General features: G+C 44.2%; 205 protein-coding genes and 11 pseudogenes (2 of these 216 only partly in view). 108 read left to right on the top strand and 108 right to left on the bottom strand.

Annotation, left to right across the window (positions count from 1 at the left end):
• The 19 genes from AC0L6V_RS09790 to AC0L6V_RS09700 all read right to left on the bottom strand — a co-directional run.
• Positions 1-152, bottom strand: partial view of a hypothetical protein gene (locus AC0L6V_RS09790; protein ID WP_418138986.1) — the beginning only. Its footprint begins 1,000 nt before the window's first position; 152 of the gene's 1,152 nt are visible here — the first part of the coding sequence; the start codon lies at positions 150-152; its stop codon lies off the left edge, out of view.
• Positions 134-418, bottom strand: a complete 285-nt coding sequence (locus AC0L6V_RS09785; protein ID WP_418138985.1) for a hypothetical protein — start codon at positions 416-418, stop codon at positions 134-136. The genes AC0L6V_RS09790 and AC0L6V_RS09785 overlap by 19 nt, the downstream gene beginning before the upstream one ends.
• A gap of 248 nt (positions 419-666) precedes the next feature.
• A complete protein-coding gene (locus AC0L6V_RS09780; protein ID WP_418138984.1) occupies positions 667-1,182 on the bottom strand; it encodes a hypothetical protein in 516 nt (171 codons plus the stop codon).
• Positions 1,183-1,207: 25 nt separating this feature from the next.
• A complete protein-coding gene (locus tag AC0L6V_RS09775; protein WP_418138983.1) occupies positions 1,208-1,594 on the bottom strand; it encodes a hypothetical protein in 387 nt (128 codons plus the stop codon).
• Positions 1,563-2,201, bottom strand: coding sequence for a hypothetical protein (locus AC0L6V_RS09770; protein WP_418138982.1), 639 nt, complete (start codon positions 2,199-2,201; stop codon positions 1,563-1,565). The genes AC0L6V_RS09775 and AC0L6V_RS09770 overlap by 32 nt, the downstream gene beginning before the upstream one ends.
• A 3-nt stretch (positions 2,202-2,204) precedes the next feature.
• Positions 2,205-3,377 (bottom strand): hypothetical protein, encoded by a 1,173-nt coding sequence (locus AC0L6V_RS09765; RefSeq protein ID WP_418138980.1) that lies wholly within the window; start codon positions 3,375-3,377, stop codon positions 2,205-2,207.
• Complete coding sequence (locus AC0L6V_RS09760; protein WP_418138979.1) at positions 3,367-3,735, bottom strand: hypothetical protein; 369 nt, start codon at positions 3,733-3,735, stop codon at positions 3,367-3,369. Before AC0L6V_RS09760 ends, AC0L6V_RS09765 begins: the two co-directional genes overlap by 11 nt.
• Positions 3,736-3,756: 21 nt before the next feature.
• The gene (locus AC0L6V_RS09755) at positions 3,757-4,476 is read right to left on the bottom strand and encodes a hypothetical protein (RefSeq protein WP_418138978.1); all 720 of its coding nucleotides are present in this window, start codon (positions 4,474-4,476) and stop codon (positions 3,757-3,759) included.
• 28 nt (positions 4,477-4,504) lie between these two features.
• Entirely contained in the window at positions 4,505-8,131 is a 3,627-nt protein-coding gene (locus AC0L6V_RS09750) for a DUF6603 domain-containing protein (RefSeq protein ID WP_265218959.1), read from the bottom strand.
• The gene (locus tag AC0L6V_RS09745; RefSeq protein WP_418138977.1) at positions 8,131-11,043 is read right to left on the bottom strand and encodes a hypothetical protein; all 2,913 of its coding nucleotides are present in this window, start codon (positions 11,041-11,043) and stop codon (positions 8,131-8,133) included. Before AC0L6V_RS09745 ends, AC0L6V_RS09750 begins: the two co-directional genes overlap by 1 nt.
• Positions 11,030-11,488 (bottom strand): hypothetical protein, encoded by a 459-nt coding sequence (locus AC0L6V_RS09740; RefSeq protein ID WP_418138976.1) that lies wholly within the window; start codon positions 11,486-11,488, stop codon positions 11,030-11,032. Before AC0L6V_RS09740 ends, AC0L6V_RS09745 begins: the two co-directional genes overlap by 14 nt.
• Positions 11,476-13,245, bottom strand: a complete 1,770-nt coding sequence (locus AC0L6V_RS09735; protein WP_265218964.1) for a hypothetical protein — start codon at positions 13,243-13,245, stop codon at positions 11,476-11,478. The genes AC0L6V_RS09740 and AC0L6V_RS09735 overlap by 13 nt, the downstream gene beginning before the upstream one ends.
• 5 nt (positions 13,246-13,250) lie before the next feature.
• Positions 13,251-14,081 carry a lipase family protein gene (locus tag AC0L6V_RS09730; protein WP_265218965.1) on the bottom strand — a complete coding sequence of 277 codons (831 nt, stop codon included), beginning with the start codon at positions 14,079-14,081 and terminating at the stop codon, positions 13,251-13,253.
• Positions 14,068-14,814: a lipase family protein gene (locus tag AC0L6V_RS09725; protein WP_265218966.1), complete on the bottom strand. Its 747-nt coding sequence runs from the start codon at positions 14,812-14,814 to the stop codon at positions 14,068-14,070. Before AC0L6V_RS09725 ends, AC0L6V_RS09730 begins: the two co-directional genes overlap by 14 nt.
• A gap of 1 nt (position 14,815) precedes the next feature.
• Positions 14,816-16,057, bottom strand: a complete 1,242-nt coding sequence (locus AC0L6V_RS09720; RefSeq protein WP_409419732.1) for a hypothetical protein — start codon at positions 16,055-16,057, stop codon at positions 14,816-14,818.
• A 127-nt stretch (positions 16,058-16,184) separates the two neighbouring features.
• A complete protein-coding gene (locus AC0L6V_RS09715) occupies positions 16,185-16,802 on the bottom strand; it encodes a hypothetical protein (protein WP_265218969.1) in 618 nt (205 codons plus the stop codon).
• 55 nt (positions 16,803-16,857) lie between these two features.
• Positions 16,858-17,505, bottom strand: a complete 648-nt coding sequence (locus AC0L6V_RS09710; RefSeq protein WP_265218971.1) for a hypothetical protein — start codon at positions 17,503-17,505, stop codon at positions 16,858-16,860.
• A 332-nt stretch (positions 17,506-17,837) separates the two neighbouring features.
• Entirely contained in the window at positions 17,838-18,074 is a 237-nt protein-coding gene (locus AC0L6V_RS09705) for a 2OG-Fe(II) oxygenase family protein (RefSeq protein ID WP_265218972.1), read from the bottom strand.
• Positions 18,071-18,529, bottom strand: coding sequence for a TIGR02466 family protein (locus AC0L6V_RS09700; protein WP_265218973.1), 459 nt, complete (start codon positions 18,527-18,529; stop codon positions 18,071-18,073). Before AC0L6V_RS09700 ends, AC0L6V_RS09705 begins: the two co-directional genes overlap by 4 nt.
• Before the next feature lie 169 nt (positions 18,530-18,698).
• Between AC0L6V_RS09700 and AC0L6V_RS09695 the strand changes: the two genes are divergently transcribed.
• Positions 18,699-20,063: a 2OG-Fe(II) oxygenase gene (locus tag AC0L6V_RS09695; RefSeq protein ID WP_265218974.1), complete on the top strand. Its 1,365-nt coding sequence runs from the start codon at positions 18,699-18,701 to the stop codon at positions 20,061-20,063.
• Positions 20,064-20,216: 153 nt separating this feature from the next.
• Here AC0L6V_RS09695 and AC0L6V_RS09690 read toward each other — a convergent pair whose 3' ends face one another.
• The 7 genes from AC0L6V_RS09690 to AC0L6V_RS09660 form a co-directional block, all read right to left on the bottom strand.
• Entirely contained in the window at positions 20,217-22,106 is a 1,890-nt protein-coding gene (locus AC0L6V_RS09690) for a YcaO-like family protein (protein ID WP_418138975.1), read from the bottom strand.
• An 11-nt stretch (positions 22,107-22,117) separates the two neighbouring features.
• Positions 22,118-22,606: a YcaO-like family protein gene (locus AC0L6V_RS09685; RefSeq protein WP_418138974.1), complete on the bottom strand. Its 489-nt coding sequence runs from the start codon at positions 22,604-22,606 to the stop codon at positions 22,118-22,120.
• 308 nt (positions 22,607-22,914) lie between these two features.
• A complete protein-coding gene (locus AC0L6V_RS09680) occupies positions 22,915-23,703 on the bottom strand; it encodes a hypothetical protein (protein ID WP_265218979.1) in 789 nt (262 codons plus the stop codon).
• 23 nt (positions 23,704-23,726) lie between these two features.
• Positions 23,727-23,990 (bottom strand): hypothetical protein, encoded by a 264-nt coding sequence (locus AC0L6V_RS09675; RefSeq protein WP_265218981.1) that lies wholly within the window; start codon positions 23,988-23,990, stop codon positions 23,727-23,729.
• Between the two features lies 1 nt (position 23,991).
• On the bottom strand, positions 23,992-27,228 hold the full coding sequence (locus tag AC0L6V_RS09670; protein WP_265218982.1) for an AAA family ATPase: 3,237 nt from the start codon (positions 27,226-27,228) through the stop codon (positions 23,992-23,994).
• Positions 27,206-27,880 (bottom strand): serine/threonine protein kinase, encoded by a 675-nt coding sequence (locus tag AC0L6V_RS09665; RefSeq protein WP_418138973.1) that lies wholly within the window; start codon positions 27,878-27,880, stop codon positions 27,206-27,208. Before AC0L6V_RS09665 ends, AC0L6V_RS09670 begins: the two co-directional genes overlap by 23 nt.
• A gap of 2 nt (positions 27,881-27,882) precedes the next feature.
• Positions 27,883-28,923, bottom strand: coding sequence for an FHA domain-containing protein (locus AC0L6V_RS09660; protein ID WP_265218984.1), 1,041 nt, complete (start codon positions 28,921-28,923; stop codon positions 27,883-27,885).
• 333 nt (positions 28,924-29,256) lie between these two features.
• Here AC0L6V_RS09660 and AC0L6V_RS09655 point away from each other — a divergent pair, with 333 nt between their 5' ends.
• Positions 29,257-29,796 (top strand): NAD(P)H-hydrate epimerase, encoded by a 540-nt coding sequence (locus AC0L6V_RS09655; protein WP_418138972.1) that lies wholly within the window; start codon positions 29,257-29,259, stop codon positions 29,794-29,796.
• Between the two features lie 82 nt (positions 29,797-29,878).
• Here the strand turns inward: AC0L6V_RS09655 and AC0L6V_RS09650 are convergent.
• Together AC0L6V_RS09650 and AC0L6V_RS09645 are read right to left on the bottom strand one after the other, a co-directional pair.
• A pseudogene (locus AC0L6V_RS09650) lies at positions 29,879-29,986 on the bottom strand (transposase); the annotation flags it as partial.
• A gap of 8 nt (positions 29,987-29,994) precedes the next feature.
• Positions 29,995-30,780, bottom strand: coding sequence for an IS4 family transposase (locus AC0L6V_RS09645; RefSeq protein WP_409419169.1), 786 nt, complete (start codon positions 30,778-30,780; stop codon positions 29,995-29,997).
• Between the two features lie 72 nt (positions 30,781-30,852).
• Here AC0L6V_RS09645 and AC0L6V_RS09640 point away from each other — a divergent pair, with 72 nt between their 5' ends.
• Entirely contained in the window at positions 30,853-32,082 is a 1,230-nt protein-coding gene (locus AC0L6V_RS09640) for an NAD(P)H-hydrate dehydratase (protein ID WP_265218987.1), read from the top strand.
• A gap of 277 nt (positions 32,083-32,359) precedes the next feature.
• On the top strand, positions 32,360-32,959 hold the full coding sequence (locus AC0L6V_RS09635) for a substrate-binding domain-containing protein (protein WP_265218988.1): 600 nt from the start codon (positions 32,360-32,362) through the stop codon (positions 32,957-32,959).
• Between the two features lie 248 nt (positions 32,960-33,207).
• On the opposite strand, the gene AC0L6V_RS09630 is transcribed toward AC0L6V_RS09635, so the two are convergent.
• The 10 genes from AC0L6V_RS09630 to AC0L6V_RS09585 form a co-directional block, all read right to left on the bottom strand.
• Positions 33,208-33,738 (bottom strand): chemotaxis protein CheD, encoded by a 531-nt coding sequence (locus AC0L6V_RS09630; protein ID WP_265218989.1) that lies wholly within the window; start codon positions 33,736-33,738, stop codon positions 33,208-33,210.
• 48 nt (positions 33,739-33,786) lie between these two features.
• Positions 33,787-34,812: a protein-glutamate methylesterase/protein-glutamine glutaminase gene (locus AC0L6V_RS09625; protein ID WP_418138971.1), complete on the bottom strand. Its 1,026-nt coding sequence runs from the start codon at positions 34,810-34,812 to the stop codon at positions 33,787-33,789.
• 11 nt (positions 34,813-34,823) lie between these two features.
• Positions 34,824-35,678, bottom strand: a complete 855-nt coding sequence (locus tag AC0L6V_RS09620) for a CheR family methyltransferase (RefSeq protein WP_265218990.1) — start codon at positions 35,676-35,678, stop codon at positions 34,824-34,826.
• A gap of 19 nt (positions 35,679-35,697) precedes the next feature.
• Positions 35,698-36,240, bottom strand: coding sequence for a chemotaxis protein CheW (locus AC0L6V_RS09615; RefSeq protein ID WP_418138970.1), 543 nt, complete (start codon positions 36,238-36,240; stop codon positions 35,698-35,700).
• 82 nt (positions 36,241-36,322) lie between these two features.
• Complete coding sequence (locus tag AC0L6V_RS09610; protein WP_265218992.1) at positions 36,323-38,314, bottom strand: HAMP domain-containing methyl-accepting chemotaxis protein; 1,992 nt, start codon at positions 38,312-38,314, stop codon at positions 36,323-36,325.
• 10 nt (positions 38,315-38,324) lie between these two features.
• Positions 38,325-39,515: a chemotaxis protein CheA gene (locus AC0L6V_RS09605; protein WP_418139084.1), complete on the bottom strand. Its 1,191-nt coding sequence runs from the start codon at positions 39,513-39,515 to the stop codon at positions 38,325-38,327.
• A gap of 67 nt (positions 39,516-39,582) precedes the next feature.
• Positions 39,583-40,371, bottom strand: coding sequence for an Hpt domain-containing protein (locus AC0L6V_RS09600; RefSeq protein WP_418138969.1), 789 nt, complete (start codon positions 40,369-40,371; stop codon positions 39,583-39,585).
• Positions 40,368-40,676 (bottom strand): STAS domain-containing protein, encoded by a 309-nt coding sequence (locus AC0L6V_RS09595; protein ID WP_265218998.1) that lies wholly within the window; start codon positions 40,674-40,676, stop codon positions 40,368-40,370. The genes AC0L6V_RS09600 and AC0L6V_RS09595 overlap by 4 nt, the downstream gene beginning before the upstream one ends.
• Before the next feature lie 12 nt (positions 40,677-40,688).
• Entirely contained in the window at positions 40,689-41,051 is a 363-nt protein-coding gene (locus AC0L6V_RS09590) for a response regulator (RefSeq protein ID WP_265218999.1), read from the bottom strand.
• Positions 41,052-41,076: 25 nt separating this feature from the next.
• Entirely contained in the window at positions 41,077-42,198 is a 1,122-nt protein-coding gene (locus tag AC0L6V_RS09585) for a response regulator (RefSeq protein WP_265219001.1), read from the bottom strand.
• Between the two features lie 312 nt (positions 42,199-42,510).
• Here AC0L6V_RS09585 and AC0L6V_RS09580 point away from each other — a divergent pair, with 312 nt between their 5' ends.
• From AC0L6V_RS09580 to trxC, 8 genes are all read left to right on the top strand, one after another.
• Positions 42,511-43,071: a helix-turn-helix domain-containing protein gene (locus AC0L6V_RS09580; RefSeq protein ID WP_265219411.1), complete on the top strand. Its 561-nt coding sequence runs from the start codon at positions 42,511-42,513 to the stop codon at positions 43,069-43,071.
• Positions 43,068-43,790 carry an AzlC family ABC transporter permease gene (locus AC0L6V_RS09575; RefSeq protein ID WP_409419724.1) on the top strand — a complete coding sequence of 241 codons (723 nt, stop codon included), beginning with the start codon at positions 43,068-43,070 and terminating at the stop codon, positions 43,788-43,790. The genes AC0L6V_RS09580 and AC0L6V_RS09575 overlap by 4 nt, the downstream gene beginning before the upstream one ends.
• Positions 43,791-43,792: 2 nt before the next feature.
• Entirely contained in the window at positions 43,793-44,128 is a 336-nt protein-coding gene (locus AC0L6V_RS09570) for an AzlD domain-containing protein (RefSeq protein WP_265219002.1), read from the top strand.
• Positions 44,129-44,255: 127 nt separating this feature from the next.
• Complete coding sequence (locus tag AC0L6V_RS09565; RefSeq protein WP_265219003.1) at positions 44,256-44,525, top strand: GFA family protein; 270 nt, start codon at positions 44,256-44,258, stop codon at positions 44,523-44,525.
• Positions 44,522-44,659, top strand: coding sequence for a GFA family protein (locus AC0L6V_RS09560; RefSeq protein WP_473483068.1), 138 nt, complete (start codon positions 44,522-44,524; stop codon positions 44,657-44,659). Before AC0L6V_RS09565 ends, AC0L6V_RS09560 begins: the two co-directional genes overlap by 4 nt.
• Positions 44,660-44,879: 220 nt before the next feature.
• On the top strand, positions 44,880-45,065 hold the full coding sequence (locus AC0L6V_RS09555) for a hypothetical protein (RefSeq protein WP_265219005.1): 186 nt from the start codon (positions 44,880-44,882) through the stop codon (positions 45,063-45,065).
• Between the two features lie 327 nt (positions 45,066-45,392).
• Positions 45,393-46,082, top strand: a complete 690-nt coding sequence (locus AC0L6V_RS09550; protein ID WP_265219006.1) for a hypothetical protein — start codon at positions 45,393-45,395, stop codon at positions 46,080-46,082.
• 145 nt (positions 46,083-46,227) lie between these two features.
• Positions 46,228-46,674, top strand: coding sequence for a thioredoxin TrxC (gene trxC / locus AC0L6V_RS09545; protein ID WP_265219007.1), 447 nt, complete (start codon positions 46,228-46,230; stop codon positions 46,672-46,674).
• 24 nt (positions 46,675-46,698) lie between these two features.
• On the opposite strand, the gene AC0L6V_RS09540 is transcribed toward trxC, so the two are convergent.
• The 8 genes and pseudogenes from AC0L6V_RS09540 to rnt form a co-directional block, all read right to left on the bottom strand.
• A complete protein-coding gene (locus AC0L6V_RS09540) occupies positions 46,699-46,956 on the bottom strand; it encodes a YfhL family 4Fe-4S dicluster ferredoxin (RefSeq protein WP_265219008.1) in 258 nt (85 codons plus the stop codon).
• Positions 46,957-46,965: 9 nt separating this feature from the next.
• Positions 46,966-48,337: pseudogene (gene trhP, locus AC0L6V_RS09535) on the bottom strand (prephenate-dependent tRNA uridine(34) hydroxylase TrhP).
• A gap of 170 nt (positions 48,338-48,507) precedes the next feature.
• Positions 48,508-50,667 (bottom strand): TonB-dependent siderophore receptor, encoded by a 2,160-nt coding sequence (locus AC0L6V_RS09530; protein WP_265219009.1) that lies wholly within the window; start codon positions 50,665-50,667, stop codon positions 48,508-48,510.
• 208 nt (positions 50,668-50,875) lie between these two features.
• Positions 50,876-51,136, bottom strand: a complete 261-nt coding sequence (locus AC0L6V_RS09525) for an HP1242/YdcH family protein (protein WP_111606925.1) — start codon at positions 51,134-51,136, stop codon at positions 50,876-50,878.
• 301 nt (positions 51,137-51,437) lie between these two features.
• Positions 51,438-52,157, bottom strand: a complete 720-nt coding sequence (locus tag AC0L6V_RS09520; RefSeq protein ID WP_418138968.1) for a DUF748 domain-containing protein — start codon at positions 52,155-52,157, stop codon at positions 51,438-51,440.
• The gene (locus tag AC0L6V_RS09515; protein WP_265219013.1) at positions 52,141-54,807 is read right to left on the bottom strand and encodes an AsmA family protein; all 2,667 of its coding nucleotides are present in this window, start codon (positions 54,805-54,807) and stop codon (positions 52,141-52,143) included. The genes AC0L6V_RS09520 and AC0L6V_RS09515 overlap by 17 nt, the downstream gene beginning before the upstream one ends.
• Before the next feature lie 26 nt (positions 54,808-54,833).
• Positions 54,834-55,220, bottom strand: coding sequence for a YbaN family protein (locus AC0L6V_RS09510; protein WP_265219015.1), 387 nt, complete (start codon positions 55,218-55,220; stop codon positions 54,834-54,836).
• Positions 55,221-55,285: 65 nt separating this feature from the next.
• A complete protein-coding gene (gene rnt / locus AC0L6V_RS09505; protein ID WP_265219016.1) occupies positions 55,286-55,954 on the bottom strand; it encodes a ribonuclease T in 669 nt (222 codons plus the stop codon).
• Between the two features lie 95 nt (positions 55,955-56,049).
• Here rnt and AC0L6V_RS09500 point away from each other — a divergent pair.
• From AC0L6V_RS09500 to AC0L6V_RS09475, 6 genes and pseudogenes are all read left to right on the top strand, one after another.
• Positions 56,050-56,513: pseudogene (locus tag AC0L6V_RS09500) on the top strand (flagellar protein MotY); the annotation flags it as partial.
• Positions 56,502-56,936, top strand: coding sequence for an OmpA family protein (locus AC0L6V_RS09495; RefSeq protein ID WP_418139083.1), 435 nt, complete (start codon positions 56,502-56,504; stop codon positions 56,934-56,936). The pseudogene AC0L6V_RS09500 and the gene AC0L6V_RS09495, both read left to right, overlap by 12 nt.
• A gap of 187 nt (positions 56,937-57,123) precedes the next feature.
• On the top strand, positions 57,124-58,356 hold the full coding sequence (locus AC0L6V_RS09490; RefSeq protein WP_265219018.1) for an argininosuccinate synthase: 1,233 nt from the start codon (positions 57,124-57,126) through the stop codon (positions 58,354-58,356).
• 201 nt (positions 58,357-58,557) lie between these two features.
• Positions 58,558-59,448, top strand: a complete 891-nt coding sequence (locus AC0L6V_RS09485; protein ID WP_265219020.1) for a ribokinase — start codon at positions 58,558-58,560, stop codon at positions 59,446-59,448.
• 38 nt (positions 59,449-59,486) lie between these two features.
• A complete protein-coding gene (locus AC0L6V_RS09480; RefSeq protein WP_409419719.1) occupies positions 59,487-60,428 on the top strand; it encodes a nucleoside hydrolase in 942 nt (313 codons plus the stop codon).
• A gap of 76 nt (positions 60,429-60,504) precedes the next feature.
• Positions 60,505-60,774 carry an RNA recognition motif domain-containing protein gene (locus AC0L6V_RS09475; RefSeq protein ID WP_265219022.1) on the top strand — a complete coding sequence of 90 codons (270 nt, stop codon included), beginning with the start codon at positions 60,505-60,507 and terminating at the stop codon, positions 60,772-60,774.
• A gap of 22 nt (positions 60,775-60,796) precedes the next feature.
• Here AC0L6V_RS09475 and AC0L6V_RS09470 read toward each other — a convergent pair whose 3' ends face one another.
• From AC0L6V_RS09470 to metG, 10 genes and pseudogenes are all read right to left on the bottom strand, one after another.
• On the bottom strand, positions 60,797-61,123 hold the full coding sequence (locus tag AC0L6V_RS09470) for a hypothetical protein (RefSeq protein ID WP_265219023.1): 327 nt from the start codon (positions 61,121-61,123) through the stop codon (positions 60,797-60,799).
• Between the two features lie 169 nt (positions 61,124-61,292).
• On the bottom strand, positions 61,293-62,618 hold the full coding sequence (gene aptA / locus AC0L6V_RS09465; RefSeq protein ID WP_409419718.1) for an omega-aminotransferase AptA: 1,326 nt from the start codon (positions 62,616-62,618) through the stop codon (positions 61,293-61,295).
• A 126-nt stretch (positions 62,619-62,744) separates the two neighbouring features.
• A pseudogene (gene nth, locus AC0L6V_RS09460) lies at positions 62,745-63,381 on the bottom strand (endonuclease III).
• An 80-nt stretch (positions 63,382-63,461) separates the two neighbouring features.
• Positions 63,462-64,224 (bottom strand): annotated as a pseudogene (locus AC0L6V_RS09455) (electron transport complex subunit E).
• Positions 64,225-64,239: 15 nt separating this feature from the next.
• Positions 64,240-64,857: an electron transport complex subunit RsxG gene (gene rsxG, locus AC0L6V_RS09450; RefSeq protein ID WP_265219024.1), complete on the bottom strand. Its 618-nt coding sequence runs from the start codon at positions 64,855-64,857 to the stop codon at positions 64,240-64,242.
• On the bottom strand, positions 64,857-65,846 hold the full coding sequence (locus AC0L6V_RS09445; RefSeq protein WP_321160309.1) for an RnfABCDGE type electron transport complex subunit D: 990 nt from the start codon (positions 65,844-65,846) through the stop codon (positions 64,857-64,859). The genes rsxG and AC0L6V_RS09445 overlap by 1 nt, the downstream gene beginning before the upstream one ends.
• Positions 65,847-65,914: 68 nt before the next feature.
• On the bottom strand, positions 65,915-68,620 hold the full coding sequence (gene rsxC, locus AC0L6V_RS09440; protein ID WP_409419715.1) for an electron transport complex subunit RsxC: 2,706 nt from the start codon (positions 68,618-68,620) through the stop codon (positions 65,915-65,917).
• Positions 68,620-69,216, bottom strand: coding sequence for an electron transport complex subunit RsxB (gene rsxB / locus AC0L6V_RS09435; protein WP_418138967.1), 597 nt, complete (start codon positions 69,214-69,216; stop codon positions 68,620-68,622). Before rsxB ends, rsxC begins: the two co-directional genes overlap by 1 nt.
• A gap of 9 nt (positions 69,217-69,225) precedes the next feature.
• Entirely contained in the window at positions 69,226-69,807 is a 582-nt protein-coding gene (rsxA, locus tag AC0L6V_RS09430) for an electron transport complex subunit RsxA (RefSeq protein ID WP_111606942.1), read from the bottom strand.
• 314 nt (positions 69,808-70,121) lie between these two features.
• Positions 70,122-72,167 carry a methionine--tRNA ligase gene (gene metG, locus AC0L6V_RS09425; RefSeq protein WP_265219413.1) on the bottom strand — a complete coding sequence of 682 codons (2,046 nt, stop codon included), beginning with the start codon at positions 72,165-72,167 and terminating at the stop codon, positions 70,122-70,124.
• Positions 72,168-72,399: 232 nt separating this feature from the next.
• Here metG and apbC point away from each other — a divergent pair, with 232 nt between their 5' ends.
• From apbC to AC0L6V_RS09355, 14 genes are all read left to right on the top strand, one after another.
• On the top strand, positions 72,400-73,470 hold the full coding sequence (apbC, locus tag AC0L6V_RS09420) for an iron-sulfur cluster carrier protein ApbC (protein WP_265219029.1): 1,071 nt from the start codon (positions 72,400-72,402) through the stop codon (positions 73,468-73,470).
• Positions 73,471-73,479: 9 nt separating this feature from the next.
• Entirely contained in the window at positions 73,480-74,064 is a 585-nt protein-coding gene (gene dcd, locus AC0L6V_RS09415) for a dCTP deaminase (protein WP_111606944.1), read from the top strand.
• Between the two features lie 1,190 nt (positions 74,065-75,254).
• Positions 75,255-75,683, top strand: a complete 429-nt coding sequence (tenpIN, locus tag AC0L6V_RS09410; protein WP_265219034.1) for a type III toxin-antitoxin system TenpIN family toxin — start codon at positions 75,255-75,257, stop codon at positions 75,681-75,683.
• Between the two features lie 454 nt (positions 75,684-76,137).
• The gene (locus AC0L6V_RS09405; protein WP_265219035.1) at positions 76,138-76,824 is read left to right on the top strand and encodes a DUF4145 domain-containing protein; all 687 of its coding nucleotides are present in this window, start codon (positions 76,138-76,140) and stop codon (positions 76,822-76,824) included.
• Positions 76,825-76,918: 94 nt separating this feature from the next.
• Positions 76,919-77,497: a hypothetical protein gene (locus AC0L6V_RS09400; protein ID WP_265219036.1), complete on the top strand. Its 579-nt coding sequence runs from the start codon at positions 76,919-76,921 to the stop codon at positions 77,495-77,497.
• Positions 77,498-78,375: 878 nt separating this feature from the next.
• Entirely contained in the window at positions 78,376-79,356 is a 981-nt protein-coding gene (locus AC0L6V_RS09395) for a LysR family transcriptional regulator (RefSeq protein WP_265219038.1), read from the top strand.
• A gap of 426 nt (positions 79,357-79,782) precedes the next feature.
• Entirely contained in the window at positions 79,783-80,682 is a 900-nt protein-coding gene (locus AC0L6V_RS09390) for a dihydrodipicolinate synthase family protein (RefSeq protein WP_409419713.1), read from the top strand.
• 52 nt (positions 80,683-80,734) lie between these two features.
• Positions 80,735-82,237: an aldehyde dehydrogenase gene (locus AC0L6V_RS09385; RefSeq protein ID WP_265219040.1), complete on the top strand. Its 1,503-nt coding sequence runs from the start codon at positions 80,735-80,737 to the stop codon at positions 82,235-82,237.
• Between the two features lie 92 nt (positions 82,238-82,329).
• Positions 82,330-83,157, top strand: a complete 828-nt coding sequence (locus tag AC0L6V_RS09380) for an NAD(P)/FAD-dependent oxidoreductase (protein WP_418138966.1) — start codon at positions 82,330-82,332, stop codon at positions 83,155-83,157.
• Positions 83,158-83,218: 61 nt separating this feature from the next.
• Entirely contained in the window at positions 83,219-83,686 is a 468-nt protein-coding gene (locus AC0L6V_RS09375; RefSeq protein ID WP_265219042.1) for an FAD-binding oxidoreductase/lyase, read from the top strand.
• Between the two features lie 236 nt (positions 83,687-83,922).
• Positions 83,923-84,960, top strand: a complete 1,038-nt coding sequence (dctP, locus tag AC0L6V_RS09370) for a TRAP transporter substrate-binding protein DctP (protein ID WP_418138965.1) — start codon at positions 83,923-83,925, stop codon at positions 84,958-84,960.
• A 170-nt stretch (positions 84,961-85,130) separates the two neighbouring features.
• Complete coding sequence (locus AC0L6V_RS09365; protein WP_418138964.1) at positions 85,131-85,556, top strand: TRAP transporter small permease; 426 nt, start codon at positions 85,131-85,133, stop codon at positions 85,554-85,556.
• 18 nt (positions 85,557-85,574) lie between these two features.
• A complete protein-coding gene (locus tag AC0L6V_RS09360) occupies positions 85,575-86,867 on the top strand; it encodes a TRAP transporter large permease (RefSeq protein ID WP_265219045.1) in 1,293 nt (430 codons plus the stop codon).
• A 69-nt stretch (positions 86,868-86,936) separates the two neighbouring features.
• The gene (locus tag AC0L6V_RS09355) at positions 86,937-87,977 is read left to right on the top strand and encodes a GlxA family transcriptional regulator (protein WP_265219046.1); all 1,041 of its coding nucleotides are present in this window, start codon (positions 86,937-86,939) and stop codon (positions 87,975-87,977) included.
• A gap of 158 nt (positions 87,978-88,135) precedes the next feature.
• Here AC0L6V_RS09355 and AC0L6V_RS09350 read toward each other — a convergent pair whose 3' ends face one another.
• Positions 88,136-88,867, bottom strand: a complete 732-nt coding sequence (locus tag AC0L6V_RS09350) for a tellurite resistance TerB family protein (protein ID WP_265219047.1) — start codon at positions 88,865-88,867, stop codon at positions 88,136-88,138.
• Positions 88,868-89,011: 144 nt separating this feature from the next.
• Between AC0L6V_RS09350 and AC0L6V_RS09345 the strand changes: the two genes are divergently transcribed.
• The 3 genes and pseudogenes from AC0L6V_RS09345 (at position 89,012) to AC0L6V_RS09335 (ending at position 91,637) form a co-directional block, all read left to right on the top strand.
• Positions 89,012-89,344 (top strand): DUF1294 domain-containing protein, encoded by a 333-nt coding sequence (locus AC0L6V_RS09345; protein WP_265219048.1) that lies wholly within the window; start codon positions 89,012-89,014, stop codon positions 89,342-89,344.
• Positions 89,345-89,487: 143 nt separating this feature from the next.
• Positions 89,488-90,368 (top strand): annotated as a pseudogene (locus AC0L6V_RS09340) (diguanylate cyclase domain-containing protein).
• A gap of 270 nt (positions 90,369-90,638) precedes the next feature.
• The gene (locus AC0L6V_RS09335) at positions 90,639-91,637 is read left to right on the top strand and encodes a branched-chain amino acid aminotransferase (RefSeq protein WP_265219050.1); all 999 of its coding nucleotides are present in this window, start codon (positions 90,639-90,641) and stop codon (positions 91,635-91,637) included.
• 74 nt (positions 91,638-91,711) lie between these two features.
• On the opposite strand, the gene AC0L6V_RS09330 is transcribed toward AC0L6V_RS09335, so the two are convergent.
• Entirely contained in the window at positions 91,712-92,263 is a 552-nt protein-coding gene (locus AC0L6V_RS09330; RefSeq protein ID WP_265219051.1) for a hypothetical protein, read from the bottom strand.
• Positions 92,264-92,474: 211 nt separating this feature from the next.
• On the opposite strand from AC0L6V_RS09330, the gene AC0L6V_RS09325 reads away from it, so the two are divergent.
• Entirely contained in the window at positions 92,475-92,753 is a 279-nt protein-coding gene (locus AC0L6V_RS09325) for a hypothetical protein (RefSeq protein WP_265219052.1), read from the top strand.
• Positions 92,754-92,834: 81 nt separating this feature from the next.
• On the opposite strand, the gene AC0L6V_RS09320 is transcribed toward AC0L6V_RS09325, so the two are convergent.
• Positions 92,835-93,341, bottom strand: coding sequence for a CpxP family protein (locus AC0L6V_RS09320; RefSeq protein WP_265219053.1), 507 nt, complete (start codon positions 93,339-93,341; stop codon positions 92,835-92,837).
• Between the two features lie 251 nt (positions 93,342-93,592).
• Here AC0L6V_RS09320 and AC0L6V_RS09315 point away from each other — a divergent pair, with 251 nt between their 5' ends.
• The 3 genes from AC0L6V_RS09315 to AC0L6V_RS09305 all read left to right on the top strand — a co-directional run bounded on the left by AC0L6V_RS09315 (position 93,593) and on the right by AC0L6V_RS09305 (position 96,207).
• Entirely contained in the window at positions 93,593-94,279 is a 687-nt protein-coding gene (locus tag AC0L6V_RS09315) for a response regulator (protein ID WP_265219054.1), read from the top strand.
• Positions 94,279-95,658, top strand: coding sequence for an envelope stress sensor histidine kinase CpxA (cpxA, locus tag AC0L6V_RS09310; RefSeq protein WP_265219055.1), 1,380 nt, complete (start codon positions 94,279-94,281; stop codon positions 95,656-95,658). The genes AC0L6V_RS09315 and cpxA overlap by 1 nt, the downstream gene beginning before the upstream one ends.
• 327 nt (positions 95,659-95,985) lie before the next feature.
• A complete protein-coding gene (locus AC0L6V_RS09305) occupies positions 95,986-96,207 on the top strand; it encodes a hypothetical protein (RefSeq protein WP_111606961.1) in 222 nt (73 codons plus the stop codon).
• A 19-nt stretch (positions 96,208-96,226) separates the two neighbouring features.
• On the opposite strand, the gene AC0L6V_RS09300 is transcribed toward AC0L6V_RS09305, so the two are convergent.
• The 3 genes from AC0L6V_RS09300 to AC0L6V_RS09290 form a co-directional block, all read right to left on the bottom strand.
• The gene (locus AC0L6V_RS09300; RefSeq protein WP_265219057.1) at positions 96,227-96,970 is read right to left on the bottom strand and encodes a class I SAM-dependent DNA methyltransferase; all 744 of its coding nucleotides are present in this window, start codon (positions 96,968-96,970) and stop codon (positions 96,227-96,229) included.
• 199 nt (positions 96,971-97,169) lie between these two features.
• On the bottom strand, positions 97,170-98,462 hold the full coding sequence (locus AC0L6V_RS09295; protein WP_265219414.1) for an NCS2 family permease: 1,293 nt from the start codon (positions 98,460-98,462) through the stop codon (positions 97,170-97,172).
• A gap of 191 nt (positions 98,463-98,653) precedes the next feature.
• Positions 98,654-99,514, bottom strand: a complete 861-nt coding sequence (locus AC0L6V_RS09290; protein ID WP_265219058.1) for a TraB/GumN family protein — start codon at positions 99,512-99,514, stop codon at positions 98,654-98,656.
• Positions 99,515-99,711: 197 nt separating this feature from the next.
• Between AC0L6V_RS09290 and AC0L6V_RS09285 the strand changes: the two genes are divergently transcribed.
• From AC0L6V_RS09285 to AC0L6V_RS09210, 16 genes and pseudogenes are all read left to right on the top strand, one after another.
• Positions 99,712-100,236, top strand: a complete 525-nt coding sequence (locus AC0L6V_RS09285; RefSeq protein ID WP_265219060.1) for an RNA methyltransferase — start codon at positions 99,712-99,714, stop codon at positions 100,234-100,236.
• A gap of 226 nt (positions 100,237-100,462) precedes the next feature.
• Positions 100,463-100,645 (top strand): hypothetical protein, encoded by a 183-nt coding sequence (locus tag AC0L6V_RS09280; RefSeq protein WP_418138963.1) that lies wholly within the window; start codon positions 100,463-100,465, stop codon positions 100,643-100,645.
• Entirely contained in the window at positions 100,590-101,219 is a 630-nt protein-coding gene (locus tag AC0L6V_RS09275; RefSeq protein ID WP_418138962.1) for a DUF481 domain-containing protein, read from the top strand. The genes AC0L6V_RS09280 and AC0L6V_RS09275 overlap by 56 nt, the downstream gene beginning before the upstream one ends.
• A 72-nt stretch (positions 101,220-101,291) precedes the next feature.
• Positions 101,292-102,095 (top strand): CobW family GTP-binding protein, encoded by an 804-nt coding sequence (locus AC0L6V_RS09270; RefSeq protein ID WP_418138961.1) that lies wholly within the window; start codon positions 101,292-101,294, stop codon positions 102,093-102,095.
• Positions 102,095-102,253, top strand: coding sequence for a hypothetical protein (locus tag AC0L6V_RS09265; RefSeq protein ID WP_418138960.1), 159 nt, complete (start codon positions 102,095-102,097; stop codon positions 102,251-102,253). Before AC0L6V_RS09270 ends, AC0L6V_RS09265 begins: the two co-directional genes overlap by 1 nt.
• Before the next feature lie 274 nt (positions 102,254-102,527).
• A pseudogene (locus tag AC0L6V_RS09260) lies at positions 102,528-104,334 on the top strand (acyl-CoA dehydrogenase C-terminal domain-containing protein).
• Between the two features lie 93 nt (positions 104,335-104,427).
• A complete protein-coding gene (locus tag AC0L6V_RS09255) occupies positions 104,428-104,742 on the top strand; it encodes an SCP2 sterol-binding domain-containing protein (RefSeq protein ID WP_265219063.1) in 315 nt (104 codons plus the stop codon).
• A 107-nt stretch (positions 104,743-104,849) separates the two neighbouring features.
• A complete protein-coding gene (locus AC0L6V_RS09250) occupies positions 104,850-106,547 on the top strand; it encodes an AMP-binding protein (RefSeq protein WP_409419707.1) in 1,698 nt (565 codons plus the stop codon).
• Between the two features lie 32 nt (positions 106,548-106,579).
• Positions 106,580-107,140 carry a DUF2889 domain-containing protein gene (locus tag AC0L6V_RS09245; RefSeq protein WP_265219064.1) on the top strand — a complete coding sequence of 187 codons (561 nt, stop codon included), beginning with the start codon at positions 106,580-106,582 and terminating at the stop codon, positions 107,138-107,140.
• Complete coding sequence (locus AC0L6V_RS09240; protein WP_265219065.1) at positions 107,140-107,892, top strand: enoyl-CoA hydratase-related protein; 753 nt, start codon at positions 107,140-107,142, stop codon at positions 107,890-107,892. Before AC0L6V_RS09245 ends, AC0L6V_RS09240 begins: the two co-directional genes overlap by 1 nt.
• Positions 107,893-108,204: 312 nt before the next feature.
• The gene (locus AC0L6V_RS09235) at positions 108,205-108,957 is read left to right on the top strand and encodes an electron transfer flavoprotein subunit beta/FixA family protein (protein ID WP_418138959.1); all 753 of its coding nucleotides are present in this window, start codon (positions 108,205-108,207) and stop codon (positions 108,955-108,957) included.
• The gene (locus tag AC0L6V_RS09230) at positions 108,954-109,883 is read left to right on the top strand and encodes an electron transfer flavoprotein subunit alpha/FixB family protein (protein ID WP_265219067.1); all 930 of its coding nucleotides are present in this window, start codon (positions 108,954-108,956) and stop codon (positions 109,881-109,883) included. Before AC0L6V_RS09235 ends, AC0L6V_RS09230 begins: the two co-directional genes overlap by 4 nt.
• 116 nt (positions 109,884-109,999) lie before the next feature.
• Positions 110,000-112,145 (top strand): annotated as a pseudogene (gene fadB, locus AC0L6V_RS09225) (fatty acid oxidation complex subunit alpha FadB).
• Between the two features lie 27 nt (positions 112,146-112,172).
• On the top strand, positions 112,173-113,348 hold the full coding sequence (fadA, locus tag AC0L6V_RS09220; RefSeq protein ID WP_265219068.1) for an acetyl-CoA C-acyltransferase FadA: 1,176 nt from the start codon (positions 112,173-112,175) through the stop codon (positions 113,346-113,348).
• Between the two features lie 182 nt (positions 113,349-113,530).
• A complete protein-coding gene (locus AC0L6V_RS09215) occupies positions 113,531-114,496 on the top strand; it encodes a D-2-hydroxyacid dehydrogenase family protein (protein ID WP_265219069.1) in 966 nt (321 codons plus the stop codon).
• 54 nt (positions 114,497-114,550) lie between these two features.
• Positions 114,551-114,964, top strand: coding sequence for a hypothetical protein (locus AC0L6V_RS09210; protein WP_265219071.1), 414 nt, complete (start codon positions 114,551-114,553; stop codon positions 114,962-114,964).
• A gap of 87 nt (positions 114,965-115,051) precedes the next feature.
• Here the strand turns inward: AC0L6V_RS09210 and AC0L6V_RS09205 are convergent, their stop codons facing one another.
• Positions 115,052-117,088: a methyl-accepting chemotaxis protein gene (locus AC0L6V_RS09205; protein WP_265219073.1), complete on the bottom strand. Its 2,037-nt coding sequence runs from the start codon at positions 117,086-117,088 to the stop codon at positions 115,052-115,054.
• 186 nt (positions 117,089-117,274) lie between these two features.
• Positions 117,275-118,531 (bottom strand): cytosine deaminase, encoded by a 1,257-nt coding sequence (gene codA, locus AC0L6V_RS09200; protein WP_265219074.1) that lies wholly within the window; start codon positions 118,529-118,531, stop codon positions 117,275-117,277.
• Between the two features lie 268 nt (positions 118,532-118,799).
• On the opposite strand from codA, the gene katG reads away from it, so the two are divergent.
• The 6 genes from katG to iolG all read left to right on the top strand — a co-directional run bounded on the left by katG (position 118,800) and on the right by iolG (position 127,268).
• Positions 118,800-121,025, top strand: a complete 2,226-nt coding sequence (gene katG / locus AC0L6V_RS09195) for a catalase/peroxidase HPI (RefSeq protein ID WP_409419704.1) — start codon at positions 118,800-118,802, stop codon at positions 121,023-121,025.
• 262 nt (positions 121,026-121,287) lie between these two features.
• Positions 121,288-123,168 (top strand): methyl-accepting chemotaxis protein, encoded by a 1,881-nt coding sequence (locus AC0L6V_RS09190; protein ID WP_418138957.1) that lies wholly within the window; start codon positions 121,288-121,290, stop codon positions 123,166-123,168.
• 239 nt (positions 123,169-123,407) lie between these two features.
• Positions 123,408-123,869 (top strand): DUF2127 domain-containing protein, encoded by a 462-nt coding sequence (locus AC0L6V_RS09185; RefSeq protein WP_265219076.1) that lies wholly within the window; start codon positions 123,408-123,410, stop codon positions 123,867-123,869.
• Positions 123,870-124,113: 244 nt separating this feature from the next.
• On the top strand, positions 124,114-125,283 hold the full coding sequence (locus AC0L6V_RS09180) for a Gfo/Idh/MocA family protein (protein WP_265219077.1): 1,170 nt from the start codon (positions 124,114-124,116) through the stop codon (positions 125,281-125,283).
• 48 nt (positions 125,284-125,331) lie between these two features.
• Positions 125,332-126,162 (top strand): 5-deoxy-glucuronate isomerase, encoded by an 831-nt coding sequence (gene iolB / locus AC0L6V_RS09175; protein WP_265219078.1) that lies wholly within the window; start codon positions 125,332-125,334, stop codon positions 126,160-126,162.
• A gap of 107 nt (positions 126,163-126,269) precedes the next feature.
• Positions 126,270-127,268 carry an inositol 2-dehydrogenase gene (gene iolG / locus AC0L6V_RS09170; RefSeq protein WP_265219079.1) on the top strand — a complete coding sequence of 333 codons (999 nt, stop codon included), beginning with the start codon at positions 126,270-126,272 and terminating at the stop codon, positions 127,266-127,268.
• Positions 127,269-127,347: 79 nt separating this feature from the next.
• Here the strand turns inward: iolG and AC0L6V_RS09165 are convergent, their stop codons facing one another.
• A complete protein-coding gene (locus tag AC0L6V_RS09165; RefSeq protein WP_265219080.1) occupies positions 127,348-127,761 on the bottom strand; it encodes an acyl-CoA thioesterase in 414 nt (137 codons plus the stop codon).
• Positions 127,762-127,987: 226 nt separating this feature from the next.
• On the opposite strand from AC0L6V_RS09165, the gene AC0L6V_RS09160 reads away from it, so the two are divergent.
• From AC0L6V_RS09160 to rnk, 8 genes are all read left to right on the top strand, one after another.
• The gene (locus AC0L6V_RS09160; RefSeq protein ID WP_418138956.1) at positions 127,988-128,527 is read left to right on the top strand and encodes a hydrolase; all 540 of its coding nucleotides are present in this window, start codon (positions 127,988-127,990) and stop codon (positions 128,525-128,527) included.
• A 119-nt stretch (positions 128,528-128,646) separates the two neighbouring features.
• On the top strand, positions 128,647-128,931 hold the full coding sequence (locus AC0L6V_RS09155) for a hypothetical protein (RefSeq protein WP_265219081.1): 285 nt from the start codon (positions 128,647-128,649) through the stop codon (positions 128,929-128,931).
• A gap of 184 nt (positions 128,932-129,115) precedes the next feature.
• Positions 129,116-131,431: a zinc/cadmium/mercury/lead-transporting ATPase gene (locus tag AC0L6V_RS09150; RefSeq protein ID WP_265219082.1), complete on the top strand. Its 2,316-nt coding sequence runs from the start codon at positions 129,116-129,118 to the stop codon at positions 131,429-131,431.
• Between the two features lie 341 nt (positions 131,432-131,772).
• Positions 131,773-133,077 carry an L-fucose:H+ symporter permease gene (gene fucP / locus AC0L6V_RS09145; RefSeq protein WP_265219084.1) on the top strand — a complete coding sequence of 435 codons (1,305 nt, stop codon included), beginning with the start codon at positions 131,773-131,775 and terminating at the stop codon, positions 133,075-133,077.
• A 114-nt stretch (positions 133,078-133,191) separates the two neighbouring features.
• Positions 133,192-134,091, top strand: coding sequence for an AraC family transcriptional regulator (locus AC0L6V_RS09140; protein ID WP_265219086.1), 900 nt, complete (start codon positions 133,192-133,194; stop codon positions 134,089-134,091).
• Positions 134,092-134,231: 140 nt separating this feature from the next.
• Complete coding sequence (locus AC0L6V_RS09135; RefSeq protein ID WP_265219088.1) at positions 134,232-135,578, top strand: MFS transporter; 1,347 nt, start codon at positions 134,232-134,234, stop codon at positions 135,576-135,578.
• A gap of 19 nt (positions 135,579-135,597) precedes the next feature.
• Positions 135,598-137,259 (top strand): glycoside hydrolase family 3 protein, encoded by a 1,662-nt coding sequence (locus AC0L6V_RS09130; RefSeq protein ID WP_265219089.1) that lies wholly within the window; start codon positions 135,598-135,600, stop codon positions 137,257-137,259.
• Between the two features lie 297 nt (positions 137,260-137,556).
• Complete coding sequence (gene rnk, locus AC0L6V_RS09125; protein ID WP_265219090.1) at positions 137,557-137,970, top strand: nucleoside diphosphate kinase regulator; 414 nt, start codon at positions 137,557-137,559, stop codon at positions 137,968-137,970.
• An 89-nt stretch (positions 137,971-138,059) separates the two neighbouring features.
• Here the strand turns inward: rnk and AC0L6V_RS09120 are convergent, their stop codons facing one another.
• From AC0L6V_RS09120 to AC0L6V_RS09085, 8 genes and pseudogenes are all read right to left on the bottom strand, one after another.
• Positions 138,060-139,688 (bottom strand): thioesterase domain-containing protein, encoded by a 1,629-nt coding sequence (locus tag AC0L6V_RS09120; RefSeq protein WP_418138955.1) that lies wholly within the window; start codon positions 139,686-139,688, stop codon positions 138,060-138,062.
• Positions 139,689-139,696: 8 nt separating this feature from the next.
• Positions 139,697-140,765, bottom strand: a pseudogene (locus tag AC0L6V_RS09115) (AMP-binding protein).
• Between the two features lie 227 nt (positions 140,766-140,992).
• On the bottom strand, positions 140,993-142,069 hold the full coding sequence (locus AC0L6V_RS09110; protein WP_418138954.1) for a condensation domain-containing protein: 1,077 nt from the start codon (positions 142,067-142,069) through the stop codon (positions 140,993-140,995).
• A gap of 180 nt (positions 142,070-142,249) precedes the next feature.
• Positions 142,250-143,491 (bottom strand): MFS transporter, encoded by a 1,242-nt coding sequence (locus tag AC0L6V_RS09105; RefSeq protein WP_265219094.1) that lies wholly within the window; start codon positions 143,489-143,491, stop codon positions 142,250-142,252.
• Entirely contained in the window at positions 143,482-144,039 is a 558-nt protein-coding gene (locus AC0L6V_RS09100) for an ABC transporter ATP-binding protein (RefSeq protein WP_418138953.1), read from the bottom strand. The genes AC0L6V_RS09105 and AC0L6V_RS09100 overlap by 10 nt, the downstream gene beginning before the upstream one ends.
• Positions 144,032-144,313, bottom strand: a complete 282-nt coding sequence (locus tag AC0L6V_RS09095; RefSeq protein ID WP_418138952.1) for an ATP-binding cassette domain-containing protein — start codon at positions 144,311-144,313, stop codon at positions 144,032-144,034. Before AC0L6V_RS09095 ends, AC0L6V_RS09100 begins: the two co-directional genes overlap by 8 nt.
• A 3-nt stretch (positions 144,314-144,316) precedes the next feature.
• On the bottom strand, positions 144,317-145,369 hold the full coding sequence (locus tag AC0L6V_RS09090) for a FecCD family ABC transporter permease (protein WP_265219098.1): 1,053 nt from the start codon (positions 145,367-145,369) through the stop codon (positions 144,317-144,319).
• A gap of 36 nt (positions 145,370-145,405) precedes the next feature.
• Positions 145,406-146,506: an ABC transporter substrate-binding protein gene (locus tag AC0L6V_RS09085; RefSeq protein WP_409419699.1), complete on the bottom strand. Its 1,101-nt coding sequence runs from the start codon at positions 146,504-146,506 to the stop codon at positions 145,406-145,408.
• Between the two features lie 267 nt (positions 146,507-146,773).
• On the opposite strand from AC0L6V_RS09085, the gene AC0L6V_RS09080 reads away from it, so the two are divergent.
• The 8 genes from AC0L6V_RS09080 to AC0L6V_RS09045 all read left to right on the top strand — a co-directional run bounded on the left by AC0L6V_RS09080 (position 146,774) and on the right by AC0L6V_RS09045 (position 153,388).
• Positions 146,774-147,346, top strand: a complete 573-nt coding sequence (locus AC0L6V_RS09080) for a chorismate-binding protein (protein WP_265219099.1) — start codon at positions 146,774-146,776, stop codon at positions 147,344-147,346.
• Positions 147,333-147,950, top strand: coding sequence for an isochorismate synthase (locus AC0L6V_RS09075; protein ID WP_265219419.1), 618 nt, complete (start codon positions 147,333-147,335; stop codon positions 147,948-147,950). Before AC0L6V_RS09080 ends, AC0L6V_RS09075 begins: the two co-directional genes overlap by 14 nt.
• Entirely contained in the window at positions 147,947-148,729 is a 783-nt protein-coding gene (locus AC0L6V_RS09070; protein ID WP_321160314.1) for an AMP-binding protein, read from the top strand. Before AC0L6V_RS09075 ends, AC0L6V_RS09070 begins: the two co-directional genes overlap by 4 nt.
• Positions 148,713-149,588, top strand: coding sequence for an AMP-binding protein (locus tag AC0L6V_RS09065; protein ID WP_418138951.1), 876 nt, complete (start codon positions 148,713-148,715; stop codon positions 149,586-149,588). The genes AC0L6V_RS09070 and AC0L6V_RS09065 overlap by 17 nt, the downstream gene beginning before the upstream one ends.
• Positions 149,589-149,600: 12 nt before the next feature.
• On the top strand, positions 149,601-150,338 hold the full coding sequence (locus AC0L6V_RS09060) for an isochorismatase family protein (RefSeq protein WP_321160317.1): 738 nt from the start codon (positions 149,601-149,603) through the stop codon (positions 150,336-150,338).
• Positions 150,316-150,486 carry a phosphopantetheine-binding protein gene (locus tag AC0L6V_RS09055; RefSeq protein WP_321160318.1) on the top strand — a complete coding sequence of 57 codons (171 nt, stop codon included), beginning with the start codon at positions 150,316-150,318 and terminating at the stop codon, positions 150,484-150,486. Before AC0L6V_RS09060 ends, AC0L6V_RS09055 begins: the two co-directional genes overlap by 23 nt.
• Positions 150,483-151,241 carry a 2,3-dihydro-2,3-dihydroxybenzoate dehydrogenase gene (dhbA, locus tag AC0L6V_RS09050; RefSeq protein WP_265219100.1) on the top strand — a complete coding sequence of 253 codons (759 nt, stop codon included), beginning with the start codon at positions 150,483-150,485 and terminating at the stop codon, positions 151,239-151,241. Before AC0L6V_RS09055 ends, dhbA begins: the two co-directional genes overlap by 4 nt.
• A gap of 164 nt (positions 151,242-151,405) precedes the next feature.
• Positions 151,406-153,388, top strand: coding sequence for a TonB-dependent receptor plug domain-containing protein (locus tag AC0L6V_RS09045; protein WP_265219102.1), 1,983 nt, complete (start codon positions 151,406-151,408; stop codon positions 153,386-153,388).
• 436 nt (positions 153,389-153,824) lie between these two features.
• On the opposite strand, the gene entS is transcribed toward AC0L6V_RS09045, so the two are convergent.
• From entS to fepB, 7 genes and pseudogenes are all read right to left on the bottom strand, one after another.
• Positions 153,825-154,673 carry an enterobactin transporter EntS gene (gene entS, locus AC0L6V_RS09040; RefSeq protein ID WP_418139082.1) on the bottom strand — a complete coding sequence of 283 codons (849 nt, stop codon included), beginning with the start codon at positions 154,671-154,673 and terminating at the stop codon, positions 153,825-153,827.
• On the bottom strand, positions 154,624-154,974 hold the full coding sequence (locus AC0L6V_RS09035; protein ID WP_418138950.1) for an MFS transporter: 351 nt from the start codon (positions 154,972-154,974) through the stop codon (positions 154,624-154,626). The genes entS and AC0L6V_RS09035 overlap by 50 nt, the downstream gene beginning before the upstream one ends.
• 136 nt (positions 154,975-155,110) lie before the next feature.
• Positions 155,111-157,165 (bottom strand): thioesterase domain-containing protein, encoded by a 2,055-nt coding sequence (locus AC0L6V_RS09030; protein WP_418138949.1) that lies wholly within the window; start codon positions 157,163-157,165, stop codon positions 155,111-155,113.
• A gap of 7 nt (positions 157,166-157,172) precedes the next feature.
• Positions 157,173-162,496: pseudogene (locus AC0L6V_RS09025) on the bottom strand (amino acid adenylation domain-containing protein).
• 14 nt (positions 162,497-162,510) lie between these two features.
• Entirely contained in the window at positions 162,511-162,732 is a 222-nt protein-coding gene (locus tag AC0L6V_RS09020; protein ID WP_265219105.1) for an MbtH family protein, read from the bottom strand.
• A gap of 250 nt (positions 162,733-162,982) precedes the next feature.
• A complete protein-coding gene (gene fes / locus AC0L6V_RS09015; protein ID WP_418138948.1) occupies positions 162,983-164,017 on the bottom strand; it encodes an enterochelin esterase in 1,035 nt (344 codons plus the stop codon).
• A gap of 27 nt (positions 164,018-164,044) precedes the next feature.
• Positions 164,045-165,085, bottom strand: coding sequence for a Fe2+-enterobactin ABC transporter substrate-binding protein (gene fepB, locus AC0L6V_RS09010; RefSeq protein WP_265219107.1), 1,041 nt, complete (start codon positions 165,083-165,085; stop codon positions 164,045-164,047).
• Between the two features lie 176 nt (positions 165,086-165,261).
• Here fepB and AC0L6V_RS09005 point away from each other — a divergent pair, with 176 nt between their 5' ends.
• From AC0L6V_RS09005 to AC0L6V_RS08995, 3 genes are read left to right on the top strand one after another with little or no spacing between them, the layout of a single operon-like run.
• Positions 165,262-165,771 carry an enterochelin esterase domain-containing protein gene (locus AC0L6V_RS09005; protein WP_418138947.1) on the top strand — a complete coding sequence of 170 codons (510 nt, stop codon included), beginning with the start codon at positions 165,262-165,264 and terminating at the stop codon, positions 165,769-165,771.
• A 49-nt stretch (positions 165,772-165,820) separates the two neighbouring features.
• On the top strand, positions 165,821-166,249 hold the full coding sequence (locus AC0L6V_RS09000; protein ID WP_418138946.1) for an alpha/beta hydrolase-fold protein: 429 nt from the start codon (positions 165,821-165,823) through the stop codon (positions 166,247-166,249).
• Entirely contained in the window at positions 166,227-166,571 is a 345-nt protein-coding gene (locus AC0L6V_RS08995; RefSeq protein WP_418138945.1) for an enterobactin/ferric enterobactin family esterase, read from the top strand. Before AC0L6V_RS09000 ends, AC0L6V_RS08995 begins: the two co-directional genes overlap by 23 nt.
• On the opposite strand, the gene AC0L6V_RS08990 is transcribed toward AC0L6V_RS08995, so the two are convergent.
• From AC0L6V_RS08990 to AC0L6V_RS08965, 6 genes are all read right to left on the bottom strand, one after another.
• A complete protein-coding gene (locus AC0L6V_RS08990) occupies positions 166,568-167,416 on the bottom strand; it encodes an ABC transporter ATP-binding protein (RefSeq protein ID WP_265219111.1) in 849 nt (282 codons plus the stop codon). The genes AC0L6V_RS08995 and AC0L6V_RS08990 overlap by 4 nt on opposite strands.
• Positions 167,416-168,429, bottom strand: a complete 1,014-nt coding sequence (locus tag AC0L6V_RS08985) for a FecCD family ABC transporter permease (RefSeq protein WP_265219112.1) — start codon at positions 168,427-168,429, stop codon at positions 167,416-167,418. Before AC0L6V_RS08985 ends, AC0L6V_RS08990 begins: the two co-directional genes overlap by 1 nt.
• On the bottom strand, positions 168,426-169,442 hold the full coding sequence (fepD, locus tag AC0L6V_RS08980; protein ID WP_265219114.1) for a Fe(3+)-siderophore ABC transporter permease: 1,017 nt from the start codon (positions 169,440-169,442) through the stop codon (positions 168,426-168,428). The genes AC0L6V_RS08985 and fepD overlap by 4 nt, the downstream gene beginning before the upstream one ends.
• On the bottom strand, positions 169,432-169,566 hold the full coding sequence (locus tag AC0L6V_RS08975; protein WP_265219116.1) for a hypothetical protein: 135 nt from the start codon (positions 169,564-169,566) through the stop codon (positions 169,432-169,434). The genes fepD and AC0L6V_RS08975 overlap by 11 nt, the downstream gene beginning before the upstream one ends.
• 98 nt (positions 169,567-169,664) lie before the next feature.
• Positions 169,665-170,504 carry a glycosyl hydrolase family 79 N-terminal domain-containing protein gene (locus AC0L6V_RS08970; protein ID WP_418138944.1) on the bottom strand — a complete coding sequence of 280 codons (840 nt, stop codon included), beginning with the start codon at positions 170,502-170,504 and terminating at the stop codon, positions 169,665-169,667.
• Positions 170,479-170,892 (bottom strand): glycosyl hydrolase family 79 N-terminal domain-containing protein, encoded by a 414-nt coding sequence (locus AC0L6V_RS08965; RefSeq protein WP_418138943.1) that lies wholly within the window; start codon positions 170,890-170,892, stop codon positions 170,479-170,481. The genes AC0L6V_RS08970 and AC0L6V_RS08965 overlap by 26 nt, the downstream gene beginning before the upstream one ends.
• A gap of 376 nt (positions 170,893-171,268) precedes the next feature.
• Between AC0L6V_RS08965 and AC0L6V_RS08960 the strand changes: the two genes are divergently transcribed.
• A complete protein-coding gene (locus tag AC0L6V_RS08960; RefSeq protein WP_409419690.1) occupies positions 171,269-171,784 on the top strand; it encodes a lipocalin family protein in 516 nt (171 codons plus the stop codon).
• Here AC0L6V_RS08960 and AC0L6V_RS08955 read toward each other — a convergent pair.
• Positions 171,776-172,348 (bottom strand): hypothetical protein, encoded by a 573-nt coding sequence (locus tag AC0L6V_RS08955; RefSeq protein ID WP_265219121.1) that lies wholly within the window; start codon positions 172,346-172,348, stop codon positions 171,776-171,778. The genes AC0L6V_RS08960 and AC0L6V_RS08955 overlap by 9 nt on opposite strands.
• 132 nt (positions 172,349-172,480) lie before the next feature.
• Here AC0L6V_RS08955 and AC0L6V_RS08950 point away from each other — a divergent pair, with 132 nt between their 5' ends.
• From AC0L6V_RS08950 to AC0L6V_RS08925, 6 genes are read left to right on the top strand one after another with little or no spacing between them, the layout of a single operon-like run.
• Positions 172,481-173,704 carry a pepsin-like aspartic protease gene (locus AC0L6V_RS08950; RefSeq protein ID WP_265219123.1) on the top strand — a complete coding sequence of 408 codons (1,224 nt, stop codon included), beginning with the start codon at positions 172,481-172,483 and terminating at the stop codon, positions 173,702-173,704.
• A 15-nt stretch (positions 173,705-173,719) separates the two neighbouring features.
• Entirely contained in the window at positions 173,720-174,493 is a 774-nt protein-coding gene (locus AC0L6V_RS08945) for an avidin/streptavidin family protein (protein ID WP_265219124.1), read from the top strand.
• A 35-nt stretch (positions 174,494-174,528) separates the two neighbouring features.
• Positions 174,529-175,215: a PAS domain S-box protein gene (locus AC0L6V_RS08940; protein WP_418138942.1), complete on the top strand. Its 687-nt coding sequence runs from the start codon at positions 174,529-174,531 to the stop codon at positions 175,213-175,215.
• Positions 175,193-176,875 (top strand): ATP-binding protein, encoded by a 1,683-nt coding sequence (locus tag AC0L6V_RS08935; protein ID WP_265219128.1) that lies wholly within the window; start codon positions 175,193-175,195, stop codon positions 176,873-176,875. Before AC0L6V_RS08940 ends, AC0L6V_RS08935 begins: the two co-directional genes overlap by 23 nt.
• A gap of 5 nt (positions 176,876-176,880) precedes the next feature.
• Positions 176,881-177,807 carry a GGDEF domain-containing response regulator gene (locus AC0L6V_RS08930; RefSeq protein ID WP_265219130.1) on the top strand — a complete coding sequence of 309 codons (927 nt, stop codon included), beginning with the start codon at positions 176,881-176,883 and terminating at the stop codon, positions 177,805-177,807.
• A gap of 26 nt (positions 177,808-177,833) precedes the next feature.
• Positions 177,834-179,153 carry a DUF3422 family protein gene (locus AC0L6V_RS08925; RefSeq protein ID WP_265219131.1) on the top strand — a complete coding sequence of 440 codons (1,320 nt, stop codon included), beginning with the start codon at positions 177,834-177,836 and terminating at the stop codon, positions 179,151-179,153.
• 104 nt (positions 179,154-179,257) lie between these two features.
• On the opposite strand, the gene AC0L6V_RS08920 is transcribed toward AC0L6V_RS08925, so the two are convergent.
• The 6 genes from AC0L6V_RS08920 to AC0L6V_RS08895 form a co-directional block, all read right to left on the bottom strand.
• Positions 179,258-180,013: a GntR family transcriptional regulator gene (locus AC0L6V_RS08920; RefSeq protein ID WP_409419687.1), complete on the bottom strand. Its 756-nt coding sequence runs from the start codon at positions 180,011-180,013 to the stop codon at positions 179,258-179,260.
• A 77-nt stretch (positions 180,014-180,090) separates the two neighbouring features.
• A complete protein-coding gene (locus tag AC0L6V_RS08915) occupies positions 180,091-181,206 on the bottom strand; it encodes an ABC transporter ATP-binding protein (protein ID WP_265219134.1) in 1,116 nt (371 codons plus the stop codon).
• A 63-nt stretch (positions 181,207-181,269) separates the two neighbouring features.
• Positions 181,270-181,620, bottom strand: coding sequence for a carbohydrate ABC transporter permease (locus tag AC0L6V_RS08910; RefSeq protein WP_418138941.1), 351 nt, complete (start codon positions 181,618-181,620; stop codon positions 181,270-181,272).
• The gene (locus AC0L6V_RS08905) at positions 181,574-182,134 is read right to left on the bottom strand and encodes a carbohydrate ABC transporter permease (RefSeq protein WP_418138940.1); all 561 of its coding nucleotides are present in this window, start codon (positions 182,132-182,134) and stop codon (positions 181,574-181,576) included. The genes AC0L6V_RS08910 and AC0L6V_RS08905 overlap by 47 nt, the downstream gene beginning before the upstream one ends.
• A gap of 10 nt (positions 182,135-182,144) precedes the next feature.
• Positions 182,145-183,080: a carbohydrate ABC transporter permease gene (locus tag AC0L6V_RS08900; protein WP_265219138.1), complete on the bottom strand. Its 936-nt coding sequence runs from the start codon at positions 183,078-183,080 to the stop codon at positions 182,145-182,147.
• 85 nt (positions 183,081-183,165) lie between these two features.
• Positions 183,166-184,377, bottom strand: coding sequence for an ABC transporter substrate-binding protein (locus tag AC0L6V_RS08895; RefSeq protein ID WP_265219139.1), 1,212 nt, complete (start codon positions 184,375-184,377; stop codon positions 183,166-183,168).
• 377 nt (positions 184,378-184,754) lie between these two features.
• On the opposite strand from AC0L6V_RS08895, the gene nagB reads away from it, so the two are divergent.
• From nagB to AC0L6V_RS08870, 5 genes are all read left to right on the top strand, one after another.
• Complete coding sequence (gene nagB / locus AC0L6V_RS08890; protein WP_265219141.1) at positions 184,755-185,555, top strand: glucosamine-6-phosphate deaminase; 801 nt, start codon at positions 184,755-184,757, stop codon at positions 185,553-185,555.
• Between the two features lie 54 nt (positions 185,556-185,609).
• Positions 185,610-186,434 (top strand): glucosamine kinase nucleotide-binding domain-containing protein, encoded by an 825-nt coding sequence (locus tag AC0L6V_RS08885; protein ID WP_418139081.1) that lies wholly within the window; start codon positions 185,610-185,612, stop codon positions 186,432-186,434.
• A complete protein-coding gene (gene nagA / locus AC0L6V_RS08880) occupies positions 186,431-187,594 on the top strand; it encodes an N-acetylglucosamine-6-phosphate deacetylase (protein ID WP_418138939.1) in 1,164 nt (387 codons plus the stop codon). Before AC0L6V_RS08885 ends, nagA begins: the two co-directional genes overlap by 4 nt.
• Positions 187,595-187,797: 203 nt before the next feature.
• A complete protein-coding gene (locus AC0L6V_RS08875; RefSeq protein WP_012069364.1) occupies positions 187,798-188,007 on the top strand; it encodes a cold-shock protein in 210 nt (69 codons plus the stop codon).
• Between the two features lie 228 nt (positions 188,008-188,235).
• Positions 188,236-188,808, top strand: coding sequence for a fasciclin domain-containing protein (locus tag AC0L6V_RS08870; protein ID WP_265219149.1), 573 nt, complete (start codon positions 188,236-188,238; stop codon positions 188,806-188,808).
• Between the two features lie 90 nt (positions 188,809-188,898).
• Here AC0L6V_RS08870 and AC0L6V_RS08865 read toward each other — a convergent pair whose 3' ends face one another.
• The gene (locus tag AC0L6V_RS08865) at positions 188,899-189,297 is read right to left on the bottom strand and encodes a DMT family transporter (RefSeq protein ID WP_418138938.1); all 399 of its coding nucleotides are present in this window, start codon (positions 189,295-189,297) and stop codon (positions 188,899-188,901) included.
• Between the two features lie 43 nt (positions 189,298-189,340).
• Positions 189,341-189,835, bottom strand: coding sequence for an EamA family transporter (locus tag AC0L6V_RS08860; protein ID WP_418138937.1), 495 nt, complete (start codon positions 189,833-189,835; stop codon positions 189,341-189,343).
• Between the two features lie 96 nt (positions 189,836-189,931).
• Between AC0L6V_RS08860 and AC0L6V_RS08855 the strand changes: the two genes are divergently transcribed.
• The gene (locus AC0L6V_RS08855; RefSeq protein ID WP_409419682.1) at positions 189,932-190,849 is read left to right on the top strand and encodes a LysR family transcriptional regulator; all 918 of its coding nucleotides are present in this window, start codon (positions 189,932-189,934) and stop codon (positions 190,847-190,849) included.
• Between the two features lie 8 nt (positions 190,850-190,857).
• Here AC0L6V_RS08855 and map read toward each other — a convergent pair whose 3' ends face one another.
• The 4 genes from map to trpB all read right to left on the bottom strand — a co-directional run bounded on the left by map (position 190,858) and on the right by trpB (position 193,966).
• The gene (gene map / locus AC0L6V_RS08850; protein WP_265219155.1) at positions 190,858-191,631 is read right to left on the bottom strand and encodes a type I methionyl aminopeptidase; all 774 of its coding nucleotides are present in this window, start codon (positions 191,629-191,631) and stop codon (positions 190,858-190,860) included.
• 1 nt (position 191,632) lies between these two features.
• Entirely contained in the window at positions 191,633-191,839 is a 207-nt protein-coding gene (locus AC0L6V_RS08845; protein WP_111609020.1) for a ParD-like family protein, read from the bottom strand.
• An 82-nt stretch (positions 191,840-191,921) separates the two neighbouring features.
• Positions 191,922-192,707, bottom strand: coding sequence for a tryptophan synthase subunit alpha (trpA, locus tag AC0L6V_RS08840; RefSeq protein WP_409419681.1), 786 nt, complete (start codon positions 192,705-192,707; stop codon positions 191,922-191,924).
• On the bottom strand, positions 192,704-193,966 hold the full coding sequence (trpB, locus tag AC0L6V_RS08835) for a tryptophan synthase subunit beta (RefSeq protein WP_418138936.1): 1,263 nt from the start codon (positions 193,964-193,966) through the stop codon (positions 192,704-192,706). The genes trpA and trpB overlap by 4 nt, the downstream gene beginning before the upstream one ends.
• A 255-nt stretch (positions 193,967-194,221) precedes the next feature.
• On the opposite strand from trpB, the gene AC0L6V_RS08830 reads away from it, so the two are divergent.
• The gene (locus AC0L6V_RS08830; RefSeq protein WP_265219161.1) at positions 194,222-194,779 is read left to right on the top strand and encodes a TetR/AcrR family transcriptional regulator; all 558 of its coding nucleotides are present in this window, start codon (positions 194,222-194,224) and stop codon (positions 194,777-194,779) included.
• Positions 194,780-194,999: 220 nt separating this feature from the next.
• Here the strand turns inward: AC0L6V_RS08830 and AC0L6V_RS08825 are convergent, their stop codons facing one another.
• Both AC0L6V_RS08825 and AC0L6V_RS08820 read right to left on the bottom strand, forming a co-directional pair.
• Positions 195,000-196,043, bottom strand: a complete 1,044-nt coding sequence (locus AC0L6V_RS08825; RefSeq protein WP_265219162.1) for a multidrug effflux MFS transporter — start codon at positions 196,041-196,043, stop codon at positions 195,000-195,002.
• A 22-nt stretch (positions 196,044-196,065) separates the two neighbouring features.
• Positions 196,066-196,245, bottom strand: coding sequence for a hypothetical protein (locus tag AC0L6V_RS08820; protein WP_418138935.1), 180 nt, complete (start codon positions 196,243-196,245; stop codon positions 196,066-196,068).
• 354 nt (positions 196,246-196,599) lie between these two features.
• On the opposite strand from AC0L6V_RS08820, the gene AC0L6V_RS08815 reads away from it, so the two are divergent.
• The 11 genes from AC0L6V_RS08815 to AC0L6V_RS08765 all read left to right on the top strand — a co-directional run bounded on the left by AC0L6V_RS08815 (position 196,600) and on the right by AC0L6V_RS08765 (position 222,779).
• Positions 196,600-197,391, top strand: coding sequence for a phage tail protein (locus AC0L6V_RS08815; RefSeq protein ID WP_265219164.1), 792 nt, complete (start codon positions 196,600-196,602; stop codon positions 197,389-197,391).
• Between the two features lie 83 nt (positions 197,392-197,474).
• Entirely contained in the window at positions 197,475-198,191 is a 717-nt protein-coding gene (locus AC0L6V_RS08810) for a phage tail protein (RefSeq protein ID WP_418138934.1), read from the top strand.
• Between the two features lie 485 nt (positions 198,192-198,676).
• Positions 198,677-199,276 carry an OmpA family protein gene (locus AC0L6V_RS08805; RefSeq protein WP_265219166.1) on the top strand — a complete coding sequence of 200 codons (600 nt, stop codon included), beginning with the start codon at positions 198,677-198,679 and terminating at the stop codon, positions 199,274-199,276.
• Positions 199,277-199,305: 29 nt separating this feature from the next.
• Complete coding sequence (locus tag AC0L6V_RS08800; protein WP_265219167.1) at positions 199,306-200,901, top strand: TolC family protein; 1,596 nt, start codon at positions 199,306-199,308, stop codon at positions 200,899-200,901.
• A 3-nt stretch (positions 200,902-200,904) separates the two neighbouring features.
• Entirely contained in the window at positions 200,905-201,639 is a 735-nt protein-coding gene (locus AC0L6V_RS08795) for an efflux RND transporter periplasmic adaptor subunit (protein WP_265219168.1), read from the top strand.
• Between the two features lie 112 nt (positions 201,640-201,751).
• On the top strand, positions 201,752-210,016 hold the full coding sequence (locus AC0L6V_RS08790; protein WP_418138933.1) for an autotransporter-associated beta strand repeat-containing protein: 8,265 nt from the start codon (positions 201,752-201,754) through the stop codon (positions 210,014-210,016).
• Positions 210,009-217,967: a cadherin domain-containing protein gene (locus tag AC0L6V_RS08785; protein ID WP_418138932.1), complete on the top strand. Its 7,959-nt coding sequence runs from the start codon at positions 210,009-210,011 to the stop codon at positions 217,965-217,967. The genes AC0L6V_RS08790 and AC0L6V_RS08785 overlap by 8 nt, the downstream gene beginning before the upstream one ends.
• Positions 217,968-217,970: 3 nt before the next feature.
• A complete protein-coding gene (locus tag AC0L6V_RS08780; RefSeq protein WP_409419677.1) occupies positions 217,971-219,308 on the top strand; it encodes an efflux RND transporter periplasmic adaptor subunit in 1,338 nt (445 codons plus the stop codon).
• A 12-nt stretch (positions 219,309-219,320) separates the two neighbouring features.
• Positions 219,321-221,423 carry a site-2 protease family protein gene (locus tag AC0L6V_RS08775; RefSeq protein WP_409419676.1) on the top strand — a complete coding sequence of 701 codons (2,103 nt, stop codon included), beginning with the start codon at positions 219,321-219,323 and terminating at the stop codon, positions 221,421-221,423.
• A 38-nt stretch (positions 221,424-221,461) separates the two neighbouring features.
• On the top strand, positions 221,462-222,274 hold the full coding sequence (locus tag AC0L6V_RS08770) for a hypothetical protein (RefSeq protein WP_265219180.1): 813 nt from the start codon (positions 221,462-221,464) through the stop codon (positions 222,272-222,274).
• 1 nt (position 222,275) lies between these two features.
• Positions 222,276-222,779: a hypothetical protein gene (locus tag AC0L6V_RS08765; RefSeq protein WP_265219182.1), complete on the top strand. Its 504-nt coding sequence runs from the start codon at positions 222,276-222,278 to the stop codon at positions 222,777-222,779.
• Between the two features lie 11 nt (positions 222,780-222,790).
• On the opposite strand, the gene AC0L6V_RS08760 is transcribed toward AC0L6V_RS08765, so the two are convergent.
• On the bottom strand, positions 222,791-222,952 hold the full coding sequence (locus tag AC0L6V_RS08760) for a hypothetical protein (RefSeq protein WP_265219183.1): 162 nt from the start codon (positions 222,950-222,952) through the stop codon (positions 222,791-222,793).
• A 142-nt stretch (positions 222,953-223,094) separates the two neighbouring features.
• Here AC0L6V_RS08760 and AC0L6V_RS08755 point away from each other — a divergent pair, with 142 nt between their 5' ends.
• Positions 223,095-223,409 carry a transcriptional regulator gene (locus tag AC0L6V_RS08755; RefSeq protein WP_265219184.1) on the top strand — a complete coding sequence of 105 codons (315 nt, stop codon included), beginning with the start codon at positions 223,095-223,097 and terminating at the stop codon, positions 223,407-223,409.
• Positions 223,402-223,701: a helix-turn-helix domain-containing protein gene (locus AC0L6V_RS08750; RefSeq protein WP_265219186.1), complete on the top strand. Its 300-nt coding sequence runs from the start codon at positions 223,402-223,404 to the stop codon at positions 223,699-223,701. The genes AC0L6V_RS08755 and AC0L6V_RS08750 overlap by 8 nt, the downstream gene beginning before the upstream one ends.
• A 7-nt stretch (positions 223,702-223,708) precedes the next feature.
• Here the strand turns inward: AC0L6V_RS08750 and guaD are convergent, their stop codons facing one another.
• From guaD to dbpA, 3 genes are all read right to left on the bottom strand, one after another.
• Positions 223,709-225,010: a guanine deaminase gene (gene guaD, locus AC0L6V_RS08745; protein ID WP_409419675.1), complete on the bottom strand. Its 1,302-nt coding sequence runs from the start codon at positions 225,008-225,010 to the stop codon at positions 223,709-223,711.
• Between the two features lie 88 nt (positions 225,011-225,098).
• A complete protein-coding gene (locus AC0L6V_RS08740) occupies positions 225,099-225,461 on the bottom strand; it encodes a VanZ family protein (protein WP_265219187.1) in 363 nt (120 codons plus the stop codon).
• On the bottom strand, positions 225,458-226,840 hold the full coding sequence (dbpA, locus tag AC0L6V_RS08735) for an ATP-dependent RNA helicase DbpA (RefSeq protein ID WP_409419674.1): 1,383 nt from the start codon (positions 226,838-226,840) through the stop codon (positions 225,458-225,460). Before dbpA ends, AC0L6V_RS08740 begins: the two co-directional genes overlap by 4 nt.
• 196 nt (positions 226,841-227,036) lie before the next feature.
• Between dbpA and AC0L6V_RS08730 the strand changes: the two genes are divergently transcribed.
• Positions 227,037-228,530, top strand: a complete 1,494-nt coding sequence (locus AC0L6V_RS08730; protein ID WP_265219189.1) for a putative bifunctional diguanylate cyclase/phosphodiesterase — start codon at positions 227,037-227,039, stop codon at positions 228,528-228,530.
• 45 nt (positions 228,531-228,575) lie between these two features.
• On the opposite strand, the gene AC0L6V_RS08725 is transcribed toward AC0L6V_RS08730, so the two are convergent.
• The 3 genes and pseudogenes from AC0L6V_RS08725 to AC0L6V_RS08715 all read right to left on the bottom strand — a co-directional run.
• The gene (locus tag AC0L6V_RS08725) at positions 228,576-229,511 is read right to left on the bottom strand and encodes a LysR family transcriptional regulator (RefSeq protein WP_111607645.1); all 936 of its coding nucleotides are present in this window, start codon (positions 229,509-229,511) and stop codon (positions 228,576-228,578) included.
• Between the two features lie 49 nt (positions 229,512-229,560).
• A pseudogene (locus tag AC0L6V_RS08720) lies at positions 229,561-230,572 on the bottom strand (ABC transporter ATP-binding protein).
• Positions 230,572-230,686, bottom strand: partial view of an ABC transporter ATP-binding protein gene (locus AC0L6V_RS08715; protein WP_265219190.1) — the end only. Its footprint extends 884 nt past the window's final position; the window shows 115 of its 999 coding nt (coding positions 885-999); its start codon lies off the right edge, out of view; its stop codon occupies positions 230,572-230,574. Before AC0L6V_RS08715 ends, AC0L6V_RS08720 begins: the two are co-directional and overlap by 1 nt.

The following is a 230,686-nucleotide window of genomic DNA, read 5'->3' as shown; positions in this document are numbered from 1 at the left end:
TTAAATCTTGCTTGTTGCAATAGGGCTTCTGTTCCAACCACATCTGTCGTGAGTTGGTTTAGGATGCCGAGTTGGAACGCTTCAATTGCTTTTTCAATAATAGGAATATTGTCTGGCTGTTGCTGATAGGTATTTACAACCAGATTCGCCATATAGGCAGCAATGGCCTCAGCTCCGGTATTACCCATAGCAATAGTAGGGTATTTGATTCCTCCCCGAAGTCCCCTGTACCGTATGCAATGTCTTTTCCTTGCCAATTAATGGTTGCGATCAGGGAATGACAGATTAGTTGCTTCGCTAAATTTGGTTGTGCTTCGCTGATACCGTTTGTGTTGCGCCAAGTGGCCCAAGCTTTGGCGGCATTTTGCAATTGCTCTGGAAGGCTAGAGCTAGGCGTCCCAGAGTTGATTCCCCACACATTGGCAAACTCAGACCATGCTTGTATGGCATCAGTGACCTCATTGAGACCAGTACCGATACTCCAATCTAGTTTGTCTAATGCGTCTTGCCAGTCATCCTCATTGTCGGTTGGTAAGGCGTAGGCTGGATCAGAGGTAGGGGCTGAGTACCAACCTGCGACAACATACGCATAGTTTCCGGCCTGATTTGGTAGGTCGTCGTGAAAAGAAAAAACGTTCTTTATGTTATCGTAGCCCGCTGACCAGCTTATATTTCCGGTACCAGTGCCTTGAGGAAATCTCCGCCGCTATTGAGTGGTGCTGTCCAAGCTTCCAAACTCTGAAATTGGCCAATTGTAGATGGAGCCGCGCCTGACCCGTCTGGGTACTGAGACAAATTAGGGTCAAATGTACTAAGCACGTCCGAATTGATAACGGCAGCGGTTAGAGTAGGTGCAGAAGCGTTATTGGGGTAGGCAATACGCATGACCAACCAACGGTTTGGTGCTAGTGGAAAATCCACCTCTCCAGTGATAGTACTTTGTGTACCATGGCGGAGTGTACTGGGGAGCGTCCACATTAAGTGAGCGCCTGGCGCAGGGCGGTTCGTTGTACTAAAAGGTAGTGGCGCCGCATCGGCTCCCATATATAGGTTTTGATAGTTCGTCTGAGTATTTGCCCAATCTCCTACGGATTGTTGATCGGGGAGACCAAATAACAACACATCGCATGCCATTGGAACTAACAGCCTAGGGCCTGGCCAAACAGGTGCTACATTACTCATAATTAGAATCTCCTTTAACTATTCGTTATCCTGCTGATGTGCGGAATGTGGTGTTTGATAGTCCATGAGCTCCAGCACCTCGAACCAACTGAACGGCTATTGCGGCTGGTGTTACGGTGCCATCGTCTGGTAACGCGCTCAGCCCAGGCTGATAACCATCAGGAGTGGTATAAGTGCTGAACGCTGTTCTGATGGCATTTTGTAAATCCAGTACGTTGACAATACCTTCCTGTCCATTGTTGTTATTGCGAAACGTGGCTGGTGCCGTTAAATAGTCGTCTGAACTGCCGCTTGTTTTAAGCTGCTCCCCACCTTTTAATGGTTTGTCTTCAGGCAGTCCTAGACCTCTTACCAGTACCTTGCTTGTTTCTTTTCCATGGTCATCTAGCAGTCCAAAGTGGAGTCCCTTCACCGAGCTCTATAAACTGTACGTCATCAGGAACACCTGCAAATAAGCACAGTAATACACCGCTGGAGAGGCGATCCATACGCAAAATAGGTAGGGGAATTCCGTCCTTGGTGCCGATGATTTCAATCCCCGGCCAAGCTTCGACGACGATAGATCTAAAAAGAAAACCGGAAATTATCGAATCCGCTTCTTTTAACGCGGATTGATTGCGCATGTCGGTTCGTATCTTAAGGCGTTGAGCTTGGACCTCTGCATAAAGCGCTTCGTACCATGCCGCATTGAACATATTATCCTGAGTTGAAGACACCCCGACACTGATTGCGCCATCTACCAGCCTATCCTGCCAGTTTTCATCAATGTAGAAAAAACGAATGGATTCATGGGGCAGTAAAGCGCTGTAAGGTACCAGATACTCAAATGGTACACCTTGAAGTAACGTCAGTTGTGCTAGCCAATCGACTAGGTCTTTTGGTGGGGCATTTTCTAATGATGAATTATTTGTATCTGAACGCACTTTACTCGTATTAAGTTGACGCAATGCAGAAGTCTGAATGGAAGGTTTAGGCATCGCCAGAGAAAATATAGACTGTCTGTCTTTCCAGGATTTCATGGTTTAGTTCCTGTCTTCATTTTGTTGTTTGGCGAGTGCCACCAGAGGGTCAGAGCTTTCTTTACGGTTTGATTCGCTAACCGTATTAGCTTTTAGTTTTCCTGTGGATTTTATCGGTTTACGCACATTCACTTTCGGGAAAATAGTGGTCTCTGGATGTGCAACAAAATGCATAAAATGATGAAGTTGAGTGATGACGTTATCGTTTGTGTTGTTTAATTCAGCAGGTTTCGAAACGACGTTTAAAGCAGGTGCTATTTTGGATTTAATGCTTGTTTGTTCTGCCGTGGATTGCATTTTTCCGAGATACGTTCGTCGCCAATTAGATAAAGATTGCGAAAAAGCGCCATCGGACAGTGCTAAAAGTCTACCTACCTGCCAGGCTGCGGCATAGGATAAATCGAATATCCCGGTTTTGGGGTCGTACTGTATGGCGTGATCTGAATAATGATAAGGCGCATAATCTGTGACTTGTTTGGTCGGCGCGGGAACACATGGGCCTCTATACCAAGAGGTACTTTGTTCGCCGATACGCAAGTCATTATTGAGCGCTACATAGCCAATTTCAACCGCCTCTTTAGCCGTTTCATTGATCGCATCGTTAGGGTTCCCTGGTGCTTGTAGCAGCTTGACACCACCTTTGCTTGCGACACCCAGCATTAGCTCTCGAAAGCTTCCTGGCATTTTTGATGCTGTAAATTCCCAACCACCCAAAACGACGACTCGAATAGATTGATCGGCATTGGCGGATTTAGGTGGCGCGTAAGTGGGTAAATGATCTTGATGACCTTCTAAGGAAATCAGAAACGCCGTGCATTTTCCTCCTGCTGCAGGAGGCACTCGATTACTGACCACCACAGAAAACAAACCGTCAGCATCCATACCTAACATGATTTTGTTATCAGTATCTACTTCTCTCGCATGAGATAGCAGCGGAAGCTCTTCTAGAGTAGGGGCTATGTCCAAGAAGAATTGATATTTCATCTCCATAATTTGTGCTGAGGTGTCTGGTCCATTTTCGATGTCTGCATGGCTAATAGCAGGAACAATGACATTGGTTTTGGCCGCGATCACATCCTCTGCTGGCACTGTGGTTGGACCTACCCACTTTCCGCTTGTTGTATCGTAACGACCTATATTAGGTGTTTCGCCCAGCATGTCACTTTCATAAGCCAAAAGAATGGTCATCCATGGAGGCGAGGTGTCGGTCTGAGCCGCGCCAGGTGTCAGTGTTCGAGTCCCAAGGAAGAGCAAAGCGGTTAAACACAATAAAGGGCATTTGCTTATAATAATTCCCCGTTTGACCTTTTGGTGGATAAACGGAATGAATACTGGACGGGTCTATTGTAAATTGTGGTGCGGTAACAAAAAAACTTTGGTTTGAGATGTAAGGATCAACACCTCCTTGTTCAAGATTGTTAATCTGTTGTGTTCCTTTTACCGTATAGCTTCCAGATGCGAGTGGTGGGTGCACGGCGCTAAGAAACCGAATATTGCCTGGGCTTACGGAGCTATTCGATGTTTTAATGGTCATATCGATATCCTTTTCTGGCATTTAACTGACGACACGTTTTGTTAATGACACCTCGGATTGCATAATATGAGGTGCTTTAGGATTGATGGCGGAGCTCATAAGTAGACTGCTCGAATGGCTTGTTTTTAATGTAGAAACTGGATCAAATACGCTGGCTTGCATGCCTATTACCTCAGCTTGATTATGAAGAGGGCGAACCACAACTTCTGTATAGAGTGAGACTTCCGTCAGCTTATAAATCAAAACGGTATGGTTATTGACTGTTTCAGAGTACACGGACTCTATCGTGACCGAAGTGCCCTGATTAGGTTGAATATCGTGATTAATTGACACGACTATTTGGTCCTGAGGATCCGAAACAATGGCGTTAAGCGTTACTGCAATGTATTGAATCTGATTGCTGAAAATGGTTTTAATCCATCCGGAATGTTCCGTATTATCGGGAGACAGGTACTTGTTCTGTTTTAGTAATCTACTAACGCTGACTAAACCACGGGCGATGTTTTTTCCTCTGATTTTTAGACGGCTTCCATTTTGAGTCTGGACGGCGATATTAGGCGCAATATAGAGTCCACCACTTACTTTCCCTAATACGGTATTCGCATCCCAGCCAACGAGAGAATCAACGCCTTGATTGGCAGCTATACCTTCTAGCGCCACGGAGTTTACATTGCTGTCCAATGCTGCAGTCGCACCAGCTTTTGTTATGGAATCGCTAACCAGATTGCCGTACTTGTCCATACAGACGACCCTGAGGTCGACCGAGCCATCATTGGAGAGCCTCATACGGTTCATTATTTTTTAACGCCCAAAGCAACATTGTCCCTTCATGAACGTTTTGAACCGTATCTCTGTTGCTATGTTGTGCCAATGTACTGTCTTTCGAGTCAACCCAACAATGTTGAATACACTGTTGTGAAACATGGCTACCATAACCCGTTTTGTGGTATTGGCGCCGAATGGCCAGTAGCTTCGGCTTGGCTGGCGCTGTCACCTTGGTTGTCGACGTATTTTTGATTTCAGAAAGCATTATGGTATTCGTGCTAGTGACGCCTCCATTCTGATACAAGCCTATTGGCGCTAGTACAGGAGGCGCTTGCATAACCAAAGCCGCAGACGTTGCCATAACGGAAAGGTTTGGATTTGCTGGTGCTTGCATGCCTAACAAGCGTAATGATTCGAAGACCGTATTTCTTGAAGCAATCACGTCGCTATTCATAATGCTGGCTTGTAATATTTCCAGCGCCTGATCTTGCATTGTTTTGTCGTAGGGTGTGGACGCTGTGTATTGTGGTGTTAAGTAATAGGGAAGAATGCCCTTCGCAAGGTCATATTTAAGATTATCAATCGCAAATTCAGCAATAGCCTGAATCTGAATATAATCGTTAGCGAGTAACTGTATGCCAACAAGAACATCGGAAATAATCATCTCTGATGCATTGGGTGCGTATTGTTTTTCGAGCGATTTACGGGACCATAGAGCCGCTGGAACCCCATTGTTTATCGGTGCAATACTAAGATTGTGTGCCTTCAGGTCAATGGGGGTGTCATCGCCTTCTCGGGTAATGATTATGCTTAATGGCGCATCTAAGGGTGTGGTTTTCCCCATGGGTCTCACGCCAATTTCCGTACTACCTATAGTGTCTTGGAAACCAGTTACTGTTAGTTTGCTAACGGGAATAGCACTCGAAATATTAAAGCTAAATGGCACATTGCGGATTTTCCATAAGCCTGTTTCCGCTCCAGCCTCTGAGCCTGGACCTTGCAGCAATCCATTTTCAACCGTAATTTTGATAACCTGTTGCGTCTTATCGCTAGCCGCATTGGTTAACGTCATAGAGGTGAATGAGCTATTCGCTCCTTGAATGTTTGTCTGGGTTCCGTTATCTGTACTACTAGGCAACAATTTATCAGCGAAGGCTTGCCAGTCTAGGTTATTGTTACTGGTGGCATTTGTTTCATCACCAATTGGAATGGTAAACGAGATAACGTACCAAGATACTTTTGCATGGCCGTGAGTCGGTGGGCCACTAAGATAAAGTGCAGCGCCAAGTTCTGCGCTGATCGTGATGGAAACCCCCGCGATTTCGGTATGGAAAGCCGCACCGATGCTGACACTGATTTCAACGTCAAAGTAGAAAGGTTGCCATTCAATTAAAAAGTTGGCCTGTGCCATTAACCAGGCGCGAAGAGGGCCAGCGGTGAAGACAACATTTAACGCGCCGCCAGCCATAATGGCGGTTGGTACGATGGCGAAGTAAGCGCCACCATTTATGTCTACTCGACCAATATCGCCGACATCCAACAACCATTGGAAGCCGAGTCTAGGCACAACAGGATAGTAGCTTGGGGCAACAAACGCGGGGTGATAACCCCCAAGACTGATGACAAAATCCCCCGCAGAAATAGGCGTACCATCTTCGGCTTGAATGTTCTTCATCCAAAGATAGAAGGCAAATCCGCCGGTTAACTTACAATCTTTCGCAATAATGTATGAATTGGGGGTTAATTGAGCTTCTGCCGATACAACGCCTTGTTCTGGGTTAATACTCACCTTGATCGCAAGCTCAACATAGGCAAGCGCGAGCGATTTAGGTACTTCTGGTGGCAATAAAGCAGAGGAAAGTGCCAGTAAGTCGATTTCAAATACTCGACCAAATTTCAGTATCATAAGCGCTTGAGAGTTGAGCAGTTTATAGGTTGTAAAGCTCAACCCGGCGGCTAGCCAGTAGTCGCCAACGCATGGCGCTATGACGTTGTTGAGTACTTCTAAAGCACTTTCCGGATTCTGTCCTTCACTAAATGAGCCATCATTGACGCCAGAAACCAAGGGAAAATTCTGTACTTCACCGACGGAAGGAATGTCCAAGGAGCGGTTGTAGCCAAATCCAGCCGCTAAACCGGTTACAAAGAAGGCTGGAATACCACCCAGTGGGGCATTTAAGGCACCAAATATGAATAGGGAAGGGGACGTTGCCCCTGTCTTTCCATCGGTGAGCAAGGTGTAGGAACCCATCGCCGAGATAGAGAAAGAGGCCGCCTTGACCAAGGCGGCACCCGTATACATGAGTTGTGGTGTGGTAGTTTTTAACAGCCCACCGCTGATTTCAACCGACCCACCGTTAAAGGTGACATCTAAGCCTTGTAAATCCAGTTTGTAAGACGATAAATCCGCTAATGTTTTGACTGGGATACCAACCGTCAATCCGGTCATGTCGGCTTTTAGACCCGCCAGCGAGACATTGCCCGTAAAGAGGACGTCCAACAAGTAGTCTGCTTGCTCCCATCCCAGACCGACAGAGCCGATAAAGAGTGGTCCAAAGGTTCTGTCTACTTTAACAACAACCGCATTTTCTCCAGCTTTACTGCCAACCAGATTGACGTATAAACCGCCATTATCGTTTTGATCCTGAATATAGCCTGTGCTTAAGCTAAAACTAGGATTGGCTGGTGGGTTTTGTGTGTTGTCTGAGGTGCCCGAGCCGAGTAAGTTTTGTGCGACAGGGTTGCCGCCTCCAGCTTCAGTTAGTGTATTCGGTGCTAAGCTAAGCATCATGTCTTTTAATGATAGCTCTCCACCGTAGGCGGTCACCTTATTATCTTTACCAAGGTCAAAAGTGATCAATCCTCTTGGAGAGACGGAACCTAACTGAAAACGAGAGAGCGACACGAGTGGTGCGCTGGATTTGCCGATGAAATCCAGTCCCGTATTGACCAAATTTAATTCGACGTGATCAAAATCGGGCTTGATGTCTGCACCGCTGCCTGTCACAGGTATATAAACAGAAAGTCCTTTTGCGTTTGCCAGTGCGCCAAGATCACCATTGGCCTGTTTAATCCATTTTGTATCCTCTGCACCGAGTTGAAGGCGGATATAGGGCAGGCTGCTAAACGCCATATCAGCCACTTGTATACGTGCACCAAATGCGTCTGGGTTGGTAGGGCTTGGGCCAACTGTAATTTCACCTTTACCACCATTAAAAGTGATGACGGTAATTTGCGTGCTCAGCATGGCTTTGATCAAGTTACCTATGAAGGCGGAAACGGTGATGCTTTCTAGAGTGTCCAGACTAGATAAAATATATGTCTGATCAGGGGCTTCTCCTTTGACCTGTATTAACTCAGTTTGAGCCAAAATACTGGCGGGAGTCGGTTCGGGTGAACTGCTAAACAGAGGTTGTTCCAGCCATTTTTTGACTGTGTCTTGGTTGAGTAGAACCACAGAAATATAACGAGGCAGAACCTTGGTAACCACCTGTACAACCCAAGATTCTATTCGCGCGGAAAGGTCATTACTTTGTCCGTCTGTTTTCGGGAAAAACTCTGGGAACAACTCTCGATAAAGGCTCGATTTTAGGCTGAGATCCGAGCAATCGCCAAGGGGATCCAACCCCATTACAAGTTGGCCTGATTCGAATTCAAGGGTAATTTGAGGCCCACATCGCCATCCACAGGTAAGGTCAATGCGATACCAAAACTAAATTCTGGATCAAAGCTTCCTGTTAACGGTATGCCGATCCCCGTTGGTGAAATGGCCGTTTTGATGGGCAAATTATCTGGCAATTCGAGAGCGGCCCATAGGCCCAGAAGATTATTTGAGTTTGCTCCCAGCTCAATGGTGACGGGGATTTTGTCACTGGGCTTATATTTAACCAGACCTTCACTACTGGAAATGGCATTTTTTATTGGCGTAATTTCTGAGAACAAGAGGACGAGCGCGTTAGCCGTGGCGTCTTTATTTGTGCTGTCAAAGCGTTGTAGCAACCAGTTTAACGCCTGTTGTTCAATGTTTTCCGCCGTGAATGGTGACGCCTGTACTAGGTTGTCGATTAATCCCGCTAAATTTAGGTCTGTACCAAACTGTTGCAATTTTTCCGCGAATGCTTTTGTGGCGTCTTTTTGCTTGAGACCATCAAGTACTTTAGGCACCACCATTTTGACAACGGTGGGCGCGAGCATTTTAGTGGCTTGTTCAGCAAGGTTTCCCCAACCCAAAAATGGCAGGATATCCAATTGTAAACCGGATGGAGAATCAACAGCGCCTTGACCGATAGCTAGGGTAAACACATTTTTGTCAAAGCCTGTGTTAACGAACCAGCCGTCAGCCGCAGAGGTACTGACGATAGTATTTCCTACTATGGCTGGTTGGAAGTTTGCATTGAGCGTTAAACCTACAGACAGTGTATTTAATGTCGCCGTTTCTCCTGCAATAGAGAAGCCGCCAGTGGAAGCCTGTATCAGAACCAGATCGTTATTGTCATTGATACTGAAACTCAACGAAAAGTGATAAGGCAGACCCGAAACCGTTAAAGCCGTGTTGGTCGGTGTAACACAGATGTTATTTGTCGATTGCCAACCATCAGGAGCAGCGCTGGTTAAACGTGTGAGAATTTTACCAAACGAAGGAATACTGAATTGTCCATTGGTTCCCAAAACCGAGTCGGATAATAACCAACCTAGAGGGTCGCGTAGTAATCCTGCTAAGGCAGGTACGCGGTAATGTCCAGGGTCTGTTTCGACCACCATACCAAGGCCCTGCAAGACAATTCTGGGCAGAGGGTATTGATTTACTAACTCAGATTCTATGACTGCACCTGTTAATACGTCGAGAGCATAGACAGGAGCCAGTTGTGTGACCTGATTAACAAATTGATCTGCGTCGAATGGATACACTGTTAAGGGAATAGCGGATGGTAGACTTCTATCTCCCCATACTAAATCACAAGCAAAGTTTGCTGCTGGCGCATTTGCAGTGAAGAAAACTTGTAATGCGGTGTCGAGTGACACCGAGACAGGGATCATATCCAGACAAATGTCAGTGGTTAAAGACAAGTTTGGTATATCGAAACTTATTGATCCGTTTATGCCTATTACGTCACCAAGGATAAAAGCATTAGGCAAGGTGCGGACCTGAATACTGGCTCCTTGAACCAATGACATTTCGAAACAAGGTGATGCTTCTGGGAATTGAATACTGGTCTTTCCGGCTAGTGCAGCAACCAGTGTTTGCAGCTTCGCTGTATCCTTGGCTAATAGTTGGGCCTGTTGTTTAACCGTCGATATGGGGTTATTGAAAAACGGTAGAAGAATCGTTGGATTTAACGGATAACCTTCTAACTCATCACCAATAAAGTCCAGAGCTTGGAACAAAGCAAGCACTGGCGTTGGTGGCGTTGTAATTGAGATGCCCAATGCTTTCTGGAGGAGATCATATAGTTGGGAACGTAAAGTGGGATCCACCAATAAGTTAAGAAGACGTGTTTTTGAAAATTCCGTTGGGTTCGCAAATAAGGCTGTCCAGCCTGTCGGATTGATACCATAGAGAGAATCCGCATTTGGTCTTGGGACCGCCATACCAAGAGAAACTAAAAGATTGTACGCTGTTTGGAAAGATGCATTATCAACGGCCGAGCCAGCAAGTGTCGTTATCCCTGCGTTGAGTAGTGTTAAAAAAGATTGCTGGAGTTGAGCGTTGTATTCTTCAAACTCGTCCAGTGTGATGAGCGCTTGAAGCGCCTCGTCAGGAAACTTGACATTTATTAAATTTACAATAGGCGTGACTTGAACCTGATTATTGGAAAAATCACAACTCAGTCCAATGTCAAACGCGCCCAGCTGAACCCCGTGCTGATTTGGAATCAAGTCACCATTCTTGTTATAGACTCTCATTACCAGCGAAGCTGATGGTGTCTCGGCACCCAAAATCACACTGCCATTGGCCATATCAAAAGCAACGGCATTAACCCGACTGGTAATGGTGACTGAAATGTCGTTGTTATAATCAATGTCTAGGCATTTACCTAGGCCTATTCCTAGTGTTTTCTGTTGTGCGACAAACCAATTGAGCAATATTAACCCCGTTTCACCAATCGGAACTTGGAGCGGAGAGTCAAAGGTCATGTCCCCCTTGATATTGGGTGCGGTACTCAAACTGGGTGTAAGCGCCCAACTGAGTAAAGACATAGTTTGGGAGCCTGTTGCTTTATCTGCATACAGTTCGCAAACACGGTCTCTCAACGCTTGTCTTGGATCGGTGAACAGATTCGTCAACTGCAAGGGTGCCAGCGTTGGCCAATTCAACCCTGATGGATAATTGGGTGCTGATGAAACATCCGGTAAAAGACCAGCAAGTGCGGTAAAGGCTAATCCGGGTCGTGTATTGGTATTAATGAGAGCGGCACCCATTAGTCCGGTAAGCATAGGTGCGAATGTATCTGCAGCGGTGGTGACCAGATCATCAAGGCTAGATTTATCGCTGAAATTAATATCTTGTCCTAACACGATTGGCTGATCATTACCAATTGTCAAAGTAGGTTTGCCTGCCAGCAGAGACCAACTCCATCCGTTTGCCCGAGTCCCAACAGGCTGACAGTTTCGCGTTTGTGACTGAAAAGGAAGCATCCGCAATACTTGGCGAGGTATAACCGTCTGGAAGCGAAATCTCAGCATAGGCTTTTGGTAGCCAAACGCCATTCACCTTTGAGTCAGCAAAATTCATGTCTAGAATCTGCAAAACAATGGAAGGATTAACATTGAGATCCGCAACATTGACTTTAGGAGTGAGAGAGACGGCTAGAGACAGTGTTTGTACGTTTCCGCTTTCTGGTGTTTTCCAGATCAATAAATGAGCGGGTAGGGTTGCGTCACCAGTGTCTAGGGACACTGTCCATGGATTGTTTTCAGCACCTTCGCCTGTGACAGAGATGGTTTGCGACGAAGTGGCTGCCGTGAGTAGCCCAGCTAACGCTTGCAATATAAAAGTGAAAGGTGCCGAGTTGTTGACCGTTGTTGAAGAATTGGCGATGTTTTGATAATAATTTCCCATTGCTGCAACGGGGTTCGCCAAACTATTGACGATCTCTGTACTAGATAAAGGCGGTGCAAGATTTTCAGGCCAGCCAGACTCAATAGGGGGAGAATACCAAGCAGTCTGGCGGCATTATCACTGGCTTCATTGCCATTGTTTAAGTTCAGCAGTGTGGTTAACGATTGCGTTAAAACACTGCCTAGCGTCGCTGACGCTGCATTCGAAAAAGAGGAGGGGGATAATAAATCGACGGTTCCCAAATCGTTATCTGGAATGCTAACTCCCGTAAGTTGCAAAGAGGGAACGACCTTGATGGTTCCTCCTGCCCACGCAAGTGCTAAGCCACCCTTTAACATATCGCAACGATAGCCTTCGTAACTGGCCAGTGGACCAGATGCATTTTGCAGACTGATGCTAATATCGAATTGTAAATTAGAGGGTACGAAGTTTGTGCGACCAACGCTGAGCATAAAGGTCGCAAGTTCCAGATCTGCTGCTACACATAGACTAATATCATCGTCAAAGGCATAAGGTGTGGCGTTAAATGATATTCCTGGATACACAATACGCGTTCCATCAGAATTCACATTTGAGCCAATACAAAATGATAACGCGCCAATATTATCGATTGATACGATAGGCGCTTTTAATGGATCTTCCCGTGTACCGCTGCCGTTTATGTTAGCGGTAAGGTTTCCTGTAAACCCAACGACGGCGGCTAACCACGCTTTCAATAGTTCCGTGTTAGCGGTAAGTTCCCTAAACCAGTTTCTAAAAGGTGCTGAGACATCACCAGCTTGCTCGGATGAAAATAAAGTATCCCAGCGAAGAATAGGTAGATCAGGTAAATCAGGGTGATTTGGGATAGTGCTAGAAAGGCCAAAAATTGGTAGTAAATACTGTAATGGTCCTTCTTCTTCGGTGCCTAGTATTTCCGTTAAGGCGGTAACAAAAAGGCTAGCGGTGGTCTGAATGATTTCTGAACCACTAATGGCCGCTAAATCAGCAAGAGAGCGATTACTAGCAACTTTTTCTCCCGGTAGTTTTAAAGAAAGTACATCAATGGACAGCTGGAAAGGATCATCCGAGTTTGCAATATCTAGAGCAGCACTAATTTTGGCACCATTGAAAGACAGATCTCCTGCTTTTATCAGCGGAATACCTTTATCCATAGTGGCCCCAGCACCCGTTAATCCGACCGTAATAGGGTAACCCTTTTCACCTAAAACAGCCGATAAGTTGCCATTTCCGAGCTGTAAAAGAGGAATTAACCCATATCCACTAATGGCTATCTTTTGTTCGTCAGCCGTTAATTCCCACCCGTGCATTACACCTATGCTGAAGGTATAGACGCCTTTCTCGAGGTCATCTTCCATTGTGACAAGGTAAAGACCTGTCGGCTTCTCCGATTCTGGGTTAGGTATGGCGTGCCAATTGCCTAGTAGTCCAGGTGTTTTTGCAGGTATGCCTAATGCATGACCAGAAACCTCACCTAGCAAGGTTGCTAGTAACTCTGCAAACGCTTGAGGATTTTGTTTAATACCATCGGAACTCTTTTCAATCGGGTTTTCAAACCAGTCACCCTGAAGAAGTAACTCATCTGGGTCACCTTGGCTGGCTTTTAATAGCCCCACCATTTCAGCTAACTGAGTGAGGGCAGGGTCTAACCCCGAGATGCTAATGAAATTAGAGTTCGTGGACATGATGCCTACTCCTTAGGATCAAGCAGATTGGAATATGACTTAATGGAATGGTATGGATAACAGTCATTTACCGGAATGCCGGTGACGCTAACTTGCGTATCAAGGCTTGCATAGCCAATCAGCACGTTTGAGAGTTTGGCAAACGGGTCGATGGAACGGTTTACTTGAAAGCATGCCTGGCTAAAAGTATTTGCCATTAAGTTTTTGAGATCAGGGCCTCCGGTTGGTGTCGCACCAAAGGTATAAACTGATGTAATTGATAGTGAGTTGGAGCTTTCAAAATCCAATGCTGCTAGGTTAGCAACCGCTCCGCCTATGTCATGACCCGTAAAGTAGAGATTGGTGCGATCACCAAGTGCTGCTTGAATTTCGCTAAGCAGCTTTTCTTTAAAGGTAGTCGAGTCACCTGTATCACTCGGTCCATAAAATAGATTGGCGGTGCCAGTGTGAACACTGACATTGGTACCACTTATGGTGATGGTTTTGGTTTGGGAGTTGGATACGTAGTCTGCAAATTCTTGCCAAGTACAGGCACCACGAAAGGCAACCGCTAAACTATCCACACTGGTATAAATAGTGGCAAAGTTTATACCATTTGCGGTGATGCTTTTTCCAACGCTATAGGGTGAGATGTTCATGGTTTGCGCATTCGGATGTTGAAAGCGCTGATAACTCACGGCGCATAAATTGGCAAATTGAAAAGCAAGCTGACGACTAAAGCCTGGAACTTGCTCAACGGCACCTGATTGAGAAGGTGGTGGATTTGGGGCGCCATTCATGGCTTTTAGATAGAAGTCTGCAGAGCGTTCTATCCAAGGTACGTCAAACTCTGGCAATGAAGAAGAGAGCCTCGATTAATTCGCCAAGTTCGCTATTTAATTCACTGTTATTATTGAGCGGAAAGAAGTCAATTTTGTTGTCTTCCGTTCCCGCTATTATGGCGTAGCTATTTGGCACCTCGTTTTTTAGATAGGCGGCAAACACTGAATTGGCAATGGCACCTGTTGAAAAGGCATAGCTTTCTACGTTACCTGGCGCGCTCTGTTGAGTGGGGCCTTTGTTGCCAGACCTTAGATCCAGCGCCGCCATTTGCGCCAAAGGGCCAGATAAACTCACCCCTGTGACTCTTAGTTTTTTACCAGAAAGAAACTTGAGACTGTCCCACAACGACGCTCGTACTGCATTATACATGGCGTTATAGGTAAAAGAGATCAGGGAACCAGACGGTGCGCCTGTCCATGAAGAGACAGGCGTGCCTTGAATTGAACCATTCATGTAATACTGCATCCAGCTTGACCAGTCGATACCCAACGCCAAGACGGCGGATGTGCTGGTATCGTTCCCCACGCGACCGGACGCTAAAAAGCCTTTAACACCAGGATACTGAAATGGCTGCGGGGCACAGTTTACAATGGCTAATTTATTCCAACCCGGTGGCAGGAATACATTAGTCAGGTCACTTGAGGTCATTGCCAATTGCGCCAGTGGTAGTAAATCAACCGCGATGGCAGAATCAAAAACTGAATCACTGTCGTCTGAAGTACGGTATCTATCGTTTAAAGGATACATATTAATTACCCGTTAGTTGGTCAGTATTAACGGTTAACCCCAGCATAGGGGAGAGAGAAATATCACCAGTTGATATTGTTTCTGTGATGAGAAGAACTAGATTAGGCCCATCTTCCGACGTCGTGATTGTCAGCCCACCTGCTGGAATCTCAACGTTCTTAATGGCAAAAATAGCGATCTGTTTTTGAGCCATCGTATCGTCCAGTAGGGGTTTAACCGCTGCCACTTTTTGCGTATCTCCCAGTAAATAACTCATCGTCGGAGCTAGCAATTGGTGGAACTCACTTCGGTCGAGGTCTTTTCTAGACTTAGTCGATAACTCTTGTAAGCACGAATGATCATACATATGAGTAATATTGACAGATTTGGAGCCAATCATTTCACGCATTGAGTCCATATCACCTGCAATCGTTAGGAAGGGCACAATGCCTGATGTGGCTGAGGCATCTAAGGTGGTGGCGCCATTTAATCCGGTGTACTGATTTGATGCAGGAACAGCATATTGACTAACGAGTTGAGCGTAAGAATCGATCTCAGCTGCAGTGACACTCTGTTGTCCATTGCTGCCTACTTGGCCTGGGCTACCGCCACCGCCGTTGAGTCCATTTTGTCCAGGCGTTCCTGCATTACCCGTTTTACTTCCATTCGTGCCCGCTGCACCACCAAGTCCTCCTTGCCCACCTTGACCGCTAGCACCACCAGCACCACCAGCACCGCCTAAGGTATTCACTGACACATTAAGAGGTAAGCTATTACCCGTTTGATATTGAACGAGTGCTACGCCGCCGTTACCACCAGCACCACCGTTTCCGCCTGTGCCACCATTATTGCCGTTACCGCCATTACCACCATTCGCCGGTGTCTCGCCTTTACAGGCTGATCCGCTGGTAGTGCCCCCCGCACCGCCATTGCCACCCGTACCACCAGTGCCGCCAGTGCCACCAGCTCCGCCATTGCCACCTGCTAACTCAATATTGACGGTAAGGTTTTGGCTGTAGCTTTTGGCTCGAAAGGTCACCATTTTTGCGCTGGTGCCAGCTTCGCCATTTTGCGCTTCTCCGCCTTTACCGCCTGGAGCCCCTTCACCGCCTTTTGTGGCGGGTACACAACTGCTACCACTGCAGCTACTTTTTGAAGAGCTGTCATGGCCGTTTTCACCTGTCGCGCCTACAGAGCCAATCGCTCCAGGTTTGCCATCGACACCATTTATTCCATTCGCGATTATGTTTAACAGATTACTCATACTTGTTCCCTCTGTAAGTAGTAGCAAGCACGTGCCTCTTGTATATCAGAACGACAATGTGACGCGTGCTTGCTATTAGAAATGTATGTTTAATTGTTGATTTGATAAGCCAAATCAACGTGTTCAATTAAGCGGTGGTTACATACACCTTGCCGACGGTGCCGTTTTGACCATTGCTTCCAACGGAACCGCTACCGTTATTCCCTGTTCCCTGGCCGGGAGCACCGCCAGTACCACCTGTTCCGGCAAGACCTGTCGAGTAAGTTATGCTTACTTGCGCATTGTTTGAGGCCGTCACATATAAATCTGCCGAGTTGCCACCATTGCCGCCTGTGCCGCCATTGCCGCCAGCACCACCGACACCTTGAACGCCATTACTTGCAGGGGTGCATAAATCTGTGCAATTGCCTGCTTTGCCGCCTTGACCACCAGCACCGCCATTACCACCAGCACCACCAGCACCACCATTGCCTGCTCCGTATAAAATAGTAATTGCACCCGTAACACTGCCCAGTGACACTGATCCACCGCCATAATTTAGGCCATTTGTACCGTCGCCACCTTTTCCCCCAACCCCGCCAGTTCCACCTTGAGAACCATTGGTAGGTTGTTGTGTGCACTTTGCGCCTTTACCTCCCGACTGAGTACTTGTGTTGCCATCTGAACCAGGGCCGCCAGTGCTACCCACACCACCTGGTTGTCCGTTAGAGCCATTGTCTGCGCCAAATCTGAAAGTTGTAGTCATGATCTTGTCCCTTTGAAAAGTAAAAAATGGTTATGAGTTAAAACAGTTGCTCATGCTATTTTTGGGTAAAGACTTGAGAGGTCCATTGTGTGGAGCCACCAATAATCTGGATCTCACCACCTTGTTCTACAGTGACAGTGCCAAAATTCACCACAATTGGTTTGTTATCTTCGCTTTTTAGTATTAAGGGGTTACCCGGAGAAACAGTGACATTTTCCGCCGCAAAAACTGGAATCGTCATTGGTTTAGGGAAGCTGACTTTGTTGATGGCGTCTTCGTATTTTTTTACTTTTTGGGAGTGTCCCATGACGTAGGCAAGTGTGGCGTTGGCAAGGTGATGGGCATCCTGCTTATAGCTTTCGTGTAGATTGCGTTCAAATGAACAGCCATCAGGGGAATCTTTATGCAACTTTAATAAAGTTGAGGAAGGTTCTGGTGGGTAGTTGATGTGATGATCAGATTTAGTACCAGCATCGATTTCATCGTCTTTAACCCCAAGCTTGTCTTTGAGGTCCTTGATACTGGTCGCCATTACCCAACCAGAAGGGGCATAGTGTGATTCGTTGACATTCGACGATAATACAACGCCATTACCGGATCCTGATGTGTTGATTTCAGGAATAATGTCAGCTTGCACAATATTATGTTTTGCAAGTTCGGTTAGTTGATTTTTTTTATGTTCTGCCGTTAATGTGTTACTCATTTTTTAATCCTCTCTATTATGTTTCCATATTGTCTGCCTTGACGATTTACCCTCCCTTATAAAGCATTAAAAAGTAAATAGCGTTCGACAGGTCTTTTAAAAAAATGATCTTGTATTGCTCTTTATTTTCTAAAATTTCAGTATTGTCTTTTTATTATATTTGGACGACTTATAGTTATACTTAAAAGTAAATAAGTAAATTACACAATGTTACACGGATTTTTTGGAGGGCTATCGCATACGAAGAGAGACAAAAAGGCTAATATTTATCAATTACTTGAGTTGTGTTAGATGAAAATTAGCCTGATGAAAGAAGACTAAATTGAAGCGTATTACAGTTTTACCCAGCGGTCAGGTGAGGGCATCAGGAACTCTGGAGTCCCGCCGTCGGTTTGTTTTTTAGCGGTAATCACTAGGTCATATGAAATCGACACCCTTGGGTCATCGCATTGATTTGTTGTTACATCATGGGGTTGTTTGGATGGGAAAATCACAATTCGACCTTCTTTCGGTGCGTAATCAACCTGTTCAAAATTCAGTGCATTAAAATCACAATAGGCTTCAGTCATGCTAGAACTAAGGCTTCCAGAGAGTTCATTATATTTATTGACGTTAAAAAAACGTGTTGCTCCTGGTCGGCTCCAGTTCCTACCGAGACATAGTACACAACACTTAAGTTAGCATTAGGGTGAGTGTGTCTGGATACGCTTTGTCCTTTTTCGGCGATGATGGGCCAGGAACGCTGGGCATAAATATCAATCTTGCTCAGATCCAATCCAAGCGTTTTAAGGTATATCATTGCGTGTTTTTTAACTTCTGTTGTGAGCCAAGAAAAATCTACGTCATTGTGTAGCTGATCTATATCGTGTACATCTCCCGTCCAACTGGATTGATCGTTGGTTCTTTTTGTCACTACTTTGTTTTTAAGTGAGTAGATCTTATCCAGCATGCTGTTTTTATAATCTGCAGAGTTTGCAATATCTTCATAGTATATTGCGAGTGGGAACCAAATATCGATAGCCATTTTTAATTCCTTTTTGATTTATTTTGTAATCGTTGATTTAACATTAATGTTTCACCACTTATGTTTTTACAGTGATTAATCTATTTAATTAGGTTAAAGTGTCGAAATTATTTTTACAACTTTATTTTGTTGTTTTATTTAAATGGAAGAGGTTGAAAGGAATACTGACATGAATGGTTTTAAGACACCCATTGCTGAATTAACCGATTTGTACTCTGAAAAAGATGATATTTCTTTACCCGATATTGAGCAGCATGTCCTATGGCGAAATGCGTATTTTCAGCACTTTTCGAGTCGGGCCGCATGGCAGCAATATCGAGCTGTAATCGATGATCCGCAGTTAAAGCATTGGTGCGAAAAAGAAAGTGGAAATGCTCAATCACTTATCGACTGTCGTGGCTGGAAAGTTTTTAAGGATGCAATAGAGAGAGTCTATAGATACCTTATGAGCGAGGGTGTTGCGCTTGAAAGAGCCACCGTGACATTACCAGTGATTTTAAGTATCGAACAGCATGCCAAGGAAGAGTTCGCCCGCGGCGAGGCATCATTGTGTATTTATATCAGAATTGATTTCAATACGGGCGCACAAATGTGTTTGCAGTCAAAAGAGCGAATGGCTGTAGAAATAGAATGCGGTGCTATGCATATTGTCAGTGGCTATCAACGGCATCGTCTTGCTGGAAAGGGGGTTGTGATGGCTTTTCAGATTGATCTCCCGTCGATTTCAAGACCAGACGTGTTGAATACGACATATGAGTCACAGGATAGCTTAAACGACGAATGGATATTTTACGCGGCGGTTGCTCAACCGATTCATCATCCTCTTGTTAGTTTTGAATGCATCAAAGAGAAAATTGATTGGCTAGAACATCGGGCATACAAGCGTTATCGTCGTCTTGAATGCCCTGTTATAAAAAAATATCTGTTGGAAAACGCTAACCCACAGTTTGCCACCCAAGCAGAAAAAGATGTTGTGAGAGGCTATGGCAATCAGACAAATACAGTTGAGTCGAATCGTTTTCATCTAAAAGAACATATTCTGGTGCTGACGGAGCTTCAGTGCTCAGCATTAGTTCAGTTTATTGATGACAATATCTCTTCCGCCGTCATTGATAGTGTTGATGATTTTCCTGAATATCAGGTCGATGTGTCTTTCGAATTGCTTTCCCAATTGGTTGGAAAGGAAACTTGTCAGACCATTCTTGACCTTCCTAACGTGCTTGATAACTCGCTTTCTCATAAGCTATCGTCTCAGCTCGGGTATTCGCTATTTCTTCGCCTTTATTCGGAAGAAACAAGGCCATTAATACCTTTTCATCACGATATTTGTGCTTACACCTGTGTCATTGCCTTGAACGATCAATCCGATTTTTCCGGTGGCTATTTTGTGATGTTAAATGGCGATAATCTAGAAAGGGCAGCTTGGAAGCAAGGAGAGGCCTTGCTTCATTCGGGTAATCTTGTTCACGGAGTGAGCAAAATGAACGCGGGAAAACGTTACTCACTGGTAATGTTTACCAACTACCTTGACTAAAAATGCTTGAACCTGTAGTAAGTCGTGCCTTTAGGCCGACAAAAAAACCACCACGACAAGTTACGTCTTAATGCTTGATTGAAGACGCTAGGGTTAATAAATCATCGGTGATGCCTCCTTCGCACCTATTTGAATAGATATTTGAACAGCGCTTTAAATAGCGGTTCGAATGAGGCTTTCATCTAAGATGTGTTCTGCTTGAATGGCTATTTGGTCGGCGTAGGCCATCAGCAGCGCCTCGCGTTCTATCCATTGGTCAAATTGTTGGGTGGTGAGTGTTAAGGCCTGAATTTTTTGGCTCATCTTCTCAAACTCTACTCTGTTATCTTCTGAGATACATTGCCAAGCTAAAGCTACTTTATGAAAGGCAGGGCGAATCCAAGGTTTCACGTCTATACCAAGCTCCTGAGCGCGTTCTAAGGCAAGGACTCTTAGCTTTGCTGGTAGCTTGTCTTCTTCCAAGTGCTTAATTGGTTCTGTTGGGCTGGGCAAGTTAATGTCAATTTTGGGTTGGCGTTGTTTAACCACATCATTGATCAGGGTGTACCAAGCATCATTTTCTTGCAGTACATAACTGACGGTTTTTGCTGCTAGAGTGTTGAGGTCTATCTTGGCAATGTCTTTGAGCAAGTGAATAGCGTCTAGTTCTTTCAAAGATTGGCTGTGTTGTTTTAAAAATAGGCGCAATGCTTCTAGCTTATCAGAGGCTATGCCTTGGGTAGAGTGCTGGGTGGAGAGCAGGTCTTGGGCAAAAGAGCATAATTGCGTGTGTGTGCGTTCTGGATACCAGAGGGATTTGAGTTGTTTTTCAAGTATCTCTGCCTGTGCATGGGTAAGTATTCCTTCGTTGCAGGCGCCAGCAAGGTCGTGGCGTAAATCCACCATGGCTCTTGATACCAACATATAGTTCAGCTCGGCGGGACCGTGAGTAAGCGCCACTTCATCATCGTCTTCGTATTCACCGCTGGCATAGCGCTCATATATTTGCCCTGAGCCGACCATGCCAAACACATTTAACTCAGCGGCTCTTAACGCCCCCATACTAGAGCTGCCGTAGACATGAATACCAATGGACATGGCGTGAAGAATTTCTTTATGCCAGACTGCTGGCACCGATTCGAAAAAACCATCAATCAAGACGATGATTTGCGGCTTGTCTAAGGTGGCAAGGTAAAGATCGCCTTGTTTCGCTGGTGGGCGAACATCGGCATTGGGCAGGATCTCTAGGGCTTTTTTTCGGCTAAGAGAAGGGCCTGCAAAGACAATCACGCTTTCCTTACTTTGGCTATTAACGATTTGTTCTCGGCGTTTCTGATGTTCTTGTCGCTCTTGGTTTTCTTGTTTTAAAGAGAAGTTCAGCGCCCGTTGCCCAAAAACATAACCCAATACATCGTGTATGCCTTCCAAACCGGGAGCGATAACGCGCACAACGGGAATATCAAATTCGGGCTTGGTGAGGTCGATCATAATAGGCGCAGGCAGATTGTGTTTTTTCAGTTGAGCAACCAGCAAAGCCAAATCTTCTTCTATGGTGTCATGCAGCCAAGAGTCTATGTGGTTGAAATCAATATAAGAAGGGGTATCCATTAGCTCTGAACGGACTAACTCTTGGTACGCCATGTTTTGACGAGATTTATAGTCTTTTAAACTGGCATCGTCACGGGAGCCAGAGATCAGGGTTAAGCGAGTTTGCACCGCTTCTGTGATGGCGCGCATTATGGCCACATGTTTATCAAGATGAGTGCCAGAGCCAGACATAGGGTAAAGAGGGCGATGCTGGCTTTCTTGTCGATTAATAATGGTGCAAAAGAAAGTCGGAATATTCAGGTCCGAGGTGACATTCCACACACTCACCATGACATCCGCGTCTTCAATTTGCTTGATCAGCGCTTGAATCGTTGCATCAGTAATGCTGGACAAATCCACCTTTTGCTTGGCCTGTTGGTGTTTGGGTAGCAAGGACCAGAGCGTCATGGCATCCCGTTCAATTAATTCGCATAAGGCGTGGCTGGTGGCTTCTTCGCGAGTATTGCCCGATGCCAAACCATTGGTACTTAACTGAAAGCAACCACTACCGGGGGCAGGGGTACGGTAAAGTCACAGTGCACCAGATCATAAGGCACATACACCTCTGCTCCGGATTCTAACTCTTTTCCTGCAACCCAAGGACGTTTTGTCTCGGGTGAAAAGGGCATCACATTCATTCTGGGGACTTGAGCCACATCCACCACAGTATGAGATTTGGACAACTCGGTGAAGTTGGTAAATCGCATCGGCAGGTCGATGTGTTCCGCATGATAGGTTTCGATGGCCTCCATCGCGGCCGAGGCCTTGGCTGCCGCCACGGATATGCCCTTGCCTTGGGAAACGGCGACCGCTTTTGCATTAGGGCGACACGCGGTAATCACAGGAATACCAATATCATCCAGCCCAGTGACATTGGCGAGACGGGTAATGCCCATGGCCGCCAAGTGAGGCTGTATTTTATTAAGTGTTTCTTCAGGGGAAACTGTACGATGGGTGCCAGTACGATAGGTTTTCATAGCCTGTGTCCTTGCGTAGAAAGCTTTTTAGACGTTTGTCCTTTCCCTAGATTATTTTGGAAATGGTATAGCCTTGCTAGATCTTGAGGAGAATAACCTTGCCTAAGGTCTAGAGGAATGGGGGGAATCTGTAGGCTTGCTTGTTGCTGGCGGTTTATTATTTTGATATGAGGCATTTGTAATGGATTATCCTTTATCATTATCTTTCTATTTGCTTATCGCTGATTCTATTTACAACGGGCCAGACTTTTTTATTAAATTTAGGCGGATTCGTTAAATGGAGTCCGCCTTTGGTGCTTGATATTAAGTTAAGATTTGAATGTTCTTAAGTTAGCTACATAACATGTGGCGGGGATTGCTCCAACTGAACCAAATTCAATATTATGTTTGGTAGTGGAACCTGACCCAAGATCCTTTGGATTAATTGCTCCTGCCTGTACTTGAGCATCGCCATAATAGGTTTTTAGGTGTTCAATGGAGATGTCTTGATGAGTTGGTGGCGTTTTAGGCACGACTATATACTGATTAATTTCTTCTGCACGAATGTAACTGACGCAATAACTATAGCATTCAGTGCTAGAGCGCGTGTTGTCCGGCTTTTGAAAGAAGGCTACATATAAATTCGCCTCTTTTGGCACAGCTTTTAGTTGGCTTTGCTTGTCTTTAGGTACAGGAAGAAAGGTGTTAGTGGCTATTGGCAGAGCGCCATTGGGGATGGGCGTATCAGCGACGGCTGGAGCGGTGTCGGCGATTTGTATCATATTAAGACGACTCATTTTCAGCTGGCGTAAATCGAGAAAATAACCCGGTTGATAGGTGTCTGCCGGATTGATTCCTGAATTTCCCGCGGCTTGTTCTATATTCCATGGAATCACTTTGGTGACTGCAGGCCCCATTAGATTAGCAGGATAAACCCCTTCCTTGTTTAAAAAGAAGCGTTGAGCAAAGGTGCCATCGACATTGACTTTTTCGATAATGCGGGATTCGTCTGAGTAAAGCTCATAGGGCAGGTACGCAATGCTGTCTTCTGCTAGCATGACATAAATGTCATTCATGGAAGCAATGGCTTCATCGCTAAGGTTTTGTAAGTCTGACATAGCCTTTTCCTTTTTTAGGTCCATTAAAGAAGCCGATGTTCGGCCGCGGTTTCGGTGAGCTTCTCGATGAGAGAAGTTCGTTGAGAAATATTATTAATATCAGACAGCAGCAAGAGTAGCTGTTCGATAGTCTGTGGAAAGGGAACTTGTCTCGGGTCAAGTAATATTGTCGCAAAATTGGGAACTTGATGAATGTGTTTATCCGCAAAGTCATTATTTACACCGCATAGCGCGATAGCCTGTAAATGAGATAACCATAAAAATGGGTATTCTAAGCGTGTTGTCACATCATTCCATTGGATTAAGCATTGTGCCAAATAGGTTGCTGCTTGTTTGTATTTTTTTTGTAAAATAGCTCCAGGCTAGATTAGCTAACGCGACGGCAACATAATCATCCATTTTAGTTTCATGGGCTAGTATTAATGCTTTCTGTGCAAAATCTTGTGTTGAATTTATATTATTCAGTAACCGATAAGAAACTGAAAGGTATGTGTAGCAACGTGTTTGAAGAACTTTATCCTGATTCGCTTTAGAAAAATCAAGAGCAGTATGTAATATTTTTTCAGCTTCAAAATACTCATTGCAAAGATTTAAACTAAAACCAAGAACAAAAAGAGCATTGGATAGTATTCCTTTATCATTGCATTTTTTTGCATATTTTACAGAGTTTCTAGCAATATCTAAATCGTCTGATGTAAGTCTATAGCGTTTATCTCTAAACTGTATATGTAACTTGTCATCATAATATTTGGCAATTTGCTTATTGTCCCCAATGATTTGAATAACAGGTTCAACTTCTGAAAAAATCAACTTCATTTCATCAGTATTTCCTAGCCAATAATGCACATACAAGATGGCGCTTTGTATCTCTAGCCAAATTTTCCACCAGTCGGATTTTTCCGGCGTGTCTGAATGGGGCGCTTTTAATAGTGAAACATGAGCCGCTTGGTAGTGCTTGAGTGCATCATCATGTTGATGAACCACTTCGTAGGTTTTGCCGAGGGCGATTTGTGCCGAGGCTAAGGCTTGGTAGTTGTTTGCTTGTTCTAGAAGGCCGATGAATTCTTGCAGTATTTGTCTGGCATTGTCGTGTTGTCCGTCCCGAGCGAGGCAGTTGGCAAGGCCTTTTAGTATGGCTTTGAGTTGCTCTTGTTGCGTTTTTTTCTGCTGTTGCTCTGGGGCCATCTTTCGATGAGCATTTAAGGCACTTTGGTATAGGTGTATGGCATCGTTGACGGCAAAGGTGGTTTCGGCTTCGCTGGCAGCTTGGTAGTAGTAGGCGCTGGCTTTGTCATGTTGCTGGGCTTTTTCATAGTGTTGTGCGAGGTCGGTGGCGACAAAGCGGTCAATGTTTTCTGTGGTATTGATAATGGATTCAGCAATACGTGCATGTAGCTCTAGTCGTGCCTTTCGCTCAATACTGTCATAGCCTGCGTCTCGTACCAAGGCGTGTTTGAACAGGTAACGGTCACCATCGACGTGACGTTGCTGGATAATGAGTTGGTTGTCGATCAGTTCTGCTAAGTCGTTTTGAACTTGCCGTTCGCTAAAGTGAGACGCGGCGATCAATAGATTGTAATCAAATTGGCGACCAATAGCGGCTGCTAGTTGTAAGGTGTCTTTGGCATAGATAAGGCCGTCGATTTTGTTTTGTATAGACTCGCGCAAGCTGCTGGGAATGTCATCGATTTTTTGTGGATCAATAAAGTCGATAGTACCCTTTGTTAGCTGAACCAATTGACGACGCTTGAGCATGGAAACCAGTTCTTCAATGAAAAGCGGAATGCCATCAGTGCGAGCCACCAGTAGCGTCATTACTCGGCTGGCAATATTGGCCCCTTCAAACAGAGTATGAATGAATTCTTCTGTGGCAGTCTCTGTTAGTTGTTCGAGTGGAATATGGGTCAACGGATTATTTGCAAAGACGGCAGGGGCCGACTGGCGCGAGGTGGTGATAATGCCTTGTATCTTGTCTTGCTTTGCTAAATAAGCAATGAATTCTACAGTGGTAGCGTCTGCCCAGTGAATGTCTTCAAAAATATAAACATGTTCTGCGGACTTGCTGGATTGAGCCGTTTGCTGCTGATAGCAGGTAAGAATATAAGTCAATCCTTCAAATAAGAGGGATTTTTGTACAGTGGGTTCAAGACTGGATAACTGACGGTTTTCAATGTCATTAATGTTTAACCATGCAGCTAAAAGAGTGATGATTTCCGCTGTTGGTCCAGATAAATTCCCCTTTTCTATCAACTGAGTGAGTTGCTTGCCTTGGCTTTGTGGCTGCTCTGTTTGTTGCTGGTCTGTTTTTTTCTGGGCTATTCTTTCCTTGGCTATTTGTTTTTGGTTAAAGAGCGACGTTAGTAGGCGTTTTATAACGGATAGAATAGGAAAAAGAGCATTGTTTTGGTGTTCTGGTAGTGCTTGGAAAATATGATGCGTTCGCTTGGATTCTAGCTGCCGGAACTCATGGATGAGACGTGATTTACCGATTCCCGCTTCACCGTGTAAATGAATGATTCTGCTGTGGTTTGTGGTGTTTTCCAGGGCGCTGCGTAAAATGTCTAGCTCTGTGGCGCGTCCGATCAGTGGGTGGTTGTTGCGCACGCCACGCATAAAGCCAAATGCTTCTATGACGCGTTCGGCGATGAGTTGAGTGTAGTTTTGCTGTGCGCTTTTGTGTTCGGAAAATTGACGCTCGGAAAACTGATAGTAGTTGTCCAGTATGGTTTTGGTGTCAAGGGAGCACAGAATGCTTTGTCCTTGTGCCTGTAATGCTAGATCACTGGCGTGATGGCTGGCAAAACCATCGGGTACAGTATTGCCGCGTTTTAATAAGATGCCAGTGTGAATACCGATATTAAGCTCAAATTCGCAGCCGTGGCGGGCACTCATATAGGACTGTTGTTTTTTGGTTAAGCTGATGATTTCCAATGCGGTGCGTGCGGCTAAACGGGCATCGTGATCAGTGGCAACTGGGTAGCCAAAGTAAAACACAGAAAACCCCGTTAAATTGCCCACATGAAAGCCACCATAGCGCTGGGCGACATCGACGCATTGGCTGCGAGTGGCTTGAAATAGGGTTTCAACCACATCTGTGTCGGCGGTGTCTGTGTTAGCGATATCTTCTTCAAGGTTTTTGACGCGAATACGCAAGGCGAGGGTGGTAATTTGCTTGCGTTCTGTGGCTTGAGTGGCGTTGACGGCTAAATGGTTTGGGTCGTCTTGACGTAATACTAGAGTGTCATCGAGGCCGTGGTTTTGTGATGTGACGGGTAGAAAACGACCTTCTAAGTTGTGGGTAATCAGTTCATTTAATTCATTGTAAAGGGCTTGGGCACTATTGATGCGTTCACTGGCATTTTTGCGTAAGCTTCTTTGCAGTAGTTGGCCCAGTGGATGTGAATGAAGGGCCGCCGGTATCGGCACTGGAATGTCGTTGAGGTGTTTATGATAAATTTCTGCGATGCTGGCACCATTGATGGCTGGGGCACCGGTTAAACATTCAATAAAGACCAGACCCCACATGTAGAGGTCCGCACTGAAAGTAGTGAGGCTCACCGCGTAGCTGTTCTGGGGCGCAATAAGTTGGCGTGCCGATGGACTCTTGGGTGATGGTGAGGGCCTTATAGTCTTCTGCCCTTTGTCCTAGCGTGAGTGTACTGATGCCAAAATCCAATAGTTTTATATGATGCTTTGCCCCAGTCTGCAAGATCATGATGTTAGAGGGTTTGATGTCGCGATGAATGATGCCTTGCTGGTGGGCGTGTACTAGGGCGTCCAGAACTTGCAGCATAATGGCGTGTGTTTCTGCCACACTTAGGGCGCCATGTTGTTTGAGGTAATCGCTGAGTGAAATACCATCCACGTACTCAAAAACACTATAGAGAGTGTTGTCGTCAATGCGGCCTTTATCCAGTAAGCGAACAATATGTGGATGGGACAGCTGGCAAACGAAATTACTTTCTCGTTCAAAGCGAGCCAATTGTTGCTGCCTGTGTTTCTGAGTGGATTGTGTTGCAAATTGGAGGAATTTTATGGCAACGGTTTGTTTGGTTTTTTTATGAATAGCCTTAAATACCGAACCAAAGCCGCCTTGACCGATTTTATGTTGTAGGTCATATTCTTCAGAGTCAAACTGAAGATGGACAAACTCATTCTGTATGGCAACCACCGACATAGTCAGTGTGCTCCTAACATTGTTTCTGACAGAGTTCCTTTGATTACTTCTACTTTAGATGTATTCAGCCTTACTTCCCCATCTTGAAGTTGCAATAACTGACAAGCATCTACACCGCTAAAATTGACGGTGTCACGAATTCTTGTACGTAGGCGATGAAGTCGAATGCGAGTGTTGTCGGGTTCGATGCCAAGTGCTTTAGAGAGATCATCTAGGTTAATCCAGCCGCAATGGCATTCCGAATAGCCTTGGTTTTTATCAGCGATGGATTTGCGAGCCAAACAAAGCAATAAATATAATTGGCTCTGAATACGGTGACCTTCGATCACAGAAGCGCTTTTACTATCCTTTATGTGGAGTTGGATTTCTTCTTCATTATCAGAAACATGTAAACTTAATTCGAGATCATCAAGCGATTTAGCGGTTGGCTTATTTTCAAAGGTTTGGTACTCGATTCGATTGCTTTGTAGGCGATAAAGCGAGTCGTTAATGCAAATACAGTGGCCATCTTGGATGGCCTTGCTTTCTTCTCTTTCATCATCATAAATAATGTACCAACCTTCATTTTCATAAAAAAGATTAAGCGTTTTTTCTACCGATGTGACAGGTCTTTCAAGGTAGATTGCTGCTTTATTTCGTTCCATGCTGACTAATACATCACAGGGTTTAAGGTCATTTACCATGATGAAAGCATCACCCGTTTTAGAAGATAGAATAATTTTGTCTGATTCGTGTAGTAGATGTGGTTGCTCTTTGAGGATTTTGTTGTTGTTGAGCCAGACGCCATTCTTACTTCTGTCCTCTATATACCAGTTGTTGTCTTGCCAATAAATAATGGCATGAATACGCGAAATATCAGCGCCAGCCAGATTAGTGTGGCATTCAGTTGAACGGCCAAAGGTATGGTAAGGGCGTAAATGAATGCATTGGCCAGTGGAGGAAAGCAGAGTGCCGCTTTTAATAGAGGAAATTGAGGAGCCTGACATTTGGGGCAGGTTGGTTACGGAACAAGAAGCGCTAAAAACTTTATTGATATTAGACATGGTCATTAATCCGTTAAATGCGATAGCTAGGAGTTAGTATTAATTATTTTTTTCTCAATACAACTTTAAGTTGTATCTGTACTCTGATGAAAAAAGAAACAGTTTCAAGTGGTAACATTGCTGCAAAAAAGAAAGTGTTTTAATAATATGTGGGTCCAATTTCGGCGGATCTTAAACACAGTGTCTGGTTTTTTAGTACTGAGCAAATGTTAACGCTATACTTAGATCTATAAGTTACTTGGAGTCGGCCGTATCATTTTAATAATGTAATGGTGCTCGCTAAACTAGATGAGTAATCTCATTTATGATTCGGAATAAGTTGACTACTACATCATGATTAATGCGTTAAACCCAAACACTCAATTACTTCTAACCGCAAGCGAAATGACTGAGGCAGACAAAGCCGCAGTGGTGGCGGGTGTGCCTGCGATAGATTTAATGGCCGCAGCGGGGAAAACCGTAGTGGATGCGTTGATGCAGCGTTGGTCTAAGTGTTCTGTTTTAGTGCTTTGTGGGCCGGGTAATAATGGTGGCAATGGTTTTGTTGTCGCTCAGTTACTAGGATCCGTTGGCTGGCCTGTGCGGTTGGCTTTTATGGGGGCTGTTGAAAAATTATCGCCTGAAGCCAAATATTTCTATCAGGCTTGGCAAGGTGAGGTTGAAGCCTTAAGGATCCCCACATTTATTTCTAGCACTTGGTTTCCAATAGAAGAAGGTCTAACGCCTCAAATAACATTTTTTCTGTTATTTCATAACGGGAGGTTTTCAGGATCCTTTTGGCTAAATAGCAATAAGACAATACTCGCCTCGTTGTTATCGTATTTGATTGGAAATGACGATGATAACCTTGCATCTCTGCCGCTTTCCCAATGACGTAAAGGCACCATTGAGCAAGTAAGGCAATTAACAGAAGGGTTTGTAATCGCTCAATAGATTGGCTTCGGCTACGTTTTAGTCCTAGCCCATAATATTCGTTCTTCGTGTCTCGGAATGCTTCTTCGATGGTCATTCTGCGCTTATAAATATTGACTAGAGCAAGAGGAGGAAACTCGCCTTTTGGCAAGTTACTGACTAGAAACCAAGGCTCTCTGTTTGCTTTAGAGCACTTCTTATAATTGTTACAGTTTGGTCTTTTAACGGGTTTGCTTTTTTCTTTGTAGGGCGTGGACTTTTATACAAAACACCACGACAAGGCCATTGTTGTTGTTTTGATAGACGCAAGCCGGACAACTCCATTGGTTTTGTGGTGGCTTGATGATGATAACCGTCAACGAGAGTCCATTGTGGTCGTTTATCCGTTTGGCATTTTACCGTTCCACGTGTACGTGCAAGCCAATACCAATCTAATTGCTCTATTGCTTTGAACCACGGAACCTTAAATCCTGCGTCCGTGCAGATAATAGGGGTACAGTCAGAGGGAAGTATTTGCTTTAAATTATTTAAGAAGTCGACATGTCTTTTATGATTATTCATAGCTCCTTCAGGGTGTACTTCTTCATATAAGGTGAAAGCTCTTCCCTGAAAGGCCACTGAGGCGCGCAGTAAAACAAAGCTAAAATCATAAACACTTGACCAATCAACAATGATGGGCAAGAACTCTTGTGAAGAAAAGTGAGAGGCAAGGGTCTTATAAAATTGATTTCGGCATTGGTGTAATTGGATGTTTCCTAACAGTCGATCAACTCGTTTAATGCAATATTTTTCAATGACGTTAGCGTCTTCTCCTAGTTTTCTACCAATTGCCGTTAGGCTTAATCTGGCGCCTTCTTTAACGGAGGATACTGCATCTGATAAAGCTGTATAGGTTCGCTTATCAATGGAGATTGAATTGTCAGGAAGTAAACTCGATAATAACAATGTGATGCCCCTTGTCTGGCTTATTTTTTGGCGAAAATAGTTTAACCAACAAGTGGGCATCACTCTATATTTGTGGGGATCCTTAAGGTTGAAGCCTATTCTGTTGATTTATTAGAGCAAACTGATCTGGTTATTGATGCCATGTTTGGTGCGGTTTTGACTCGTCCTTTAGAAGGCAAATCTCGCGATATGGTTGACGCTATAATCGCACGAAAAGTGCCCGTTTGTGCGGTGGATGTGCCCAGTGGCGTGGATGGCACAACAGGTGCGGCGCTTGGAGCTGTAGCACCCGCTGAATTAACTGTGACATTCTTCCGCAAAAAACCGGGACATTTGCTGCTCCCTGGTCGTGCATTATGTGGTGAGCTGGTGGTTGCGGACATCGGTATTCCTGAAATGGTGTTGAATGAGTTAAACCTTCAAGCATGGGAAAATAGTCCTGAGCTTTGGTATCGAAATTACCCTTGGCCGCGGACGGATGGACATAAATTCCACCGTGGTCATGCGCTGATTTACGGCGGGGAGAGCATGACAGGCGCCAGTCGTTTAACGGCTCGTGGCGCTATGCGAATCGGGGCTGGGTTAGTGACTTTGGCGGTGCCGATTAAAGCGTGGCCTGTTTATGCGACTGCGATGACGAGCGTGATGGTAGCGAAGCTAGAGGTGAGTCAAGAACAAGAAGATTTTGAAGAGTTGCTATTAGATCCGCGATATAACGCCATTGCCGTTGGGCCTGGGGCCGGATTGGCGGGATTTGAACGGATTCGCACGCGAAAAATCGTGGTCACAGCACTGGAAACGAATCGTGCCACCGTGTTGGATGCGGATGCGCTCAGTGCATTTGCAGAAGACCCACAAACTCTGTTTGACGCCATTAATGGTCCTTGCGTGATGACCCCCCACGAAGGCGAGTTTGCGCGACTGTTTCCTGAAGTTAATAAAAGCCATCCTGACGACAAATTAACGCGAGCGCGTATGGCTGCCAAATTAAGCGGTGCTGTCGTGGTGTTAAAGGGCGCAGATACGGTGATTGTCTCGCCAGATGGCCGAGCAATTATCAATGCCAATGCGCCAGCGTATCTTGCCACGGGAGGATCCGGGGATGTATTGGCTGGCTTTATCGTCGGCTTACTTGCACAAGGCATGTCACCATTTGATGCGGCTTCCATAGCGGTATGGTTGCATGGTGAGGTAGGTAATAATGTTGGCATTGGCTTAATCGCCGAAGATTTACCAGAACATCTTCCCAAGGTGCTCTCGGCTTTTCAGAAACACTGTCTTGGACGTTTTAAAAATAATTAAATACAACAGATATTGTTTTAGTTTTGTTGAGCACGTCGGAGTGTCCGTTTTGGAATATACAGAGCGAATGCTCTCTAGCGATAAAATGTCCATCAAGCAGACTTACAATAGTTAACAAGAAGTGACAATAAAGTGGTAAAAAATATTGAAAAAATAAGGATATTTTAAAGAGGCTTAAGCTAATCTATGTGAATCTCAAACATTACACAAGATTTTATTTTCATCTGACCCTGAGGTATCTTTCTTAAACAAAGGCATCCTTGCTGAAACTCAGCATTTGTCCATTGGGGTATTGCCAACGTTATCGAGAAACTTCGTTGAGCACTTTGTCAGCCCACTGCTGGCCAAACCTGAGGTGAGCTTTTCATTGACCGCTCGTGGCATGAGCGACCTATTAAATGGTTTAACCAATCATGAATTGGACCTTGTACTGACCAATCGTCCTGTTAGTGTCGAAACAAAAGACGCGCCTTGGATTGTGCAACAAGTTTCCCGTCAGCCGCTCGCTATTGTTGGCCCGAAAGAAAGTAAGATACACACACCGTTTTCGCAAGGGTATGAATCGGCTCATTGGATACTACCAGGGAAAAACACCGAAATCCGAACGGCGTTTAACCTGCTTTGTGCCACATGGCAGTATCAGCCTGATGTCAAAGCTGAAGCCGATGACATGGCGATGCTGCGTCTTCTCGCGAGGGACAGCGGCGCCTTAGCCGTGCTACCACCCGTCGTTGTGAAAGACGAAATTCGACAAGGATTGCTGGAAGAATATCAACGCCTACCCGACGCTTACGAACACTTTTACGCCATCACCACACAACGCAAATTTGTGCAACAAGTTTTAATAGAATTGTTGCAGAAGAGCCAAAATATTTAGGCGAGCATTCCCCATAAAGAACGTATTAACATACGGCCACAAGGTCTTTTTAAATTAAATGTGGGAGGGCTGCCCATCTTTGCTAAGGGAGTCAAGTATAAATCTAGCATACAGTTAATGACCGCCTGAGAGCTTCTATATTTATGTAGGACACTACACCACACTTTTCGCGCCTTGATTGATACATTTTCAAACAGCAACAGCTTCATGTATCGTATTTTGATACGTAAATTGAAGTAAGTTGCTAGTTAGGAAACGCCTGTTAGTGATTCCTGATTGCCCATTTTTATAATGGGAGAGAATTTCACCCAGACATCTCCTGTTTCAATATCAAACACAATTCTACGATGACCAAATTCACCAACATGGGCGACCAAAATAGGAACTTCATGTTTGCTAAGTAATTCAAATGCAGCAGCGACATTTTTCTCCCCAACAGGACGTCTGTTGGGATCAGATTGATCAGTACGATATTGTTTTTCATACATATTGCCGCCTCCAAATATTTTCGCCTGATAGTCTCGTAATTGTGTGTGGTTTCGCTTCGCAGAGCGTGCGAACAACGTCATACAATCATCTGCGAATCTAGGGTTTAATCGTTGGTCATTACGTTCAAATCGGTAGGGAAGTGCAAAATGGCACATGCCTCCAATACGTTTTTCTGGATGCCATAGAGCAATGGATATACATGAGCCTAATAGGGTATGTACTTGGGCTTGTTCATTACCAAAATAATAGTCGCCAGCATGTAAAATAATACGCTGCTTTGTAATTTCCATGCTTAAAATGCTTTTAACAAACTGTCGGCGATTTTATCTAGAGGTAATTCATGCTGAGCCTCCTCCTCGTAAAACGGCTTCTTTGGGCATGCCATAGACAACACAGCTATTTTCGTCTTGAGCACACGTCCAAGCACCTGCTTGGTGTAGTTCCAGCATTCCATTTGCACCGTCATCTCCCATTCCAGTTAAAATTGCAGAGACAATATTGCTACCACCGTATTTAGCTGCCGATCGGAATAAAACGTCTACAGAAGGGCGGTGTCTTGAAACAAGTGGTCCTTCTTTTACTTCTACGTAGTAACGCGCCCCACTGCGTTTTAGAAGAGTGTGCTTATTGCCCGGTGCTATTAGAGCTTGTCCTCGTAAGACGGCATCGCCATTCTCGGCTTCTTTAACATGAATTTGGCACAGTCCATCTAAACGTTGTGCGAACGAACGAGTAAAGCCTTCTGGCATATGCTGAACAATAACGATACCAGGGCAACCAAGTGGCATGCCCATTAACACTTCTTTTATAGCTTCTGTGCCTCCTGTCGAAGCACCAATGACAATGACTTTCTCCGTTGTTTCCTCCATTGCTTTTAGTGTTGGTAGACGTTTCGATAATACTGCGTCTGCACTTAGTTTTTGTTCGGGAGTATTAGGGCGCTGCAATTTGGAAACACGAGCATGAGATGCTGCTTTGATAGCATCTCTTATCATCTCTTTCGATTCCTCAATAAATCTTTGTGTACCTAAAGTGGGTTTTAAAATAATATCAACCGCACCAGCCTCTAGGGCTTTGGTGGTTGTTAGTGAACCATCTGCGACTAAAGAAGAGCATATTACTACTGGAATAGGGTGTTGCTTCATTAGTTTGGTTAAAAAGGTAATACCATCCATTCGCGGCATTTCTACATCGAGAGTGATGACATCCGGTTTGACTTTTTTTAGTTTTTCCGCGGCCACAAATGGGTCCTGCGCTGTAGCCACTACCTCTATGTCTGGGTCATCGTTCAGAATGGTTTGTAAAGCTTGTCTAACTAAGGCTGAGTCATCAATAATTAAGACTTTGATTTTTGATTTGTTCATAAACAGTCGCCTTATAATTTACGATATATCGTAGGTTGTAAGCGTTCGAACAGGCCTGTGTTATCAATAAGAGATTCTGAATGGCCAATCATCAGAATGCCTCCCTGTTTTAATGCATGGCAAAATCGCTCAGTTAAAAGGCTTCGATCTAGGTTATTGAAATAAATCATCACGTTACGACAAAAAATCACGTCGAAATGCGCTTGCCAATTATGCCAATCGCCAGTGATTAAATTAAAGTAATCAAACTTAACGGGGGCTCTAGCTTCAGGGGCGATTTTTACAATGTTTTTACGTGGGTCTTTACTTCGAAGCAGATAGCGTTGCCTTAACGCCAACTCAATGGGTTCTACTTTCTCGTGTGGATAGATAGCAGTGCGTGCTTTATCTAAGCACTTGGAAGATATATCTGTGGCAGTAATTCGGAAATCAAAACTTGGGTATTGACGCTGAATTTCTAGCATCTCAATGGATAATGTGTAAGGTTCTTCACCACTAGAACACCCTGCGCTCCAGATCTTAAGGGGGTCTTTTGAGTGATAACGATGCTTATCCAAATACGCTTTTAGAAACAAAAAATGGGCATCTTCACGATAAAAATCGGTTTTATTGGTTGTTAGGGCATCCAATAAATTTTGACGCTCTGAGGCTCCTTCGAAATCTTTTAAGGCAAAGTGGATGTAATCCCTTAAATTGCTAAACCCCAGAATCCTTTGGCGCTTACGTAGTCGTGTTTCAATCAAAGTGCGTTTAGACGCAGGCATTTGAATGCCTGCAGTACTTTCTACAAATTCTGAAACAAGACGATGTTCTACCTCACTAATTGGATCAGCTTTTAATGAAGGAAGCGCATAAGTGTCTGACATATTGTTATAGCCTTTCTTATTAGGAATGGTCTGAATCCGCATCGGACATTGTTTCAATTGCTTGATTTAAGTCGTCATCAGCAAGAACTTTTGGAAGGTCTAAAATAATAATGAAGTCATCATTATGTTTTCCCATCCCACTAATAAAATGCGCATTAATGCGGCTACCGATTCTTGGTGGCGCACAAATATTGTTGCCTTCTAGTTCTATGACTTCTTTGACTGCATCGGCAAGCAACCCAAGCGCAACGCTTTCACCTTCTAATTGCACATCAACAATAACAATGCATGTATTGACTGTGATGTCCATGACGTCCATGCCAAACTGTCTTCTAAGATCAACAACTGCTACTACTTGTCCGCGTAAGTTGATAACGCCTAAAAGGAATTCAGGCATCCTTGGCACAGGTGTGACCTTGCGATATTCAAGTACTTCTTGTACTTGAATAATGTCCGCACCATATACTTCACCATCTAATAAAAACGTCAGTAACTGGACATTTCGATAATTAACGGCTTCCGCATGCTTAGACGAAATCGAGGTGTTTTTTTCTGTTGTCATAGTGTGCCCCCCAATTTTCTAGGCTTAGTACCGAACAAATTCAGAGTTGTCATCGCCTAGGTCTAAGTCGATGCCGGAGGACTCATGCTGAATCTGTGTCTCTTTTCGAGCCGATAACATGCGTGTTGATTTCGCTGATTTCCCCCGTATGATTTGTAAGCTTACCTTTAGGTGCTTTGCCACTAACGTGTTTGAGTTTGAAGAATTTCATTGTTTCAGTGAGCTGATCAGCTTGAGCAGATAATTCTTCAGAGGTGGATGCCATTTCTTCAGCGGCGGCTGCGGATTGCTGTACAACTTGATCTAATTGTTGTAACGCTTTATTCACTTCGACTGCACCCGCATCTTGTTCTCGTGCTGAAGCGCTAATTTCTTGCACTAAGTCTGATGTTTTTCGGATGTCGGGAAGTAATTGTGCCAACATGGTTCCTGCTTGTTCAGATACTTCTAAACTGCCTTTTGCAAGAGCGACTATTTCCCCCGCTGCTGTTTGGCTGCGCTCTGCTAATTTGCGAACTTCGGCAGCAACGACAGTGAAGCCTTTTCCATGTTCACCTGCTCTAGCGGCTTCAATGGCCGCATTCAATGCTAGTAGGTTAGTTTGACGAGATATCTCTTCAATAATACCGATTTTGTCGGCGATTTCTTTCATGGCTTCAACCGCTTCATTTACGGCTTTACCTGTCGCTTCTGCATCGACGGCAGCTTTGCGAGCAATTTGCTCTGTCTGTTGTGCATTGTCAGCGCTGTGAGCAATATTGGACGCCATTTCTTCCATTGAAGATGAAATTTCTTCCAATGATGCTGCTTGTTCTGTTGAACCTTGTGCAATCTGTTGTCCTGTTGCACTGAGCTGACCACTGCCTGCGGCGACATTGCTGGCTGCTTCAGATACCTCACCTACGATCTGGCTTAAACTCGTGTTCATCGAGCGAAGCACGCCATAAATGTCCGAGTCGCTAGCTTTCGGGTCAAATTCTGAAGTCAGATCGCCTTTGCCAATAAGGTCGGTAATACGACTTACAAGGTTAACACGGCGGATAACTACCCACGCAATTAGTACTGCTAGTATTACTGATATTCCAAAAGCACTCATCAATTCCAGACGCGCGTTTGCGTAGGCCGTATCGCTGAACTCTTTGTCTTGGTTCATGTTGTTTGTATTTATTTGGATAATACCAGCAAGATACTGCTCTGCTTGTTCAAGCTGTTCTCTAGCCGTAGTGGTTGATAGTGCAAATGCTTTAGCATTGCCATTTTCGCGGCTGATGTCTTTAACTTGATTATGCAAGGCCAAGTAGCTGGTGACTGCATTACGTAGTACGGTTAATTGTTGCGAATCATCACTTTGAATCAAAGAATCCATGCGCTTTAAAGAGATATTTAGCTTCTCTATCAGTTGTTTAGCTTCAGTGTCATAATCATTCATTTCATCTTCAGATAGCGACATGATTAGGTTTTTTTCGGCACGCTGAATTTGCAGTAACATAATATTGATATGCAATAGCTCGCGTTGAAGCTCAAGATCTGACTCTCGTTTATCACTAGCTATGTATACCTTAGTACGCATTTCTATATCTGATGCCATATCAGTAATTGCAGTTTGTAATAAATCGAACTGATGGCGGGCATCAAGTTTGCTTAACTGTTCTGCTCGCACATTTGAGTTTAAGCGCGCGAGTCGACGAATTTCTGCATTGATATCTAAATATTTTTGCCAAGATAACTCAAACTGATCCAGCTTCTGTTTGCCTTCATCGTTGGCAATAAAGCGAATCTCTTCAAAATAACCCAGAAGCTCAGCTTGTTTCTTTTGGGCTTCAGCAGCGAATACGTCCATTTCTTCCGCGGTATTTGACAAAATGATATTTTTCTCAGCACGGGAAATGTAAAGCAAGTCTTGGCGCATTTCTTCTGCTAGAGTTACTTTTCGAGCGGAAAAATCGACGATGTTGTTAAGCTTTTCATTTATCCCCGAGAGTGAAAATATTCCAAGGTAGTTGGTTATACCCATTAATGTAAGTAGTAAGATAAACGCTGAGACAATTAATGTTTTTAATGAAACTCGATTCATGTTGAACCTCTTATTTCGCAATCTTTAAATGAATTTGTTTAGATGAATAGTCCCGACCAGCAGCTTCCAGCAAAGCAGCAGGGTCAAGGATCATAGCGACACTTCCATCGCCTAATATGGTGGCACCACTAAATCCTTCTGCCCCTTGGTATAACTTTCCTAATCGTTTGATAACGGTTTGGTACTGACCAACCACCTCATCAACGCAAAAACCAAATCTTTCCTCACCAATGTGGGTTATCACAATTTGTTCATACATAGGCTTTGGTGCATTAACGCCAAACCAATCTCGTAGAATTAAAAAGGGAATTTGCTCACCTCGTACTTCAATGATTTGGCGTGTGCGAACATGTGCACGTAAATTGGCAGGCATTTCTATGCACTCTTCAACATTACTAAGAGGGAGTACATAATATTCATCACCAACTTTCACCATTAGTCCTTCAATGATCGCAAGAGTCATGGGTAGCCGAACGGAGAATTCTGTTCCTTCTCCTTCTTTGGAGTGAATGGAAATTGTACCGCCGAGTTCCAGTATGGAGCGTTTAACAACGTCCATTCCAACCCCACGACCAGAAATATCAGAAATGGCTTTGGCTGTTGAAAAACCAGGTTCAAAAATCAATTGGTGAACCTCTGCTGTGCTCAGTTCAGCATCATGTGTGATTAAATGCCTTTCAATAGCCAATTCGTGAATTCGTTTTGTGTCTAGACCTTTACCATCATCTTGTATGGTAATGACAACATGAGAATCTGCATGTCGAGCAGTTAACGTAATACTACCTGTTGCAGGTTTACCTTCTGATAGACGTACATCACTGCTTTCAATTCCATGATCAATACTATTGCGAATAAGATGAATTAACGGGTCGGACAACTTGTCTAACACCATTTTGTCTAGTTCGGTTTCACCACCTATGGTGATGAGTTCAATCTGTTTATTAAGCTCTTTAGACAAGTCTCGGACTAGTCGGCGAAATTTTCCGAATGTGGTGCCGATTGGCAACATGCGAATACTAAATGTCTGATCACGCATCTGAGTTGTCAGTTGATCCAGCTCTTCGGCGATCGATAAAAGGTCTTCATTATATTCAGATGCGGCAACTTGATTTAATCGTGCTTGTACAATCACCAGCTCCCCAACCAGGTTCATAAGCTTATCTAAGCGAGATGATGGGACTCTGATTGTTGGGTCGTTCATCTCTGATGTAGTGATATTGCGTATGGATTTTTGATTCTCGAGATTATTGCTATGACATCCATCTTGCTTATTTGAAGAGATTGTCTCGATATGAATTTTCGCTGGGGTTTCTACAAAGTGTGTTTTGAGGCTCATTGGGTAATTCATCAGAAGATATAGCTTCAATCGAAATTTGCCAATCATCAGCAACGAACATGAAGGTGTCTTCAATAGAGGGTAGAGGTTCATGGGTAATTAAGATAACTTTCCAGCTTAGTACACATTCTTCTGGCTCAAATTGCTCGAATTCCGTTAAACGGCTTATGTCTGTTTCAACATAACATGGGCCAAAACTGTGTAACTCGCGGAGAATTGGTGCGATGTCTAAACCTGATTTAAATGAGTTTAAATCAGGTTTAAAAGAGATTTGAAAACAGCTTTGTGAAAGGGAATCATTTTTTTCAAGTGTATTAATGCTTTGATCTAAAACTTTAGGGCGATCGTTTGAGTTGATTTTGTCATATAATTTGTCTAGATGAATTTGACTAGCCGTAATTTGCGCTTCGGAAAAATCAGTATCTTCTAATAAGCCTGCAATGAAATCTCCTACATCTAAAAACACTCCAATTAAATCAGAATTAAATGACAGCTCACCTTTTCTGATTTGATCTAATACGGTTTCAAGGTGATGTGTAAAACTGGTTAGTTGGTGGTAACCAAACATTCCGCCAGCACCCTTAATAGTGTGTATAGAGCGAAAAGCTGTATTAATCAGTTCTTGATTTTTAGGCGTTATTTCGAGTTCTAGTAACACGGCTTCCAAAGAAGCTAGATGCTCTAATACCTCTGTTTTAAACGTATCGACTGGACCAATCATGATGTCACCAGGTGCGTTAGTGCAGCAGAAAAGTTGGTATGCTCAAGTAGCCTGAGTGTATCTGGTGAACCACCTTGTATTTCAACGGCAATGCCTTGAAGTGCCAAATGATGAGAAAACGCCAACAAAAGCTGAATACCAGCGCCATCCATTTCTTCAATGGGGTCTAAATCTAGAATGATGACGTGTGCGGGATCACATGGCAGCAGTTTAAATGCATTATAAATATTTTTAGTATTAAAAATTGTCATGTCTTTTGGCAGTTGTAGAACACCATTTTTAAGTACTAATTCAGCATTTGGCATATTAGTGATCCATCAAGTCAACTTTGAAATGGCTGATAAAAATACAGGTGGCTGAAATGGTTTTACTAACCATGCTTTAATACCTTGTGCTTTCCCTCTATCTTTTAGCTCTTGATCCGTTTCAGTTGTCAGCATTAAAATGGGAGTAAATTTATAAGTCTCTATTTTTCTGGCATTTTCAATGAAAGTTAGCCCATCCATTTCTGGCATATTGACGTCACTAATAATCAAATGTATTTTTTGGCCATCAAGTTTAGCCAATGCTTGTTTTCCATTTTCTGCTTCGATCACTGTGTAGCCGCTACTTTTCAATACCATGGACACTATTTGTCTGACAGACGCTGAATCATCAGCAACTAGAACAGTTTTAGACATAAAAAATCCTTAATAAACATTTATATTAAAAAAGCCTATCGACTGATTTTTTCAGTTTTGAGGTGATGAGCAACAGCTCAGCGTCATTTTTTAGGCTTTTTTCGTAAGATTCAAAAATCTTTTCTGAATACTTTCCGATAATCGCTAGTAATATTTTTTCTTGTTCTTCGGTTAGGCCATATGTAAAAAACTCGCTTTGAATTTCATCATGCATCTCATCCATAATTGCTACATTTTTCTGCTTTTGTATGGATTGACTTTCACTAAGCTTTTGAATGTGTTCATTACTTTCAAGGATAAGTTCTTTAATGTCTCCAGCAAGAATTAAAGATTGAAGGCGGCTATTAGCGGCTTCTAGTATGAGAGCAAGGTGATCTCTTAGTCGTCCACATTTATCGGGATTTTCTTCTGGCATATTTTTTATAAATTGAGAAATGTCGCCAAAATTTAAAATAAGTCGTTTACCTCTCTGGGTAATTTTTCCAATATTTTGTAAGGCTGTTAGCAGTTCGATTTCTAATGGGGATGTAGAACCATTGGATGAAGAGTGTATTTTTTTCCAAGGTGTACGTAATTCAACTGTATTGGTTAGGCCAAAACTGGAAACAGAACTACTAACCAAAGTCACTAGCTCCTCAACTGAAGGGCAAATTAAACACTGGCGCATAAAATGTATTACAGTAGCTTGCTCCCCTGCATCCATGATGGCAGACATAGCCGTTTCCATTGCGTATTTTGATTGCATTTCAAAATTTTCTTTTTGATCAAATCGAGCGACTGCAAGTTTTATTTTTTCGATTAATTCAAGTGGTTGAAAAGGTTTAGTCAAATAGCCGCTGGCACCTGCATCATAGCCCTGTAGCTTTTCTGCGATTGAACTGTGACCACTTAAAAAGATAATCTCTGTATTATTGGCTTGATCGAGTTTCTTAATTTCTTTACAAGTGGTATAGCCATCCATTTCAGGCATGGAAGCATCCATAAGAACCACTTTTGGAATATTCTCAGAATGGATGAAGTGATTTATAGCTTGAGATCCTGATTTTGCTTTAATAATAGCGAAATTACTTTCTAGTATTGCACTTGTTAGCGAAAGATCAGAAGGTGAATCGTCAACAATCATTATAGTTGATAAGCTATTACTCATATTTTATCTTCTTAAAAATCACTCAATAAAAATTAATTACAGTAAATGTACTTGTAGATAATAAAATAAGAAATATGAAAACTGTTTGGAAATGGTTACTAAAGGTTTCTCGTTCGTTTTTTATTGTAATTCTTGATTTTTATGGTTTTTATTGAGAAGGAGCGCGTAATTTAGGGTCAGATGAGTCTGCCAAAGTGTGGTTCGTTGAGCCTGTCACCCTCCCAAAATCGCCTGCATTTTCTATAACTTCATTGACTTTTATTTGTTCTTTATATAGAACGTTCTTTATATAGAACAAATTTGAGAGATATGATGAATAGACCGATTCTCGGCTCGTTGGGCCGAAATATACAAAAGTTGCGTATGGCAAAGAGCTTGTCTTTGTCTCAGTTGGCGCAGGATGCGGGGCTGGCTAAGTCGAACTTATCTCGCATTGAGCAGGGTGACGGTAATCCGACTTTAGAAACGATTTGGCGGTTGGCGGTGCAGTTGGATGTCCCGTTTGGGGATTTGGTTGCCAGTGTGGAATCACCGTTGGGAGAAAACGGTGTGCAGGTTAGGCTGATTGACCAAGGCAACGACAACCCGAGGGTGGATGTGTATTGGATGTCTTGTGCGCCCAATACCATTAAGCAATCTGAGCCGCATATTGCTGGCACGACAGAAGCCATCACCTTAATCAGTGGGAAATTGCTGGCGGGTGAAAATGATAACTTGCGCTATTTAGACATTGGTAAAACGCATACGTTTGCCGCCGATGTGCCGCATCGTTATCAAACAGACGATTCATGGGCGACCTTAATGATGGTCATTACCTATGCTAAACAGGCTGATGTTAAACAGGACGACACTAAACAGGATCTTTTATCATGAATACAACAACTCAAACTCTTGCCGGAACACCTTGGAAACAAGGGGTAAAAGATGCGATTCCGCTGCTTGGCGGTTACATTCCGGTGGCTATTTCTTTTGGTCTGATTTCCATTCAATCGGGCTTTAGTGTGTTAGAGACGATTCTTATCTCTGCCTTTATTTACGCTGGCGCATCACAGTTTTTGTTTGTTGCTATGGCAGCATCTGGCGCTCCGCTTTGGCTGGTGGTCATCATGACTTTGTTGATCAATGCAAGGCATGTTGTTTATGGTCCAAATCTGTCTCCCTTTTTAAATCAAGACAAGAAGTGGTTGCCATTAATGCATGGTTTGACAGATCAAATTTTTGCGCTGGCTCATGCCCGTCTGCCTCAGCTTCCAGATCAGGCGCGCATAGGTTGGTACGCAGGCGCAGCGGTGTTGGCTTGGCTAAGTTGGGTTTTAGGTACTGCATTGGGGGCGATTGCAGGGGGAGAATTGACGCAACGCTGGCCATTAATCAATGATGTTTTGCCGTTTGCATTGCCCGCTTTGTTTTTCGTTTTAATTGTGCCTCGTTGCAATAATCGCTTGTGGTCACTCACGATTGCGATGTCTGCTGTGACCGCTGTTATTCTGAAGGTGCTAGGTTACCCGAATCTCGCTATTCCATTAGCGGCTATGAGCGGTGCAGTGCTGTTTTACGCACTTAAAAACCAACGTATTTTGGGAGGGCAGTAAGCATGGGTATGTCTATGTGGCTGGCGCTGGTCAGCATTGCTATTGGCACGTATTTAATTCGTCTTTTACCGTACATTTGGATGAAGCGAAGCTTGGCGAAAAGACAAACAGAGGATGGCATCGGATCCATGCCGACGTGGTTAACCATTTTAGGCCCAACGATGATTGCTGCCATGTTTGGTACTTCTTTAGTGCCGGCTCACCCTGACATTTTGGCTTGGTTAGCGACAGGCGTTGGAGTACTGGTTACCTATGGCGTGTGGACGCGTACTCACTCTATGGGCTTGCCTATTTTATGTGGCGTCGTGGCATTTGGTGTGATGACCTTGGTGTTTTAGTTCTTCGGTCAATGAGTGAAAGTCATACTAAGTTCTGCATAATACCTCTGAAATTAGCTTTAATTTTTATTGGTATGGAAATAGAGTTGCTTATCAAAGTTAGCCTAATACGAAGAAGGATTATAAAATGATTACGTTTAGAGGTGGTTGCCTGTGTCAGGCGGTTCGATATGAGACAACAGCGGAGCCGTTGAATCAGAGAGTGTGTCATTGTCATGAATGTCAAAAAGCTATCGGTGCGGCTTTTAATGCACGCGTGTTAATGCGTATTGATGATGTGTCTATCACTGGGCCGATAAATACCTATTATTCTTCTGAGACACTTGAACGGGGGCTTGTTCACATTGTGGTTCAAGTGTGTTTTCTCGACGTTCTTCCGCTGGTGTTATTGGCTTGACGGTGGGCAGTCTGGATGATTCATCACTGTTTACACCTGACATGCATTTTTGGGTGTCTTCTAAGCAGCCGTGGTTAGCGTTGGCCGATGGTCTTCCACAGTATCAGGAAGCTCCGCCATCTAAAGGGTATTAATTTTTTAAATAGACATGCGAACTTACGGTCAGATAAAGAATAGAATGCTTTTATCTGACCTGATAAGTTGTGACATGATGGCTACCCAATTATCTAATAGTTGAACAAAACTCAGCATTTTCGTGAAAAAGCATCGTTTGTTTGGTGGCTTTCCTCTGATTAAAATGGCTCAAGTAATAGAATTATATCTATTTATGCCCTGTTATTCGGAGTGATTATTATGAGCGCAGTCGACAGCAAACCTTTATCTTCTAACGTATTAGACACGCTAAAAGTCACCGGTGTAAACGGTTTGTTCGATAAACTGACGAGCCTTTTTAAACGCCGTGAAAAAGTGGTTAAAGCACCAGTCGATATGGAAGTAGATAACTTGGATTGGTATCGTACTTTTCCTATCAAAAAGTAATTTTCTTGTTGGCGATAACCAGTAGGATAAAGACAGTGTTCTCTGGTTTAGCCCTTTGTTGTTAATTATTCTTTCGTTTTTTAAAGCCCCTGCGCAGCGGCATTAAGCTTGCCACTTAGTCTCTTATCTTGCTCATGTGTTTTTGTGTGGCATTTCTTTTTTCTGTGAAATCCCTTTCTAAAACATTTCTTTCTATGGATAGCATGTTGCTTCCACTCAGGGTACATTGGTAACTCGGTCTGTTTTTTTTATAAGATCATCATGGGCTATTTATAAAGCCTTTTAGCGTTATTTTCTGCAATGTTGGCGTTCATATAGGAGTGCTCGATGCAAGCTAAGTTTACCGTTCAAATCGATTCCTTTAAGAAGATTAGTAAGATTTCAAATGCGTGGTCTGGTGAGGATTATAAAGCGCTTCTGACGCTGATGGATTTTGATGACGATGTTGATGCGATGGACGCGGCCGAGCGGCGCGAAATGTGCTTGATGTCGCTAAGTGATCTAAAGCCGGAAGACGCTGCTGTGGTGGTGTTGACGCACTTATTTCCTAAGTTGTCTCGTGGCAAGGTTGAGCAAATGAGTCGTGATATGTTGAATGAATCCTCATGGGAAGAATACCCCGATTGCCTGTATCATGAGCGTTTTTTTAATGCTTATGGACTCTTGCGTGAAGCCTTTAATGGTAAATTCGCCAAGCCAACGGGGGCTGAAATGACGCTGGCCGTCAGCGCAGCGCATGCAGAAGATATGGCTATTTTTGATATCTCTATGCATTCGGCTATTGTGCGATTATTGGCGAGTGGGCAAGGTGATGACGCGCTCATTAATCGTTTATATGAAGACCAAATCAAAGGTAAGCACTTTCCTGAGTCGAAAGGCATTGTGTGGCAGTTAAAACAGATAGCCGATAATGGCGTGGCTCGTCAATTTAGCTTGGTGAGTTCGTCTTTTTGGTTGGAAAACTTTGAGCAAATGGACGCCTTTGAAGCGGTGTCTCATGCGGATGCAGAAGAGTAGCACCACGATGTGAGTGGAGTGGTGTGTACTATCAAAAGCGGATCAAGTGATTCGCTTTTTTCGTTTTCGAGGTTGGCAAACATGAAGTATTTCGATTTAATTCCGACCTGTTTATGAATGCAAGCACTTAATTACGAGGCTCAAAATGACCAATTCACCGATACAAATAGTTTGTCAAAGTTGTACGACAAAGAACCGTGTACCGAAAGACAAGCTGGGCAATAAGCCTCTTTGTGGCAAGTGTAAGAACCCCGTTCTTTCTACCAGTCCTGTCAAAGGCAGTGACCAAAATTTTAGACGTTATATTACAGACAATGATTTACCCGTAGTTGTCGATTTTTGGGCGTCTTGGTGTGGGCCGTGTCAGCAATTTGCGCCTGTTTTTGAACAGGTAGCCGGTGAGATGTCGACAAAAGCGTGTTTTGTGAAGCTGGATACCGAGCAGAACCAAACGACGGCAGGCGGCTTTAATATTCGCTCCATCCCGACTCTGATGATCTTTCATCATGGCAAAGAAGTGGCACGTCTATCCGGCGCTTTACCGAAAGCACAATTCCAGCAATGGTTAGCTCAAAACTTGCCAGCAATCTAAGATGCGTTTGATATTGGCAGGGCGTTAAATGCTGGTGTCAAAGTACATCTCTACAAACTTTTCGTATAACGCTTCTTCTGTTTCACGTCTGTCTGGATCGGGTTTTACACAGTCGATCGGGCAGACAGCAACGCAGGTAGGTTGGTCGTAGTGACCAACACACTCGGTGCATTTATCGGGATTGATGACGTATATTTTTGGCCCCATGCTGATAGCGTCATTGGGGCACTCGGGTTCGCACATATCGCAGTTTATACAACGGTTGTTGATGAGTAGTGCCATGACGGTCTCTTACGCGCTTGCTTTACTATGTGGCTGACGTGTGGTTTGGCCTTGGGATAAGTTGCGCAGCAAAATCCCCATGTTGGCGTCGATACCAGATGGACAAGGTAGGTTCACTATGTGGCCGCTGCCTTTGGCAACGTCGATAGGACGACCTTGTTTGTCGTTTAGCTCGTTCAATGCAAAGGTGACGTTGCCCTTTGGTGTCATCAGCTCTAATGAATCGCCAAGACTAAAGCGGTTTTTCACTTCAATGGTGAGGGCATTGTCGTTGCTGGCGATCACTTCACCAACAAACTGCTGTTGTTCGCTGATGGAATTGCCAGTTTCGTAGTTTTGCAAGTCTACGTGACGATGGCGCTGTAAAAAGCCGTCTGTGTAACCACGGTTAGCAAGGTTTTCTAAGCTGTTCATCAGTGAGGTGTCGAAAGGACGACCCGCTACAGCATCGTCAATGGCTCTGCGGTAGATTTGTGCGGTTCTGGCACAGTAGTAGAAGGATTTTGTGCGGCCTTCTACTTTCAATGAATGCACGCCCATTTTGACCAATCGCTCTACGTGCTGAATGGCGCGCAGGTCTTTTGAGTTCATGATGTAGGTGCCGTGCTCGTCTTCAAAGGCTGGCATGTATTCGTCTGGGCGGCCATGCTCTTGTAGCAAAAACAGTTGGTCGGTGGGTTCCTGAATTTGCACCGCCGACGTTTGCGTTGACAAAGGGGCAGCGCTGCTGGCAATGATTTGGCCTACGTCGTCTTGCTTGGCTTCATGGGCGTTGTATTGCCAGCGACAGGCGTTGGTGCAGGCACCTTGGTTCGGATCACGTTTGTTCATGTAACCAGACAGTAAGCAACGACCAGAGTAGGCCATGCAGAGTGCACCATGTACAAACACTTCCAGTTCCATGTCTGGCACTTTTAGACGAATTTCTTCGATCTCATCCAATGACAGTTCTCGCGACAAAATTACGCGGGAAATGCCTTGCTGTTGCCAAAATTTCACGGTCGCCCAGTTCACCGCGTTGGCTTGTACTGAAAGGTGAATTTGCTGATCGGGGAAGGCTTCGCGAACCATCATAATGAGTCCTCGGATCGGACATAATGAGGGCGTCTGGTTTGAGGTCAATCACTGGCGCCAAGTCTTGCAAGTAGGTTTTCAGTTTTGCGTTGTGTGGTGCGATATTGCTGACCACATAGAGCTTTTTGCCTAGCTCGTGTGCTTCATTAATACCAATGCCAAGTTTTTCCAAATCAAACTCGTTATTGCGTACTCTTAATGAGTAGCGTGGCTGTCCTGCGTACACGGCATCGGCACCGTAGGCGAAGGCGTAATGTAGATTTTTTAATGAACCTGCGGGGGACAATAATTCTGGACGCTGTAACATGGTATTCACCGATCTATCAAAACGGGCGGAGTTTACCTGCGTGTTGATTGAACTCAAGCGTTGAAGGTGGGATTAGTGATCTAAATAAGGTCCGTTTGATCTAGGTCAAAAGTTGAGTAAGTGAAAGGGGAGAGATAAAGACATCTGCCCCCCTTTATAGATTGATTACGTTAGAAGTCGTAGGCAGCAGTGACGTAAACGCGACGGCGTTCGCCAACAAATGAGCCTATGGTTTCTGTAAAGCCGCTGACGGCGTATTCTTTATCGAACAAGTTTTTGATGTTTAGCTGGAACTTCCAATCTTCATAGCGTGTTTGCCAAGACAAGTCGTAAACCGTATAAGGCTTGACGGTTTGTCCCTGACGATTGATTTGATCGCTAACATAGTCTGCTCCTAACGCTATGGAGGAGTCTATGCTTGGGAAGTCGTAGCGTGTCCAAGCACCAAATTGATTGTAGGGCGTATTGGCAAAGCGGTCGCCACTGGCATATTGAATGCCATCGGTGGCTTCTTTAACGACAGTATCATTATAGGCATAACTCACGTTGGCGACCCAGCGAGGAGTGATGTCTGCCATGATGTCCAGCTCTACGCCTTGACTGCGAACTTTGCCAAATGAAACCAATAAGTTGCTGTCATTTGGGGCTTCTTGCAATATGTTTTCACGAATGATGTGGTATGCGGCGAGGTTGATATTGAGCTTGTTGTTAAACCAATAGCTACGTACACCCACTTCGACTTGTCGGCTTTCTTCTGGGTCAAACAAACTACCATCGGCTGATTTCTGTTGGTCTGCCGCGTCTTGTGGTACAAATCCAGTGGAAAAAGAAGTGTAAGGTTTCCAGTTGTCATTGATTTTATAGGTCGCACCAATGCGGCTGGAATAACCTGTGTCGTGGTAGTCTAGTTTGCCAGCGCTGGAAGTATGATCTTGATATTCTTCTTCGAAACGATCAACCCGTATGCCAGTCAATAAATCTAAACGTTCGGTTAACTTCCATTGATCTTGAGCATAAAGTCCTAGGCGATCGGTTATGGTGGTTTCATCCGTTTTTAAATGCATAGTATAGCTATTAACATTATCTTGGCCGTAGATAGGATCAGTTAGGCTAAGGTTAGAGACGCCATCGGCTTTGTTTGCATAACTATAGAGAAAACTATTTTTTTGATGGAAATAGTCGCTGCCCACAAGCACTGTATGATCACCTAATTCGGCAATTAAATTGCCAGCCAGCGTAATGCCTTTACGAGTGCGGACTTGGTCACGGTACTGACGCTGAGTGGTATCCACTGTGCCGTCTTTGTCGCTGTCTATTAGCTTGCTAATTTCATGGTATTTCTGAGTCTCTGTATTTTCAAAATAACGCACAGACACATTGCTGTCTAGCCATGAGTTGATACTGTGATCCAAGCGCGCTTGAAAAACTTGCGCGTCTAGTTCTTGGTAATCGCTTTTTTCGTTATTGTTCCATGAGGTATCAGCCAAGAAATTACCGTCGTCATCGGTGGGAATACCGCGTAAGCGCGCACCAGAAATGTATTGGTGAATGTCGGTATACTGAACCGTCAATGTATTATTACTGTCGATGTCCCAAGCGTAACCTAGATCAATAATCTGGTTTTCTTCTTCCACATTGTTGCGGTAAGAGTCTTGGCCGTCGGAATAAATACCAACACGGTAACGTTGCGATGCGTCTTCGTTGGCAGGACCAGAAGACTCAATGCTACCGCTTAGGAAGTCTTTATTCCCCGCGCTGACTTTTAGCGTGTTTTTCTGTTCATACGCCGGTTTTTTCGTCACATAGTTAATGACGCCACCCGGTTCGCCTGCGCCATAGACTGCGCCAGATGGGCCTTTGAGGACTTGTATTTGTTCTATGGTAAACAACTGAGGAATGGAAAAGTCGCCAAAAGGATCGCCTTTTAAACCGTCATAGAGTACTTCGTCTTGGCTAAAACCTCGTAATGTCACTGTGGACACGTTGTTTTGCGACATACCGGAAATAGAACGATACAAGTCGGTGATTTGTCTTGCTGCTTGATCTTCAATGAGTGCTTCGGTTACCACCTGAACTGATTGCGGTGTTTCATCTATGGGGGTTGAGGTGCGAGTGGCTAGGGCGGCTTCATCTTCTTTGTAATGGGATAGAGCGCGGCCTTGTACTTGAAGTGTTTGCAGTTCGATGTCGGATCCTTCCTTAATTTTTGTATCCCAGTCATTGAGATAATCATCATAGGTAATGCTGCTTGAAGTTTCTGCGAAAAGCACACTGGAGAACACAAGTACTCCACAAGCCTGCATCATCATTAAGGAGGTTCTTAACGTCATAATTTAAACCAGATAGAAGATGAAAAGGATGTGTATAGTAATTGTTATGATAGTCATTATCAAATGTGAATGGGCTTACATTACTTACGATAGGTCTATTTAGGTGTGGTTATGGAGTGGATGTGGTTATGTGTTGGATGCGCTTAGGAGTGCTTGCTAAATAAAGCCACCACAGACTCAGATTTAGTCTTGTAGTGGCTTTTGGAAATTAGGCTTTTTCTGCCGCCAGTCTGGAGGCTTTGATGTAGCCTTGCAGCGTATCTTTTAATTGCAGGCGTTGTTTTTTGAGTTTTTCTTCTTCCAGGGTGGTTGAAGGGATAATTTCTTGTTCCATTTTTTCCACTTCTTTTGTTAAGTGGTGGTATTCGTCATAGAGTTTTTTAAAGTGTGCATCGTCCATTTTAAGCTGGTGGATGTCGTCTTTGAATTCAGGAAATTCGTTCACTAAACTATGGTCTTCAATTGGCATAATTGCCTCCTATATTGATTCTATCTTGATTAAGATTAACCTAGTTGTGCTGATTTTCTCTTGATGCTAGTCAGGCTTTGTTCACTCTATAAAAATTTAACCTGCTATTTTTGCATCCGTTTCGGCATCTGTTTTTTTCATGCCTCATCTACTGTTATGGCCTGTTTATTTTGTTTTTCAATGGTGGGTGTAAAGTCTAGGGAAGGTTGCACTTTTGCCTGAGATTCTTTGCCTTTTTTTGACATAAAAAAAGCCGCGGGCTATCGCGGCTTTGCTGTGTGGAATGCTAGTAAGTTGAACTTTAAAAGTTCAACTCCACCCTTGGTTTGCTGCTCTTGGAAAGGTCAATTTCAGGTGAACAAAGAAAAATTCGTGATGAAGCGATACCTTCATTAACCAAATAGTCTTTTAAGTGATCGGCGCGCTTTTGCGCCAGCACTCTGGCCTTTTCTTTGCTCTCATCATCGATCGACACAGGGGGGCTGGGAAGACCCAAGTCAAGATAACTGGCGATGCCACATGCTTTAAGCTGACTGTCTTTTTTGTCTTTCATCAATGCGCTAAGCTGCTGCAAGAAAACGGCTTGAGACTCATTTAAGTTACTGTCTTCGGCAGTAAATATCAGCGGTTCTACACGAATTCTCAGGAGCTGGTCTCCTGCAAATTGAGCAATGCTGATGACGTTTGCGTAGGGCACGAAGGTTTGCATTAAATAAGTGCTCGATGCGCTAAACAGTGCTTTTCGAACGGGCAAGAGCAAGAAGTCTTGCCAACCAAATGCAGGGTTTTCGATATCACCAGAAAGTGGAATATCCAAGCCAATATTATTGTCACTGTCTTTTAGGACGCTAACAGCAATATTAAGCGGTACGGCACCCGCCTTGATAACAGTGCTGCTGTCTTGGCGGCCACCCAAATCAAATTCCCTTAATAAAACATGCGATGTTCCATCCAGTATACCATTTTTAGATTTGAGCTTTAGATCTAGGTCTAACTGTCCTGAGTCAATTTGATAACCCAAAATAGTGGCAAGATAAGAGGAATAAGGTGGCAGTTCGGCTTCCTTTATAACGAGCCTCGCTGTCCATGGTTAGTTTGTCGGCAAGCGGCCAAATGGTTACGTCACCTTGTAAGGTGGCATATTTGCCGTTGCGAGCTTTCAAGGCCAGAACAGTGGCTTGATCTTTCTTTTGCGTATTGAGGTTTCGTAAAGACAATGTTTCGATTTCTAATGTGCGCTGTAAGGCTGGCGAAATACTGTTATCTTGCACATAAATACTGGATGAACCTGTCGTGTCATAAGCGTCTAAAATCACATAGTAGGGCGCTTTGAAGGCTGGATTTTGTTCTGCTTGTTGTGTGTTTTTAATGACATTTTTAGCGTCTTCTTCCCTAGGAGACGTTCGGTTTTTTATTGACGTTTGCGGCGCTTTCTGTTGTTCAGTGTCGACAAATACAAGGTTTTTAATACGTTTTTGCGCATCTAATATCAGGTTTACCTTGGCGGAGTCGACAGTGACCTGCTTGATTTTGGCACCGTCTTGAGTTGCGTTTACCTGTTCGATTTTGATGTTGCCAATTTTGCTTAATGCCGGTTGTGCTTGATTGGTATTAGGTTCGGAAATTGGTTCTGAGACGGTTAGGTTGGCAATGTTTAATTGCGCTAGGGAAGCGTCAAAATCTTTGTCTTGTTGGGTAAAAGTCAGACCCGTGATGTCCGCGTTGCGCCAAGAGGCGAGGCGTTTAGTATCACTAAGCAGACTATCTACTGACTCGCTTGTAATATTGATATTGCTGCCTTTTATAGCAGGTGGTTGTTGATTAACTTGCTCTATATTTAATTCGTCTGCAGTCAGGTTGGCAGACCCTAATGAAAATTGTTTTTCATCACTTTGTTTAGCTTTTAAGCCTTTAATACCTATTACTAATTGGTTGTTTTGCACGGCAAGCGTGTCGCCGTTTTTTTGTAGCGAAAGCGTGTTTGTTAAATTAAAAGTGTCGTAGTCTGCTGTGTTACCTGCTTGTTGTACGGATAAGCCATTGCTTTGGATATCCCCAAGTAGTGAGGCAGTCAGTGTGTCAGTGTGATCCATTGTAAAAGCGATGTCGTTTAGTGCAATGTGTAGCTGTTTGTTTTGCACCGCAAGACTTTCTGAGGAAAGGGAAAACTCGCTCATGTCTAATATAGAAGAGGCAAGTTTGGCGCTAAGTCCAGATTGTTCTTCCTGTTTTACATCAAAGGGCGCTCTTAATGCTAAGTCGTCGAATTGTACCTTTTGCTCGGTTTGAGCAAACATAGATTTTCCTAGCTGTAAATCAAGGTCGCCAGTCGCGGTTAATCCCATTTTATTCCGTGCTATATCCAATGGTGTTTTAAGTACTAGGCTGTCAAATTGTGCATTTTTTTCGGACTGAGCAAAGAAAGATTTGTCTAATTGCAAATCAAGGTCACCAGTCGCAGTCAGCCCAAATTCATCATTTTGCTTTATGTCGAATGGCATTTTCAGCACAAGTGTATCAAGTTGTGCTTTTTGTTCTGCTTGAGTAATTAGAGACTGCTCTAGCTGCAAATCAAGGTTGCCGTTTGCCGTTAAGCCCTGTTTATCTCGCATAATAGTGAAAGGCGTATTTAGGGTTAATTCTTCAAATAGTGCAACGAGATCTGTTTGCTCAAAGTGTGTCTGCGTAGATTGTAAACTAAGCGTTCCTGCCGCTGTCAGCTGATCCGCTGAGGTAACATGAATATTGGCTTCTGAAAGTGCGAGCGATGTTGATTTTGATGTGACTTTGTCTTGCTCACCTAAAGGTAAATCTAGACCTTCAACTTGAGTGTTTAGCATGAGGCTTTTGATATCAAAAACAGGAGCGCCATCAACTTGTGTTTGAGCAAACTGAAAACCTCCTGTTAAGTCTACTTGTCCCTTGCTTTCATGATAGGGGGAGGGAAGAAAATGGCGAATACTCTGAATGGGTAAATGTATCTTGGTAATTTGGAGGTCGGCATTAGCTTTTTCTGGAGAATAGTCAAATTGGCTATTTAAGGACAATGTGGCGTTGTTTATTTGAGCGGCCAAAGAAACATTGCCTTGCCAAGACAATCCCTGGCCTGATAAGTCGTTTACTGCAAAGTTGTTTAGGCTGATGGTGTCTATTTTTGCCGGTAGGCTGGGGTCCGGCTGACGAGATAGGTTTACTTGGCTGTTGGTAAATGAAAAATAGGGCAGCGTTATCGCCCACGGCGCTGTTGTTTCAGGCTCAGGCTCGGATTCTTGTTGATCTTCAGGGGCAATGAATTGGGCCGTGTTAATCCCAGCGATGATCCAGTCTTTTCCTTGTTGGACAACTTTTAGATGCAAGTCTTCAATGCTGGCTTCTGATAGATGCACGGTTTTGGTAAAAAGAGGCCATATTTCTACTTTGACAATGGCGCGTTTGAGTGTGAGCGTATCTTGCGTTTTATCTTGAACCACAATGTCTTTTACATCGATTTTAGGCGGGAAAAAATCGACGTCCAGCTTGCCAATCGATAGTGCTTGTCCTTGTTTCTGAATGTAAGACGTTAAATAGTGTTCTGCAATAAAAGGCGTTGCCAACCATAAACTGGTAATAAGTGCGGTTAGGGCAGCAAATGGATAGAAGATAAAATGTCGAAAGTGTCGGCGTGTCATCATAAAGCTTGTCAAAATACCTGTAAAAATTAGCGAGTTTTGTCGTTGTCTTCTGAACGAATTGGCATGCGCAGTAAGTAAGTCATGACACATAAGCCGATTATAAGTAGTCCAAGGGTCGCCCAGAAACGCGATACAACAATCATAGATATGGCCATACCGATCCACATGAAAATAATGGCGCGATTTCGTGCGCGTCGTGGAATGCCGTCAGAAGACTGCCAATCATTCACAATAGGACCAAAAAATTTGTGATTGAGCAACCATGCATGAAATCGCTTGGATGATTTAGAAAAGCACCATGCCGCCAGCAATACGAATGGAGTCGTGGGGAGTAAGGGTAAAAAAATACCAATAATGCCAGATATGAGAGAGAACCATCCCAATAGCAGATACAGAATTCGCTTTCCTTGCATAGATAGGCCCATCTTAGTGAGAAGAAAAACGGGCTTTCACAATATCGCCCGTTTTTATTATGGCGCTATTTTCCTGAATGGAAAATAGCTTCCATGCTCTCTTCTTCTGCATTTTCGACAAGTGGCCAGCCACCAAGACGTTTTAAACGATTGACCATTTCACAGAAAAGCTCTGCGGTTTTTTCGGTATCGTATTTTGCTGAATGGGCTTCTGAGTTGCTAAACGGAATAGATGCTGCTTCACAAGCTTTTGCTAATACGGTTTGTCCAAATACCAAACCCGCTAAACTGGCCGTGTCAAAGCTAGAAAAAGGGTGGAATGGATTGCGCTTAATATCAGCACGTTCAATCGCCGCATTTAAAAAACCGTGATCAAACGCTGCATTATGGCCAACTAATATTGCTCTTTTACAACCCACGGATTTCAGCTCTTTGCGAACTTTGGCAAACATTAGGTTGATGGCTTCGCTTTCTGGCATGTCTTGACGACCAGGAGCAAAGGGATCAATGCCAGTAAAGTCGAGTGCGGCTTTTTCAAGGTTAGCACCTTCAAATGGCTTGATTAAAAACTCTAAGGTTTCATGGATATACATGTCGCCATTTTCATCCATTCGTAGAATGCTGGCGGCCATTTCTAATAAAGCATCGGTTTTTTGATTAAAGCCTGCGGTTTCTACGTCGATAACAACAGGTAGGAAGCCGCGGAATCTATCTTTGATTTCATGGTTTGACAAAAGAAGGTCCTTAATTCTGCCGCTTGATCAACAGTAACGGTATACAATAGGATCGGATCATAACACATTTGATAATGCTTGAACGAGATGTCTAAATGGGAATTCCCCAACAACTTCTAATTCGCACCACATTTTTGCTCACTATGGCCATGCCATTTGCGCAGGCTAATGCCATTATTCATTACCAATCCGGTATTTCGGACTCTGAGTGGCTTCTTTCCGGCGATATATTTTCGTGCAGTTTAACGCATCCGGTGCCGAATTATGGGGAAGGTCACTTTATTAAAGAAGCGGGTGAACCAATGAAATTTATTTTGCAGCCGCAAAATGAAAAATTAGTACCGGCCAAGTGTACATTATTTCTCAAGCACCAGATTGGTCTCCTGGAGTGAAGCCCGAGACCCTAGATATTTTGTCTTACCCAGGCTACGGTTTGACCGTAGAAGTAGGGGGGATGGTTGCTGAAAGAATGTTGACGAGCCTAGATCGTGGGCGTCACCCTGTGGTGGCGGGAACGGCGTGGGAAAATAGCCGTGAGACTATCGAAGTGGGGTTGTCGAACATTAATTTTGCGCCAGCTTACACCGAATTTAGGCGCTGTTTAGCCAGTTTGTTGCCGGTAAATTACGATCAAATTGCGAGAACGGCGGCGTTATTTCCGACCAATGGGGTGAACCTGACAGATCGGATTAAGGCGCGTTTGGATCTAGTCGCCTTGTATGTTTCTTCAGACCCTAGTGTGGAATATATTTATATTGATGGTCATACTGATTCGATTGGTTCGCGTCGAGATAACCGCGAGCTATCAAAAGAGCGTGCTGAAAGAGTGACGTCTTATCTTTTGGAGAAAGGGGTGCCTGCTGAAAAAATTATTTCCCGTTATCATGGTGATCGATATCCAGCGATGACAAACAATACTGCTTCAGGTCGAGAGCGTAACCGACGCGTAACGATTCGTTTAGAAAAAATAGATGCGAATTGATTTTCTAACTTTTTACGTGTTTTGAAACCGCGTTAAAGCCCTTCTTTACTGATTTATCTGAGCAAAGAAGGGCTTTTTGCTTGCTAAGCAAGAATCGAGATCTTACACTTACAGCCCCTTTTTTAAATTATTAGCGCCGCCATGTACTGGTGTGGGAGCGCGAGGCTCGTTGAGGAGAATAGAGATAATGTCTGACGTGAAGAAGGTAGTGCTTGCCTATTCTGGCGGCCTGGATACTTCCGTAATCGCGAAGTGGCTTCAAGAAGAGTATAACTGTGAAGTGGTTACCTTTACCGCTGATTTGGGTCAGGGTGAGGAAGTTGAACCAGCTCGTGCTAAAGCTCAAGCGTTGGGTATTAAGGAAATCTACATTGAAGATTTGCGTGAAGAATTTGTTCGCGACTTCGTTTTCCCTATGTTCCGTGCTAATACGATTTACGAAGGTGAATACCTGTTAGGTACATCTATTGCGCGTCCTTTGATCGCAAAACGCTTGATCGAAATCGCCAATGAAACTGGCGCTGATGCGATTGCTCATGGCGCGACTGGTAAAGGTAACGACCAAGTGCGTTTTGAACTAGGTGCTTACGCTCTGAAACCTGGCGTAAAAGTGATTGCACCTTGGCGTGAATGGGATCTAACGTCCCGTGAAACCCTAATGGCGTACTGTGAAAAACACAATATCCCAGTGGATTTCTCAACGAAGAAGAAGAAATCTCCTTATTCTATGGACGCTAACCTACTGCACATTTCTTTTGAAGGTGATCAGTTGGAAGATCCATGGACAGAGCCAGAAGACGATATGTGGCGCTGGTCTGTTTCTCCTGAAGAGGCGCCTAATGAAGCGACTTACATTGAGATTGGCTATGAAAAAGGCGACCCAGTGTCTATCAATGGTGAGGCTATGTCTCCAGCGACTATTTTGGCGACATTGAACAAAATTGGCGGTGCAAACGGTATTGGTCGTGTTGACATCGTAGAAAACCGTTTCGTAGGCATGAAAGCGCGTGGTTGCTATGAAACACCTGGTGGCACCATCATGATGAAGGCACACCGTGCGATTGAGTCTATTACGTTAGACCGTGAAGCAATGCACCTAAAAGATGAGATGATGCCGCGTTATGCGAAGTTGATTTACAATGGCTTCTGGTGGTCGGAAGAGCGCCGTATGATTCAAGCTTTGATCGATACGTCACAAAAATACGTGAGCGGTACTGTGCGTCTTAAACTGTACAAAGGCAACGTAAGTGTGGTTGGTCGTCAATCAGCAAACAGCTTGTTTGACAGCAAAATTGCGACATTTGAAGATGATGCAGGTGCATACGATCAAAAAGACGCAGCGGGCTTTATTAAGCTAAACGCACTACGTATGCGTATTGCCGCTCAAAAAGGCCGTGGTTTTCTAGATTCTGATAAGTAATCGTTTGTTACGTTAAAAGTAGCGATTTAGAAAAATAAGCTTTCAAAAAACGCTCCATTCTTGCAGAATTGGAGCGTTTTTTATTTTTGTACACTTGGTCAGTATTCGCTGGTGAATTGACATAGCATGTCGCTTTGCAGAATGAACAGTAGAATGAAATGTGCCGATACGTAAAGCACGCTGATCTGAAGGAAGAGAATTATGACAATTTATAACTTTGGTTCGATTAACCTCGACCACCTTTATCAGCTAGATCATTTTGTTCGCCCTGGCGAAACCATGGCGTCCAATAGCTACCAATGTTTATTGGGTGGCAAAGGAGCAAACCAATCTGTTGCGCTTGCTAAAGCGGGTGCTGATGTAAAGCACGTGGGTGCGATTCATCACAGTGATCAAAGTATTATCGACCAGTTAGAGTCGCTGGGCGTCAATACGGATCTTATTCGTCGTATTGATGTGCCAACAGGGCACGCGATTATTCAGCTGACCAAAGAAGCGGAAAACTCCATCATTTTGTATCAAGGTGCGAATCATGCTTTAACTCAAGAGCAAGTTGATCAAGTCTTGTCGAGTGCTAATGAAGGCGATTGGGTGTTACTACAAAACGAAACCAACCTAATTGAATACATCATGCGTAAAGCGCAAGAAAACAAACTGAACGTGGCATTTAACCCCGCACCGATGGACGTGGAATTGACCAAAAAGGTTCTGGAATTCGTGGACTTGTTGATCGTCAACGAAGTGGAAGCGATGGACTTAATTGGTACGAAAGACATCGATAGCACGATTGAGGCTTTCCCGAAAGCTTACCCTGACTTAGCGGTGTTAATGACGTTAGGCAAAGCGGGCGTTTGTTATTTCAGTGATAATAAAACTTTATCGGTAGAGGCGTTTTCTGTTGACGCGGTAGATACCACAGCGGCGGGTGATACCTTCATTGGTTTTTGTTTATCATCGTTAATGAAGGGTGACGAAATCAAGCAAGCCATGACGCGTGCTTGCGCTGCTTCTGCTATTTGTGTCACGCGTTTAGGTGCAGCATCTGCCATACCTACACAAGAAGAAGTAACGGCTTTTCTTGCTAAACACTAGTAAGCCAAAACGCTTAGAGAATAAAGAGGACGTGAAATATGGCTCGTAAAATTATTATTGATACGGATCCGGGCATCGATGATGCGATGGCGATTTTCTTTGCCTTCCAAGCACCGCAATTGGAAGTGCTCGGTTTAACAACGACCTATGGAAACGTGTCTGTAGATTTGGCAACGCAAAATGCCATTACTTTGACAGAAATCGCTAAGGTCGATGTGCCTGTCGCAAGAGGGGTTGCGGTGCCAAGTGTTATTGCACCACGCCCACACCCTGACTTTGTTCATGGTAAAGACGGCTTCGGTAACATCAATTGGTCGGCCCCAAAAGGCAAAGCCATCGACAAAGATGCAGCGCAATTTATTGTGGATACGGTTCGCCAATACCCTGGTGAAGTGACGATTATCGCACTTGGTCCATTGGGCAACCTAGCGAAAGCCCTTGAGCTTGACCCAGAAGTAGCCAGCCTAGTAGACGAAGTGGTTTTGATGGGGGGAACGGCGATTGAGTACGGTAACGTATCACCCGTGGCAGAAGCCAACATCATGAACGACCCTCACGCAGCGGATAAAGTGTTCACTGCGCCTTGGCAAGTCACCATGATTGGTTTGGATGTAACCCATCAGGTGCTGTTGGATAACACTGTTTTAGATCGTATTAGACAAGCGAACCCAACCGAAGGTGGTTTCTTGTATGACTGTGCCCAGCATTACATTAATTTTTACAGTGATCGTTTTGACATCGGAGGCTGCTATTTCCACGATGCCTCTACCATCGCTTACGTTATTGACCCTAGTATCTTCGGTGTTGAGCTTGGTGCCGTGCGCGTTGCTTGCGAAGGCATAGGCATTGGTCAAACGATTTTTGCGCCACAAGGCATGAGCTTTCCTGAGCCGCATTGGAACGATGTGCCTATGACACAAGTCTGTATGGAAGTGGATAGCGAGAAATTGCTCAAACTGTTTGAGACAACCTTGTCTTAACGGGTTAGAATGGCGCAATCTAACGCAAAGGCATGGCAGTATTGTCCATGCCTTTTTTATTTATGAAGAGAAAAATATGAAACTATTAGTCAGAAACCTTGCCCGCAACACCACAGAAGAAGAATTGAGAAGCTTGTTTGCCGTTCACGGTACGTTGCAGTCTTGTACTATTGTGATGGACAAAGAGACAGGTGAATCGAAAGGCTTTGCCTTCGTTGAAATGCCAAAAGTGGGTGAGGCAAAAGTCGCCATCAAAACGCTCAATGGCATGGACGTAGATGGCTCTAAAATTCGTGTGAAGAAAGCGGAAGACACGGTGAAAAAAGACGACAGCGACGCAGAATAAGCTCGATGAGCTTGCCTGTTACCTAAGAATGGGCGTCGGCAAACTCTTTGATAAACTGTCTGTCCTTATCAGAAATGGTGTGGTAAGACAGTTTTATGTAGTGCTTATTATGCTCGTTAAAGACATCCAGTTGTGGGTCGCACAATATTTTGATTGTGGCTGTTTTTCCTTCATGAATCGCTTTTAGCTCTAGCTTTACCATTTTTGATCCTTGTAAACCTTCTGGCGCTTCCACTTCTATCATTTGAGTTGATATGTGTGTGCAATGGATCGGCATAATTTTACCGTTGGTTAAAAACAGTGTCCCTGTCCAAAAACAACGAACATAAGGGGAATGTGAAATAGACATTGCTTTACCTTTTGTAAAATGAAGACTCAGGCCAAAAATGACGCTTTTGGAAGTGCCATTATAGTGCAAGATTGCAAAGATGTGATAGCTAGATAAAATTGATATGGATCAAGATGTTGCGCCATGTCTATGAGCAACATCTTGATTATTGGGGATACATTAGTCTTGTTTAGCTTTGTTTTTGTAGTGTTTCGCCCAGTGCGTTGATCAAGCTGTCTATTTCAGATGGTTCGGTGGTGAAGGGCGGTGCTAATTGAATGGTATCGGCACCATAACGAACGTAATAGCCTTTGTCCCACATGGCCATGGCAATTTGGAACGGACGTTTGGCGGGTTCGCCATTGATGGGTGCAATGGTGATTCCTGCCGCGAAACCGTAATTACGGATATCCGTAATGAGTGGGCTGGCGTCTTTTAGCTGATGCACGCTGTTTTCCCAAGTCGCGCTCATACTATTGACTCGTTCTATCAAGCCTTGTTTTTTAATTTCACTAAGCGATGCTAAACCCGCAGCGCAAGCAATAGGGTGAGCCGAATAAGTGTAGCCATGCGGGATTTCTAACATGTATTCTGGACCGCCATTGTCCATGAAGGTGTCGTAGATCTCCTGCTTGAAAGCCACAACGCCCATTGGAATAACGCCGTTGGTGACTTGTTTTGCCATGGTAATGATGTCGGGCGTCACACCGAAAGCCTCAGCACCTGTTTTTGCGCCCATGCGACCAAATGCGGTAATCACTTCATCAAAGATAAGCAAAATATTGTGTTGATCACAGATCTCGCGCAAACGTTGTAAATACCCTTGTGGTGGCACAATCACTCCAGCAGAGCCTGACATAGGTTCCACAATGACGGCAGCAATATTCGATGCATCGTGCATCATGATTAGATTAAGCAGATCTTCAGCACGCTCTTTACCTTGCTCTGCCATCCCTTTGGAAAACTCACTGCCTGGCACTTGGGTGTGAGGCAAGTGATAGGATTCTAAGCCTTGACCATAAAGTGTGCGGTTCGCAGGAATGCCGCCAACGCTGAAGCCTGAAATGCCTGCGCCATGGTAACCTTTAGCGCGGCCAATGAACTTGGTTTTTGTGCCCATGCCTTTTTTACGCCAATAAGCACGAGCGACTTTTAAAGCCGTATCAACCGACTCTGAGCCAGAGCCCGTGAAGAAAATCCGGTTTAGTCCTGTGGGCATGAACTCGGTAATTTGCTCAGCCAGCAAAAAAGACTTCTCATGACCGAATTGAAAAGCAGGGGAGTAATCAAGCGTTTTGACTTGTTGTGCGACGGCCTCGTTGATAGCCGCAACGCTATGACCCAAGCCGCATGTCCACAAGCCAGATAAGCCGTCGAAAATCTTTCTGCCATCGGAATCGGTGTAATATTTTCCTGCGGCCGAGGCGATGATACGAGGGTCTTTTTTAAATTGACGATTGCCTGTATAGGCCATCCAATGGGCGTCAAGTTGGGCTTGGGTTAGATTGTGACTCATAGCATCCTCTCTCTATAAAGTGAAATATCAATAGAGTAAGCATGCCGAGCTAGAAAGGTTTAATAAATACGATGTTATTTAAATTTAGGTTAGTCTTTAGTTAACTAAAGAGAGTTGATTAAAAGATTAGGTTGAGGTCTTATCTTTAAATTCGCACAAGTCTTCAATCACGCATGCGTCGCACTTAGGCTTGCGCGCCACGCAGATATAACGACCGTGAAGTATCATCCAATGGTGTGCATCCAAAAGAAACTCTTTCGGGACAAACTTCAGCAGTTTCATTTCAACTTCTAGGACGTTTTTACCTGGAGCAACTTTAGTGCGGTTGCTAAAACGAAAGATGTGCGTGTCGACAGCCATAGCGACTTGGCGAAAGGCGGTGTTAAGGACCACATTGGCGGTTTTGCGGCCAACACCTGGTAGCGCTTCGAGCCTCTTCACGAGTTTCAGGGACGATACTGTTGTGCTTTTCGATGAGGATTTGGCAAGTTTTGATGGCATTTTCGGCCTTAGCGTTAAATAGGCCAATGGTTTTGATGTAGCTTTTTAAGCCATCTACACCAAGCGCCAGCATTTTTTCTGGTGTGTTCGCGACAGGAAAAAGCTTGCGCGTGGCTTTGTTAACACTCACGTCTGTGGCTTGCGCAGAAAATAACACCGCAATCAAAAGCTCAAAAGGTGAGTTGTATTCCAGCTCGGTTACGGGATTTGGGTTTTCAGCTCGTAAGCGAGAAAAAATCTCGTAGCGTTTGTCTTTGTTCACGTTTGACTGCCTTTATGACGCTTAAAATTCCCTCCCCTTATCTCTTCCAAGGGGAGGGTTAAAGTGGGGTTTTAAATAGGTTAACTAACTTGTCCAGTCACACGAACCCGTTTTGACGCACTTGGGCCGTCTTTGGCTTTTTGTGTGGCGATACGTTGCTTTTCCCGTTCATCAAGGTAGTTTTTGCCTGCGATTAACAAACCTAAGCCAATAAATGCGCCCGGTGGTAAGACAGCAAACAACACATTAGGATAGTTTTCGAATACCACCCATTTCCACCCAATGGCGACATCACCAAACAATAATTGCATATCAGAAAATAGCGTACCTTGGCCAATCAGTTCGCGCATCGCGCCTAGAGTCACTAGGATAAACATGAAGCCTAAGCCCATCATAAAGCCATCTATAGCCGATGGCAGAACAGGGTTGCGACTCGCAAAGGCATCGGCACGACCGAGAATGGCGCAGTTTGTTACGATCAGTGGAATGAAAATACCTAGAATTTGATAGAGCTCATAAGTATAAGCCTGCATCACCAATTCGATACAGGTCGTGAATGAGGCGATGATCATCACGAAGGCTGGCAGACGAACCGCATCAGCAACATAATTACGGATGATGGAAACGGCAATATTGGAGTCCCATCAACACAACCATGGTGGCTAAGCCAAGGCCTAAGGCGTTGACCACGGTACTGGTGACCGCCAGCATAGGACACAAGCCAAGCAATTGAACAAGGGCTGGGTTGTTTTTCCAAATGCCGTTATAAATGATTTCTGCGTAATTGGCGCTTGGTTTACTCTCTTCTTGAGTAGCGTCACTGGTTGCTGTTTCTGCGCTCATTTTCATTTGGCTATCCTAATACGCTAACAGCGTATCTTTGTGTTGATCAAAATAAATAAGAGTGTTCTTTACGGCGCGCACCACGGCGCGAGGCGTGATGGTTGCCCCTGTGAATTGGTCAAAATCTCCGCCGTCTTTTTTCACGCCCCAGCCTTTAAGGTCTGGATTGTCTAACGATTTGTTAGAGAAGCTGAGTATCCATTTGGATTTTTTAAGCTCCACCTTGTCGCCCAGCCCAGGTGTTTCTTTGTGACTGATGACTCGGCTACCGGTGACAATACCGTTTTTGTCAATGGCAACCAGCATGTCTAAATTACCGTTATAGCCACGCGGTGCGATGGTCTCGAAAATAATGGCAGTGACTTCGCCGTTTTTACGAGCGATGTGAATTTTAATGCCTTCTTCACTCCCCAATAACGGATCGGCAGGAAGAAAGGCTACGTCTTTGGTTAAATCGTTATCGTACAAATTGGCTGGCAAAATTTCGTTAAAGGCAGAAATTTGCGCTTCCAAAATATTGTCCTTAATGGTGTGATCGGTCAATTGATGCGTGATCGCGATGAGACCTGCAGTCAGCACGGCAAAGATAGCCAGACCTAGACTGTTGCGACGAATAGAGGCCAACAATTCCATTAGTTATCCTCCCCAACTTTTAAGCCTGTTTTGGCTTTTTTGTGGCCGTAGGTTCTGGGCTGAGTGTAGTAATCGATTAAAGGCGCGGCGAAGTTCATCAGTAACACGCCAAATGCCACACCATCAGGGTAGCCGCCCCAAGAGCGAATAATATAAATCAAGATGCCAATGCCGGCACCGTAGATCAGTTTGCCGCGATTACTGGTGCAAGAAGACACAGGGTCGGTGGCAATAAAGAAAGCACCAAACATCGCCGCGCCAGTGGTGAGGTGGAAAAACGGTGTTGCGGTGTTCGTTGGGTCCAATAAATGAAAGGCGCCAGACATGACCAACAAAGCACCCAATAGTGCCACTGGCGTGTGCCAAGTAATAATGCGCAACCCAATCAGAGCAAGACCACCCACAAGATACGCTAGGTTGACCCAAAGCCAGCTATTTAGACTTGGGCCTTGCAGCGCGGCAATGCTGCTAAAGGCCGCTTGGCTATCTAGTAAATCCTTGTGTTTAAAGCCATCTAAGGGCGTTGCCATGGTGTAGCTATCAATCACTGGCAGCTGATGGAAAATCGCCTGCAGGCTTTGCATGAAAGACATTGTTTCACCAGCTGACACCATGCTATGCACGCCTAGCCATTGACTCATTGGCACAGGAAAAGACACCAGTACGATGGCGTAGCCGACCATGGCTGGATTGAATGGGTTATTCCCTAAGCCGCCATAAAGCTGTTTGGCAAAGATAATCGCAAAAGCGACCGCTGTGACCGTTACCCACCAAGGCACAATGGGAGGAAGCGCAACGCCCAATAACACAGCGGTTAATAGTGCGCTGTAATCTTTCAAGAAAAAACCAACCTGACGGCGACGAATCGCCAGAATAGCCGCTTCACTTAATAATGCCGTGATGCAGGCAATCATTAGGTTGACTAACGTGCCCCAGCCAAATAACCAAGTTTGTACCACGATGCCAGGAATGGTCGCTAAAATGACCATCTGCATCACCCAAGCGGTGCGACGTCCTGCACGTTGTGTGTGGGGGAGGTGATCCTCAATAATGCCATCTAACGATTCTCTTGCAGGTTGGTTTGCGAATGAATAAGTTTTTCTAATAGTGCTTCGGCGCTTTGTAGGCGTTGCTCTGTTGTTGCTATCTCTTGCTTAATGTTGTCTGCGTCTTCCGGTGAACTTTCTAGGCGCTTATTCAGTTTATTGATTTGCGCTTTAGCCAAAGCCACGGCGATTTTTTCTTTTTTGATCTGGGTTGCTAAATCCATTTCTGGTTCGGCTTTGGCTTCGCTTCTTGCAACTGCATCCGCTGTTTTTTCTGCTGGAGTAGCAACTGGAGCTGCAGTTTGTGTGCTTTCTTCCGCTTCAAGAACGGTAAGTTTTTCTTGCGCTTCTATCAATTTCTTAGGCCATTCTGACGCTTCTATTTCGCTTTCATCTTTGCCTTGTTCTTTCAAAAGCTGGATGTTTTTCTCGGCTTTTTTCACGCCTGCCTTGGCGATGGCAAGATCAATTTTACGTTTCTTAGCGGCATCGGCATCCACACTGTTTGGTGCCACTTCGGCAATTGTTTCTGTCTTTGGCGTCGTGGTTGCTGGATTGGCTAAGGCGTTTTCCAGTTCGTCCGCTCGCTGTTGCGCTTCTTTTAGCTGTTGGCGAATGGCGTCGATTTCGGGGGCTTGAATCTCTTCTGCTTTTTTCAAGGCTTTTTCGACTTTCTTCACCGCCGCTTTGGCAATGGCTGCGTCGATTTTGAGCTTTTTCAGTTCATCGCTGATGGCCGGTTTGCTGTCTGCTTTGTTGTCATTGGCAGGTGCCGCTGCTGGAGCGTCGCTTAGCTTGGCGGCTTTATCTTGTGCTGCTTTTAGGTCTGCCTCAAAAGCGGTAACCTTGTCTTGCAGCTCTTGATCGGCGGGATTGTCTGCTAACTGTGCTTTTAGCTTTTTCAGTTTGACGCCAATGAGTGCCACATCCACTTTGGCCTTTTTCAATTCGTCATTAACCGGCGCAGGGGCAGGTTTAGTCACGTTGGCTTCAGCCGCAATGGGTGCAGCTTCAACTGTTTTGGCGAGCTGATCTTCAAGTAAAGCGACGGCTTTTTCTTGTTCAGTCACTTGTAGCTGCAGGTTGCTGATTTCCTCAACATGTTCGTTTTCTTGTGCTTCAAGCAGCTGTTTTTGTAGCTTTTTCAATTTGGATTTGCTGATGGCGATGTCCACTTTGAGTTTTTTCGATTCGTCAGTCGTTGCAGGCGCAGCAGTGATCGTTGGAGCTGCGTTTGTCGGTGCGGCTTTTTTCTCTTCCGCGGCTTTGCTTGGTGTCGCTTTTTGACGAGCAAGGCGCTTGGCTTCTTTTTCAGCGGCTTCGGCGTCTTGACGAGCTTTGCGTGCCTCAAAGCGTTGCTTAGCCAAATCAGATTTCACGGTGGCTTCACGGGCTTCGCGTATGCTGCTTTTGGTATGGCGATAATACTGCACCAATGGAATGCTACTTGGGCATACATAAGAACAAGCACCGCATTCGATGCAATCAAATAGATTATGGTGTTCGGCTTTTTCGAATTCTTGGCTTTTGCTAAACCACAACAACTGCTGAGGTAACAAGCTGGCAGGGCAGGCTTGTTCGCACATGCCGCAGCGGATGCAGGCTTGCTCAGGTGCGGGTGGTGGAAGCTCTTTTTTACTGGCGGCCAAAATGCAGTTACTGGTTTTGACAATCGGTACAGCGGCGGAATTTAATGTGTAACCCATCATTGGGCCACCCATGATCAAGCGGTTGAGTTTTTTCGGTTCAGATTCCGCGTAATCCAATAAGTGCGCAACTGGTGTGCCAAGCAACACTTCGACGTTTTGCGGTGCTTTTAAGGCATCGCCTGTTAGCGTGGTAAAGCGTGAGATCAGAGGCTTTCCAAACGTAATGGCATCGTGAACTGCCACGCAGGTTCCAACGTTTTGACATAATATGCCGATATCCGCTGGATACTGTCCGCTTGGTACTTCTTTTCCTGTTAATAACTGAATTAACTGTTTTTCACCACCAGAAGGGTATTTGGTTGGCACCACGGCAATTTGAATCTTGCTGTTGCGCTTGCCTAATACGGCTTGTAAGGCCGCAATAGCGGTGGGTTTATTGTCTTCGATGCCAATAACAACGTGATCCGCCTGCACAAGGTGTTGCAGTATCTCGATGCCGAGCACCAATTCTAGGGTTTTTTCACGAATTAGCATGTCATCGGCCGTGATGTAAGGTTCACATTCTGCGGCATTGATAATGAAATGCGTGAGTGGGTTCTTATAGGCGCCTTGAAGTTTCACTTGTGTCGGAAAGCCCGCACCGCCCATCCCGATAATGCCCATTTCAGACAAATACGCCAACACATCGGTTTTACTGATGTCTTGCCAATGATTTAAAGGCTCAAGTGTGGTCCAAGTATCGTGGCCGTCTGGCGTGATAATAATACAAAGGTCGCTTAATCCAGAAGGATGGGCAATCAGGCGTTCTTCAATAGCGGTAATCGTACCAGAAGTCGGTGCGTGTAAAAAACTGCTTAAAAAGCCATTGTTGATGGCGATGGTTTCGCCTTTTAACACCTTATCGCCTACCTTGACTAAAGGGCGAGAGCTTTGGCCTATGTGTTGTCCAAGTGGCAAAATAAGCTCGCTTGGTAGACTCGGTCGACCTAAAGGCAATTGTAAGGATTGAGCTTTGTTTTCCGCTGGGTGAATACCGCCATGGAAAGAAAAAATCTTGGCTGCTTGCATTAGTGTGCAACCTCCGTTTGGCGATCGGTGGCAATAATATTTAATGAGGTTGCGGCAATACCTTGTGGTTTGTCCCAAGACCAAGTTTTCGCTGTCACGCCTACTTCTACCATATCAATACAATCTACAGGGCAGGCTTCGACACAAAGGTCGCAACCTGTGCATTCATCTGCAATGACGGTGTGCATTTGTTTCGCCGCACCTAAAATCGCATCCACAGGACAAGCCTGAATGCACTTAGTGCAACCAATGCACTCGTCTTCACGAATCACCGCAACGCGTTTGGCTGTTTCGGTGCCGTGATCGCCGTCTAAAGGAATGGCTTCCACATCTAATAAATCGGCTAACGCTTGGATCGTCGCTTGTCCCCCAGGAGGGCAGTGATTAATGGCTTCGCCGTTGGCAATGGCTTCCGCATAGGGACGACAACCTGGGTGGCCACATTGACCGCATTGTGTTTGCGGCAACAGAGCATCAATTTGGTCAACAATTGGGTCGCCTTCCACATGGAAGCGCACATTGGCGTAACCTAGGATGGCACCAAAAATAAGTGATAAAAGGACTAAAACTCCAATAGCGAGTAGAACGGTTAGCATCGTCGACTCCTAAATCTGTACAAGGGCGGTGAAGCCCATGAAAGCCAAAGCCATCAGACCGGCGGTAATCATACCAATCGCTGAACCTTTAAAAACCGTTGGCACATCGGCCACGTTAATGCGCTCGCGCATAGCAGAAAACAGAACCAATACAAAAGAGAAACCGACCGCAGCACCAAAGCCGTAAAGAATCGATTCGACAAAGCCATTTTGTTTGCTGATGTTCTGTAGCGCCACACCTAATACCGCACAGTTGGTGGTGATTAAAGGCAAGAAAATACCTAATACGCGATAAAGCAGAGGACTGGTTTTATGCACTACCATTTCGGTGAACTGCACAACAACAGCAATCACTAAAATAAAGGAAATGGTCTGTAAGTACTCCAGTCCAAATGGCTGCAAAATATAGGTGTAAGTGAGATAGCTGCATAGACTCGACAATGTCAAAACAAAGGTCGTGGCCATGGCCATACCAATAGAGGTTTCTAATTTGCCAGATACGCCCATAAAAGGGCAAAGTCCCAAAAACTGTACCAATACAAAGTTGTTAACCAAGATGGTACTGACCAGTATCAAGAGATATTCAGTCATCTCACTTCCAAAAATATAGGAGACCTATGCACAATGTTGTGTAAAGGTTTCATTAGGTGAATATGGTGATTTTAGATGCTTTTGCTGAAAAGTATCTTTGAGCGTAACTATACCAATCTGCTTATAACTAACAAGACTAAAGCTTTTGTATTTCTAGTCCGATTTAGTATATAGATAATAAGTTATGCTTATATAAGTTCGGTTTATGTTTCTTTATTAATGCTAATGCCCACCTTATTAAGAATGTTTCTTATTCACTAAGGTGGGCATGGTTATTTATCGCATTATTGAGAACAACACGGATGTTTTCTGTCTTACATCACTCGTTGACCGGGTTTGGCACCAGTATGTGGTTCAAGCAAATAAATCTCTTCCCCACCTGGGCCTGCAGCCAGTACCATGCCTTCTGACATACCAAACTTCATTTTGCGTGGCGCAAGGTTAGCGACCATCACAGTGTGTTTGCCTTCTAGATCTTCTGGCTTATAAGCTGACTTAATACCAGAGAACACAGTGCGAGTCTCTCCGCCGATATCCAACGTCAGTTTTAATAGCTTGTTGGCTTTTTCAACGTGCTCGGCTTTGACGATCAAGGCAATGCGCAAATCCACTTTGGCGAAATCATCAAAATTGATTTCCTCTGCGATGGGGTCTTTGCTTAGCTCTGTTTCAGCAGGCAGTGCAGCGGCTTTTTCGGCGGCGTCGGCTTGAGCTTCTTCTTTGCCTTCTTCAATCATGGCATCGATTTGTGTTTGCTCAATACGACCCATTAAAGGTTTAAAGGTATTGACCGTACGACCAAACAGCAATTCACTGCGATTGTCCCAAGTCAGTTCTTTACCAAGGAAGGTTTCCGCATCGGCGACCATGTTTGGCATCACAGGCTTCAAGTACGTGGCTAAGATGCTGAATAGGTTCAACGCAACCGTACACACGTCTTGTACTTTCGGTAAGGTGGCTTCGTCTTTTGCCAATACCCAAGGCGCTTGAACGGCAATGTATTCGTTTGCCACATCAGCTAAACGCATCACTTCACGAATCGCTTTACCGTATTCGCGGCTTTCAAAATGCTGAGCGATGATGTCGCCAGAATTGATGAAAGATTGAATCATCTCGCCTTCACTTTCAGTGCTGGCCAATTGACCATCGAACTTTTTGCTAATGAAACTGGCGGTACGGCTTGCAATATTGACCACCTTGCCGACCACATCCGAATTGACGCGCTGAATGAAGTCTTGCAGGTTTAAATCAATGTCATCCACGCTGGCGTTTAGCTTCGCAGCAAAGTAGTAACGCAAATACTGTGGATCCAAGTGGTTCAAGTAAGTACGGGCTTTAATAAAGGTACCGCGTGACTTGGACATCTTAGTTCCATTGACTGTCACATAACCATGGGCATTAACTTTGGTTGGTGTGCGGTAACCCGCACAATCCAACATGGCTGGCCAGAATAGCGCGTGGAAGTTGATGATGTCTTTACCGATAAAATGGTATAGCTCGGCATCAGAATCTTTTGCCCAATAATCATCAAAGTTCAAGCCTTCCGTGCGGTCACATAGGTTTTTAAAGCTCGCCATGTAACCAATCGGTGCATCTAGCCAAACATAGAAATATTTGCCTGGTGCATCGGGAATTTCAAAACCAAAGTACGGCGCATCGCGGCTGATGTCCCATTCTTGCAAGCCAGAACCTAGCCATTCGGACAGCTTATTAGCGACTTGATCTTGCAAGGTTCCACTGCGCGTCCATTTTGTTAAAAAGTCTTGGAAGTCCGGTAACTTAAAGAAATAATGCTCAGACTCTTTTTCAATCGGTGTGGCGCCCGAGTAGACCGAGCGTGGATTGATCATTTCCATCGGTGTGTAAGTGGCTGAGCAGACTTCACAGTTGTCGCCGTATTGATCTTCTGCTTTACACTTAGGACAGGTTCCTTTGATGAAACGGTCTGCAAGGAACATCTCTTTTTCAGGGTCGTAAGCTTGTACGATAGAGCGAACCGCTATTTTTCCGTTATCACGTAGCGCTGTGTAAATGCGGTTTGAAATCTCACGATTTTCGTCAGAATGGGTAGAATAATAGTTATCGTAACCGATCAAGAAGTCGTTAAAATCGGCCATATGTTCTTGACGAACGCCATCGATCAATTCTTCTGAGGTTATGCCCTGTTGATCGGCTTTAATCATAATTGCTGTGCCGTGAGCGTCATCCGCACACACTGCAGTACAAAGGTGGCCGCGCATTTTTTGAAAACGCACCCAGATGTCGGTTTGGATGTGTTCCAGCATATGCCCTAGATGGATAGAACCATTGGCATAAGGAAGGGCGCTGGTGACTAAAATTTTGCGTTGCGTTTGTGCCATTTTTGATAAGCCTGCTGGATTAAAAAAGGTCGGGTATTCTAGCAATAAATAGGCACCAATGACGAATAAATAACGTGCCTAGGCTATGGATAGAATGTAGAGAGCGTCATTATAAGACCCAGCTCCCTCTGTGCAAGTCTTCACACTTGCTTTTCCGTAATTTGCCCCCACATTTGGCACAAGTCCCAAAAATTAAATACTATTCGATATTACCGCCTCACTAGGAGTTCCCATGTTAACTGATGCCCAATTACAGGCGAGATTAGAAGCCCTTATTGATGACAACACAGGGCAAGCGTACGGCCCTGTATGGAAAGTCCTCGCGGACAATCATCGTGTTCATGTCACCTTGACCCTAGGCTATCCAACACAAACACAACAAACGGCTTTAGAGACCAAGATAAAAGCCATCATGGCAGATCCCCGTGAATTGGTACTAGACATTGAGTGCCAAATCACAAGCCATGCCACGCAGGGCAACATCGCCGGGCTAAAAGGTGTGAAGAACATCATCGCCGTGGCGTCTGGTAAAGGTGGCGTGGGCAAATCTACCACCACAGTAAACCTTGCCCTTGCCATGGCAAAAGAGGGCGCGCGCGTTGGTATTTTGGATGCTGACATCTATGGCCCAAGCCAAGGCATGTTGCTTGGTTTCGCCGAAGGCACACGTCCACAAGTACGCGAAGACAAATTTTTTGTGCCGCCTACCGCGTTTGGCGTGCAAGTGATGTCCATGGCATTTTTAACCACGAAAGACACCCCTGTAGCGTGGCGTGGCCCCATGGTAACGGGTGCCTTGATGCAGATCTTGACGCAAACTGACTGGAATGATCTCGACTACTTATTCATCGACATGCCACCGGGCACAGGGGACATCCAATTAACCCTAGCGCAAAAAGTGCCAGTGGCGGGTTCCGTTATCGTGACCACACCACAAGACATCGCCTTACTGGATGCTCGTCGTGGTATCGAAATGTTTAACAAGGTGAAAATTCCTGTGTTGGGCGTGGTGGAAAATATGTCGACGCACATCTGTTCCAACTGCGGCCACCACGAAGCCATCTTCGGTGACGAAGGCGGTGCCAGCCTAGCAAAAGAATATAATGTCAATGTATTGGGCAAATTGCCACTTAGCCTCGCCATTCGAGAACAAAGCGACGCAGGTCGCCCCATCGTCGTTAATGCGCCAGAAAGTGATACGGCAGGCATTTATCAGTCGATTGCGCGCAAGCTTGGTGCTACCCTTGCATCCCAACAGAATGAACAAATAGCCATGCCGACCATTGGCATGAGCGACGACTGAGGAAAAGTAATGCGTTTGTGTGACCGAGATATTATAAAAGCCCTAGATGAAGGTTCTATTGTGATTGAACCTCGCCCTGATAACAGCGTCATCAGCGGTGTGTCTGTGGATTTGCGATTGGGTAACTCGTTTCGAGTCTTCCAAGGTCACCCAGCGCCATACCTCGACCTAAGCAGCTCAAAAGCCGACTTAAGCAAAGTCATCGAATCCGTCATGAGCGACGAAATCCTCGTTGAAGACGGCAAGCCTTTCTTCATCCATCCGGGCGAATTGGTGCTTGGCGTGACCAAAGAATCTGTCACTCTTCCTGACAACCTAGTCGGCTGGCTCGATGGTCGCTCCTCCTTAGCGCGCCTCGGCTTAATGGTTCATGTCACCGCGCACCGCATCGACCCAGGTTGGAGCGGCGGCATCGTGCTTGAATTCCTCAACGGCGGCAAACTGCCCATCGCCCTAAGCCCAGGTATGACCATTGGAGCCATCAACTTCGAGACCATGTCTGGCTCGGCGGATCGCCCTTATAACAAACGCGCCAACGCCAAGTACAAAGACCAAACCTCCGCGGTTGGCAGCCGGATCTCCGGCGAGAACTAGTTTTTCATTGCAAATTTTTTTAAGAAAGAGGCTCCGGCCTCTTTTTTTGTGTCTAAATTCCCTCCCCTTATGTCTTCCAAGGGGAGGGTTAGGGTGGGGTTATTTCTTTGGGCTTTAAAGGATATTTGTTTCTTCTCAATTGCTTTTAGCTGCAGGTTTATTCCGCTCTGCTGAGCGGGTAACTTTTTGCTAGCGCCCAAAAAGTAACCAAAAATTCGCTTTAAGATCTTTAATGCCTGATTTTCTTCGTAGGTGCATGATTACTTCCTACGCTCTAGGGTAGTAAGGCATAGATTGCTTATTTAGTCAGAGATAGATCATCAAACAATGACCCTGAAACTCCATAAAGTCGCGCAACTTCGTCGCGTCGAACTGATTTCTTCGTAGCTAATCGTTTGCAATTTTTTACTTGATATCGCAATGCCAATCGTAGGGCGTGATGAGGGAGGTACGACCGCTTTTCTGTAATATAAGAGCGCCGTTGAAAGCGAAGCTTTCACATGTAGGTCGTCCTTCAGGGCGACGCGGAATTTAGATTCCATTCAAACGCTTTTTATCCCCAACCTTTTTTCCGCTCTGCTGAGCGGGTAACTTTTTGCTAGCGCCCAAAAAGTAACCAAAAATTCGCTTTAAGATCTTTAATGCCTGATTTTCTTCGTAGGTGCATGATTACTTCCTACGCTCTAGGGCAGTAAGGCATAGATTGTTTTTGATGATTTTAGAAATGGTATTTTTAACTGACCCTGAAACGCCATAGGGTCGCGCAACTTCGTCGCGTCGAATTGACTGCTTCATAGAGGCAGATTTTCGTAGGGCGGATGAGGGAGGCACGACCGTGATCCGCCGTTTTCTTCGTACCAGATGCAAGTCATTTTCCACAAGGGGACAAGTGCCCGCGAAGGCAGGAATCAATCATTGACGGTCAATGATGGTGTGTTTATTTAGGCTTGGTTCGGTATATCTTTTAGGTTGATAAATGTACAGTTGGTTGACATCATTATCCAAGATAGCGATACTAAGGGTGTAGATGACGTGGCGGTAGAGGCATCCCCACATGAAAAACACCAACCTCATTTGAAGTCGCGGCGGTAGAGGCATCCCCGCAATAAATAGCATCAACCTCAATGGAAGTTCTACTCGAAAAGCCCTTATTTTATAAGGGCTTTTTGTTTTTTATAACAAGGATAGTTATGAAGATCAGGCTGTTAACAGAAGCTGCTTACAATCGAATAATTACACTAAAAGAAACCATGAGTAAAAAAGATCGTGGTTATGGTGTGATTCCAGTCAAGATTCAAAATATCACCTTTGCGATTCCATTCAGAAGCAATATGGCTCATAAACATGGGTTTAAAACCGTATTCCACAATGGTGTATGGAATGGTGTTGACTACTCCAAAGCCATCATCATCACAGAAGACGACCTACAGCCCAAAGCATTCAAACTTCGTAGCGAAGCGGAATACCAAAAAGTAAAAAATAACAGAGACAAAATTCAACGGCAATTTGAAAAATACGTAAACGACTATGTCTCACAGGCCAAAATGGGAAAGCTCCCGAATCTTCAGCGCTTTGGTTATACCACGTTGATAAATTACCATGACGAGCTTGGGTTGTAGATCGTGGCTTCAGTTCCATACGGAATTTAGGTTGCATTCAAACGCTTTGTATTCCCAACCTTTTTTCATTTTCTCATGCAGTTGTTCTTCAGGACTACAAAAAACTAAATGCACATGCGCACTATTAATTTTTGAGCTAAGCCGCTTCACGGAGCGACAGAGAAGAGTAAGTTCTAAAAAACTGATCAGGTCATAAGGACTGAGGGAATCTCTTGCCTCTCGGGTGAAATCGCGCTAAAAAAGAGCAAATTAAGAATCAATGTAGCGGCGATCAAAGGCGATGTGAAGCGACATAGTCCAGACAGACGCTGGTATTTAGCGAGTTATATAACAGGGAAGTCCTACCATGAAAAAAGCAATCCCCCTATATAGACAACGTAGCCGTTCAACAGTGGGTTATAGCCGCAGCTATGCTGCCGTATAACCCTTAATTATTACAAAATAGGGTTGTCTGATGCCGAAAATTACTACCGAAAAAGACAAGCAAATAAATGAGATTATTGACGCTCCTTGCGGTGTTTGTAAGAGAAGCACCAAGCATAAGATCTTAGCGGATATTGAGTTGGCTGGAAGAGAAGAAACTGATCACGCGCTGCTTTACGGCTGGGATAACGAGTACCAGATAATTCAGTGTCAGGGGTGTGAGACAGTCATGTTTCGGCAGACACATACCAACTCGGAAGACATAGAGCATTCTGCCGATCCAGATGGTTGGGAGGCTGAGTATGTAAAATTCGAAGATTACTACCCAAACCCAGAAAAGAATCGAACTGGGTTGTCTGACGACCATCTTTTTCCCGATAAGCTTCAGAGAATCTACACTGAAACATTAAACGCTTTGAATAGAAACAGCCCAGTACTTACAGGTATTGGCCTGCGAGCAATAATAGAGGCTGCGTGCAAAGACCAAGCTGCGACTGGAAAAGACCTATATGCTAAGATAAATAGCTTGGTCGAACAAAGAGTTCTAACTAAAGAGGGTGCAGAAATACTTCATAAGCTTAGAGTGCTCGGAAATGACGCAGCGCATGAGGTAAAGCCACATTCTAACGTTCAATTAGGGTTAGCTTTTGATGTGGTTGAGCATCTTCTTCAAGGCGTATACATCCTTCCATACCATGCCAAAAGAAAGTTTAAATAGTATAACAATCGGCTGCATAGCGACCGATTTTCCGCCGCTTCGCGGCTCCAAATCAGCGCGTGAGCCTCAGCGTTATGTGGAAAGGAGGTAAAGAATGTCATTCATTTCAGGAATCAATGAACCCAAAGATATGCTGCTAAAGCTGGTGAGAGAAGGCAATAGAGTTAATTTTGAAGATAATCCAGAGAATCTGATGGATCACTTTTTTAACTTTTCTGTTACGGCTCATTCTCTGCGAGACTGGTGCATCAATTATCTTTCTCTGCAAGAAAATAAAAAGCAGCTCAACGAAGCATGGGACAACGAAAAGTATTTAGTTATAGCAAAGGATATAGCTAATTCAGTGAAACATTTCAAAATTACAATGTATACCCCTGATGTAAAAGGAACTTCATCTTCAATAATCCAAGGCGTTGTTTTTTACTCTACTGAAAACATACCAGCAAAAATGGAAAAAGCTCGGCAAAGCGCGGAGTATCGAGAGTCTCGAACTGAAGAAAGTCCAAGTTTTATTGTCACATTTACTGATGGCACAACTGAAAACTTAACTGACTATGTTTTTAAAACAGTAAAATATTGGGTTGGCTACTTTGACAGTCATGGCATTCCGAGGCACGTAGTTGATCATCACAGTATTTTTTTAAATAGGCTCTGCTGGAATTTAATCACGTAACAAACTGCAGTTGAGCAAGGTGTTAAACACCCTTCGACGCAATCCCGATTGCGCGACTCTATGGAGTTTCCGAGTCATTAACGGAAAGATTCTCTCCAGCAGCAGAACCAATCTATGCCTTACGATAAAAGTCGTGTTGCTAGACGAGATGTTAAACAATGTAAATGAGACGTTTGGGCGAAAGCCCGAGAAGAGACCTTTTGGTTACTTTTGCGGATCTGGGCAAAAGTTACCCGCCCAGCGGGGCGGAATAAAGGTTGGGAATCCAAAACGTTTGAATGGAACCAAAGAACAACCCCATCCTCCGCCTTCCCCTTGGAAGACAAAAGGGGACGGAACTAAGCTCTCGCCCAGCGGGGCGGAATAAAGGTCGGGAATCCAAAGCGTTTGAATGGAACCAAAGAACAACCCCATCCTCCGCCTTCCCCTTGGAAGACAAAAGGGGAAGGTACTAAGCTCTCGTCCAGCAGGCCGGAATAAAAGTCGGGAATCCAAAGTGTTTTAATGGAACCCAGTTTGCTCACTTCCCCACCAATCGTTATTATCCAGCCCATCTAAATTCACGAAGTGTACCAATCTATGCGTTTGTTAATGTCATCCGTTCATTGAAGTATTGAATCTCTCGATTAAACCTCTTTGTTACGCTATGCAGTCTGTGGGACTCTTTTAAACAGAGAGGATATTTTGATGCTGTATACCCAGTGTTGCGATGGTTGCATCTTGCAGGCTCATAGCCTTAGTGAAGGTGGGGGGGCAAGTGTAAGCCTTGATATTGAGTTGGGGTCTGTTTTAAGTTTTCTTAGTAAAAAAGGCTGAGCGTGATATTTTAGAATGAGCAATACTGCTTAATATGTTTAAAATATTTAAAAGAGTAGAGTATGGCAAAGCCAATTGAGCCGGATCAGATTTTATTGAAAATGCCATCCCTTAGGGCGGTAAAATCCTTTGTTGCTGCTGCGAAGTATTTAAATTTTACTCGTGCTGCCGAAGCACTTTGTGTTACTCAAGCTGCAATCAGTCGTCAAATTAGAGAGTTAGAAGCCGTGTTAGGGGTTTCTCTTTTTAAGCGAACGGGACGAGCGGTAGAGCTGACAGAGGCAGGACAGATATTTTATGATGCGGCATATTTGTCTTTTGTCAATATCGCTCAAGCTGCTCAGCGTATACAGTCGTCAGCAAATAAAAAGAAGGAGTTGAGTATTTGTTGTACGCCTGCATTTTCTTCATTTTGGTTAACGAATCGATTGCCTGATTTTGTTAAAAGGTATCCTGATATTGACATAAATGTCATTTCGACCAGCAGTATGCTGCATACAGAGCCAGGGGTATATCCTGATATTTTTATTAGTAAGTTGAGTGATCCTAGAGAGGGGTATCATTCAGAACCGCTATTTCATGACTTAATTTATCCTGTTTGTTCGGCTTTATATTTGGAGGAACACCCAGAGCTGATTAGTTTTATCAGTATAGATGATGTGACTTTGTTGAATCTGACGCCTTATGGTCGCTCGCAAGTAGCTGAGCATGTGGATTGGGATGTTTGGCTCAATAGCTTGGGGATAGGCTCGGAAGTTACTGGGCAAGTACATTACTTTAATACCAATGATTACAATATGTTAATCCAGTTAGCTGTGTCAGGGCATGGCGTTTGTCTGGGGTGGCATCATCTTGTTGCGCCATTAATTGAACAAGGAATATTAGTGAAAGTGGGTGAGAAAGAAATTACCTACCGAGAGAAAAAACACTATCTATCTTACGCAGAGCGGAATGAAAGTAAGGAGGCTTTACAGGTGTTTCGTAAGTGGTTTATTGCAGATATAGAGAAAAACTTATCGAACTTATTCAAAAAGCGATGTTAGTTGCTTCAGGTGACTTATCCCCCGGCTTTTGCTGGGGCAGGGAATTATATTAGCCTTATCTTCCTCCTAACCCTCGCTACCTACCTTTTTATAGACTTTTCTATCTCACCCAAACATTACATGTGATGGGTTTTACCGATTTCTGTTTGGTCGTATAGCGATGTTTCTATGGACTCGCTTGGCTGATTAGAATGCTTGAGTTGTAGTGACGATAGTCTTCTCTTGATGTGGTTTTAAATATGAATGGTTTTATCGGAGATCAAATTAGTATTGTTGTTCGTGGTTTTTATTAACCATAACCTAGCCTTATCAATTGATCGGAGAAATGGTTGATTGTGACAGTTTCGATGCGCTCGGTAATATCAATCTAGGCGTGGTGACTTAGTTCACTATGATATTAGCATACTTCGAAATAAGGTAATTAAAATGAAATTTGCAGGGATCTACACTCCGGTTATCACCCCTTTCTTTGAAGATGGTTCCATCAATTTTGATGCTTTCTTAGAGCATGTTCAGTATTTAAAAGACTCCGGTGTTCATGGTTTGATGATTGGTGGTACGACTGGCGAATACTATGTGGAAACCCTTGAGGAACGTCTTGATCTCCTAATAAAAGCTCGCAAAGTGGTTGGCGCAGATTTGACTATCATTTTTGGTACGGGCTCTGTGAATCCTCAAGATTCTCTATGGTTAGCTGCACGAGCGAAAGATGCCGGTGCCGATTGCCTTCTCCTTGCAACACCGCCGTACTCTCTGCCAACTCAGAAAGAATTAGCGACATTAGCGTTAGAAATCGACCGTATCGCTGATATGCCGATCATGCTTTATAACTACCCAGATCGTATGGGTATCAATATGGAGCCAGAGTTTTTTGAGCTTGTTAAGGGGGCAAAAAATATCTGCGGTATCAAGGAAAGCTCAGGGGACATCAATCGTTTACATATGCTGATGAATGATTACCCAAATATTCAAGTGACGTGTGGCATGGACGATCAAGCATTGGAATTTTTTGCTTGGGGAGCGAAAGGTTGGGTATGTGCTGGTTCTAATTTTTTGCCGAAAGAACATATTGCACTTTATAACGCATGCATCATTGAAAACGACTTTAACAAGGGTCGTAAAATAATGGCTGCGATGATGCCACTTATGAGTGTTTTGGAGCAAGGTGGCAAGTTTATTCAAAGTGTTAAGCATGGTGTGGCATTTGATGGTCGCGATGCCGGAGTGGTTCGTTCGCCTTTGATGGGGTTGGATCAAGTTGAAAAAGATGCTCTTGAGAAAGTGATTGGTATTTTGAAAAAAGAAATTTCTGAAATCATCGCGTAGCGCTTTTATCGCATTTTGGGGTACTCAATATATAAAAAAAGAGGAAAGGAACATGTCAGATTTTTTAACAACATCAGGCTATCAAAAAATTGCCAAAAATTTAGTATTGCCTACTCGCTGCTTCATTAATGGTAAATCTTATCAAGCGCTCGGTGGTGAAACGTTTACCTCAAAGAACCCAGCAACCGGCGAAGTACTGGCGCATATTACTGCCTGCCAATCTGTTGATGTGGATTATGCTGTCGCATCCGCTAAAAATGCATTTGATTCCGGTGTTTGGAGTGAAATGCATCCAAGTGAGCGCAAAGGCATTTTATTAGCTTTGTGTGACCTGGTTGAGAAAAATCAACACGAACTTGCGGTTATGGAAAGTTTAGATTCAGGTAAGCCGATTTGTGATTGCGAATCAATTGACATACCTGAGTTCGTACACACGGTACGTTGGCATGCGGAGTTGATCGATAAAATTTACGATCAAACCGCTCCTGTTGGGGCGGGGGCAATGTCGATGGTGGTACGCGAAGCGGTTGGTGTTGTTGGTGCTGTTCTTCCATGGAATTTTCCATTGCTCATGTTGGCATGGAAGATTGCCCCTGCGTTAGCTGCTGGCTGCTCTATGGTTGTGAAGCCGGCTGAACAGACCTCGTTGACGGCTATTCGAATAGCAGAATTGGCGTCTGAAGCGGGCTTCCCTGCCGGAGTTTTAAATGTCATTACTGGCGGAGGCGTTGCGGTAGGTGAATCTATTGGTCGTCATATGGATGTGGACATGGTGACCTTTACTGGATCAACTGTAACGGGTCGTCGTTTTTTACAGTATTCCGCTGAATCCAATTTGAAAAAAGTAGTATTAGAGCTGGGTGGTAAAAACCCATGTGTGGTGCTAGATGATGCTGAAGACCTTGATTACGTTGCACAACAAGTTTGTGCGGCCGCCTTTTGGAATATGGGAGAGAACTGTTCTGCAGGGTCTCGTTTGATTGTCCAAGAAGGAATCAAAGATTCATTACTTGAACACATTAAAAAGCGCTCTGCTGATTGGCGTTTAGGGGATCCACTGAACCCTGAAAACAATCTTGGTCCTATGATTGATCAAGGCCATTTTAAAAAGGTGTGTGACTATTTGGAGCTGGGTAAAACAGAAGGTTATGACGTTGTTATTGGTGGTAATTCGGTAGACGGTCGGTTTATAGAGCCAACTATTTTTGCAGGTGTTAAGAATGGTGATCGTATGGCACAAGAAGAGATTTTTGGCCCCATTCTCTCTGTCATTACGGTATCCAGCTTCGAAGAAGCAATGGCCGTTGCAAATGATACTGAATATGGCCTTGCCGCGTCTGTTTTTACGGCAAATTCTAAGCGCGCTATCAAAGCGGCTCGTGCTATTAAGGCCGGAACAGTGACGGTTAACTGCTTTGGTGAAGGTGATATTTCAACGCCATTTGGTGGGTATAAGTTGTCTGGATTTGGTGGTCGGGATAATTCGATTCATGCACATGATCAATATACCGAGCTAAAAACTATTTGGATTGATTTAAACGATCACTCTAAATAGAGCATTGCCTACAGGTACCCGATGCCGTGGTGCTTGATTTATGTCGGCCGTGCGTTGGCACGGCTTATGGCTTTTGTGATGTGGTATTCATTATGGTCAAAACAATAAAGACAAAGCGTCTACCTAAAGATCCTGGACCTGCAGGCTGGAATGAAATTTACAAAGATAAATCCTCATTTCCTGCTGTAGATACGGATATCGAGGTCGATTGGGTTGTGATTGGTGGTGGTTTTGCGGGTCTTGGTGCGGCAAAACGGTTATTGCAGTTATTAGGGAGCAAAGAGCGTATAGCCGTTATTGAGGCGCGAGGTATTGCTCAAGGCCCAGCAGGGCGAAATAGCGGTTTTATGTTGGACCTGCCTCATGAGTTGAATTCTGATACGTACGTAGGCTCTAAAGAACAAGATCTTCGCCAGATCCGTTTGAATCGAGAAGCGATAACGATGGCTGAAAGCATTGCTCATCAATACGGTATGGATAAAGCGTTATTTAGCCGATCGGGAAAAATTACAGCGTCTGCGACAGAGCGTGGCTATCGCAGTATTGAAACTTACGCGAAACATTTGACAGCTTTAGATGAACCTTATGAATTGTTGGGGGCTGATGAGCTTTATTCACTGTTGGGTACTCAGTTTTACACCAAAGGATTGAGAACGGCTAAAACGGCAATGATTCAGCCAGCAGGGTATATACACTCGGCATATAAAGGCTTGGCTTTAGAAGGTGTTCAGGTGTATGAGTGCTCGCCTGTTGTTGAAATGAAACTTAACGACAGTGTGCATACTTTGATTTGTGCGAATGGGTCTGTGAGGGCTAAAAATGTGATTATGGCAGTTAATGGTCACATACAATCTTTCGGTTTTTTTAAACAGTCTTTGCTGCATATTTTTACCTATTCGTCTATGACCCGAGGCTCTTAAAAATCATGAGTTAAAAGCGTTAGGTGGTATCGAAAATTGGGGCGTATTACCTGCCGACCCTATGGGCAGTACAATTCGTAAAATATCAGATCATGCCGGATCTGGGCATCGTATTGTGGTGCGTAATCACGCAACATTGAATCAATCAATGGAGGCGTCAGAAGGTAATTTGAAAGACGCTGCAAGGTTGCAAGACAGGTCTTTCGCACGGCGTTTTCCGATGCTTAAAGGGGTAGATATGGAATACCGCTGGGGAGGACGGCTGTGTTTAACTTATAACTCAGTACCTGCCTTTGGTGAAATAGAAAATAGGGTTTGGTCTGCTTGTTGTCAGAATGGACTGGGTACGGTGAAAGGCATGTTGTCTGGCATGATGGCTGTTGATAAAGCCGTGCTTGGGAAAACCGAGCTACTGGATGAATTTTTAATTTACCAAGAGCCTAAACGCTTACCACCAGAACCATTTTTATCGCTGGGAGCGAATGCCACGCTCAAGTGGAAAGAATGGCTTTCTGGGATTGAACTGTAATTAATTTTTCTACAAGCAGTTTTTGTACAAGCAGTTAGCTGTCACTTGTTGTGACGGCTTTTTTTGTTTTAGGGGGTGGTGGCGATGTTATCGATGACTTCAAGTTATGGTTTTATGGCCGAATATATTATTGGACGCGTCAGGAGTGCAAACCATATTCTGTAAATCCAGAATAAGTTTAACAATAAAGCGTGAAAGCAAGACTTGAACGTTTAAAAATAAAGGAACTGGATAATATGAAAAATGCACTAAATATAGGTTTAAAATATGCAAAATTGATTGCCATGACAACCTCATTGGCCGTGAGCACGATGGGGTCAGCATTTGCGAGCAATGATTCTTATAAATTCAATTTGGCTTTAGAGTCTGGTGACAGAGATTCAGCATCTGGGAAATCCATGCAGATGTGGGCTGATTTGATTAGTGAGAAATCTGATGGCCGAATGAAAGTAAATATTTTCTATCAAGGCGAATTAGGTGGTCAACAAGAATTGTTTGATCAGCTAGTAAAAGGCAACATCGACATGATGTTGACTCGGCCACAAACATCTTACGATGAGCGTTTAGGTGTTAATTACATTCCGTATCTAACGTTAGGTTGGGATGATGCGCTGAAAGCTTATGGCGAAGGTGGCTGGTTAAAAGCTATTTTTGGCCCACTATATAAAGATATTGGTTTGAAATACTTTGGACCTTATCCAGAAGGCTTTGGTGGTGTTGCGACTAAAGGTAAATATGCGACAAGTTATGCCCAAGCCGTAGAGCAAGGATTGAAAGTTCGCTCAGCCCCAGTGTTCCCTCTGCCTCAAACTATCCAAGCTATGGGGTTTCAAGCTGTTCCAATTGACTGGAATGAAGTATACACATCCATTCAAACTGGGGTGGTTGATGGCGATTCCAGTAACGTTATTTACTGGGATTACGAGTATTTTCGTGATCAATTAGACTACTATGTGCACACAAAACACAACTTTTCATCTTATGCCATGTTAATGAATGACGCGACATGGGAAAAGCTTGATGCTTTCGATCAGGCCATTATCGAAAACTCGGCAGCGGAAGTTATTAACAAGCAATTTATTGATGCCAAGATGGAAGATGACAAGTGGATCAAAAAGGCAAAAGAAGATGGCATGAAATACATCGAGCCAAGTGTTGATGATATGCGCATATGGGTGAAGAAGGTACGTGAAGAAGTTTGGCCAATCGCAGAAGAATCATTGGGTAAAGACATCATGGACAAAATTCGCGCTAACGCATCTGTTCCTCAGTAATCCCGTTTAGCAAATCTTGTTCGCGCGTTAAGACAACTAAACAGAGAGCCTCTGTTTAGTTGTCTCCTACCTGATGTATCCGAGGTTTTTTATGTTTTCTCTAAACAGTCTTATTGTGCTGATCGATAAATTAATCACAATGGTAGTCACTCCTATTGTTGTTGGTTTAAGTGCCGCTGTTGCTTTTATCTTGGCTTGGGGAGTATTTAGTCGCTCCATTCTTGACATCCCAGTATTTGGGCTGGAAGAGCCTCGTGCTGATTTCTGCTATGTGGTTGTATCTAATGGGGGCTGTATTAGCCGCCAAAGATCGCTCTCATCTAACTGCTGATTTTGTTTCCGTTATATTTAAGAATAAAAAGCTCATTGCTGGCATGAGTGTTTTAGCAACTGTCATATCACTAATTATGGCGTTGTACTTTGTGTCATGGAGTTACGAACTTTTATCATGGTCTATCAAAAAGTCCCAAACTACACCAGTGTTTAAACTTCCTTGGTATCTATCACAAAGCAGTTTGTTTGTTGGTAGTGTTGCGCTAGTTTTTTATCTGATTCGTGACTTTGTCAAAGACTACCAGAAATTTATTAACGCTTAATAACGCTTGGGGAAAATTATGGGTGCTCTATTAGCCATAGCCGCGGTAATTGTATTAATGATGATCGGCGTTCCGGTTGTTTATTCGTTTGCTGCAATGACACTTGTTTTATCGATTGTGTATGATGTTGATGTCTCATCTCTCATGACAACCGGCTTTTGGTCGGTAAATTCTATTATTCTTTTGGCGTTACCTTTGTTTGTTATGACAGGCTATTTGATGCAGGCTGGTGGTATGGCCTCTCGTTTGGTGCATTTTGTTGAGTCTTTGGTTGGAAAGTCTAGAACGGGGATGGGATCCTCTATGGTCGTGGCATGTGGCGTATTTGGTGCCATTTCTGGTACGGCTTCTGCTGCAGTCGCATCCATTGGAACGATTATGATCGATCCAATGGAGAAACATGGTTATAAGCGAGAATACACAAGTGCATTATTGGGGATTTCTTCTTTATTAGGTTTGTTAATTCCACCAAGCCTTACGATGATTCTATATGCGGTTGTGACTCGCCAATCTGTTGCTGCCTGCTTTTTAGCAACCATTGGCCCGGGTATTTTACTGATCATTTTATTGTGTTTTTTAAACTGGATCAAAATGCGAAATGCACCAGGTGAGGCGGTGACATTAACCTTTAGAGAGCGTTCTGAATTAATCAATAAAAGTTTTTGGAAGGCTATACCGGCTTTGATGCTACCTGTGATTATTTTGGGAGGCATTTATGGCGGTGTTTTTACGCCAACTGAAGCGGCAGCAATTGCTGTGGTATATGCTATTCCTGTTGGCTTGTTTGTGTATCGTGAATTGAGCTTGAAAACATTAGTTAAGTGCTTGGTTAGTGCAGCGGCAACTACTGGTGTGATCATGGTTATTTTGTTGTTCTCGTTTGTTTCGAGCCGCATTTTAACATTTGAACGTGTACCACAAGAGTTGACGGAATTTATGATGGACGTGTTTCAAAATAAATTGTTGATCCTATTAATCGTAAATGTTTTCTTGATATTGCTCGGCATGATTATGGATGATGTGAGTGTGGTGGCGATAATTAGTCCCTTATTGCTTCCAGTTATGGTGAGTATTGGTGTTGATCCAATACAGTTTGCCGCCATCGTTGGTACTAGTGTGGTAATTGGCTGTAATAGTCCTCCTATGGCCCCCATCTTATTTATGACCTGTCGGATTGGTAAGGTTGGCATGAGTCAAGTAATGAAACCTGCCTTGTTTTTTATGTTTTTTGCTGCCTTGCCAGTGATGCTGGTAACAACATATTGGCCACCTTTAGCGCTATATCTTCCTAAATTATTCGGGTATTTATAATATTAGCTACGCCCATGTTTTTGTTTTATATAAATAAAATCTGGGCGTAATAGTTTATGGAGGGTCACGATGAGTCAATTAAGTAGTCGCCGCTTTTGTAGCAGTTTAGAAAAAAGTCATTATTATCATTTGGGTGGTCAAAAGGCGAAATTGAATAGGGTACGAGTTGGTTTTTTGTTGTTAGATCACTTTTCTATGGCTAACTTTACTGTTGCTGTAGATGTTTTGGTGACAAGCAATTTGATTCATGAAAATCAAGCGTTTGAGTACATTACAATTGGCTTAGATAAGCCAATTGTAAAAAGCGACTTAGGAATTGAAATCAATACAACATTACTCCTATCGGAAGAAAAGAACGATGAATTACTGTCATTAGATATTGTGATAATTTGCGGTGGATTCCGTAGTGATTTGAGTTACTCCCAGCGTATTGTTAAATTTATCCGACAACAACACTCAAAAGGTGCTTATTTAATCGGCTTGTGGAATGGTAGCGTTTTTTTTGCTCAGGCGGGTTTGGTTGACCATCAGAGCATTGCTATTCATCCAGATAATCATCCTTTTATAAAAGAATGTTTTAAGACTGTGTCGGTCTCTCCGGATTCATATGCTATTTATGAAAACTGTTTAAGCAGTACAGGAGTAATTAGTACATTGCGTTTATTGCTGCACGTATTAGAACTTCTACACGGTGAGTCGTTGGCAAAAGCGGTTGGTGAAATCCTACATTTTGAGCAATTAAAAAATGTTCAGAGTGCTTCGATAGTTAAGCCAAAGCGGGAGAGTGTGTCTTCAGAAGTATTAGAAAACATCTTGATACTGATGGAAAACAATATAGAGGAACCATTAAGTATGCAGGAATTGGTGAAATATGCTCAGCTTTCTCGAAGGAAGATTGAGCGCTTATTTCAGCAGTACTTGAATACAAGTCCTGTACGATATTACATTGAATTGAGAGTTGGATACGCAAAATGCTTGCTACAACAAACCCAAAAATCCATAACTGAGATTGCTTTAGCTAGTGGCTTTGTCAGTGCTAGTCATTTTAGTCGTTGTTATAAAAGCTACTTTGGAGTGTCTCCAATTCAATTTCGTAACTTATTGGCATGAGGGAAGTCGTACTTACAAAACTACAGCCGCATTTGTTCGTATTGCCAAGGGTTCTCTGACATCAGATGAGGCAATGATACAATGACAAGAAATTTTAGAAAGTACACCTTCTCAATTATCGTTGCCCATTGAAAAAATTGAAATTAACTCTTTTATTCTTAAGGCGTTTGCATGTAGCTCACTTCATATTCAATGTTTTGACGCAGTTCAGTGGGTAGGCGTAAGGCGTCTCCGAGACGATCTAGGTAGCGTCGTTCTTCTTCTGTGTCGATATCCACTGCGAGCATGGAGACGAGGTAAATTTCTGTGGCTTGTTCTTCGCTTTCCGATAGGCGTGCGATGGTAATCGGGTCGCTGGTGGCGCTCAGTTGTTCGATTAAGAATGTTTGCTCTTCTTTTGTAATGCCGAGGTCGCTGATTTGTTGTTCGATGCGTGCGCGTTCGGTTGCATCGATATGCCCATCCGCCTTGGCTGCGCTGATCATGGCGCGTATAAGGATCAGATGTATATTTTTGGTGGGTTTGTTTGTGTCTTCTTCTGCGAGGTCGAAGATGCTACCAGCAGGCACGGTGGGTAAGACATTGGAATTTGAGTGCACGTTATGATGCTGAGTTGCCTGTGACGTGTGTGCTGAGTCTTGGCTTGCTTTGTGATCACGCCACGCTTTGTACGCCATTCCGCCGATGGCTGCCATGCCACCATATTTAATCGCTTTGCCACCCATTTTTCGGGCTTTTTTGTTGGTCAGTAGCATCGCTGCCAATCCGCCTGCCGCGGCACCGCCCATCAAGCCACCTGGCATAGAGCCTGATTTTGCTTTAGTGACGGCCTTGTCAATGCCCGAGCCTGCGTTGCCCATAATGCTGTTTAACAATGAGTTAATATTCACAATCGAAAACCTCTTGTTGATATATCTATTCTTTATTCAGACCCAAGAAGCTCGGCAGAGTTCATTTTTCATCGATTGTGCTGCGCCTATTAAGAGCAGTGCTGTCAGCGTGGTAGGAAGTGCGTGCTTGAGAAGCGTGCTAAAATGCCTCTTTTAAGTTGTCGAATGGTGTTTATGTCATTGGAATACCTTGTGTTATTGAGTGGTTATGGTTTGTTGAGTCTGATTACTTTTTGCTTTTATGGTGTCGATAAGTCCGCAGCCAGGCGAGGAAGGCAAAGAGTTCGAGAGTCGACTCTGCATGTTTTGTCGTTAATAGGTGGTTGGCCTGGCGCTTTTTTAGGGCAGAAAGTATTTCGTCATAAAACAAAGAAGTTGCGCTTTATGGTGGTATTTTGGGCGACGATGATAGCGAATATTTTTATGTTGGGGGTTTTTAGCCTTTTTGGTTTTTTCTCTTGTTCTTATTTTGTCTAATCTCGTTATGTTATGTAGTTATCATAGGTTTTTTATCCAAACACCATGGATAATAAGCATTTAGGTAAGCTACGCTTTATTTAAGCTGGCTTTCAGTGTCACCATTATGTTGCCATTTTTTTTATGTTTGGGCGTATCCGTTTATGAATAACAATGAACTTGCAATTAGTCTTGCTGATTTGATGGAGCTGATGTTAGACGCTGTTTGCGTTGTTGATCGTTCTGGCCATTTTGTGTTTGTCAGTGCAGCGTTTGAGAATATGTTCGGTTATGCGCCGCAGGAAGTGATAGGTAAGCCCATGGTAGATTTTGTTTACCATGAAGATAGGGGGAAAACACTGAATACGGTCGATCATATCCTAGCTGGTGTGCCATCACCGCGTTTTGAAAATCGTTGGGTAAGGAAAGACGGTAAAGTGGTTTATGTGTTGTGGTCAGCTCGCTGGTCTGAAGAGCATCAAGTAAGAATTGCGGTGGCGCACGATATCACGGAGCGTAAGGAAATGGAGGCTCAGCTTCTTTATGCTGCGGGCCATGATGATTTGACGGATTTGCCTAATCGAACCTTGCTGCTAGATCGCTTACAGGCTGCTTTGGCGTTGGCTGACAGAGAAAGAGAGGGCTTGTCTGTTCTGTTTGTTGATATCGATGGCTTTAAAGAAATTAATGACAATTATGGTCATGCGGTGGGGGATGTGTTGTTGCAAAAAATCGCTCAGCGGTTGGTTGATTGTGTGCGTAAATCGGATACGGTTGGACGTTTGGGGGGGATGAGTTTTTGATTATTATGAATAAGACTAAGTCGACGGAGTCTGTTTTAGCGGTGGCAGAGAAGATTCGCGCTAAGTTGGCTCAAGTCTTTGTGGCCGACGGTTTGTCATTGCAAGTGTTCGCTAGTATCGGTGTGGCGTGTTATCCAGAGTGCGGCAAAGATTCTCTGGAGGTTGTTCAGGCCGCTGACCATGCGATGTATAAGGCAAAAAACAGTGGTGGTGATAAGGTAATTTTAGCGTCTTCTTGGTGATTTCTACATTCGGTTATTGAGCCCCATCTTGGCGAGAAGGTAATATCTTCTTGTATCTCGTCACACTTCTGTCAGTCTATTTTCTGGTTCAAATTGGCAAATATACTGGAAATACACAGTCAGTTTGATCCGTGGTTTACGATTTGCTTTCTTCAAGCGGTTTTCCGTTTTACTATCGGGTAATTGGGCGATAAGCAAATTTTAGAGTCCTTATAATGTCAGTCTGGTGGCTGATGTTGCGGTAATCATTTAATTATATAGGAAACAATAATGGCGGCTTTTGGTAGCGTGTTTATGCCTAAGATGGCATTGGCAACATTCGAAAATAATCAATGGAGTGAAGCAAGTATTGTTGCGTCGGATAGTATTCAACTACATCCAGGTGCGCATGTTTTGCATTACTCAAGTACGTGTTTTGAAGGTTTGAAGGCGTTTCGTCATGCTGATGGCAGCGTACATGTGTTTCGTATGGACCAGAACATTAAACGTTTAGCACAAAGTAGCCGTCTATTGTCTTTGCCTGTTATCGATGAAGCGCAAGTGTCTAAAATGATTCTCGATGCGGTTGCTGAATTTGCGACAGATGTGCCTGAGCCACCAGGGTCTATGTATATTCGTCCTACTCACATTGGCACTGAGGCTGCGGTTGGTAAAGCCGCGGCGCCAACGTTGACGTCTATGCTGTATGTTTTGTTATCGCCAGTAGGGGACTACTTCACTGGTGGTGCTAAAGCACTTCGTCTTCTATTGGATGAAACCGGCATGCGTTGTGCTCCTCACATGGGGATGATCAAAAGTGGTGGGAACTACGCGAGTGCTTTGGGGCCAATTTCTAGAGCCAAAGCAGAGGTTCAGGCTGATCAAATTTTGTTCTGTCCTAATGGTGATGTTCAAGAAACGGGTGCGGCAAACTTTTTGTTGATCGATGGTAACGAGATTATTACCAAAGGCTTGGATTCTACCTTCCTACATGGTGTGACACGTTCTTCGATCCTAACGCTTGCTGCGGATTTAGGTATGACAGTGACCGAGCGTGATTTGACGGTGGCTGAATTGCTTGAGCGTTCGGCGAAGCCTCAAGTAGAAGCGGTTTTGTCTGGTACCGCTGCGGTATTAACCTCTGTTGGTACCTTTATTCATAATGACAAAGAATACAAAGTTGGTAGCGGTGAGCCTGGACCTATTGCTCAGAAACTGCGTCAAGCATTGAATGATATTCAGTGGGGTAAAGCGGAAGACAAACATAACTGGCTAACCAAAGTCTGCTAAGTTATTAGAGTGCCTCTACTAATGGAAAAAACGGATTAACTTGTGTTAATCCGTTTTTTTTGTGTTTCTTCGTATTATAAGCTGAGTCTTAGTGAAGCAAACATCGCATTTTGGTCGTTGTTGTTTATTTCAGCGACGTCGTAGTTGGCGGCAATGGAAAAGTTTCTCGTGACGTAGAATCTAAGACCCAAAGCGAAACTAGAATCGGTTTCTGAAAAAACGTCGTCGTATTTGAGTTTTCCTTCCACTTCTAAGCGATCTGCTATAGAGCTACGTAGTCCAGCCGTGAACCTGTAGCCTGTTTCATCATCACTATTATTGTTCCAATCAATATCAACGAATTGTAATATGCCAAACAAGCTAGACGCTCCTCCAATAGGTGTGTATACACCAGCACCAATAGCCATTAAATCAATAGAACCGTATTCTGTTGATTCTGCAGCAATAAAGGCTCCCTTGCCAAACTCAAAGGCACCGGAGAGAGAAGAGAAATCGTCGTTTGCAACGGTGTAATCTGGGTCTATGCTGCCAAACCCATAGTCTATGTATGTGAATGTGTCAGCTTGAGCTGTCATCGATAAGGTGAATGCGGTAGCGGCTAGGCTTGAAAGTAGTATTTTTTTCATTTCTTTCTCCATTTATTCGATAAGAGAAATTCGTTGTTGAAACGAATTTGCACATTTTAGTCCCTCTATGCCATCGGCGGTTGCTGTGCAAAGTTTAGTCGTATTAAAGGGAGTATTTTCTAATAAAACCTTATTTTTGTTTAACTTAATGATATAAAAGGTATTCTTTTTTTAAACACAATATGAATTTACACTGTGAAGGCGATTGCTGATGAAAAAAATGCTAACCAAGCTTTGCTCTCCGATACTAGGAATGTTTGAATCCGAGGAGGGAGAATACGATTATAAACCATCGCATCGAACCATTTTAATTGTCTTGGGAGGGCTTTGTTTGCTGATCGCAAGTGTTTCCTTGATCATGACGCTAAAGACTGGTGAGGTGGCTGGTTTTATACCGATTATGCTATTTTTTCTAACGGGCTTGGTGTGTGAAGTGGTTGGCTGGTTAGGCAGTGATAGAGCGGTGGCAAGAATTTGGAAACGCCGTTAAATGAGCGCTGTATCTTGCTAAGATTTTTGCCGTGTTGAGTTCGAAAAAAGCGACCTTCTGGTCGCTTTTTTGATTTTTGTATTAGTTTCGATCTTTACCGTGGTGGCGCGGCATGTCGTCAGCGCAGTCTTCCATACGTTCTTTTTGCAGTTCAATGAATTTTGCTTTTTGTTCAGGGGTTAAGATACTGAGCATTTTATGCTGTTTGCTCAACATATCTACTTGGCGCTCTACCTGTTTATTTGCCATTTCTTGAGCCAATGCTGTGGCTTTTGCAGGGTCGAATTTGTCAGCCAAAAGTAAGTCGTTTAGTTTGTCAAAATGCGCATCACGCATTGCGTCATCTGCCTGTGGTTTGTCTTTAAATCTTTCTTTCATTGCTTCTTTGTTGGCCTGACGAAGTTCTTTGAATTGTTCTTTCTGGCTATCGGAAAGGTTCAATTCTTGCATCATTTCGCGGTCTAAGCCTGGTCGGCATTCGTCACCAGGCCCATGATGGTCTTTTCCGCCGTAGGCAAATGCGCTACTTGTACTTAATATGAGTGGTAGAACAACAGAAGCTAAAATTAATTTTTTTACCGTTTTCATATTTTCTTCCTTTTATCGGGTATGAGACTTTGATATGTAATTAACAATGCGCTTTTTGCGCATGGGAGTAGAATACAGATTGCTAGGTAAAGAGACGTATTACGAAAGTAAAGTAGGGTAAAGGCAGCATCACTTTGTTTTTTTCGACGTAAAATATCGTCATAGCATGGAGAGTGATTGGCGATTCAAGGCGTATGCGCTCCTTATGTCTCATTGCTTTGCAGGAACCGTTTTTTATATAGGAAAAATGAATGCCACACATTTTGATAATTGATGATGATGTTGAATTAAGCGATTTACTAAAAGAAGTGCTGTCGTTTGAAAACTGTACCGTCTGTACGGCTTACGATGGCGTGGCGGGCTTGGAGTTGATGGATCGCCGTGTTGATTTGGTTTTGCTTGATGTCATGATGCCTAAATTAAACGGTTTTGAAACCTTGAAGCAGTTGCGTGAAAAGTGGGATGTGCCTGTTTTAATGTTGACGGCAAAAGGAGATGAGATTGATCGTGTGGTGGGTCTTGAGCTGGGCGCTGATGATTATTTACCAAAGCCGTTTAGTGAGCGTGAACTGCTGGCAAGGATTCGCGCTATTTTGCGTCGAACTCAAAACAATAAGGAGCCATTGCAAAGTGATGCGATTGTGTATCGCGATATTACGCTGTATCCCGGTAAGCTAGAGGCGTATTGCAATGCTCATTTATTGGATTTGACCAGCACCGAGTTTGCTTTGTTGCATTATTTTTTACTTCATCCTGGCCAAGTATTAACCAAAGAAATGTTAAGCCTTGATGTGCTGGGTAAGCGCTTGGCGGCATTTGATCGAGCCATTGACATGCATGTATCGAATTTGCGTAAAAAGCTACCTGATTGGCCAAATGGTAAACCGAGAATCAAAACCTTGCGCGGGCGTGGTTATTTATTGGTGGAGGGGGATTGATGCGTTTGCCAAAGATCACCAGTTTGTATGGTCGTATTTTTGCGATTTTTTGGTTTACTATCTTTTTGGTGATTTTGGCCGTTTTAGCCTTACCGCATTTTGATCCTCGCAAGAGTAGGGACATCGCGCCGCCGCATTATGAGCAGATGTTGGAGATAAGAAATCGAGTAGAACACGCTTTTTCGTCTGTTCCGGATTTAGCTGTGGTTTTGGAGCATTTAGAGGGACGTTCGCACCGAGGCCCTGGGCCTGATGATAGGTTACGGCTTTTTATTACGGATCGTGATGGCAATATTCAAACCTCAGACCGACGTCCTGATTTTATTTTTAAAGCGTTGCGGAATTTTGTGACCACCATCGATAACCCTCAAAATCCTCAGCAGAAACTCTACGGTAAGACGATGATTTCGGGGCCGCTGCCGATTCGTTTAGCCAATGGTGACTATTATCTTTATATCGGTACTCGATGGAGTGAGCCGCCACATTTTTTATTGCAACTGTTCGATCACCCATTGCGTTTGTTGCTCGCGGTAATGCTGGTGAGTACGCCCTTATTACTCTGGTTGGCTTGGGCCTTAAGTCAGCCTGCTCGTCGATTGGAAAAGGCGGCTCAGCGAGTCGCGCAAGGGATTTTTGAAATTGATCCTGAGTTGGAAAGAGGCACCTCAGAGTTTCGTCAAGCCGGAGCCAGTTTTAACCAAATGGTGGAGGCGGTGAATGTGATGATTTCCCGTCAGCAGCGTTTATTATCGGATATTTCCCATGAGTTGCGTTCCCCTTTGACGCGCCTACGGATGGCGCAAGCGTTAGCCAGAAGAAAGATGGGAGAAAGTCCAGATTTAGCGCGCATAGACATTGAGGCTCAGCGTCTGGAGCAAATGATTGGTAAATTGCTCGAATTGTCGAGTGTACAGGTAGACAGTCATCTTAATCGAGAAGTACAGCCGTTTTCGAGCTTGTGTGAAGCGCTACTAGCAGACTGTCAATTTGAAGCGGAGCAAATGGGCAAGACCCTCTCGGTATCTGAGATTCCTGATCGAATGATAACGTGCCACCCTCAACTGCTGATGAGCGCGCTGGAGAATATTGTTCGTAATGCCATTTATTATGGCAATCAGCAAATTCGAGTCGCTTTGACCGTTGACTCCAATCGTTTGGTTATTCGAGTGGAAGACGATGGTGAAGGCGTTCCAGAAGATGAGTTGGACTCTATCTTTCGACCTTTTTACCGTGTTTCAACGGCGCGGGATCGGCACAGTGGTGGGGCTGGGTTGGGGTTAGCCATTGCCGAAAATGCGATTCGTCAGCATAACGGCACTGTTCGAGCGGCGCGCAGTGAGCTTGGCGGTTTATTGGTTGAAATCATTTTGCCATTGTGAAATTGCGTCCAAATAGAGTGGCGTAATGGAGGAATTTTCAGATTATTTGCTTTTTATGGAAAGGATTAGTGGACAAAGCCATGGATTCAGCTCATATTGGTGTGGTACGTCGTGCTTAGAGAAGGCACGGCTTAGTCTTTTCGTTTGCGCATATGGATACGAAACCGTATTCGAGGCGAATTCTGAATTTCTTCAAGTACTCTGCCCATTACTTATCCTAAAAGTAACATATAAATCTGCTCTTCTGCTTTTATTTGAAATGACGCTTTAATTTAGTAATAAGAACGAAGGGGGAGTCACGTAATTTTTTTACATCATAGGAACCATATGATAAATAGCGCTAAAGAGTTTGTACTACAACGTATTTGTGTGTTTGCTAGCCAAGTGTTCGATCCTAATTCAGATTCACAGGTTGTGAATATACTAAAAAGTAAATTCAATATACGTTTACCGCAAAGACGTTCAATGAACGAGTCTTTATCTTCTACCGTTAGTGACCATGAAATCATTGCCTTGATATTAAAATATCGCTCTATGAACGAATCTTAAGATCGTCACTTGCCTGCTTTTATTTTTTTACGCACAAAAAAATAGCGTTGCCTGATTGTTTGTTCCATGCAATGATTTTGTCGTGTTCATGCTCAAAAACATGAACGTCAAAATAGGGCGTTAATAATTCTTGTAACTGGTTAAAGTTCAACGCCACCATAGGATGTTCGTCAGACCAGACCTGTTTTTTTTCAGCGTTTGTTTTTTCTATGCTTAGCTTGAGCGTTTGTGTCTCCCCTTCGCCACTGTAGTGCCAAGAGGATGCAAAAGAAAACTGGCTGTCTCCCTCTACAACGCTGTGTTTTGCCGATATAGCATTATTTATCTGGTCCTTATCGACAGCGTTAAAGCAAAATACACCACCGACGTTAAGGGCTTTATGAACGCTTTCGATACAGTTTGTTAAACGTCCAATATCGCCGCTGTAATGAATTGAGTACAAAAAACAGGTAATGAAGTCATAGGGAATGGCCACGTTAAATTCACACATGTTACCTAATTCGAATTGCGCCTGAGGGCAACGTTGCTTAGCAATATCGAGCATGGGCTGATTAATGTCCAATCCGCTGCATTGATAGTTTTCTTGACTAAGATAGTGAATGTGAGGGCCAGTGCCACACGCCAAATCCAAATGCCGTTTCCCGCCGTTGCCGAAAATTTGATGAAGACGATGGGCGTTATTGCTTTGAGCGTGATAATTAATATCGGCACACATTAAATCGTAGTAACCAGATAAGTCCGTATAGAGCGCATTGTCAGACATGTTTGCTTCGCTTGGCGGGTAAAAAAAGATGGCGAATCATATAGTAGATACAGTTATACGACTACTGTATTCAGTCGTGCTTTATTGAAAATAGAGGGTAACTGGAGTTTTGCTTCTTAGAGGAGGGTAAAAAAGGGGAGAGTAAAAAAACAGAAGTAAAGTGAGACTTTACTTCTGTTTGTTGGTTTTTCCGCTCTTGTTAAACGAAAATAAAGAATTTGGCAATAAACAAGGCTGCTAAAATATAGACAGCAAGACTGACTTTTTTACCTTGACCAGACAATAGTTTGATAACAGCGTAGCTGATAAAAGACAACGCGATGCCATCTGCTATGGAGTAGGTAAGCGGCATAGTGAATGCTGCAATGAGTACCGGTGCGGCTTCGGTAATATCGTCCCAATCCACATGAGCGAGACTGCTTGTCATCAAAACCGCCACGTACATAAGTGCACCAGCTGTTGCATACGCAGGAATGGAGCCAGCTAACGGTGCAAAGAAAAGGCTTAATAAAAATAACAAGGCTACTACGACAGCTGTTAATCCTGTGCGTCCGCCTGCAGCAACGCCAGAGGCACTTTCGATATAGCTGGTGGTTGATGAAGTACCCAAGGCTGCACCAACAACAGTGGCACTTGAATCAGCAAGCAGCGCTTTTTTCAAACGTGGTAAGTTACCGTCTTTGTCTAATAACTTACCACGTTGACCCACACCAATCAGTGTTCCAGATGTATCGAATAGATCCACAAAGAAAAAGGCAAAAATCACGCTTAGCATACTGATTTGGAAGGCACCTTCAATGTCCATGGCAAGAAAGGTCGGTGCAATGGACGGTGGTGCAGACACCAAACCACCAAATTCATTTTGACCGAATAGCATAGAGAGAACAGTGACCAGTAGTATGCCAATCATAACGGCACCGGTGACGTTTAGATAAGACAAGGCACAGATCACGAAGAAACCAAGCAAGCCATAGATGGCTGAAGGTGATGATAGGTCTCCTAAGGACACCATTGTCGCTGGATTTTTAACAATGATGCCCGAGTTTTGTAGCGCGATCATGGCAAGGAAAAGACCAATGCCCGCCGCAATCCCTAGCTTTAAAGATGACGGGATGGCGTTAATAACCCATTCGCGGATGCGAAAGATACTGATAAAGATGAATAGAATACCAGATAAAAACACCGCCCCTAGAGCTTGTTCCCAGGAATAGCCCATGCCTAGGACAACACCGTAGGTGAAAAAAGCGTTTAAGCCCATACCAGGCGCTAGTGCGATTGGGTAATTGGCATAAAGGCCCATTATCAAGCAGCCAATCGCGGCGGCAAGACAGGTGGCAACAAATACCGCGCCTTGATCCATGCCAGCTTGTGCCAGTATTGAAGGGTTAACAAAGATGATATAAGCCATGGTCAGGAAGGTGGTGATACCACCAACGACTTCATTACGTACCGACGTGTTATGAGCTTTAAGTTGAAAATAACGTTCGAGCATAGGGGAGCCTTTTGCTAGTGGGCCGACGATATTCATTTTATTGTGAGTCCACATGCTAGAATGAAAGCTCACAATACAATGCGCCGAGTAAGTTTTGTCACTGATCATTTGGTCAGTTAACTATTTCGGCGCCAAGTATAAAAAATTCGTGGTGATTTGGGGAGAAAAATTGCAATAAATAATCGTTTTCTTTAAAGCTTGGTGACTTGATAACCGTTAGCTTTGAGTTTTTCTAATAAACTGTCAGGGCCAGCAAGGTGCATAGCGCCTACCATGATAAATTCAACACCAGAGTTTTCTAACATCTGCTCAATTTGGGGGAGCCAAAGATTGTTACGATTAACCAATAGCGACTGATAGACTTCTGGATAATCTTTTTTGAAATCTTTTAATTCTATGTCTGCCATGGCCTCCATATCACCGCTGCGCCAGCTTTGTCTTAGCTTTTCCATGTTGTTCGGCATGTCTTTTATGTCTGTTAGGGCATAATTGATAACATCGTCACTGTCTTTTGTATTAACATCACTGAGTATCTCAACCTGTTTTTCAGGTTCTTCAAGCCAGCCACTTGGCTTTTTATCCTGCTTCGCTTTTTCAGCGTAAAAATAATCCACGCCCTCACTGGTAAATCCTAGATGTTTGAGTTCAATCATACTGAGAGAAATCGCTAAGGCGCTGGGTTTTAAATTTTGTACAGCGGTAAAGGGAATTTGTCGAGCATCGAGGTAAATCTTTAATGACTGGTAGGTGTCAGGAGAGATGATTTTATCAATGGTGGTGCCGTCAGAATAAGAGAGTTCTTTTTTCATTTGCTGCTTAAAAGCATGATTATTAATGACGTCCATATTGGTTTCAAATACAACTTTATCTGCCGCTTGATAGGCTTTTTCGTATGCTAAGGGCAAGGGATAATCTTGCGGGGTTAATAAATGAATGGTACCGCCAATGTAGATGGTATTGGTGCCAGAGGTGACTTTCCAAACAGATGCCGCTTGTGTTTCAAAAGTCGCAGCGGCTAGCAGGGTTAAACCAAGTTTTTTAAGGCGGTTCATAGTTGTCCTAAATAGGGTCGAGATGCTTTTAATTCCTTCAGTGTACTCATCTTATTGGTCAGCGGAAGGGATCGGCGGTGGATGTATTTGTTTTTTCTTATTTTTTGCTCAGCTTATAACAGTGTTCTAGCGTCTTATCAGTGCTTAAATAATGCTATTATCCTGATTCTTTTCCTTGTGAGTGATGTGAGTCTGTAATGAAAAAAGAATGCATTTCTATTGGTTTAATCAACCCTAAAAGCGCATCCAACGTAGGGGCTGTGATGCGAGCTGCGGGTTGTTATCAGGCTGATCAAGTACTGTACTCTGGCCATCGTTATGACCGGGCTGTAAAAATGTCCACGGATACTAAAAAAGTCAGCGCAACCATTCCATTAATAAATATAGAGTCATTGGGAGTGGATACCTTAATTGACGCTGTGACTCCAGATACAAAGATTGTCTGTGTCGATTTGATTCAAGGAGCAACACCGTTACCTGCTTTTTCGCATCCAGATAATGCCCTCTATATATTCGGTCCTGAAGACGGAACGATTGACCAAAAACTGGTAGATAGAGCTGATTTTGTTGTGTTCGTTCCAACAATTGGCTGTATGAATCTTGCTGCATCCGTCAATGTCTTGTTGTATGACAGATTGGCAAAATCCGCCCGTGCTTTAGCAGGCGATGACCTCATTTATCAGAGTAAAGATGTAAATAATAACGTTAAAGTGCGTGTTTGAGTTGTTGTGTAAGGCTTCCTTCCTTTTTATCTATTACTTTTCATATAGTTAACGGAATTTTGACTGTGATATTTCGAGATCAATGTAAGAATGGCTCTAAGCCTGATGGTCATTAAGGAAGGGGGACTAGTATTGGCATTGTGTTAGTTTTCCGTTTTTTGTATCCCCCCTTTTTCCTTTTAGCCACTTCGGAGTTTGTTTGATGAGATAAAAGGAAGACATTCCAATGAAACCGCTTCTGCTATCGATATTGACCGGTTTGGCTTGTTCAGTTTCATCGCTTCATGCGGTCGAGCCTGAGCAGTTAGAAGTACCTTTAGAGCCACTAAGTGCCGAGGTTGAGCTTGGTGTGATTGCGACAACAGGAAATACGGAGAGCCTCAGCCTTAAAAGGGAAGGCCGTTATTAAACAAGATTTTAGAGAGTGGAAAAATAAATACCAGTTAGACGCTTTGTACAAGCGCAACACTTACGAGGGAAAGGATGAGGCGACGGCTCAAAGGGTTTTTTTGTCGGCGCAAAGTGATTATAAACTAAGCCCTGAGAACTCGTCTGTCTTTGTTTTTGGGTCTTACACTGACGATCGTTTTAGTGGCTATGAATACCAGAATACCATTGCGGTTGGTTATTCAAAAAGGTTGTTCGCTAATCAAGATTCATTCTTAGACTACAACATAGGCCCTGGTTATTCCTTTAATCGAACAGACGAAGGGGCGTTGGATGATACCGTCATTGTGCATTTGCAAGTAGAGTACGAATACAACTTTAGTCCAGAGGTGAAATTCACTCAAACATTGGGCAGTGATGTCGCGTTAGAGAGTAATAAAAATACCATTTCAAAATCAGAATCGGCCATTACGTCAAAATTAAGAGACAATCTGAGTATGAAGGCCTCGTATAATATGACCCACAACAGTGAAGCGTTGGATTTGAAGGCAAAAACAGACACGACGACTAGCATTACCATGATCTATTCATTTTAATAGAACGGATTGTTTTTATGCCTTTAAGCTGTCATGTTTGACACTTTTGTTATGTATTGAGCATGTATTCTTATGCGTTATCAAGGGATAAAAGTTACGTTAATTACGGGGTTTTTAGGGGCGGGTAAAACGACCTTAATTCGGCAGCTGTTAACACAAGCGCCTCCTCATGAACGTTGGGCTGTGCTGGTGAACGAGTTTGGTGATATTGGCCTTGATGGCGCCTTCTATGCAGATCTAGGTGTGGCGATTCGTGAGGTGCCGGGTGGGTGTGTTTGCTGTACCACGTCGGCTGCATTCCAGTTGGGTTTGAATCAATTAATTCGTCAACATAACCCTGATCGCATTTTTATAGAGCCTTCGGGCCTTGGTCACCCGCAACAAATCATTGCTAAATTACGCAGTGATTCATATCAAGACGTTTTGCTATTCACGGGGGCATTTTGTGTGCTGGATGCTCGACATTTAAAAGACGAACGTTATACAAAACACGACATTTTTCATGACCAGATCGAGTCAGCTGATGGTATTGTTTTTAGTCATGTGGATCGTTATCAGCAAGAAGATATACAGCGTTTAAAAGCTCGTTTTGGGCCGATTTCACTGACATCAAAGCCGGCTCTTTACCTGTCTGATCCTATGCATCTTGATCTTGATGCCTTGGATATAGGTTTGGCTGATTTATCGCATCCAGACTCTATATCGGTTGCTCATAATATCTCTAATTCAGCGTCTGCACAAAAACACCAACATGAACACGAGCATGAACAAGGATCCGGTGAAAATCGTTATTGGTATTATCAAAAAAGCAGGATTCGATGCAGGTCTTGGGTTGGAAGTGGCCGAAAGAAGAACGGTTTGACAAAGAAGAGGTGATGAAAAGTATCAAATCAATGGCCAATTTGCAGGGCGTTTATCGAATCAAAGGCGTATTTGTCATGCACTTGGGAGACGCGCTTTTTGTCAATGTATCGCGGGGGAGATCACCTTATCGGCATCCCCTTGGTGCGAATCAAGCCGTTTGGAAATCATAGGTAGCGAAGAAGGGACATGGCCATTTTTTTGTAAGGAGACGCTGTCAATTGCGAGTCATTCTTAGTGTCAGGGAATTTATGCACTCGTAGAGAGTATTTTTAAAATCGGTTGCTTGATGGTCTAGTTTCACTGGAAAAAATCACATCTTGGTCTATTTTGTCATTAACTTTGGCATCTTTTGTTATTGAGAGAAAGCCTCTGATAGAGGAACCTTTCTGATATTAAAGGTTCCTATGAAACATATGGAATAAAAACAATAAGAGGTCACAAGTCATGCCAGAATATAAAGCGCCCTTGCGCGACATCAAGTTCGTAACGGAAGAAGTACTCGATCTTCATGGACACTACGCTAAGTTGCCAGGTGCCGAAGAAGCCACACCAGACATGGTAGCGGCTATTCTAGAAGAAGGCGCCAAATTTGCTGAGCGTGTCCTCTCTCCTCTAAACCGTATTGGCGACCAACAGGGTTGTCAGTTCAAAGATGGCGTGGTCACAACGCCAGATGGTTTCAAAGAAGCTTATAAGCAATATGTGGAGGGTGGCTGGCCATCCTTATCGCATCCTGAAGACATGGGTGGACAAGGTTTACCCGATTCATTGGGTATGTTGGTTACTGAAATGATTGCCACGTCTAACTGGTCATGGGGAATGTACCCAGGCTTAAGTCATGGTGCCATGAACACCATTGAATTACATGGAACGGATGAGCAAAAGCAAACCTATTTGACCAAGTTGGTGTCCGGTGAGTGGACGGGGACCATGTGTCTCACCGAGTCCCATTGTGGTACCGACCTAGGTATGTTGAAAACGAAGGCTGAGCCGCAGGCGGATGGCAGTTACGCCGTGACTGGGACGAAGATCTTTATCTCTGCAGGCGAACACGATATGGCGGATAACATTGTTCACATCGTATTGGCTCGTTTGCCAGATGCACCTGCGGGTACCAAAGGTATCTCATTGTTTATTGTGCCTAAGCACAACGTTAATAGCGGTGGCGAAATCGCTGACCGAAATCAAGTTTCTTGCGGGTCCATTGAGCACAAAATGGGCATTCATGGTAATGCGACTTGTGTGATGAATTTTGATGGCGCGAAAGGTTTTCTTATTGGAGAGCCAAACCGTGGTTTAAACTGCATGTTTACTTTTATGAACGCTGCTCGTTTGGGGACCGCATTGCAAGGTTTAGCGCACGCTGAATGGGCATTACAAAATTCTGTGGCGTATGCAAAAGACCGTTTGCAGATGCGTGCCTTATCTGGGCCTAAAGCACCTGACAAAGCCGCTGACCCTATTATAGTGCATCCAGATGTTCGCCGTATGTTATTGACTCAAAAAGCGTTTGCTGAAGGTGGACGAGGCTCTAATTCATTATTGTTCTATGCTGGTTGATACCATGAAGCGAGGTACCGCAGAAGAAAAAGCAGAAGCAGATGAATTAATGTCGTTGCTGACTCCGATTGCTAAAGCTTTTTTAACAGAGACAGGTTTTGAAGCGGCAAACCAAGGGTTACAAGTGTTTGGTGGTCATGGTTTTATCGCAGAGTGGGGGATGGAGCAAAACGTACGAGATTGCCGTATTTCTATGTTGTATGAGGGTACAACGGGCATTCAGGCGCTGGATTTACTAGGACGAAAAGTATTGATGACCCAAGGCGCCACATTACGACGCTTTACCAAAATCATTCATAAGTTCTGTAAAGAGCACAAGGGTGATAAGCGCCTTAAATCTTATATCACCGTTCTCGATAAATTGAATGGTGAGTGGGGCGATGTGACGATGAAAATTGGTATGAAAGCGATGCGCAATAAAGATGAAGTCGGTGCGGCGTCGGTGGATTACTTGATGTTCTCAGGCTATGTTGTTTTAGCGTACTTCTGGGCGCGTATGGCCGTCACGGCGCAAGCCAAATTAGATGCAGGCACAGATGAAGTGGGCTTCTATACCGCCAAATTACAGACAGCTACCTTTTATTATGAGCGTTTGTTGCCACGTACGCATGCCCATGTTGAGGCGATGTTGTCAGGCGCTGATAACTTATTGGCAATGGACGAAGAAAACTTCGTTTTCTTAAATGCATAATATGTAGCAAATTACGCCTCGCTCAGCTTTGCTTCAGTAGGAAGTTGGCTGAGCGAGACTCAATATTTTTGACGGGTTGAAAAGGGGAATATGATGAGCGAAGCAAAAGCAGTATTTGAATCTATGTTAGGTCGATTTGATGCCGATGAAGCCGATGACATGGAGGCGACATTTCAATTTGACTTAGACGATGCGGACAGCTATCACTTAACTATCGCGGATGGCGAATGTGAAATGGGAGAAGGGGAACATGATGATCCTACGGTGACTCTAAGTATGGATTTAGATACCCTAAAAGCTGTCATGAGTGGTGAACTAGACGGTATGGCGGCTTTTATGCAAGGTAAAATTAGAGCCGATGGTGACATTATGTTAGCAACCAAGTTGACGCAAATCTTTCCTATTTAGGTTTGATTGGATGCGCTTGAATGCTCTGAAGCTCAACGGCAGTTTGCACAGTTGAGCTTTTGCGTTTACTTATTCTCCTAAATAAAAAAACAAATGGAGCGTTTATTATGTCAATGGATACTACTCGTCATAGCACGGCCGATGTTGGAAAAGTACCTGGAAGTTACTTGCCAACGTCGCTTAATCCTAATGGCTATCAGTCGTTAACGGATGTCCTTGCTGCGGCTGTCAGCAAATATGCTGACCTACCTGCTTTTACGAGCGTTGGTAGAACATTAACGTATCGTGAGTTGAATGAAAAATCCGATCAGTTTGCCGCATATCTTCAACACGAAACGGATTTGATGCCGGGGGATCGCATTGCGATTCAATTGCCTAACGTAATTCAATATCCAGTCGTTCTTTTTGGAGCGATGAAAGCAGGGCTGATCGTGGTGAATACGAACCCTTTGTATACTCCAAAGGAGCTTGAACACCAATTTAATGATTCTGGCGTTAAAGCCTTGGTCGTGTTTGCAAACATGGCACATAACGTCGAAAAAATCTTAGCCAAAACCTCGATCAAACATGTCATTATTACTGAAATTGCTGATTTTCACTCGCCGTTAAAACGTTTGTTGGTCAACTCAGTTGTTAAATATGTTAAAAAAATGGTGCCAGCGTACCATCTTCCTAATGCGCTTGCGTTAAATGACGTACTGGCAAAAGGTAAAGATAAGCAGGTTGCTAAAGTCGCTTGTAAACCAGAGCAAATTGCGGTGTTGCAATATACTGGAGGGACGACAGGCGTTGCTAAGGGCGCCATGCTGACGCATGCTAATTTGATCGCTAATATGAACCAATTAAGCTCGCGTTTAAGTTCGATTGTTGAGCCTAAAGTTGAGCTCTATATTGCACCGCTTCCGCTGTACCATATCTATGCCTTCTTAATCCATGGTTTGACATTGTTAGAAAATGGAGCGCACAGCGTATTAATCCCAAATCCACGAGACTTGCCCGGTTTTATTAAAGAACTAAAAAAATGGCCATTTACAGGCTTTGTTGGTTTAAATACTTTGTTTGTCGGGCTTTGTAATAAAGCCGATTTTCGTGCGTTGGATTTTTCACACTTAAAACTTACCTGTTCAGGCGGTATGCCGCTCACCCATGCGGCAGCCGATGAATGGCAAAAAGTGACTGGATGCAAAGTGGTAGAAGGGTATGGTTTAACAGAAACCTCTCCTGTTGTGTCTTTTAATCCTATTGGTAAAGAACGTATTGGTACGATTGGTGTGCCAGTGGCTGAAACAGAAATCAAAATTCAAGATCAAAACGGTGAAGCATTACCGCAAGGAGAAGCGGGCATGCTGTGCGTGCGTGGTCCACAGGTGATGAAAGGCTATTGGAATCGCGAAGAAGCGACGCGCGATGTCATGACTGAGGATGGCTTTTTAATTACAGGTGACATTGCGGTGCAGCATCCAGATGGCTATTTGCAAATTGTGGATCGAGCTAAAGATATGATCATTGTCTCAGGTTTCAATGTGTACCCAACAGAAGTAGAAGATTGCCTTTCTTCTCACCCATCCATTCTTGAGTCGGCAGCGATTGGCGTGCCAGACGATAAAACGGGTGAAGCGGTTAAAGCTTTTGTGGTGTTAAGAGCCAATGTTGATTCATTGGACGAAAAAGCACTACGGGCATACTGTAAAGAGAACTTAGCTGCTTACAAAGTGCCTAAGTTTGTTGAAGTGCGTAAAGAGTTACCTAAGACGAACGTTGGGAAAGTGTTGCGTCGTGCCTTGCGTGAAGAAAAGCAAGTCTAAGGCTTGCTCAAATACAGGTCAGGAGGGCAATAATGACACAAATGAAGCGCAAGCTAATGCATAGACGTTGTATCGAATCCTATGGTTTTTTGCGCGAGGATGGACTGTGGGATATTGAAGCAACTATGCAGGATTTGAAGACTTACGATGTCAATCGTGAATTTGATGATAGCTTGGTCCCAGAGGGCAGTCCTTTTCACGACATTAGTGTGTGTTTGACATTGGATGACACCTTTTTAATCAAGGAGGTGTCGGTTTCCATGGAGGCTTTCCCTTTTCCAAACTGCGCAGGTGCGATGCCAAGCTTTTCTGTTTTAAAGGGCACACGCATTGGGCCTGGTTGGAATCGTTGGCTCAAGCAAACCTTTAGTGGAAAAGTGGGTTGTACTCATGTGTTGGAGTTGTTTCCCGTGATTGCAACGACTGCTTTTCAAACTATGTGGCAACCTCTAGGAGAGAAGTACCCACAGCACGTCCCTGAAGCCTTGATTAAATTAGTGAATTCTTGTCATGGCTGGTCTGAAGACGGGCCTATGGTGCGTAAATTGGTTGAGGAACAGGTGCTTGATTTACCATCAGAGGAGCGCCAGTAATGAGTGATTTTGTTACTGAAAGTATTGAGTCAGGTATACAAGTTTTGTGTTTGAACCGAACCGATAAAAAAAACGCCATTACCTTAGACATGTACCAAGCATTGACGAATGCATTGCGTAGCGCAGAACACAACGATCAAGTAAAAGTTACCTTGTTATATGGCCTTGGAGGGGATTTCTCTTCGGGGAATGATATTAATGAATTTGTACAAATCGCCCAAACACCTGAAAAAATGGAAGCGATTATGGCTTTCTTACAGGTATTGAGTAGCTATAAAAAACCCCTTATTGCAGGTGTGGAAGGTCGTGCGGTTGGTGTGGGGGCGACCATGCTGTTGCATTGTGATTTGGTACTGGCCTCCCGCGAAGCGCGGTTACAGTTTCCATTTGTGCAGTTAGGCTTGGTGCCAGAAGCCGCATCCAGTCATCTGTTGCCTCAGTTGGTTGGCTATCAAAAAGCTTTTGAAATACTTGTGTTAGGAGATGTGGTTGGTGCAACACAGGCCCATGAAATGAGGCTAGTAAATCACTTATGCGAAGAAGGAGAAGCCTACAAGTTGGCTTTATTCTATGCTCAAAGAATCGCCGCTTTACCTGTTGAAGCGGTGGCTTTAAGTAAAGATTTACTGAAATTTAGAGGGCAAAATGATGTGCAGATGGCATTGATGCGAGAAGGGCGTATTTTCAAGGATCGATTACGATCTACTGAGGCACATCAAGCCTTTGCCGCATTTTTATCGCGCAATAAATAAGTGGCGTGTAGCGTATGACAGAAAGCTTCACTTTTTAGTGGGGCTTTTTTTTATCTTAGGCGCTAGACTGAAAGATCTAGAGGAGGGAGGAAAATCAGTCTTTTTTGTTAGCTAAAAATATTGTGAGGTTTATGTCTGAATATTTTTGTCAGTTAACTGGCGCTTTTTTGTTATTGATGAAAAGCATTCCCAAACTACTATAGAGGGTAAGTAAAGCGTTCTATTGATAGGGAATGTTTGCATGATATGGATCTGGCAATATGGGTCAGTCTAATGCATGAAAGAAAGCTTAATAATAAATACGAGGGGCTTATGAAAATCTTAGTATCTGTAAAGCGAGTGATAGATTACAACGTCAAAGTTCGCGTCAAAGCCGATCATACGGCGGTCGATCTTACCAATGTCAAAATGTCCATGAACCCTTTTTGTGAAATCGCTGTGGAAGAGGCCATTCGTCTAAAAGAGAAAGGCGTCGCCTCTGACGTTGTGGTGGTCTCTGTGGGGTCGAAATCTTGCCAAGAAACCTTACGCACGGCATTGGCTTTGGGGGCTGACCGCGCGATTCAAGTAGAAACTGAAGACGGTTTAGACTCTTTATCGGTTGCCAAGTTAATTGCTAAGGTGGCCCAAGAAGAAGCCGCTGATTTAGTGATTATGGGTAAACAATCTATCGATTCGGATAATAATCAAACAGGCCAAATGCTGGCGGCTTTATTGGATTACCCGCAAGCAACGTTTGCCTCCGAAGTGGTGATTGAAAACGGTGAAGCGCAAGTAACTCGTGAAATTGACGGTGGTTTGCAGACATTGGCGATTACTTTACCTGCGGTGATTACTACGGATCTGCGTTTGAATGAACCACGTTTTGCTTCTTTGCCTAATATTATGAAAGCGAAGAAAAAGCCATTGGATGTCAAAACTCCTGCCGATCTTGGTATAGAAGTTGGCTCTAATGTCAGCATCGTATCGGTTACGCCTCCGCCACAACGTGCTGGTGGTATCAAAGTGGCTTCTGTAGCGGAATTGGTAGACAAACTTAAAAATGAAGCGAAGGTGGTGTCATGAGCATTTTAATCCTTGCCGAACACGATAATAAATCTTTAAAACCTGCGACATTAAATACCGTGACCGCAGCCACTCAGATTGGTGCCGATGTGCATTTATTGGTGGTTGGTTTCGAATGCCAAACCGTTGTTGAGCAAGCGTCGCAAGTGGCTGGTGTCAGTAAAGTATTGGTGGCTGATAATGCCGTTTATGAGCATCAATTGGCTGAAAATGTCTCCAAATTAGTCGTTGATATAGCCAGTGGCTACGGTCATATCTTAGCGCCTGCAACCACGACAGGGAAAAATACCTTGCCACGTGTGGCTGCGCTTTTAAACGTGGCGCAGTTGTCTGACGTTATTAAAGTCGAATCCGCAGACACCTTTGTTCGTCCAATTTACGCAGGTAACGCCATTGCTACGGTAAAAACTACGGATACGGTAAAAGTATTGACGGTTCGTTCAACCGGTTTTGATGCGGCAGCAAGCACAGGTGGCAACGCTGAGCGTGAAGTACTTTCGCAAGTGATTGCCTCTGATCGCAGTCGCTTTGTGAAGGAACAGCTAGCCGAATCTGACCGACCTGAATTGACGGCCGCCAGTGTGATTATTTCAGGTGGTCGTGGTATGGGGAATGGTGAAAACTTCAAATTATTGGAAGGCGTCGCAGACAAACTTGGCGCTGCCATTGGTGCATCACGTGCTGCTGTGGATGCTGGTTTTGTACCTAACGATTTACAAGTTGGCCAAACAGGTAAAACCGTTGCGCCGGATCTTTATATTGCCGTTGGTATATCTGGTGCGATTCAGCATTTGGCGGGCATGAAAGATTCCAAGGTGATTGTTGCCATCAACAAAGACGAAGACGCGCCCATTTTTCAAGTAGCGGATTATGGCTTAGTAGCGGATTTGTTTGATGCTGTGCCTGAGCTTGAAAAAAGCTTGTGATTTTTAGAAAACAGTCAGTTTAGCTGAGTCATCTTACGTCTAAACTGCCTTTAAACACCGGATGACGGTGAACGAAAATACCATCGTCATCAAAATAAAAATAATGGGAGACCAGCATGATTTTCGAAGGACAAGCAATCAAGGTTGCAGTCGATGATGCCGGCGTGGCAACTGTCACTCTGGATTTGGTCGGTGAATCGGTCAATAAGTTCAATAGTCTTACCTTGAATGAATTGGCCGAAGCCGTTACTGCACTCAAACACATTGATGATTTGCAAGGCGTTATTTTTGCCAGTGCGAAAGACGTTTTTGTCGTAGGAGCAGACATAACTGAGTTTACTACTTGGTTTGAACTCGAAGAGGATGAATTGTCCGATAAACTTCGCCTTGCTCATACTATTTTCAACGACATTTCGAATCTATGTTGCCCAACGGTTGCTGCCATTAATGGTATTGCGCTTGGCGGTGGTATGGAGTTGGTGTTGGCCTGTGATTATCGAGTGATGGCGGATTCTGCGAAAATTGGTTTGCCAGAAACACAATTGGGTATCTACCCAGGTTGGGGTGGGACGGTTCGTTTGCCTCGTTTAATCGGCGCGGATAATGCTTGCGAATGGATTTGTGGTGGCGCTCAAAAACGCAGCGAAGAGGCGTTCAAAGATGGTGCGGTTGATGCAGTAGTCCCGGCAGCAAAAGTCAATGAGTCGGCACGTCATCTTATCCAACAAGTGCTCGATGGTAAGTTGGATTACCATGCACGTCGTGATGAATTGCGTGCTCCTATGGTGTTTTCACCTATTGAAAAAATGATGATCTTCGAGTCCGTTCGTGGTGTGGTTGGGGCTAAGGCGGGTAAACATTATCCTGCGCCTATGGCTGCCATCAAGACTATCGAAAAGGGCATTAGTCAGGATATGGAAAAAGCCATAGAGACAGAGATAAAAGGCTTTGTTAAATTGGCCAAAGGCCCTGTGGCTAAAGCGCTTGTGAATCTTTTCTTAAGTGATCAACAGATTAAGAAAACCGCAGGTAAGTACGCAAAAAATGCCACGCCAGTCAAACAAGCTGCTGTTCTGGGAGCTGGGATTATGGGGGGTGGCTTATCAGTCCGCCTCTAAAGGCACGTCAATCATCATGAAAGATATTCGCCCTGAAGCCTTAGAGTTAGGTTTGAGTGAAGCGAATAAACTGTTTAATGGTCAGGTAGAACGCGGACGTTTAACAACAGATCAAGCCTTTAAAGCCATGAATGGTATTATTCCAGCGTTAAGTTATGGTGAATTTGAGCACGTTGATTTGGTCGTCGAAGCCGTTGTTGAAAACGTTAAAATCAAAAAATCAGTATTGGCGGAAGTTGAGACCAAAATTTCGGATGACGCCATTTTAACATCGAATACTTCAACCATTTCTATTACAGAATTGGCGAAAGATTTAAAACGTCCAGAAAACTTCTGTGGTATGCATTTCTTTAACCCTGTACATCGTATGCCATTGGTAGAAGTGATTCGAGGTGAAAAAACCAGCGATGCGGCCATTGCGAAAACCGTAGCCTATGCTCAAGCCATGGGCAAAACACCTGTCGTAGTCAATGACTGCCCAGGTTTCCTTGTAAACCGTGTATTGTTCCCTTACTTCGCTGGTTTTTCCTTGATGATGCAAGAAGGCGCTGATTTCCAAGTAGTAGATAAAACCATGGAGAAATTCGGTTGGCCAATGGGTCCGGCTTATTTGCTTGATGTGGTGGGAATTGACACGGCGTATCATGCCGATCAAGTGATGGCAGAAGGCTTCCCTGATCGTATGAAGCATGAAGGCACCAATGCCGTAGATCGTCTATTTGAATTGAAGCGTTTTGGTCAAAAGAATGGTCATGGCTTCTATCGTTACGAGGCAGATCGTAAAGGTAAGCCGAAGAAAGTTTTTAACGATGAAATTAATGACTTGCTTGCGCCTGTAGTGAGCTCTCATGCTGAATTGACAGAAGACGATATTGTGGCTCGTATGATGATTCCACTTTGTATCGAAACGGTGCGTTGTCTAGAAGAAAACATAGTCGCGTCAGCTGCAGAAGCGGATATGGGGTTAATTTATGGTATTGGTTTCCCTCCATACCTTGGTGGTGCCTTGCATTACCTAGACCAAATGGGACTGCAGGCTTTTTGTGATCTTGCAGACAAATACAGCCACTTAGGTAAGTTGTACGAGCCAACCGCGAAGATGCGTGACATGGCCAGTAACAACGACACTTTTTACGGCGCATAACTTCCCATAGGTTAGAGGAGAATTTTCATGAAACTGAATCCAAATGATGTCGTTATTATCGACGCCGTTCGCTCACCAATGGGTAAAACGAAAAATGGCGTATTCCGTAATGTACGAGCAGAAAATTTATCGGCAGCGTTAGTCAAAGCTTTGTTTAAGCGCAATCCAACGGTAGATCAAAAAGATGTGGAGGATCTTATCTGGGGGTGTGTGAACCAAACTCTAGAACAAGGCTTTAATATGGCTCGTGCCGTGTCTTTGTTGGCTGGATTGCCGATTACGAGCGCCGCTCAGACGGTGAACCGCTTATGTGGTTCGTCTATGTCTGCCATTCATACGGCGGCTCAAGCGATCATGACAGGCCAAGGTGATGTGTTTGTTGTTGGGGGTGTCGAGCACATGGGCCACGTGGGGATGATGCACGGCGTGGACGTTAACCCCGCACTGTCCAAACATATGGCAAAAGCCTCGATGATGATGGGGGTAACGGCGGAAATGTTAGGGAAAATGCACGGTGTGAGCCGTGAGGCGCAAGATGCTTTTGCCGTGCGCTCCCATCGTTTAGCCCATGAAGCGACGCTACAAGGTCGTTTTGCCAATGAGATTGTTTCTATAGAGGGTCATGATGCGGAAGGGAATAAGATCCTAGTGGAAGTGGATGAAGTTATTCGCCCAGAAACTTCGCTGGAATCTTTAGCAAGTTTGGCTCCTGTATTTATGCCAAAAGTCGGTACTGTGACCGCGGGTACTTCTTCTGCTTTGTCTGACGGTGCATCAGCTATGTTGATGATGTCGGCGAAGAAAGCACAAGAGTTAGGTTTAACGCCGATTGCCAAAGTACGTAGCATGGCGGTAGCGGGTTGTGATCCGGCGATTATGGGTTATGGTCCTGTTCCAGCAACGAAAAAAGCGCTAAAACGCGCGGGTTTGACGATTGCCGATATTGATATTGTCGAGCTAAACGAAGCCTTCGCTGCCCAGTCTATTCCAGTATTAAAAGATCTTGGTTTGCTGGATCTTGTTGATGATAAGGTGAATTTGAACGGTGGCGCGATTGCGTTGGGTCATCCACTTGGCTGCTCTGGGACGCGTATCTCAACAACTCTGCTCAATGTGATGCGCGAGAAAGACGCGACGATTGGCCTTGCGACCATGTGTATTGGTATGGGGCAAGGTATAGCAACGGTATTTGAGCGTGTGTAAGCCGTTTATTTTTACTTGCTTCGTGATGTCGTAAAAGGCTGCGATTAATCCTTAATGGTAATGTCTGTCTTTAGCCCCACCTAAATGTGGGGCTTTTTTTGCTCTGGCGTTTTGTATTAAGTTGACGGATGATAAGCGCAATTTATTAGGTGACAGCAATAGGATCGGAAGAGGGCTTTCTCGTGAAAATAGCGGTATTAGATGATTATCAAGATGCAGTCAAAGATCTTTCATGTTTTCGCATTTTGCAAGGCCATGATGTGCATGTGTTTAATGAAACCTTTAGCAAGACGGATGATTTAATCGATAAGTTAAAGGATTTTGAGGCACTTGTTCTGATACGGGAACGCACGGTGATTACGGAAGCTTTATTGGCCAGCTTGCCTAATTTGAAATTGATTAGTCAAACGGGAAAAATCAGTAATCACATTGATGCCAAACTTTGTCATAAGTACGGTGTGGCGGTGGCTGAGGGGGTGGGTTCGCCTGTTGCCCCTTCTGAGTTATGTTGGGGGTTAATTATGTCAGCCTGTCGACACATTCCTGAGTATGTTGCGCAATTTTCGCAAGGGAACTGGCAACAGTCTGGCTCTTTGGGGTTAGGACGAGTGTTGAATGGTTCTGTCCTAGGGATTTGGGGCTACGGAAAAATTGGACAGCGAATCGCACAATATGCCAAGGCTTTTGGTATGAAGGTGTTGGTTTGGGGTAGTGAAAGTTCTAGATCGTTAGCGCAACAACATGGATTTACTGCGGCAGCATCCAAAGCCGAATTTTTCCAAAGTGCAGATATTGTCACGCTGCATTTACGACTTAACGATGCGACCAAAGCGATTGTGACTCAGAAGGATTTGGCATTAATGAAGCCAGACTCTTTATTGGTAAACACCAGTCGAGCTGAGTTGATTGAAAGCGATGCCTTGTATCGTGAAATGTTGTCTAACCCGAGCAAACGTGCTGCAGTGGATGTTTTTGAAATAGAGCCTGCGACGGCTGCTAATCAACTGTTGTTATCTCTACCAAATGTGCTTTGTACACCGCACATAGGATACGTTGAAAAGGCCAGCTACGAATTATATTTTAATATAGCCTTTGAAAATGTCGTAGCTTTTGCCAATGGGAAGCCACAAAATATAGTATTGGTGTGAAACGTGAAATCGTTTCTTTTTTTGGTGATTTTTTAAACGCATAGGATAGAAATTATGAAATCTTGTTTGTCTGCATTGGTTGCGATAGTGCCTCTTATGGTTTCTTCTACGCAATTGGCGGCAGAGGACACCACCGAGTTACCCGTTTGTGAAAGTAAGGACATCACATCTTTTTCTTACATGGAAAACCTTCAGCCTAATTCTGATGTGGATGTGGGAGCGATTTATAAATCCAAAACACAAGAAGTGATCACTTTTGGTAAAAAGAACAAACTAGAAGAATTCCAAATAATAAGCCAAGACGCATCGTTTACGCCCAATAATTTTGGCGCTCAAATCAATATGAATTACACGGTGAGCTACAAGCCTAATTATGATGCATTCAATGCTTTTCGTAAGTTTGCCGACATGAGTACCGTTTCCACTTATCGCGTTGGCATGGAGAACTGCCCAACAGATAAGCCATAATGAATAAAATGACCTTGCTCTTTAACTGCGGTTAAAGAGCAAGGCTGTCTTTTTTAAGACGGTTCGTTTCTTACTCTCAGTAAAACATTACACTTTAAAATTTCCGACTTCGTTATTGAGTGTTTTATATAAATCCGTTATTTGTTTTGACTGTTTATTGATAAGGCTTGAGACGTCTTTTACGCCATCGGTCTGTTCTTTTAACAGCATGAGACTTTGATTGATATTATTAGACAATGCGGCTTGTTCATCGGTGGCTTGGGCTGTTTGGGATGCCAGCTGTTGTACTTTTTCAAATGAATGGTTCAAAGCATCAAATATGTTGATGACGTTATCAAAATTTGATGCTGTATTATCGGCATTGTTACGGCTGTTCTGAGTGGAAGTAGAGGATTCTCTGACATTACGTTTAAGCTGTTCTATGATGGTTTCTATTTCATCTGTGCTGTTTTGTGTTCGGGTCGCGAGCGTTCTCACTTCGTCTGCAACAACGGCAAATCCTCGACCTTGTTCACCTGCGCGTGCGGCTTCAATCGCAGCATTTAAAGCCAGTAAGTTAGTTTGCTCGGCAATATTTCGAATCACTTCGAGGACGGAAGATATATTTTCAGAGCTTTTCTCTAACTCTTGTGCTCTTTGTAATGACTTTTCAATATCATCAATTAAGCTAGAAATGGCTTTATGGGATGTGTTTACGGCTTGAATTCCTTGATTGGTTAATTGGCTAGACGTCGTTGCTTCCGTCGCGGTATCTCTTGCTACTTGCGCCATTTGTTGATTTGATAGATTCATTTCTTGGCCAGCGCTGATCATGGAGGTCGAAGCATTTACCAATGCTTGAGTGATATCGCTTGTCGTTTCAGAGGCATTTTTTAACTCGGCGGTCATGTTGCCTAGTGACGATGATTGTTTGTGTATATTGCTGATAATAGACCTAAGTTGCTCAACAAAATTATCGAACTCTTTGGCTAGATCCCCAAGTTCGTCTTTTGCACTTGAGTTTATTCGCTGAGTTAAATCACCGTCTCCTTCGGCAATCTCTTTAATTCGACGTCCCATGTTTTCCACATTGTTGGTGATTTTAAGTGGAATAAAATAACCAAAAATGAGCGCAAGAATAAAGGCGATTGATGTCACTATCATGGCTATTTTTTGGTTACGAGCAATGTTTTGTTTGGTTTGATCTTCAATGTGTCTTGAGTGGTTTCTGACCGATTCTCCCGCTTTGTCCAAAAGTGTGCGAATGGCGGCAAATTTCTCATCCGCTACTATGATTTCTTGAGGAAGTTTCTGTGAGGTTTGAATATTGGGGGAGTTTAGTTGAATTAGACTCTCTTGATACCATTCATCAAAAAGTACATCAAATTTACTATAGGGTTTCGTTAGTTCTGATTCATTAATAAGGTGACCACGATAAGCTCTGAACCTTTCTAAGGTTTGAGCCGCATTGAGTTTAAACTCTTCTTTGTTTTTTTCTTTATCCCCAACCCCATTAATGATTTTTTGTTGCGCTAGTCGTGCTTGATATAGGTCTCTGTCTGCATTTAATACCTCAGTGATGGCTTCTACGTAGTTATTAAGCTCCGAAGCTGAGTTTATTTGATCTTTTACATTGTTGGTGTGTGTGTGCAGATTTTCTCCCGCTTCATCAAGCATATTACGGATAGTATGGAATTTCTGATCTAGCTCTATCATTGCCTGTGAAAATTGAATGCTGCCTTTTGATGTGGCAAGTAGACTTTTGCTGGATGAAACCCATTCATCATAAAGTGAATTGAAAGATTCGAACGGTGTTAGCAGATCTTTTGGCTCATCGGCAAGGTACTGTCGATAAAGTTGGAAACGATCAAAAACTTGTTGGGCATTTTCGTTAAAGTCTGCTTCATTCTCTTGCTTTGGTCCTTCCCCATCGAGCATTTTCTCTTGTGCAAGTCGTGCTTGATAAATATCACGATCTGCATTGAGTACTTCTGAAATTGCCTCAAAATAGTGTTCTGCCTGTAATTTCATACTGCTCTTTTGCATGGTGCTCATGAGCATCATAAAAATAAACAGCGCGATTAAAATGACGGAGAGAAAGATGATGGGAAGCATCATCTTGATTCGAATAGAATGGATGCGCATTTATATAGTCCCTTACAATCTGATAAGTTCTTTACAGTCTAGGAAAGGATATTTGCAAGCGCAAAAATATAAATGAAGATTTTTTGTTATAGAGCAAAATTTATCGCGGGATGTCGTATTTGATACTGAAAATCCAGGGTAGATGAACAGAGAATAGGCTCATATTATCTACCCTGAAAGATTTTTCTACTCCATTTCATCAGTAATCCAAGGTGGAGAAATGATCTTAGAGGGCTGACGTTGCATGATGATTTTACCTTGACGAACGGACAGTAATACATCGCCTTGCTGACGTAAAACGCTGTAATCATCGTGCCCATCCAGCATTATAAAGTTTGCGGCATTGCCAACTTCTATTCCGTAACCTTGTAAGCACAAGGTACGAGCACTGTTGTCAGTGATCATGTCTAATGCCCGAGCGTAGTCTTGATATCCCATCATTTGGCAGATATGCATGGCGTAATCTAAGGTGCGAAGCAACTTACCATTGCCTAATGAATACCAAGGATCAAAGATAGAGTCCTGTCCTAGGCAGACGTTGATATTGGCTTCTCTAAGTTCTTTGACTCTCGTGACGCCACGGCGTTTTGGGTAGCTGTCAAAACGACCTTGCAAGTGAATGCTTTCCGTCGGGCAGGATATAAAGTTAATACCGGCGTTTTTTAATAAACGGAATAGCTTCGAGCAATAGGCGTTATCATAAGAATGCATCGCGGTGGTGTGGCTTGCAGTGACTTTGGATCCCATATCATGGAATAACGCTTCACAGGCAAGGAATTCTAAAAAACGAGAATTGGGATCATCGATTTCGTCGCAATGCACATCGATTAATCGATCGTACTTTTTGGCCAATTCTATAATCAGTTTGACAGATTTTTCACCCAATTCTCGAGTGTATTCGAAGTGCGGAATGCCACCAACCACATCGGCGCCAATGTCCAACGCTTCTTCCATCAGTTTTAAGCCATTGGGGTAAGACAACATGCCGTCTTGGGGAAAGGCTACCACCTGTAAATCAATTTTGTCTTTTAGCTCATCACGAAGCGCGCAAAGCGTGCGAACACCGACTAGGGTCGGGTCAGTGGTATCCGCATGAGTTCGAATAGCCTGTACGCCGTTTTGTACCAAAAGCTCTATGGTGGATAAGGCGCGACGTCGAATATCCGCTTCATTCAACATTGGCTTACGCTGACTCCAGCGTTCGATGCCTTCGAATAAGGTGCCGCTTTGGTTCCATTCTGGTTCACCAGCGGTTAACGCTGCGTCCAGATGAATATGTGGCTCGACGAAAGGAGCGCAAACGAGTTTTCCATTTGCATCAATATGGTTTTCTACTGAGACTAACCTATCGTTCTGAGGTGTTATCTTGCTGAAAATACCCTTTTCAATCTGAATAGAGAAAAGCTCTGAGCGGTGACGTAAACGAGCATTGATAATATGCATGATGCTTTCCTAAATCGTGAGTTAAGTCATGTTTATCTTAGTAAAGCATGCTTTATGTTGAATGAGTACTACTGCGTTTTCGTCATGTCGTGACATGGGAAATTAAGTCTTTTCTGTCTTAGCCTATTGGAATATTAGGTTTTATTTATTAGCAACTTGATCTATGAAGGGCTATAACTATTAGGACAAGAGAGAAGGGGCTGTGATTTTTCGTTATAAAGCTCACATAAAATGCAAAGAAAGTCAGTCAGGATAACAGGAGAATAATATGTCTAGTGAAGGTAAGTGTCCTTTTAACCACGGTGCAACGAGCGCAACAAGCGCCGGGCAATTTGCAGGTCGTGGGACCTCTAATAAAGATTGGTGGCCTAACCAGCTAAACCTAAAGATTTTGCATCAGCACTCAGCGAAATCTAATCCTATGGGTGAGGATTTTGATTACGCTAAAGAATTTAACAGTTTGGATTTAGACGCTGTGCGTCAGGATTTGTATGCTTTGATGACGGACTCACAAGATTGGTGGCCAGCAGATTATGGTCATTATGGTCCATTCTTCATCCGTATGGCATGGCATAGCGCGGGTACTTATCGTACAGCGGATGGCCGCGGTGGTGCGTCATCTGGTACACAACGTTTTGCGCCATTAAACAGCTGGCCTGATAACGTCAATTTAGACAAAGCTCGCCGGTTGCTTTGGCCTATCAAGCAAAAATATGGCCGTAAGATTTCTTGGGCAGATTTAATGATTTTAGCGGGCAACTGTGCATTGGAATCCATGGGATTTGAAACCTTTGGTTTTGCTGGTGGCCGTGTTGATGTGTGGGAGCCAGAAGATGATATTTACTGGGGCGCCGAAAAAGAGTGGTTAGAATTAAGTGGCGGTGAAAAAAGTCGTTACTCAGGTGACCGAGAGCTTGAAAACCCATTAGCAGCGGTACAAATGGGTTTAATTTACGTTAACCCAGAAGGTCCAGATGGTAAGCCTGATCCGTTAGCGTCAGCGCGTGATATTCGTGATACGTTTGCGCGTATGGCGATGAATGATGAGGAGACTGTTGCCTTAGTCGCGGGTGGTCATACATTTGGTAAAACTCATGGTGCAGGTGATGCTGCTCAAGTTGGGGTAGATCCTGAAGCCGCTGATATTACTGAGCAAGGTTTTGGCTGGCGTAACAGTCAGGGTCAAGGTAACGGCGTAGATACCATTTCAAGTGGCTTAGAAGGCGCGTGGACACCTAACCCAATTCAGTGGGATAACGGCTACTTTGACACCTTGCTTGGTTACGATTGGGAGCTGACTAAGAGCCCTGCCGGTGCCACGCAGTGGAAACCTAAAAATGGTGCCTTAGCGGATGCTGTGCCGGATGCTCATGATGCATCGAAACGTCATGCTCCGATGATGTCTACAGCGGATATGGCATTAAAAGTAGATCCGATTTACGCGGAAATTTCTAAGCGTTTCCACGAAAATCCAGATCAGCTTGCGGATGCGTTTGCACGTGCATGGTTTAAGTTAACACACCGTGATATGGGACCAGTGTCTCGTTATTTAGGGCCTTTGGTTCCTCAAGAAGAGTTGATTTGGCAAGATCCGATTCCAGCAGTCAGCCATGAATTGGTCAATGAGCAAGATATTGCAGGTTTGAAGGCGAAAATATTAGCGTCAGGTTTGAGTGTCTCTCAGCTGGTGTCAACAGCGTGGGCGTCAGCGTCTACTTATCGTGGTTCGGATATGCGTGGTGGTGCAAACGGTGCTCGTATTCGTTTAGCACCGCAAAAAGACTGGGCTGTCAATCAGCCTGAGCAACTTGCTAATGTCTTGGCAACATTAGAAGCCATTCAAGTTGAGTTTAATAAAGCGCAGTCTGGCAATAAGCAAATTTCTCTTGCAGATCTTATTGTGTTGGCAGGTTCTGTTGGTATCGAGAAAGCGGCGAAAGCCGCAGATTTGGACGTGACAGTGCCGTTTACTCCTGGTCGTGGTGATGCCACTCAAGAGCAAACGGATGTGGACTCTTTTGCTGTTCTTGAGCCTATTGCGGATGGTTTCCGTAACTACCAAAAAGGCCGCTACACAGTGTCAACGGAAGAGTTGTTGTTAGACAAAGCGCAGCTGCTCACACTATCAGCACCAGAATTAACGGTGTTAGTAGGCGGATTGCGAGTACTAGGGGCTAATGTCGCACAATCCTCTCATGGGGTGTTGACACAGCAGCCAGAAACGTTAAGCAATGATTTCTTTGTGAATCTATTGGATATGGGAACGAAATGGTTCGCCACTTCTGAAAAAGAAGATGAGTTCCAAGGCCGTGATCGTAAAACGGGGAAAATTAAATGGACAGCCACGCGCGCCGATTTGGTGTTTGGTTCCAATTCTCAACTTCGTGCTATCGCTGAAGTATACGCTTGCTCCGATTCACAAGAACGCTTTGTGAAAGACTTTGTTGCTGCATGGACGAAAGTAATGGAGCTGGATCGTTTTGATCTAGTGTAATTTCTTGAGGGTATTTTGCCCTCTGGTTTAGTGTTGCCAACAGCCAGCCTCCGCTTTCTTTAGGATTGCGGGGGCTTTTTATTATTGGTTTAAACTTTAGTGACTACAAAAAACAACGGTTAAAAGGTGGTGCTTTGTAGAGCATTAAGATAAATTCCCTCAAATGCAATAATTATGGCGATTGTGTCGTTACTAAAGCTGACTAAACTTTGCAGGAAGCAGGATGTCGCTTGCTTAAATTTTTATTTGATAGGTAGAGCTTATGAAGGTATCCCATAAAGTTGTTTTATGTGCTTCCGTTGTCGTTGTGTTGGCGTTCTCGATTTACTCTTGGTTGCAATACTCAAGTCTTCGCGCCGCACTGTTTGAAAAAACCATGACCAGCACGCAAGAAAGTAGTAAAGCGTTGGCGTTACAGGTGGATAATTGGCTTAAAAATAAAATGGATTTAATCGAGTCAATCTCACAAACAATCGATGCCGATTTCAGTCCTGAGACCATTCAAAAAGCCTTTGATTTACCCATTTACCAAAAAGAATTTTTATTACTATTTGGTGGTTTGGACAGTGGTGGCCCTCGTTTTACGAACGATCCTAATTGGAACCCACCTGGTTGGGATGCTCGCAAGCGTCCTTGGTATGATATGGGGAAAAATCACAAGCAAGCTGTGTTGACCGAGCCTTATGTTTCTACAGAAGGGGATATTCTAATTTCTGTGATAGCCGATTTTTCGGACCAGGGGCAATTTAAAGGGGCATTTGGCGGAGATCTGAGTCTCAAAACTGTATCAGATGCGGTGAACACCCTGAATTTCAACGAGACCGGTTATGCCTTTTTGCTAAATAAATCTGGCAAGATCATCAGTCATCCCAATGCTGATTTGAATGGCAAATCTATAGCGGACTTATTGCAAGGAGGCGTGCCAGCCTTGAGTAATGGGTTGTTGCCAAATACGCTAGCAGATGGCACATCGGTTTATGTGTCGTTTAGTCCATTACCGAATTTATACGGGGCTGATTGGTACATTGGCGTGGTACTGGATGAGGCTAAATTATTTGCTGACGTGCGCTCCTTTGGCTGGATAGCCTTATGGAGTACCTTGATTGCCGGTTTGCTAGTTTCGATTATCTTGTATGTTGTGGTTACTCGTCTGTTGGAACCTTTGCGAGCTTTGCGTGAGTCTCTACAGGAGATCAATGGCGGAGAAGGGGATTTAACCAAGCGATTAGACATTATCAGCAATGATGAATTTGGTGCCGTATCGAGTGAGTTTAATAAGTTTGTTGATTATTTACAGCAAATGATACGTGAGGTAAAAGGGCGGTCTTTACGTGTCCGTGAAAATACTGATAAAACGGCGGCTTCCTCTGCACGTTCATCCTCAGAGCTTTATACTCAGTTAAACGAACTGGATCAATTAGCGACGGCGATGCATGAAATGTCAGCCACGGCTCATGATGTGGCGGATAACGCTCAAACGGCAGCCAGTCGCGCTAATCATGCCGATGCAGCAGCGAAAGAAGGCTCTCTTGTGGTGGAACGTACGACGGCTTCGATTTCACAGTTGACCGATAAAATGGGCGGTGTAGTCACGACCATCAATGAGTTAGTCGTATACAGCAATAATATCGAATCTATTTTGACGGTGATAACCGATATTGCTGATCAAACGAACTTATTGGCTTTGAACGCCGCGATTGAAGCGGCCAGAGCGGGCGAGCAAGGTCGAGGGTTTGCCGTTGTTGCGGATGAGGTGAGAACATTAGCATCGAAAACACAAGAATCGACCGAACAAATTCAGAAAATGATTCAGCAACTTCAAAATGGCGTGAGAGGGGCTGAGAAAGTCATTCTTGAAAGTCGAGAAAGTGCCAACGCTACTCAGCACATTGCGAATCAGGCGAAAGCATCGTTAGAAGCCATTCGTGCCAGTATTAACGAAATTAATGAAATGACGGTACAAATAGCGGCAGCAGCGGAAGAGCAAAGTGCAACGTCGAACGAAATTAATCGTAACACGACGAATATTCGTGACATCAGTCAGTCAGTTTCTGATGCGGCGACTGAACAATCTGCTTTGTGTGAAACCATGGTAGAAATTACTATTGAGCAAGCAAAATCCTTGGATAAGTTTAGGGTGTAACGCGAGTTCGATCTGTTTAAGGTGGGTTGGGCTTTTGTCCCCAGCCTGCCTTTTTTATTGCGCTTTCGTTGATGTTTCTATCGCTCTTTACTCTTTTACACTTCCTTTGCTATATCATTTTACTTAATAATTAATCCTGAACACCTTTTTGTCATCTTGTTTTCTTATACTGGGTTTTGTATCTGAAGTTATTTTTAATACCATATTGACGAGCACAATAGTCGTGAAAAAGTTTCATTATGAAGTTTGAAGGTCTTAACGCCATCGCCCTTTTGGAGGGGATAAAAGGCGTATTGGCGTTATTTCTTGTGGTTAGTGTGAATGTTTTGGCAGGACGGGATCTTCATCAATTGGCTGAGCAGTTGATGGCTCAGTGGTCTATTTCCACGACCAATCATTATGTGTCTTTAGTCCTTAGTATGATCGAAAGTGTTACTCACAAGAGCCTAGTGTTGGTGACAGCAATCGCGCTGCTGTATGCCTGTTTTCGTTTTGTCATGGCCTATGGGCTTTGGCATCGACTACGCTGGACCGAATGGTTCGCTTTTATTAGTGGCTCACTTTACATTCCCTTTGAACTGTACGCCCTCTACCAGACTCCCAGTTTTATTCACGTCTCAATACTCTTGTTTAACCTCGTTGTGGTTATGTATTTGTATTGGGTTCTAAAGCGTGGTGCCAAGTCACCTAAAAAGACCTAACTAGGTCTGCACGAGATTTATTGGAATAAATATTTCAATAATTTAAGGTTCTATCTTTAAATTCATATCCCCTATCTTTTTGTTTTTAATGGGTTTGTTTGTTGTTGTCGTTGATGTTTTTTTATTTTTAACGAAGACTTTTAATAATTTCCCACAAAAATACACTTTATCTATTGAATTAAATGAAATAAATATTCTATTATGGTTTCATTGTTGGAATATCACAGACGATAGTGAGACGATCATGACGGTAAAGAAAATGCGTGTGGGGTTGGTGGGGTCTGGCTATATGGGCAAAGCCCATGCGATAGCCTACCGCAATGCGATAGCAGCATTTGCTATTCCACAAGGTCAATTACAGTGTGAGATGCTAGCGGACGCGACATCAGAGTTGGCAGAAATGAAGGCGCTGGAATTGGGCTTCAATCGCTCTACAGGGGATTGGAAGTGCTTGATTAATGATCCCGATGTTGACGTTGTGGATATTTGTGCACCGAATTTTTTACATAAGGAAATAGCGTTAGCCGCTATTGCCGCAGGTAAGCATGTTTACAGTGAAAAACCGTTAGCATTGAACGCGGATGACGCCAAGGAAATGACTGAAGCGGCCGAGCGTGCTGGTGTTAAAACACTAGTGGGCTTTAATTATATCAAGAACCCAACGGTGCAATTTGCTAAGCAATTAATCGCTCGTGGTGATATTGGTGAGGTGGTGCATTTTCGCGGTGTGTTTAATGAAGATTATCTTGCCGATGCTAATTTGCCATTTAGCTGGCGTTTGCAGAAGCGGTTTGCAGGAACCGGTGCGTTGAATGACTTGGCCTCGCATCTTGTGCAACTGGCGACACATTTGGTGGCTCCCATCATATCGTTGTGTGCCGATCTCAAAGTGGTTCATCAATATCGTCCTATATATCAAGCGTCAAACGATGACAAAGCAAGCGTTGGTGAAGTAGAAAACGACGATCAGGCTCATATGATGGTGCGCTTTGCTAATGGTGCTCAAGGTACGTTAGAAGCATCACGAATCGCATGGGGAAGAAAAAATGGTTTGTCATTTGAAGTCACAGGAACCAAGGGAAGCTTGATTTTTGATCAAGAAACCTTATCAGAGTTGTCTTTGTATATTGCTGAAGGCCATCCTCAAACTCAAGGTTTTAAGCGTATTTTAGTGGGACCTGAGCACCCTGATTATCAGGCATTTTGTGTGTCTGCAGGTCATGGCCTGGGCTTCAATGACATGAAAGCCGTTGAAATTCGAGACTTATTTCAAGGTATGGTTAACGACGCACCCCTATGGCCAGATTTTCGAGCCGCCACTCAGGTCAATATTATTCTCGACAGCGTGGTGGAGTCTTTTGAAAAAAGAGCCTGGGTTGACGTAGAGCAATACGATGTCAGGGCGCAGCCTTAACCATAGGTTCAGCAAGATTAAGCGACAATAATCATTATTGAGGTTTTTATGTCACATTTACTGAGTAAAAACAGACTAAGCAAAAAACACCATGTTAATGGTGAAACACAAACCCAGTTAGTGACGCCAGAAAGTGCCCATTGGCGTTATGTGGGATTTGAAGCGCACCAGCTTAAAGCTGGTGGGTCGGTTGTTATTCAAACCGGAACCGATGAAGTATGCGCGGTGATTTTGTCTGGTAAAGTCAACGCGAGCACTCAAAAAGAAGCATGGGAAAATATTGGCGACCGCATGAGTGTGTTTGAACAGAAAGCCCCTTATTCTGTGTATTCCCCAGCACACGATGAAATTCGGATCGAAGCCATTACCGATGTGGAAGTGGCATTTTGTAAGGCGCCAGGTAAGGGCGGCTTTCAAGCTAAGTTGATCACGCCTGAGCAATGCCAATACGAAACGCGAGGCGTAGCCAGCAACACTCGTCATGTGTGCAATATCTTATTTGGCAACGAACCCGCTGACAGCTTGCTGGTGTGTGAAGTGATTACACCAAGTGGCGGCTGGTCGAGTTATCCACCTCATAAGCATGATACCGATGCGGCGCCTGCGGAAACACAATTGGAAGAAACCTATTACCATAAGATTGATCCACCACAAGGCTTTGTCTTTCAACGAGTTTATACCGATGACAGAAGCATCGATGAAACCATGGCGGTGGAAAATGGTGATCTGGTCATGGTGCCAAAAGGCTATCATCCGGTTGGCGTACCCCATGGATATCAGTCCTATTATTTGAATGTCATGGCGGGGCCAAGTCGGAACTGGATTTTTCATAATGATCCGGATCATGCTTGGATTATTGAACGAGATAAAAAATTATAAATGATTTTAATTTTTGGGCGACTACTGTGCTCGCCAATACTTTGTTAACAATATCTACAAGTCTAATAGTCGCCTTGTATAAAAAAAATAAACCTAAGGATAAAACTATGCTTAATTTTGCGTTATTCGGTGCGGGTCGAATCGGAAAGATGCACGCTCAAAATATTCAGGCGTTTGCTCAATCTAACTTAAAATATGTCTTTGATGTCTATGCGCCGGCGGCAGAGTCCGTTGCGAAAGCCACTGGTGCCAAGGTGGCTGACAGTGTAGAAGTCGCTTTGGCTGATCCTGATGTGCATGCGGTATTGATTGCCACCAGTACGGATACCCATGTGGAGCTGATTATTAAAGCCGCCAAAGCGGGTAAAGCCATTTTATGTGAAAAGCCGATAGATCTAGACACGGCTACAGTAAACGCTTGTTTAGAACAAATTAAAGATTGTCACGTGCCTATTCAGATTGGTTTTAATCGACGTTACGATCCAAGCCATGCAGCTGTTGTCAAAGCCGCGCAAGATGGCAGTATTGGCAAGTTAGAGCAGATCATCATTACTAGTCGAGATCCGGGTATGGCGCCAGTAGAATACCTCAAATCGTCCGGTGGTATTTTCCGTGACATGATCATTCATGATTTTGATATGGCGCGTTTTGTCTTGGGTGAAGAGGTTGTGGAGCTGCAAGCGTTTGGCAGCGCCATGGTGGATGAAAAAATCACCGAGATTGGCGATGTGGATAGCGTGATGGTGATTATGAAAAGCCAATCTGGCCGCTTGATTCATATCAATGGTTCACGTCGCGCGATATATGGTTACGATCAACGGGTTGAAGCGTTTGGCTCAGAAGGCATGGTGATTTCTAATAACCAAACACCAACCTCGGTTACCCGCTACACTAAAGACACAACGCAAGTAAAAGATCCGCTTTATAACTTCTTTATTGATCGTTATGTGGATGCTTATAATTTGCAACTCACGTCTTTCATTGAAAACGTCTTGGCGAAGAAACCTGTTTCTCCAAGTTTCGAAGATGGGCGTCGTGCACAAATACTTGCTGATGCAGCACAGAAATCTCTGGAAACAGGGCAGAAAGTGACCTTGAGCTGGTAATTTCTAAACCGTGATCATTAGAATGTAAAAGGGCGAATAGCCCTTTTTTATTGTCAGTTTTAACGTCATGTTGTTGAGTTTATTCAAATTCGGCAATAGACTGTTCGACTTTTTGTCTGAAGTCATCAGGAAAAGGAATGGCGGCTTTGGCGGCTTTGGAGAAGCATACATAGGTGACATCGGCTTCAACGACGGTGGTGTTCGTTTCTACATTGATGATGGTCTGTTGCATGGTGACGCTACGATTGCCGATTTTAGCGTAGCGGGTTTGTACTTCGAGCAGGTCTCCAAAATTCGCTTCGGATTTAAAGTTGATATTTATATTCACCACAGGCCAGACCAGATCTTGCTGCATCCAGTCGTCTTTATCGAAAAACTCATCAAAAAACGCCCAACGGCCTTCTTCAATAAATTCTAAATACCGAGCGTTGTTGACGTGTTGGAACAGATCTAGGTGATAACCACGTACTTTGATTCTTATTTTATTGAGCATGTTGTTTTTTCCCACATAAAATTATCAGTCAAGAAGGTTACGATTCTTCAAAAGGGAAACAAATAACAAAATCGCTCGATTTTACTAACAGGGACTTTTATGAGTGGTGATGTATTTTGGCGTATGGTGTGATGAAGTGGCAGCGAAACCTTGTATTGATGATGTCTTAGGTATTGAATTGATCGTATAAGCGCAGGATGACATTACAAAAAAAGAGGAGCGTAAAATGTTAAGAAAAGACAAAACGGGTTTGGTGGTGATCGATGCTCAAGGAAAGCTAGCGACGATCGTTCATGACAGTGAGGTGTTTATCGTCAATTTAGTGAAGCTGGTAAAAGCCGCCAAACTATTGGGTTTACCCATTTTGTGGCTGGAGCAAAACCCAGAAAAATTGGGCGCAACGGTGCCTGAGTTACGCGAAGCGTTGGATAGGGTTGGTTCCATTGCTAAGTATTCCTTTAGTGCCTGTGGTGAACCTGCTTTTGTCGAGGCAGTGAAAAAAGCCAAGATGAATTCGTGGCTTATTACTGGTATTGAAACGCATATTTGTGTGTATCAAACCGCGTTAGGCTTGCTGGATTTAGGTTATGACGTGGAGCTGGTCAGCGATTGCGTGTCATCTCGAACTAGAGAGAATAAAGACATGGCGCTTGCCAAATTAGCCCGCAAAGGCGCGGAAGTGACCAGCCTTGAAATGTGCTTGTTTGAACTGATTGGTGATTGTCGAGCGGATGAGTTTAGAGGGGCGCTTAGTCTAATTAAGTGATTGACCCCTCCTGTAGGGTGGGGTTATTTTGTGTTTAATTTACCTTGATTGGTCTGCTTTGTGGTTTAATCCAAAGATTCGTTTTCCTTGTAATTACCTTTTCCCTTTAGGCAGGCCGCATGAACATAGATAAATCGAAAAAACGTATCGCAAAGAAAGTCAAAATGGGTTTTAAAGGTTATCCGCAACTTTCCATTGCTTATTTCGGTGACACAAAAGAGATCGCTACAGAAGTCGTGGTGACTTTTACTGCAGAAGAGGGCGCAGAGCCGCAAGCACAGCGTTTTGCAGGACAAAGTGATGTACGCGAAGACGAAGTGATTCAATCGGCCTTAGTGAAAATCATGGAACGCACCGATGCAAAAACGGTATTAGAAGTAGAAGGTGTTTCAATTAAGAGCTAAGACTCTTTTTATTTTTTAAATAATAGGCAGTAGATGCTTGACCTTGGAGTATGCTCCAAGGTCTACACTCTTGTTATAGACTCATAACAGGAGAGATTTATGCGTCACTCATCAGGTAAACATACAGAAAATTGCCAATCTCATTCTTCATGTCAGTGTCACCTTTCTAGTCAATCACAAGCTCATGTTCATCGAGGCTCATTATCATCAAGAGACGAGCGGATCTTGTTGTACAGCGCCAAGTGACGTTTCCTCTTGTTGCGCAAGCGATGATAGTGGCTCAAAAGAAAATCAGTGTTGTTCTTCCAGTGAGGAAGACGACAGTTGCTCTGCCTCTACTAATACAAATGACGATGCCTCTGTAGCGCAAGAAGCCGGAAAGCAAATGTATAGTTGGCGTGTCAGCGGTATGGATTGCGCCAGTTGTGCGCGCTCTATTGAGAAAGCGGTTTCTTCCGTAGAAGGTGTAGTAAGTGCCAATGTGGTTTTCTCTACTGAAAAACTTCGAGTGTCGGTGAATGCTGATGTGTCAGACAAAATTCAAAACGCTGTAAAAGGCATTGGCTTTGACTTAGTTTCTTTGGGTGACAGTGCTGCCAAGCAGCAGAGCCAAAAGTCTACCCACTCTGAACAACAAATGACGTCATGGTTTTCTCGCCAAAAATTAACCGAATACGGTCCGATCGTCGCTTTGGCTGTGCTGATGTTATTGAGCTGGGGGATAGCCCAGTTTAACTCTGTGTTTGGCGAAACGGCTTTTATTGTCACGACCTTGGTTGGCTTAGTCCCCATCATGAAAAAGTCATGGCGCATGATGCGCAGCGGTTCGCCTTTCGCCATTGAAACCCTAATGAGCGTGGCGGCAATCGGCGCGTTATTCATTGGTGCTACGGCAGAAGCGGCCATGGTGTTGTTGCTGTTTATGATTGGCGAGAGCTTGGAATCCTTTGCGGCGAATCGTGCGCGTAAAGGCGTGAGCGCTTTAATGGCTTTGTTGCCGGAGGAAGCGTTGATTATCAAAGATGGCGAGCGCCAAAAAATCGCTATTGTGGATTTACGTCCAGGTGATGAAATTGAAGTATCACCGGGTGAACGCTTGCCGGCGGATGCTGAGCTGTTGTCCGGTATGGCAAGCTTTGATGAAAGCGCTTTGACGGGGGAATCTGTTCCTGTTGAGCGTTCATCTGGTGAAAAAGTGCCAGCAGGGAGTCTGTTGGTCGATAAGGTGGTGCGGCTCAAGGTAGTGTCAAAGCCGGGTAAAAACGCCATAGATCGAATTTTACAGCTTATTGAAGAAGCGGAAGAGCGCCGAGCACCACTTGAGCGCTTCTTAGATAAATTCAGTCGTATTTATACGCCCGTGATCATGCTGATTTCTGTCTTGGTGATCTTGATTCCGCCTTTGGCTTTCGCTCAATCTTGGGATACGTGGATTTATCGCGGTTTGGCTTTGTTACTGATTGGCTGTCCTTGTGCCTTGGTGATTTCGACACCAGCAGCGATAACCTCTGGGTTGGCAGCGGCAACTCGTCGAGGCGCTTTGATTAAAGGGGGCTTGGCGTTAGAGCAGCTTGGTCGAATCAAAACCATCGCTTTCGATAAAACGGGTACGTTAACCGAAGGTAAGCCAAGCGTGACAGATGTGGTGACTTTTCATAACGTTAATGTGAATGATGTATTGGCGGCAGCAGCGTCCGTTGAGATGGGATCGCACCATCCTTTGGCGAAAGCCATTGTGCATTACACCGAACAGCAAGGCGTTGCTTTCGTTCACGCTGATAATCGTAAAACCTTGGCGGGCGTTGGTGTGGAAGGGGATTTTGCGGAAAAGAAAATCAAGATCAGTTCCCCCAGTAAGCTGGATCAGGCTTTAGACGATTCGATTCAACAGCAAGTGATGGGCCTTGAAGAAGAGGGCAAAACAGTCGTTATTGTACTGGAAGACGGTGAGCTAACGGGTTTGATCGCATTACGAGACAGATTGCGTGATGATGCGAAGGCGGCATTGAAAGACTTGGCGGATCTGGGGATTAATGGCGTGATGCTAACGGGGGATAATCCCCGTGCCGCGGCGGCCATTGCCGCAGAGCTGAACATAGATTTTCGTGCGGGTTTATTACCAGAGGACAAGGTCACTGCAGTCACTGAGCTTAACCAACGACAAGCCACCGCCATGGTGGGCGATGGCATCAATGATGCGCCCGCGATGAAAGCGTCTACGATAGGTATTGCCATGGGGAGCGGTACAGACGTGGCGTTAGAAACCGCCGATGCCGCCTTGACCCACAATCGTTTACAAGGCTTGGCTGAGATGATTCGTTTATCCCGCGCGACGAACGTGAATATTCGTCAAAATATTACCATCGCCTTAGGCTTAAAAGCGGTGTTTTTAGTGACAACTTTGTTAGGTATAACGGGGTTGTGGTTGGCGGTGTTGGCGGATTCTGGTGCGACAGCATTGGTGACAGCGAATGCTTTACGCTTGTTGAGAAAGCGCTGAGTAAGGCGTGGTGGTAGTGCCCTAAATGAACCGCCAGTCATAATTATTTCATTTATGTTAATGAAATGGGTAAGAAAAGATTAATAAGCAGCATTGGCGATTTAGTTTTGCGTTGCAGGCTCATTTTTATAGAAAGTTGGTGATAGGATTTCGCACCTTGTGTTTGATGTTGGTCGTAGATAAGGCGATTTGTGCTGGTTTCAATGCATCACAATGCAGTCTTTTTCTGCGGTTAGCCTATATCAATGTCTGATGCTGGTGAAGTGCTTTCAGCCTGTCTTTTTGAAGACAGCCGGTACGTCCTATCATCCAACTATAAAATAATAGATGTTGTTTGCTTTATGAAAAATCAAAATACAGCTCCTGAGAAATCCCTGTCTGCTCCGTTCGTTTATCCGAACATGAAAATTGCGTTTATCCTATTGATTACCTGTTTTGCTGCATGGGGTGTTGCGGCCAACATGACCGATCCATTGGTAAAAGTGTTTAGCAAGATCTTCACCATGAGTACCTTTGAATCCGCTTTAGTGCAGTTTGCCTACTACGGCGCGTATTTTTGTTTAGCGATTCCAGCCGCGTTTATCAATGCGCGTTACTCCTATAAAGCAGGTGTATTGACAGGGTTAGGTTTGGCTATTTTAGGTGCCTTGGCGTTTTATCCTGCCAGCGTGTCGATGACCTATGGTTTCTTTTTGGCGGCCTTATTTATTTTGGCGGCAGGCTTGTCTATTTTAGAAACCTCGGCGAACCCTTTTGTGATGACCATGGGGCCAGAAGGCAGCGCAGCACGTCGTTTGAACTTGGCTCAGGCGTTTAACCCTGTTGGTACTAATATCGGTGTCTTTCTTGCGGCGACCTTGATTCTTCCTAATCTAAACACAGCGTCCGCTGAAGAAAGAGCCAGCATGGCACCAGAAATGCTGTTGAGCATTCGCGCAGATGAATTAAACAGCGTGATGACACCTTATGTTGGTATGGCGTTCGTGTTGATGATTATCTGGGTACTTATCTATTTCATGCGTATCCCTAAATCAGAGAACAAGGTCAATGTTGACGAGGTTCAGACGATTGATTTCATGGCGACTTTAGGTCGGTTGCTGGCAAGAAAGCAATACCGCTGGGGTGTCGTGGCGCAGTTTTTTAATGTGGCCGCGCAAACCTGTACTTGGACTTTTACGATTCAATACGTGCAAGAAACACTGGGCGGTACGGAAGCCAGTGCGTCTGATTACCTACAGTACAGTTTGATTATTTTCTTGATATCGCGTTTTGTGATGACCTGGTTGATGGGCTTTTTCCGTCCCGCTGTGTTGTTGAGCATTTTGGCGCTATTGGGTACGGCTTTGTGTTTGTACGCTGTGATGGTGCCAGACATTTCAGGTGTTTGGGCAATTGTGTCTATTTCGGCTTGTTTGTCTTTGATGTTCCCAACTATTTACAGTATCGCATTGGATGGTCTTGGTAGTGATACTAAGTTTGGTTCAGCTGGTTTAGTCATGGCGATCCTAGGTGGTGCGGTGATGCCACTAGTCCAAGGTGCAACCATTGATGAGTTCGGTGCGATTATTTCTTATGTTGTGCCTGCAGTCTGTTTCTTAGTGGTGGCAGCGTACGGCATGTTCTCAGTGAAAAATACCACGGTTTAATCACTGATAAAAATATCTATAAAGAGCCTCGCTAATGCGGGGCTTTTTTTTGCCTGTGACTTTGTGCCTTAACTTCCTTATCATCCGTTAAGCTGTTGAGGGAGTAGGTTTGTTATGTATTTGTCGAACAGAGCGGAAATATTAGAAGAAGAAAGCCGAGTATTTGCCCATTCTGTGACGCAGTGCGAGTTGCATCATCACGATGCACATGAGTGTTTGTGGGTAGTGAAAGGCCGTATTCGCGTGCAAGTCATGGATGAGATATTTGCTTTACAGGAAGGCGATGTTTTATTTATCAATAAAGCACTGCCTCACGCCACGCAATCTACCGAAGAAGATAATTTGGTGCTCTGCCTGCAACATCATTTTGTTGGCGTGGCTTTGGATAGTCGGCCGGTGAAGGCATGGAGTTTGGTTCAGCAAAATATGTTTCCAAAGATTAAGCAGCTGATGGCGCATCTTTGGTGGGAGCAGCACTATAAAACAGATTATTGGCAACAGGCGCAAACGAGCTTACTTGCTCAGCTTGGTTTGCTGTTTTCTCGTTATTTTCCTGTAACGAGTGTCAATAAAATAGACTCTATGGAATCCACTTTATTAATCAATGATTTGTTACGTCAGATTACTTTGCGCTATCAAGAGCACATTTCTCTGTCTTTACTTGCCGAAGAGCGAGGTCTGTCGGAAGCCTATTTAAGTCGCTATTTTAAAGCCAAAGTAGGCGAAACATTTTTGCGTTATCTGACACTTTATCGGTTAGAAAAGAGCTTGTCAGATCTTGCTCAAAAACCGAAAAAAACCATTTCAGATATCGCTTTAGATCATGGTTTCCCATCTGTTAAAGCCTTTAATATGGCGTTTCGTCGAGAATATGATTGTACGCCAACCGCGTTTCGACTTAAGCGCGAATCGGTGAATTTAGTGGATATTGGTCAAGCCTATGCGGGGGTCGATGTCGTGCTTTTGAAACAGCGAATAATGCCGTGGTTGGATAAGCAATTCTTGTATCTTTAGCGGTCTCTTTTAAAGACTGCTAGTTTGAGAGGACTGGTAAGGTCAAAAAACGGCTAACGAGTAGGTCAAAAATCGGATAGCACCTTTAAGATTAATTCCCATAATGAAACCAAACAATAAATACAAAAAAAGGATTCGTTATGAAGAAGTTGTCGTTTTTCGATAAGGTTAGCTATGGCTTTGGTGACTTAGCCAGTAATGTGGTGTTTACTGCGGTTGGCACCTATTTGATGTTTTTCTACACCGATGTATTTGGTATTTCTGCGGCTTTGGTTGGGACATTATTCTTTGTTACCCGAATGTGGGACGCCATATCCGATCCCATTATGGGTATGATAGGCGATAGAACCCAAACTCGGTTTGGTAAGTTTCGACCTTATTTACTCTATGTGCCTATTCCTTTAGCGATTGTCGCTGTACTCACGTTTACGACACCTGATCTGGATGAATCCGGCAAGATCATCTGGGCGTTTGTCACCTATATTCTATTGATGACACTGTACACAGCCATCAATATTCCTTATTCCTCCTTACCAGCCACCATATCGGATAGCCCAGTTGAGCGTGGTCAAATGGCGTCATTTCGAATGGTATTGGCGTTTACTGGAGCTTTGTTGGTCAACGCAGGCACCCTACCATTGGTGGAGTTTTTTGGTGGCGGTAATAAACAGCAGGGCTTTCAATACACCATGATGTTGCTAAGTGTCATTATGGTGGTGATGTTTTGGCTATGCTTTTCTCGTGTTAAAGAGCGCGTTCCCATGATTAAGCAAAACGCTTCGTTGAAAGACGATTTTGCCGTGGTGATTCAAAATCGAGCTTGGTGGGTGACTATTTTAATGGGCATTCCGCTGTTTACTTTTACCATCATGCCCTTTGCTGTGGGCATGTATTATTTCACCTATATTGTGGGCGATGTTAGCAAGGCGGGTCTGTTTTTTACCATGGCAAGCTTGGGCATGATTGCTGGATCTGCCCTGATGTCGCAATTGGTGAAACGTTATTCAAAGCGCAACTTGGTGATAGCGGGTGCGCTGTTGAGTATGGGGTTGATTAGTCATGTGTACTGGGTTGATCCAGCGGATGTGTATGTAATCTACGCCATTATCTTTTTTAACCAATTAGCGAAAGGCATTGCCGCATCGTCTATCTGGGGATTGGTTGCAGATACCGCAGACTATGTAGAGTGGAAATCGGGCCGTCGTGTGGTGGGGTTGTCGACCAGTTCTGCGACCTTTTCCCATAAATTCGGTATGGGGTTAAGCGGAGCCTTGGTGGGTATCGGTTTGAGTTTTGCTGGTTATCAAGCAGGTGTTGAGCAAACGGCTGAGTCTGCTCAGATGATTTTACTTTTCATGAGTTTGATACCGGCGTTCGGTGCGGGCTGTATTGCATTTATAGCGTATTTTTATCCGATAACGCGAGACATAGAAGACACCATGCAGTCTGAGTTACGAGTGACTCGTGAAGCCAACCAAGCAAATTAAGAAATATGGAGGTTTTTTTATGAATGAATCATTCCGTAACGCACCGTTTTTTCTAGATGACGAAGAGCTTGCTTGGGTGGATGAAACATATTCAGAGCTGACGTTAGAGCAAAAAGTAGGGCAGCTATTTAACCTTATTGTGAGGGCAAATTCGGCGGAGGAGTTGTCTCTTATTGACACCATTCAACCCGGTGCCATTACCAAGTTTGTTGGTCGAGATCTTGATACCGAAGTAAAGATGATGAATCAGCTGCGCAGTCATTCTTTCATTCCGCTTTTGGTGAGTGGTGACCTTGAAGGCGGTGGCATGAGCTTTCCTTTCGGTGCTCAAGTACCAAACCAGCTTGGTCTTGCTGGGTTAAAAGATGAGAGTGCGGTGGAGTATTGTACTAAAGTGATTGCGCAAGAAGCGAAACTGCTTGGCGTTAACTGGTCATTTACTCCTGTTGTCGATATTAATGCTAAGTTTCGTAGCGCAGTCGTAGGAACTCGATCTTACGGTAGCGATGTTGATGTTATCGAAAGTATGAGCCGCTCGAATATTACTACTTTCCAAAAAAACGGTATTGCAGCAACGGCAAAGCATTGGCCGGGAGAAGGCTTTGACGATCGTGATCAGCATTTAGTCACGACAGTAAACCCATTAACTATGTCTGAATGGGAAGAGCGTTATGGACGACTTTATCGTAGTGCGATTGACAGCAATGTGATGTCGATTATGTCGGCGCACATTGCGTTGCCTGAGTACGTAAAATCCCATGATGACAACCCTGAAGAATGGTGGCGACCAGCCAGTGTAAGCAAATTACTTAATGAAAAACTGCTGCGTGGTGAGTTGGGCTTTAATGGCTTAATTGTGTCAGATGCGTCTGTGATGGCTGGTTTGAGTAGCTGGGCGAAACGTGAAAACGTGGTGGCTGAGGTTATTGAAAACGGTTGTGACATGTTGTTGTTTTGCAAGGATCCAGTCGAGGATTATGCGTTTCTGTTAAAAGCGGTTCGTGACGGTCGAGTATCGGAAGCTCGTTTAGAGCAAGCTGTGATGCGTATTTTGGCGATGAAGGCGGCGTTGGGTTTGCATGAAAAACAACAAGAGGTCAGTGTCAGCCAATTTAATGATCTTCTTGCATCGAATTACGCAGATCGTATTCCTGAGCTAAATCGTCGCACGGTGCATTTAGTGAAAAATCGCCATGGTATTTTGCCGATTAATTTAGAACGTCACAAACGTGTGTTGATTATTTCTACAGGTATACGGCATGTTTTTAGTCCTGAGCCTGCACCATTGAATGTGGCTAGCATGCTGAAAAGTGAGGGCTTTGATGTCACAGAGTTTCAAGCAGGAATGGCATTAAATGTGAAAGAGTATGATTTGTTACTCTATCTTAACGCCGATGAGTCCATGTTGGTGAAGTCGCATATTTATATTGATTGGATGGCATTACATAATGGTTTTGGTAATGCCATGTATCGTCCTTGGGTGGATATTCCAACGGTGATGGTGTCCTTTGGTCATCCGTATCTTTTGTATGATGCACCTAAAGTACCTGTCTACATTAATGCTTATAGTCCTTTATTGGAGGTTCAGAAGGCCGTCGTGGAAGGCTTGTTGGGACGATTAAGATTTAATACTGATGCCGCTATTGATCCGTTTTGTGGGTTAGAGCAACTGCGTTATTGATCGATGGGTGTTTTGATGAAAAGAGCTTGTGTGTTTTATGCATACAGGCTCTTTTTGTTTGCTGACTTTGTGTTTCAACTCGCTTATGATGATCCATTGTGGTGCAAAGCCACCGCTCTGATTGGAAGAGTGAGCGCTATAAACACAAGGAAGGTTTCTTGCCGGAGCAAATTCTCCTTCCATTATACTTTTTACACACTGGAAAAATCTCTGAATCAAGTCGTAGGTGACTCGCTTACTTACGGCTTTTTTCTATTTTAAGTAATGGGTTAAGCTAAGATAAAGAAAAGGTAGATTATGATGCAAAGACCACAAATAACCATTTCATCATTAGATGCTGTGAGACTTGAGAAAATACTGGATTCGCTCAGCTATGCGCAATTTCCTAACAAAGATGATTTGCAGGAGGAAATTAACCGTGCCGACATTGTTGAGCCACAAGAAATGCCAGACAATATTGTGACGATGAATTCGACTGTGACCTTTAAAGTCTTATCTTCAGGCAAGGCGTTTTCAAAGACTTTGGTTTACCCAAAAGACGCTAATGGCGCTGAAGATACTGTGTCGGTTTTAGCGCCTGTTGGCAGTGCCTTACTGGGTTTAAAAGAGGGCGATCAAATCGACTGGCCAAAGCCAAATGGTGATCTCCTGTCGGTTGCTATTATCAAAGTGGAGTATCAGCCTGAACGTGATGGTGAGTTCCAGCGGTAGGAATTTGTGCTTGTAGTATTGTTATTTTGACAATAAAAAATAACCCCTTACAATGCGTTGGGGTTATTTTTTAGGGTTGCTTGATATTGTTAGTTAACCTTAATTTTATGCTTTTCAGCCGATTGCTGAAGGCGCTCTTTAATGATGGGGGCAATGCTTTCAAGAGGCGCTGAATCAAGCATATCTTGGTGTCTACAAGGAATGCTATGTGTTTCTATCTTGCCCGTTATTCTTGAAGACCAAGCATTGGCTTGATGCTCTAGAATATTGCCCATTGAGCCATTCACACTTTCTTCTGCGATGAAGAAGAGTAGATCCCCATCGACTTTGCCTGGTTTAAAGCGGCCAGCTAGCTCAAGGTTGTTTTCAATGATGGCTTGTACTCTGTCCATAATGTCAGCTTGGCTCTTCTGCATGTCTTGTACAACAGACATAGAAGAGTCATCGTAGTCGCGCCATAACAGAGAGGCCAGCTCTTCTTTATTAATTGGCAGATTATCCAATGTGCTGATGTCGTAACCTAGGAACAGTAGGGCAGCTCTAACGATATCGGCTTCATTCTTAGGTTGCTGATAGTCAAGTTTATATGGGTAGCTGTCCATCATGCACAAGAAGGATACGCTTTCACCTTCGGCTTGTAGCTGTTCGGCAATAGAGTGTGCAACAAGACCACCAAAAGACCAGCCAAGAAGTCGGTAAGGCCCTTCTGGTTGTACTTGTTTGATTTGTTGTAAGTACTCTGCTGCCATTTCTTCAACGGAATTAGGTAAGCGTATTGCGTGTCGCAACCCTTTTGCCTGAAGACCATAAAGTGGCGTGGTTTTAGGCAAATGACGTAGAAGGCCAGCATAACCCCAAGATAATCCTAGAGCAGGGTGAATACAGAATAGAGCTGCATCGGTGCCGCTTGATTTAATTGGCAATGTGCTAATCATAGGATCCCAGTCGTCGCTTTGACTTAGGTGCTCTGATAAATCGGCAATAGTGGATGCTTTAAATAGCACGCCTAAAGGCACTTCAATTTGTAGGTTTTTTTGAATGTGATTTAAAATTCGTGTTGCAGATATGGAGTCTCCGCCGATTTCAAAGAAATTATCGCGAATCCCCACAAGTGTTAAGCCAAGTGTTTCGGCCCAGAGATTGGTTAGCATTTCTTCTAATTGGTTACGAGGTGGTTCGTAGCTGTTTGTTGCCTGCCAACTTGGTTGCGGTAGCGCCTTACGATCCACTTTGCCATTAGGTGTTAATGGCATTTCATTCAATAATATGAAGTGAGGTGGTACCATGTAATCTGGCAAGACATTGATCAGTTGTCGACGCAGTTCGCTGGTGTCTAAATTACTATCAACCGGCACAATATAAGCGACCAATTGCTTATCATCATTTGGTGACGCTTGGGCAATCACAATGGCTTGGATGACTTCACGGCACGCAAGCAAAGCGGATTCAATATCCCCAATTTCAATGCGGAAACCGCGGATTTTTATCTGATGATCATCACGGCCTTGATATTCTAGGACGCCATCTTGGCGCCAGCGTGCTTTGTCGCCCGTTACATACAGTCGGCTACCTTCTTCACCAAAAGGGTTTGCAATGAAACGTTCATTAGTAATATCTGGGCGTTTATAATAACCGCGAGCTAAGCCTTTACCTGCAATATATAAATCTCCTGTGACACCCACAGGAACGGGTTCTAATGCATGGTCTAAAACATACATCTGAGTGTTTAGTAGAGGGCGGCCAATGGGGGGTGTCGTAGGTCTTTTGTTTCAACAAGCGGCATGATACTTGACCATATCGTCGTTTCAGTTGGGCCATAGACGTTGAGTACTGGATGTCCTAACTGAGACATAGCTTGTGCAAGTTGTCCAGGTAAGGCTTCTCCGCCGACCAAAGAGCGAATGCCTTTTAGTTCCTTGCTGTGAGCGGGTAATAAGGCTTGCCAAAGAGATGGTGTGGCTTGAAGTAATGTGACGCCTTCTTGAACTGCAAGTGTTGTTAATGCTTGTGGGTCTCGAACGGTTTTTCTATCTGCTATCACAACAGATGTACCAACAGTAAGAGGTAGGAATAGTTCAAGGATAGAAATATCGAATGAAATGGTCGTAACAGCCAAGAATTTATCTTTACTTGTAAGGTTGAGCCTCTTTTTGCATGGCGTATAAGAAATTTATCAAAGCACTATGCGGAATTTCTACACCTTTTGGTCGTCCAGTAGAGCCCGATGTATAGATGACATAAGCGGGGCTGTTTCCGGAAATGGTTAGCTCAGTAGGATGACAAGCATTATTGTTTAATGAAATATCTGAATGTGGGTCGTCGATGAGCATTATTGGTGGTGAGACGTTAGGTAAATGTTCGATGGCCTCATGACAACTGAGTATTAATTTGGGCTGGGCGTCTTCGAGTATGCTGCGAAGGCGCTCCTCTGGAAAATCTGGATCCAGTGGTAAATAGGCAGCTCCGGCTTTTAGTGTGCCCAGTAACGCCACTAGCATGTTGCTATTACGAGTGAGCGCAATCGCTACCAAATCACCTGAACCTATGTGCTCACTGATCAGTTTGTTTGCCCACGCATTAGACAAAGCATCCAGTTCTGAATAGGTAAATTTACTTTGTTCAGAAGAGACCGCGATGGCAGTTGGCGTGCGAAGTACTTGGTCTCTAAAGGCTTCAACTATGGACTGTTGTGGAATCGAATAAGCGGTATTGTTCCAAGTATGCAGAATTTTATGGCGCTCATCCTCTGATAGTAATGTGGCTTTACTGATTGCGTCGTTTGGTGCAGCAAGCATTCCGTTGATCAGACGTTCAAATTGTGCAAGATGGTTTTCTAGTTCATGCTCTGTGTAGCGGTTAGGATTCGCATCGAATTCTACTTTTAGACCATTGTTGTCATGTCGATCGAAGATAAACACCGTTAAATCATCAATTAAAGCATTGCTTAAGTTATGCAAAGACGTTTTGCAATCGCCAAAGGTCAAATCGTAATCAAAAGGTTCAATGTTGACCCCTAAAGAGGCTATTTGTTGTCCTGCAGAAATGAGTTCTCAAGTTCGCGCTTGAGATCTTCATAGCGATACTGTTGGTGTCTTAGAGCATTCAGTACAACCTTAGACACTTGTTTGATGAGCTGTTCCAGTGTTATCTCTGTGGTTAAATGTAGGCGAATTGGTACGGCATTGGCCATCATTCCTGGAATACTGCGTTGCAAGCGATTGGTTCTTGCCGTTACAGGCATAGCAAAAACTAAGTCATCAGCTCCTGTCACACGATAAAAATACGCCGCCACTAAAGCGATAAGGGTTTGCGGTAAACTGGCACCTACATGTTGTGCAAGCGTCGATAATGTATTAGTTAATGCCTGTGATAAATGCACATTTTTGCGCAGCTGTTTTTGATCGGATGGTGTGATTCTTTGTGAGAGCGAAGTGGTTTCTGGTAAGTTGATTAGATTTCCTAGCCAGTATTGCCGGTCTTTTTTGTAACGCTTAGAGGATTTATACTCATACTCACTTTCTATAAGTGCTTTTAAAGAGCCAAACGGGTTTTCTTCCTCGTTATGGTTGGTGAGTTTCGCTTGGTATATGTCAGTAAGTCTTTTGGTCAGTAAATTTCCTCCAAAGCCATCTAATGCAACATGGTGACAGCGGTGGTACCAGTAATAATGTTGTTCGCTGATTTTTATCAAAGCACTCAACCATAACCTATCATTAGGTTGGGTGAGTGGTTGTTGCATGTCATCTTTCATCCATTGCATGGCTGTCTGATGGGGATTGTTAGTAGAACTGACGTCAAAGACACAGAAGTAGTTATCGTCTGCTTCGTCGATGATTTGCATCAGTTGATCGTCCTTTTCGACGATACGAGTACGAATACACTCCGCTTCTTTAATTAATTGCTGAATGGCATCGGTAAAGCAATCGACATTAAGAGCGCCTTGTATCTCTATGTATTCAGCGATATTAAAGGCTGCATTTTTAGAAGAGAGTTTTTGAGCAATCCATTGTCCGCGCTGTGCGGTGGAAAGAGGTAAGGTTAGTGATTGTTTTAACGCAGTATTTTTTGAATCATAGGGGGGATTTTGGGTGTTAATCATCACTTGCTCCTGCAAAAAACATAATCCGTGTAAAGTACGTGATTAATTTGTACTTAATTTTTACATAACTTAACATGAATCAATTCATTGGTTAAGTGTATCTGAGATAATTTACATATATATGAATTTAATAAGTATGGGAAAATTTACCTACACAAGTTTATAACAGGTGGACTCGCTCTAAGATGAAAGAGCGATATTCTGTTCTTTTGTCTGGTTTGAGACCTGTATAAATAACAACATACCTGACAACGCACCAGCACAGGCTAAGCCAAGCCAAATCCAGTTATGATTAACCTCAGTAGAAGACAGTAGCCAACCTGTGCTGATATTGCCAGCAAAGGCATACAATCCGCCAATACAGGAATAGAGGCCATAGTGACTGCCTAATTCCTTTGGGGAACAGAACGTAGGCACATAAGCGCCTAATAGTGGAAACACTAGCATGGAGCCAACACTAAAAAAGATGGCGCAAATGATAAAAGGTAAGGCGGGAAGCCATGACACACTGCCCATCAGCCACAGATAGCCTGACCCCATTATCGTCATGCCCAATCCCATTCCTCGAGCGGTGCCTAAATGGGATTCTACAAAGCGGCTGACCGGCATTTGCATTAATACGCCCATGATTGACGACGTGGCAAAGACCCAGGTGATGATACTGACATCTTGGGTCACGACACGAATCTCATGAGGAATGGCAATGTAGAGCTGATGAAATAATAACTGATACATTGAGCCGCATAATACGAACTGCATGAAAGCTTTGTGCGTTAGCATTCGCCCCCACTGCTGCCAAAATGGTTGATTAGGTATGGTAGAAAGTGCTTTTTGAGAAGCAAGCTCAGGCAAGAATCGCCATTGAATGATCAGCAGTATGGTAAATAATCCGGCTGACATTAAACCGACTAAAGCAAAATCGATGTACAGTAAGGATAATCCTAGTAATGGCCCTAATAGCATGCCAGCTTCAGAGGTAAGGTTCTGCAATGCGAACACTTTACTTCGGGCTTTTTGTTCGGGATATTCTGAGGCCAAATACGCTTGGCTACTGGGAGTAAAGAGTGCACCAGCAAAGCCAGAACAAAATGCACCTAACAGTAATACAGGGATACTTTGACCGACACCCAACAATGCAAAACCAATAATGCGAACGGCGCAACCGAGAAGAATTAAGCGCTTGTAGCCTAATCGGTCGCCCAGTGTCCCTCCGACTAAAAACAGACCCTGTTGGCTTAATACTCTAAGTCCAATGATCACACCAACATACCAGCCATTGATACCTAGATTATGCTCTAGATGGTCGGCTAGGTAAGGTAACAACATATAAAAACCAAGGTTAAAAGTAAAACCATTGATAACCAAGACTTGACCCGCAGGTGACAGCAAGCGCCAGTCTTTTAAAAAGTGTCTTAAAGGCATATGGTACGTTTAGATTGTAAGTTGTGTGGTTGCAAGGTGGGCTTCTGTGGTGTGAAACCAGGTCGAATGGTTCTAATAAAGGGAATGCCATAACTGTCTTTGGTGACTTCGGCATTGACATCATAAACCTCTTTCACCAAGGCAGGCGTTAGAATATCGCTTGGATGACCACTGGCCACCACATGACCATTTTTTAACACTAATAAGTTGTCGGCGTATTGGGCGGCTAGGTTAAGGTCATGGAGCACCATTAATGTGACCCAGCTCTGTTGTTTGGTTTGTGTGTCCAAATGGTCTAATAAGACATGCTGAAAATGCAGGTCTAATGCACTGACAGGCTCATCCAACATCAGGATTTTAGGGTTTCTCATCAAGGCTTGAGCGAACAAAATCATCTGGCATTGTCCGCCACTCAGTTTATTCACTGGGCGGTTAGCAAGGTGTAATAAGCCAATTTTTTCTAGCGCTGTTAGAGCCTGTTTGATCAGCGAATTGTCTAATCGTAAGCCTAAAGCGTTTAATTGCCCCAATAACACAACTTCAAGCACACTGAGGCTCTATATCAAGCCGAATGTCTTGCGGCATGTAACCAAATTGCTCACGCCAGCGCGAAATTTGTTTACGTTTCAGCGAAGTATCACGGAAAGAAATGTCACCAGAGGTTGGTTGAATATCACCAAAGAGGGTTTTTAATAAGGTGCTCTTACCTGTACCGTTGGGCCCAATAATAACGTGTACTTTTCCAGGTTCGAGTGAAAAAGACATGTCTTTAGCAAGGATTAGAGTATCCAACGTCACATTAAGCTTGTTGACTTGAAGCATGGGTTAGCGCCTCTTTCCTAGAATCAGCCAAAAGAAGAAAGGCACACCTATAATTGCGGTGACAATACCGATAGGGAATAGCGCGCCAGGGACGATGATTTTTGACAAAACAGAGGCGCTAGATAAAAGAAAAGCACCAATTAAAAACGACAAGGGTAAGAAAAAACGCTGATCTTCACCCACTAAAATCTTGGCAATATTGGGAGCGACAATACCGATAAAGCCAATGATACCGACAAAGCTGGTTACCGTGGCGGTCATTAAAGCGACAATGAAAAGGGTTTTTAGGCGTAATCGGCTCACGTTTACTCCTAAGCTCTTAGCTCTTTCTTCCCCTAATCGCAATGCGGTCAATTTCCATGCATCACGAATCAAGAAAAATATACAGACAGAAGTGATGCCAGCAATAATCGATAAGTTTGACCAAGATGCTTTGGATAAACTGCCGAACAGCCAGAATAAAATCTGCTGGCTTAATTCTGGGGAAGAGACAAATTGCACCAAGGATAACAAAGATTGAAATAGGAACAGTAAGGCGATCCCAGCAAGAATTAGCTGACCTGAGCTAATGTGCCTCATGGTGGCTAAAGCAAATAAAAAGGCAGCAGCCAGCATACAGCAGACAAAAGCGCCTAAAGGAACCGCCACATTTGCATTCAGTCCCAATGAACCAAAATAGAGAGTAAGTGCCGCGCCAAACCCAGCAGCGGCCGCCATGCCAAGCGTATACGGGCTGGCCATAGGGTTGTTTAATAGAGTTTGCATTTCGGCACCGCCAACGCCTAGTACTCCACCGACAATGACTGCCATTATGGCAATGGGTAAACGTAGACTGGAGACAATGACTTTGGTTGTGGGGTCGACTTCGACAGGGAAGCCAATTAAATGCAGTAGAGCATTGGCAACCTCTTTGACATTCAGTAAGGATGGTCCTGTCGCAATATCCAATACAAAAGAAGTGACTAACACAATGAGCAGAATGCCAATAACAGACCAGCGACGCTTTTCGCTTCGTCGCTGGTTTGAAATAGCATCAGAAAGTAGGTCTGATTGCATAAATTATCTATCTGTTGGAACGTATCCTGACAGATTTTACTCCGTAATGTTGACGGTGAAAGTACCCATTGGGGTAACCGGAAGGTATTTCTTATAAAAATCCAAATAGTTTTGTTCTGGGTTCACGTCTTTAAACAAGCTTGGGTACATGGATTTTGCCATGAACTGAACCATAGAAGCATCAAGAATAGTACGAGAAGCTCCATGATACAGTCCAAAAACCCTGTTGTTTTCCACGGCTGGCATATGAGTCCAACCAGGGCGTTGCGTAAATCCTTTTAAGCGTGAAATAGCGAGTTTTCGATCAATTCCCTGTCCCATAGGAAGTGCATTACCCTCTATGCCAGATTCGGTGCCACTAAGGAAAACCACCTCAGGCTTTGAGGCCAAGACTTGCTCTGGATTCATAGGTCCCCACCATTCAACAAAGGGCGCGGCAATATTATCACCACTTAACATGGTAATCAGCGCTCCCCACATGTTTTTGCCAAAGGTAAAGCTGTATTGCTCTGGTCCCTTATTGGCAAACTCGACGTAAGTGCGAGGTTTTGGTAAATTTGAAGCTTGTATTGTTTCTAGGGTGGATTCAATAGTTTGCTGGTAATCATCGGCTATTTCTTTAGCGCGTTTTTCTTGTCCTGTTAACTGGCCAATGAGCTGAGTACTTTTGATATGGCGATCCAGCGTTTGCGCATTGTAATCCACAACCACAATTGGAATACCGGCTTCTTCAAGACGATCCACATCCGTTCCTAACCCCTGATATTGCCAATCCGCTAATAGAATGACGGTAGGTTTAAGGCTCAATATTTTTTCAATGGAAAAGGTTTGCGCCTCTATTTCACCTATGTCAGGTATATCTTTTAAAGATGGACGATACTCCGTGTAAAGATTCCAACTCGCTGGGCGCCATCCTTCCCAAGTATCTCGAGACAGACCTACTACATGGTCAAAGGCTTTTTCTGTACCGATTGCCATATAATCTTCAGCGTAGAAACCTAATATCACGCGCTTAGCAGGTAGATCTACCTCCACTTGCCTATCCAATACATCATTAATAACCGTTACTTTTGCTTCCAGTGAACCTGCAAAAGTAGATAAGCCTAATACCAGTGTAAGCAGCGAACGTAGAGCCATCAACCGTATCCTTTTATTGAGAATGATTTTTGTTTGGCATCTTACTGATAGGCCAGAAATTATCAAGAACTTTAATTAAGATTTGAGGTGTATTTAAGAATCATTACTTAATGGTAGATGGGGATGTCATCATGAATGGGTATTAAAGTCACATTTATTGATCGATGACAAAAAATTTACACCCTTTCAATGATGCTATTAATTGCAAGTGATTATCATTAGCTCTAATATATTGCATGATAATGGTTATCATTTGTGGAGGCTCTTATGGACATCACTTTCCCAGACTATGCTGATTCGTTAGTAACAAATCAATCTCAAAATGATGTATTTCTATTTAATTCAAATAGCAATCTTGTGCGGGGCAACGGTGTTAGCCAACGGCTTAGTGTTCCTATTTTATCCCCCAGTTTTCACCAAGAAGTACAGGCTCTTTTTAAAAGGGAACGTAACAGGGGGATAGTTAATCCTATTTTGGTTGGGGCAATCCCTTTTGACATGACGCAGCCAACTCAATTAATGGCACCGGACTGGTCGGAGCGAATAACCGCTTTAGGCTATAGCTTGTCGCCGTTTATAGATGAGGCGTTTTCTCACCGGGTAATGGAGCAAAATTTTACGCCAAGTCACGGTAATTTTGTGGCAATGGTTGAGCAGGCTTTGTCTATTTTTGACAGCAGCCCTTTGAAAAAAGTGGTGTTGTCAAAAATATTGACATTAACCTTAGATCGGGCCATTGATATCCCGCGTTTGTTGTCAAATATCATGGCACAAAACCCTAATGCTTATCATTTTAGCGTGCCACTTGAGCGGGAGGTATTAGTTGGTGCGAGTACCTGAACTGTTACTTCGCAAGCAGGGTAACAGAATTTTTTCCAATCCTCTTGCTGGTTCTGCTAGGCGTCTAGACTGTCCAGATAGAGACCGTCAGGCGGCCGAGACGCTTCTTAAATCTTCAAAAGATCAGTATGAGCATCGCCTAGTGGTAGAGGCCATTCGATCATCGCTCTCACCATTGATTGATCAGTTATCTGTACCGGAACACCCCAGCCTTATATCAACGCCAACGATGTGGCATTTATCAACACAGATAGAAGGCACATTGTCTGATACTAATCCGCCTTCCATGTTTGATTTAATAAAACATGTCCACCCAACACCGGCAATGTGTGGCACACCAACATTTGATGCGCAACATTACATTAGGTGTTTGGAGCCACACCAGCGTGGTTGTTTCAGCGGTTTGGTTGGCTGGTGTGATTTTCAAGGAAATGGCGAATGGGCCATAGCGATTCGTTGTGCGCAAGTGGCAGGCAATAAGGCCACTTTGTTTGCTGGAGCTGGTGTTGTGCCTGATTCAGACCCTGAAAGTGAGTGGTTAGAAACCAGCGCAAAAATGCGCACCATGCTGAATGCATTTGGAATAAAGGAAGATGTTATATGAGTATTGCATATACCCCTTGGCCTGAATCGTTTGCCAAACTGTATCGAGAAAAAGGTTATTGGACTGATCGGCCTTTGATTGACCTAATTGATAATGCACTACAAGACAACATCGCGGTCATTTGTGGAGAAAGATCACTGAGCTATCAAGAGCTTTGTTATCAATCTAAGCTATTAGCGGTTTATTTACAGGATCTTGGTTTGCGAACAGGCGATACGGCTTTGGTACAGCTGCCTAATATTGCGGAGTTTTATGTGGTATTTTTTGCGTTAATTCGCCTCGGGGTAGCGCCGGTTAATGCACTGTTTAGCCATAACCGAAATGAATTAACCGCCTACGCCGAACAAATAGCGCCAAAGATCCTCATCGCAAGTAACGAACACGCCTTATTTCAAGACAGTACCTTTTTTAAAGCGCTGACGATGTCTGCAAATGCATTGCAGCATGTTCTGCTCGTTGGTCAATCTGAATGGGCAGAATCCCTAGACGCTATTCTTCACTCATCCGCAAGTCGAGTATTAACACCATCACCCAGCGCGGCAGACGAGGTTGCATTTTTTCAATTATCCGGTGGTAGTACTGGGACGCCAAAGCTCATTCCCAGAACTCATAATGATTACTTTTTTAGTGTGCGTCGTAGTGCGGAAATCTGCCATTTAACGGCGGATACAAAGTATTTATGCGCCTTGCCTTGTGCGCATAATTTTCCAATGAGGCTCTCCAGGTGCGTTTGGCGTTTTTCATGTGGGTGGCTGCGTGGTTATGTCGCCAAGTCCTGATGCCAACACGTGTTTTGAGCTAATCGCCCGTCATCAAGTCACGGTTGCCGCTTTGGTTCCTCCAGCGTTGGCTTTGTGGTTACAGGCAGCACCGTCCAATAAAGCGGCTTTGTCTTCATTGCAGCTAATGCAGGTTGGTGGGGCTAAATTAAGTGAAAGTCTGGCTCGACAAGTGCCAGACGTACTTGGCTGCCAATTGCAACAGGTCCTCGGTATGGCAGAAGGGTTAGTGAATTACACGCGATTGGATGATGACCTCGACACAATAGTGACCACGCAAGGCCGTCCAATGTGTTCGCTTGACGAGGTGAAAGTGCTGAATGCAGAAGGTGAGGAGGTGGCGAATGGTGAGGTTGGTGAGTTAGCGACTCGTGGCCCGTATACCATCCGTGGTTATTACAATGCGCCAGAACATAATGCCAAGGTGTTTGATGATGACGGTTTTTATCATTCTGGTGACTTAGTATGTCGAAATGACAACGGTTATTTGACCGTTGTTGGGCGCGATAAAGATCAAATCAATCGTGGTGGTGAAAAAATTGCGGCAGAAGAAATTGAAAATCTGCTGTTGAAGCATGAGCTGATTATGCACAGTGCTCTGGTCTCGATGCCAGACACCATGATGGGAGAAAAAAGCTGCGCTTTTATTGTGCCGAAAACCGCGAGTCACGGCATGAAAAGTCTCACGCTACGCAAATATTTAAGAGGGCTAGGTGTCGCCGACTATAAAGTGCCGGATCGCTTTGAGTTTATTGATTCCCTTCCTCTTACACCCGTTGGCAAACCAAACAAGGTCGCATTGCGCGAGGTGATTCGTCAGCGTCTACAACTTGCTCCTCAACAAGATAACACTTTATAAAAAAGGACCATTATGAGCATTCCAACAATATCTTCTTACCCTATGCCAACCTCTGATTCGTTTCCCAGTCAAAAAGTGAATTGGGTATTAGAACCAAAGCGTGCAGTATTTTTGATTCATGATATGCAGGCTTATTTTTTGCGTTTTTATGATGCCGAGTCAGACTTAATAAAAACATTGAAACAGAACCTTGCTGCTATCAAGGCTTACTGCCGTGCGAATGGCATTCCTGTTGTGTATACCGCGCAACCCAACAATCAAAAGCCTGAGGACAGGGCGTTGCTGAACGATATGTGGGGAAGTGGGTTAAACGATTTTCCTGAGTTACAACAAGTTGTCGAAGAATTGACGCCAGATGCACAAGATACGGTATTGGTGAAGTGGCGTTACAGTGCTTTTCATCGTTCTAATCTTCAAGAGCTGATGCAGTCTTGGGGCCGTGATCAGCTATTGATTGGTGGTGTTTATGCGCATATCGGCTGCATGATGACGGCCGCTGATGCGTTTATGCGTGATATTCAACCTTTTATGATAGGGGATGCACTTGCTGACTTTAGTGAGGAGGAGCATCGACAGGCATTGGTCTATACCGGCGGTCGAACGGGTCGAGTGATAGCCACTAAAGACGTGCTTATTGCCACTGATCTAGCCAATAATCTACTGCATTATGAGCAGTTTAAAGCGCAAATTTTTGCTTTTTTGGACGAAGAGGATCTACAAGATTTTGATGCTGACGAAGAGCCTCATTGACTATGGGCTGGACTCTATTCAAATCATGTCTCTGGTGTCTAAATGGAAGGAGCAAGGGATTCATGTCTCTTTTCAAGAGCTTGCAGCGTCAGCAACACTTAATGGTTGGTGGAAGCTCATTCAAAGTAAAAGTGAGAGTGCCGCATGATCAATCCGCTCGATTTTTCTGGAAAGACAGTTTGGGTAACGGGTGCTGGCAGAGGAATAGGGTTAGAAGTTGCTAATCAATTTGTTTCTCTGGGTGCCAAGGTGATGGGTTTTGACTTGTCATTTGATAACGCCTTTTATGATTTTGATTGTGTAACGCTTGATATTAGTGATGAGGATGCGGTTTCACATGCGGTTAAAAACGTACTGTTAGATTTTCCCACACTCGATGTGTTGGTAAATGGAGCGGGAATATTGCGTTTGGGGAGCTTAGAAGAGACCAGCTTTGCAGATTTCAAAGCGTGTTTTAACGTCAATGCTGGTGGCGCGTTTTTAATGATAAAACATACCATGCCGACGTTTAAACGTCAGCAGGGTGGGGTGATTGTTACCATTAGCTCGAATGCTGCAAAAGTGCCGCGTCAAAATATGGCGGCTTATTGTGCATCAAAAGCCGCGTTATCTGCGTTAAGTCATACGGCTGGACTAGAGCTAGCGCCTTATGGTGTACGGTGTAATTTAGTCTGTCCAGGTTCTACCGATACGCCTATGCAGCGCATGTTGTGGACCCATGAGGATGCCGAGCAAAACACCATTAAAGGCTTTCCTGAACAATATAAGCTTGGTATTCCATTGGGAAAAATCGCTCAGCCCACCGATATTGCTCAGGTCGTTCTATTCTTTGCCTCAGATATGTCTAACCATATCACCATGCAAGATGTAGTGGTTGATGGTGGAGCGACGTTGAATGCTTAATCCTAGTCTTATATCTGGTAATAATGACATTAATTTTATTACAACCTTCCTTGATAAATGAACATTTTTACAAATTAATATAAAATGTATTGATAATGAAAATGATTCGCAATAACATTGCATTGTTGTGAGCTATTAAATTATATTAGGAGTGATACAGTTTTATGTTTGCCAAGAAAAAACTAATAGTCAGTATGCTGGCTGCTATTCCAATGATGAGCTTTGCGGTAAGTGAAGATAATGAAGTTAATTTGTCTGAAGATACTGAGCAGCTAGATACACTGGTTGTTACAGCAACAATGGAAGCTAAAAAAATTGAGGATATTCCTGCTTTTGCAACAGTAGTAACGAAAGATGATATTGCCAAATCTACTGTAAGCAGTGTTGCTGATTTACTCCGAGACACAGTAGGCGTTAATAATTTTAGCGACGAAACTGGTCGTGACTCCATCCGGATTCGAGGTTTGGATGGCGGATACACCGTTTTATTGGTAAATGGCAAACGTGTTTCCGCTGGCAGTGCTTTTGATAAAGGCAGTGATACTGATTTCAACAGTGTGCCGTTGAATTCTATAGAGCGAATTGAAATTATCCGTGGCCCAATGTCAGTATTGTATGGTGCGGATGCTATTGGTGGCGTGGTAAACATTATTACTAAAAGACCGCAAGATGATGCTGGTTGGACAGGAACTGCCAGTGCGGAAATGCGTAAAATTGAGTCTGGTGAAGGCGGTGACCAATATCGGTTAGGTGTGTCTGGAATGGGAGCTATCAGTGATAAGATGGCTCTTTCTGTGAGTGTCGAAGATTTAAGACAGAAGGCTTGGTTTGCCAATGACGAAGATGTCTCACCGTTACGTGAAAAGAAAAATGCACAAAACTTGGTTTCTACTTTGACTTGGAATGTTGCAGACAACCAAGAAGTTGATGTGGATTTTGGTTATAACCATGATGAACGCCCTTACCAAACTTTTAATACAAAAGGTGCTACACGTGAGCAAGAAATTACACGTAAGGATTTAGCTATAACTCATAAAGGACAATGGGATTGGGCAAATACTACTGCTTATATTAAACGTGAAGAAAGTGATATATATGACTATAACTCTCAATATGACGAGCCAGAAGCCCACTCTGGTATAGAGGCAAATAACACTTATGCAAAAGGTTATGCGAACAAACTAATTGGTGCGCATGCTCTTATGGCTGGTGTGGATTACCAAAATGAACAGTTAAAAAATAGTTATACGCTTTTGGATTCAGGTGAATATAACGTAGATCAGTACGGTGTTTTTGCTCAAGATGAAATATCGTTGACCGATAAGCTCGTTTTCACTTTAGGTGGGCGTGTAGATAATCATGATATTTATGGAAATAACTTTTCGCCAAAAGCTTACCTTGTGTATGACGTGACCAATTCACTGACTTTAAAAGGTGGAGTTACCAAAGCCTTTAAAGCCCCTGAGGTGAGTAAACTAAGCGAAGAATATCGAACTGTAAGTTGCGGCGGAGCCTGTACTTTGTCAGGTAACTCAGATTTAGAAGCTGAAACTAGTGTGAGTTATGAATTTGGTGCTGACTATCATTCGAAAAAATTCAATGCAACGGCGACGGTTTTTCGAAATGATATCGATAATTTGATTGAACGTGAAGTTGGCTATGATAGTAATGGCGATGCCAATTCTGCAAAATGGATTAATGTCGCAACAGCCATGACACAGGGCCTTGAATTAAGTGCATCAACGCCACTTACTGATGATCTTCTTTTAAAGGCTAATTATACTTATCTAGATACTGAAGCCGAAGATTCTGCTGGGGTAAAAACCGAATTGACTGGCCGTCCAGAGCATCAAGCAAGTTTGTCATTTGATTATCAAGCGACCGATATATTGGCAACCTATATTTCGGTTAGTTACATATCTGGTATGCAGTATTCTACTTGGGTTTCTGGTGTGGGTGATGTTTACAGTACGTTGCCTTCGTATTACCGTACTGATATTGGTTTGACCGCTGATGTTGCTGAAAACCTAACACTTCGAGCTGGTATTAAGAATATTGGTGATGTTCGTTTAGACGAAGAAGATACTGGTTATACGACTTATGAGTTAGGTCGTAATTACTTTGTTAGTGCTGCATACAACTTTTAAAAAGTTTAAATGATTAAAAAGGTATAAATGATTAAAAAAGCGTATATGTTTTGGCATGTACGCTTTTTTTGTTTGCCTAGCGAAGCTGGCAAACCCGTCAGGTTGAAAGAAACCTGTCTCACCCCGACTGGGGGGAGAGAGTCCGAATCGCGAGGACGTTGCTGGCCAACGGCAGGGCTGAAGGAAGCCATAGGAGGTGAACGGTACACTACGAAAGTGAACCTGATTCGGCAATGTATGGGTAGGTGAGTGTGCAAAATGGCGTGAAGTCTAATGTTCAGTCAGATCTATTTTTTGCTTGAGAGCAGGATAGTTAACAGTGAGCCAGCACAATAAAATGTGCATGAGCCTCGTAAGTACGGCTCTAGTAGAGATTTTTATTAGTAAAAAAGCCTCCACATAGGAAGGCTTATATACATTCGTTTAATAAGACTACTTAACTTTCCTCAATTATGTTGGGGTCATTCAGAGGGCTAGTTCTTAGTGTTTTTAAGCAAGCTAATAATATTACTCCTAATCCCATAGCGACGGCACCAAAAGTAAAAATACTCCCTAATGACGAGAGTAGTTTTCCTAATGCACCGATAGAAAGTGTTCCTATAGAATCACCAGAGGCATCTTGAGCCGTCCATATGCCATTTATGCGACCTAAATAATGGTCAGGAGTATGGCCTTGTACAAAGCTATATTGTAGTAATGAGGCAATAGATACAAGGTAACCAAAGGTTACCAGAAGGATGAGTGCAAGAGGAAAATAGGTCGTACTGCCAATTCCCATTAAACAGAGAAAAGCTGCGAGGCTGATAAGCATCATTACCAAACCTGGTTTTGCAATATGATTTGCCCAGCCACTAATGATAGCACCCATAGTTGCGCCCAATGGAACCGCTGAATACATTAAGCCTACTGTCCAAGCACCACCACCATATACTGTGTCGGCAAGAGCGGGGAAGAGTACACGGATTGCCGTTGTTAAGGTAACGAGTGTTCCCATGATGACAACGCTGGCAACAATTTTATTGGTAAATAGGTAAGAAAAACCATCCCATAATGATTTCAGCGGATTGTGAGTTGTTACTTCTTTCGGCGGCATCGTTGGTAAAGATAGAAGCGCTATTAAGGTTATGCCAGTTCCGATGGCTGCAATCATATAGTTCCAAGCTACATCAGAAACAGCAATAATAATACCGCCGACAGCAGGAGAGATAACTGTTGCTAAACGTACACTTACCATACTAATGGCGCGAGCTTGCATGAGGTTTTCTCTGCCAACAATAAAAGGCATACAAGCCATTAATGCCGTCACACCTAGAGACTCCGAAAAAACCATCCCAGATAGAAAGAACGTAAATCGCCCATAAAGAAGGATCAGGTAACCAAGCGTTGATTGCCATGGCGACAAAGCCTAAACCACACGTTCCACGAGCTAAAAGAATGAGTTTTTTGCGTTCATATATGTCCGCTAAAACCCCACCTAATAAAAGTCCTACGAACATTCCGATACCCTCTAAAGCCATGACAATGCCAACCTGTAGGCTATCATTGGTTAAAGAGTAAACTTGTACTGGGATGGCGACTGATAGCATGCCTAATCCTAGAATGGATATTGTACGAGCAATAAAAACATTGCGAAAATTCTGGTGTGTTGCCAATAGGCTAAAGTCCACGAACATTGATTTTTTTGGGTGTCGCTCACGTTTTTCTCTCTTTTATTTAAGGTTATTAGACAAACTCTGCAGATGAATTTGATTGGTTATTTGGTGTGTCTTTGGATGAATTATTGAGCAGTCTGTCTAATAATGGGCCTAACGATTTTAAGTGCCCAGGCGACAGAATGTCTTCATGACTGCAGTTTGGTAAAGGATAGAAATAAGAGTGCTTAGCATATGTTAGCCAATTTTCTTTAGGGTTGATGTAATCCGGTAAGGACTTTTCGGCAATAAAAATGCTTAATTTGTCATCATAAAATGGCGTTGATGCTTTTTTGAGTAAGCGAACGGCATCTTTGTAGTTGGCAAAGATTTGTTCTAACATCTGGTCTTGCTCTTGCTGAGCCGAATGATCAAGTTTTTCTTCCGTTCCACCAATTGCGTTACTTAATAATTGTGCTTGCTCCCGCTCTGCTCCCATTGCTGCTTCCTCTCCTTTCGGATCATCCCAGTCATGTACTTCGGCTGGGTAGGTGTCTAATAGGCCGAGAAAATTAACCTGTTCTCCATACTCTCTTAGTTTTGCTGCAACACCATACGCGACGGTGCCACCGAGTGAATAACCTAGTAGATAATAGGGGCCATGTTCTTGCTCACGACGAATAATAGTGAGTTGTTTTTCAATTAATTCTTCTAAACTCGTACTGCTAGCTATAAGTCCGTTGGGTCTTGGTGATTGCAGGCCAATGATAGGTTGAGTGCCCGTTAAGTACCGTGATAAAGCACTGTATTGCCAAGCAAAACCAGATCCCGGATAAAAACAGAATAATGGTGCACCTTGTCCCTCGCGAAGATAAATTAAATCGCTAAAGCCACTATTGGTATCCATTAAATTTTGGTTGCCCTCAGCCAGAATTTCCGCCAATTTTTCTCGGCCGTGCTGTAGTGCATTTTTCTCTAAAAGGTGAGCAAGCTTGGTAACAGTAGGAGTTACCATGATTTGCCCAACAGTGATGGAGTGTTTCAGTTCGCGACGGATATCAGCAGCCAACCGCATCGCAAGTAAGGAATGCCCGCCAAGAGCAAAAAAATCGTCTTCAGCGCTAATGTTTTTGACACCTAAAAGTCGTTCAAAAATAGCGGCTAAGTGACTTTCCAATCCAATGGAGGGGGAACGTAAAGACGTATTTCTTGCGCTATTTTCTAGTAGGTTTGGTTCTGGTAAAGCATTTCGGTCCAGCTTGCCATTGGCGCTTAGTGGTAATGACTCTATACACACATAAGCCACTGGTAACATGTGACTTGGAAGTTCGTCTGATAAGGCAGATTTAATGCTTGTTTCATCGTATTGCTTTATAGGATCTAATACCAAGTAGGCCACTAACTGTCGATTATCCTGCCCTGTGGTATTCTCATTACTGCTTGTTAGTGTTTTGGCAACGACAACCGCTTGTGACACACTGTCTTGTTGTAAAAGAAGTGTTTCTATTTCACCAAGTTCAATGCGCTGTCCACGGATTTTGATTTGGTTATCGACTCTTCCTAAATATTCCACATCACCATTTTCTAACCAACGAACAATATCTCCAGTACGATACATTCGATCACCCGGTTGCCCAAATGGATCGGCAATAAAGCGCGTGCAATTTAATTCTGGACGATCTAAATAGCCAATGGCTAATTGCACGCCACAAAGATAAAGTTCACCAGTGCTACCTATTGGTACAGGACGTAAATATTGATCGAGAATACGAAGTTGGGTGTTCCATACAGGTTTACCAATCGCGACTCCTTGCCCCTTAGAAAGTATGTCTTCATAAGCGGATTTATAGGTCACATCAACAGCGACTTCAGTCGGGCCATAAAGGTTATGCAGTTTTGCACCAAAGTTTGCTTTGAAAGCGAGAGCTTGAACTTTTAACAAGGCTTCACCACTGCAAAAGACGTGTTTTAAGCTTGAGCAGGTTTTTGTGTTACGTCTGTTACTCTGTTTGCTATCGGTGAAAATAGCGAGCATTGAGGGGACGAAGTGCAAAGTGGTAACAGAGAATTTATCGATTGTTTCCATGAGCAGTTCAGGATCACGATGTGCTTCTGGCGGAGCCATTACTAAGGAGGCACCAATCATTGGAGCCTCAGAAAAACTCCCAAACCGATACATCAAAGCTGCAAGGGGTTTTTTGCAATATGACGTCTTCAATAGAGAGCTTATATTCATCCTGCATCCATAAAATACGATTGATGATGGCTTGATGGGAAACGAGAACGCCTTTTGGCCGGCCTGTAGTACCCGATGTATAAATCAGATAGGCAGGATGCTTACCAGTGATAAGTTCAGTAGCTATGGGGGATGTGTCTGTGTTGTGGTCGTCTATGAATAATTCATCAAATAGCAGATATTTAACGTCATAGTTTGGCCCTTCAAAGCGTATTTTTTGCTCACTTTGAGTAATGAGTAAAACAGGCTTTGCGTCGTTAAGCATGTAAGCAAGTCGATCATCTGGGTAGCCGATGTCTAATGGTAGATAGGCCGCTCCAGCATCAATGATTGCCCAAATTGCTAAACTAAGATTGCAGCTTCTTGGTAAGGCAACAGCGACAATATCGCCTGCTTTCACGCCTTGGTTACGTAAACTACGTGACAGTTGTAGGACTTGCTGGCGGGCTTCTTGATAGTTTAATTGATGGCTTTCGTCAGCAAGACATGGTGCCATTGGTGTCGCTTTGGCCTGTTGTGCTAGGGCCTGTTGTAACGTTAAGTCTGGGATGGAATGCTCTGTAGTATTGATGGACTCAATGAACTGTGATTCTTGAATACTAATACTTGGGTATTGGCATAATGGGCGTTCTGGCTCTTGAAGTGCCGTTTCTAGTGTTTGCTGTATTCTATTCGCAAGGTTCTTTACTTCCGAATCGCTCAGAGCGCCACGATTTTCAATTAGAAATGAAATTTTATCGCCGGGTAAAACCAATAGTGCTAAAGGATAATGGCTATAGCCACGGTTATGAATATTGCACACATTGAGTGGTTTACCATCTTTACCTTCTAATTGGGTGTCGAGATACTCATTATCTGGGTAGTTTTCAACGACGAGAAGAGTGTCAAATAATGTTTGATTGCCAGTGATCTGTTGAATGTCAGCAAGGCCAAGGGTGTCGTGTTCCAAAAGTTCAATATGACGCTCTTGCATAACAGGTAACTGTGCCCATAAGGATTTGGTTGGATCCAATGTTACCCGTATCGGTAAAGTATTTAGGAACAAGCCTACTTGATTTTCAATATCAGCCACATCGCTGCTTCGTCCTGAAACCGGAGAGCCAAAAATAATATCTTCTCTACTTGATAATAGGCTCAAAGATTGTGCCCAAAGAGCTTGCATGAACACATTCAGTGTTACGCCGCGTTCTTTTAGTTGAGTCGTAAGTTGACTACTTGTTTGATGATCTAATGAGAACTCAAATTCGCTAACCTCATCCTGTTCTTGCTCAAACAATATGCAGGGGTGAGACTGATACATCACCTGTTGCCATTTATGCAAGCTGGCTTGTTGATCTCGATTATATAACTGCTTAATAACTTCTGCATAAGAGGTTTTACAAGGGGGAGACGTTGAGTGTTTTGTTGGTAAGCTTCTAACAGGCTTTGTAAGAGCAGCGGCGTTGACCAACCATCAATGACAAGATGATGAACAATTAAAATAAGCGCTGATTCTGATGCTTGTGTATGAGTTGGACCTTCCGAGATGAGGTCATTTTTCTCTTTTCCTAAATATACAAGAGCTGCATGAATCATTCCCGCAAAGATATCTGTTTTGCGTGGTACTTGAAGTAGTTCTTGTTCTAGCTGAATTAAGGCTTGTGTTTGGTTTTCATTAGATAAATGACTGAGGTCATGGGTGCTCAGAGGCCAATTTAATTGTTTTGTATTAGGAATAACAAAAACAGGCTCAGTTAACAGCTCATGATTGAATGCGCCAGCTAACTGTGGATAACGAATTAATAGAGAGTTTAGTGCATTTTGTAATCTAATATGATCAACTTCGCCTTTAAAGTTTAATCTTGTAAACGCGTTATAATTGCCCGAACTAGAATCCATCAAGGTCTCAAATAACATGCCTTTTTGTAGTGGTAAAAGTGGTGCAACGTCGGCAATGTTTGCAATGGTCTCATAGTTATTGGCTAGTAGCTTATGCTGTTCCTCTGAAATGTCCCAATGAACTTGCAATGGTGTGTTGGTTGGTTTTTGATGGTGTATTGTTTGATTTATTTCTGTTGCTAAGGCTTTTGGAGTTCGCAGCTTGAACACTTGGCTAGGACGAAGTGTGTAACCCATTTGTCTCAGCTCTGTACAGAGCATAATGGCGCTAATGCTGTCGCCACCCAAGGTGAAAAAATCATCAATTGCGCTAACCTGGCTAATTTTTAATACTTTCGAAAAGGTTTCGCAGAGGCAATTTTCATTGTCATTTTCGGGCTCTATGAACAAGGACGACGATGTTTTAGCGTCTATTTTAGGTAAGGCTTTTTTATCAACTTTGCCACTGACGTTGCGAGGAAAGGCTGTCATGACATGTATTGCAGACGGCACCATGTAGTCAGGGAGGGAGCTTCGTAATTCTGATAGCAGTGTTTGTCCGAAAGACGATTGCTTATCGAAAGATATGCTAGGTGCGGCACAATAAGCGAGTAGCCGATGACTATTGTTTGCAGCTTCTGCAATAACGATGGCACTTTCTACACCATCAAGTAGAGATAACGCATTTTCTACCTCGCCTATCTCAACTCTGTAGCCTCGAATTTTTACCTGATCATCACCCCGCCCCACAAATTCTATATGGCCGGTTTGGCTCCAACGAACGAGGTCTCCAGTGCGATACATACGAGATTCAGTGTTACTGAAAGGATTAGCAATAAAGCGAGTAGCACTCAGTTCGGCTCGTGCTAAATATCCTTGTGCCAAGCCAGCACCAGAAATATATAACTCACCGACAACACCTATGGGGACTGGCTGAAGATAGGTATCGAGAACATAAGTTTGGGTGTTGGATATTGGTCGTCCAATGACTGGTCTGTCGTGTTGTGCTAAGTCTGCTCGTAATGTGTCGACAGTATATTCTGTCGGCCCATATAAATTATGAGCGGTTAGAAGAGGGAAGCTTTTTAGCTGTTGCCAAAGAGCTGTAGGACAGGCTTCACCACCTATGAGTATCAAACTTGGCTGGTGTTGAGAAAGGCGAGAGGTTGGGTTCATCAGGCCGTTATTTAGTAGTTGAGCTAATAATGAAGGCGGTAAATCCATTGCATCAATTTGAATATCGTGGACTTCTTCTACAATTGCATAGGCATCACGGCGTGTTTCTTCATCGAAAATATAGAGTTCTTCGCCTTGGATGAGCCAAAAAATCTGTAACCAGGATGAGTCGAAAGAGAATGAATGAGTATGTGCCGCTCGAAGAGCGCGATTTGGGTAGCGTTCTTTTACGATCTGTTGTGCTGGTTTGTAAATAGACTCTTGATGAGAGAGTAATAAGTTCAACATGGCGCCATGGGTATTCATCACGCCTTTTGGCCTTCCCGTACTACCTGACGTAAAAATAACATAAGCAATGTCATTCCCGGATGGCGTTGGACGGTCTGTTTTGGTAAGCGGTTGTTCGGACTGTTGTTTCAACTCTTCGATAAACGTTATATCGTCAATCAAGATGGTTGGGATATTAAGTGATAGTTGAACGCTGGAGTGACTCAATAATAAAACGGGTTGCGTATCTTCGCACATCATGTCCATGCGTTCTTTTGGATAATCTAGATCCAATGGCAGATAAGTTGCTCCAATATTGAAAATCGACATCATGACGATGACAGTATCTGCGCTACGAGGCATAGCACTGGCAATAACGGCATTTTTGCTAGTAAACGATTGATTTAATAAAAAATGACTAAGACGGTTTATTGCCCGCCCCAACTCCTCAAAGGTCAAGCGAGTTTCTTGTTGTTGATCGGGATTGCGGCAGACGAGAGCGGTTGCATGGGGTTTTTGTGCAACCTGTTGCCAGAAAATATCTAAAATATTGTTGGTGTTTTTCGGTGTAAGTTCACGACCTCGCCCCCATGCAATTACGGTTTGGTACTCATCTGTTGGTAGTATTGAAAGTTTGGCCAGTTCTGTTTCTGGGGCTGATAACCAATTTTCTAACATGCTGATCAATCGATGAGAGTGTTGCTCCAATGTTGTTTGATCATATCGTTCGTCATTGGCCCTTAATTCAAAATACGTTCTGTCAGCTTCAACTATGATACTAAATTCAAAGTCATCCACTGGGCCTGTTGCTAGATGATGAGTGATACCTTTCATTCCAGCAAAATCGAGTTCATAGTCGAATTGTTTGTAATTGATAAGAGTGTTGTAAAGTCCTGAGGATGTAACTTTTTTTAAATCTCGCTGAATTTGTTCTGCGCTGTAGTGCTGGTGACGACGAATTGTTTTTAGGGATTGCTTGAATTTTTTTGTTAACTGAGGCCATGTTAGGTTGTTATCTACAGTAATGAGCATTGGCAACACATTGACCATAGGCGCGACGGAAGAAATAGCGACAGAGCCTAAGCGACGCATAAATGGCATACCAATAACTTGTTCTGATTGTCCTGTGAATCGATAGAGATATGCTACAACAAGACTCATTAACAATTCGGCAGTGCTAGTGTTTTTTTGTTGAGCGAATGCGTTTAGTTTTAGCAAATTGTCAGAGGATATAGGTGCGATGGAATGAAGCAAGTTCGACGAGCGCTTTTCATTGGTAACAGCCTTGTTTGTTAGGCTGACCGGAGAAGGTAACGCAGCGCAGTAATCTGACCAAAAACTTTTGTCGTTCAGATAGTTTTTGGAAGCTTGATAAGCTTGCTCCTCTTCAATCACTTTGGATACTGAAATAAAAAATGAGCTATCAAATGTTTGCTCTGAACATAAAGCTTGGTAAATATCGGCAACACGTTTAGTTAATGCGGTAAAACTGAATCCATCCAACATAATGTGATGGTAGCGCTGATACCAAAGCCAAATTATTTTTTCTTCTTCTTGAATACATATCAAAATTTGCCTTTGTAAAGTTAAATTGTCGTTGTTCTTAAGAGGAAGATCGTTATTCGTGTCTTCTTGCATAAGTGCAAACGCTTTTTTACGCCCATCTTTCGATTGGGTAAAATCCAGCTTTTCTACTTTTAGGGGAAGTGTCGCAACAGTATACGTTGTAATGGATTGCTGAAGGTTTTCAAGGTAATGAGCGTGGACAGTATCTGCGTCAGAAATAGCTGTACGAATTGCCTGCTCAAGGTAGTCAATATTGATGTCACCTTTTATTTCTATGCAGTGAGAAATGGTGTAAATGTTTTTGTCTTCAGATACTTGATCAGCTAGCCAAATACCTTGCTGTGTCTTGGTCAGTGGGAAAGTTTTAGGTTGCATAGTGAAAATCCTTATCAGCCTTCTAGCACTGAGTGTTTAAAGGGGTTAATTGCTGTCCAATGTTGCTCTACATAGTCAATGCATTCGGCTCGCGACATTGGGCCAATAATTGTTTGCCAACCATTTGGAATGGCAGCGAATTCAGGCCATAAACTGTATTGTCCATGTTGATTTTGCAGTACAAGAAAATTGAACGCTTCATTATCGAACGGGTTGAGGTGTTGAGTGCTTTTCATATATTTCTTTCCTTGTATTACTCGATAAGCAATTTTTATAGAGTGGATAAATTATTAGGTGCTGAATGCGAAACTGAGGCTTTGCAGTAAGCTTTGTCGCCAGCATAGCCAGTCATGCCCGCCCCGAAATTCTTCGAAACGAACATGATGGCCTGTGTTTTTTAAGGTGTTTGTCATTACTTTGCTGACTTCTAACATGTCCTGTTCATAGCAGCCTGCTGCTATTACAAATCGTATAGGCGTTGAGCACTTACCTTGTGCTATGAGGCTCTTGAATAAGCTCACCTTGGCCTGGTGTAGAATCTACGTTTGGCCACCAAAAAGAGCCAGACTGGCTGATGGCACATGCAAACCGATGGGGACGTTTTAATGCACCATAAACAGCACACAGACCGCCGAGGCTTTGTCCTGTAACGATTGTTTTGTGTGGGTCATCGGTAATTAAAAATTGTGTACTTACCCAAGGTAGTAACTCTTGCTCAATGGCTTCCCAAAAGTCGGTATTGCAACCAAGTTCTTGGTAGCGAGATGACGAGTTGATCGAGTCAATAAACACATACAAGGCTGGAGGTAATTCACCGGTTGCAGTAAGAGTGTTTAAATCAGAACAAATTGGCATCTGTGTTGCCCAATATTGACCATCAAAGAGCAATACTACGGGCAGGTTATTTTTTGTATTAGTGCCAGTTTTATGTAGCCAAATCCGACGCGAGTTATTTAATATTTCACTATGCCATAGGCTAGTGTGTGTGGGAGCTTGTTGTATTTCCTTAGCATTTCGCTGAGTGTTGTCTTGTTTGCCATTTTTTAAAGAAATGGCAGACAAGCTAATATTGTTTCCATTGCTATGAGGCGGTATTGGATTTAAAGCGTCGGCTTGCGCACTTATTCCCATTAACTTAATCCACCATTGACGAATAGCCTGTGGATCCTTGTTGTCTGGTGGCGTTTGTTCTTTGCTTGCTGGCATGAGAAAGTAACTGCCTAGCCAATCTTTTGGTAATGATGTTTCCCAATACCAAACGTCCGTTCCCTTGATATGTGAAAAACATGTTAGTTGTTTCGTGGGGTGTGGTGTTTTTGAATAAAGATCGATATATACCGCTTCAATATTGGAATTTGGTCCAGCACTATCTTTCCATAGGAATGTAGCCAAGCAGTCTTGATCGCTTACATTCGGCTGTAGTAAGGGAGTACCTATTTTTTGAATATGTTCCCACCATAACGTAGAGCCTACGTCTTGAGTTTGTAGTAGCGAGTTCATGGGGTGATTAGTATTTGTCATGATTCTCTTCGGCATGGAAAAGTGACGTTATCTATCGTCTTTAGCGAATAACTTTGTTAGACGTTTTATCAAGTTGCTGGAGCTATAATAATCAAGACGAAAGGTGTCATTACCAACAGCATAAATAGAGTTAAGACGTACTGGTGAGGTTTCAGCTAGATAAGTGTTTTCTTTAACAACGCTTTCTTGAGGGGGTTCTGCTGCGAATAATAATAAGGTGTTCCCCGTTATCGCATCGGGAAAGCGCTCGCCACTGGCAATAACAATATCATTGCGTTTGCCCATACTGATGTCGCCACGAACTGAATCTGGAATAGTTGCTAAACTAAAGCCAAGTTTTGTTAGGAGTTGCCCTTGGGCTGATTCTGGCGTCCAGATATTTGCTCCTGTTCCGTCTTGGTAATAGACTACGGCCGTTGTTGGTTGAGGAGGTAGCAATGCGTTTGCTTTGAACTGCTCAATTTGTTTATCAAATTCATTTACCAAACTACTGGCATTACTTTCTAGACCAATAAAATTACCTAACTCCTGAGCGAGTTCCATCCAGCTTTTGTCACCATAGTTAATGACCGCAGTTGGTGCTATATCTTTTAGTTGATCGTATAGCTTAAGTGCGGAATCGCCACCCGTTGCTGAGATGATTATTAAATCAGGGTTGGCTTGAATAACTGCTTCCGCATTATGCTCTGTTTGATAAAGTGATTTTACGCCACGGCTTCTTGCTAATTCGCCCCATTGAGTGAAAAAACCATCGTCATCGGATATGTTGGTGTTCGGGATGGTTGCTCCTGTTCCTACAAGAGGGGCTCCGATTGCCAATAAAGTTCCGGTAATGCTGATACTGGTGGAAACAATGCGTTTAGGTGGTTTGTCTAACGTCACAGGACCTTTGCTCGTCATCAAAGTTCTTGGCCACCCGGAAGCTTCTTTATGTACTTCATCTATCTTTAATTGCGTTCTTAAATCAGTATGTTGATCATTTTCTGCTTTGTCATTGCAGGCTGATAGTAACGAGCATACTGCAATTAAACAGAGTGAAAGAAAGGTTTGTGCTGTCTTCTGTAGCATTTGGAAATCCTAAGTGAAAAAGATGGCAAAGTGGGAAAAATAATAACACATATGATAATCATTATCATATGTGTTATTTTATATTTACATTTTTCTTAATCTTCTATCGTTTGAATTATTAGAAGGTTAGTGATGTTGTATTTTTAAATTTTTGTGAGCAGAGGATAAGACGAAAAATGCTGGCTGACATGATAGAGATTAGATCACTGTTGCAGTCTAGAGGAGTGGCCTATGATGGTATTGGTACCGCTGAATGGTGGGAAAAAATCGCCAATTTAGGAACTCCATTGTTTTTAGAGGATGGCGGTTTAACTAGAAAAGTGCTGTTTTTGTGGCGAGACCCGCAAGGCGATGAAATCGCATCAACTGCAGCGAGTGTATTGCTTGATGTCAATTCCATCACGGATCATCACAGTTGGACGCCTGTTTGTTTGCAGCGGCACTCAGGCACAGATGTATGGTTTGGTGTATTGGAGGTACATTCGCAATGGCGCGGAAGTTATTCATTTATTCCTATTGAAAGACACCAGTTGCCCGATGTAGTACGAGATCGTGGTGATGGCTCTTTGATAGCACAGCGCTCTTGGTGGATTGATGTTGCAAAGCAGCAAACTTTTGATCCATTCAATCGATTGCCTCACGTCAAATCTGGTTGGGGATTGAGCCTCGCCGCTACATATGCCTAACGCCCCCTTAGAGTTGGGGTGGCAAGAGTGGGAGCAGGGAAGTCTTAGTATGGTTAACAAAGATCGACTTAGTGTTATTGACTGGGACTCTTCAGATTTGACCAATCGAAGATCTTGTTGGTTGTTTTCTACATCCATCGGTCATGCGCCATTGGTTATTCTACTTGATGGCGAAAATTGGGGAGAGGCGAGTGGTACCTTGTCTGTATTGCAGTATTTAACCGATATAAGGCAAATCGCTCCAGCGCATTATTTACTGATCGCTTCCATCGATTCGAAAACTCGTTGGCAAGAGCTAGGGTGCTCACATTTATTTTGGTCTGCTGTGGTGTTTGATTTATTGCCTAAGGTTTCAGCATTAATGGAAGTAGATGGTCGTGGTATCTCTGATCGGCTGGTGGCGGGACAAAGTTTAGGTGGGGCTCTCTTCTTTATATGCGAGTGCTTATTTTCCTATGTTTTTTTCAAAAGTTATTAGCCTGTCAGGCTCATTTTGGTGGCCTAACAAAGCCTTGATGCTAGATGCTGCCGCCGTGCCATTTAATCCTGTACCTGCTAATAGTATTACCGAGCAGATTTTGCAGGATAAAGTTGATGTCTCGCACCTGAAAATCTATCAAAATGTAGGTTCAGGAGAGAGGGGAATGTGCCATCTTAACAACGCTACATATCAAGCGATTCATCAAAAAGGTGGAAACGTTAAGTTCGAGCTAGTTCATGGAGGTCATGACTGGTTATCTTGGCGCTCAGGTTTAATAAAAGGCTTGTTATTTTTAATGCCAGCACCCCTCCAACATTAGCCACGTCCTTTGGGAATGACTAATGGCGTGCCCGAAACAGGGTCTTCAAGAATAAGGCAAGGAAGTCCAAAGACTTCGTGGATGAGAGTCTCATTGATAATATCATTTGGGGCGCCAGTTGCGACGATCTTGCCCGCTTTCATAGCGATTAGATTATCTGCGTATCGACAAGCATGATTTAGGTCGTGTAGAACGGCGACCATAGTGTGTCCCTGTTTGCGGTTTAAGTCTTGAAATAAATCCAGTAGTTCAATTTGATGGGCAATATCCAAATACGTTGTTGGTTCGTCTAATAGGAGTAATGGTGTTTCCTGTGCCAGCGCCATGGCTACCCAAACTCGTTGCTTTTGTCCGCCAGACAATTGATCAACATTTTGCTGAGCCAATTCAGAAATGTTTGTGGCTCGCATGGCGGCATCCACGGCTTTTTGGTCTTCTTCTCGCCAAGGTTGAAACCATTTTTGATGTGGAAAGCGCCCACGAGCGACTAGGTCAACGACTTTGATACCATCTGGAGCAATCGCACTTTGTGGTAATAGCCCCAGTACTTTTGCCACATCACGGGTCGGTAGTTGATGAATATTTTGGCTGTTGAGTAATACTTGTCCTGATTTGGGTGGCAACAGTCGACTTAGCGCTCTTAATAAGGTGGATTTTCCACAACCATTTGGGCCGACAATAATGCTGAATTTTCCCTCAGGTATATCGATTGATAGATTTTCGGTGATAATGTTTTGGTCGTAACTTAGCGTGATCGATTGGGTTGATAATGACAGTGCAGACAAAGCTTGAGAAGCCGTAGTGTCTTGCTTTATTTGTTTACGTGCCATGGTTGTCGTCGTCATTATTTTCCTTCCCGAATAATCAAATATACTAGATAAATGCCACCCAAACTGACCGTGATGAGTCCCACCGGTAAGGTTGAGTCTTCCCAAATATGCTGCGCGATAAAATCAGCGCTTAATAGTAGTAAGCTCCCAACTAGAGCAGATGAGCCTAACGAAACCCCAGCGCTGTTTTCTAGTCGTCTTGCTATCTGAGGGGCGGCTAAAGCGATGAAGGCTATCGGTCCTGTTATCGCGGTGGCCACCGCTGTTAGGGCAACACCAACAAACATCAGCATAAGGCGGGTTTTATTCACTGAAATCCCTAATGCCGCCGCGGTATCGTCTCCCATTTCAAGTAGCTTCATACGCGTGTTGAGTAAAAACGCACAAAAGATAAAGGCCGTAATCAACATGGCTGCTGGTAAAATGCGTGACCAAGTCATGCCGTTCAGTGTGCCTGCACTCCATAATGCCGCGGTCATTGCCGTTTCCAGCGATACGCTGAGTATTAGCCATTGGTTAAAGGCTGAGAGAGTGGCGCTAATAGCGATACCCACAATGATTAATCTAAAACCAGAATGCCCTCCTTTATAGGCAAAAATATAGACGAGAAGAGCAGAAAAAAGACCGCCAAGAATAGCGCCAAACACACTTAACCAATAAAGATTGCCGAATAAAGCAATAGACAGTAAAACCCCTGTAAAGGCACCCACATTAAAGCCTGTTATGTCAGGGCTGCCCAAAGGATTGCGAACCAAGGATTGAAATACAGCGCCGCTAATGCCTAGCGCAGCGCCGAGGATTAAAGCGGTAAACAATCGTGACGCTCGCCATTGCCAGACAACAATGGATTGATAAGTGTCTGCTTGCCCCGTGAGAAGTAACCAAATGTCGTGGGTGCTTTCGGTAATGTGTTTACCAAAAAATAGTGTGGCGAACACCATGGCAAGCGTAAAAATACAAATCATGTGTTTTGGATGATGGCTGACAAAATGGCTAATGTTTAGGGGCGGTATTCGATCGATTCTCATAATCCTGAGGCTCCTTTTCTACGCACTAAATAAATAAGAATAGGAGCACCGATAAACGCCGTGACAATAGAGACTCTTAATTCACCAGCGATTAATACTCGTCCAATAATATCAGCGAATAACAGCAAGGTGGGCGTTAAAATACAGCAAAATGGCACAATCCAGCGTTGATCTGGTCCCACCATCCAGCGAGCAATGTGTGGCATCATCAGGCTAACAAAACCGATAGGGCCAGCGGCAGCGGTTGCCGCACCACAGAGTAAAGTAACGGCAACTAGGCCGAGTAACTGAATCCGTGCTGGTTTGCTGCCAAGGGCCGTGGCTAAAGAATCACCCAGACCAAATGCATTGAGGGCAGGGGTAATTGACATAGCCAATAAACAACCACCCATGACAATAGGCGCTATAAACAACGGCACAGATAGCGAACGAATATCTAAACTACCAATAGCCCAAAAACGCATCTGATCAAATGCACTAGGGTTAAAGAGTGTCAGACCAGAACTAATGCCACCAAATACGGCACCAATGGCAACACCGGCTAATGTGAGTTTTAGTGGATCTGATTTTCCGCCCCCCATACTACCAACAAAATACACGAATAAGCTGGCTAAAAAAGCGCCAAGGGCCGCGTAGCCAAAAAACTCAGTGAGTTGAGTCGCCCCCAAAAAGACGATGGCAATCGCAATGGCTAAACTGGCGCCTAAATTTACCCCTAGAATGCCAGGGTCCGCCAAAGGGTTTCGGGTAATTGCCTGAATCAGTGCGCCAGATGTGCCAAGCGCCATGCCGACAAACAGCCCATTTAATGTACGCGGTAAGCGCCCTTCAATGATGATGGTTTTCGCCAGCCCATGCTCTTTGCCTGTAAAAATGCCCCATAGCGTGTCGATGCTAATGGGTTTTGCTCCAATGCATAGGCTGGCAACCATGATAATAAGCAAAAATAATAGCGAGACGAGTAGCCAAGCATATCGCCTGTTCTTTGATGCTGGTGTTGTATTATTGGTCATGGTGATTATGTCCAAACAAGGCCTGTAATCGTTTTAGTAAGTTGGTGGCACTGTAATAGTCCAAACGAAAAGTATCTTCCCCAACAGCGAAAACTTGCTTTAAGTGAGTCATAACGTGAACCATGTCTAAAATCCTGTAGACCAAAAAGAACGCGTTATTATATAGATGAGAACGAGTTGTTTATACTATTGATAACCATTTCTATTTATTTTTTGAATATTTTACACGTTAAAACACCAAAAATTAATGCTGTAAGGGCTAACGAGGTTGAGCTTAGATAGTTTAGGGAAGTCGCTCAATTTTACTTTGCCATTTTTAAATTTAGGTCTGATGCCGTTAATACGGATTTTTTTTGATGTCAGCGAATCGGCGGTGATTTCAAAGCGCTTCTTTTTTGAGCCAAAGCCGTTGCAGTGAAGGATTTTGGGCTGAGCAGACATGTTGATGATGAGGAGGGTGCATTTGCCTTCTTTTTTTGCGCTATGGCAATAGATTTGCACAAAGGGATCGTTGCTTTGCACATCGAAAACGTTTTCTCCCATAAGCTTCCCCCACAACCAACTAACCCAATAATCAGGGTTGGGTTTCAGGGTTTGCCGATTGATAAGAGCGTAGTCACCCCCAATGAGGCTTTGTCTTACCATGACTTTTTGCCCGATTTTCGCCCCTCTTCCTAATTGATCCGCCCACCAAAAAGAAGACACAAAACGATCGGATAGCTTGGCTTGTCCACCACATTGAGCAGAACCTGTTTCCCTGGTCCAGAGTTGTGCGCTTGGTTGATACTTATTGCGCAATTGTTCTAATTGTCGAGAGTATTTTTCATAGTCCATAAGAGAGTTGGGCGACAAAATATTATTGACCGTGGCAGCGCGGGTCTTGACCGGTGACCGGCTGCTTTGGAATGGATAATAATGCCAATCAACGATATCAAGGGTTTCTGTTAGATATTCTAAAAAAGGAGCGGAGAGGTTACTCAGGGGTTTGATGGCCTCTCCAATTCTCGGCCAAAAGGCGCTGCCTGGGCCGGATATTTTACTGGTTGGGCTGTGCTGTCGCACACATTGAATGAAGGTATCGTAATCTTTCGCTAGGTTTTTTGCGCTTGGCTGTGAGGTGAAACCATGAAATGCCCAATAGGCATTGAGCCTCATTACCCAGTTCGCAAATGTCGATTTGTTGTTGGTGAGCTTGGCTGTATTTTAATAGATCAATGACTTCCGTTGCGTCCCAACGTCCTTGTTTACGGCGTTCAAAAAGACCGTATTTTAGCGTGAATATCAGGGCTAAATCATGGCGTTGGCAAAAATGATGAAGGTTATTCCACATGGTTTGGCTAAGTAATAGGCCATCATGTTGCTTTTCAGAAAGAGGTTTTTGGCTGGTGAAATATTCCACCTTGTCTGCTTCCGACCCACCAACTCGAATGTAGGCGAGCTCCGAGTGCATCCACGAGTAAATCTAATTTAGATTGATTCAAGTCCAGAGGCGCGACACGTTTGGTTCCTAATCCTTGCTGTGTGCCTGTGCTGCCTTCCCACCAAAATCCCCCAGCTAAGACCGAGATATCGATTGAAAAAGACAGATATCTTGTGTCAATTTTAGTAATAGGATGAGTGCTGGTTAAGTTGACGACAAGAGATTTATTTTGGCGATTACTGTATTGTCCTCGATTCCAAGGGCGAATTAGTCTATTACTAAACAAGGTGTGTTTTCCCTCATAAACCGTTTTGGGGGCGATTTTAATAGACTGCGATAAAAGTATGACATTTGTGTGATGGTAATAACGATCACACCGTTTTAGATTCTGTATAAAGGTATTCGTATGAAGTTGTTCGTTTGGGGAGTTGTGTTTCTGTTGGTGGGTTGTACTAGTGCTCCAAAGGACATCGATCCTGTGACACAGTTTCAAGTTGAACGTTACTTAGGGACTTGGTATGAAATCGTGCGCCAAGACCATGCTTTTGAGGAAGGCTTATCTAACGTAACGGCAAGCTATTCCATGCGAGAGGATGGCGGTGTTGCGGTGTTGAATCGTGGCTATTCTGCAGAGGATAAAGAGTGGCGAGAAGCAGAAGGCCGCGCATACTTTGTTAATTCTTCCGATGTGGGTCATTTGAAAGTCTCGTTTTTTGGCCCCTTTTACGGCGCATATGTCATTTTTGAATTGGATAAAAAAGACTATCAATACGCCATGATTTCGGGTCCAAGCCGAGACTATTTTTGGTTATTGTCACGCACGCCAACTATGCCGGCGGCGGTTAAAAATCGATTGTTAGCGCAAGCCCAAGCTTTGGGGTTTCCAATGGATAAGTTGATTATGGTCACGCATTCAAAATAACGAGCAAGTAATGGTTTGTTTGGCGTCTTCACTGGAACAAACGGCAGCGTAAGCAGCGGGACTTTGAATAAGGGCATAATGTGCGTCAGAATTTCGACAATAGGCGACAAAAGCCTCGTACTGCTGATTAAAATCAGCTCTTGTTAGGTCAAAATCGATGAAGGCGTCATTGTCCTCCCTGTTTTCTTCTATTGAGTCTACTCTTGCTCGTTGAATCAAATAATTTAGTTCATTGTATCGATGGCGTATTTGATGGCAATAAGCGCTATTAGGTAAGGTTTCTGCACACTCAGTTATCGCGATTTCTAATTCTGTTTTTTCTTCTTCATAGCGGCTTACGTCATTCAGTGTCTGATTGGATTGCCGTTGTGTTCTTTGTGTATTAAGGGATAGAGCATCCAGTCTATCTTTTGCTTGATTCAAACGCTCCTCTTTCACTAAGCATGCCTTACCGAAGGCGATCAGATCACTGCTATGGGCTAAGCTTATGGTGGTTAACCCTATCAAAACAATGCCAACACGAAGAACTGGGCGACACATAGGACTTTTCTGCTTGTTTTTCATATGTCATTAAATCTTTAGATCAAGTATAAGTGAATGAAAGGTTTTTTATTTTACAGTGTTGTTTTGGCCGATTTTTTAGTTCTGTTTTTGTCGTAAGACAAGCTGAGTATACACGTGCTTATTGGGGGAAATATGAAAAAATCCGTATTAGTGAATGATAATGCAACAGGCCTTTCCATCTCGCTTGATCGCGGTCCTTTTCAGAATAATGGTGCGTCACCTTGGTATGCGTATGTTGGGGTTGGCACCTCCGCGCAAGCGTTGAAGTTCTCTTTTGATACGGGCAGTAACTTTATGTGGGTGACCTCAAGTCTGTGCAAAGCCGATACTTGCCATCATTATGGCGATCAACAATTTGTCTACCAATTATCGTCCAGCTTTTCATGGGTAGATCAACAGACGATGGCAGTGGACTTTGGCCCGTGGGGCAGCATGGCGGTTAAAACAGGCAAAGATATATTGACATTAACGCCTGATGCACTGGGGCAAATCGATAGTGGGCCGATATCTTTGACCTCCGACCTGTATTTAGCGCAAGCGTATCAAGGTGTGCAGTTTTATGAGTTAGATTGGGACGGTGGTATTGGCATTCCCAGTACAACAGAAGTATCGGATGCACCTTTTGCTGCTTTTGCTTACCGTGGGATAGAGACGCAACAGGCGAGTGAGCCGACTTCATTTCATTTTTTTCAAAGTCTGGTTGAGCAAGGAATCGTCAGCACTGAGTGCCCTTATGTGGCATTTTTAACTGACATGGATGAGGGGCATGGGCAGGTTGAATTTGGACACTTAAATCAAGATTACCGATACAGTAGAGAATATTTATTTTTGCCATGGGACAAATACAGTGTGCCCTATCTGTGGACTAGCAAAATAACATCTCTTGCCTTGGGGGAAACACAAATTATTGCTCCAGAGTCCACGACTAATCCACCTTATTTTTTGGCACTAGACTCTGGGTCTTCTCAATTTAAAGGAGACTTTGATGTCATGACAAGGCTTTATAATCTTGCTTCTCATACCAAAGACAACCTCATTATTGAGATTGGTCAAACGGATTTGGGTGAAGTTGGTAAATTAGTGGTGACCTCAGAAATGTATGATGTCCTGATTGAAGCAGGCCAGCAAAAGGGCAAAGTGGTCACGCAATTCCAGCCAATGGAGGGCGCTGATTACATTGCTTTAGTTGGCTCAGTACTCATGGATTATCTTTATACCGTGTATGAATTTAATGTGGTGGAAGCGGCGGGCAACGTCTCCTTGCTTCCTGTCGGTATGTGGGTTTTTAACAAATCTACTGGGCCTAAAGTTATTACGACAACGCAAAGTAAACCGGCACGAATTTTTCACTCTTAGCGTAAGGAGAAAGTAATGGCATTGGTATTGAATGGAACATGGGAAAACAGTTATGGCTCCACTATGGTGTTAGACGTTGATGAAGAGGGATTCATTTTTGGTGAATATCGTTCTCATACGGGGTCAACGGGCACGTATTTGGTGATCGGACATTGTTCTCCAAGTGATCCAACGAGCGATGTTGGGCAGCCGCTTGTATTGTCTATTTATTGGCGCTCCATTGGCGGCGAAGAACCGGATGATGGTTCACATTGGGTATCTACCTATTGCGGTCAGCTTGATAACAATGGCCATATGACGGTCATTAATTCTTTGGTAACAACAACAAGCTTCCAAGCCTTTTCCCCAGGCGATTATATTGACAAGCTTATATTCACTAAGCAATCCAGTTTGAACCGACCATCAGCAAAAAATATCGCTTTACTGGCTCAACCTAAAGTGCCAATTGCGAATCCGATTAACGGCGTGTGGTCAGATAAAGAGCAGGGTATTGAATTATTCTTGTTTTTACAGGATCAAGAATACGGCGTGGTGAATGGTTGGCTTTCTTATAACAACGAGATAATGAGTATGCTGGGCTTCACGGATATATTAGTTGATAACAATATATTACAGAGTATTAGCGTAAGTGGTTATATGCTGAATACGAATCAGCCTATATCACTTATTGGTCGTATTAGCCAAAATGGTAAGGCGTTAGTGCTTTCTCGTTGGTTATCGAATTCAACTACAGCCGAAGAGGCGTATTTTCAAGCCAGTTCGATGAATTGGGAACTCACTAAAAACTAATTCTTAGGTTTCTGTTTAAATGTGAGGGAGAACAAATGAATCTAAGTCATGTTTATAATAAAGAAGAGCATGATCAAACGATAATTGACTGCTTTTTGCAGATGTGGCGCTATTCTGCCGATTTGATGTTTATCATGGCGGTAGAAGAGGGTGATGAGTTCTCTCTATACGATAATAATCCAGCCTCTAAAGCCGTTATGGGCCTAGAAAAGGGGGCGGAAATACACAGACTTAATTTGCGTGTTCAGTTTGGTGATGAGATGGCTGAGCAAGTGTATGCAACGTACCGTGAAGTCATCATTAATCGAACTCCTGTGTCCATCGAGCAAGCGGGAATGCGAGGCGATGGTAGTCGTATTTATTTTGATACCTTGTTTGTGCCGATATTTGATTCAAACGGGAAAGCCGTTTTTGTCTGTGGTGTAAGTCGCGATATCACTAAAATTAAAGACGCCGAAACGGTGGCATTACAGGCCAATGAAAAATTACTTGAATACAGTGTTGCACTTGAAAGTATTAATCAAGACTTAGATCGCAAGGTGCAAGAGCGGACAAAGGAATTAGAAGACGCAAAACGTGCTGTAGAAGAGGCATTGGAAGCAAAGTCTTCTTTTGTTGCTCGAATGAGCCATGAAATACGTACACCGATCAATGCTGTGATTGGGGCTCAGTCACCTGAGTTTGAAAACGCCTTTAAATATGGAACAGCAGGATTACATTAATAAAATACTCACTTCCGGTGAGGTATTGTTAAGTTTGGTTAACGACGTACTGGATTTTTCGAAAATTGAAGCGGGGAAAATGGGCATAGAAGAAGTACTATTTTCACCTCGTTTGATTGTCGAGCATGCAATCAATATGAGTGCACTCAAAGCGAAAGAGAAGAAGCTCACATTAACCGTGGATATCTCTCCTACCTTACCGACCATGTTGCTGGGAGACCCATTACGTATTCAGCAGATTTTGGTCAATTTGGTGAGCAATGCAGTTAAGTTTACCGAGCGAGGAGGAGTTTGTGTTCGTTTGTATGCTGATATTGATAGTCGCCGTTTTTCACTGCGCAGTGATGTCATTGATACGGGCATTGGTATTGCCAAGACATTTTCTGATCAGTTGTTTCAATCTTTTCAACAAGCCGACGACAGCATTACTCGAGAATTTGGAGGAACAGGTCTAGGGCTAGCGATTTCTCGTCAGTTATGTGAGCTGATGGGCGGAAAAATTTGGGTGAATAGCACCGTAGGACAAGGTTCAACGTTTAGTTTTACGGTCCCACTTTCTGTGCCTACTAACAAATTGACTCATGATGAAAATGGCATCGTTGAAGGTCACACTGCGCCGAATTTATCCCAATACCATATTCTGTTAGTCGAAGATAATATCATTAATCAAAAAGTTATTCTGGGGTATTTAGGAGATACTGGTATACAGGTTGATGTAGCGGAAAATGGCGAAGAAGCGATTCGTATGGTTAACAACAAAGATTATAATCTTGTCTTCATGGACATTCAGATGCCCGTGATGGATGGTCTTACAGCGACTCGTAAAATCAGAAAGCTTTCTCACTCTAAATATAGTTATCTTCCAATTGTTGCTATGACGGCTCATGTATCTCAAGAAGCAAAAAAACAGTCTGCCAGTGCAGGAATGAATGCACATTTGGATAAACCAATAAAAAAAGCGGATTTATACAAAATTTTACAAAAACATCTAAATGTAAAGGAACCGCATGGAGCCTCACAAGTGGCTAGCTTAGAGCTTGGTAATGAGGCAGACGCTCATCCTGACCTATTGTCTAATTTATCTGCAATCGATACATTAGATGTATATGAAGCCGTCAAAAATTTAGGTGGTAAGAAAGATCTATATATTGATTTAGTGACGGCCTTTCATAAAAAATATCAAGATGTTTGTTTAGAAAAAAGATCGAGGGATGAATTTTTTTCTACATTACATTCCTTGAAGTCTAATTCCGCTTATATTGGTGCTTTTACACTGTCTTCGTACTGTTTGGCATTAGAGAATGAGCTTCATAATGAAGTAGTTCACTCTAAAATATTCCCATTGTTGGTGGGAACATTTCGAGAGTTACTTGATCAATTGGGAGTTGTGTTAATACCTTATGCTTCTTTTATTGCTGCTAATGTTAAACACGTGGTTTTTTCTGAAGCTGAGCTTTTAAAGAAATTAGAAGAGATTATTCCTTTTCTGAAAAACTCTGATTTTTTGGTGGAAAGTCATTTTAGTGTCCTACGTCAGATGGTCAGAGGGACGAAATATGCTTTCGACATAGAGCACGTAATTTCTGATGTACAAAATGTCGAGTTCGAGGACGCGGAAGTAAAAGTCTCTCAACTCATTTTAGCGCTTCAAGGTGATTAAAGGCGATGGCAAAAGAACAAAGAGTTTTAGTCATTGATGATGAAAAAATCAATCTAAAAATAATTGGCGATATGCTTAACGATGATGTCCATGTTATGTTGGCTAAAAGTGGTGAGCAAGGGATCAGAAAAGCCATTCAATATCAACCAGATTTGATTTTGCTAGATGTTGTCATGCCAGAGATGGATGGTTTTGAAACCATGAATCGCCTTCGTCATAATGTACACACAAGCGCCATACCTGTGATTTTTATTACGGCTTTGAACGATGCGAGTCATGAAGAAAAAGCACTATTAATGGGCGCAAGCGATTATATTCAAAAGCCATTGCATACAAATATTGTACAAGCTCGGGTACGATTACATTTAGAGTTGGTTAAGCAGCGTAAATTACTAGAAAAATTGGCCAACATCGATCCATTAACTGCGTTAGCCAATCGTCGTAAATACCAAGATGTTATTGCTCATGAATGGCAAAAAGCCATTTATAACCAAGATTGTATTTCTTTATTGGTCATCGATATTGATAATTTTAAGCAATACAATGATTGCTATGGTCATGCAACCGGTGACACAGTATTAAAACAAGTGGCAGCAGCATTGGCTAATCAAGTTACTGATAAAGGGCTTGTGGCACGCTACGGTGGAGAAGAGTTTGTTATTGTTTTGCCTGGTTATTCGCAGGAAGCCTCTGTCGAAATCGCGCGTTATTGTATGCAAGATGTTGAATCATTAAATTTAGTTTACAGTCATGAAGAGTTCAGTGGCAAAGTGACTGTGAGTGTTGGGGGCGCCACAAAAAAACCAACGGATAAGTGCGACATCGACGTTTTTTTCAACATGGCTGATGAGATGCTTGGTTTGGCTAAGAAAAGCGGTAAAAATAAAATATTATGGAAATTACCTGGTGATCTACATCTTATTGCTAGATGATCGTAACAAAAAATCGGTTAAATATAATGAATAACTCCTACGGGTTAGAGATGCACCCGTTGCGTGATACGCTGTATGCGGAACTACATTCACGTCCTTTTCAGGTGCTGCCCAGTCCAGCCAGAATTAGTTACCTTGCTGTTATTGTTAGGTCAGATCAAAAGCAAGCAGAGTTTGAACACTTTTGTTCACTGTATGATTATTTTAATGGCACACCACCAGAAAATGACAGTGTATGTTTTGAGGTAGATTTTGGTCCTTTTAAGGTTCGTCGTGACAAGCACCTTGAATTTATTTCTTATATGGTCATCCACACTGAAGTCGATGCGCAGCTAGGCTTTTTTGATCAAAATGCCTTGGCTTATTTGCCGCTTGAGTGGTTATCAAGTATGCCAGGCACCACCATTGCTGCTTTTCATGTGTCTGTTGAGGATGCCCGAACCATTCCTGAACCAGATCTGGCTCTTGTTAAAAGCCACTTTGAAGGTATGCGTTTAGTTGGTAGTCGACCTCAAAATGGTGATGCCCAAGTCTGGACAACGTTTCAATTGCACAGTGATGGCTGTGGGCGCTTCTTGATTTACAACAAGCGCATGAGTGATAGCCAGCTGGGTCGTATGGTTCAACGTGTTGTTGAAATAGAAACCTACCGTTTGATGGCGCTATTAGCCTTGCCCATGGCACGTAAATATAACGCAGAATTGGTCGTCATGGACGAAGAGTTAGCTCAGACTACCGCCAGCTTGTCAGATGCGACAGAACCACTAGATGAGCAAGCCCTGTTGAGTGAGCTAATAGACATGGCGGCTTGGGTTGAAGCGACACGATCAAAAACCTCTTTCCGATTCAGTGCCACGAGGGCGTATCACGAGTTGGTTTTAAAGCGTTTAGCTGAGTTAAAAGAAGACGAAGTCTCGGGGCATTTAACCATTACCGAATTCATGACCCGTCGTTTAACACCAGCAGTGAGAACCTGTAATACGGCAGGCAATCATTTAGAAAGCCTTTCTACTCGCATTGATAGAGTGTCAGATATGATGCGCACCCAAGTAGAAATGTCGATTCAATCTCAAAACCAACAACTGCTCACTTCCATGGACCGTCGTTCAAAAATTCAACTTGCCATGCAGCATACGGTTGAAGGTTTGTCTGTTGCTGCCATCAGTTATTACAGTGTAGGGTTGTTGAAGTTTTTGATCGAAGCCGTGTATGACAAAGGCGTGAGTTTTGATAAAAGCCTAGTGGTTGGTTTGTCGGTGCCTCTTGTTGTCGGCAGTGTGTGGTTAGCGACGCGAAAAATACATAAACGCTTTTTGTTGTTGGCTAAGGTCAAAGAAGAAAAGTAGCCGCTGTTTCGTTTTTTTATTAAACACACATAAAAAAGGTTTTCTATTGTTACCGTAGAAAGCCTTTTTTTGTGATTAAATATTTGTCTTCATCAAAGTTTTTATCAAACCGTATTATGAATCTCTGCAACGAAGTCGTAAGAATCTCCCGGAAACCATGAGCGAGTAAATTCAATCGGTGTGCCGTCTTGCGTCACGGCGGTACGTTCAATGTAAAGCACCGCACTGAGTTCAGGAATATCCAATAAATGCGCTCTTTGTCCATCAATGCTAATGGCTCGTAATCGTTGGAAAGCGCGAACAGGGCGGCAGCCCTGTTGTTCTAATAAGTCATAAAGCGACCCTTCCATGGCAAAGGGGTTCACAATGTAACGGCTGGGAATGGTAGCCAGTTCAAGCGCCATAGGTTTTCCGTCGGCATAACGCAAACGATAAAAACGCACCACTTCTTGTTCAGCCGAAAGGCCCAATGCTTTGCATTCATCTTCGTGCGGCATGCCTAAAGAACGATCTAGCCATTTAGACGTGATGGTTTTGCCTCGTGCTTTCATAACCTCGGTAAAGCTTCTAAGGTGGTTGAGGGGTTGTTCGACCCGCTCACTCACAAAAGTGCCAGCGCCTTGACGTTGCGTCAATACATCTTCTTTTACCAACTCATCGATGGCTCGTCGTACCGTCACTCTTGATACATCTAAGTATTTGGCAAGATCTCGCTCTGGTGGCAGTGTATCGCCACCAAGCACTCGGCCTGCAGAAATAGACGCCAGAATGGCTTTTTTTAGCTGAACATAGAGAGGAATGCCTTTTTCTCTCAATGCTTCAGCCTTGCCAAATAACTCATTAACCCGATTGTGGTTCATAGTTCCTGTCCTAAACGGGAAGGGGTTCCCGTATTCGTACTCGTTCTTGCTAAGTAAGGGCAAAGTATATTTCCGCGTTAAAGTGGTATCGACGCCGTAGAGTGGGCGTTGACCCTCGTTAATGCCTTGCCTTGGTGATCAAATAAATACAAGCGATTGGGTTGAATGCCAAAGGTTATTTTGTCACCGGCTTGGTGTTGGTTGTCGCCATCCACTTTAAGTACCATTTCGCCTTCCTGACCGATGTCGACATATAAATAAGACAACTCGCCAAGGTGTTCTATTAAAGTCACTGTGCCTTCAACGGTATTATTTTCACAGTGGAGAGCAATATGTTCTGGGCGCAAACCTAGCTTTACTATATCGCCTTTATTCAAAGACGACGAATCGATCGAGGCTTGAATAACGCGGCCAGATTCTAGCATAATTTGCGTGTTTTCTGGGTCGGAGTGATGAATTTTTGCGTTTAAAAAGTTCATTTTAGGCGAACCGATGAAACCGGCAACAAACTGTGTTTTAGGATGGTGATACAAATCTAATGGTGCGCCGACTTGTTCGACACGTCCTTTGTTCATGACGACGATTTTATCGCCCAGTGTCATGGCCTCCACTTGATCATGGGTGACGTATACGACAGTGGCTTTCAGTTCCTGATGAAGCTTGCCAAGCTCGACACGGGTTTGCACACGTAACGACGCGTCTAGATTAGACAAAGGCTCATCAAATAAGAAGACTTTTGGGTCACGGACAATGGCACGGCCGATGGCAACACGTTGACGCTGACCACCAGACAATTCTCTCGGTAATCGCTCCAATAAGTGATCAATCTTCAGCTTCTTCGCGGCTTCCATAACCTTGTTGTTCACAAACGCTTTGTCTTTTCCTGAGATTTTTAAGCCAAATGCCATGTTTTTAAACACGTTCATATGAGGGTACAAAGCATAAGATTGAAACACCATAGCGATGCCGCGCTTGGCGGGAGAGCGTCCATTAACGCGCTCGTTATCTATGTATAAATCGCCTTCGGTGATGTCTTCCAGTCCAGACAGTAAACGTAACAGAGTCGATTTACCGCAACCCGATTCGCCAATCAGCACGACGAATTCGCCATCTTTAATATCTAAGTCGATGCCATGCAGAACATCCACATCACCAAAGCGCTTTTTAATATTATTCAGTTTTACACTAGCCATAATTCTATATCTCCAACGGAGGTCTTTGCACAATCATTAATGTGCAAAGCTATTTCATAAATATTATTTAACCGCTCCGCTGGTTAAGCCGCGGATCAATTGTCTTGAGAAAATGGTGTATAGGATCAGTACAGGAACGATCGCCAAGGTTAGCGCTGACAAAACCGAGTTCCAGTCCGTCACGTATTGACCAACAAACTGCTGTACGCCAAGGGTTATAGTGCGAGTCTCTTCACCCGGCGCGAGTATCAGTGGGAACCATAAATCATTCCAAATGGGGATCATGGTAAAGACCGCGACGGTGGCCATCGCAGGTTTCAGTAGTGGTAAGATGACACAAAAGAAAATCTTGTACTCGCTAACGGAATCACAGCGTGCGGCTTCCGTGAGCCTCTTTTGGAATAGTGCGCACAAACTCCGAGAGGATGTACACAGCCAGCGGCAAGCCTTGGGCGATGTACACAAGTACCAAGGCAGTGAGCGTATTCACCAGATTCAGGTTAACCATTAGGCTTAAAATACTCACTGTCCCAAGACGGATAGGAATCATGATACCCATGGCAAACAAAAAGGTGATGAGTAAATTGCCCTTAAATTTGTATTCTGTTAGCGCCCAAGCGGCCATTGCACCTAATAAAAGCACCAAGCCGACCGCTACAATAGTGACAATCAAACTATTCCATGAATACAGCCCGAAATCTGATCGGAGTAGTACTTGCTCAAAACCCACCAGAGTGAAGGAGCTGCTGTCTGGTAACCCCAGCGGATCACGGAAAATAGCTCGGCGTTCCTTAAAGGCATTGATCACAACGACAACAATGGGGAAGAGCGCAATCACGGTATAGGCTAATAATACGGCATGTATGGTAATGCTTTTAGGTACGTATCCTATTCCTGAGGAAGGTATGAAACGACTTAATAATTTCATTATGGCCTCCTTAGAACTGGAATCGCTGAATGCGACGTTGAATGAAGAAGAGGAACAACATAACCCCCACCAAAATGATCAAAAACATCAGTGTTGCTACCGCGGCCCCCATGGAAGCGCTGCCTTGTTGAAGCTGGAAGCCAAAGAAGGTTCGGTAGAAGAAAGTCCCCATTAGATCGGTCGAAAAGTTGGGGCCAGCAAGAGCGCCTTTGACAGCATATATCAGCTCAAATGCATTGAAGTTCGCCACAAACGTCAGGATAGATACCATGGCAATAGTGGGCAAAATAAGGGGAAGTTTAATATGCCAAAAAGTCTGGAATGAATTGGCACCATCCACCACACTGGCATCGACAATGTCATCAGGAATATTGAGTAAGGTGGCATAAATCAACATCATCGGAATACCGACAAACTGCCACACTGAGATAAAAGCCAAAGTAATCAGCGCACTGCTTTCTTTGCCTAGCCATGCATCGAAATATTGACCTAAGCCAATAGTATAGAGAAAGTCTTCGGAAATACCCCAAATAGGGCTTAACAAAAGCTGCCAAACGAAACCAATGATGACCACAGACAGCATAGTCGGCATAAAGATAAGTGTTCGATAAGTGCCGGATAAACGCAATTTAGGCGTACTTAACAAAACCGCTAAAATCAGACCAATGGGGTTTTGTACCAGCATATGAATCGCGAAAAAGGTGAAGTTGTTACCGAGTGCGTTCCAAAAAGCTTGCGACCAAGTATCGTCAGTGATCAAGGTAATAAAATTCTGTAAACCGACAAAGTGGCTTTGCCCTTGTTGCTCGTTGTATAAGCTTAAGACGAGCGTATCGAGCAAAGGGTAAACGCTAAAAACAACGTAAATAAGCAACCCAGGTCCAAGGAAAAAGACCAAATGCCACGGAAAAGGTTTCTTTTCGTCATGTTGGTTGGATGGATTCATAGTTCATCTCAATATAATGTGCCGTTTAGATAAAAGCCTCTTAGTTAAAAGGTCGCCCAAGTGGACGACCTTTTACGGAGTTATTTTATTGCTGAGGTTTGTACCATTGGGCTAAACCGTCTTGCACTTCTTTGGCGGCCGCTTCTGGTGTCATGGTGCCATTGATGACTTGAGCGCTGACGTTCCAAAGTTGGTTTTCTAGGTTTGGTGTGCCACGAGACAAGATCTGGTAGGAGTTGCGAATGGTTGATTCGCACTGCTGACGCCAGCTCATAAATTCTTGTGCCACAGGGTCTTTAATGTCGATTTGATGGTTAGACAGTGGGAAAAAACCTGGTACTTCATTAGCATACAGCGTGGCGAATTCTTTGCTGGCCATCCAATTTAAGAAGACTGTTGCGGCTTCTTTGTTGGTGGAATTTGCATTGATCGCAATGCCCATATCTGTGTGGTCACTGATGTAGCAAGTGTCTCCCGCTTTCGCCACTGGAGGTGGAAACGCACCAAATTCAAAATCCGCTTGATTGTTGAACGTCTGAATATCCCAAGACCCTGCTGGGTAAATAGCCGCACGACCTAAGGTGAACAGGTTCTGTGAGTCGGAATATTTTTGTGCTTCAAAACCTCGACCTAGATACGGTTTCCACTGGGCAAGTTCTTTCCAAGTATCGACGTAGGCTTGGTCGGTTAATTTTTCTTTACCGCTTAATAGCGCTTTGCGGCCTTTTTCACCTTTCCAATGGTTTGGTCCTATATTTTGGAAACCCATTGTCGCCGCTTCCCACTGATCGGCCGTTCCCATGGCTAAGGGGGTATAACGACTTTCGGACTTAATCGTCTCCAGTGTTTTGAAGAATTCATCCCGAGTGTTGGGAATAGACAGATTCAGTTCCTTGAATATTTCTTTGTTATAAACAAAACCGTGAATAACCGAGGCAACTGGCATACAGAACTGGTCTTTACCATCGTCCGTGACCCATGCGCTTTTTGCTACGTCAGAGAATTGCTTTAGACCTTCTAGGTCATTTAGGTTGGCGAGATAACCGTCTTTATAAAGGTCTAATGCCGTATCGAACGGACGACAAGTGATTAAATCGCCAGCAGAGCCAGCTTTCAATTTTGCTTGTAAGGCCGAGTTGTATTCGGTTGGTGGGGTAGGAGCAAAGTTAATTTGTGTATCCGGATGGCTTTTATTGAAAGCGGGAATGATGACATCAGACCAGATGTTAGCGTCATCGCTGCGCCAGCTTTCGATCGACAAGCTGCTAGCGGCCTGAACAGCACTTGTGCTACTCATTAGTATAGCGGCTAGGCAGGTTAACTTTGATACTGTTTTTGTGGGTGTTTTTGTTGCGGTTCTTGTTTTAAGTGAAGCGTAACGAACATTAAACATGAGTACTCTCCGATTGTTATTTCCAATTGTGCTGAGGTTGCTTTTTTTATTAGGTTTTTGCTGACCTCTGTACGACGACTGAGCTTCTATCATCGTAAAGTGGCCTGTCTAAAAAATAACATTGGTATTTTTTAGGTATTGCTAAGTTTTGAAAATTAGCACCAATTTCCCCCTCAAGCAAATAAATATGACAATTTTATGGAAAATAATGTCATGTTAGGTTTTAATTGGTTTTATATTGGTTCTATTTTGGTTTGTTTTGAAGAGTAAAGAGGGGTTCTATGCAGGTCATTATTCTCCCGTCCACGCACGATGTTGCTTTATATGCGGCTGATCGTGTTGTCGATGTGATTAATACTAAGACAAACCCTGTTTTAGGGTTGGCGACAGGATCAACGCCCATTGCTTTGTACGAGGAGCTGGTAGCACGTTATCAAGCTAAGCAAGTATCGTTTCGACAGGTGATCAGTTTTAATCTGGATGAGTACATTGGTATCACTGACAGTCATGAGCAGAGTTATCGTACGTTTATGAACCAGCATTTGTTTGATCACATTGATATTGCCAAGTCGAACACGCATGTGCCTTTGGCAGAGAGCAAAGATGCGATTGTCTTAAAGAAAAGTGCACAGGATTATGAAGCAAGTATTCAACAGGCTGGTGGTATCGATTTGCAGATTTTAGGAATTGGCTTGAATGGTCACATTGGCTTTAACGAGCCGACTTCTAGCTTTGCTTCTCGAACGCGTATTAAAACATTGTCAGAATCAACCGTTGCAGCAAATAAGCGGTTTTTTAAAGCGGGTGAATACCAACCGCAATTAGCTTTAACCATGGGGATTGGGTCCATTTTGGACAGTCGAGCGGTGCTGTTAATGGCAACGGGAAAGGCAAAGGCTGAGGCGGTAAAGGCCATGATTGAAGGGCCACTTTCTGCTATGTGTCCGGCGTCGGCACTGCAACTGCATGAGGCAACGACCATCGTATTGGACGAAGACGCCGCGAGTTTGTTAGCGCTAAAAGACTACTACCAATGGTGTGAGCTAAAACGCCAGCAATTGTATGAAGGAAGTTTGACATGAGCGGTTTATATATAGGAGTGGACGGAGGAGGCACATTCTGTCGAGTCCCGCTTGGTGGATAGCGATGACCATATATTGGGTGAAGCGGTTGGTGGTTCCGGTAATCCTCGAATTGGCATTGAGGCGGCATGGCAAAATATTATCAATGCCTGTCTTGAGGCCTGTCGTCAAGGCAATATTCCACCTCAGGCGTATGCAAAAATTACCCTTGGCTTAGGCTTGGCGGGTGCCAATCAGCCGTTAGAGCAAGAGCTGGTTATTGCCCAAAAGTCTCCATTTGGGCAGCGCTATTTATTAACCGATGCGCACGCGGCTTGTCTGGGGGCGTTTAATGGTGAAGACGGCGCGTTATTGATATTGGGCACGGGTAGTTGCGGTGTGGTGTATCAAAACGAAAGATTCAGTATCGTGGGTGGCTGGGGCTTTCCATTATCTGACCAAGGAAGCGGAGCCCGTATTGGCTTGTCCGCATTGGAATATTCGTTAGCAGCGTTAGATGGTATTTCTCCTTCGACACCCTTTACCGACAGCATTAACGCTGAATTTTCGTTGTCAGCAGAAGAGTACGTTTTGTATCAGAACCGTGCGCCATTGCCGAAAGAATACGGCGCTTTTGCTGTTCAGGTGTTTCAATTTGCTCAACAAAAAGACCCCATTGCGCTGAAAATTATTCAACAGCAAGTAGAGTGGGTAAGTCAGTATTTAGACGCTTTAATAGCGAAAGGCGCCCAGAAGATTGTTTTAGTGGGTGGTGTCTCAGAAGCCATTTTAAGTTATTTGCCAGAGCGCTTTTTAACGTATTTTTGTCCTCCGCAAGGGGATGCCATGGCGGGTGCGATTTTGATGGCTAAGGCTCAGATAGGAAGGAAGGCAATATGACGGAGCATACAGTGACAAGGGTATTTGCAAAGCGTCTGTTTGATGGCGAGCACTGGCTCACGAATCAGCTGGTGACCTTCAAAGGGCAGATGATTGAATCCGTTGAGTCGGCCACGATGTCAACCAATGGGGAGATAGAGATGCTTGATGTATTGGTACCTGGCTTTATTGATGTCCATGTAAACGGCGGAGGCGGTGCATTGTTTAACCATACGCCGACGATAGAAGCATTAGAGCGTATGGTGGCGGTGCATGCTCAATTTGGCACGGTTGCCATGATGCCGACCTTAATATCGGATGATTATGACGTTATGTCACAAGCTCATCATGCGGTTTGCCAAGCGTTAGAGCAAAACATGGCGGGGATTTTAGGGATGCATTATGAGGCACTCTACCTCAATCCCATTCGCAAGGGGGTTCATAATGAATCTAAGTTACGCAAGCCGACCGAAGGTACGTTATCGACTTTATTAAATGTCAGCCGTAGTGGAAAACTTATGGTGACATTGGCGCCAGAGCAGGTGCCAGAAGGTTTTATCGAATGGTTGGTTTCCGAAGGGGCGATTGTGTGTATTGGTCATTCTGCGGCAAGCTATGATCAAGCAAGGCAAGCCGTGATGAGTGGTGCTCGCGGTTTTACGCATTTGTTTAATGCCATGACGCCGTTAGTAAGTCGTGGTCTCGGTGTGGTGGGTGCCGCTTTACAAACAGATTTACCGACTTGGTGCGGCCTCATTGCCGATGGACATCATGTCCATCCTGCCTCGATGCGTGTCGCCATTGCGGCGAAAGGGTCTGAACACATGCTTTTGGTCACCGATGCCATTCAAAGTGTGGGGTCAGATGAAAAAGAAATGCCATTTTTGGGTAAGAGAGTACTGCGCAGTGAAGGCAAAGTGACCACCGAAGACGGCACGCTTGCAGGGTCGGATTTAGACATGGCAACGGCGGTACGCAATGCGATTTCTTTAATTGGGCGAACACCAGCGGAAGCCTTACAGATGGCGTCGTTAAGACCCGCAGAATTTCTCGGTCTTGAACATCAGTTTGGTCGCATTAAACCGGGTTACCGAGCGAGCCTTGTTGCCTTAAATGAAGACTTCGTTGTGAAAGCGACATGGATAGATGGGCAGAAGGTATGGGGATCGGTCATGGCGTAATTTAAATAAATTGCAATAAAGCTATCTATCTTAGAGTTATGTCTATACTATGGCTTTTCCAGCTAGAAAGAAGTCTATAATTATTAACTCTGCAATACGTTGTTTTATTCATAAAATCCTCGTCCTGAAAGTTTCTAAGTACCAGTCTATTTTTTTTGCAAAATCGGTCTATAAAAGACCATTCAAACTTCAGGAAAATATTTATGTCTAATACAGTGAAAGGAACCGTTAAGTGGTTCAACGAAATTAAAGGTTTTGGTTTTATTGAGCAAGAGTCTGGCCCAGATGTGTTCGCACATTTTAGCGCCATTGCTAGCTCAGGATTCAAAACTTTGGCTGAAGGCCAACAAGTAGAATTCGTTGTGACTGCTGGCCAAAAAGGTCCTCAAGCAGAAAATATTACAGTACTTTAATTAGCTACTAAGCCTATTTAAAAAAGGGTAAGTTCCTCGGAGCTTACCCTTTTTTTTGTGCTTGGCATAATGGATTCTCTCTAATTGATCTTATTCAGTGTATTTGTTTCTCTTATTTTCAAGCTTAGGTTTACTGATTTTTTAAAAAAGTGAAACCTTTTTGAATTCACACCGTATCTCCTTATGACCATGGCGAATTGTTATGGATAATTAGATCGGAGAAAAACAATGAAATTATTAAGTCTTGTTTCTATTGCGACAATTGTGACGCTTGCTGGCTGTTCTGCTGGTGGTATGAAAAGTGCCGATGAGAACACTAACCCAATGGTGGGTGGTGCTTCGATGTATGCGAGCAAAAATATCATAGAAAATGCCGTGAACTCAAAAGACCATACGACGCTTGTTGCGGCAGTTAAGGCTGCCGGCTTGGTTGAAACTCTACAAGGCCCTGGACCCTTTACCGTCTTTGCGCCAACGAATGCAGCGTTTGATCAATTGCCCGAAGGCGCGGTGGAAAATCTCCTAAAGCCAGAAAATAAAGCCGATTTGGCTAAAGTCTTAGCGTGCCATGTTGTCAAAGCGGATACTTTATCTGGCGCGATCAAAACGATGATTGATGACGACAAGGGCAAACATCCAGTGCCTACCATCGGTGGATGTACATTAATGGCGACTTACATGGGCGATAAAATCATGCTTGAAGACGAAAATGGTCGAGTGGCCCACGTGACGATTGCCGATGTTAAGCAGTCTAATGGTGTCATTCACGTGGTTGATGCGGTACTTTTGCCTAAGCAATAAAATGTTGATAGTACTTAATCGGCAGCGATTATTGTGTCGCACCCAAACCATGCTTGATCTCTATATCAGATAGAGATCAAGCATGGTTTGTTATAGTGGTGTGTTTTTTTGTGTTGAAGCCATTAGGGTTGCTAATAAAATACAACCGCCACCAATCATTTGAATGGTATTTAAGGATTCTCCTAGCCAAACAAAGGCAAATAAAGCACCAAAGGCGGGTTCAGATCCAGTGAGCAGGGCGACTCGTGATGGGGTGGTGTGTTTCACGCCAAAGTTTTGTGCAAACAAGGCGAAGACGGTGCAGAAGAGTGCGAGATAGAAGGCCGCTAGCCAAAAAGCTATGTTGGTTGGAAAGAGTTGCTCTATCGAATGACCGTTGCTTAAAAAAATCATTAAAGCACCAAGGGTAACCACACTGGCCTGAATGCTTGTGGTGCTTAGTGCCGAGAGTGCTTTTCCTTTCAATAGCGTTTTTGTTGTGACGACCATGCAAGCACGCAAAAACGCAGCGAGTAAAATACAGTAATCGCCCTTATTGAGGCTCTAGAGAAAGAATGTCAAAAGCGTTTGAGCTTGAGTTTTGTGTGGTCAGTAAAAAGACGCCGAACAATGATAGTAGGGCAAACAAGATGATATTTGCACTGGGTAACTTTCTCTCAGTGATAGCTTCGACAAATGGCGTGATTAGTACACATAAACTGATTAAAAATGCGGCTTTTGATGCTGTTGTGTGAAAGACGCCATAGATTTCCGCTAGGAAAATACACAATAAAATCCCCCCTGTCGGTATGGCGTATTTCCAGTCTTTTGCTAACCCTGCCCGCCATTCTTTTATGAAAACAGGAGCCAGTAGCATTGAGGTTAAAGCAAACCGAATGACGATAAAAGCAAGCACACCAGTGTAGAGCAAGGCTTCTTTGGTGATGCCATAACTGGTTCCCCAAAAGAAAGCGGTTAATAAAAGTGATAATTCCGCCATAGGAAGTTTTGCTAAAATGAGTGGCATGTTAAATGTTTTTGATAGCATGTTATTCTCGATAAGAGGATGAGTGACGTTAGAAAGTATGCTAGCTTGTGCCTGTGTAAAACATAATTGGCCAAATAATCAAAAGACTTATGACTCATGGACACAAATAAACTGATTGCCCTATTACCTGATATGGCGGCTTTTGTAGCTGTGGTTGAAACGGGCAGCTTTACTAAAGCGGCGCTGAAGCTTGGTGTGACACCATCAGGTGTTAGTCGACAAGTATCTCGAATGGAAACAGCCTTATCGGCCGTGTTGATAGAGCGCACCACCCGACAACAAGCCATTACCTTGGTGGGTAGAGCTGTATACGAGCAGTGTCGCCAAATGTTAGACAGTGCAAAAGAAGCTGTCATTGCCTCTGAAAATAATGCCAACGAGGCTGTGGGGCGTTTGCGTATTGCTGCGCCAGACTCATTGGCAAGGCAAGTATTAGAACCCTTGTTAGTGGAATTTATGGCCCTGTATCCAGCGATTTCTCTGCAAGTCCAGGTGACGGATTTGCGCGTTGATCCAGCGTATCAGAATGTGGATTTGGTGTTTTATGTAGCCGAAAAGCCCTATGAGCATTTGGTGTGTAAAACCTTGGGTGGGGTTCGCTCTATTCTTTGTGCAAGTTCACAATATTTGGCAGAGTACGGCATACCAGACTCGCCAGAGGACTTAGTAGATCACCTGTGTTTGCCGCTTGGTTTGTTTGATGGTGATAATATTTGGTCGTTTACGCAAGGCGACCACAAAGTCGTGGTGACAGTGGATGGACGTTATATCAATAACGATGCCGAAATGCGATTAAAGGGAGTAAAGCAAGGCTTCGGCATTGCCCCTTTTCCGGATTTTGTTGTCTGGGAATCGCTAGAAAAAGGCGAAGTTGTTCAGGTGCTTGCCGATTGGCAGTTGAACAGCGATTTTCAAGGGGGCATTCACATGCAGTTTCCTGCGATGCGGTTTATGCCCAATAAACTGCGAGTGTTTATCGATTTTATGGAAAAACGCTGGGCAGCCTCCATTTAAATCTACCCTTATTTTAAGATTTCTTCGTTTCTTAAAGTCAGTACTTCATAACCTGTCGATGTTACTAAGATGGTATGTTCCCACTGCGCAGATAATTTCTTATCAGCGGTCACAACCGTCCAGTCGTCTTTTTTTGTCTTGGTTTTGGCTTTACCTTGGTTGATCATGGGTTCAATGGTAAAGGTCATGCCTTCTTCCAATGTCATGCCTGTTCCTGCTTTACCGTAATGCAATATTTGTGGCTCTTCGTGCATGTCGCGGCCAATGCCATGACCACAATATTCTTTGACCACCGAATAGCCTTTGCTTTCTGCTAAGCTTTGAATCGCGGCTCCTATGTCGCCTAAAGTTGCGCCAGGTTTTACTTTTTTGATTCCAACCCACATCGCTTCATAGGTGGTTTTGACTAATCGTTTAGCAATAGGGTTCGCATCGCTCATGACATACATTTTGCTGGAATCGGCGATAAAGCCGTTCTTTTCTAGGGTGATGTCCAAATTGACGATGTCTTTTGCTTTGAGCCTTTGGTTGTCACTTGGAACGCCGTGACAAACGACTTCATTGATTGACGAGTTAAGCACAAATTCATAGCCGTATTGACCTAGACTCGCCGGTCTGGCATTGAGTTCATGACGAATGAAGTCTTCAACTTTGTTGTTAATTTCTAAGGTTGAAACGCCTTCTTTGACAAAATCATCGAGCATATGAAATACGCGGGCTAATAATTTGCCAGACTCACGCATGAAGTCGATTTCAGCTGGGGTTTTGATCTGTACTTGCATGTTATTTGACGGCTTTCAATGGTGTTTCTGTGTTGGCATTAGCCAGTTCATTGGCGATCAATTCAGAAAAGGTGAGGGTTGGGTTAAGCTCGGCTAAGCGTCCCATTTTTATCCAAAATTCGGCTTGCGCATTGATAGAGCGAGACATGACATGGCAGCTTTTGCGGATGTCATCGTGAAGTTCGTCGGAGATTTTAATAATGCCCATGAATATATGATCCATATATGAATTGTATGTAAATCATATATTCATGGGTGTGGCTTTTCAAGTGCTATTTATGGATTCGCTTTTAGTGGAACAAGTCTTTTATCAGCTTGATGCCTTGGTCTTGGCCGCCTTTGTTGTACGCATCTAATAACGCAGAACCCAAGATGGCAATATCGGCTTTGCCGGTTAGCTGTTCTATCTGTTCACGGTGACGTAAGCCAAATCCTACGCCCATGGGGGCGCTAGCATGAGTTTTAATTTCTGCTAGATAATCGTCCAGTACGTTCACCTTGCTCTTGCCTTCATGGACAGAGTGTCCAGTCACGCCAGATCGTGCAACACAATACAGGAAGCCACTTGCTTGGCCTGCCAGCATGGCTAAACGATCTTTTGGTGTCGCAGGCGTTACCAGCCAAACGGGATCGATGCCGTTGGCTTTACAAGCCGCTTGATAGGTTGCTGCTTGTTCAATTGGCAGGTCCGGTAGGATTAAGCCTAGAATATTTTCCTCTGCTGCGCGTTTGGCTAGCTTGTCTAAACCAAAGCGATACATGGGGTTTAGGTAGCTCATCAACACAATGCGGCTGTCAGGGAAGTTCTTTGCTAACTTGCCAAGCTGAGACAAGCACGTTTCTACATCCAATTTATGTTCTAGCGCTTTATGGCAGGCGGCAACAATGCTTGGGCCGTCGGCAACGGGATCGGAAAAAGGAAATTGCACTTCAATGAAATCGACGCCTTCCTGCATCAGTCTTTTCATCCAATCTAAGCTTTCCTCAACACTTGGGTAACCGTAAACCACATGCGTCATCGACAAAATAGGCTTTTGTTGGCGTTTCTGATGAATAAAATCCGCTAACTGGCTCATGCGTTTTGCTCCTTATGGTCAGCGTGGTTGGTTGGGTAAGAAGCAAGATAATCGGTCAAAAACTGCGGGAAGGTTTCGTCTTGCACCGCTTTTGCTACGTTAAAGATGTCTTTGTCACCGCGACCTGAAAGGTTGATGACAATCTTTGAGTCTTTTGGCAAGTTCGGTGCGTCTTTAAAAGCACCTGCTAATGCATGGGACGATTCTAGCGCAGGAATGATGCCTTCTTTTTTCAGTAGAAGAGTGCAAGCGGCAATCACGTCATCGTCCATGGCGTAGGTCATCTTGATGCGACCAATTTCCGCCAAATGGGCGATGATAGGGGAGACTCCAACATAGTCTAAACCCGCTGCGATAGAGTGTGTTTCTTGCAGCTGTCCAGCGTCATCTTGCAAAAACATGGTCGCAAAACCTTGTGCGATACCAGGCTGTCCAAGATTGTGAGATAAGCGAATAGAGTGCTCGCCAAGCTCCAAACCTTTGCCGCCCGCTTCGACGCCGACCATTTCCACGTCTTTGTCATCGAGGAAAGGCAGGAACAAACCACAAGCGTTTGAACCTCCACCAACACAAGCGTATAGGCGATCCAGGAATTGACCGAATTGTGTGATACTTTGCTCGCGCACTTCGTTGCCAATCACAGATTGAAAATAGGCCACCATTTCAGGGAAAGGCGCGCAACCACAGGAGGTGCCAATTAGGTAATGACTTTCTTCGTGGCTAGAAGACCAGTCACGTAGCGCTTCATCTAATGCATCCCGTAGAGTTTGTGCGCCAGTAGTGACGGGCACCACGGTTGCGCCAAGTTGTTTCATCCAGAAAACGTTTGGATACTGACGCTCAATGTCTTTTGCGCCCATGTAAATCGTACATTCAAGGCCCAAGCGTGCCGCGACAAGGGCAGTAGCGATACCATGCTGACCCGCGCCTGTTTCGGCAATCACGCGCTTTTTACCCATACGCTTAACCAACAAACCTTGGCCAATCACGTTGTTCATCTTGTGTGCGCCACTGTGGTTTAAATCTTCACGTTTAAGGTAAATTTGTGCGCCGCCAAAGTGTTCGGTCAAATTCGCACAAAACGTCAGTGGCGTAGGGCGGCCAGAAAACTGCTGCCATTGTTTATTCAGCTCAGCGAGAAACTCTGAGTCGTTTTTGGCTTCTTCGAACGCATGTAAAATTTGCTGTTGGCTCGAATAAAGGATTTCAGGAATATAGCTACCGCCGTATTGCCCGTAGAAACCGTTCTCGCTTTGCATGACTTGCTCCTAAATCTCTATTTATTTAACTATACCGTTTAGTTAATTTAATGCGATCATGAGTGTTCGTCAAGTGCTGTCGAACTTCTTTTTTATGTATAATCTACGAGTCGGGTTTGTGTTGGGTAAAGTGCTTGGTGGTTTTTGTAGGGCATTAGTGAAGCGTAATGTGCCGATTTTTGGTTTCTATACGGTAATTATTGTAAGACTAAGATTTTTAAGGGGTGACTCCCTTTAATTATTTGAGAGGACGTTATGGCAAGAGGAAGACCCAGTAAAAAAGCCCACATAGTAACCGTGGCATCAAGCTTGTTTACTGAGCAGGGTTATCAAAGTACCAGTATTGACCAAGTGGTATTGGCTGCCGCGGTGTCGAAACCGACGGTCTACAGTAATTTTCCAACCAAGCTTGTGTTGTGGGAAACCGTATTGATGTCACTCACCGAGCAAGCGCAAGTCAAAATGCAGGCACGTTTAGAAAAGTTGCAGACGAAAAAAGACGCGACTCTGATTTCTGGGTGGATTGTATTATGGGAGCTATGGATCAATAAACCAGAGCACCTTGCCGTGTATCGTATTTTACTGGGCGAGCAACATAAAATGGCAGCCTCTACCTTTGCTTTGTTTGCCGAATTTGAAGCGGTATTAGAGTCTACATTGCAGGTATGGGTTGCCCAATATTCTCTTTCGACGATGAATTTTTTTGCATTAAAAGCGGTAAGTAGAGAAGCGTTATTAATGCCTGCATTGATGAATCAGTCAATGATGAATAAGACGGACTTGATGCGTCAGCTTGATAGTTTGATGAAATAGCTGAACTTGATGTCGCCCTTTGTTCACCGAGCAATATCGTAGCACGACCTACACAAAACCATGTAGGTCGCGCCTTTAGGCCGACAAAAAGCCGATTACACAAACCAAGCCCTCGTCGCGCTAAAGGCGCGACCTTGTATCTCTTCTTGATGAGTGTTTAGCTAGCACTTATCGCATCGGGAAATCGGTGAGCCTCGTGCGCGACAAAACATATCCCTCATTAAACCGCTGCGCTTTGCTCTTCAATGACTTCTTCTACACGTCCTTTTTCTGCCCAGTACATAAGGCATATTGCTAGTGAACCCATAATTACGAAGCCGCCAGAGATTGGCATTAGGGTGTTGTTGTACATTTGGCCTATGACGGTGCCGATACTCATGGACATAATGGACGACACTGAACCAATAACAGCAGAGGCAATGCCTGCCACATGTCCCATGGGTTCCATTGCAAGAGAGTTGACATTACCGAACAACAAGCCAAAGCAGAAAAACAACACGGATGCGTAGACTAAGAACATCCATAAGCTGATGGTGACGAAAGCGTGTAAAGCAAAGAAGGCAATAGATGCAATAACAACAACGCAAATAGCACGGAAGGCGATGTATTTCGCACCGTGTTTTTCGACAATCCGTGAGTTAATCAGTGAAGAAAACCCAAGCACCAGAGCCAGCACGCCAAAGTAAAAAGCGAATAGGTTGCCCGTTTCAAATTGCACTTGGAAAATTTGCTGCGAGGAATTCAAATAGCCAATAAAGCTACCGAAGAACAATCCCATGCAAATGGTATAACTGGCGGTAATTCGATTCGTCACCACCTCTTTAAAGCCCTCGTAGAAACCTGTTCTTGTAAAAGGGATACGGTTGGATTTGGGTAAGGTTTCTTTTAAACGAAACGCAATCCAAACTATTAGACATACAGCGTAAACCAGATACATCTCGAAAATACCACGCCAGTCATCGACAAACATAATGGCTTGTCCAAGTGTGGGGGCAATGGCAGGAACCAAAACGAAAATCATCATTACTAATGACATGATACGAGCCATTTGCGCGCCGTGGTACAAGTCACGAACCAAAGAAATGGCGGAGATATATGGGCCTGCTACACCTAAACCTTGGATAAAGCGACCTAACATGAGCACTTCTAAACTGTCGGCTTGATAACAGACCACAGTGCCTACTAGGTACAAAGCAAAGCCGCTAAAGAGAATAGGGCGTCGACCTAAGGCGTCGGACAGTGGGCCACAAATCAGCTGGCCCATTGCTAAACCTAAAAACAACATGCTAATGAGCAATTGTGGTTGGTTTGCTGTCGCCGCGCCGAGCCTCGTCGCCAATAATGCCTAAAGCGGGCAGCAAAGCATCAATAGAGATGGCCGTGATAGACATTAACAAGGCAACTAGAAGGGTAAACTCCTTCGATCCCATGCCGGATGAAGAGGTATCGTTATGAGCATTTTCCATATGGTGTTCCTAAGAAAACATGACATTGTTGAGGTGGTGACTAAACGCACTCCTCAAATAATAGTCGAGCATTATACTCAGGCTTTGTGATAGCGAGTTTTCTGTTGTGTGCACAAAATGAGGAAATGTGTGCTTTCCCAAGGGAGGGGCAAAATAGACGCGTTTTGATAAAAATTCCGATATGTCTTTGTCTTGGTTAAAGCCATCTTTTAAAGCGTTTGTCGTGTAATTTTGTGTAATTGACATTTGTTTAACTTCGACTAACTTTAGTAAGGATTTTGTCAGTTTTTGATAGGGATTGAGAAAGCCAGCATTAAAAATAACGATGTAATTTATGGATACAAGGAATTTATCATGAAAAAAGAAGCGGCAGCATTATCACTTTCTGCGTTATCGACGGCACTGTTGGTGACCGTATTTGTTGCAACTCCCCAAAAAGCCTTGGCGTGTGCTACGGAACCTTATATCGGCTCTGTTTGTGTGATGGCAACCGATTACTGTCCGAGAGGATACAGTGTGGCGGCTGGACAAACAACTCTCATTTCTAATAACCAAGTGTTGTTTGCATTACTTGGTTATAATTTTGGTGGCGATAATAGAACTACTTTTGGTTACCCTGATTTGCGCGGTCGAGCGCCGATTGGCACAGGTCAAGGAGTAGGATTATCCGATTTTTATCTCGCTGACATGGTAGGTCAGGAGACGCGCTCATTAACTATTTCTCAAATGCCCAGACATAATCATTCCGCAACCTTTGTGCCTAGTGGTGGTGCCAATGCGGGATCAGCATCTGGAACCATCTCTTTACCCGTGACAGGGTCGGCAAAAATCGCGACCTCTGCTTCGGGTACAGGCTCAATAACGCCATTTGATCATGCTGTGTTGGGAAAAGCGGCACAGGGTTTGGGAGGCGTGACACTTTATAGCCCAGCGGGTACCACGGCAGATCTTCATATTGGGCCTGAGGGTGGGGTGACCGGAACAGCGACTGGGCCGGTATCTCTTCCTGTTAATTTAGCGGCTGGCGTAAATGGTACGGTCAATGTCGCTACTGCAGGTGGAAGCCAAGCCTTTTCTGTTGTCGCCCCTCGAATCGCCCTGACCTTCTGCATCGCTACGACAGGCATATACCCTTCTCGCCCATAATACCTTGAAGCAGTTTTGTTAAATTATTCGAATATTTTTGGTGTCAGAAATGACATTTTTTATGGTCTTATAAGGAACTTACCATGAAGAAAAAGACAGAAGCGTTATCCCTTTTTTCGTTATCTGGTGCATTGTTAGTGACCGCCTTTGCTGCTACATCACAAACAGCAGTTGCCTGCCCTACGGATCCATATCTTGGTTCTGTTTGTGTGACTGCCGCCTCTTATTGCCCTATAGGTTATGTTGCGGCGGCTGGGCAAACGAGTGCAATTAATGACAATCAAGCATTGTACTCCTTGCTAGGAACCAGATATGGCGGTGATGGTAGGAATACTTATGGTATTCCTGACTTACGTGGTAGAGCGCCGATTGGCACAGGTCAAGGACCAGGACTAACGAATTTCAATATCGCTGCTATGGTGGGGCAAGAAATACATACATTGGCTATTTCTCAAATGCCCAGGCATAACCATGCCGCAACCTTTGTTCCCAGTGGTGGTGCGAGCGCAGGGGTCGCATCTGGCACCATCTCCTTGCCTGTGAATGGGGCGGCAAAAATCGCGACCTCTTCTTCGAGTGCTGGTTCAATAACACCATCTGATCATGCTGTGCTGGGTAAAGCGGCACAGGGATTGGGAGGCGTGACACTTTATAGCCCAGCGGGTACCACGGCAGATCTTAATATTGGGCCTGAGGGCGGTGTGACTGGAACGGCCAGTGGGTCAGTGTCATTGGATGTTAATTTAGCGGCAGGCGTAAATGGTACGGTTGATCTAGGGTATACGGGGGGAATCCTATAGGAGGGCAAACCATCCCCTTTGCCGTTGTCGCTCCTCGGATCGCTTTGACTTTTTGCATTGCCACTGAGGGCTTGTATCCACAACGTCCATAGTGTTTGCAGCGGGGGGATTCAATCGAGTTGTCCCGCTTTTTGAGTCTTAAACTCTTACTCAGGGGTCTTAGGTATATAGGGGGCGGTGTGGCTTTTTAACTGGATGGTTGCCGAATATAAGTTTATGAATATTTTTTACTTACTTACTATCATCTTTGAACACACTTGATCTAAAATGGGTAAAGAAATTGCAAATTTTGAAAAGTGTTTTGCTTTTTAATATTGAGGCTGAAGGTTAGGGATATGGATGTTGTTTTCACTATTTCTTGTACAAAGGTAGGTTTCACACTTCTTTCGCTGAGCCGTTCGGTTCTGCTTATTTTTTCAATTCTGTATTTTCAAATTTTAGTGCTTTTTCATTAATTACATATTTAACCTGTTTCAGGAGTCGCTATGTTGTCTAGTGTGTTCTGTGTTCGTGTAACATTTGTTGTACTGATGGCCGCTGCTATCTCAGGTTGTGGCAAGTTTGCTTCTCAATCGTCTAGTGCAACGTTGGACTGCGATGATCGTTACACTCGTTGTGCAGTGCTTTCTGAACAACAGAATAAAGTAGAAAAGACCGTGCAAAATGAAGAGGTTCCCAGTGTTGCTTCCCCATTAATTATCTTGCCGCCTACTGTTGCCCCCATTTTATTTGATTTTGATCGTGCCACAGCAAGTCGTCTTGTGCTTGATGAAGCGGCGGCATTTTTGATTATGTATCCTGAGTCTCATCTTACCTTGCATGGTTATACCGATCCGATAGGGCAAGAGGCTTACAATCAGGCGTTGTCTTATCAGCGTGCGGCGTATGTTCGCGAGCGTTTATTAATGCTGGGGGTATCGGCTGCACAAATAAGCGTACAAGCGCATGGGGAAAGTGGCCTACTGGTGAAAGAAATACCGAATACTCAAGTCGTCTCTAAGGATGATTTGGTGAAGCAATATGCCGCAAATCGTCGCGTTGAGTTTGAATTTAGTCTGCCAAACACGACGACATTATCTAACTGATTTTAAATACATTATTCTAAGGAGAAATCATGGCTGTTCATCCTGTGTTTACTAAGACCATGTTTGCTAAAACAGCAGTGGCCATTCTTGTTGCGACTGCGGTAGCAGGTTGTTCGGTCTCTCCCTCGCGCTTGAGTGACAATGATGTCATGGCGAATGCGGTTGAGAACCAAACCTTGTTAGCAGAGGATTTTGCACCGGTTACTCAGGCTATTGATCTTAATGAAGCCTTCGCTCGCACCATTAAGCATAATCGTGATGCACGCTTAAAGGCGTTTGAAGCGGTTGTGTCACAGGGACAGTTAGCAGTCGATCAGTTTGATATGTTGCCTGATTTGGCGGTTCGAGCGGGTTACGCCTATCGCAATAACTATGCGGCGTCAGCGTCAGTGAGTTTTATCGGTGATAAGCCTGCGGCTTTAGGCTCTAACCCAAGTTATTCTGTGTCCTCGGACAAAAGTACCTTTACTGGCAGTGTGGGTGCCACATGGGATGTACTGGATTTTGGTTTGTCGTATTTTAGAGCTAAGCAGCAGGCCGACCGTTTCCTGATTTCTAAAGAGCGGGAACGCAAAGTAGTGCAGACCATTATGCAGCAGACGCGTAATGCCTATTACCGTGCGGTGTCAGCTGAGCGTTTGCTGGCTAAAATTGATCCCCTTATTATCCAGTCTCGCGCCGCGTTAGCGGACTCGGCTCGTATCGAACAAATGCGCGCTCAGTCGCCTATGGAAGCGTTAACCTACCAAAGAGCGTTATTAGAATCGCTTCGCACCTTGCAGGACTTGCGCAAAGACTTAATGCCAGCAAAGGCAGAATTGGCGACGTTAATGGGTCTAAATCCAGCAGAAAGTTTTGAGTTGGCCGATGTTGGTACACCGGATTTCCAAGTGCCTGAATTAGATTTGGATATCAGCACGATGGAGCGCACGGCTTTGGTTCGTCGTCCTGAATTGATTGAAGCTCAATATCAAGAACGTATCACTAAAGAAGAAGTGAGTTCCGCCTTTTTGACCTTGTTTCCAAGTCTAAGTTTAAGTGCAGGTCTAAACTACGACGGTTCCGACTACCTAAAAAACAATGATTGGGCGAGTGCCGGTGTCGGCGTGAACTGGAATTTAATGAATGTTTTTCGTTACGGCAAAATTGATCAGCTTAATAACTTAAAAATGGCCGCGACAAAGCAGCAAGCGTTAGCGGTTTCTATGGCGGTCATATCTCAGGTGCATATTGCCAATATTGAGTACGCCGAAGCGCAGAACTCCTATGATTTAGCAACTAACTATTTAGACGTGGCGAATCGTATTCAAGATCAAATTCAGTCAAGTCGTGTCGCCCAGAATGTCGGTGAGTTGACGGTTATTAGTGAACAAGTGAATGCCTTGTTGGCGGAGTTGCGCCGTGATGTGGCTTATGCTGATTTGCAGAATAGCTTTGGTAAAATTTTAGTGTCTATGGGCTTAGACCCTCTACCGAATGGTTTTGGCGGCATGAAATTAGAAGAGCTTGCGAATGCGTTTGATTCTATGTTCGGTCGTTGGTCACAAGGTGATATAGAAGCCGTGAGTGAAGAACAAATGCAAGCCGCTTATTTGGCTAAACAAGCAGCTGAGAAAGAGGGCTAGGTTATGTTGTGTAAAGTGGGCGTCGTTGCTGTGGCCATGCTGTTAGCGAATCCGCTGATGGCAGAGACGCTCAATGCCCGAGGTCTGCTTGTGGCAACACACAGTGCGACGTTATCCAGTGAATTAGCGGCCTTAGTGGTGGGGTTGCCTAAAAGAATGGGTGAATCTTTTAAACAAGGTGAAACACTGGTGGCGTTAGACTGTCGTTTGTTTGATGCCCAACAAGAGAAAGTCTCTGCTGAGGTCAAGGTTGCACAAATTCGTTTGGAAAACACCAAACAACTGAATCAGTTACGCTCAATCGGTACCCTTGAGGTGGCGATTGCTGAGTCGGAATTGCAAAAGGTAATGGCTGAGCAACGCATAGCGCAGCTTAATGTGGAACGTTGCAATATTAAAGCGCCATTTGATGGTGTCGTTGAGCAGGTTGACATTCATCGTTTTGAAGTTGTGCAGCAACAGCAAGCCCTGCTTAAAGTGGTGGGGCGCGCCCAGTTGGAAGCCGATATTATCGTGCCAGCTGAATGGATGGCTTGGTTAAAAGTGGGTAGAAAACTGCAGTTACAGGCTGAAGAAACACAGCATACCTTACAGGCGTTTGTTAGCCATATTGGTCCCAGTGTGGATCCAACCAGCCAAACGGTGCAAATACGCGCGACGATAAAGAGTGTACCGTCCAGTGTGTTACCTGGTATGAGTGTGTTGGCCATGTTTGATGAGGTTGCTTTTGGCAAATAGAAAAACAGAGTAATTAGTGTTTGCAGCGTTTCAATAATTAAATGGTTTTTTAGTCATAAAAGCCTATGGATGAATAGGCCACTAGGAAAATATACCCTTAGAGGTGGTGATCATGAAGAAGCAATATACCAACCAGTCAAGTAAGCAATCTACCAAAAAATCGTCACCCATTAATAAAAAGCAAGCGCGTAAACCGCTTATTTCGGCCCTAGAGCCTCGACTTTTACTGGATGGTGCCGCGGTTGCTACGGCGGTGGATATATTGACCGACTCTCAACTTCATGATGCGTTTCAAACCGACGCAAATCAGCAAGATACAGATACTTCTGTGGTGATGGCTCCCACTGAAGTCAGAGCGGCTGATCCCACCTTGAATAATGGTAAAAAAGAAGTGGTCTTTATTGAAGACAACGTGGCGGATTACCAGACACTGATAGACGGTATTGGTGCTGGAGTCGAAGTGGTATTGCTTGATTCCACTCAAGATGGCCTCGCGCAAATGGTACTATGGGCCGAGAGCAATAGTGACTTCGATGCGATTCACATCATCAGCCATGGTGCCGAAGGTCAGGTTAACCTAGGGGGATTTAGTCTAGACAATATTACCGTCAATACCCGTTCTGCTGATTTAGCCCAACTGGGCGCGGCATTAAATAAAGACGGTGATTTGCTGCTTTACGGCTGTGAGGTTGCGAGCGGTGAAGGGCAAGAATTTATTACTGCTTTAGCCCAAGCCACCCAAGCGGATGTGGCGGCGTCTGATGATTTGACTGGTGCGGCTGCGTTAGGCGGGGATTGGGATCTTGAAGCTTTTAGAGGTTCAGTAACGACTGAATCTGTCGTGAATGCGGTTAGTGCGACCAATTTTTCTGGCATTCTGGCGGATGCTACCCTTACATTTGAATCGGGCACAGGAAGCATCTCGGGGCAAAACACCACAGCGATGACTTTTACTGAATCCACAACCAGCACAGCATTCACTTTTACAGCCAAGCTGGTTGACGGCACCGACGACATCGTAACGTTGGGCAGCGTCTCTGGGCAAGCTCACAACGGGGAGGAGAGTGTTTACTTTGGCGTCAACGATCGGGTTGATACTGCAACCATGACCATCCAGAGTGGGGGAGTGTTTGATCTGATTTCGTTTAATCTGAGCAATCAGGGTTCAGGCTCCAGTAATGGTGACGATACATTCGATATCACCACCAGCAAAGGTGGGTCATTTACCACGGAGAGCATCTCTGTAGACTCATCTAATCTTACTTTGATTACGATGCCAACGACAGCAGATTTTCAGGGAATCACTTGGTTTACGATTTCCCCGCATACGGGCAATGCAGCCTATATGGAAATCGATGATATTGTATTAACTAATATTATTTCCTCTGTGAACACTGCCCCCACCATCACTGGTGCACCTTCAGATATTACCGTCACCGAAGACACTGCTTCCAATGTAGATTTGTCCGGCGTGACTGTTGCCGATAGCGATGGCGATAATCTTACTGTCACCTTGACCGCATCGGCTGGTACGTTAGCCGCTTCATCTGGTGGCAGTGTAACCGTGAGCGGTTCCGGCACAGGCATACTGACTCTCGCTGGCACAGCCGCTAACATCAATAGCTATTTAGATACCACGTCAAATGTCCAGTACACAGGTGCGAGCAACGCCAGTGGTGACAATGCGGCTACCTTAACAATTAAGGCAAATGACGGCACTGTGGATTCTAGTACGGCCACTGTGAATATTGATATTACCGCAGTTAACGATGCGCCGACTCTTTCCATCGCCGATGCCTCACAGGTTGAGGGCAATAATTCGTACAACTATATGACTTTCACGGTCACGCTCAGCGCTGCGTCGGATCAGACTGTGACAGTGAACTGGAGCACAGGCGATGGTACGGCCACTTCGGGCATAGATTATGCTAACAATGGCGACGTTCTGACCTTCGCTCCTGGTGAGACCAGTAAGACCTTCGACATCCTCCTCGGTTATGACACAGATTTTGATCCCAATGAGACCTTCACTATTACTCTGTCCGATGCGAGCAATGCCACCATTGCTGATGACACGGCAATTGGCACTATCATCAATGATGACCCAAATCCGAATCCGCCCGTCATCAATAATCTGGATGGCGATACACATGTCTGGTCTAATGGTACCTACACTTTTCTGGATGATTTTAATGGTTCAACCGGCATTGCTACAGTCACAAGTGTAGATAATAACTGGGACGGTGGTTCGTTGGTTATACAGCGTACTGCCACAGGCAGTACTGCAAGTGGTGCTTGGGATGGTGATAAATTTGACTTTAACAGTATTTATTATACCGCCACAGCAACAGATGCGACCAGCGGTACGCTGAAATTTTACAGTCAATCCGCAGGGCAGAGCTTTGCCAGTTACACCAATGTGAATGGTGTAATGACTATCACCTTTAACGCCAATGCCACCTCAGAAATGGTGGGCTGGATTTTCAGTGGTGTTACCTATCAAAACGATACACCAGCGGGCGATGTAAGTATTGGTTTTACTTTGACGGATGGCTCAGGTGGCACCACCACGGCGACGACAACAGTCACCAGCGATACTATCTACGTGACTAATACCGAAGACACCGCAACGATTGATGTGTCTGATGGCATTAGCTTCAGTGAAGCGGTGGCTATAGCAGCAGCTGACACTACTGGTACACAGACACTGGTGTTAAGCAGCGCGTTTAGTGGTACCACACTGGCGGATGATTTAGCGATTAATGAAAGCTTGATCATTGACGCGGATGCAACCAGCAACGTCAGTATCTCCGGCAGCACCATAACGTTGGCAGCAGATACAACCTTGACCTTAACGAACGGCAGCAATGATAATCTCAATATTTCCAGCGACGTTTATGGATCAGGAAATATAGCCAAAACTGGCGACGGTAAGCTGACGTTATCAGGTAGTAACTCCTATGAGGGTGCAACTACAGTAACGGGTGGTACCTTGTCTATTTCCAGTGATAGCAACCTAGGCAGCGGTCAATTAACCCTTAATGGCGGTACGTTAAACTTAGCTACATTTAACGGTACCCTGGATAATGACATCGTTCTGGGAGCGTCTGGCGGAACTGTCAGTGTTACCAATGGCGGTACGGCGGTGATATCCGGTGTCATTAGTGGCGATGGTAATCTGAGTAAAACGGGTGGCGTAAAACTCACCTTATCTGGCAACAATACGTATACAGGCACAACTTCAATTGCTGGCGTTGGTGGTTTGAGTATTACCGGTGACAGTAACCTCGGTAGTGGTCAGGTGATTCTGCAAACGGCAAACACTGTACTGACGATTACGGGTGAGACTACGATTGATAATGCGATCAACGTCAATGAGGATGCCACTATTTCGGCTCCAAATTGGAATCCGGTCACGTTATCTGGCGCGGTATCTGGCTCAGGCGCGATAACCAAAGTGGGTAACGGAACACTGACATTATCAGGAAGCAATACCCATACTGGTGCAGTGACAGTTGCTGAGGGAACGTTAGCTTTATCAGGCGGCAGTTCTATTGGCGATGACAGTGCAGTAACAGTCAATAGTGGCGCTACTTTGAGTCTGATCGGTGGTAACGAGACTATAGGATCCTTGTCAGGATCGGGTGCGGTTTCACTGACCTATGGACTAACAGTGGGCAATGCCAGCAGTACAACGTTCTCTGGTGTGATTTCCTCAACGAACACCAGCGGTATCACTAAGGTCGGTTCAGGCACACTGACCCTCGGTGGCGCCAATACCTATACCGGTAGCACAACGGTAGCGGCAGGTACCTTGTCTATTTCCAGTGATAATAATCTGGGTACGGGCGACGTTATCCTGAGTGGCGGTGCCACTTTTGACACAGCGAATTCAATACTCACTATTGATAATGATTTTAAGATTGAAACCGGCGGTGTCACTTTTAACCAGACTGGCAGTGGGCACCTCACGCTTTCTGGTGATATAGCAGGTGATGGGAAGTTGATTAAGGCAGGATTGGGTACTATGACCCTATCTGCTAACTACGATTCCTTTGGGGGTGGTGTACAAATCAATAATGGTACCCTTAACGCTAAGGCATCGACTGATGGCCTGGGTTACGGAGCTGTGACCTTGGCTGGTGGAACACTTGCGTTTAGCGATGCTGGCACCGTTGGTAACGATATAACAGTCAGTAATGATGCGACGATTTCTAATAGCACGGATGTCACGTTATCTGGCATGGTGTCTGGCACAGGTACGTTAACTAAATCGGCCAACGGCACCTTGACGCTCAGCAACAGTAACAACTCCGGCGCGACAGGTGGTTTGACTGTAAGTGCCGGCGTGGTCGATGTAGCTACCGACGGCATGCTGCTAGGCGGCACGGTAACATTGAGCGGCGGTAAACTTCAGGTGACTGGTAACCAGACATACGACAACAATATTGTTCTGGTTGGGACCGCTGAGATTACGACGCTTAGCGGAAGTGGCGGCGTAGAAGCATTCTTAACTGGTATCATCAGTGGAACTGGTGATCTGATTAAAAGCGGTAGTACCACATTAGTGCTATCAGGTGATAACACCTACAGCGGAACGACAACAATAGCCCAAGGCGGCCTTCAAGCGAATCATGCCAATGCTCTTGGCAGCACCGTGGGCGGCACAGTGGTGAGTAGCGGCGCATCTTTAGCTCTTTCTGATGTATCTATTGCCGAGAATGTAAGTATTATCGGGACTGGAGTTGGCAACCTTGGAGCCTTACTGAGCGTAGGGACTAGCAGCAGCAGCGGTACTGTCACACTTGCAGGCAATTCGTCGATCGGCGTACTGTCGGGCAGTTTAACTATCAGCGGAACTATAAGTGACGGCTCTTCCAGTTTCAGCCTAACCAAGGTTCGAACAGGTTCTTTAGTGCTGAGTGGCGACAACAGCTATGACGGTGGCACTGTGGTATCGGGTGGTGAATTATCCGTTACCGGTGATTCGAATCTTGGGACAGGTGCGCTGACACTAAATTCAGGTACGTTATTTGTAACGGGCGATGGCGCGAATATTGATAATGCCATTTCTATATTGTCTAACGGAGGCGTTGTCAAAGTTGATACTGGCGTCGCCGCCACTTTATCAGGCATTGTTTCAGGTACGGGAGCCTTGACGAAAGCAGGTGCAGGCGTTTTAACCTTGAGTGCAACCAACACCTATGACGGAGCTACCAGTATTACTTCGGGAACTTTAAGCATAACCGGTGATAGCAATCTGGGTTCAGATACGGTAATGCTGAATGGCGGCACTCTGTCGGTGACAGGTAGCGGCGTGACTATTGACAATGCGTTCGCCATTGGCAGCAACGGAGGTACAGTCAACTTTGCCAATGCCGCCACTTTATCTGGTGCTGTTTCTGGCACAGGTGTGTTAACCAAAGCGGGTACAGGTGTGCTTACCTTATCCGGCGATAATGCCAACTACTCCGGTAATATTGCCCTCGATGAGGGTGTCATTATCGCCGCTCACAATAATGCCTTGGGTAACACTACAGGCTCGACAACAGTGGCTAGCGGTAGCACGTTGCGCGTTGGGAACGGCTTAACTATTGCCGAGAATCTTACTATTAGTGGTGTAGGTATCAATTCTGCCTATGGTGCTCTAAAAATCAATGAAGGGACTGGTTCAGCCACTGTGACCGGTGATATTACCCTGGCTGCTGACAGTCTGATAGGCGCATTTAATGCGGGTGATAGTCTGACGTTAAGCGGGGTTATTTCAGGTGATTTTGACTTGACCAAAGTGGGCGCGGGTACGTTATCTCTTTCTGGTACAAACACCTATACAGGGACGACGAATGTCAACGCTGGCAAATTAGCTATTTCCGCAGCCAGTAACCTGAGCCGTGCGGATATTACTTTGACAACTTCAACATTGGTGTCTACAGCCGATATTACTTTATCGAATAATATTGTCTTAGCGGGTACTTCTGGCTCTGTCGATGTGGCTTCAGGTAAAACATTGGCCCTAACAGGGACGATTTCAGGCACAGTCGGACTCAATAAAAGCGGAACGGGTACGCTGACGTTATCTGGTAATAACAGCTACCAAGGCATGACGAATATTCTTGGTGGTACCGTTGTCGCGGCCCATGATAATGCTTTAGGTTCCACGGCGGGTATGGGTATGACATTGTTGTATTCAGGTAACTCTTTGGTGTTGAGCGATGGCGTCACACTGGCTGAAAACCTGACTATCATGGGTACTGGCGTTGATGGTAATGGCGCTCTACAGTTGCTTAGTGGAACAGCTGCTTTGACGGGGAGTGTAGCGCTGAGCAATGCCTCAATTAATGTCTCCGGCACTAACTTAACTATCGATGGCGTCGTAAGTGGTTCTAATAGCATTACCAAAACTGGGACAGGTGTTTTAACCTTGTCTGGTACCAATACCTACACAGGTTCAACGACTATTAATGGCGGTACTTTAACTGTCACGGGTATCATGAATGGTTCAGGTGCTGGGGTTGTCACCGTAAACGCTGGCACACTTGAGGGTACAGGCACAATTAACAGCGCTGTTGTGGTGAATGAAGGAGCTACATTGTCGGCTGGCGTTGCTGCGAATACAGGAACACTGACGATTAATGGTAATGTGACATTTGATGACGGGGCTTTGTCAGCCACTATTAACAGCGCCAATGACTACGATAAGGTAGTGGTAAACGGTGCAGTTGATCTGCTTAATAACTCGACTTTATCGCTTTCTGGTGATTATGTTGTACCAGCGGCTGCAGAAGCTCAGAGTTTTGAACTGCTTAGTAATGATGGTTCAGATGCGATTATTGGCAGTTTCTCTAGCCTCACTGAAGGTACCGCTAAGACATTCAACGGTGTCGATTTAGCGACATCTTACGTCGGTAGCACAGGTAATGATTTCCTATTGACGGGTCCAACCATCGCGAGTGTGATAGGCGTCTCGGCAACGACCGACGATGGCCACTACAAAGTAGGTGATGAAATTGAGATTACCGTTACCTTTAGCAAGGCGGTGACGGTTGATATCACTAACGGTACCCCCCAACTTACCTTGGAAACGGGCACGATAGATCGTGCTGTGAGTTATACCTCTGGTTCTGGTACCAATATTCTGACCTTTGTTTATACCATCCAAGAAGGAGATACCAGCTCAGATCTGGATTATATCAGTACAGCGGCTTTATCTTTGAATGGTGGTACCATTAAAGATGGCACTAACAGCGCCATTTTGACTTTGCCAACACCTAATACCAGTAGCTCGTTGGCCGCTAATAAGGCGATTGTCATCGATACTACCGCACCAGATGCGCCAGGGGCGCCAGACCTGAAAGCATCAGATGATACTGGTTCTTCAAACAGCGATAACGTTACAAAAAATACATCAGGTTCATTCCGAGTGGCTGGTAGTGATGGCGACACTATTACTTTGTATGACACGGATGGTACAACAGTATTAGGAACTGGGACAGTAAGTTCTGGCTATGTAGACATTAGCGTGACCGATTTAACTTCTGGTACCCATATCTTAACCGCTAAAGCAACGGATGCGGCGGGTAACGTGAGCGTAGCCTCGTCTGGTTTAACGATCACGATTGATACCGCAGGTCCGATATTGTCTAGCTCGTCTCCTGCTGATGACGCAGTGCAAGTGACACAAAGCGGCGACATTATCCTGACTTTTGATGAAGACATTACTAAAGGCTACGACACGATTACGTTAGTCAATGTCACCACTGGTGAAACGGTTGAGACGTTTGATGTTCTGAATGGAGGCAATCTAACGTACTCCGGTAATACCTTGACGCTAAACCCGACCAATGATTTGGAGGAGGCCACTACTTACGCCATTCGAGTGGACGGCAATGCGGTACGTGACATCGCTGGTAATACGTATGCTGGTATCAGCGACGATACCACACTGAACTTCACCACTGGCGTGACCGACTCTGTGGCACCAACGTTCTTGTCGATTCAGCGCACCAGCGATGCGGTGATTACTGGCTCGACAACAAGTTTTACCTTAACGTTCAACGAAGCGGTGAATGTCACCGCAGCGGACTTTGTACTGGCGACAACGGGTTCCGTAGCTGGCACCATCGGTTCTATCTCGGGATCGGGTACGAATAGCATTACGGTGAATGTCACGGGCGTATCTGGTGTGGGATCACTTGGTTTGAATCTGGCCTCTGACCATGCCGTCAAAGACCTAGCGGGTAACATTTTAGCCACAGTGGAACCGGCGGACGATGAGGTCTACACCGTTGATACGGTAGCACCGACGTTAATCTCAATAAACCGCGTAGACAGTGCCATGACGAGATGCCGACTCCGTACAGTTTATCGCGGTGTTTAGCGAAACCGTAACAGATTTGGGTATTGATGATTTCGAATTAACCGGAACGGCAACCAACGGTGCAAGCATTAGTAGCGTCACGGGTACCGGCAATGGTTTTGTGATTACCGTTTCTGGTGTGACAGGCGATGGCACTTTGGGCGTGCAACTGAAATCTGCCGCGACCGTTACCGATATCGCTACAAATGCCTTAACGGCAACCACAGCCAGCGCCGTCACTGAGCAATATACGATAGACAACTCTGCACCGATGGCTACCGCGATTATCACGACAAATGCCGCCTTAAGTACGGCCGATTCGGTGACTTTTAACGTAACTTTTAGCGAAGCCGTTACCAATGTCAGCATGGATGATTTTGAAATTTCTGGTGATGTAACCGGCACTATTTCAGCCGTATCGGGTTCGGGTTCTTCTTATACCGTCACTGTTAGTAATATTGTCGGTGATGGTGCCCTTGGCTTGAACTTTAAGTCTGGCCAAAACATTACAGACATCGCTGGTAATGCGTTGGCTGGGACAGAACCGACAACGGACGAATCTTATACTATCGACAATACCTTACCGACTGTAACGTCTATCGGTCGTGGCATGGTCAATCAGGTAGCCGCTGGTACGGCAACGGATGTGGTCTTTACCGTGGTCTTTAATGAAACCGTGTCTGGCTTAGCAACGGGTGATTTTGCCGTCACGGGTAATGCGGCCAATACAGGTGTGAGCAGCGTTTCCAGTGCCGATGGTAAAGTGTTCACAGTTACGGTGAGTGGTGTCAATGGCAGCATTGGCCAAACGGTCGGATTGAGTTTCACTGGCTCCGTAAATGATACAGTTAATCAAGCTTCTGCAGCGCAATTTACCGCTGGCGAAAATTATACTATTGCAGGCACCTTACTAAATGAAGGCGCGTTAAGCCAAGCGCAGCTTGATGCCATTGTCGATCTAAACCGCGAAGGCACCTTGCTTGAGCAATCCGTTGCCGATGCCAAACAAGTGGTTATCATTGACTCCCGTGTGCCAGGCTTAGTCGAGCTAACCAAACAAGCGAATCCAGAAGCGGATATTTGGTTGTTGGATGGTTCACGCTCTGCCACCGAGCAAATTACCGAAATCCTTTCTAATTACAGTGACTTGGATGCGTTACACATTCTGTCCCACGGCGGTGTAGGCGAAATCTATCTTGGCGCAGAAACGGTTTCAGCGCAGGCTATCAACCAAAACAGCACTACTTACGCCGCCTGGGGCAACGCCCTAAGCGACAGTGGCGACATCTTACTCTACGGCTGTAACGTCGCCCAAGGCGACACGGGTATGGCTTTTATCAATCAACTTGCCCAAGTGACAGGTGCGGATATCGCGGCGTCTGATGATTTGACTGGTTCTGCGGTGCTTGGTGGGGATTGGGAATTGGAGAGGTCGGCTGGGAGTGTCGAAACGGCAACACTTGACGCCTCAGATTATTCTGGTGTGTTGACCACAGTGGGATCAAGTGTGGCTATTTCGGTGGGAGGTAGTGAGGTTATAGCAGCTAATCCTGTCAGTGCAGACGTTGAACATGATTTAAGTGGAGGAAATAACAATGCCCTTTTTGATGTAGACGCTGCGAACAGCACTATTACTATTACATATAGCAACTCTTTCGCAATGAGTATCAGCAGTTTTGATGCTGTGTTTTCTGGTGGTACCTTGGATCAGTTTACTAGTATAACTAGGACAGGGGGGACATCTCCTATTGCTGCTGATATTAGTGCTACCGTTAACGGCAAAACAATTACCTTTAACGTTCCAGTCGATCAACCAGGTGACGGTACTATTATTTTTACCTTTACCTCAACTGCGATTGGGGGTAATAACGCCCCCACCATCACTGGCGCACCTGCAGACATTACTGTCACTGAAGATACCGCTTCTAATGTAGATTTGTCTGGCGTGGTCTTTGCCGACAGCGATGGCGATAACCTTACGGTCACCTTGACCGCTTCGGCTGGCTCGTTAGCCGCTTCTTCTGGTGATAACGTGACAGTGAGCGGTTCCGGCACGGGAGTATTGACACTTTCTGGCTCCGCAGCCGATATTAATAGCTATTTAGATACCACGTCAAATGTCCAGTATACAGGTGCGAGCAACGCCAGTGGCGATAATGCCGTTACGCTCACTATTAAGGCGAATGACGGCACTGTGGATTCCAGTACGGCTATCGTCAATATTGATATTACGGCGGTTAACGATGCCCCGACCGATATTGCGTTGAGTGATACGACATACAGCCATTCAGAAGGCGCCACCAATATTGTGGTGGGTAGCTTCTCGGCTACCGATGCGGATACAGGTGAAAGCTTCACTTATGCTTTGGTATCGGGTTCAGGCGATACGAATAATGGGCTGTTCAATATCAACGGGGCTGATTTACGCGTGACTGATCGTGCGAATGTACCTGCGGGTACTTACAGCATTCGTGTACAGGTGAGTGATGGCGATGCCACATTTGAGAAATCGTTCAGCATTACGGTAAGTGATGATATTGCACCGACTATTAGCGAGGTGGTACCTGCTGACGATTCTACAGGGGTGTCGGTCGCGGACTCGATTCAGATCACTTTTGATGAGGGAGTGCAGTTAGGTAATACTGGTACCATTACCCTTTATGACATTACAGGCAATGGTGCGAATAGTTTGACCATTGACGTGGGCAACCACAATGGGCAGCTTTCTATTGTGGGTAATAAATTGACCATCAACCCAACGAATAATCTGATGGCGACCAATCAGTACGCCATTCAGATAACGGCGGGTGCGTTAACAGACAGTTCAAATAATGCTCTGGCGGCAGTAAGCGATACAACAAGTTATAACTTTACCACGGGTACGGTAGACACTACCGCGCCAACCGTGGCTATTGTTGATGTAACTTCACCAACTCAGCCTAATGCGAGCACAGTGGCGATTAATTTTAGTGAGCAAGTGGTTAATGTCGACATTAGCGATTTTAGCTTAACGAAAGATGGCGCGGCTGTTGACATCAGTGGTTTAGTGGTCGCTGGCAGTGGCAGTGCTTATTCCATAGATTTATCCAGTGTTACCGCCGTTGCTGGTATTTATGTGCTTACATTGAATACCTCTGATATCACTGATACTTCGGGAAATGCCTTGTCCGCTGGTGACAGCGAAACCTTTATCATCGACACCACGGCACCAACGGGCGTAGCGATTGTTCGTGCGGGCGCAGAGACTCAAAACGGCAGTGCAGCCACCTTTACCGCGGTATTCAGTGAAGCCGTGAGTGGGGTGGATGCGGCTGACTTTACGTTAACTGGCACTGCCGCTGGAGGCTCTATCACGAGTGTGACACAAGTTTCTGATTCGGTTTATACCATTACGGTGAATGGCGTTAGTAGTGATGGTACTTTGGGGGTAAATTTAAAAGACTCTGGAACAGGGATCACTGATACGGCGGGCAATGCGATAAGCGCTGGTGTGACAGGACAACAGGTTACTATAGATAATACAGGTCCAAGTGTTGTTGCGATTAACCGAGATGGTGCCGTGTTAACCACTGCAGACAGTGCAACCTATACGGTGACCTTTAATGAGGCCGTAACCGGTGTCGATGTTAGCGACTTTAGCTTGTCTGGTGGTGCAACGGGTACGGTTGCTTCGATAACAGGCTCAGGTCGTACTTATCAGGTCACCGTGAATAACATCAGTGGTGATGGTAGTCTTCGTCTTGACCTTAACGCTTCTGGTACGGGCATTACTGATACAGTGAGTAACGCCATCGGGGCTGGATTTACCTCTGGTGATACATTAACGATTGATAATACCGCCCCTGTTGTGACGGTCTCTCAAGCTTTTAATCTTGATGAAGGCATGGTGGCTGATACCGTTATCGGCCAAGTTAAAGCCACAGATACGAACGGAGTAAGTCAGTTCTCGATTCAATCGGGTAATGACAATGGCTACTTTGCGATTGACAATAATGGTGTCGTGACGCTTACCAGCGCGGGTGCGGCAGCGATTGATTATGAAACCGCGACCTCTTATACATTGAATATCGTGGCGACCGATGCCGTAGGGCAAGGATCCAGTGCAGCGGCAGTTACTATCTCTATTAACGATGTCAACGACAATGCGCCTGTGTTTAGCTCTGCTGCAACAGCGACTTTGGCTGAAAATACGGCGACGACAACCGTTGTTTATGATGCCAATGCCACCGATGCCGATAGCACTTCCGCCCATAACAGCGTGACTTATAGCTTAAAAGCGACGGATGATCACAGCGCCTTCACTATTGATTCAACGACTGGCGAAGTGAAACTGAAAGCCGCGGCTGACTACGAAACTAAGTCTTCTTACAGCTTTACGGTAATCGCCTCTGACGGTATGCGCACTACAGAAAAAACCGTGACTTTATCAATCACCGACGTGAATGAGTCGCCATCAGTCACTTCTGGGGCTACAGGCAGTGTGAATGAAAATGCCGCAATTGACACGGTGATTTACACCGCGACGGCCACGGATGTGGACGCGAATGACAGCTTGACTTACAGCCTAACGGGCGATGATGCGGCCTTGTTGGACATTAATGCGACAACGGGCGAAGTGACGTTGAAAGCGTCAGCCGATTACGAAACGAAAGCCAGCTATAGTTTTAATGTGGTCGCGACGGACAACGGCACAGGTAATCTGACCGATACGCAAGCGGTGGTTGTGAGCATCAATGATGTGAATGAAGCACCAGTGATGACGTCTGGAGCAACGGGCAGTGTGAATGAAAATGCCGCCATTAACACGGTGATTTACACGGCGACGGCCACGGATGTGGACGCGAATGACAGCTTGACTTACAGCCTCACGGGCGATGATGCGGCCTTGTTGGACATTAATGCGACAACGGGTGAAGTGACGTTGAAAGCGTCTGCGAACTATGAAACTAAAGCTAGCTACAGTTTCACTGTCGTGGCGACGGACAACGGCACTGGTAATCTGACCGATACGCAAGCGGTGGTTGTAAGCATCAATGATGTGAATGAAGCGCCATCAGTCACTTCTGGGGCTACGGGCAGTGTGAATGAAAATGCCGCAATTGACACGGTGATTTACACGGCGACGGCCACGGATGTGGACGCGAATGACAGTGTGACCTACAGCCTCACGGGCGATGATGCGGCCTTGTTGGACATTAATGCGACAACGGGCGAAGTGACGTTGAAAGCGTCTGCGAACTATGAAACTAAAGCTAGCTACAGTTTCACTGTCGTGGCGACGGACAACGGCACTGGTAATCTGACCGATACGCAAGCGGTGGTTGTAAGCATCAATGATGTGAATGAAGCACCGGTGATGACGTCTGGAGCAACGGGCAGTGTGAATGAAAATGCAGACGTGGCAACGGTGATTTACACCGCGACGGCCACGGATGTGGACGCGAATGACAGCTTGACTTACAGCCTAACGGGCGACGATGCGGCCTTGTTGGACATTAATGCGACAACGGGCGAAGTGACGTTGAAAGCGTCTGCGAACTATGAAACTAAAGCTAGCTACAGTTTCACTGTCGTGGCGACGGACAACGGCACTGGTAATCTGACCGATACGCAAGCGGTGGTTGTAAGCATCAATGATGTGAATGAAGCGCCATCAGTCACTTCTGGGGCTACGGGCAGTGTGAATGAAAATGCCGCAATTGACACGGTGATTTACACCGCGACGGCCACGGATGTGGACGCGAATGACAGCTTGACTTACAGCCTAACGGGCGACGATGCGGCCTTGTTGGACATTAATGCGACAACGGGCGAAGTGACGTTGAAAGCGTCTGCGAACTATGAAACTAAAGCCAGCTACAGTTTCACTGTCGTGGCGACGGACAATGGCACAGGTAATCTGACCGATACGCAAGCTGTGGTTGTGAGCATCAACGATGTGAATGAAGCGCCATCAGTCACTTCTGGAGCTACGGGCAGTGTGAATGAAAATGCCGCCATTAACACGGTGATTTACACGGCGACGGCCACGGATGTGGACGCGAATGACAGTGTGACCTACAGCCTAACGGGCGATGATGCGGCCTTGTTGGATATTAATGCGACAACGGGCGAAGTGACGTTGAAAGCGTCTGCGAACTATGAAACTAAAGCCAGCTACAGTTTCACTGTTGTGGCGACGGACAACGGCACAGGTAATCTGACCGATACGCAAGCGGTGGTTGTGAGCATCAATGATGTGAATGAAGCACCGGTGATGACGTCTGGAGCAACGGGCAGTGTGAATGAAAATGCCGCCATTAACACGGTGATTTACACGGCGACGGCCACGGATGTGGACGCGAATGACAGCTTGACTTACAGCCTCACGGGCGATGATGCGGCCTTGTTGGATATTAATGCGACAACGGGCGAAGTGACGTTGAAAGCGTCAGCCGATTACGAAACGAAAGCCAGCTATAGTTTTAATGTGGTCGCGACGGACAATGGAGCTAGTAACTTTAATTCAGGTAATTTAAGTGTTAGCCAAGCCGTTGTTGTGAGCATTAATGATTTGAATGATAACGCGCCAACGGTGAGTGCAGGTGTAGCGACAGCGACGCTTGTGGAAGCGGGCGGTGTCAATAATACCAATGCCGGTACGAATAGTGCGACCATAACGCTGACAAAGGGCGATGTCGATACGGTTGGTGTGGTTCGTTATGATGCTCAGTTTCTAGCGAATAGTGGCTGGACAACCACTGACAATGGACAAACTTATTCCAGAACGGGGACTTATGGTACTGCGACAATAACGACTTCTACAGACATTATTCGCTATGTTCTGAACAATAATGCGACTAGTACGCAAAGTTTGACGAGTGGGCAATCTGTTACAGATAGTTTTACGATTCAAATAACGGATGGCAATGCGACAGCAATAACCGCGGCGGTGTTTAACATCACGGGCGCCAACGATGCGCCAATCGTATCGGGTACTGTGGCGAATATGTCAGGAACGTCGGGTCAGATATTTACTCCTGTTACCTTACCAGCGAATTTATTTAGCGACCTTGACGCCAATGACCAGTTGGTATGGAGTATTGAGAATCTACCAACAGGCCTGGTGTTTAACGCCGCGACTCGCACTATATCTGGAACACCTCAGGGTGGTTTTGAAGGTATCAATACATTGCAGATTGTCGTTACTGATATCAATGGCGCTCAGGTTAAAGTACCGGTAACACTGACTTTGAATCCTGCGCCAGTGGTGGCAACTGCCAGTCCAGTGGTTGACGCGGCGCCAGCCGTACCTGTTCAAAACACCGGTTTTACGGCGCCTGATATCGTGACATCGTCTAGTGCTTTGCCAACGGGTGTGGTGGAAACGTCTGGAGGCTCAAGGGGCTTTACTGAGGTGACGGCATCGGCTGGCGCCAGTCCAGCTCAGTCTGTCGCTGAAGCGTCAGTAAACACACCAAATGTAGGACAAGCTACTGGCACAAATACGGTCGTGGTGTCTGAATCCCGAGTGGCTGTAAATGTGGGCGCCGATGGTCAGGTTCAGGTTACAGAAACCAGTGGTGCATCGACCAATACAACAGGCTTAACCGTGGCAACCATTGTTCCGCAAGGGGAGCGAGTTTCTATTACCATTGCGGATACGTCTACCGTTGCTCGATACAGTGGTACCTTGGCAGACGGGACACAGCTACCAGATTGGATTGAAATCAACCCAACAACGGGTGAAGTCACAATGACACCACCACCAGGGCAAGGTACGATTACGTTAAAAGTGAACGCGGTGGATGCTGATGGCAATGTGCGGATATTGGAGATAGAGGTGGATTTGGAACGTTTACCTCAAACAGCACCAGCGGACACAGTGACTAATGTAAGCCCTGTATTCATGTCGTTGGATGATCAATTGGCCGTTGCTGCGGAGCAGTACGATGATTACGGGAGCGGCTTGATGAAGCTGTTGGCTTCTTAACTTATGTCTGACAATGCAATTGCTCAATTGTTACAAATAGAGCAGCAAGTCCGTTGTTGTGAAACAGCGACGGACTTGGGTTTTATTTTAGTTAACATAACTCGACATTTAGTACCTTATCAACAAGCTGTGTATTTGTCCGGGACGGAACTAGAATCTTTAAAAACAAATGCGATCAGTGATATCGCTTTGGTGGATCGAACCACGCCATTTAGTGCGTGGTTGGAACAGGTGTCAGCGGTGGTGAATGCCTCCGATCAGGTGAATAAAGTTCACACGATAGAGACAAAAAAATTGCCAGCAGCACTGTTGAACGATTTGAACGATTTTACGGTTCCGTATATGTTGTGGCTGCCTTTGCTGATTCCTTCTAAACCCAATCAAAGGGTAGGGGTGCTTTGGCTCGCAAAGTCTCAGCCATGGACAGAAAAAGAGATAGGTCTATTACAGCATTTGGCTTCCAGCTATGCCCATGCTATGCAGGTATTTGTCCAACGCTCTGGATGGGGAGTCTGGCGACGTCGCTTATTGTCTAAGAAAGTGAGCTTAGTAACAGCGGCTGTGGTGATCTTGCTGGGTTTTGTTCCAGTGCGTTTAACAGTGCTAGCCCCTGCCGAGATTATTGCAAAAGAGGCTCTGCTCGTGACGTCTGCTATTGCAGGTGCGGTAAGTGAGGTAAGGGTTAAGCCTGGAGATTTGGTTAGCATGGGACAGCCTATTGTCATCATGGATAAAACGGAGTTCCAAGGGCGCTTTGACGTTGCACAGCGTGAATTAGAAAGGGCGATGGCGGAGCTTAGAACCACAGAACAGGCAGGCTATGTTGATCGTCGAAAAAAAGCGGAATTGGCTGAGTTGGAATCTCAGGTCGCTCTAAAAACTATTGAGCGAGATTATTTACAAACTAAGCTTGATCAGACTCAAATTTTAGCCGATAAAGCGGGGGTTGTGGTGCTAGATGACCCAGAAAAATGGAAAGGTCGTCCTGTCGTTGTCGGCGAGCGTATCATGTCGATTGCAGACCCCAATAACATACAGTTAGAAATTAGGCTGCCAGTTACTGACGCTATATCGTTAAATCATGGTAACGAGGTCACACTATTTCTTGATACGGATCCTTTAAATCCTCTCCCATTTTTGGTGAATTATTCGTCTTTTGAGCCGAGTTTGACCCAAGATCAGATCATTGCCTATCGGATAGTGGCGGATATACATGGTGATATTAAGCCACCAAGAATTGGTTTACGTGGCACGGCGAAACTGTATGGTGATGAGGTGTCTTTAGCATATTATTTGTTGCGTCGCCCCCTTACCTTTATTCGTCAATTTTTGGGTTTTTAGGTGTCTGTCCAAATGGAAGCGAACGCACTGCCTAAATTACGTCAAAACCTGTCTTTACTGACGGCTCCGCCAGACGAAGATGGCGAGCCGCGTTGGCAGATTTTTGATCCGCTTAGCAATAAATTTTACTATTTATCCAGAACCGCTTTTTATATTTTTCGGGAGTGGCGTTATGCGAGCCACGATAATGAGTTATTGTCTCGGCTTGCTCAAAAAGGCATTGACGTGGATGAGAAGGAGTTTGATTATTTCTTGCGTTTCTTGGAGTCGAATCATTTTTTGGAGGCTCGCACAGAAAAAGATTTAACGCGCTTACGAACGGAAGTTAGTCAACATAAAAAACATTTTTTATCATGGCTTTTACACAATTACTTATTTATCAAAATCCCACTTTTCCGCCCTGATTTGTTCTTAAATCGTTTCTATCCACTGGCTAGGTATCTTTTTAAATGGCGTATAGACAGAATCGCCTTAGTACTTGGTGCCCTTGGCTTAGCGATGGTGTTAAGGCAATGGGAGACGTTTACTCATACCTTTCAAGACTTATTTAATTTATCCGCCATTGTTTATTACATTTTAGCCTTGGTATTAGTGAAAACGGCCCATGAGTTAGGGCATGCTTTGGTGGCTAAGCGTTACGGTTGTCGAGTGAGTTCTATGGGCGTCGCGTTCTTATTGATGACGCCCATTTTATATACCGATACGACTGACGCGTGGCGTTTGCGCTCACGTTTTCAGCGGTTAAGTATTGTGACCGCTGGGGTGAAAGTTGAAATTTACATTGCTTGTGTGGCGACATTTTTATGGGGGATCGTGCCTGATGGTGGTCTTCGTGGTGTGTTGTTCTTTGTTGCTACCACCAGTTGGATTTCGTCTTTATTGATTAATATTAGTCCGTTTATGCGCTTTGATGGCTATTATGCGTTGTCAGACTTTCTTGGTATGGAAAACTTGCAGCCACGTTCTTTTTTAGTCGGAAAGTGGTTCTTGCGAGAGCGACTATTTGGTTTTGGTTTTTTACCGCCAGAGCCTCTTAATCGAAAGAAATGTGCATTGATGGTGAGTTATGCGTGGTGCACTTGGGTTTACCGGTTTTTCTTATTTTTAGGCATTGCCGCTTTGGTGTACTACTTCGCTTTTAAAGTATTAGGTATTGTTCTTTTTTTGGTAGAAATTATTTGGTTTGTGTTGCTACCGATTGTGAAAGAAGTAAAGGTATGGATCAGTTTGAGAAAAAATATGTCGTTTAATCGCGCCACCACAATGACGGTATTGTTTTGTGTTTTAGGGTTGTTTGTTCTTGTTGTGCCATGGAAAACTCACATTAGTGTACCTGCGGTAGTTACTTTTGAACGTCATCAAACTCTTTATCCCAGTGAAGCTGGTAGGGTGGTTGCTTGGCAGGTGGCGCCAAATGAAAAGGTAAAGCAAGGGCAGTTACTGATATTGCTAGAGTCTCCCGATGTTGAACAGCAAATTGTGTTGACTCAGTCTAGGCTGAACGCGTTGCAAATAAGTTGGCAGCGAGCGGGATCCGGTGCGGGTATATTGGATGCCTTTTCTAGTCTACAAGTACAGATAGCAAGGGAGCAAGCTCGTCTACAATCCTTGCTTGACCAAAGAGAAAGGCTTGCGATCAGAGCGCCCTATGATGGTTATATAGGTGAGTGGCTATCTTTAAACGTTGGTGATTATGTCAATGAGCATTCAGCATTGGCAACACTGTATGATGATGAAAGCCTGATTGTTAAAGCCTATATAGATGGTCGTTTTATTCCATTGTTGAAACATGATGAAACGGCTTCATTTATAGGTAATGATGGTAATCCGTTGGCGGCAAGCCTGCTTATTGATAAGGTTATCCCCATCGCTATAAAACGTTTGCAGTACTCAGGGCTTGCTTCAACCCACGGTGGTGCAATAGCAACGCAAAAGTTAAACGATGAGTTGATCCCTGAAACAGCCACCTATGAAGTGCATTTAGTATTGCAAAGAAGCACGCAACTTAATCGTCAACAATTTGGTATGGTGAGTTTAGCTATTGAGCCAACCAGTTTTCTGGTCGATGGGTTGCGTTATCTTTATGGGGTGTTTATTCGAGAGTCTGGTTTTTAAATCAGGCCTGATGTCGATATTACAATGAAAATGATGATATGAAAAAGCAGAACCGTTTAGCCATTGATTGGACGCCTGAACAAATTGACGCAGTAGTAAAAGATTTAGCTACTTTGCGTTTGACGGTGGATCTGGATCTGGTGCCTCGTTACCCTTATTTTGGCGATAAAATTTATCCATTAGGACGTTGCAAAGAAATACGTGACGCTGTTTTTACCGCTTTGCAAACTCAGCTTCAACAGCCAAAAGGAGAAGGCATCACCTTAATAAGAGACGCGCTTGATAAAGGGGCGGTGTTAAAGAAAATATGGGGAGATTTGCGCGGTGTGTATTTTCAAAATGCGATGACGTTGGGAAACTGGTATTTGGATGTTTCTAACGACACCGTCAATCCTAATAAACCAAGAGTGGAAGTTTTGCCTTTAGCTGACTCGGGGTTTGCTGATATATCCAGTTTTGAGCAATTTATTAAGGTTGCCCAGTTTTATTGGGGGGTTGACGTGTATCGTAATGATGTTTGCCCAGCATTAGCGCCTTTTATGCCGTTGATCTATATACGTGAAGATGGGGTGAGTTGGATGGGAGAGGCGAACGACGATATGTTAGCCATGACCATGAGTAACGAATTTTCAGCCGCTGAGCGTATTTTGTCTGCGTTACCTTCTCCACCTGAAACATTGATGCAAAAGTGGCGTAATGTCATATCAAACTTGGCACCTAATGATTTTTTGCACGCCAAAGGCGATGCTATAGAATATTGTCGACACTATAGAGCGCAGCAATATTATTTGGGATCTCGTGTTCGTGACAGTGCCGTGATGGCGTATTTGGCGTTGCCAAAAGGTATTTGATATGCACAGTAGTCAGCAAGAAAAAATAGCGCTGGAACACCAAGCTGCGAAACTTTTTATGCGTTGTTATGAGCGTAATACGGGCAAACCTATCCGTCATATCTGGCACAATGATCCCATTCGCCCCGATGTCTCCTGCATGTTAGAAGGTGAACGCCTAGATCTGGAAATTGCGCACCTTTATGGTTCGGAAGAGGAGGCCATGGAAATACTGGGTCGTGACCTAAGTGATGCAACCCGTAACGTGCTACGTGCCTTAAAAGCAGAGCCTGTAGATGAGCGTTTATTGCAGGCTTTGAATCGAATTTTAGAAAATAAAGCCGGTAAGCGTTACGATACTAAGCGTGTTTGGCTGGTGATTCGAAATGCGCATCCTGCTTGGAGTAAAGAAGACATCAAGGCGTTGGAGCATCTTATTACTATTCCTATTCCTCATGCCTTTGAGAAGGTGTGGATTCTTGGCGATATGGAAGGTAAAAGCGGGATTGTGCGCCTTTACCCCTAAATTGAAAAACGTTACTTGTTTTTTTGTTTCTCTTCTAGGCGACTCTTTGCTAATTCATTGATTCGTATTTGTTCTGCTTTGTATTTTTTTAGAATAACCAGACCAACAATTAACGCGGCGCAGAAGAAAATAATAGCAAAGGCACCAAGGGCAACGGTGGCAAGTGAGTTCATGGTATTTGACCTTATAAAGTGATGCACGGATTATATAAAAAAATGGCCACACTGAAAGAAAGTGACATAGCTTTTTTGTTTTACCGCATCATTTTACCTTGTTGGTCTTGTAATAATCCGTCAATGACGTATATTTGTCATTATGTTTACTATTATTGAAACGCCTACATTTGAAGCGGATGCTAGAAAAATTTGGACAGAGGAAGAACGAAGTTCTTTTTTTGCTTGGTTGGCTGCGAATCCGGAAATTGGTGACCCCATTGTCGGTAGTGGTGGATGTAGGAAGGTTCGTTGGTCGGTTGCGGGTTCAGGGAAAAGTGGAGGAGTAAGAGTTATCTACTTCACTAGGTTAGCAAATGGTGAGATTTGGTTATTAGTGATTTACAAAAAAGCCGTCAGGGAAAGTATACCCGCGCATATCTTAAAGTCGATTCGTGAGGTATTAGAAAATGAGTAATGAGATTTTGAGTGCAGAGGAGCTTGGTAACAAGCTGCTTCAGTCTGTTAAAGAAATGAAAGCGGGCAAAGCCGCACGATTGAGTTATGCAAAGCCTAACATGGTGACAGAGGCTCGTGGTAAAACGGGTTTAACCCAAAAAGAATTTGCTAAAGTGCTGCATATTTCTTCGCGTACTTTACAGGAATGGGAACAGGGGCGTCGTCAGCCTTCTGGACCTGCTAAGGCGCTCATCGAGATTGCCTTTCGCCATCCAGAAGTGATCCGAGAAGACTTTAGTCTCAGAGGTTGATGGTATTCTAGCGTTGGTGAACGCATTTGCCAGCAGAGTAGGTGGCTTGGATAGCTCGGTCATCACCAATGGTCATAAAGACAAAAAGTGTCTCTTCGATGCCTTTTGATAAGGCCAAGCGTGATGTGAGTAGAGGCGTGGCTTTTTTGTCTAAGATGATGAAATCTGCTTCACTACCAACCGTCAGGTTACCAATTTTATCGTCTAAACGAAGTGCTCTGGCACCACCTAGAGTAGACAAATATAGAGATTTGATTGGGTTTAGGTTCTCGTTCTGTAGCTGAATCACCTTGTAGGCTTCGTTCATGGTTTGCAGCATGGAAAAGCTGGTTCCACCGCCGACATCTGTGCCAAGGCCAACATTCACTTTATGCTCTTCCGCTTTATTAAGTTTGAATAAACCGCTACCAATAAACAGGTTAGAGGTTGGACAGAAAGAAATCGCTGAGCCGGTTTCGTGCAATCTATGGTATTCGTTATCACAAAGGTGAATGCCGTGAGCAAATACAGAACGCTCGCTCAACAGTTTGTGCTGGTCATACACGTCTAGGTAGTTGGTACTTGCAGGGAAAAGGTCTTGTACCCACGCACATTCATCTTTGTTTTCAGATAGGTGAGTGTGAAGATAAACATCTTTGTATTCACTTAGCAGCTTACCTGCTAATTGCAGCTGCTCGTCTGAACTGGTCGGTGCGAAACGCGGTGTGATGGCGTAATGCAAGCGACCTTTGTTGTGCCAAGTTTCAATAAGCTCTTTGCTTTCTTGATAGCTCGTTTCCGGTGTGTCTGTTAGATAATCTGGTGCGTTGCGGTCCATCATGACCTTGCCGCAAATCATACGCAAATTATGGACTTCGCTGGCTTCAAAAAAAGCTTCAACAGACACTTTATGTACCGTGCCAAATACCAGTGCGGTGGTTGTGCCGTTGCGTAAAAGTTCTTTTAGGAAGCGGTCTGCAACATTGCGAGCATGAGTTTTGTCACTAAACTTACTTTCTTCTGGGAAGGTGTAGGTGTTTAACCAAGTTAGTAATTGTTCGCCGTATGAGCCGATCATATCGGTTTGTGGGTAATGGATATGTGTATCAATGAAGCCAGGTGTGATAAGCGCGTCTGGATGATGCTCAACTAGGGTGTTATCTGGTAGTGTTGGTAGTAGATCGACTGCGTTACCAAGGGCGTAAATCTTATCGTCTTGAATGACTAGCAAGCCATCTTCAAAGTATTCATAGGCGGCATCAATGCCGACGTCTTTGGGATCTGCGATGCAGTGAATAATGGCGGAGCGCCACGCTTTCAAATGGCTCATATGTTTCTCGTGGGTGTCTTCTAAAATGATTTGAAATATAAAGTTTGACCGAATGGTTATACTTTATCAGGTCTTTTTCGTACTTTCATCAAACCTTATATTGTGATTTAAGAAATAATCCAATTATTAGTCTTGCTAGTATCACCAAAATAACGCCGAAAGCATCCGCGTAGAAATCTAACCATTCCGCATAGCGGTTTACATAAGGCTGAATCAGTTCAATGGCGCCACCTAAAAATATGATGAATAAAGACAGCAAGAGAAAGCGTTTCATTGGGCCAAAAGCACATAAAAGTGCCCATCCACCAAAGCCAATAACATGATGCGTTTTATCAGTACCTGGCACTGATGGAAGGACATCTGCAGGCGTTAATGTAGCTAGGCAGATGATGAATGCGCCTAAAACAAAACCGACAGCTTGTGCTGTCGGAGAGGTGAGCTTGTTGATCATCGTAAAATGCGCGCTCGAATATTTTTGCCTTTGATCTTTTTGTTTTCGAACTCTTTGACTACCGTTTTAGCCACTTCGTTGTCGACAGAGACATAAGCATGAAAGTCAAAAATATCGATTTTACCAACTTGCGATTTATCCAGTCCTAGCCCCGCTGTTAATGCGCCTAATATGTCGCCTGGACGAAGCTTGTTTTTACGACCCGCATCAAAAGAGATGGTGGTTTTTTGTGGAATCAAACGATAGTGCGGATCAATACTATCCAGTTCGATGAAGTTTGCCGTAGTGTTAAAGCGTGTTTCAATATCACGCACCTTGTAATCGTCTTTGGATGTAACAAGGTTGACGGCAATACCTGCTGCGCCGGCACGGCCGGTACGACCGATGCGATGGGTATGAACATCGGTATCACGGGTGGTATCGTAGTTAACGACTAGATCAATTTCTTTTACGTCAATGCCACGAGCAGCGACATCAGTAGCCACTAAGACACAGCTACTTTGGTTGCTAAAACGAACCAATACTTGGTCGCGTTGTCTTTGTTCAAGGTCGCCATGAATTGCCTGAGCAGCGACTTTATGCTCTGCTAGCCAATCAGCAACCACTTGTGACTCAGCCTTTGTGTTGCAGAACACAATAGCTTGACGTGGTTCAAAGTGCTGTAATGTGGCAAGCAGTGTTTCACATTTGTCTTTGTTTTCACTGCGCACAAAAAATTGTTCGATATTCGGTTTAAGGTCTTCTTGTGCTTCGACTTTAATGCTGATGGGATGGTTTTGGAATTCAGCACTGATGGCTTCAATTCCGTCGCCATAAGTGGCTGAAAAAAGCAGAGTTTGGCGGTTGCTTGGCGTTAATTCTACGACTTCACGTATGCTGTCGATGAATCCCATATCCAGCATTCGGTCTGCTTCATCCAATACGAGTGTGTTTAAGGCATTGAGTTTCAGTGAGCCCTTGCGTAGGTGCTCCATCAAGCGACCAGGTGTGCCCACAACGATATGCGCGCCATGCTCCAAAGAACCAATCTGTGGACCAAACGGCATACCTCCACATAGGCTCAGAACTTTAATGTTGTCCTGAAAACGAGCCATTTTACGTATTTCTTTTGATACTTGATCAGCCAATTCACGTGTCGGACACATAACCAAAGCTTGAACGCCAAAGAAGCGTGGGTTGATTTTTAGCAACAGACCAATGGCAAAAGCAATGGTTTTACCACTGCCTGTTTGTGCTTGGGCAAGAATGTCTTTGCCATCAATCATAGGGGGTAAGCTTTGTTCTTGAATCGGAGTAAAAGTGGTGAACCCCATGTCTGAAAGTAAAGCGGTTAGTTTGGTCGGTAAAAGATTGTTTAGTGCATGCTGGAATTGGATCACAAGAGACTCGTTCGATGGAATAAATAATGGGCAAAGGATACCAGAAAACAACGCTGAATACTTTTCTTAACTATTTATTCCGTGTTGATTTTATGATTTTTAGGTAAAGTAGGCGTAAGTATAGATATAGTTGTATTGGCGCGGGTTTTGTTTACGGATTGGCAACGAGTGGATGATGGCTTCTTCAAGGAATAATGTGAAAAATAAAAACACACACTACATTGTCTTTTTTATTGTTTTTGCATGTGGTGTTGTGGCCAATTTTATGCCGTGGGAATGGAGTCCTCTATGGGTGTTTAGTGTATTGGCTTTGGTTTTGTCTTTTTATACAAAAAAATTCTTATCGAAATACTACTCTGTCCTTGATTCTGTCAAGAAACGGATCGAAATAGATGAACTTACTGGTTTATATAGTCGTTATCAGATTCAACAAGAGTTAAGTCAATTAATTCTTAATTGTCATGCGCAAGACAAAAAATTAGCGGCTTTAGTGTTGGATTTAGATCATTTTAAAACCATTAATGATGCGTTTGGTCATGAAATTGGCGATAAGCTACTGGCTAGTGTCGCTCAGCGTCTTGTTTTTGTTTGTCCGCCACAGGCTGTGGCAGGGTATTTGGGCGGGGATACCTTTCTGGTTTTGTTGGCGCTGAACAGTGATCAGGGTAAATCGGATTTGGTGACTTTATCCAAAAGTATCATAGATCATGTTAGTCAGAGTTACCTTGTCGATGCGTTGACGCTTAATATTGGCTGTTCGATTGGTGTTGCTATGTACCCAGAGTTTGGTTTGGATGCGGCAGCATTAATGAAAAACGCCGATATGGCTGTGTATCGCGCCAAGTCCGCGGGTCGAGCCACGTATTATTTTTACGATGGTGAAATGGGGAAACAGTTTGCGCGGAATGTCAGAATAGAGACTCGTTTGCGACAGGCTTTACAAAATGAGCGTTTAGAATTGCACTTTCAGCCCAAGGTGGATCTCATCACTGAGCACTGTGTGGGGATGGAGGCGCTATTACGCTGGAATGATGAGGAACTGGGGCGTGTATCTCCGGCAGAGTTTATTCCGATTGCTGAGCAGACTGGCGTGATTTTGCCTTTGGGTGAGTGGGTGTTTGAACAAACGTTTCGACATATTTTGGAATGGCAAAAGCAGGGCATTACCGTCCCTCCAATCGCGATTAACTGTTCGGCAGCGCAGCTCAAAAGAGTGGATTTTTTACCTAAACTATTAATGTTGTTGGATAAATATAAGATTGATCCCAGTTTATTAGAGATTGAAGTGACGGAATCCATTTTGATTGAAGACGCAAAAAGTTGCGCGGAGCTTTTGCGTCAAATGAGTCATCTTGGTATTAAGCTGGCCATTGATGATTTTGGCACGGGATATTCGAGCTTGAGTTATTTGAAAGATCTTCCTTTTCATTATGTGAAAATAGATCAGGTATTCATCCGAAATATTGTTGATGATAAAAGTCATGCGGCCTTAACGAACGCCATTATCAGTCTCAGCCACAGTTTGAACTTGAAAGTCATTGCTGAGGGTATTACAAGTCTAGAACAACTTACCTTGTTACGTGAATATGGCTGCGATATAGGCCAGGGCTATCTGTTCAGTAAAGCGCTTGGTGCGGATTCTTTAGCGAGTGATCCTATGATTGTCGCACTGAATGAACAGGCACTATAGTCTGGCAACAAGTATTGCTGTCCAACTATGCGCTTAGCGATGCCATTACAGCGTGCCGTCTTTACGTACTTTTTCTTTTAACGTATCCCAGAATTGTGTGAGATTAGGGTTCTGATTAAACCTTGAACGGTATAGTCGTATTTCCAGCGGAATATTCCAGTTGGCCTCTCCTGCCAACGCTACTTTTCCATAGTTCAGCGTGTCTAGCATCAGGCGTTTAGGAATCCAACCTATGCCGTAGCCCTCTTTTACCATGGCTTTGATACTGACCGAATGGTAGTTCTCGGACAGTGTCTGCAGCTGCGGGATGTCTCTTTGACGCTGTAGATGGTGATGTATCACAGGCTGTAAAAAAGAGTTTTCATAGTAGCCAATATAAGGCAGCGGTTTTCTTTTTACTCCGGGCAGGGTGAATTTGGGTTGCCCTGTGTTGTCTGTGGCACTACATGGAATAAGTGTCTCTTCGGCAATAACCAAATGCTCGTATTGTTCATCATCGAGGGCACGGATAAAGTTGATCGCAGGATGCCAGTAGCACAACATGATGTCGCATTGTTGGTCCATAAGCGCATTGACAAAATCAATCCCTAACCATGAGCTTGATTTCATGTTGATGTCTAAATCAACATTGATACTTTGACAAAACGGTTCAATGACGTCTTTGTAAAAACTCAGAAATAATGTTTGTGTTGTTACAAAGCGTATTTGAGACTCTTCCTGTTTGCGAATTTCTTGGCAGCGCTCTTTGGCGTCTCGTAATTGTCTTGTAATCAGCTCTGCGCTTTGAAGAAAGACTTCTCCTGCTGGCGTTAAAGATAAAGGCAGGGTGTTTCTGTCTATCAGGGTGACGCGCATTTCCTCTTCGAGCAGTTTAATGCGTCGGCTAAAAGTTGGTTGTGTAACGTTTTGCTCATCCGCTGCACGAGAAAAATGACGTGTTTTCGCGAGCGCAATAAAGTCTTCAAGCCATCTTATTTCCATACAACCTCCCAAGAGAACGAAGGTATGTGTTTGAGTAATAGTGAGAGAATCATAATCTTCTCTCCTCAATTGCATGGCAAGCCACGCTACTGCCATCACTTTGTAGCACCATCGCAGGGGATTGTTCATAACAACGCTGATTTGCGTAAGGGCAGCGAGCCTGAAAAACACAGCCAATAGGTTTTTCTGTTGGGGTTGGTACTTCACCAATTAAACGAATAGGTTGCGCAATGTTGCTGTCCAAGCGCGGGATCGCTGATAACAAGGCTCTGGTATAAGGGTGCTTAGGCGCGCTGAATAATGTGCGTGTCGGAGCTAATTCACATACGCGCCCTAAATACATAACCGCCACACGTGTGGCGAAATGTTCCACTACAGCGAGGTCGTGAGTGATAAACAAGTAGCTTAGATTGCGTTCTTCTTGTTTATCCATCATCAAGTTAAGCACTTGAGCTTGTACTGATACGTCTAATGCGGATAAAGGCTCGTCGGCGACAATAAAGTCTGGTTCCACAGAAAGCGCACGAGCAAGACTTATACGTTGTCGTTGTCCACCTGAAAACTCATGGGGATAACGGTCTGAACTTGATGCAGAAATGCCCACGGATTCGAGTAATTCGTCAATTTTCTCATCCACTTGAGTCTGTGAAAGCTGTGGGTTATGGAAAGAAATGGGCTTCGCTAAGAGTTTGGTAAACCGTCATTCTAGGGTTCAAAGACGCATAAGGGTTCTGAAATACCATTTGCATACGGCGACGAAAAAACATGCGTTGGCGATTGTTTAACTGGTCAATACGCTGATCAAGGTAATGTATTTCCCCCGCACTTGGTTTGGTTAACCCCATAATAACGCGTGCTAATGTGGATTTGCCACAACCTGTTTCACCGACGACACATAAGGTTTCACCTTGATTGATCGTGAGATTAACGCCATTAAGAGCATGAACACTGTCTTTGTGTCGTTTAAATTTACCTTCATGGAGGCGCCATTGACTGAGCCAGCTTTCATTGGTTGAGAAGGCTTTTTCTAAACCACTAATCTGAATAAGAGGGGTGACCATCAGTTTGCCTCCTGATCTTGTTCAGCAAACTCATTGAGCATGTCTTCTACTAAAAAACAGGCCACACTAGATACGCCACTGTAAATAAAACGAGGTTGTTCCTCTCGGCACTTT

This window comes from Marinomonas sp. G8-14, assembly GCF_055808935.1.
Note: the sequence above shows the minus strand (reverse complement) of the source record. Positions and strands in the feature narration are given on the sequence as shown.

Coding starts and splice junctions, on each gene's coding strand:
- dcd (WP_111606944.1), top strand. CDS start 73,480: ATGCGTTTGTGTGACCGAGATATTATAAAAGCCCTAGATGAAGGTTCT.
- AC0L6V_RS08750 (WP_265219186.1), top strand. CDS start 223,402: ATGAGTAATGAGATTTTGAGTGCAGAGGAGCTTGGTAACAAGCTGCTT.
- AC0L6V_RS08790 (WP_418138933.1), top strand. CDS start 201,752: ATGAAGAAGCAATATACCAACCAGTCAAGTAAGCAATCTACCAAAAAA.
- AC0L6V_RS09515 (WP_265219013.1), bottom strand. CDS start 54,807: ATGATGACACGCCGACACTTTCGACATTTTATCTTCTATCCATTTGCT.
- AC0L6V_RS09555 (WP_265219005.1), top strand. CDS start 44,880: ATGAGCGCAGTCGACAGCAAACCTTTATCTTCTAACGTATTAGACACG.
- AC0L6V_RS09510 (WP_265219015.1), bottom strand. CDS start 55,220: ATGCAAGGAAAGCGAATTCTGTATCTGCTATTGGGATGGTTCTCTCTC.
- AC0L6V_RS09390 (WP_409419713.1), top strand. CDS start 79,783: ATGAAATTTGCAGGGATCTACACTCCGGTTATCACCCCTTTCTTTGAA.
- AC0L6V_RS09570 (WP_265219002.1), top strand. CDS start 43,793: ATGGGTATGTCTATGTGGCTGGCGCTGGTCAGCATTGCTATTGGCACG.
- rsxG (WP_265219024.1), bottom strand. CDS start 64,857: ATGGAATTGTTGGCCTCTATTCGTCGCAACAGTCTAGGTCTGGCTATC.
- AC0L6V_RS09255 (WP_265219063.1), top strand. CDS start 104,428: ATGAGCGAAGCAAAAGCAGTATTTGAATCTATGTTAGGTCGATTTGAT.
- AC0L6V_RS09080 (WP_265219099.1), top strand. CDS start 146,774: ATGGACATCACTTTCCCAGACTATGCTGATTCGTTAGTAACAAATCAA.
- AC0L6V_RS09750 (WP_265218959.1), bottom strand. CDS start 8,131: ATGGGGTTGGATCCCCTTGGCGATTGCTCGGATCTCAGCCTAAAATCG.
- AC0L6V_RS08770 (WP_265219180.1), top strand. CDS start 221,462: ATGAAAAAGCAGAACCGTTTAGCCATTGATTGGACGCCTGAACAAATT.
- rsxB (WP_418138967.1), bottom strand. CDS start 69,216: ATGCTAACCGTTCTACTCGCTATTGGAGTTTTAGTCCTTTTATCACTT.
- AC0L6V_RS08955 (WP_265219121.1), bottom strand. CDS start 172,348: ATGAAAAACAAGCAGAAAAGTCCTATGTGTCGCCCAGTTCTTCGTGTT.
- AC0L6V_RS08760 (WP_265219183.1), bottom strand. CDS start 222,952: ATGAACTCACTTGCCACCGTTGCCCTTGGTGCCTTTGCTATTATTTTC.
- AC0L6V_RS08845 (WP_111609020.1), bottom strand. CDS start 191,839: ATGGGCATTATTAAAATCTCCGACGAACTTCACGATGACATCCGCAAA.
- AC0L6V_RS08990 (WP_265219111.1), bottom strand. CDS start 167,416: ATGACGACGACAACCATGGCACGTAAACAAATAAAGCAAGACACTACG.
- AC0L6V_RS09250 (WP_409419707.1), top strand. CDS start 104,850: ATGTCAATGGATACTACTCGTCATAGCACGGCCGATGTTGGAAAAGTA.
- AC0L6V_RS08810 (WP_418138934.1), top strand. CDS start 197,475: ATGAAGAAAAAGACAGAAGCGTTATCCCTTTTTTCGTTATCTGGTGCA.
- AC0L6V_RS08975 (WP_265219116.1), bottom strand. CDS start 169,566: ATGGTTCACGTTATGACTCACTTAAAGCAAGTTTTCGCTGTTGGGGAA.
- fes (WP_418138948.1), bottom strand. CDS start 164,017: ATGACAAATACTAATCACCCCATGAACTCGCTACTACAAACTCAAGAC.
- AC0L6V_RS09400 (WP_265219036.1), top strand. CDS start 76,919: ATGTCATTCATTTCAGGAATCAATGAACCCAAAGATATGCTGCTAAAG.
- AC0L6V_RS09305 (WP_111606961.1), top strand. CDS start 95,986: ATGATAAATAGCGCTAAAGAGTTTGTACTACAACGTATTTGTGTGTTT.
- AC0L6V_RS09110 (WP_418138954.1), bottom strand. CDS start 142,069: ATGATTAACACCCAAAATCCCCCCTATGATTCAAAAAATACTGCGTTA.
- AC0L6V_RS09385 (WP_265219040.1), top strand. CDS start 80,735: ATGTCAGATTTTTTAACAACATCAGGCTATCAAAAAATTGCCAAAAAT.
- dhbA (WP_265219100.1), top strand. CDS start 150,483: ATGATCAATCCGCTCGATTTTTCTGGAAAGACAGTTTGGGTAACGGGT.
- AC0L6V_RS09280 (WP_418138963.1), top strand. CDS start 100,463: ATGAAACCGCTTCTGCTATCGATATTGACCGGTTTGGCTTGTTCAGTT.
- AC0L6V_RS09405 (WP_265219035.1), top strand. CDS start 76,138: ATGCCGAAAATTACTACCGAAAAAGACAAGCAAATAAATGAGATTATT.
- AC0L6V_RS09190 (WP_418138957.1), top strand. CDS start 121,288: ATGAAGGTATCCCATAAAGTTGTTTTATGTGCTTCCGTTGTCGTTGTG.
- AC0L6V_RS08875 (WP_012069364.1), top strand. CDS start 187,798: ATGTCTAATACAGTGAAAGGAACCGTTAAGTGGTTCAACGAAATTAAA.
- AC0L6V_RS08820 (WP_418138935.1), bottom strand. CDS start 196,245: ATGGAAAATGCTCATAACGATACCTCTTCATCCGGCATGGGATCGAAG.
- AC0L6V_RS09020 (WP_265219105.1), bottom strand. CDS start 162,732: ATGAAAAGCACTCAACACCTCAACCCGTTCGATAATGAAGCGTTCAAT.
- AC0L6V_RS08825 (WP_265219162.1), bottom strand. CDS start 196,043: ATGGGCCAGCTGATTTGTGGCCCACTGTCCGACGCCTTAGGTCGACGC.
- AC0L6V_RS09180 (WP_265219077.1), top strand. CDS start 124,114: ATGACGGTAAAGAAAATGCGTGTGGGGTTGGTGGGGTCTGGCTATATG.
- AC0L6V_RS09230 (WP_265219067.1), top strand. CDS start 108,954: ATGAGCATTTTAATCCTTGCCGAACACGATAATAAATCTTTAAAACCT.
- AC0L6V_RS09615 (WP_418138970.1), bottom strand. CDS start 36,240: ATGACAACAGAAAAAAACACCTCGATTTCGTCTAAGCATGCGGAAGCC.
- AC0L6V_RS09300 (WP_265219057.1), bottom strand. CDS start 96,970: ATGTCTGACAATGCGCTCTATACGGACTTATCTGGTTACTACGATTTA.
- AC0L6V_RS09065 (WP_418138951.1), top strand. CDS start 148,713: ATGTCGCCAAGTCCTGATGCCAACACGTGTTTTGAGCTAATCGCCCGT.
- AC0L6V_RS08805 (WP_265219166.1), top strand. CDS start 198,677: ATGTTGTCTAGTGTGTTCTGTGTTCGTGTAACATTTGTTGTACTGATG.
- AC0L6V_RS09395 (WP_265219038.1), top strand. CDS start 78,376: ATGGCAAAGCCAATTGAGCCGGATCAGATTTTATTGAAAATGCCATCC.
- AC0L6V_RS09265 (WP_418138960.1), top strand. CDS start 102,095: ATGAAAAGTATCAAATCAATGGCCAATTTGCAGGGCGTTTATCGAATC.
- AC0L6V_RS09625 (WP_418138971.1), bottom strand. CDS start 34,812: ATGAACAAATCAAAAATCAAAGTCTTAATTATTGATGACTCAGCCTTA.
- AC0L6V_RS09060 (WP_321160317.1), top strand. CDS start 149,601: ATGAGCATTCCAACAATATCTTCTTACCCTATGCCAACCTCTGATTCG.
- AC0L6V_RS09525 (WP_111606925.1), bottom strand. CDS start 51,136: ATGCCAATTGAAGACCATAGTTTAGTGAACGAATTTCCTGAATTCAAA.
- AC0L6V_RS09600 (WP_418138969.1), bottom strand. CDS start 40,371: ATGATTGGTCCAGTCGATACGTTTAAAACAGAGGTATTAGAGCATCTA.
- AC0L6V_RS08935 (WP_265219128.1), top strand. CDS start 175,193: ATGGAACAGCAGGATTACATTAATAAAATACTCACTTCCGGTGAGGTA.
- AC0L6V_RS09660 (WP_265218984.1), bottom strand. CDS start 28,923: ATGTCTAATATCAATAAAGTTTTTAGCGCTTCTTGTTCCGTAACCAAC.
- AC0L6V_RS09485 (WP_265219020.1), top strand. CDS start 58,558: ATGACAATTTATAACTTTGGTTCGATTAACCTCGACCACCTTTATCAG.
- AC0L6V_RS09780 (WP_418138984.1), bottom strand. CDS start 1,182: ATGAGTAATGTAGCACCTGTTTGGCCAGGCCCTAGGCTGTTAGTTCCA.
- AC0L6V_RS08725 (WP_111607645.1), bottom strand. CDS start 229,511: ATGGAAATAAGATGGCTTGAAGACTTTATTGCGCTCGCGAAAACACGT.
- dctP (WP_418138965.1), top strand. CDS start 83,923: ATGAAAAATGCACTAAATATAGGTTTAAAATATGCAAAATTGATTGCC.
- AC0L6V_RS09585 (WP_265219001.1), bottom strand. CDS start 42,198: ATGAGTAATAGCTTATCAACTATAATGATTGTTGACGATTCACCTTCT.
- AC0L6V_RS09035 (WP_418138950.1), bottom strand. CDS start 154,974: ATGCTATCAGTCGCCATCCCAGTACAAGTTTACTCTTTAACCAATGAT.
- AC0L6V_RS09580 (WP_265219411.1), top strand. CDS start 42,511: ATGAATAGACCGATTCTCGGCTCGTTGGGCCGAAATATACAAAAGTTG.
- nagA (WP_418138939.1), top strand. CDS start 186,431: ATGACGGAGCATACAGTGACAAGGGTATTTGCAAAGCGTCTGTTTGAT.
- AC0L6V_RS09380 (WP_418138966.1), top strand. CDS start 82,330: ATGGTCAAAACAATAAAGACAAAGCGTCTACCTAAAGATCCTGGACCT.
- AC0L6V_RS09005 (WP_418138947.1), top strand. CDS start 165,262: ATGCTGGCTGACATGATAGAGATTAGATCACTGTTGCAGTCTAGAGGA.
- AC0L6V_RS08865 (WP_418138938.1), bottom strand. CDS start 189,297: ATGGTCGTCACAACAAAAACGCTATTGAAAGGAAAAGCACTCTCGGCA.
- AC0L6V_RS09185 (WP_265219076.1), top strand. CDS start 123,408: ATGAAGTTTGAAGGTCTTAACGCCATCGCCCTTTTGGAGGGGATAAAA.
- AC0L6V_RS08775 (WP_409419676.1), top strand. CDS start 219,321: ATGGAAGCGAACGCACTGCCTAAATTACGTCAAAACCTGTCTTTACTG.
- AC0L6V_RS09055 (WP_321160318.1), top strand. CDS start 150,316: ATGCTGACGAAGAGCCTCATTGACTATGGGCTGGACTCTATTCAAATC.
- AC0L6V_RS08830 (WP_265219161.1), top strand. CDS start 194,222: ATGGCAAGAGGAAGACCCAGTAAAAAAGCCCACATAGTAACCGTGGCA.
- AC0L6V_RS09470 (WP_265219023.1), bottom strand. CDS start 61,123: ATGTCTATTTCACATTCCCCTTATGTTCGTTGTTTTTGGACAGGGACA.
- map (WP_265219155.1), bottom strand. CDS start 191,631: ATGCAAGTACAGATCAAAACCCCAGCTGAAATCGACTTCATGCGTGAG.
- AC0L6V_RS08765 (WP_265219182.1), top strand. CDS start 222,276: ATGCACAGTAGTCAGCAAGAAAAAATAGCGCTGGAACACCAAGCTGCG.
- AC0L6V_RS09720 (WP_409419732.1), bottom strand. CDS start 16,057: ATGAGTAATCTGTTAAACATAATCGCGAATGGAATAAATGGTGTCGAT.
- AC0L6V_RS08985 (WP_265219112.1), bottom strand. CDS start 168,429: ATGAGAATCGATCGAATACCGCCCCTAAACATTAGCCATTTTGTCAGC.
- nagB (WP_265219141.1), top strand. CDS start 184,755: ATGCAGGTCATTATTCTCCCGTCCACGCACGATGTTGCTTTATATGCG.
- AC0L6V_RS09610 (WP_265218992.1), bottom strand. CDS start 38,314: ATGAATCGAGTTTCATTAAAAACATTAATTGTCTCAGCGTTTATCTTA.
- AC0L6V_RS09595 (WP_265218998.1), bottom strand. CDS start 40,676: ATGCCAAATGCTGAATTAGTACTTAAAAATGGTGTTCTACAACTGCCA.
- AC0L6V_RS08950 (WP_265219123.1), top strand. CDS start 172,481: ATGAAAAAATCCGTATTAGTGAATGATAATGCAACAGGCCTTTCCATC.
- AC0L6V_RS09030 (WP_418138949.1), bottom strand. CDS start 157,165: ATGATTGGTGCCTCCTTAGTAATGGCTCCGCCAGAAGCACATCGTGAT.
- iolB (WP_265219078.1), top strand. CDS start 125,332: ATGTCACATTTACTGAGTAAAAACAGACTAAGCAAAAAACACCATGTT.
- AC0L6V_RS08925 (WP_265219131.1), top strand. CDS start 177,834: ATGAATAACTCCTACGGGTTAGAGATGCACCCGTTGCGTGATACGCTG.
- AC0L6V_RS09295 (WP_265219414.1), bottom strand. CDS start 98,462: ATGCTCGAACGTTATTTTCAACTTAAAGCTCATAACACGTCGGTACGT.
- AC0L6V_RS08945 (WP_265219124.1), top strand. CDS start 173,720: ATGGCATTGGTATTGAATGGAACATGGGAAAACAGTTATGGCTCCACT.
- fepB (WP_265219107.1), bottom strand. CDS start 165,085: ATGCTACAGAAGACAGCACAAACCTTTCTTTCACTCTGTTTAATTGCA.
- iolG (WP_265219079.1), top strand. CDS start 126,270: ATGCTTAATTTTGCGTTATTCGGTGCGGGTCGAATCGGAAAGATGCAC.
- AC0L6V_RS08795 (WP_265219168.1), top strand. CDS start 200,905: ATGTTGTGTAAAGTGGGCGTCGTTGCTGTGGCCATGCTGTTAGCGAAT.
- fucP (WP_265219084.1), top strand. CDS start 131,773: ATGAAAAATCAAAATACAGCTCCTGAGAAATCCCTGTCTGCTCCGTTC.
- AC0L6V_RS09770 (WP_418138982.1), bottom strand. CDS start 2,201: ATGAAATCCTGGAAAGACAGACAGTCTATATTTTCTCTGGCGATGCCT.
- AC0L6V_RS09715 (WP_265218969.1), bottom strand. CDS start 16,802: ATGACTACAACTTTCAGATTTGGCGCAGACAATGGCTCTAACGGACAA.
- AC0L6V_RS09325 (WP_265219052.1), top strand. CDS start 92,475: ATGAAAAAAATGCTAACCAAGCTTTGCTCTCCGATACTAGGAATGTTT.
- AC0L6V_RS08920 (WP_409419687.1), bottom strand. CDS start 180,013: ATGAACCACAATCGGGTTAATGAGTTATTTGGCAAGGCTGAAGCATTG.
- AC0L6V_RS09620 (WP_265218990.1), bottom strand. CDS start 35,678: ATGTCAGACACTTATGCGCTTCCTTCATTAAAAGCTGATCCAATTAGT.
- AC0L6V_RS09480 (WP_409419719.1), top strand. CDS start 59,487: ATGGCTCGTAAAATTATTATTGATACGGATCCGGGCATCGATGATGCG.
- AC0L6V_RS08930 (WP_265219130.1), top strand. CDS start 176,881: ATGGCAAAAGAACAAAGAGTTTTAGTCATTGATGATGAAAAAATCAAT.
- AC0L6V_RS09330 (WP_265219051.1), bottom strand. CDS start 92,263: ATGAAAAAAATACTACTTTCAAGCCTAGCCGCTACCGCATTCACCTTA.
- AC0L6V_RS09710 (WP_265218971.1), bottom strand. CDS start 17,505: ATGAGTAACACATTAACGGCAGAACATAAAAAAAATCAACTAACCGAA.
- AC0L6V_RS09205 (WP_265219073.1), bottom strand. CDS start 117,088: ATGCGCATCCATTCTATTCGAATCAAGATGATGCTTCCCATCATCTTT.
- AC0L6V_RS09590 (WP_265218999.1), bottom strand. CDS start 41,051: ATGTCTAAAACTGTTCTAGTTGCTGATGATTCAGCGTCTGTCAGACAA.
- AC0L6V_RS09140 (WP_265219086.1), top strand. CDS start 133,192: ATGTATTTGTCGAACAGAGCGGAAATATTAGAAGAAGAAAGCCGAGTA.
- apbC (WP_265219029.1), top strand. CDS start 72,400: ATGTTAACTGATGCCCAATTACAGGCGAGATTAGAAGCCCTTATTGAT.
- AC0L6V_RS09550 (WP_265219006.1), top strand. CDS start 45,393: ATGCAAGCTAAGTTTACCGTTCAAATCGATTCCTTTAAGAAGATTAGT.
- codA (WP_265219074.1), bottom strand. CDS start 118,531: ATGCATATTATCAATGCTCGTTTACGTCACCGCTCAGAGCTTTTCTCT.
- AC0L6V_RS09120 (WP_418138955.1), bottom strand. CDS start 139,688: ATGTATGTTTTAGACCATGCATTAGAACCCGTTCCTGTGGGTGTCACA.
- AC0L6V_RS08870 (WP_265219149.1), top strand. CDS start 188,236: ATGAAATTATTAAGTCTTGTTTCTATTGCGACAATTGTGACGCTTGCT.
- AC0L6V_RS08900 (WP_265219138.1), bottom strand. CDS start 183,080: ATGAATCCATCCAACCAACATGACGAAAAGAAACCTTTTCCGTGGCAT.
- AC0L6V_RS09530 (WP_265219009.1), bottom strand. CDS start 50,667: ATGACGTTAAGAACCTCCTTAATGATGATGCAGGCTTGTGGAGTACTT.
- AC0L6V_RS08755 (WP_265219184.1), top strand. CDS start 223,095: ATGTTTACTATTATTGAAACGCCTACATTTGAAGCGGATGCTAGAAAA.
- rnk (WP_265219090.1), top strand. CDS start 137,557: ATGATGCAAAGACCACAAATAACCATTTCATCATTAGATGCTGTGAGA.
- AC0L6V_RS09355 (WP_265219046.1), top strand. CDS start 86,937: ATGAGTCAATTAAGTAGTCGCCGCTTTTGTAGCAGTTTAGAAAAAAGT.
- AC0L6V_RS09565 (WP_265219003.1), top strand. CDS start 44,256: ATGATTACGTTTAGAGGTGGTTGCCTGTGTCAGGCGGTTCGATATGAG.
- rsxC (WP_409419715.1), bottom strand. CDS start 68,620: ATGCAAGCAGCCAAGATTTTTTCTTTCCATGGCGGTATTCACCCAGCG.
- AC0L6V_RS09155 (WP_265219081.1), top strand. CDS start 128,647: ATGAACATAGATAAATCGAAAAAACGTATCGCAAAGAAAGTCAAAATG.
- AC0L6V_RS09760 (WP_418138979.1), bottom strand. CDS start 3,735: ATGACCATTAAAACATCGAATAGCTCCGTAAGCCCAGGCAATATTCGG.
- trxC (WP_265219007.1), top strand. CDS start 46,228: ATGACCAATTCACCGATACAAATAGTTTGTCAAAGTTGTACGACAAAG.
- tenpIN (WP_265219034.1), top strand. CDS start 75,255: ATGAAGATCAGGCTGTTAACAGAAGCTGCTTACAATCGAATAATTACA.
- AC0L6V_RS08855 (WP_409419682.1), top strand. CDS start 189,932: ATGGACACAAATAAACTGATTGCCCTATTACCTGATATGGCGGCTTTT.
- AC0L6V_RS08800 (WP_265219167.1), top strand. CDS start 199,306: ATGGCTGTTCATCCTGTGTTTACTAAGACCATGTTTGCTAAAACAGCA.
- metG (WP_265219413.1), bottom strand. CDS start 72,167: ATGGCACAAACGCAACGCAAAATTTTAGTCACCAGCGCCCTTCCTTAT.
- AC0L6V_RS09695 (WP_265218974.1), top strand. CDS start 18,699: ATGAATGGTTTTAAGACACCCATTGCTGAATTAACCGATTTGTACTCT.
- AC0L6V_RS09315 (WP_265219054.1), top strand. CDS start 93,593: ATGCCACACATTTTGATAATTGATGATGATGTTGAATTAAGCGATTTA.
- entS (WP_418139082.1), bottom strand. CDS start 154,673: ATGCCTTTTATTGTTGGCAGAGAAAACCTCATGCAAGCTCGCGCCATT.
- AC0L6V_RS09000 (WP_418138946.1), top strand. CDS start 165,821: ATGGTTAACAAAGATCGACTTAGTGTTATTGACTGGGACTCTTCAGAT.
- AC0L6V_RS09290 (WP_265219058.1), bottom strand. CDS start 99,514: ATGAACCGCCTTAAAAAACTTGGTTTAACCCTGCTAGCCGCTGCGACT.
- aptA (WP_409419718.1), bottom strand. CDS start 62,618: ATGAGTCACAATCTAACCCAAGCCCAACTTGACGCCCATTGGATGGCC.
- AC0L6V_RS09320 (WP_265219053.1), bottom strand. CDS start 93,341: ATGAAAACGGTAAAAAAATTAATTTTAGCTTCTGTTGTTCTACCACTC.
- AC0L6V_RS09240 (WP_265219065.1), top strand. CDS start 107,140: ATGAGTGATTTTGTTACTGAAAGTATTGAGTCAGGTATACAAGTTTTG.
- AC0L6V_RS08905 (WP_418138940.1), bottom strand. CDS start 182,134: ATGAAATTATTAAGTCGTTTCATACCTTCCTCAGGAATAGGATACGTA.
- AC0L6V_RS08965 (WP_418138943.1), bottom strand. CDS start 170,892: ATGCACTCGGAGCTCGCCTACATTCGAGTTGGTGGGTCGGAAGCAGAC.
- AC0L6V_RS09045 (WP_265219102.1), top strand. CDS start 151,406: ATGTTTGCCAAGAAAAAACTAATAGTCAGTATGCTGGCTGCTATTCCA.
- AC0L6V_RS09630 (WP_265218989.1), bottom strand. CDS start 33,738: ATGGAAATTACAAAGCAGCGTATTATTTTACATGCTGGCGACTATTAT.
- AC0L6V_RS08780 (WP_409419677.1), top strand. CDS start 217,971: ATGTCTGACAATGCAATTGCTCAATTGTTACAAATAGAGCAGCAAGTC.
- AC0L6V_RS09685 (WP_418138974.1), bottom strand. CDS start 22,606: ATGAAAACCTATCGTACTGGCACCCATCGTACAGTTTCCCCTGAAGAA.
- AC0L6V_RS09095 (WP_418138952.1), bottom strand. CDS start 144,313: ATGCTTCAAGTCAACAAGCTTAATGTGACGTTGGATACTCTAATCCTT.
- AC0L6V_RS09670 (WP_265218982.1), bottom strand. CDS start 27,228: ATGTGGGGTCTGGTCTTTATTGAATGTTTAACCGGTGCCCCAGCCATC.
- trpB (WP_418138936.1), bottom strand. CDS start 193,966: ATGCAAAGCGAGAACGGTTTCTACGGGCAATACGGCGGTAGCTATATT.
- AC0L6V_RS09150 (WP_265219082.1), top strand. CDS start 129,116: ATGTTCATCGAGGCTCATTATCATCAAGAGACGAGCGGATCTTGTTGT.
- AC0L6V_RS09360 (WP_265219045.1), top strand. CDS start 85,575: ATGGGTGCTCTATTAGCCATAGCCGCGGTAATTGTATTAATGATGATC.
- AC0L6V_RS09165 (WP_265219080.1), bottom strand. CDS start 127,761: ATGCTCAATAAAATAAGAATCAAAGTACGTGGTTATCACCTAGATCTG.
- AC0L6V_RS08940 (WP_418138942.1), top strand. CDS start 174,529: ATGAATCTAAGTCATGTTTATAATAAAGAAGAGCATGATCAAACGATA.
- katG (WP_409419704.1), top strand. CDS start 118,800: ATGTCTAGTGAAGGTAAGTGTCCTTTTAACCACGGTGCAACGAGCGCA.
- AC0L6V_RS09680 (WP_265218979.1), bottom strand. CDS start 23,703: ATGTCAGACTTACAAAACCTTAGCGATGAAGCCATTGCTTCCATGAAT.
- guaD (WP_409419675.1), bottom strand. CDS start 225,010: ATGAGCCATTTGAAAGCGTGGCGCTCCGCCATTATTCACTGCATCGCA.
- AC0L6V_RS09705 (WP_265218972.1), bottom strand. CDS start 18,074: ATGACTGAAGCCTATTGTGATTTTAATGCACTGAATTTTGAACAGGTT.
- AC0L6V_RS09575 (WP_409419724.1), top strand. CDS start 43,068: ATGAATACAACAACTCAAACTCTTGCCGGAACACCTTGGAAACAAGGG.
- AC0L6V_RS09735 (WP_265218964.1), bottom strand. CDS start 13,245: ATGTCCACGAACTCTAATTTCATTAGCATCTCGGGGTTAGACCCTGCC.
- AC0L6V_RS09605 (WP_418139084.1), bottom strand. CDS start 39,515: ATGAACGACCCAACAATCAGAGTCCCATCATCTCGCTTAGATAAGCTT.
- AC0L6V_RS09130 (WP_265219089.1), top strand. CDS start 135,598: ATGAATGAATCATTCCGTAACGCACCGTTTTTTCTAGATGACGAAGAG.
- AC0L6V_RS09345 (WP_265219048.1), top strand. CDS start 89,012: ATGCCTCTTTTAAGTTGTCGAATGGTGTTTATGTCATTGGAATACCTT.
- AC0L6V_RS09135 (WP_265219088.1), top strand. CDS start 134,232: ATGAAGAAGTTGTCGTTTTTCGATAAGGTTAGCTATGGCTTTGGTGAC.
- trpA (WP_409419681.1), bottom strand. CDS start 192,707: ATGAGCCAGTTAGCGGATTTTATTCATCAGAAACGCCAACAAAAGCCT.
- AC0L6V_RS09105 (WP_265219094.1), bottom strand. CDS start 143,491: ATGCCTTTAAGACACTTTTTAAAAGACTGGCGCTTGCTGTCACCTGCG.
- cpxA (WP_265219055.1), top strand. CDS start 94,279: ATGCGTTTGCCAAAGATCACCAGTTTGTATGGTCGTATTTTTGCGATT.
- AC0L6V_RS09665 (WP_418138973.1), bottom strand. CDS start 27,880: ATGTCGGTGGTTGCCATACAGAATGAGTTTGTCCATCTTCAGTTTGAC.
- AC0L6V_RS09755 (WP_418138978.1), bottom strand. CDS start 4,476: ATGGACAAGTACGGCAATCTGGTTAGCGATTCCATAACAAAAGCTGGT.
- AC0L6V_RS09655 (WP_418138972.1), top strand. CDS start 29,257: ATGATTAATGCGTTAAACCCAAACACTCAATTACTTCTAACCGCAAGC.
- AC0L6V_RS09270 (WP_418138961.1), top strand. CDS start 101,292: ATGCGTTATCAAGGGATAAAAGTTACGTTAATTACGGGGTTTTTAGGG.
- AC0L6V_RS08915 (WP_265219134.1), bottom strand. CDS start 181,206: ATGGCTAGTGTAAAACTGAATAATATTAAAAAGCGCTTTGGTGATGTG.
- AC0L6V_RS08895 (WP_265219139.1), bottom strand. CDS start 184,377: ATGAGTAGCACAAGTGCTGTTCAGGCCGCTAGCAGCTTGTCGATCGAA.
- AC0L6V_RS09335 (WP_265219050.1), top strand. CDS start 90,639: ATGGCGGCTTTTGGTAGCGTGTTTATGCCTAAGATGGCATTGGCAACA.
- AC0L6V_RS09245 (WP_265219064.1), top strand. CDS start 106,580: ATGACACAAATGAAGCGCAAGCTAATGCATAGACGTTGTATCGAATCC.
- AC0L6V_RS09070 (WP_321160314.1), top strand. CDS start 147,947: ATGAGTATTGCATATACCCCTTGGCCTGAATCGTTTGCCAAACTGTAT.
- AC0L6V_RS09490 (WP_265219018.1), top strand. CDS start 57,124: ATGTCTGACGTGAAGAAGGTAGTGCTTGCCTATTCTGGCGGCCTGGAT.
- AC0L6V_RS08960 (WP_409419690.1), top strand. CDS start 171,269: ATGAAGTTGTTCGTTTGGGGAGTTGTGTTTCTGTTGGTGGGTTGTACT.
- AC0L6V_RS08740 (WP_265219187.1), bottom strand. CDS start 225,461: ATGATCAACAAGCTCACCTCTCCGACAGCACAAGCTGTCGGTTTTGTT.
- rsxA (WP_111606942.1), bottom strand. CDS start 69,807: ATGACTGAATATCTCTTGATACTGGTCAGTACCATCTTGGTTAACAAC.
- AC0L6V_RS09235 (WP_418138959.1), top strand. CDS start 108,205: ATGAAAATCTTAGTATCTGTAAAGCGAGTGATAGATTACAACGTCAAA.
- fadA (WP_265219068.1), top strand. CDS start 112,173: ATGAAACTGAATCCAAATGATGTCGTTATTATCGACGCCGTTCGCTCA.
- AC0L6V_RS09085 (WP_409419699.1), bottom strand. CDS start 146,506: ATGGCTCTACGTTCGCTGCTTACACTGGTATTAGGCTTATCTACTTTT.
- AC0L6V_RS09285 (WP_265219060.1), top strand. CDS start 99,712: ATGAAAAAAGAATGCATTTCTATTGGTTTAATCAACCCTAAAAGCGCA.
- AC0L6V_RS09540 (WP_265219008.1), bottom strand. CDS start 46,956: ATGGCACTACTCATCAACAACCGTTGTATAAACTGCGATATGTGCGAA.
- AC0L6V_RS09725 (WP_265218966.1), bottom strand. CDS start 14,814: ATGTATCCTTTAAACGATAGATACCGTACTTCAGACGACAGTGATTCA.
- AC0L6V_RS08815 (WP_265219164.1), top strand. CDS start 196,600: ATGAAAAAAGAAGCGGCAGCATTATCACTTTCTGCGTTATCGACGGCA.
- AC0L6V_RS08995 (WP_418138945.1), top strand. CDS start 166,227: ATGTTTTTTTCAAAAGTTATTAGCCTGTCAGGCTCATTTTGGTGGCCT.
- AC0L6V_RS08860 (WP_418138937.1), bottom strand. CDS start 189,835: ATGCTATCAAAAACATTTAACATGCCACTCATTTTAGCAAAACTTCCT.
- AC0L6V_RS09700 (WP_265218973.1), bottom strand. CDS start 18,529: ATGGCTATCGATATTTGGTTCCCACTCGCAATATACTATGAAGATATT.
- AC0L6V_RS09475 (WP_265219022.1), top strand. CDS start 60,505: ATGAAACTATTAGTCAGAAACCTTGCCCGCAACACCACAGAAGAAGAA.
- AC0L6V_RS09445 (WP_321160309.1), bottom strand. CDS start 65,846: ATGGTCATTTTAGCGACCATTCCTGGCATCGTGGTACAAACTTGGTTA.
- fepD (WP_265219114.1), bottom strand. CDS start 169,442: ATGACCAATAATACAACACCAGCATCAAAGAACAGGCGATATGCTTGG.
- AC0L6V_RS09375 (WP_265219042.1), top strand. CDS start 83,219: ATGGGCAGTACAATTCGTAAAATATCAGATCATGCCGGATCTGGGCAT.
- AC0L6V_RS09090 (WP_265219098.1), bottom strand. CDS start 145,369: ATGCAATCAGACCTACTTTCTGATGCTATTTCAAACCAGCGACGAAGC.
- AC0L6V_RS09160 (WP_418138956.1), top strand. CDS start 127,988: ATGTTAAGAAAAGACAAAACGGGTTTGGTGGTGATCGATGCTCAAGGA.
- AC0L6V_RS09210 (WP_265219071.1), top strand. CDS start 114,551: ATGAAATCTTGTTTGTCTGCATTGGTTGCGATAGTGCCTCTTATGGTT.